The organism is Methanosarcina sp. MTP4 (assembly GCF_000970045.1).
Classification (GTDB): Archaea; Halobacteriota; Methanosarcinia; order Methanosarcinales; family Methanosarcinaceae; genus MTP4.
This window is the reverse complement of the sequence record NZ_CP009505.1, coordinates 922743-1153428: the sequence shown is the minus strand read 5'-3', so window position 1 is coordinate 1153428 and position 230686 is coordinate 922743. Positions and strand designations below refer to the sequence as shown.

Here is a 230686-nt window from a genome sequence, read left to right as displayed (position 1 = left end):
ACTGAAATACACCCGGAAAGGAGCTGTTTTGCATTCGATGCTTGTAATTCCCTTATTTAGCTGAAATTACTGTGTACTTTCATTTATTTGAGCCTGCCATTCAACGAATTTCAGGTACGTTTTTTCATGGTTTTGATCACTCGCCATTCATGTTTCGTGTTTTTACGAGCCCCTTCTATGGAAGGAATTCTTTCGAACCAATTCCAAAACTTGGTGCAACATAAGTATCGGGGCCATAATCGCAGTTCAATATATCTCCTTCTTTTGGGCCATAATCCGGATTTTGAGACCTGATCTTTCTTTGATTTCAGATCCAGGAAATAAGCCTTTAAAGGACCTTATTCAGCGAAAAAACTACGGGATACGTTTCTTTGTATGTTCATCCGGATCTACTTTTATCGAGCTTACTCTCCTCTATTTTTATGGTTCATTATGTCTACTCCCATTATGGATTTCATTCCACCCCTTCTTCATTTCCCGGATATCAAAAGGGGCATCTCTGTGAAATATATTTGAAAACTATAAAAAAAATTAACATAATACCAAAAATATTTTATAATAGGGTCGCATAAATGCCCAGAGTTCACTAAGGAAATTTAACTAAAAGATAAATAGAATCTTGTTTGGTGAGTTGCTAAGGCTGAACACCTATACTCATTCGAACAGGAGGCATTAAACTAAAAAAGAAACCATGAATATCCTATAATTTATGACAAATTTTCATTACAAAAAAACAGAAGCATCGACTTCGTTCCCACCCTTTCCGTACGACTGATATTTTCCAGGACTGAAAATATTCAGAGCGGAAGCTCTCTGCAAATGATGTTCCCGACAAAAAAGAAGTGGAGAGAGGGGCGGAAAAAATATTAAATGCAGTTTATATTAAATTTTTAAAATTTATGTAAACTTAGCAAAATAACCCCAAAAAATTCAATCTACCTTATACCCAAAATTCCCTAGATTGTCCAACCCCAAAGGTGATACAATGTTAAGAAGGATTCTAGGAACCCGAAAGTTAATTTCTTACTCAATAATCTGCTCCCTCATGCTGGTTGCGATCAGCTCAGCAGCAGTAGCTGCACCAGATGATTTAGCAAATATTCAAATTTCTAAAGAGAATGGAATTGCCACGGTAACTAATGAAAATGGCACTGTGATTTATGAAGGTGCTGATGATGTAGCTGCAATTGAAGCAGCTCTGAACGAGCTCGATAGTGGCGTCATACTCTTCCAGAATGGGGAGTATTCCATAGACCGTACAATTAGTTTAAAATCCGACATCTCCTTTGTTGGAAATGAAGGAGTTGTATTTGATTGCATTAGCTCTCCGGGATTTACTACAGGTACCGGTGGCTATTCCTCTTCAACGACATCTGTGGCAAGTGATGCCAACTCAGGGGCTACACAGATTAGTTTGTCCGATGTTTCTGGCTTGGATGTTGGAGACCATGTAAAAATCTCGGACGATTTTACAGTTCCCTATGAAGGGAAAGATTACAAAAACGGAGAACTGGTAGAGATTGTTGCCATCAACGGCACAACGATCACAGTTGCCAGCCCGCTGTACGATAGCTATACCGTATCAAGGAATGCGAAGGTCAGAGAAATCTCAATGTTCCAGAACATCTCCTTTGAAAACATTGGTTTTTCAGGATTTGGTATGGATACCAGTTCAACTGCCGTCTATTTATATGGTGTGAAGAACGTTACGTTCTCAAATTGTACAGTTGAAGATTTTGGGACTCGTGCGATCCTCTTATTTGATTGTTTAGACTGTACTGTAGAAAACAGTACCTTTAAAAGGATATTCAGAGACGGAACAGGATATGGAATTGCCATCACAAATGCCTGTGACAATATCGTAATAAAAAACAACTCTTTCCTTGAAAAAGGCAGACACTACATTGCTGTCGTGTCCAGCAGGGGAGGGGTCACAACTGACGGCTTTACCAGGCATGTAGATGTTCTGGACAATATTTTCAGAGATTGTGATGACGAAGCTGTAAACTCACACCCGACTTCATCTCCGATTTTCAGAGTAATTGGCAATGAAATCTACGATTCCAGAAAGGGTGTAGAACTAGCCAGAACTGACAGCATCGTAAAAGACAATAAGTTTTATCGCTGTAAGAATGCCTTAGTTACCTTATCCACCGGCAACCACGTTATTGAGGGTAATTACTTCAACGGAAACAAGATTTCCATTATCCCTCACGCTACAAGCAACATAATAAGGAACAACGTGTTTGACAACGGCGGGTATATCATGCCGGAACTCAATGCAGTAATTGAGAATAATACCTTCGAAAACTACAGCGGCCGTATTGTATCCTCAGTAGGCTCAAGCAGTTCTTACGTGGAAAACATTGAAATCTCCAACAATACCTGCGAAGACCCACTGACGATGGCAATGGAATTCGGCTATGCTAAAAATGTTAGGTTAAATAATAACAACCTGAACGGGGATCTCGAATTTAGCGGATGCGATGATGTTAGCCTCGAAGGCAACAGGATAAACTCTCCTTCCTCTTCAGGGATAAGAGTTATTGATGCAGCGGGCCCGCACTCTATAAGTGTCAATGAGATCAAGGCTAGCAGTGTAGGAATTTCCCTTGAAAATTCCAGGACAACTCCAATTAAAGACGAAATTATTATCGACCGCAATGTCATTGATGCCCCTGCAGCAATCTCTAATGATGATTATTCGAATGTCATCATGGATGAGGAGGGAAGCCCGGGAACTCTCAGGATAGTGGAAGATTCCCGTCTCCGTGAAGGTTCTCCTGACACCGTCTTCAAGAACGAGCCCTATATCGACCTTGGAGGCAGAGATGATGTCGGAGGGTACAGAGACCTTGCCCTTTTCGACCTGAGTGACTACGAAGATGCTGAACTGATCGAGAATGCGACCCTTTCCCTCTTCTGGTATTACCCTGAAGGAATGGAAAGGCCTGCTGACACGGTTGTCGAAATCTACAGGCCTGAAGCCTGGAACCCAGATTACGTCACCTGGAACAGCAGTGACCTTGACACCCCATGGGTTCATCCGGGAGGTGACTGGTACGACCAGAATAATGTCTCCCAGGGCAGCACTCCCTACGCAACGATAACTCTCAATGGAAGCGACGTCCCTGACAACAGCTACCATGAACTTGATGTAACCGGCCTTGTGAAAGAGTACGTAAGTGGTGAGTACGAGAATACGGGATTCCTTATCAAAGCCCGCACAGAAAGCGGAAACTACATCGCTTTCTGCAGCAGTGACTATGAAAACGGAAACCAGAGGCCTGTGCTAACCATCTCGGAAAAAGAGTGATCTTTCTCCTCAGTATCTGGTCGGTAGAATTACCGAAAACACCCGCGCAGAAAGAAGGATCCTTTCTGCGCAGGAAATTTTTTGAGTTTAACTGTTTTTAATCCAAACTGTTTTTAATCTCAACTGTTTTTAATCTCAACTGTTTTTAATCTCAACTGTTTTTAATCTCAACCATTTTCTGACTGGATTTTTTGAGTTTAATTGTTTCTGACTGGATTTTACAGGATTTCATCACCCTGTGGGATGCCGGCCCCGAAATTTTCAGAGCAGGGGCTTTTCTGCATGGAACATTTGTAATTCCCTTTAGTTGTATGGTTTTGATCTCTATTAATTCATTTTTCATGTTTTTACAACCCCAATACTATGGGAAGGACTCTGTTATTTGCTATAGTCAAGGACCCAAATTCCCCCCAATCTCAAGTGAAAGTTTAACACAGAAAGCCCCGAAAATACGGAATAAAGTAAATAGGGGCACAATCCTTCCGTGCTTTCCGTGTCTTCCGTGGTTATAATTTAAGTGTAAATATTTGCGTTCGGGACTATAAGTTTATTATGGCCTATCCCACGAAGACCTCTCCCGTGAAAAAGGATATTTCATCATTGAAAAAATACAGATTGTCCAGTCCAACAGATAACCTTTTTTAAATTCAAAACTATATCATTATTATTCCTTTTTGGGGTCTTAAAAGGATCTTGAAAAATAGTTAAGGGGATAATTTTATGGGAATTAATGGGGATTCAAAAAGAAAGGGATGCATTGCTATTTTAATTTTTTCGATAGCAATCTCTGCCAATATTACCTTCCATGTACCAACTGCAATGGGGTCTCCTGTATACGTTGCAGGAGAGGGGAACGGAGGCTTTAACATTGTCGGCAGCGAGAATACTTTCCAGGTAGCTCAAACCCTTGAGTTTGGAGCAGAGAACTTCGATTTAAAAAGCATGCAATTTAAGAGTCCCTTCAGATACCTTACAAGCTACACCTTTCTTAGCGGTGATGGACACGGGCCTGAGGATGATTCGAATGCAGATCTCAGGTTAATTGATGAGGCAGGTAGAGGTCTGTTTATTCCATTGATGACGAATGGATTTTATAATTTGATGTTTTTTGAAAAACCTACAAGCATCCTTACCTTTCTGGTTATGCATATTCTGTTCTTCGTGTTCTGCATCGGTATAGTAGTGGCCTATACTAATGCCGGAGCAAGCCCTCTCACGAACCCTTCATTCAGGGACGCCATGAAGGTCCTGTTACCACTGTTATTTGCAGGTTTTTTATGCATGCTGTTCCCATACATCGCGACAATTTACAATGTACCGGAAGATTCGGCATATGTTCAAATCTCCAAAGAAAATGGAGTTGTCACTGTAGAGAATGAAAAAGGTGCTGTGATTCATAGCGGCCCCGATGATGCGGACGCAATTGAAGCTGCTCTGGCTGAGAGTGAGGGGAGAGTCATACTCTTTGAAAGAGGAGAATATGATATAGACCGTACAATTCGTTTGAAATCCGAGGTCTCCTTCGTTGGAAATGATGAAGTGGTATTTAATTGCATTAGCTCACCAGCGTTTAATACCGGAACCGGGGGATATTCTTCTTCAACCATATCCTTATCAAGTGATGCAAACTCAGGGGATACCCAAATTAAGCTGTCGAGTGTTTCGGGCCTAAATGTTGGGGACTATGTAAAAATTTCAGACGAATTCTCAGTTCCTTTTCAAAGGAATGATTACAAAAACGGAGAACTGGCCGAAATAATCGATATATCAGGTTCAACGATTACCGTTGACCGCCCACTGTATGATGACTATACTGTAGCCAGGAATGCCCAGGTCCGAAAGATCTCAATGTTTAAAAATATCTCCTTTGAAAATATTAATTTTATAGGGTACGGCATGGATACCAGTTCAACTGCGATCTATTTTTACGGCGTGACGAACATCATGATCTCAAATTGCGGATTTGAGGATTTTGGAAACCGTGCGGTAAGTTTCTGGGATTGTTTGGACTGTATTGTAGAAGGCAGTACCTTTAAAAGGGTATTTAAAGACGGAACCGGATATGGAATTGCCATAACAAATGCCTGTGACAATATTGTAATAAGAGACAATTCATTTCTGGAAAAGGGCAGACACTACATTGCTGTTGTTGCAGGCCGAGGTGGGGTTACAACAGATGGTTTTACCAGAAATGTTGATGTGACAAACAATGTTTTTAGAGATTGTGCTGACGAAGCCGTAAACTCACACCCGACATCAGCTGCAGTTTTCAGAGTCAATGACAATGAATTTTATGATTGCCGAAAGGGTGTCGAATTTTCCAACAGTGATAGTGTTATAACAAACAACACTTTTGTGCGCTGTGCCAATGGAGTTGTATTATTTGATACGGGCAATCATCTAATCGAAGGAAATTCCTTCAGAGAAAACAGAATCTCTATCATACCCCATAATACTAACTCTGTAACCAGAGACAATTCTTTTGAAAACAGTGGGTAAAATGAAACAAAATCAAAGTTGCGCTGGCGCACCCCGCTGCAAGCTGGCGGGGCATTCGACTGAAATAAAACATTTAGTATACACAATATACTAAAGGGACTGAGGTATTTTTAACGTAAAACATCCTTTTCCGGACCCTCAGTCCATATAATGGCTGAAGGTTTTGGGATATATAACTTTATGAAGTATAATTTTAATGACGCTGTGAAGATTAAAGAAATGGATGTGGCAATTGCTGCCCCTGTTATCCCGTATTTCGGTATTAGGAGAATGTTCAGTATTGTGTTCATCACAGCACATATAAAAGATAATTTGGACATCAAAGCCACTTTTCCGATACCAGCAAGAGCCCCACTGATTGAAAGAATTGGAGCATATACGGAATAACCAACTAGTAGAATCAAGAGAGGATAGTATGCTGGTAGGAACTCCTCTTTAAACAACACCTCTATCAAAAATTGGCCCAGCACTATGAGTGTAAAAGAAATAAATATGGTAATTGCTAAAACTTTTAACATGCTATTTTTCATCAGTTCGTGTATGTTTTCATATTTCTGTTTCCCATAGTAATTTGCTATGGCGGGGGTTGTTATTCTTTGAACTGAGTCGGGAATTAATCTTAACCCCTCTACAAAGATTATTGCAACAGCATAGTACCCTACATCAATCTCACTCATGAAATGACCTACCATCAGGCTGTCGATCTGCACATTGATCATCCCGATTGAATTTGCAATGACGATGTAGAACCCGAACCGGAACACTTCTTTAAGGACTGCATTCATGTCTGCCGAGTTGGCAGAAAAATACTCTCTGATAATTATCAATGATAATATTCCCACTAAAATTGTCGGGGCTACAAAACCTATTACTGCACCTCTTACGCCCAAATCCAGCAGTAACACCAGAACTATTGACACGGTCATCACAGATACACTCTGAGCGATGTTCACAACGGCATACCATTTCATCTTCCGCAGACCGTTCAAAGCCCCAATGACGGCTTTCTGCATGGCTATGAACGGAAAACAGAATGCTGTGATCTTCAGAAGGTCGACCATTTCGGGACTGTGAAAAAACTGGATAGCTATAATTCCTGATAGCAGGTACATTAGTACCCCCATCATAGACCCGCTTACTATGGACCCTAAAAGTCCAGATGAAACAAATCCCTTTACCCTGGGCAGGTCGTCATCATATTCGGCAAGGTATTTGGTCAGGGCTACACCAATACCGAACGCTGCAAAGTGCATGCCAAAAATGTAGATGGTAAAGACCAGGGTGTAGAGGCCGAGTCCCGAGGGCCCCAGTTCTTTGCCGAGCACGATTCTAAGCAACAGATGTGATAGGGAGGCTGTCGCCAGGCTGATAAACGACCACTGGACATCTTCCATCATTTTGCTCAATTTTAGGTTGAACATATCTTGACCGTCGAGGTGTAAGAATTAATAACTGACTGGCTTTCAATTCTATTCTGTGAATGCTTAGCATATCTGTGAACCAAATGTTCCGAACCTGTGCTTTTATAGTCTCAGGTGACTGGTCTTATCGTTCTTTTTCACTCAAGAACCCCCCCATAGAAATGAAATAAATCAACCCCACATCCTATACGGAAACGCAACGATCAATCCATTGCATGCCGGATAAAAGTAAGTCAAACAGCTTTTTTAATATTTTTTATAGAGATGTATTCCATCATCCTCATTTTTAGATCCCAGAATCACTATTTTAAATCCCGTCCACATTTTTATCCAGGTTGTATTGTTTCCCCCAAACTCTTTATCTTCCCCCCAACAACTTTGTAACAAATTTCGATGTGACTGGGAGAGCTTTTTACCTCAAATTTTAGCGCAGGCACTGGTAGGTTGCTATAGAATATTCGTGAACCTTCTCCGCTTATTGAGTGTCGATAATAGAAACAATCTTTTCACTTGCATTTCCATTTCCGAATCTGTCTTCGTGTGTCTTCAATGAAGGATGAAATCCATTTACCATTTCAAGAATTTTGTCTTTATTGGCTCCAACCAGGACATTCCACCCATCTTCAACCGTTTCACCCCATTCGGTATTTTCCCTCAATGTGATGCATGGAATTTTCAGGATATATGCCTCTTTTTGAATGCCGCCGGAATCCGTAAGTATCATTTTTGCATGGTTCATCAGTTTTATGAAATCAAGAAAGCCGAGTGGTTTTACCAGTTCAACAGATGACTTCAGCTTATCATACATCCCATATTCTTTTAAGAATTTTTCAGTTCTCGGATGTACCGGGAATACAACAGTTTCTTTTAATTCGGAAAAAGCATCAACAATATTTTTAAGATTCTCTTTGTTGTCTGTGTTACTTGCCCTGTGAATTGTGGTTAAGAAATAGCTTTTGCTTTGTAAACCAAGGTCATTCAGGATATTTGATTTGTTTTCTGCAATCTTTTTATTGTAAAGCAGGGAATCCGCCATCACATCCCCTGTTAAATGCACATTATCAGTGATTCCTTCGTTTTTTAAATTGCTAACCGCGTTCTTGGTCGGGCAGAAAAGAAGGTCAGAGCAGTGGTCTGTCAGAATCCTGTTTATTTCCTCAGGCATTGATTTGTCAAAACTTCTTAACCCGGATTCTACATGAGCAGTTTTTACATGAAGTTTGGAGGCTGCAAGGGCTCCGGCAAGCGTTGAATTTGTATCCCCATAAGTCAACACAAGATCGGGTTCTTCTTTGATAAGTACTTCTTCTATTTTCTTCAGCATTTCACCTGTTTGAAAGCCGTGTGAACCCGAACCGATTCCCAGAAAATAATCCGGTTCAGGGATGTTTAGTTCACTGAAAAAAACATTATTCATATGATAGTCATAGTGCTGGCCAGTATGAATCAATATTTCATCATGTTTTTTTCTCAACTCTTTTGATACCACGGATGCCTTTACGAATTGAGGTCTCACACCTACTATGCTGGCGATTTTCATGATACTACCTTATCTAAAATTATATTGGAAATCCGGATTTTCTTTCATTTCCTTAAAACTATCAGGATAACTTTCAATGAACCATGTCATGAATGCTGTAACATCTATTTTTTCTTTCAATAACCTTTCTCTTTTCTTATCCCATTCTTCTTTACGCTCTGGTTTATTTATAAGCTCAACTGCTTTTTTTAACGCTTCTCCAGAGTCACTATAATTGAAAATAAGATTATACTTTTGCTCAAGCTCTATAAAATTCGACATATCATTGTTTCCTACAAAAGAATTACAGCGTATTGCGGGAACCCCTAAAACTGCAGCTTCGGTCGTCATTGTCTGACTATCGCCCACCAGCATTTGCGTATAGTATAGTAAATCATGAAGTTTTTCCGGTGAAACCGAAACCCTGTATTTTTCCAGTTCAGAACCCAGTTTTTCTTCAGAAGTGATTAACACACGCCCGTATTTTTCAAGTTCTTTTACAAACTCTATTTTATTTTGTATGCCCTGATGGCCGATATCATGATCCGCATCCCACGCAACAAATCTTAAAATTATGAAAGTATCTTCCCCGGTAAAACCCAGCTCATCAAGTACTGCCTGTTTTGGATGAAAGCGATTGGGATGGAGGTATGCCAACTCCTTGTAGCCATCGAATGAAATCTGTTTTGCCCCGAGTTCCTTTTTGAATGAAGATGTAGTGCAAATAACAGTTGCAAAAGGATTTGTCAGAAGATGTTCAATTGTCCCTTTTTCGGAATCCTCAAAAATAATAGAAGGTTTTCCAATCAATTTTCCAATATGAGCACTGTAGGCATTCCCGGAACCCCCTACCAGGATATCCGGTTTAAAATACTTTGCTATATTATATACTCGCTTATCAATTTCGATCAGTTCAACCGCTTTAGAAAATAACCCTGACCTTGCAGACCCGACAACTTCATAATCAAAACCATAAGCATCCAGCAAATTCAAAGAAACATCCTTATCAATTGCTGTAATCTTGCATTCATGTCCTTTATTCTCTAAACCCCTGATGACATACTTAAATAAATGAACTTGAGCCGGATGACAAATATTGAAAAGTATCCTCATTTCCTCACCACCAGCAAAACCTTCTTCCCCGAATTAAATACAAGATCCTCTAACCAGAACAAGCCCCAATAAATGCTATTTGAGGTCCATCGACTCGGATGCAGTGAAATATAAAAGTTACTGATTTTATTTCTCTTGATCAACCTGATAAGCTCATCAGTCGTATTAGCAGAGATCTGCTCATTTTTACCGGGAATAAAATCTCGCAGGTTATTTTTTGAGTTCCACCCTCTTCCCGTATCAGTAAAATAATTGAGGTTTTTCCCTGCAGATAAATAGGCCTCTCCAATAAGTCCAAAGTCCCTGAAATCATAGGATTTCCAGAGATCACGATTATCGTATTTTGATAACACGGACCCATGCATACAAATTGTTTTTAGGTTGCAGATGCTTCTGAATTTATCCACATCATCTTCAAATAATTTGATGGCTTTTTCATGGTCACCCCTTGCAGTGCTCAAGACCTCATAATGATACCCTACCTCATGCCCCATTCTCTCGATTTCCTGTATGATTTCAGGAACAAAAACATTATTGCGAGTTCTGAAGTAGTAAGTTGCCTGTATCCCAAGTTCCTTTTCTATACGTGCGGTGTCTAACGCGGTCTCGGCCCGTCCATCCACATCATGACGCATCAGGACAAAACGCTCTGGATACTTATTACCTGAGGTCACGTATTCTCCCACGGTGATGGTTGTATAGTTTTCTGTGATAGTAGAACATAGTTTATAGAATTTATCAAGTGTAAAATCAAGATTGTGAATATTTAGCATTACAGATTACCCCAATTTACCCCGATTTACCCCAATTTACACTATTAACATTAGAGGCAGACCCAATTATGACTGCAGTTCCCTATAAATAGTATAGGTTGTCCCAATTAATACTACAGAGTAACTTGATTAACGTGACAGAGTAACTTGATTAACGTGACAGAGTAACTTGATTAACGTGACAGAGTAACTTGATTAATGTAACACATGAAAACGATGATTTAGTATTTCAACGATCTTATCCAGATCTTTTTTGTCCATGTTTGGATGAGTAGGTACGGTTAAGGTTTTATTTGTCATCTGTTCAGCTATTGGGAAATCTGAAGATTTTTCATTGTACAGGTGTGGAAGTGATTCTGGCAGATATGGAGTTACTTCTATTCCTGAATTTATAAATGAATTTATGAGTTTATTGCAATTTTCTCTGCTTATATTTTCAAAGTAGATTGGAAAGCGAGAATATGCCGGTTTCATCTGTTCGGATACTTCTGGAAAAAATAAACCATCCTTATCTAAATTTTCCATCAGGTAGCTGGCATTTTTAATCCTGGCATTGTTATAAGCATCTAACTTTGATAGTTGCTTTACGCCCAGACTAGCCTGAAACTCTGTATACTTATACATCAAATCCCCAAGCTCAGAATATGAGATTGAGTTTGTCTCCCCCAGATTTTTATTCCCCATTAGACTATACACTAATGAATAAAAAGCATTAACATTGCAAAGCGAATATCCAAACATATATGTAAAGGTTTTAATTTGATGCATAAAACCATATTTTTTAAAAGTATCATTTATTGCAGAGACCTTATTCGAAAGTTCACTGTCATCGGTACAAACAATGCCACCATGAATCGTAGTGATTGGCTTTCCCATATTCAAACTGAATAACCCTGCATCTCCATAAGTACCGACTTTCTTTTCTTTATATTCAGCCCCCATTGACTGGCAGGCATCTTCAATTACCATGGCTCCGTGGTCATGGGAGATTTCCGTAATCTTATCTATAGAACAGGGATAACCGAACATGTGAGTTGCAATGACAACCCTGGTTTTACTTGATATTTCTTTATTAAGGCTGTCAGGATCCATATTATATGTGTAAGGCTCGATATCAACTAATTTGAGTTTCAGCCCCATTGTAGTAACAAGGCGTAGAACATCTTTACAGGTGTAGGCAGGAACAATAACTTCATCACCTTTTTTTAAATCATAGGCTCTCATTATGGTATACAAGCCGGAAAAACCGGAACATGTAAGGTTCACGTACTTGCAGTTCAGGTAATTGGATATTTCATCTCGAAACTTTGCGTAAGCAGTTGAATTATTTCTTGAGTTCGCAGACGTCTTAAAATATTCGGACGTAGTCTTCAATATTTCTTGTGGATAAATGGGCGCCTGGGAAATTGGGATCATTAGATAACTCCTAACATATCCTGTCCAATATCAATTACGATTACTTACTGATCTACTCAAAATGACTTACTAATCTACCCAAAATGACTTACTAATCTACCCAAAATTTGTTTTTTTAAATCCCTCACAACTCTCAATTATCTGAAGACAAACATTTTCCATAATGTTTCAGGGTATGTCTCTCCTGATGTTGGGACCTATTTTTGCTGTCAATGATAAGGGCAATCTACTCCAGACCTTTGCATATTTTTTATATTCATCATGAGGTGGTCTCAGAATCATAGACGGGGGGTAATAAGAGTAATTCAGTGGAAATTCAGTACAACCCCAGCGAGTTTTAAATACCTGATTGCCGGAATTAACCAAACTTCTACCAAAATCAACCCACGAAAGATTATTTTCAGATGCATATTCCACACAATTCCAGTACATGAAATCATTAGGAGCATATTGGAAAAACTCCGACAGAGCTGCACCCCATGCTGTGATCAACACATCTTTGAATGTCAGGAGATAGAAAGAAGCTATTGGAAGGCCATCTAAACTTGCTCGGGATGTAAAAACATTACCAGGAAATTGCTTAATGATGTTCCTGAAAAATTCTTGATCATGAACCGGAGTACCCAGCCGTTTCATACTCCAGGAATATAGCTCATAAAATGTAGAGATCCCCTCCAAACTTGCCTCCATTTCATATTTCAAATTACTTTTTATTCCTTTTCTTATTCTATTTCTAACATTTCTGTTCATCTTGTTCCAGACATTCTCATGCCCTGCCGAAACATCTAAAAGGAAAGTGGAGAAGTTTCTGGTACAACTGATATTTCCATAAATATTAGTTTTGAAATTCCGAAACTCGCAATAATCCACTCCCAGATTATCTCCGATATCAATTGCCTCGTCAATTAATGCTTTCTCAACAGAATCGTCAACAGCACAAACCCCACCGTAAGGAGAAAACGGAACGGATACAAGACGTCTTCCAAAAAACAGATTATTCATATAAAAAAGTGGAAAAATACCAGCTATGTTTCCGACCTCATCTTCAGCAAACAAATAATAAGGTTCATGGTCATAGGTTTTCTGGACAACATTTTTCCACCCGATTTGATGATAAAATGTTGTCCTATCATTCTCCATGACAAAGTCTCCCCACCTTTTTTCGTCTTTTGGTTTCAATTGCTTTATCTCAAATTCCATGATGATTCCCTAGCAGATCTCTTAAAGGAACTTTCTTAACATTGTCTAACTTTTTTAATACGTGCCGAATTCTTTTTTCAACTATTTTTCCTTTCAGAATCCAGTATAAAGGTCTACCATTTCCAATAGATGGAAATTTCTCATTAGAAATATCAATTGGATGAAAATAAAATATCGTATGGCCTCTGTTCAAACTCTGCTTCAGCCCTTTGAATATAAAATGAGAACCAAGGAATCTCAGCATTGGTCCTCCCGAACTGGGGACCTTAACCCCCATATTATAATAGGCCCAGGGGAATTCAATAAAATTCCTGCTTTCGGCAGGTTCCAGGCACCCTTTAGATGGATAATAAGGGACAGAGGAAACACCTTTCAAAGAAGAATCTGATTTATTATACAGCGAATTTACGGACACTGATGAATCGTACTTGAATCCGATATTTTCAAGTGAGTCAAGCATCCATCCTGTTACCATTGCATTTGGTGCCCGGTACCCAATTACTTCCTGTCCGGAGATCCTTTCAAGTATTTTCTTTGCCTCCAGGGTACTTGTTTCAAATTCTTCAACACTCATCAGAGGTTTTTTTGTCTTTGGATCGATACTGCATGTATGATGCGCTCCATGACATGCAATTTCATGCCCTCTTTCAGAAATTAATTCAATGAGTCCCGGGTAATGTTCTGCGATATCGGCAACAACAAAAAATGTGGCAGTTATGTTAAATTCATCCAGAATATCCAGTATTCTTTTTGTAGGTTCACTCAAGTAGTCATACCTATCATTCCATTTTTCAAAAAATTCATTTACATCTTTGTAAACCGAAAAGGCAGAACCAGAAACCGACGGAATATGGTACCAGTCTTCAACGTCGACTGTAATAGACAAACTATTATTTCTTATCCTCCTCATACCCTGGCTCTCACTATTACGTTTCATCAAAATCTTCTTCCCGATATTAACTGCAAGATCCGCTGAATAATATAAGCCCCATCCAGAAATACTTGAAGACCATCTCTCCGGATGAGTTAATATATAAAAATTATTATATTCTTCATTTTTTATCAACTCTATAAGATCCGCAGTTGTATTCGCAAAGACCTGTTCATTTTTACCGGGAATATAATCCCTTAAATTGCTTCCGAAGCTCCATGTTCTTCCGGTATCGGAGAGGTAGTTGAGATCATCTCCTGCTGAGAGGTAGGCTTCCCCGATTATTCCGAAGTCCCTGAAATCATGGTTATTCCAGAGGTTGAGGTTATTGTATTTTGACAGGGGTCTTCCGTGCATTGAGATCGTTTTTACCTCGCAAATCTGTCTGAAATCATCCAGATGGGACCGGAAAATGTCGATAGCCTTTTCGGAATTTCCGTTTGCCTCACTCAAGGTCTCGTAATGATAGCCGATTTCATGGCCCATGTCCCTGATCTTGCATATGATATCAGGTTTGAACACACTTTTACATGATCTGAAATAGTATGTTGCTCTTATGCCGAGTTCGTGTTCAATCTTTGCAGTCGTTAGAGAGTTTCCCGGCATCCTGTCAACATCGTGGCGCATTAATATGAAACGCTCTGGATGCTTGTTATTCAGATATTCATTCATCGTTACTGTGGGGTAGGTGCTGGATATTGCCTCACAGAGTTGACAAAATTTATGGGTTGTGAAATCGCAATCTTCAATAGTCAGCATTAGAGATCACCGCCATGAATTTTTGTGACTTTTCGAAGCTATTTGACTTCAACCAGCACATGCTATCCACAATATTTATTTCCAGGCATCTCTGTTCACACTCTCGATCTTTTTTGATGCTCTCACAGTTCCATCTATAAGGTTTCAATTCATCAGACGTTGTCTTGATCATCGGTTCCTTGTTAGCGGTGCAACCCTGATGCCAGCTCTGGCCTGCAAGCCAACTGGCAGTTACACTGTTTGCTGACTCTGTGGTCGCAACCGGCTGTCGCACATGTGCTTGAGTTCTTCTAATCATCTCTCTCATGGGTCAATCTACAACGATCATGCGGCTACATGCTGCTTTGCGAGTAGTGCAACTGTCCCTGTGGCAATCATCCATAAAAAGAAAATGTCACCACAATCCCCTGTGAAACGTTTTCGGTAAATTCCTGTCCCCCACCCCAACGCCAGGGACTTCACTTATAGCAGTATTAAGCACTGAAAAAATTTCATTTTTGGAAATATAAGTTCGGATAACTTCAAATTTGCAGCTAATAAATCCTGATATTCATTCCGTAAGTTTTAAGTGAAAATATATCTGGTCACTTATCTTGTTCTCAAATTTATATGGCAAATTGCAATAGAAGTCACACACTTGAGAAGAAAAAACAAGCACGTGAGACCTTACCAAGAACATTATTAGTTAGACTGTTTGGTGTCTCATGCCACTGGTTTTTGGTTCAACTGCGTAAGTCCTATGCAAAATACTATTCATAAAAATAAATAATTTTGGAAACAATGTTCCCGAAAAATGTTGCCTAAAAATATAAATATTAAAAAGCAAAGGTAACTATTCCACCTGCCCAAAACAACGTAATTTGCCGTATTTTCCAAAAAATCAAAGGGGCAAATGACCATAAGCCTATTTTCTCAAATTGTGGATACCGAGTGTGCTTTTTTAATCCAGCCCGAGGACTTAGGCACACAAACCCAATTATAAAAAAATCAATATCAATCGGCTTATTTTGTTTGCGTTGAACAGCACAAGTGATGAGGATAAAATTTATGGTACTTGTAATAAGTCACTATAAAATAGAGGGACAAGAGACTTTGAACAAATCTTTTATTGAGAACATTATATAAAAATAAAGTTTAAATTAAGAATATTTTGCACCCTTGCTACAAGAACGTACGAGACTTATATAGCCAGACCTATATAAAAAAGAGGCAAACATATATATTAAGTTTATGTGGGGAATTTTGGAGACGCTTCCATCATTGAACTTGCTGTTCTAATGACTTAAGTAAAGGAGTCACTCATCTTCCCCTGCCATCACACCTTATTACACTTTGAGAATTTTGTTTTAAGAATTTCTTATTTATCACACTGATTTTTCAAGAATCCCCGAACTGTCTTGTCAATGAGGATGAAAGGTGTCAATAAAAGCAATTTGTTCAACCAGGTTTCCAGATTCCCGCACATGTCACTACTGTTAAAGAAGAAAAATGAAGCTCTAAAAACGCTTCACTAAATGCTTAATTTCAAATTGATATAAAAAAAGTGATAATAGGTTTTTCAGGTGAGTCGTGAAATAAGACTCATCTAAAGCACTAAAGAATAATTACATAATTTGTAAAGTTTTAAAGACAACAGTCGCAAATAAAGAATACAACAGCGGATAAATCCCTGCATTTACTGAAGTTTCCAGGGTTTTTTCCCATATTTTCGATACAGATAAAATTTGCCTGAAAGAAAGGAGAAAGATCAAGCCTATCATCGGCATTAGCCCGTATTCTGGCAATCCCGAAGAAGTTGTCATTGAAATTGTATCGTATGGAATAACCGCATTTGTTACTATACTTGTAAACGTTATAATTCCCCCCTGGCAGTTGCCAAACTCATGTGGTTTCTCCAGATCAGATCTGGGACCTTGTGTAAATCCGGAAGTTTATAGGAATAAGTAATGATATTTGCAAAACAATCCTATAAATAACTTCTCGCAAAAATAATAACATTCCTCATAATAAATTAAAGTATATATTACTGTTATCTTTTGCATTCAGGAGCAGCGGTTACACCGAAATGTTTTATAATCCCCCTTGTTATTCAGGAAGGACTGTACTGTTCCCAAACCCCTTTGTTCCTTGGCGCTCCTCTCAAAAATCAATTTCAAGGTAAACTTCCTGCACTTTCCTACCGGCATCTTTCCTGCCTGTATAAAAGAACGGGCCTGTATAAAGGAACTTTTTTGAACGTTTTTGGCAAACAAATTCCACTGAAAAAAACTGTGAAATTTGTCTACCTTCACATTCGGATATGAAGGAACCGTTGAGAAGGTCGGGATTTTTAGTACTTATTCCGGAGACAAGCTTAACCATATTTTGCACAATGTAACACTGTGGCCGCCCAGACTGTAGGCCCTAATTTTATACAGTTTGGTATGACGCTATAAAAAAGCCAGCCCCGATAAATAAATAAATAAATAAATAAATAAATAAATAATTCTACTCCCCCACATCCAAATGATTTACAAAGTGTATTAGACGCATCATCTATAAAATATTTATCCGTTTTGGACTGTTGTGACTCAAAGGGTAAAAAGTTTCCAGTTCCTTAAAAAGCTTCTTAAAAATAATCTGTGTACATTATGCCAGTAAAAAAGCTGCCTACAATAAGTACAGGCGCTTGATTCATGGAGAGGAACGTTTTTAGTTAAATTTTCATATTGTTTTTTGCTTCCTGCCACGCAGGCAGGAAGTACCTCTATTACACATAATTATTCCTTCTGGAGTTTGGAATACCTGGAGAATATGGACCCACAAATTGCCAGAAAGAGGCCGAACATTGCAGCCAAGAACCATAGAATCAACCAGTCAAACCCATTACTGTCCTTTATCTCCTCTTTTTGATGCCCATCGTCAGCGAGAGCATTTATAGATAAGCCCGGATTCGATGCAGCAATCCGGGTTTCCGGCGGGAGTGAGAAGGATTCTGTTGTCTCCTTCTTCCTTATTGGCAGGGTTCCACGGTCAGCGCTGCTTCTTCTCTTTGAGGGCTTATCCCCATCATCGACGTTGTTTTCTCCATCATCAATGGACTCCTTTCCTTCCTCATCGTCCGCACCAACATCTGTGCCAGGAGTTGTGGCAGTATAGCTAGTTGAATTGTCCCAGGCGATGTTCCCGGCAGCATCAACCACAGAAACGTTTACCGAATGGATGCCTTCAACAACGGTTATGTTTCCTTCCCAGAAGTTCCCACTGACAAAGGCTAACGGGGTACTGGAACCTTTAACGCCTGTTACGCCAAAATTATCAGTTGCCTCCACACTTACCGTAATAAGGTCACCGGTATCCGGAGTGTAATCACTCAGAAGAACGGAAATGATAACAGGGGCTTCGGTATCGGGAGTTGTAGCGGTATAACTAGTTGAATTGTCCCAGGCGATATTCCCGACAGCGTCAACCACAGAAACGTTTACTGAATGGATGCCTTCAACAACGGTTATGTTTCCTTTCCAGAGGTTCCCACTTACAAAGGCTAACGGAACCCCTGAAGCTTCAACAACGGTTACACCAAAATTGTCAGTTGCCTCCACACTTACCGTGATAAGGTCACCTGTGTTCGGAGTGTAGTCATCCAGAATAACAGAACTGATCTCAGGAGCTTCTGTATCCGGAGTTTTGGCAGTATAGCTTGTTGAATTGTCCCATGCTACGTTCCCTGCATCATCAATCGCAGAGACGTTTACATAATGTGTTCCTTCAACAGAGGTTATGTTACCTTCCCAGATGGTGTCATTCTGACGAGTAAGAGCTCTACTATCAGCTTTAACTGAAGTTACTCCAATGTTATCGGTTACGTTTACGGTAATCTGTATATATTCTCCTGTTACAGGATTGGTGTTATTCAGGGTAACAGTGTTAATGTTAGGAGCTTCGGTATCGGGAGTGGTGGCAGTATAACTTGTTGAATTATCCCAGGCTTTGTTGCCGGTACCATCAACCGCAGAGACGTTTAAGAAATGGGCACCTTCAACAGCAGTTATGCTTCCTTCCCAGAGATCCCCACTGACAAATTCTAACGGAGTCCCGGAAGCTTCAACATTGATTACCTTTACATTATCCGCTGCATTTACGCTTACTTTAATTGGTTCACCTGTGGTTGGAGTGGAATCGTTCAGAGCAACAGAAAGGATTGCCGGAGCTTCGGTGTCGTCATAAGATCCGTCGTCTCCGTCGTGTTCAGCGCCTTCATTCTCTATATAAATTCTGTTTTTCACATCATTATCCGTGCAGTTGCATCCACAGCACCATGATTCGCTACAGTTGTCGGAGATAATATCTTCACCGCGGATTAGACTAGTCACGCAACTTATTTCATTACAGCACGGGGCCAAGTTCTCAGAAGAGTTATAGAAGAACGGGAGGATAGACTCGTTGATTGTATTATTCTGGTATACAAATAAGTAGTAGTTTCCTTCAGGAGTATCTACCGGGAGAGATGCCATTCCCTGTGCCTCTATATAAGAGGTTGGATCAGTATTTTCATCATCGAAGGGGTTGGTAAGTGTGAGATCTATGTTTTCTCCGACCTGTTTCTGGCTGGAATTAAGCACTTTTGCTACGTACGTGTATTTTTTTGTGTCATTCCTGCCGTTATCGTCCCCAAGTGTTACGTTAATCAGGTACTGAGTTGATTCCGAGATATTATGTCGGGCAGGAATAACCATATCATACACATATGTCGGCTTATCTTCCTCTCCGGGTTCCTCTCCGGTCCCGTCGTTCTTTATGTAAATGCTGTTTTTCACCTGTTGTTTAGTGCATCCACACCCGCAACACCAGAATTTGCTGCAGTTCTGAACGAGAATGCCTTCACTGATAAGACCAGTTATACTGCTGGAATTACAGCATGTTTCCAATTTCCCGTTATTTTTGCACATGAAGGGAAGGATGAACTCGCTGGTTGTATTATTTTGATATACGAAGACGTAATAGTTCCCTTCGGGAAGGTCTGAGGGCAGAGATGCCGTTCCATGTGCCAGGGTAGAAAGGGAATGGTCAGGATTTCCGTTAAGCCTGAGGACAATGTCTTCTCCAACCTGTTCCTGGCTGGAATTATATACTCTTGCTGTGTATTCGTATTGTCTTACAGCTTCTTTTCCTTCTTTGTCCCCGAGTTTAACGTTAATTTGAATAATCGGATATTCAACTGATTCCAGAATAATATAATGGGAATTAAGAGCCATATTGTCCGCATATGTCGATGAAGACACAGGAACTGCTGGCAATGTCATTTGCATAAAGGAGGATTCTTCAACTCCCTGATCCCTGTCGTTTCTACCACTATCACCGGCTGAGTTCCAGTTATTTGCGACAACGCAATTAGCTGAAAACAGTATCACCAGTAACACAATAAGTCCAAAAATTATTCTTTTCATATAACCCTCTCCCGTTCTTTCTCTTCCCGGTTTTCATTTCAGCATACACCCTCCACTCCTTTTATCACAGTGTGCAAATAGAAAACAAATCCACTATTAGCATCCTCATTTCTCGTACATGTCAGCTTTCTTACGTGGGGGTTCTGCCTGTAAACAGATTCCAGTATTTTTTGAAATTCGAAATTTGAATGTGTTTTCAGACATCCTTTAAGTGTGGATTTTTTGGAGATCTCCCCCGGACTCTCAATTTTTAGCTAGCTCCAGCTATCTCCCCGCACACTCCAAAAATTGGTTTTTGATTTTTTGGGCTATCTAACCTGTGATCCTAATAAATTTTGTGGGATCTTAGCCTCTTTCCTTTTTCACATACTTTTCCAAATACTTGGCCCCACCTTAGAATATAACTCCACGTCGGGAATGTCTCTTCATTAAGAGTTAAAAATCTGTGACTATATATTTTTTCCTATATTGTCTAATGTTCGATTATTTTTTTATGATGTAAATAAATATTTTTTAGTTTTTCCTCTTTTCATAACGTCTTCAAAAAAATCATTATATTTTACGGGAGAATATATAAATAAATTATAAGAGATTTGGATTTTATGTTGAAATATGCTCCATCTCTTGGTATCGCTTTTTGATAAACTCCATTTCTCATCGGGAATTACTTAAATTATGTAAAAAAAGATAAATTTAATTTTAAAAGTAGCCATTAATTTTTTATAGTTTTTACTCAAAATTTCCGAGGGTTTTATAGAATTTTTTGAAGCAACTGAGGGAATTTGCCCTGACCGCAAGGAGTCATTTCAAAGAGGGACCAATTCCACAACCATCCCATCTTCAAAAGGATACCTTTCGATAACAAAAAGCTTGGCTCTGGCTTTACATGCCTCCAGCTTCTCCTTTATATCTTCATTGAGTTCTTCCAGAACCCACCAGGCAATCTCAATGCTGTTTTCTTTTGTTTCAAAAAGTTCTTTGGGAACTTCGAGCTCTTGCAGGAGCTTTTCCACCATTTCCCGGGCCAAACGGTCTTCTCCTTCAATCACTCCGTACATGAGAGTCCCGTCTTCAGTAACCTCATCAAATTCTCTTGCAGTGTTCTTTGCAATCCTCTGGAGCCTTTTGCGGAGCTGGACGGCATCTTTATAACTTGAAGAGCAGAAATGTGCTTTTTTGCAGGCGGAAAGGGCGGCTTTTGCATGTTCCAGAGAACCTGCTACAGCGTTTGAGGTGTCCGATTCCAGGACAAAACCACGGCCCAGAAGGGCTTCGGAGTTATTTTCGGAAAATTCAAGTTCGTTCAGGTTCAGGAAAATCCCTTCTTTCTCCGCAAAAACAGCAACCTTTTCAGCACCTTCAAGGGCAGGAATCTCTATTCCTGCTAAGATTTCAAGGTCCTTTGCGTTTTTCACGGCTTTGGAGTAGGGGCTTTGCTCCAGTTTATCCCAGATTTCCTGTGGCGGATGGAAGCGAATCTCGTCCAGCCCCGCTTTTGCGAGCTTTTCAAGGGTTTCCCGGTCAGGGGCCATAGCAGTATAGAGATGGATATGGTGCTCTTTTCCGAAACTGGATTTAAGAAGGCTGATATAGTGCAGGACCCTATCGATTTTCAGGAGAGGTTCTCCTCCGGTGATTCCCGCCCCCAGAGCGTCCATGAGCTTTGCTTCTTCAAGTAAGTCGGCATCGTTTATTACGGGCCTTTCGTTTGCAAAGACCAGGTCTTTTCCCCGTCTCTCGTCCGAGAGTGGGCAGTAAAAACAGCTTTTCGGACAGAGGCCCGTCACAAAAAGCACCAGTTTAGCACCCTGCTGGCAGAGCTGACAACCTTCGGGGAGATAATTGTAAAAAGAGCCTGTCTCTTCTTCAGTGAACTTTTCCATGCCTGAGCCTGCATATTCTTTTGTTGTATATAAGTTTTGTTTCGAAGGGACTTTTCTGGAGGATTCTCAGTTTCCGGTCTCAGTTTTCGGTCTCATTTTCCCATCTCAGTTTCCGGTCTCATTTCCCCACCTCAGTTTCCGATCTCAGTCCCCCCATAATATCAGAGATAAGAAACTAATTTATACAGCTTCCCCCAAATGATCCGCTGATGCCTGAGAAAAATGGATACGTCGTTGTTTTGGATGTAAAAGGTGCGGAAAATGTAAGGACGTCTGCCCTACGGGCGCCATATACGAGGAAAAAGAACTGGCGAAAATCGACCAGGATAAATATACCCAGTGCATGATATGCATTGACGAGTGCACGAACAAATCAACAATTTACATGGAATAATTTCAACAATTTACATGGAATAATTTCAACAATTTACATTAATGAGGTGATCATCCTGCTGAACTTTCCTGCTCCGGGAAAAGTAATCGACATCACGGTTCCTATCTCTCATTCTACCAGGGTCTTTCCCGGAGACCCGGAGCCTTCAATCAAAAGCGTCTATAATCTTGAAGTAGACGGTTGCGCAGTTTCAAAGCTCTCTTTCGGGAGTCATACCGGCACCCATGTTGATGCCCCTTCCCATATTCTGAAAGACGGAAAACCGGTTGACAACCTGGAACTCGAAGGTCTGATAGGCAGGGCAGTAATTCTGGACTTTTCTTCAAAAACCGGGCCTCTTTCAGTGGATATCCTTGAATCCGCATTCCGGAATGCCGGCAGTACTGAGGGAATTACGGTCCTCCTCCTGAAAACAAAAAAAACTGGATTCCGAACCAGGGCCAGGTCGGACCTGAATGATGCCGATGCCCGGCAAGCTGCGGATTCGGGAAACAGAAAAAACGGGGAAAAAGGAGATTTCGAGGAGTCAGTTTATCTAGAAGAAAGTACCGCAGCCTGGATCGTCAATAACGGGTTTACCACTGTCGGAATAGACGACTTCTCCGTGGACAGCCTTGCTTCCGAAAACCTTCCTGCTCATCACATACTGCTTTCAAACCGGGTAAATATCGTGGAGTGCCTGGACCTGAGTCCCGTGGAAGCCGGGAACTACTTCTTCATCTGCCTGCCCCTGAAAATCGTGGGTTGTGACGGGGCTCCCGCAAGAGCTGTCCTGCTTTATGAATAGGGGATTTGATTCCCGGGTGTATTTGTTCGCATGTCGGAATCCCTGGCTCTTTGCAGGTTCCCCTGCTGCTGGAATCAGAATATTCATAATTGGGATTTTTAGAAGTGGGACATCGTGTACCTGACACCGTCTTCGGAAACCAGCTCAAAGACAAATTCGCCTGAAACCGGGTATTCGATCACAATTCCTATTTCTTTCAGCCCAGGAGATGTTTCATTGTTTTCCGGGCTCACAGCAGGGATCCAGTTTCCTTCTTCCTCTGATGCACCTTTCAGGAAGTGAACCGTTTCCCCTCCAAGAAGTACTCTTTGCTTTACCCCGTTTTTGTACTGGTAGATAAGGGTGTTATTTTCGAGCTTCCATTCCGAATCGCTCAGGTTCCCGGAGCAGTCCGGGTCCGGGTCTGCCCCGAAACTAAGGTACCGGACCTGTTCCGGGAGGGAGAGAGTAAGGACGCACATCCCCCCTTCGGGGCCGTATCTGTCTTCAAGAGGCCGGGCATGTCCTTTCTGGATAGATAGGAGAGAAAGGGCTGCATCTTCGACCTGGGCTTCGATTTCCGCTTCATCGAGCACAGGGGAGGCATTTTCCCAGGCCTGGGCAATGAGAAGCAGGACTGCTGCAAGGAGTCCAAGATATACTACCAGTTTCAGGGGGATGGTATCCGCAGCCCTGGTGTCCGAAAAAAGGGATTTCATATCTGAGAGATTCTCGGCATTTAATAAAAAATTTTAGTTGACGGAAAAGTAAATATCAAATAGAAGTCAAAAAGTAACTGATAAAGTGAATGATAAAGTGAAAAGGAAGGGGTTGCAATAACATTAGAAGATGCGGAAGAAAACCTGCTTTGTATCTCTTTTTCGGATGAGCAGTTGCGACAGATCGAAACGTATGCTGGTGAATACAACATGGGTGTAGAGGAGTTTTTGAAAAATGTCTGCCTGACATACTGCCTTGAGCATGTTGAAGAAGCCTGTGGGGGGAAAAAAGAACCAAAAAGAGCCACCGTACCGGTGAGTTCCCAACCGGAAGAACTGGTCAGGAAAGCAACTGAGAAGGCGAAAGCCAGAATTGAGCTGAAGACCGGAAAAAAATTTGGCCCTAAAGAACTGCTGGATGGCCCCCTCATTCTGGACGAGCAATCTATCAATTGCCTTAATTCGATAAAGCGGGAGAACCGCTACATCCCGAACAACAGGATTATTTTGGCAGCAATTAAACTGGGCTTGAACTCACTCAACCTTGCGATGGATCTTGAAAGACAAAGATTTAAGGATTGAACACCCCTTTGAATGATCTGGTTTGTAAATATAGTCAAGTGCCCTAATTATTTCACCTATCCCAATTTAAAGTTTAACCACAGAAAGCATGGAACACACGGAATAAAAGAAATAGGGGCACAGTCTTTCCGTGCTTTCCGTGTCTTCTGTGTTTATAAAATAAGTGTAAATATTTACGTTCGGGACTATAATCAGATTTATAAATAATCTTATTTGTGTGGAGAAGTTCAAATTATTTGATTTTTTTCTCCAGTCTTTTTTCTTTTTGTACTATTTATTTTTATGATTTGTTTTCAGACCTGGCTATCAATCCATTCCAGAAAATGATCGATGGCCCTGCGACGGTGGGAAAGCTTGTTTTTCTCGACATCCCCGAGTTCCCCGAAGGTCATGCCCTGGTACTCGAATATCGGGTCGTAGCCGAAGCCCCCGGTCCCGCGTTCTTCGTAAGCGATTTTGCCTTCCACCACTCCGGGAAAGACCAGGGGCTCTTTTCCGGGTTCACAGTAGCCAATTACGGTTTTGAAATAGGCTGTCCGGTCTTCTTCCTCTTCCATAAGCTTGAGCACTTTAAGGTTTCCGAGGTTATCCTCCACATAACGGGAGTAAGGTCCTGGAAAACCGTTTAAGGCTTTTATGAAAATTCCCGAGTCGTCTACCATTGCCGGCACGTTCAGTTTGTTTGCGACGTACTGAGCCCCGTGGGCGGCGATAGGTTCCAGTTCATCTTCCTGGTACTCAGGGTACCCATTTTTGTTCTGGGTAACTTCGATTCCCCGGGAAGCGAGGATGTCCCGGACCTCGGCAAACTTGCCTTTATTTCCCGTAACAAAGATAATTTTACGCATAGCGAGCCCTCTTTTTGATCTCTTCAACTCGCTTCAGTACATCCGCTGCTTCTATAAAAGTACTTCCATACCCTTTTTTGAAAGCTTCTATCAAGGCTTCAGAGTCCCGGTGTGTGCTCTCAAAGGTCTGGAAGAGCACATGCACGTCCACACCCCTGGCTTCCAGAGACTTTTCAAAGTAGGCAAGCCCGAAGTCCAGGAGGTAGAGCCGGCTGCCGGCTAGCAGGAGGTTTGATGTGGTCAGGTCCCCGTGTACTATCCCCGCACTGTGGAGCTTCCCTACAAGTTCCCCCACCTTTATGGAGACCTCAGGGGAGATCAGGTACTTGACGGGAGCCCCTCCGATATACTGCATTTTGAGCTTGAAAGCTTCAACATCATAAATAATGGGCGTGGGAACCCCTGCACGCCTAGCTTCCGACATCATACGGGCTTCTGTCCGGTTCCTTTCTTTCCGGATCCTTTCATCTATTTCCTTCAAACGGTAAGCTTTCGGGACCCGTTCCTTGACAAGTACCTTCTCTCCTCCCGGCCCTTCTTCGAGATAAACAACAGCCTCGGCTCCACTGTCCAGCAGCTCTCCGGGGGGTAAACTGAGGAGAGTCTCCGGAGAGATTTCCGGGGTTTTTTCCATATCTTCTTCCCGAACCCAGGTCACTTCCACATCGTCAGTCCTGAAACCGGGGTCAACACGAGACTCTTCCAGGGAAAGTAAGTTCCCTGACTTATACATCAGGAGCCCGGTATAGGCTATCATGGTCCCATTATCTCCCATGAAGCGCTTTTCAGGGACGTAGAACTTTGCACCTCTGGCTTCACACATGTCGTTTAACATCTCCCTGAGCCTCCCGTTGGCTCCTACCCCGCCGGCCAGAAGCACCTCTTTTTTCCCGGTGTGGGCAAGGGCACGTTCGGCCACTTCCACTACCATGGCAAAGGCTGTTTCCTGGTAGGAGTAACAGACGTCCTCAAGACTTGCCTTTTTCAGGGCTTCGCTGGAAGCCGTGGACAGGCCTGAAAAGGAGAGGTCCATCCCCTTGACCACGTAAGGGAGATGGATGTAGTTCTTTGCATCCTTTGCATACATTTCGATCTTCGGGCCCCCGGGATGTGGGAGGCCTGCTCCCCGTGCAAACTTGTCCAGGGCGTTTCCAAGCCCTATGTCCAGGGTTTCCCCGAAGACCCGGTACCTGCCTGCCATGTGGGAGAGCACCTGGGAATTTGCCCCGCTCACGTAGACGACCACGGGGTCCTTTGAAGGAGTCCTCCAGATTCCGATCTCAATGTGGGCGATGCAGTGGTTGACCCCTATCAGGGGGATCCCGAGGGAAAGGGAAAGCATCCGGGCTGCCGTTGCCACGGTCCTTAGGCAGGGTCCAAGCCCAGGGCCCCGGGAAAAAGCTATCCCGTCAATATCGGAAGGATCGACTCCTTTTTCCTTAGCTTCCGCAAGAAGTCTTTTGATCACACTTGCTGCGTACTTTGCATGGTGCTGGGCGGCTTCCCGGGGATGGATCCCGCCGGTTTCCGGTTTGTAGGTCTCAGTGACCTCGGCTATGATCTCGGTCTCGGTCACGACTGCGGCACTGAGGTTCCAGGCAGTGCCTTCGATTCCAAGAATGAATGTTTTTTTCAAGGCGTTCCGCTCTCCTTAAAAATGGTATTCTCTGCTTACTGTTGCTTCTTCCGATAATGAAGGAGCAGGTTTTATATAGCTTTGCCTCCCTGGATAATCGCTCAAAGGGATAAAGTATTTCTGAATGTTTGAAAAAATATTCCGGGCTGTTTTGAAAAAGCTTTGACTTTCCTTCTCCCTCTGCCTTCAAAACTTCTCCTGCCCTTTGTCTTCCAAACTTCTTCCCTTTACTCAGAACTTTTCCAGCTTCCCTATTCGGTCTTCCATCAACTCCGGGGAGAGCAAGCTTTTTTCAAGCCTTTCCCTGAACTCGTCCAGCAGGGTAGCCGGCACGTCGAACTCCGGGGGGGGAGGGGTATGGGTTTCAATTTCCGGTTCATCACCCGGTTTGCGGAGCCTTATCCCAGGAAAGAGCAGGATAAAGAGTAAAATCAGGATAATGAGGGTATATTCCCTGCCGTATTGATCCCAGGAGACTGCAGAGAATGCGCCTGAAGAAAGGACCTGGGAAAAGACGGGTTGCACGGCAGCCGCCAGCCAGGATATGAACGGGAGTGTTGAGACTGCAGGGTTGGAAATGAGCAGGATGGCTATGAAAACCAGTGTGAGCAGGAACCCTGCTTTCTTGAGCCTGCAGTATTTTCCTGAGACAAGCCACCACTCCCACCAGGCAGGCTTCAGAGGGCCTGAGCGGATGTGATCCCGGAGGTCGGACGCGGGGGCTTTTATGTCTGTGGGAGTTTCGAGTTCCAGGCACTCTTCAAGCCTTTCGGCGGCTTTTTTGAGGTAGCGGATTTTGTAGTAGTAAAAGCCCAGGAAATAAAGGATATATGCCCTGAGTTCGCTGTCTTTCGATTCCCTGGAAAGGGCTGTTTTTTCCAGTTTCCGGATTACCGAAAGGAGCATTTGCCTGTATTGTCCACTTACCTGTCTACTTGTCCCTCTGCTTACCTCTCCGTTTGACTCTACGCTTTCCAGGTCAAAAGTCACTTCTGCGTACAGGTACCTGGCGTACGCATCCCAGAGCAGGATTTCCGGGTCGGAAGAGTCCAGGTCAAGAGCCCGACCGAATGACTCCATAGCTTCCTCGTAAGCCTGTTCTTCAAGCTCTATCCTGCCTTTAAGGATTCTTGAGAATACGTTTTCATGTTCTTCCGATATTGAGGCTTCCACCTCTTTTAGTGCTCCTTCGCTGTTTCCAAGCCTGAAGTAAAGTTCTGCAAGCCCGTCACGCGCATGGAAATTTTTCGGGTTTAACTCCACCGCTTTTCTATAAGCCTGTGCAGCTTGCTCGTAGTTTCCGATTCTTGTAGATGCAAAGCCCAGCAGGCAGGCTAAGAGGTCATGGTTAGGGTCAATTGCTTCAATTTTTTCCAGAGTTTCCACGGCTCTGTCGAATTCCTGCAGCCGGATAAGGGCAAATGCTTTCAGGGTCGAAGCCGGGGTGTTTCCAGGGTCAACGGCAAGGACCCTTGCAAAAGCATCCCTCGCTTTTTCCCATTCTCCCATCCGGGCTAGAACGATTCCTTCTCCAAGACAGGCTTCCTCCCCGTTTCTTCCGAACTGCCGGGCTCTTTCAAAAGCTTCCAGGGCTTCCCAGGGTTTTTCGAGGGCATCGAGGGCAAAGCCCTTTGCGTTCCATAGGACTTCCTGAAAGGACTTCTTTTGAAAGGGCTTTTTTTGAAGGGCTTTTTTCCGAAGGAACTTCTTTCCAGATTTATTGGAAACATCTCTCTCTTCCCACCCATATCCTTCTTTAAGTTCTCCATTTTCAACTTCCCCTTCTTTGAGCCCCCATTTTTCAGCTTCGCCTTCTTTGGTTCCCTCATCTTCAGCTTCTTCCACGTCGACTTTTTCGAGGGCTCCCAGGGCTTCTTCATATCGTTTCAAATAAATGAGCACAAGACCTCTGCAAAGCTCCAAAGACGGGTCCCCTGAATTGAGTTCAAGGGCTTTTTCAAAAGCTTCCAGAGCTCCTCTATACTGGTCAAGCCCTGCCCGAGCAAATCCCCTGTATTTCCAGGTTTCGGAGTCAAGGTTTTCCTCAGGGATCTTTTCCGAGATATCCAGGAATTTTTTAAACGCTATCTTGAGCCTTTTTTCCAGTACCTCGTCGTATTCTTTCTTCCGCCCTTTAAGCCGAATGAGGACAACTCCCCGGTTGTAGCGGGCAGGGAGGCTCCCATGGTCGAGCCCCATAAGTGTCTCGTAAGCTTCCAGGGCTTCCCTGTACTTGCCGCGTTCACACAGGGTGTTCCCTTTTCCATTCCAGGCAAATGTGTTCTCAGGTTCCAGTTCGAGGGCATGTTCGAAAGCCTCCAGGGCTTTTTCGAACTCCTCCAGTTCATAATACACGGCCCCGAGTCTACTAAGGATTCCACTGTCTTCGGGTTCAAGATTAAGGGCTTTTTTGTAAGCTTCCAGGGCTTCATTGTATTTCCTGAGCCCGAAAAAGGAGCTTCCAAACCCCTTCCACCCCCGGGCACTCTCAGGCTCAAGTTCAAGGGCTTTTCCGTAAACTTCAAGGGCTTTTTCGTAGCTTTCGCCGATCAGGAGCAGAGCTCCTTTATTGTACAGGGCTCCGATAAAGGAAGTGTCCGTTTCAAGGACTGTCTCAAAGGCCTCCAGGGCTTCCTCGTACCTTTCCAGTTTCCCGAGTATCCTTCCCTTCTCATTCCATATCCCGGAATTTTCCGGATCGAGTTCAAGAGCCTTTTCAAAAGCTTCCAGGGCTTTTTTTGGTTTTCCGAGTGCCTCAAAGACTTCCCCCTCCCCTGCCCAGCCTCCGGCAAAATCCGGCTTCAACTCCAGGGCCTTTTCATAAGCCTGCAAAGCCTTTTCAGGTTCGTTGAGGTCAAAGTAGACCTTTGCAGTCCCTTCCCATGCCCCCGCATGAGTGGGTTCAAGTTTCAGGGTTTCCCCGAATGCCTCAAGCGCTTCCCCGGTTTTTCCAAGGGCCTGCAGGGAAAGCCCCTTATAGTACAGAGCTCCCGGGTTTCCCGGACTTATCTCAAAGGAACGGGAAAAAGCCTCCAGGGCTTCCTCATACCTCCCTAGCTGGTGAAGAGCAAGCCCTTTATAATGCCAGGCCCCGGCGTCCTCTTCATTCTTCTCAAGAACCCTCCCGAATGCTTCCAGCGCCTCTTCAGGCCGTTTCAGGTAGCCAAGGGCAAGCCCTTTGCAATAAAGGGCTCCGCTATTTTCCGGCTCCAGGGAAAGGGCTTTTTCAAAAGCCTCGAGAGCCTCCTCGGGCCGGTCCAGGTAGCTCAAGGCATTTCCCCTGTAGTACCAGGCTGCAGCGTCTTCGGGATTTATTTCAAGCACCGTGCCGAGAGCTTCCAGCGCTTTTTCAAAATGTTCCCTGGCTTCGGCATATTTCTTAAAGGAAAAAAGAGCAAGGGCTTTACTGTACAGGGCTCTGGCGTAGAGGGAGTACATTTTGCCTCTGGAATCTGTGATTCAAAAAATTTATATCAAATTATATATGCTCCCTGTTATAAATACGGATGCAGAAGAGAGTTTCTTAGTTGCTTTAAGGAAATTGCAGAAAAAGAAATGAAAGAGACAAAAAAGAAGTAAAAGGGACAAAAAATGGTTTTCATGATACGTTTGATCAAAGCCTGATTTGAATGACAGGTAATTCAAGAGAGTGAATGGCTCTCATTTTACTGTTTTTCGGCGGCAGGTTGGTTTTCCGCCGGCAGCTTAATGATCAGCCTGACATCCTTTAAAGTCAGGTTCTTTATAATCAGCTTTTTTCCTCCAGGTCCCTTTATCCTCAAATTTTCGATTTTCATGTCTTTTATCGTGATGATTTTTGTCCTAACTTTCTTCATGTTTTTCTCTGGCATGGTTTTTTACCCCGCTCCTCGCCTGTCAGCTTTCTCTTTGCCGCAGGTCTTTGCCGGTACGATGTAAATATAATATTTAAGAAATAAACGGTTTTCCGTCTGCTGGAGCTAAGCCATCAGAAAAGTCGAGTTGAACCTGTCAAATATTCAGACTTCTTTCCATACGTTATTATTAAACGGCTGGTAGTGTGAGCACGATAATACGAGTACGACCTGTGGAAATCAGGGTCTGCAAAATAGTGAAAAACTGGAGAATCACCAATGGTTCTCGAGGAAGTTTTCCATCCCCTCAGCAAGCTGTCGAGGTATTTATGACCCTCCGCACTCCCATAGTAATAAATTTTTACATTGGGTTTAGATCCACTCTTCAATAGTCTGAGAAGATTTTCTCCACACTTTCATTTTCATAGGGGTAATTGAGGGCTTTTTTCTGATCTCTCTTATCGTTCGAGTATGTTCGATTTTGAAAGGAGGCATTTCCGGATAAAATTCCATAGAAGAGAGAGTAGGCGACTGAATTTCTATCTCTACATCTTTTCCTGCTATTCGATATATAGATGGAGATAGTAAAATGAAGAGCAGTAAGCCAACAGTTAAAGCATACCTCCCATATGAATATTCCCAGTCGACTGAGCTAAATATGTCATAAAATGTGTCATAAAATGTGCCATATATAGTGGCTATTAAAGGATGAACTAAGAGTTTCTCAAAGAGAAAAGAGAGAAATGAAAGATATCCGATCACCATTTCAGGGAACAAAAGTCCAAAAATAATGAGTGAAAGTACTGAGAATATTATTTTTTTGGATAAGGGATGCAAAGGATCTTTCAGCCACCATTCCCACCAAGGAGGCTTGAGCTGGTAGTTCCATAGGTTGTCCAGATGTTTTTTCGCTGATTCTTTTATGGGTGAGCCAGATTTCAAGGAGGAACATTCTACAAATTTATCTTTTGCACTTGGAAAATTGCCAATTTTATAGTAGTAAACTCCCAGGAAATAGAGTGCATAGGCATTTATCTTCGGGGTTCCATGGGATTTAATTTTCTCCAGGTCACGAATAATAGAAACCAGTTCTTCTTGATATTTTTTTGGTCTAGTTCCATAACGGAACTCCGCTTTAAGATATCTTGCATATGCATGCCAGAGAAGGAACAGAGACGATGTATTTTCCCATTTTAGCGCTTCTTCAAAATTTTCAAGAGCAGTATCATACGAACGTTTTTCAATCATTATCTGACCTTTAAGGCAATATGCCCATCCCATTCTGCCGGCATAGACATCATATTCTCTAGTGTTTTTCGGAGGAATTCTTTTGTTTTGAGATTCTTTTTCTTCTTTTTCTTTTTTTACCAGTATTTTATCTATTTCGGAATCAGCGTCTTCAATATTTCCAAAATTCAAAAAGATCCAACCAAGGTTTGTATGTGTCAAGACATCATCTGGATCTATTTCTCGTGCTTCCGAAAATGCTTCTCTGGCTCTGGAGGGTCTGTTAAGCCTGTAAAGCATAATACCTTTCATGTTAAGTATTTCAACATCTTTTGGATTATATATCAGAGCCTTTTCAAAACATTCGTACACAGCTTCATATTCCTTAGAGCTTTCAAGTTTGAAAAGTACAAGCCCCTTCATTACCCAGGCTTCTGGATTTTTTTTATTTAGTTTTATGGCCCTGTTAAAAGCGTCTATGGCTTTATCGTATTCTTCAAGAAAATAGAGTGCTGTGCCTTTGTCTATCCAGGTAATGTTATTTTTGGGATCAAGTTTTACAGCTTGCTCGCATTCTTTAAGGGCTTCATGCATGTAATAATCGCAACACTTCATTTTTGCCAGTACAATCGCTTTGTTATTCCTGAACTCTGGATCTTTTTTGTCGTTTTCGATGGCTTTTTCAAAGGTCTTGACGGCTTCTCCATACATTTTGCGTTCGTACTGTACGAGTCCTTTGTTATTCAGGGCATCCAAATTACTCGGTTTAATCTCAAAAGCTTTTTCAAAAGCATCTATGGCTTCCTTATATTCTTTTAGTTCATAATAAACGAGTCCGATCTGGTATAGAATGTCGGGGGCAGTCTCACCGTATTTTAATAATAATGAATTGAAAATTTCTTTTGATTTTTTAAATGCTTCTATAGCCTTATCACATTTTCTTGACTGATAAAGAACAAGTCCTTTGTAATAATAAGTCACTGCACAGATGGGATTATACCTACAAAATGAATTTATACTTTTAATATAATAGAGATTTTCGTATATTTTTATAGTGTTTTCAAAACATTTCAAAGCTTTATCATAGTTCCTCAGACTGAAAAATGCTATCCCCTGGAAATTTGAAGCAATGACATAATTTTTGTTCAGCTCAAGAGCTTTACCAAATACTTCTGCAGCTTCTTCATATTTTTCGAGAGCGAGGAGAGCAAATCCTTTACTGTCCAAAAGATCTGCATCCTCCATAATGTTGGTTTCTTCAGAGCTATAAAATTTTTTACAATCATTTTCACAATCATCTACAAATTTCACAAAATTTTCAAAAACATGGCTCCCTGCGTCATTTTTTCTGAGTTTAAAATAAGAGAATCCTTTGCTTAGCCATGCGGGGGCGTTATACGGTTCAATGGCTATGGCTTTGTCAAAAGCTGATATTGCTTTCCAGTATTCTTTGAGAGAACAGAGAATGAGCCCTTTGGTGTACCATGTATTGCTGTCTTGGATGTTCTGTTTGAGAGCTTTTTTAATTACTTCATTTGCTTCCTCACATTTATCTTTTTTTCCGGAACATCGAAGAGCAAGAGCTATTTTATTCGAAATATTTATATCAATTTCTTCTAATTGCTCTCTGTTTTTTATCTCTTCTTCTAATTGCTCTCTGTTTTTTATCTCTTTTTCTGATTCCTTACTTTTTTTCATCTTTTCTTGTATTTCTTTTTGCATTTTCTCGAAAATTCCATGGGAGTCTTTGTATCTTTCAAGCCCCCCCTCTGCCAATCCTTTGTAAATTTGAAAGTATTCCATGTCAGGATTTTTTTCATCTAAAACTTCACAATATTGACCGAGAGCTATAAGAGAACGTAACCTGTATTTTTTAGCTTTAATATCACTCGGATCAAGTTTCAGAACTTCATCGAAAACTTTTATAGCTTCAACATAGTTTTCAAGTTTATAATAGGCACGACCTTTTTGATATAAAACTTCCACAGAAGTTTTATTTATTTCATAGGCTTTTTGAAAAACTTCTACGGCAGATTTATATCTTCCGACTTTTAAAAACAAAATACCCTTTTTGTAATTAAGCTCGAAATTACTCGAATCTTTTTCAATTTCCTTTAGTTTTTCTATAACTTCTTTGAATGAATATTTAATGGAATATTCTTTATCAAACTTGATATAGACAGGATCACTAAAGTCATGCACTTTTTTTGTAAAGCTTTGAAATTTTTCATTTAATTTTAAATTCGGATACCTTTCTGAGCAAATTTTCAGTCTCCATCGTAGCCTCCTCTTTTTCTGTTTTTTCAGAATATCTTCTGCACGTGACAATGAATTATTTAATTCCTCGAGTTCCCCATCTGAATCTTTATTTAAGACTTTTTTCTCTTCGTAATCTACCTCATTCTTACTTAGTTTTAGCATTTAATCCCTCACAATTGAAAATGTAATTCAGCGTAGGAAACTCTATTTGGTTTAATGAGGAGTAGTAGGAATGGAATTCAGTATTTTCTCGGAGACTAGGCTGTGTAATCCCTAACAAATAAATCGGTATTAAAATAGATAAATATATAAAAAAGATAAATTCGGAAAATAAATACTGAACAAATTTCAGTTATGGAAATGACTGTCGAATAAGATATAGGTAAAGAGAAATCATCCCGAAGATCGATTTTTCAGACAAAACACTGAGCTCTAAAAATCCACTTTTGAGAATCGAGTGAAAATTCAACTGAAAAATGAGAAAAGAAGAACCACATGAACTTTGCGGTTCAGATTGAGAAATAAGTTTGATGGGAATTCGTGAAACGAATTATTTCTTGAATTCGGTGTAGCCGCACTTTCCGCAGGCAAGGCGGTTCTTGTGTTCGGCAAGGAATACACCGGGTCCGCACCTGGGACAGAACTGTTTGACTCTGGTTACGGAATCGCCTTCTACCTTGTAGTAATCTTTGACTGCCATTGCTCACACCTCACTCTTCGGTTGCGGCTTCTTCTTCTGCCGAGGCAGGAGCCGGGTTCCTCTTCAGGACGTATTCGTGTTCGATCTCTTTCATGCGTGCTTCTTCCGCATAGAGCTTGGCGTAGCCCCTGGATTCCTGCATTCCGTATTCAGTGTCGACTTTCTGGATGACCAGAAGTTCAAGGGGGGCGTTGAGCATTGCTGCGAGCTTGTTTCTGATGTCGCTTCTGGAAGGAGTAGGACCTTCATATTTCACGGTGAAATCCAGTTCCCTTCTATTTAAAAGCACGTTGTTTTTATCTTCAATAATCTGTATGTCCATCCAATATTCTCCGTATATTGTATAATTCACTTTCCTGCTCCTGGCTGATGAGCTTCTCAAACAGGATCCTTATTTCTTCCTTTTTGCTTTCCGTGACCTCTACGAAAACAACCCCTTCATCGGGCTGACCGTAGAGAACCACGGAGCCTAAGGGGGCCATAAGGATCACAGGAAGGGTTGCCAGGTCTTCTTCTCCCCGGACAAAGATCCGGAGAGCTTTTCCGGATACAAACGCTTCGGAAATGGAGTTGATCAACTCATCGGTGATGAGCCCTGCCGGATTTTCTACCGTGACTTCGGTGTAGTCCCCGTCCTTGTTCCTGGACGAGACATCTTCCGAGACAGGTTTTCTTTTTGTCCGGTTATCCACTATGCAGAGGTCCGGAAAAATCCCGGCTTCGAGCAGGTGGAAGGTAGTAACATCTCCTACGGATATAAGTTTTGTGGGGTTTGCAAGCTTCCCGGCAAACTTTTCGATGGTATCCCTGCCCGAACCCCTGTAAAGTTTACCCAGGGGTTTTTTCATGAGTGGGCGAAGTTCCTTCGGAAGTTCGATGTGAACACTCAACTCAGCGCACCTTCAAAGCAAATTTATCCGGGATGTCTACCCCGAGCTTTTTAGCGATTTCCGAGCGTTCAGCATCCAGGATAATCACAAGGCCGCTCCATTCTTCTGCGAGATCCGACGTCCCACAGATGGGGCAGGAATTTCCTTCCAGGATCCTCAAGCAGTGCCGACATACTTTTTCTGCCATGGAAAATCAAATCCTCTTATAATTCTGCCTGAGTTATTCCTAATCAGGCAGCTTTTTCTGCTGGTGCAGCTTCATTTTGCTGCTTCTTTCTGCGGGCCTCTTCAAGCCACTGCAGTTTTCCAAGCGCAGTCTGGCGCATGGTTAGCCCGATCTTGCTTTCTTTTGGTTCTCTTTCGTTGATACTTACCGCTACGATCCGGCCCCTTACATGGTCACCCTCGGAAATGGACTTGCCTCCGCCTTTGGTGACAAGCCTTGCGTTCTTGGCATCATACGAAATAAAATCATCAGTGATCTGGCTGACGTGGAGCAGCCCGTCCATGGGCCCGATACCTACGAAGACCCCGAAACCGACAGCTTCCACAACTTCTCCTTCAATGATTTCTTGAAGTTCGGGGACAAACATGATTGCTTCAAACGTCACGTCGTAGTAGACCGCCCCGTCTCCGACAAGGATATGCCCTTCTCCTATCTCGTCGATCTTGCATACTGCGACAAGGGAGCCAAGTTTCTTATCGACCTGCCCCTCAAGTTTTTCCCTTAACGCGTTTTTTACGGTAGGAGCCACATCTTCCCCGAGCAGGGTGGGAGGTATGCGGACCGTATCAACGAGTCTCATCATTTTATACATCTGTATATCACCCGTAATAAACACAATCTTTGAAACGCAGGCACCGAAAACCCAGGTGGATTTTCAGGCCAGTTCCAACCTGTTTTTCTGGCGCAGGATTACCACTGTGATCCCTTTTGCAGTCAACCTGCGCTTCAATCCTATATCATTGGTCAGGACAGCGGCTCCAGTTTCTCCGGCAAGCTCAAGGATCACATCGTCTGCAGGTCCTCTGGCGTCTATCCGTTTGCACCTACCTGCCATGGACTTTGCGATCTTTGCAGCCGTCCTGTCCGATCCTTTTTCCCGCCTTATGAGCTTTTCAATTTCAAATATAACCGCTTCCGGCACGAGGAATTCGTCAAACCCCAACCTCCCCAGTTCTTCAAATATATCAACTCCGAACTGGACAGGGATCATCAGCCCATTAGTATCGATTATAACTTTCAACTATTGATAACACCTACCCCGATAAGCCGCCAGCGGGAATCGATTCTCCTGCTGATTGCGACCCTTGCCCCAAGCGCGGCACAAATCGGGCGCTTGAGCAGCACCTCGGCTTCGCTTTTCCGGGCGCTGGTGACAACTCCTACAGTCGTGGCAGTCCCTATGTTAAGCATGAGGGGTTCACTAGTCTTGATTTCGTTGATCTTTTCTTCCTTAGTAACTCCCACGACCCGTTCCAGCAGATGAAGTTCCATAGTGAACTTGTGCCGGGTCTCAGGAAGGGTGCCGGGCACACCTGCGATCTGTCCTGTAAGGGAGTCCCCTTTGGTAAGGGTCGGGTCCAGCAAGGTCCCCACTGCAAGCAGTCCTCCTGGAGTTGCTTCTTCAACCCTGGTAGGGCCTGCGTGGATGGAAGAGACTTTTGTCATAATGGGAATCCATTTCGTGCTGCCTTCAGTGGTGACTTTGAGCCCTGGCCTGATTTCAAGTTCAGATCCCGGGGTAAGTACTCCTTCCGTCAGGGTGCCTCCTATGACCCCTCCGCGGATCTCTTCGACAGTGATCCCGGGCTTGTTGATGTCAAAGGACCTGGCAATCAGCATATGAGCAGGCAGGTCCATCTTGTGGACAGGAGTCGATATCTGGTTTTCCAGGGCATCAATCAGAGCGTCAACGTTGATGTTCTGCTGGGCCGAGATCGGGACAATAGGGGCATTTTCAGCTACCGTGCCTTTGACAAATTCCTTAATCTGATGATAGTGTTCGATCAACCGTTCCCTTGGGACCAGGTCGATCTTGTTCTGCACGATCACTATGTTTTCCATCCCCATGATGTCCAGGGCCATGAGGTGTTCCTTTGTCTGGGGCTGGGGACAGTCTTCATTTGCGGCAATTACCAGTACCGCTCCGTCCATAATCGCAGCTCCGGAAAGCATGGTTGCCATCAAGGTCTCGTGCCCGGGGGCGTCCACAAAGGACACTGTCCTGTCCTCTTCCGTTGTTTCTCCACAGTTCGGGCAGGTCTTTTCCACCGTATAACCCTGGGGAATCGGACATTTCGGGCATTTCATAAACACTGAGTCTGCATACCCGAGCCTGATAGATATACCTCTTTTTACTTCTTCACTATGCGTATCCGTCCACACGCCTGATAGGGCTTTGACAAGTGTGGTTTTTCCATGATCGACATGACCTACCATGCCGATATTTACACAGGGCTGACTCAAGTTATAATTTCCTCCAGTTGAATGACGATAATCCGATATAGGACAAGTATAATGTATTATTGAAATATCTTTTATGAAATTCATTTTTGGAAATTTCCGGTCTGAAATTCCCCTTTCGAAAATTTCCGGTCTGAAACCTCTTATGTAAGTGGGATTTGAAGTTGTTTTCCCGGATTTTTTGATTATCCGACCCGATGATTCTATCTTAAGATCCTATCTTAAAATAAACCTTCTCTTCAGATCCGGTTCCCCAGCAAGGTTTCGGACCTTAGGGTCAGAATTCCAGGCAAACTTTGAGAGTAAATTTTTGATTGTGATATGAATCTTGCAGATTCCGGGGATATTTTTTAAAGTTTATGGTGTCCCTGCACAATTCATATCTACTAATGCCGGAAAGCCTTAATAAACTTATGTGACGATCAGATCTAGTTTCTCTAGCTCCAGAGCGCGCCTGATCTCAAAGGCAAGCCTTCTCCCCGTACTCATGGGTTTTCTCCAGAGAGAGTTGCCGTAGGAGTGCCCGACGGACATATGGACGTTGGTCCCGCCGCCGACCCTGGGCGCGACGTCGTATATATAGAAGTTAAGGTCCTTGTCCACGCAGGTCTGGAGGCAGAAGGGACCGATAATTCCCGGAGCATAATGTTCCTGGGTAGCTTTTACGAATTTTTCTCCCATCTCGAAGACCTTTTCCAGGAGGGATTCCCTGAGGGTTGCGGAGTTGTGCCCACAGACCGTGTATTCCGGGGTAAGCTGGTTCTCAGCCAGGCCCATCTGCTGGGGGGCCGGGAGCCGAACATGCCCGTCAAGGCTGGTTTCAAAGCGCCAATCAACCCCGAGGAGTTCCAGTTTGCTCATTTTGGGTTCGATAGGGGAGTAAAACATGTCCAGGTTGAAAACCGGACCAATAATATAGCGCTCGATCCGGGCATTTTCAAGGGCTTCCGGGGTAATGACGCCCTGTTTTATAAGAGATTCTGCCTTTTCCTGGTATTCCTTGAAGCTTGAAGCCGTGAAAAAACCCCTTTCCAGTTTTTTTACTGCGTGGGGGAGCTTGACCATGACCAGCTCATCGATGTCTTCCGGATTTTCGATTTTTTCCGGGAAGGGGAGCCCTGCCTTTTCCAAGATCCAGTAGTAACTCTGCTGCTCACTGCGCTCCTCACTGCGGAGAAGGTTCCGGCTTCCTACCATTGGAACCCTGAAATTCTCTTCGATCTCGTCGATGCTGCAGTAGGAGGTAAAAGAACGGTTCGGGACAAAGAGCACACGGTTGTCAACCAGTTTCTGCTGGTTTTCAGGCAGGAGGATTTCATTGAACTTATTGAAAGTAACGGCTTCGTCCACGAGTCCCCGGGTGACTTTCCCGTAGGGGTCTCTCTGGGCCTTGAAGTACTCAGTGTAGGTCTTCTCCCTGCCTGCCTGGCAGACGGCGAGGGTCTTGAAGTCCTCTTCGACGGCTCCGTCACAGACGTCAAGGCCTGAGTGGGAGGCAATGGTTCCTACTTTGACCTGATCAGCGTATGCATAATAGTCTTCAACAATTTCCTTAATTTCTTTCCTATCAATCATATATAGTGTCCCTCGGTTTTTCCGGAAATAGGGAATGATTCGTTTTATGAAGTATCTCGTATGAAAGATAATGTAATCAAATCACGGATGATTCGGTAGTCAAATCACGGATGATTCGGTGACTGATGATTATGTGGTTGTGGCCAAAAGGCCAGTGATAAGAAATTCATTACTGGAATTTACCGGTAACTCTCAAAGTGTGCCGGATTATTCGTATCAACGGATATCCTGCCTCAGTTAGGGCATGAATTTTCCCATTAACGGCTTTACCCGTTAAAACCCTTTCTAATAACAGTAATCATTTATAAGTTGAGGGGTAAGGTAGATTTTACTTTTTTCTTTCTTTTTACTTATTTTATCTGACGTTTGCGGCTTTTCAAAAAAGGGTTTTTGGAGGGCTTTTTCACAGAATTCCCAGAAGCAGGGGTGTTATAAACGTTTCAATTACTGCGGCAACGAAAAGAAAGGGCACGATCCAGCGGAAGTAAAACCTTATCCCATCCTTGAATTCCCTTTTTAATTCAGTGGGTCTGCCTATAAGGGCAGCCAGGACCTGGTGGCCCAGACGAAGCCCGATCCCCGCTGCCAGAAAGACCATGGGCAATTCAATAATCCCGTGGGGGAGGAGGGCCAGGAAGATAAAAAGCAGACCCTGTTCTTCAGCTACCAGATGGGAGAGTACCCCTACCACATAACCGTTGAAGGCTACGAAAAGGACAGGGAGTATCCCCAGGCCGAGTCCCATGACAAGGAAGAGCAGACTTACGAACGCATTGTTCAGAAAAATGATCAGCATGATCAATAAGGGGTGTAAGTTCAGAAGTCCTCCGAATTGGGCTTGGAATTCCTCCATGACCATCTCGGAGATTTCAGGGGTGCTTGCAGAATAGGCATACCCTGAAAAAGCAGATGCAAAAAACACAAAGGTAATAATCAGGACGTAAGGCCGGATATGATTGACGTAGTTGAAAAAGCCTTCTTTACCGGACATATCTCTTTCGGGTGTAGAGGTTACGGAACTAAAGCTCGAACTGGAACTGGAAACGGAACTGGAACCAGAACCTGTAGTGGAACCGGTGTTAGAATCAAAGGTGAAGCCGGAGTAGGAACCTGCGTCCCGTCCTAAACCGGGAGATCCAGCCTTTTCCCTTTCTGCACTTTCTTCCTCTGCCCCCTGTTCTGCCCTCATCTCTCTTTTCGATTCATCCAAGGGAACTTCTGTATTTTCTTCATTTTCCTCATTTGCCTTTTCCTTATCTGCCTTTCCCATATTACCCTGCGGATCAGCATCCGCTTCTGAATAATACTCTTCCCCTCTCTCCATATTCATGTCCGGAATAACCCTCCCTCCTGTTTAATTTGCTTGAAGTTCCCGTGATCTATTTAAAGTTCCGTGCTCTGCAAAACGCGATTTTTCCTCTAATCCGTTCTACTTATCTTCAACTTGTCATCAACTTGTCTTCAACTTGTCTTCAATTTTTCGTTAGACTCTATTCTGTCCTTTCAGATTCCGAGCATCATCCGGAGTGTATTCCGGGTTGCCGGGGAAAGGCCCAGGATCAGGATAACCATTTTGATGAGCATCTTCAGGTTCACGGATTCTTCGTCGTCTTCAAACTGGGTATCAAGCACATAGAGAACCCCTATGAAGATAATAAGTTTCAATGGATACATAACCAATGCGGTGCCCGTAAGTTCGATGAGGTAGTAGGGAAGTACGTGTTTTTCGAAGTATCCGAGTTTATCCACCCCTATGTAGGTTGAGGAGGCGTCCATCAGGTGGACCATGAGGATGGAAAGGTTCAGGGGATTGGTGAAGATTTCGGATTTGAAATAGCGGGCTACCCTGTAAAAGATGAAAGTCAGTCCCGTTCCTGCCACAAGCACGAAAACGGGCACATAAGCAGCCACCACATCCTCGAAATACAGGAGAGTTATCAGGTTTACAAAAAACCAGATGAGCCCAAACCCCGCAAAAGTGGAATAGAAGTCTCGCACAAACCCAGCCTTCTCCAGCCTGATGGCCAGCCAGAGGCAAAATACGGTTACCGCAAAGACCAGGAAGTAGATGTTCGGGGTTATGAGCAGGTAGCTGAAAGGCGGGTTTATTATTCCTGCAGGGGAATCTTCCAGTACGCGAAGGGATGAGCCTGCAAGCACGAAGGGGATGATCGAAAGGATAAATCGGGAGTTTACCTTCACATTAAATTTTTCCAGGAGCCTGAAGATCCCGAATATACAGATCCCCAACACCACCGCCCAGGTGAAAGTGTTGACAGGGTTATATCCCGCATCGGTTAGGATAGGGTCGAGGTAATAGGTATTTATAAACTGTGAAATTGCATCAAGAGGAGAACTCATTATATCACTCGTTCAAAGCGGCAATGTCCAATACTATTCAATGTGGAGATTTTTAATCTCATTTATCTCATTTAAAGTGTAATATCTATCTGATACCGTTATCTATCTGATACCGTTCAAAATGGCAATATCCTAATATAATTAATACTTACTGTTGTACATACTCAGAACTTATATATTGAATTAAGGATTTGAGGTGGCGCAAGACTGCCAGTCCCTTCCATTCAAATTCAGTAGTTCTTGTTCTGCAAATGAGTTTGGTCCTTGAATGTACGAATGAATTGTATAATTAGATATTTATAATTTGCATGTGTAAAATATACATTTATCTAACACTCATATTTAACACTTATATGTAAACTCCAGTAAATGGATAATCTGACAACTAAATCATTCTGGCAATTAAGTTAATGAATCAAATTCACCTATGTTAGGGATATACCGGAGATTGTGAATACTTGAAAAACTTAAAGATTGTCGGCCCGGGTTTGAACTGAAAATACCCTTTGAAAGGTTTCAGTATCAGGGCTGTACATAATATCCAATCACATATACCTTTATCATGATTAAATATTAACGCGGGTATGAAATTGACCGAAAGCAAAAACAGCGTAAAATGGATGCAGCTTCCCAGGGATGTGCTGGTAGGACATGGTGTCCTGGACCAGGTAGGAGACGTTTGCAGGGACCTGAAGCTGAAAGGAAATGCGCTGATCGTAACCGGCAGTACCACCCGGGAAGTGGCGGGTAAGAGAATCCGGGACTGCCTGGAAACTGCGGGCAGCAGTGTGGAAATGGTCCTCACAAGCAAAGCTACCATTGAAGAAGTCGAGAGGGTAATGGAAAGAGCCCTTGAGACCGATTCGAGCTACCTTCTTGGAGTAGGGAGCGGACGGTCCATTGACATTGCAAAACTTGCCTCTACACGGCTGGAGCTCCCTTTCTTCAGCGTGCCGACTTCTGCTTCCCACGACGGAATTGTCTCCTCCAGGGCATCCATCCTGGATAACGGGAAAAAGGCTTCGGTGCAGGCACAGGCCCCTATGGCCGTTGTTGCGGACACCGAGATAATCTCGGCTGCCCCCTTCCGTTTCCTTGCGGCTGGCTGCGGAGATATCATCTCCAACTATACGGCTGTGCTGGATTGGGAACTTGCCAGCAGGCTAAGGAATGAATACTTCGGGGAATACGCAGCAGCCCTTTCCCGCATGGCGGCGCGGGTAATCATAGAATCCGCCGATTCAATCAAGCCCGAACATGAAAATTCAGCCCGGCTCGTTGTCAAGGCCCTGGTCTCCAACGGGGTTGCCATGAGCATTGCAGGTTCTTCCAGACCGGCTTCAGGTTCCGAACATATGTTCAGCCATGCCCTTGACCAACTCGCCCCGAAACCAGCCCTTCATGGAGAACAGTGTGGGGTTGGGAGTATCATGATGATGTACCTGCATGGCGGGGACTGGAAGCAGATCCGGGGTGCCCTGAAGAAAATCGGAGCCCCTGCAACCGCAAGAGAGCTGGGCATAGAAGATAAATATATAATTGAAGCCCTGTTACATGCACACAGCATCCGCCCTGAACGCTACACCATCCTGGGGAGCGGGTTGACCCCCTCTGCCGCCAGGAAAGTTGCGAAGATAACAGGGGTTATAGATTGAAAGAAGTTAAGGCCCAAAAGGTTATAAATTGTAAGAAGTTAAGGTCTTAATAAGTTGAAACCCTGAACTTTAAATGAACGAAGCTCGAACTAAATAATAAGAGATCGTTTGTTCATTTTCGGACAGTTCCGGCCCCACAATCAGATCAGAAATGATTTAAAGGATTTAATTCAAATTTATCTGAGTGTATTTCAAGGATAATTTATCAAGGATAATTTAATTAGGAGCCGCTTTACAGGACAATTAGCGGTTCGGATAATCAGGATCAGGGAAATAAGCAATCTGATAAACTAATAAGACACTCAAACTAATAAGACACTCAAACTAATAAGACACTCAAACTAATAAAACACTCCAGATAATAATCTGGGCAATACTTAATCCCGATAATTATGGGGTAACACCCAATTCCAATAATTAATCACCAGAAGAAAACGGGATACAGGCCCGAGAATAAATCTATAGGAGAAAAATTATGATCGAAAGCGATACAAAAATAACACTCATCGGATCACGGCTTGCAAGGGAAGGGCTGGAATTCATATTCAAAGGTGAGATGCCGGAATGCAATAAATGCCGGCTGAAAAACACTTGCCTGAACCTTGAGCGTGGGCGCAGGTACAGGATTGAAAGAATTCGGAACAACGAAATCCACGAATGTTTCCTGCATGACAGCGGCGTGCTTGCGGTAGACGTTAGCCGGGCTCCGGTCGAAGCTACCGTGGAGTCCAGAAAAGCCGTTGACGGGGCAAAGATTATGTATGAGTCCCCAAAGTGCGGCAAGAAGGATTGCAGCGAGTACGAAACCTGCCATCCGGAAGGGCTCATTAGAGGAGACAAGTGCAAAATTGTCGAGGTCATAGAAAGCCTTGATGCTGCTTGTGATGCCGGTTATTCCTTGAAAAAGGTAAAACTGGCCTGGTGATGCTAACAACATCTTTTAGTAATAGTAATGTTGATTATTAATTAGTAAAAAAGGTTAGAAGCGGTGTTATACGTGCCTGAACAGGAAATGAACCAGATCCCCTACGAATTTTATACCCAAAAGCGCTGGGAAAACTGGCTCGCCCGGGCAAAAGAGAGCGGATTTGAGATTAAGGAATCGGAAGACGAGCCCGGGAAGGAAAGCGCTGTATTCGTGAATATGGTTGACGATGTCATCCTTGCTTGCCTCAAGGTAAGCGCACGTTTCGAGCACGGAATGCTCTCAGCAGAAAACTCCCTGAACATTCTAGTGGAGATCCGGAACCTCGTGCTTGACGAGGTTGAGCCTATTTCCGAAGATATTGACCTTATGATTGATTCGGTTCAGACCTCTCTCATGGGGGCGCTTGCCGCCTTCGAATGCTATGTCATGGGCGACTATGAAGAAGGTATTAACATTGAGGAGCTTATAAAAGCAGCCATTGTTGCCGAAGAAACCGATGATCTCGAGATGGCCCTTGATTATACAGCCCAGTGCGGAGCCTTCGTGCTCAAAGGAGAAAACCTGCCCGATGAAATAATGGCCGAACTTCCCTACGGCATAGTGGCAGAATGGCTCGACGGAATCGACTCCATAGCTGCTGCAATGGTCGGAAGTGACAGTTACAAGGAATTTGAAGAAGATGATGAGGACACTACCCTCTGAAACTTTTTTAATAATTTCCTTTTTATAAAAAATTTCTTTTTATAGAAGAAAGAGCTACAAGGATACGGGAGCTCTGCGGTTTTTTGCATGGAATATCCTATAGCTATGCTGGACATGTTTTTCATGGAAGTTCCCCAATTAAAGGGAGAATCCCCCCAATTAAAGAGTAAGTTTTCCCAATTAAAGGGGAAGAGCACCCAATTATAAGGGAAATGTTCCCATTTTACAGGATTTACCCGGGTACTTTTACGTACCTTTGGTAACGTTCTCATAAACAAGAATGGTTTCCTCTGCAATATTTTTCCAGTTATACCTTTTTTTGAGAAGGGAGTATCCTTTCTCGCCCATTTTGTTGTGGTCGAGCCCCTCAAGCACGTAATTAAGACACCAGGCAATGGATTTCGGGTTTTTGTAGGCAACGACTCCTGTCCTGAAGTTATCCACGAGGGCTACTGCCTCACTCGCAACAACGGGTTTCTTCGCATCCCAGGCTTCGAGCACAACAATCCCGAAAGGTTCGTTCCTGCTCGGCACACAGACAAGGTCACAGGCATTAAACCAGTCCCTGACCGTGTTATCCGGAGCATATCCAAGGAAGCGAAAGGAGTCCTTGATCCCGAGTTCATGTGCCCGATTTTCACATTTGGAGCGCATCTCCCCTTCCCCGATAAGCACAAAACCGGCATCCCTCTTTTTCAGGACCTTAGCTGCAGCTTCAACGAGCATGTCCGGCCCTTTCTGGTAGCTCATCCTGCCCGTGAACAGCACCACTGGGAGGAAGGGGTGGATTCCGTAATTCTGTTTAACCTTACCCCTGTCAACCTCTTTTCCAATCTTTCCCATATAGATGCCGTTCGGGATTTCCGAGAGCTTGTAGTCGGGGATTTTGTAGATGTGCTGGATTTCTTTTCTCAGTATTGTCGAAGTCGCAATTACTTCAGCGCATTCGTATCCCCCTAGCCATTCCCTGTGCGAGATCTCTTTTGCCTCCCACCAGCCCCCATGGCGGTTTCCGTTGCGTCCCCATTCAGTGCTGTGGAATGTAAGCACGAAGGGAATCCCAAACTGGGCCTTGATCCTGCAGAGAACGTTGACGGGGTGCCAGTCGTGGCCATGCAGAACGTCAAACTCCCCTGCCTGGTCCCGCACTTCCAGGAACCTGCAGTACATGGCGTCACACATCCGATCCATCTGTTCTATGATACTTCCATGCTGGCCGCTAGCTACCCGGTGATAATGGACCCCCTTGATATCTTCATCATTGTTTTCATGGCTGCGGGTGAATAAATGGACCTCATGCCCCTCTCGCGCGATAGCCTCTGAAAGTTCGGAGACATGGGGTGCAATCCCCCCGACCCTTATTGAATACAAACTTTCCCACGTAAACATTCCGATTCGAAGCTTTTTCATCTCATACTCTTCCGATTGTCAAATTCGGTTAGTGGTTTAATTTATTTAATATGAATTTGCTTAGGATTTATCACAAAATAATTTAGGCATATTATTTGTAAAGTTAATTTTCAATTGGTGCCAATGATCTGGAAAATCAATGCATCCAATCGAAACCTGTGCATAGGCTGTTGTGTGACGGGTCCTTAGCTTTGAATTTGCTTAGCCTTGAATTTGCTTAGCTCTGGATTTGCTTAGCCTTGGATTTGCTTAGCCTTGAATTTGCTTAGCTCTGGATTTGCTTAGCTCTGGATTTGCTTAGCTCTGGATTTGCTTAGCTCTGGATTTGCTTAGCCTTGAATTCCATTCGAGGAAGTCTTTCTCTGCAGCATCCGATTTTCTCTAATAGTATGAGCCTAAATGGACACTAAGCAGGATACTCCTATCCGAAAAACGCTGGAAATGTGCATGCTGGCTTCCCAGCAAATGTGCAAGTCCATAAACCCCTAATAAACCCTCAAGCTTTATTTTCTTTGATTGTAGATAAATATATCTGCAAAATTTTTTACTACGTTCTCTGAATATGAATAACTTTCAGACTTTTTTTATTTCCCCCCTCTATTTGATCTCCACTTTTCCTCTACCTTTTTGTCTCTCTTATTGTCCTACCTTTTCCTGATCTTTCCTGGCCTTTTCTTCTGAAATCTTGCTGTCTTTTTTATCCTGTTTTCATCTCTTCTTCGTCTCTATCTTCTTCTTCTCTATTAATTCTCTATCTCCCCGGAGTTCATTCATCCAGCGGCCTGTCTCCCCTCAGATAGGAGGCTGCCCTCTCAGGGGATATGGTATTGATATAAATCCCGGTGTTCATCTCGAAACCGGCAATAAGGGAGATTCTCGGGAGAAAACGCAGGTTAAGGTGATACTCCGGGGAATCGAAGAGCTGGTAAAACATGTAATTGTAAGCCGGGTTCCCGAGAACTTTTCCATAGGAGTTGAGGACGTATCCGATCATTTCCCCAAGCCCCGAGAGAATTTCCTTGCTGCAGTCTCCCAGGTAGCTTACATGCTTTTTCGGGAGGACCCAGACTTCAAAAGGACTTTTTGAACAGTAAGGAGTGAAAGCCACGCACTCCCTGTTTTCACGGATAAAGCGTGTCGATTTTTTCTCTTTTTCGAGGAGGGCACAGTAAGGGCATTTTTCTTCTTTCCCTATTGCCTGCAGTTCCGTTTTCAGGAGAGGGGGAAGCAAGGGCAGGGCCAGTAGCTGGCTATGAGCGTGGTCAAGGGATGCACCTGCAGCTTCCCCGGAATTTTTGAAAAGGGAGACATAGCGGATGCTCTCATGGGCACGGTAGTGGCAGACACGGTCCCTGTAGACCTGCATGAGGTCCGAAAGCTCGGCGGCTGAAAAATCACTCAGCTTCTTTCCATGCACAGGGGACTCCACAATCACCTCGTGAAAACCAAAACCCGGACTTGCGTCCTCCCCCACACCCGAAAGTTCTGAAAAGGCAGGTATTGGAGAAAGGGCAGGAAAAAGGTTTTGGAAACATCGAAAGTCCCATTTGCGGACTATTTTTTCTTTAGTGTCCGCAAAAATTCTTCCCTCTTTATAGACTGCTCCCGCAGGTGGAGTTTTTTCCTCGGCACCCCCACAAAAGGCACAGTTTTCAGGCCCGGACCTTTGCCCCTTTTGCCCCATGTCTCCGGCTTCATCTGCAAAGTCAGAAGGTCTTTTACCCCTTTCCTCTGCGATAATGCAGTATTCGGGCAGAAAGTAATGTTTTCTGATTTCGGACATTTTTGGAAATTCCTCACGGTAGTTTTTTCGGTTTTTTTCAGTCTTTTCCAGCTTTTTTCCGGACATTACTTTATTACGGACATTACTTTATTACGGACATTACTTTATTACGGACATTACTTTATTACGGACATTACTTTATTACGGACATTACTGTTCACGGGGACTGCTTTATTTTTCCCCGCAGATCCGCACTCCACTGATCAGTTCGTAGTAGTGTTCAGTTGGTTTTTCCCAACCCATATCCTTTGCAAGGAGAAAGGCTTCCCGGCATAACAGTTTGTATTTCACCCTGTCATCCACGAAGTTACGGATAAAGTAGCTTGCTGCAAGGGCGTAGTCCAGGACCGCCTCATAGTAGGAAAGATCTATGTTATCGACAACGATTACCCCCCCCAGGCCCTCGACCAGGGACTCATTGGTCTTCACTGCATCGCTGAAGCCGCAGACCCGGCTCACCACGCTTGGGGTCGCCTCCCTCCCGGCTTCCAGGCCCGTTAGGAGGAAGGGGTCGTAACGGGAGGGAAAGATCCCTGCACAACAGCCTGCCATGAAGTCCTCAACTCCCATGCAGAGCCCTCCATCATCGGCTGAGATTATCTGGGGATAGAGGATCGCTGCCACGGAGCGCTTTCCCCGCACCAGCCCCGAGCAGTCAAGCTCCCTTTCCTCAATCATCTGCTGGATCTTGAGCTCGTTTCCCACGAGGATTTCTTTTGAAATGTGAACCGGAAAATCCTCGGGGAGATTTGTTTTCGGACCTTCGGCCGTGACAAGGAAACAGATAACCTTCATTCCTTCCTCCATGTGCCCTTCCAGAATGCTGTTTTTTATGATATGTTCCAGGGCCAGGAGGGAATCAAGCAGGTCAGGGTAACCCTTATTCTCGATTTCGATGCGAGAGATGGTGAAAATGGGGATGAACTTTTCCGGGTTTATCCGTTCGCCATCGTAGTGCCTATATAGCTTTTCGGAGAGGAAATTCTGGAGATTCCCCAGGCAGCGCTCTTTTCGATCCCAGTCGATTTTATCGGTTTCGATCCTGATCCCGTTCCGGACAACGATCCCGTCGATCCCGTAAAAGAGCTTTGCTTCCTGACGTGTAGACTCTCCCACCGCAGTAACCGTATCGGCGTATGCCGCGAGGACTTCCAGAGCAGCGAGGTTCCCGGGGACTCCCGAAGACCAGATGCTGTCGTTATTCCTTATCTTCTGAATCGAGTTGTGCCCGGCAGCCCTCCCTGGAAGAGTTGCATGCAGGGTGGCTATGGTGCTGACCGGAATTCCCAGCTTCTTCAGCCGGGCAGGTGCGTAAAAAGTCCCAAACTCGTGACAGTGCAGGGATACCCTGGGACAGGGAAGAGCAGATTCCATGGAGACAGCTTTCCAGGCATCCACCCCTTTTTTTATAATTTTTTCTATTTCTTCCCCCTTTACACCACCTCCTTTTTCCCCTTCCGTTCCTGTTTGCGGGGTTGGGATTACCAGGGTTCGGACAAACTCGGAAATCGCATAAGAGAGATTAAGGTAATGGGTATATTCGGCTCCGTTTCCCATACTTTCGTATTTCATGGAATCCAGCCCGATAAATTCAAAAGCCTCGGCTTTGACCTTATTTTCAAGTGTCATCTCCTTCTTTTTGTGTACAGTTCGGATTATCCCGAAGTTGTCGGTTTGAAACTGCAGGTAAGCAAGTTTTGTATTTCCGACCTGTTTTTCCCCTGTAAAAACATTCATTCCTGCATTTTCAAGGGCTTCAAGGCTTTTCAGGAGTTTCCCGTCAACGCTGAGGCTGTTAAGTCCCCCCATATCCGTGATCCTGTTTAGCCCTCTGTTCCAGTCCGCACCCCAATGCCCGTAATAGGGACCTGCGATCAGTATCTGAGGTTTTTCCTCTTCTTTCAATGCCCCGGAATCAAAAAGGGACGCAAGAGTATGCGCTTCTGCGTTTATGACGTTCCAGATTCCGCCCATTTTATTTGATTTCGGGCCTGCTTCTTCCCCGGCAATTATTACGAAATTGTTCCCCAAACCTGAATCCCCCAGGTCACTTAATTTTACGATTTAAATTCTCCTATTTTAATTTATCTACGGCTATTAAAAAGTATCATCAAAAAACCTGCCGACCACGTGTAAATACCGATCACGTGTAAACAGTTGGTAATCACATGTATATAACCCAAACTCTCTATGTTTTTTCTTCTATTCTGGAATTTTATAACGTCTTGAGCCCGGGCAAAAGGTTCTGGGATCTTTCCACATTGTTCATTGAAAAAGGAGATTCTTTTGAAGAAATATATTGAAAGTATAACCAACCTTGGATACCCTGGGAATGACAGATGCAGGAATAAGAAAAAGGTAAGAATAAGAAAAAAGGAGGTATGGAAACCCGGGAAAGCTGGCTTTTCATTTCAGGTTTTCAAAGGTTTCGGTTTTTGCTTTTTTGTAGCAGTTCTCCACAAGATGCAGTGTGGCTTCAAGTTCTGTTATTTCAAACTCAAAAAGCCGTGCAAATTCCCGGACATAGGCTTCAAAGTTTTTCTCATAGGGGAGGCCGGTGTTCACTTTTGCAATCTTTTTGTATCCTGCATAATCAAAGACGAACTTTGACATCTCTATGTCATCGGGGTTCTGGCTCAGGCCCGCCGTCCTTATCATCTCCCGCCAGTTTGCAGCCCACATAGGGGTCAGGAAGAAGGTGCCTACCCCCTTGCAGCTTTTCAGGACTTCAAGGTACTGTTTCCTGCCACCGAGCACGGCTCCGATGCAGTCGTCCACGATCTCCCCGTCCTCTTCTTTCAGGATATGGACTGGGCATTCGAGAGCCTCAAAGTCTTCTTCAATTTTTCCGAGCACATTGCCGCAGAGCCCGTAGAAAAGGAGGACACCGTCCGAAAAGGAGGACACGTTCTCAACCTTTGAATAAACGGTGCTCTTCAGGTTTTCGGGAATTGCGTGCAGGGCAAGCTCGAGCATGTACACGATCAGGGTGAACCTTTCAGGGCCTGAATCTTTTTTCTCTCCAATGGAAGATTTTTCAGGGATTTCTTCAAAAGGAAGCACCCTGTAGGGAATCCCTATATCCGCCAACTTTGTCCTGAGTCCTTCACAGTCCTCGTTTTCAACAACGATTACTTCTTCAAGTTCAGGATCGTTTTCTATGAGATGCACGATTTCATCTTCAAACATCCTGCACCCTATTATGGTCATAACCGGCATGAGGAATCACTTCCATATTTTTCAGGGAAACCTGCCTGAAGAGACAGATAAGTCAGGAATCCGCAACTAATAAACCTCAAATCCATAGCAAATACATGGCAAAACCATAGCAAATACATGGCATTTTGCATCCGGATGTAGGCAATTTTTTCCCGGGTATTAATCTGGAACTCTTGATAATTATGAGGTGTACCCAAGTTTATGGAGGTTATTGGATAAATAATATATTATTGTCATATTATTTAAAAAAAAGAATTAATTATTAATTGAACAAAAAAGATTCCCGGAGGTACCCGGGATTTCCGGGGTTCAGGCTCTGAGAGGGCTTTTAAGCGGGTCGGACAGTATTTTTCGAATATGGCTGTATGATTCCATGGCAATTTCCGTGCTGCCTTCAAGTTCCATGACTTCGAAATCGAAATATTGTGCGAATTCTTCGATATTTTTCTCGAAATCAGGTTCATAGGAAAGTCCGGTCTTTACCCTGGCAACCTTCCGGTACCCGAGTTCCCTCAGATGGTCAGGAGTGAATTCAAAACCCTCCATCAGTTCTTCCCCTACACTGAATACGGTTCTCCAGTTTGCGGCCCACATGGGGGTAAAGAAGAAGGCATCTTTGTGCATTCTAAGGGCTTCCCGGTAGCGAGCGTTGCTTCCGAGGGCAGCGGCAACACAGTCTTCAAGTGGGCCGTTTTTTTCCCCTACGCTTCTTTCCTGCAGCAGCTTTATCGGGCATCCCATGTAGGGAAAATCTTTTTTTATCCGGGAAAATGCCTGCCCGCAGAGCCCGTAAAAGAGGAGGATCCCGTCGGCAAGCCGGGACATGATGTTCACGTTCGTATATGTTTTACTCTTGAGCCTGGCCGGGTCTACGTGAAGTCCCATCCCCTGGAGCTGGATAACGACGCTGAATTCGTGGTTCTGCTTCAATTTGTCTCTTATTTCGTAAAAAGGAAGGATTTCCGGCCTGAAGCCTGTAGTCTCAAGTTTCTGCAGAAGGTCCCTGTTCTCTTCGTTTTCTACAAGGTAGACCCTCTCTATTTCAGGGTCATTTACCAGCACATGGACAATTTCGTCCTCGAATATTCTGCAGCCTACTATGCCCAGAACTGTCATGCTTATATGCTTACCCCCGAACTATTAAACAATTTCCTTAGCGGGAAAGCTAATGATCCTTAGCGGAAAACGAAGTTTTTTTAACCAGGAAGATGAAGTTATTTTCACAATTTTTGGAACAGAACCTTTCCGGGGTTCAAATCTAATCCTCTGAAAATTTTCCGGTAAAACGTCTTTTTTATTTTTTCACAGCTATCTGGCTTTATTTTTCTGTAGCTTTATTGTTATCCAGTTATTGTTCTGCAGCTTTATAGTTCCCCAGTTATTGTTCTGCAGCCTTATTGTTATCCAGTTATTGCTCTGTATTATTTACTATTATTCCATGTTCAAAGGATATTAGGAATTTAATACACTCCCAATTTATATATTAAGTATGAAATTAAACTTTTTATAGATGACACCCCCATATAAAAAGTATTAAGTAGCAGCACATACAAAAATGATTGCAAGTGTAGGGTTCCGAGATGAATCCTTCCTGAATCAGTTTATCGGATAATAATCAGGTTGAGTGGGGAAAGCTTGATGGCCTGAATTTTGCCTGCCAGTGCATACTGTGTAGCTGGCTGTATCATAACAGGTCAGGGAACCTCGAATATAACGAAGTTTTCGAAGGTCGTTATCTCAGTACAGGCTGTCCGGCACTGGGGGTGTGCTTTTCCGGGCACGTCTGTTGAACTTAAGGAGTGGGGTATGGTACATGCTAGATTGTCTACGGAAGGAAGAGCTCACATCATTTTTATATGATGTCCGCTACGTGATTCTATTTTACGTCCTTGGAGACTGGATGACAACGCTGTATGCCCTTGAATACGGCTTTGAAGGAAACATCCTGCCTGCAATAGTGATAGCAAAATATGGGATTTTCCATGTCCTGCTTCTCAAATTCCTGTTCATGGTTTTATTGTTCAGGTCTTACCAGGTAATCAGGAATTTTCCCTGGCTCTGGGATTTTACCCGAAAAACAGTTGCAGGGATGGGGTTAGTCGTTTCGGTGGAAAACTTTGTGGTAATTCTCCTGGGCTCCCGCTTCTTCCAGCACCTGTTTATTTTTTCCTGACTTTAATCAGGTCCAGGCTTGATAGTACCCTTCATTTTCCAGGACTTTTACGGGAAGGGAAAAAAGTTCCGAGAGGTTGGCGTCGGTAAGGATTTCTTCTTTTTTGCCGTCCCTGAAGACCCGTCCGTTCCTGATAAGGATCACACGGCTGATTTCGGGGATGACGTCCTGGAGGTCGTGGGTAACGAGGACAACGCTCTTTCCCGAGTGGGCGATTTTCCGGACACTCTCACGAAAGGTGTGGAGGGCTTTTAAGTCCAGGCTGTTTGAGGGTTCGTCCAGGATAAGGACCTGAGGGTCGTGGACAAGCGCCCTTGCGATCAGCACCTTCCGGGCTTCGCCCGTGGAAATCTCGCTCATCAGCCTGTCTGCCAGCCAGGCAACTTCAAGAAAGGATAGAACTTCCCTTGCCCTGACTTCCATCTCCGGAGTGACCCTGTGGTTGTAATAGATCCCTATGCTACTGAAAAATCCCGAGAGCACGACGTCCAGCACCCTGATAGGGCGGCAGCAGGTCTGCTGGAGGTCCCCCGAAACGATCCCGAGCATCTTCCTGAGCTCGAAAACGTGCCAGGTCTTCCTGCCCATAATTTTCAGGACAGTGCCCTCTGCCCCTACCAGAGGGTGGTACTCCTTCATGAAAGTCTTGATCAGGGAGGATTTGCCAGAGCCGTTTGGCCCTATGATCGCCACGTGTTCCCCCGGCTTCACTGAGAGGGATACCGAGTCCAGGATCTTTTTCCCTCCCCGGACAACCGTGACATTCCTTAGTTCCAGAAGGGACTCAGCGTTCATGTGAAGTTCGTGGGTTTCCCCCGGGGTTTGAGGAATTTCCCCTGGGGTTTGGGGTATGTTTTCGATCATTTTTACCAGCTCTGTTCTTTTCGGTTTCGGAATAATATTCTTTAACATTTTTCTTTCTTGCGTTTAAATAGAAAGTACCGGTATTCTTTTTAGCGATCTTTTTGAACCGATATTCATAGGGTACACAGAAGTTTAACCCATGACTGTTGGAAAAAATTAATATACTGTGCGAGACATAAGAAGTGTTATGGGTATTGAAATTAGTGTTAATGCGGGGTCAGACACAGCTACTTCAAGTGTCAATGCCTCAGGAAGCGTACAGCACATAATCACCGATAAAGAAAGAACGACATTCAGCATTCAGGACGGAGGTCTTAAGGATGCCGTTAACAAGTATTTTGGGAAGAGACCAAATGACGCATATTTACACAGCCCTACCCCCTGGGACGACCTTTACAAAACATATGGTTGGCCTGAAGTAGAGACAGTGCTCGTCGTCCAGAGTGCAACAATAAGAGGGATTACCTCGGAGCCTGTGATTGTGGCAACAAAGACTTTTAGCAACAGCAGCAGTAAAAAAGCAACTTTCGATGCCAGCATTTCGGACCAGGTCACCAATACTGTGGAGAGCAACTGGTCCCAAACGGACACGATCGAGGTAGGGCAGAAGTTTACATATAACGTCAGTTTCCTGGGAGCCGGCGGAGGGGGAGAAACATCCATGTCCTACAGCCATTCCTGGGGCCAGGGTGGCTCTGAGAGCAAGAGCATCACGGTCGGATCGAGTTCGGGAGTCAAGGTTGAGTTGGAACCCGGGGAATCGGTTGAAGCCCAGCTCACAGCCAGCAGAGGGGTGATGAAGGTCAGGATTGTTTACAAAGCATATCTGATCGGCTCCACTGCTATCAACTACAACCCAACGTACAAGGACCACCATTTCTGGGCTCTTGGCATCGGCGGGGTTATGGGTGCAGCATCCCTGCCGACCACCAGGGAATACACGGAAGACATCGAGATTGGCTACTACTCAAACTCAAAAATAGAACTCAGAGACCCGGCAGGTCAGCTGAAGGGGATGTTCTTCGAGGCTGATAAAGCAGCAGTAGCTGACAATGTAGCTTTGTAAATTGCAAAGGCGCAAACCTTGAAATATAAACTGTCTGGAGAAAGGGCCAGGTCTCCGCTGGCCTTTGCCGGACCGGGCCGTTTGTTATCGGGAGGCCCGACAATTTTTTTTGAATCAGTTGAGTTTTTCTGTAACTTATGATTAAAAAGTAAATACTTTTAACTTGGGACAGTGAACTACCCCTCCCTACCTCCTTCGGAGTTGAGGGAGGTACTTCCCTCGAGTACTTGAATCATCAAGGCATTGGCTCAAAGAACTCGATACACATCCCCACTTTAGGCACAACGCAATACGCTCTCTCCTGTAGAATCATTTTGTCAGATCATTTTGTCAGATCATTTTGTCAGATCATTTTGTTAGATCATTTTGTCAGATCATTTTGTCAGATCATTTTGTCAGACCATTTTGTCAGATCATTTTGTCAGATCATTTTGTCAGACCATTTTGTCAGACCATTTTGTCAGATCATTCTGTTTTGTATTTTCTAATAGAGCCTGATATTTCCCGGGAAAACTTGCAAATTTCTGGAAATCTTTGAGATAAGGAAAATTATTCTTCAATATTTTTGTTTCCTGCAAGTATATAATCAGATAAAATAAAATCACATTAGAATTAAAGAGAGAAATTTATCCGGGAGGGGTCTGTTGAAATTCAACTATTCGAGAGTTTCATTCCATTCTTTCGTACACGAGGTTAGGTTTATCATCATTTTCTACATAATAGGGGATTGGGCTTCCACCTGGTATGCCCTGCCCTACGGGGAAGAATTCAACCCGCTTCCTGCGCTAATTCTGGAACACTACGGGATTTTTTCTCTTCTGTTCCTGAAAATAATCTTGATTCTTGGGCTTTTCCTTATATTTCCCTTAATCAAGTTATTTCCGGCCAAATGGGACTTCACCAAGCACGTTATCGAATTTTTAGGGATCATGGCAACCATAAACAATATCATGGTCGTCTGGTATGGGAACAGCTTCATCCAGGCCATGGGCTGGTTCTAAGATGGCCTGAAAAAAAGATTTTTCGGGACATGGGGTTTACGCTGTTTTTGCGTACAGGAAACAGTCGTGAAACTCTTCTCCGATTTTGTGGACTTTTTTCAGGACTCCTTCATTTTCGTACCCGCACTTCTGCGCTACCCTCTCACTCGCCCGGTTCCGGACATCCAGAAGGATAATGATTCTCTGCAAGCAAAACTGTTCAAACCCGATCTTTTCCAGAAGTTTCACCGCCTCAGTTGCAATCTCCCTTCCCTGGTATGCTTCATCCACGAAGTACCCGATCTCTCCTATGTAGGGCCTGTGCTGGTCAATTTTTAGCCCACATGCCCCCACAAGCTTTCCGTCCAGGAGAATGCTGTAGTTGTACTCTAAATGCTTCCTGCGCTTTACTTCATTTAGTTGCATGAAGCACTCCTCATCCTCAAGGGTTTTTACAGGGACTTCCAGAAACTCCATGTTCGTGTTCATGATGATTTCGAAAAAACGCTCTGCATCAGAAAGTTCCTGGGGGCGGATTCTTACTTTCGGCATTGAAGACAGATAGATTTAAGTCCGGAAAAATGTTTGCCAGAATTGTATGTTCGTGCTTCGTAGTAAAAAATGGGTAAAAAGTGGGGGGAATTTTTCAAATCCCCAGGGCTGCCCTAAACAACACGATCAGCCCGAAGAAAAGGTTCAGCACCACAAGCCCCCCCAGCACGAGCGCACCTGTCCTGAGCATGCCGGAGTTTTTCTCAAAGAAGGATAAACCGCCCTGCATGGAATCCAGGGAAGCGTTCACCTTTGAGATAGCTTCTTTCGATTCCTCAAGGTTTTCTTTGAGTGTCGAGAGGACATCTTTTGACTCCTCCAGATTTTCTTTCAGGGTTGAAATGGCTTCCTTTGACCCTTCAAGGTTCGCGTTCAGGGTGTCAAGCACCGCATCGATTCTTGGCTGTTCTTCGGTGTGCAGGCGTTCAAGCACATCGTGTACTTCATCGAGGGTCTGCGGAATTATCCCGGGCTCATCTTCCCATCTATAGTTCAGGAGCTCGAACCTGCGGTCGAGTTTCAGGAGCTGCCTCTCATAAAAAGTGGTCTGGGCTTTAAGGAACTCGTAATTTTTCTGGAACCCGTCAAATTTCGTATTCATACTTGCCGAGATCCTTGCAGCCTGGGGCTGCCTGATCCCCACCGGAGCATTTCCCATTCCGGCAAGTGAGAATTTCAGACCTTCCAGAATTTCCGGTTTTATTTCTGCAAAAGCGGGTTCTACAACTGTATTTCTCAGTTCCGGCTCTTCTTCCGGATTTGGAATTTCCGGGGAAGTTGTCCTTTCTTTCTCTACCTCCGCCTCCCTTACTGCTGGCTCCTTTACTTTTTCATCTTTTACCTCTGCCTTCTTTACTCCTGCCTCGCTGCTTGCGAGTTTCATGGAAGCGGTTTCTTTCAGGAGTTTTGCAGCGTTTACGACCTCATCCGGGCTTTTTCCAGAAAGTTCCGAGACCTTTAAGCTGCCTATGATGTCCGAAAACTTTTCAGGGTCTTTCACGATTCCCGGGATTTCAATAGTTCCGGGGATTTCCTTGATATCCGGAATTCCTTCGATTTCTGGGATTCCCTCAATTCCCGGAATTTGAAGGCCTGCCTCAACAATTTTTATCCCACTGCCGCTGATCTCGAATTTCTTTTCGGGAAGCTTTTCCATTGCTCCGGCAAACTGGAGGGCCAGTTTCTCTTTCCTGCCGAGCAGTCCCTCGTAGTACTTTTTGTCAAGCTCAAGCTTTCCCAGCTTATCTTTCACGTCCGGGGAGAGCTCGATTTCCGGGATTGGCACTTTCTTTTTCGTGACAAAGAGCTTTTTTACCTCCTGCATGACTTCTTCGCTGACCTCAAGGTTGTCGTCCAGGGAGTCCAGGATGTCCTCGATCTTGGGTTGTTCCAGGGTATTGAAGCGTTCAAGCACCTCTTTTGCGCAGTAGATACCCTCGGTCAGCACTCCGGGTTCCTGGTAGAGGATTCCTGCAATTTCACTGTTAACTGCCGTAAGTCTTGCCAGCAACTGGAAGGTCTCAAACATGTTCGACCAGTCCGTGAGCATGTCCCAGAAGTCGAAGTCGACCTTATCCGGGTTGTCCACCCCAAGCTCTTTGAGTTTGGCTTCGATCTTTTCTTTCTCCTCCCTGAGGTCGGCAAGTCTCTCCTTTTCCTCATCCCAGAGCTCGTCCTCGTCCCGCGGGCTCATCCTCTTGATTGTGATCAGTTCCTCGGTCTCTTCCAGAAGCGAGGAAAGCTGCTCGCCAAGCGCCTCAATGGTCGAGCCGATAACCGCAATAGCCGTTCCCGCCTGTTCCGCAGCCTTTCCCATATCTTCTGCAGCGTTCCCTCCCTGATAGGCAGCCTTTCCTATATTATAAAGGCCGCAGGTCGCAACCCCGAATACAACGTCTTTCAATCCCATTTTTACCATCTCCTCTCGATTTTTCCTCTTAATCTTTCTCGTCGTTTATTCCATGGCTTTCCTTTTGGCGAATTTAGCTCTGTCAGATTTCACAAATTCAATTTTTTTAACTATTAACTATTTTACTCTGAATCAATTATAAATTTTTTGTATTTATTTAAAAGAGATGGGTAGGGAAAGTAGAAAGAAAAGATTGATGCCAGCGGGTTCTGTTGATGGATTCTTTCAGCGGGTTTTGTTAGTGGGTTCTGTCGGGAGGTGGTGTCGGGAAGTGGTATCGGGAAGTGGTATCGGGAGGTTAATTACGCTGGATAAATCTGTTGAATGCACCATTGAATGAGCCCGTTAAATAAAGTATATTTAACATCTTAAATAATTACTAAAACATGACCGATGATATAATCTCCAGCATTAAAGAGGATTTAGTGCAAAACGTGGACGAGAAAACGAAAAACAATTATCAGCGTTTTTTTAAGGAAGAGGTGAAATGCTACGGGGTGAAGAGTTCCGTTGTGGGGAAACTTGCAAAGAAATATTTTGAAGAAATCAAACCGGAAGACAAAAGAGAGATCTTTTCTCTGTGTGAAGAGCTTCTGAAGTCAGACTACTGCGAAGAGGCTTTTATCGCATTCCAGTGGGCGTACCTTGTAAAAAAGGATTATGATGAGGGAGATTTACAGGTTTTTGAAAGCTGGCTTAAAAAGTACGTCAACAACTGGGCGAAATGCGATACCCTCTGCAACCACGCCGTAGCCTCTTTTATCGAACAGTTCCCAGGGTACATAGAACGGCTCAAAACCTGGACAAAGTCCGGGAACATGTGGCTAAGGCGTGCTGCTGCCGTGACCCTGGTTTTGCCTGCCCGGAAAGGCAGGTTCCTGGAAGATATTTTTGAGATTTCCGACAGCCTGTTGCAGGATGAAGAAGACCTTGTCCGGAAGGGTTACGGCTGACTGCTCAAAGAAGCAAGCAAAGCCCACCGGGAGGAAGTCTTCGAATATGTGATGAAAAACAAGAAAGAGATGCCCAGGACGGCACTTAGGTTCGCGATTGAAAAACTCCCCCAGGACATGAGGGCTATGGCCATGGAAAAATGAGGAGAATGTTACTTAATGCAGAGGAAAGGTGGCAGATGAAGGGAGGTTGGAATTGCCCTATGCAGTACCCCCATACTACGTTAGGCTCCTTAATCTCCCCCCATATTCCCATTTCACCGGCATATCCGGTTTGCTTGCGCTATTCTCTCTCCCAGGTAAAAGAATGTTTTCACAAGTATTTTGTCTTATTTATTAAACATTGTTACGGCCTTGGCACTCAGGAGGTTTTGATGATAAATTTTGTGGCATATTATTTATCTCTGCGTTTGTGTGGAAGTGAATGAGGCCATATGAGTGTGTTTTTTTGTTTTAGGAGCGTATGATATTTTGAAATCGCGGGGATGGAGAAATGGGCGAGTGTAAGTGAGTGTAAAAGACATCTGGAAAAGGCTTCAGGATTCCCACAATAAGAAAGCTTCAAGTTCTATTTATTGCTACTACGTACCTATTGAAATATTAGAATGCGAAATTTTGTTTGAATTTGAAAGTTGAGGCAAAGAGGTGTTTGAAGTAAAAAATTTGATATTTGAAGTAAACTTGATATTTGAAATAAACTGATATTTGAAATAAACTGATATTTGAAATAAACTGATATTTGAAATAAATCAAATACGTTCAAAACCATATACTCATTGAAAGGTACTAGCGAGTCTTCCCCATGCCCCGACGAACTTCCTTTAAACTCATCTCAATAACCCTTCTCCTCCTTCTCACTGCCGGTTGCATAGATTTCCCTGCCATTTCAACGGATGAGGCCGAAGAGGCGGTTTCTGAAGTGGAGAATATCGTTGTCGGGGAAGTTGAGCGTTTCGTAGCCGGCCAGACGGACCATGTCCTTGAGGATGAGGCGGGTTCCGGCGAAAACGGAGGAAGTGGGATCGAAGAGGGGACACCGGAAAGTGAGGTTTCTCCATCTTCTTCCTCTTCTTCCCCTTCTTCCCCGTCATCTCCTTCTTCTACCTCAGTGGAAGTACCCGGAGTCCCGATTTACACCGAGGAAATATCGAGCGCGGTTTATCCCAAAGACTATCGGATACTTTCGTTGAATTTTAGGCGGGCGATCGATCCCGAGGATGAGGAAATTTCCCGGGAGATCTATAGGATAACCGGGAAAGACTCGGGATACGATATCAAAGATGTCTGTGCTGTTTTTGATTATGTGAACGGGCAATGGGAATACAGGTATGACAAAAATTCCGAGTTTTTCTTCGGGGCGGCGCAGACGATAAGGGACGGGTATGAGGGGGACTGCGATGACTATTCTATCGTCATGTCCGCGCTGATGGAGAACATGGGTTTCAATACGCGGATCGTTACGGTGAGAACCGAGACTTACGGCCATGCTTATCCCGAGATTTATATCGGAGACGACCAGGCCACAGCGTATGAAATTTTATATTATATTTACGGGCGCTATTCCTATGCGGAAAGCATCTGGTATTCGGAACGGGACCTTGAAAAGGGGGAAAGGCAGTACTGGCTGAACCTTGACTGGAGCGGGTCGAACGGCTACCTGCACCCGGGAGGTATGTACCTGGGAGGAACAAGGGTCGCATACTATCCCGGCGGACTCGTTGAATTTTAAGTTTAAGAAACGGCCGAATCTTTCTAAATTTTATTAGATTTTTTTGGCTTTCAAAAAAGTTATATTCCATCAATTCCAAGTATCTAGAACTTTCAGGATATTACAAATCAAAATTATTGTGTTAATTGCAAAAAATGAAGAGGTTTTGAAAATGACAGAAAAACTCGGAATCCTGGCCATCGGGCACGGGAGCAGACTTCAGTACAACAAGGAAGTCGTTACACAGATCGCTGATTACATTGCACAGAAGCACGCTGATGTGGTCGTAAGGGCCGGTTTCATGGAAAACAGTGAGCCTACCCTGGACGAAGCTATTGCAGCCTTCTCCGGGACAGGGGTCACGAAGATTGCGGCCGTGCCGGTCTTCTTAGCCTCAGGCATACACATCACAAAGGACATCCCTGGCATCCTTAACCTGGATGAAAACGGCTGTGGGGCCCTCTCAGTCGACGGGAACGAAGTTCCCCTCTGCTATGCAAAGCCCCTGGGTGCTGACGAGCTTATCGCAGACCTGGTATACAAGAGGGTAGAAGAAGCACTCTAAATTTTCATGGCAGCGGAATTTTCCGCAATTTTTCCGGGCCCCGGGTTTTACGACCCATGGCTCTATTATCTTTCCGCTGCTTTCTTTCACATTCTTCTGTAATCTTTTACTGCTCCCTTAAGCCCTCTCATTTTCCCTCTTCTTTTTTGTTTACTCTGTTAACTCTGCCGAGATTCAAATCAAGTTATATTGTATTCCACCCCTCTTGCGGTTTTCATCTCAATTTCAGCTTTATGTCGCCCCTATTCTACGAAAATACTCATATAGGTTGGATTTTTATACATATCAAGTAAAGTTTACTTTAAATCCATGTGGGCTACTTTGCTGGCCCGAAAAATGAGGAATTATAGATGACTGAAAAACTCGGAATACTGGTTATCGGACACGGAAGCAGGCTTCAGTACAACAAAGAAGTAATCCTGGAAATCGCGGACATCATCGCAAAAAAGCACCCTGAGGATGTCATAAGGGTCGGGTTCGTGGAGCACAGCGACCCGAAGATCAAAGAAGCTGTAAAAGAGTTCTCAGGCACGGGGGTCACCAGGATCGCAGCCGTGCCAGTCTTTATTGCATCGGGAGTCCACCTCACCGAAGACATCCCCGGGGAACTTGACCTGGACGAGTCAGGCTGCGGGACACTCGCTATCGATGGCAAGGACGTTCCTGTCTGCTACGCAAAACCCCTGGGGTCCGATGAACTGATAGCAGACCTCATTTTCAAGAGGGTCCTGGAAGCGCAAAATATAACTGCCTGAACTTTCGTCTAATTTTTCATGGACCTTGACCGAAAAAAAATCGCCGTGCTAGACCTGACGCACGGCGGCATTCCTATTTCTATCAAACTGGCAGAACTCGGGGCAGAAGTCTCTGCCGTCGACGTGTACAATACGGTTGACCCCGTCACCCTCTCGGAACTGGAAGATAAGTACGGGATAAGGACTTCCAGAGAGCCCCTGCCGGTCGGGGCCTTCGACCTGCTGGCTGCACCGGTGCACCTGGACCCGGCTTACCCCATGCTTGCCGAAGCCCGGAAGACCAAAAAACCTGTCCTTTCTCACCACCGGATTGTCGGCCTGGTTCTTGCAAAGGACCCGCGCCTGGCCGGGACCCTGACGATTGAAATCACAGGCGTAAAGGCAAAGACCAGTACAGCTTCCCTGCTTGCGGACATGCTCTCCCGCAAGTCCCAGGTAGTCCTCCATACTTCCCGGGGGCTTGAAGCCTGGAAAAGGGGTGTGCCCTCCGAAATCCGCAAAGGTCTGAGTATTACTCCCGGAAGTATCCTGAGTGCCGTTGACAGGACATTTGAGGCCGGGCTCAGTCCTGACTATTTCATTTTTGAAATCTCTATCGGGGGCACGGGAAACGCTGACCTCGGGATCCTGACAACCCTTACCCCTGACTACGGGATTGCAAACAATAGCTCCCTTGCAGGTGAGGCAAAGCTCCAGCTCGTCCTCACGGCAAAACCCGGAACTGTCCTCGTCCTCAACGCAACTGTGGAAAAAGCTCTGGAAAATACAGGAGAAAAAATTCCAGAAACAGTCAAAAAAATCAATTTCAGGGACCCTTTCTACCCTGAATCGGGGGAAAGCGCTGACTTTGTACTGGAAACCGAGGAGGGCATCATTCACTGCCTCTGTCGGGGCCAGGAACTCTTCACCGCCCGCCTGCAGCCCGGATACAATAGTTTGGCCTACAGGACAGCCTTCGTGGCAGCATCTGCCGCAGCCCTGGAACTAGGGGTCGAAAGCAGGAGCGTGGTTGAAGCAATCGAAGAATTCGGGGGGCTTGCAGGCAGGATGCAGGAAAAAGAGCTGGAAGGAAAAGCCCTGATCGACAACTCCAACTCGGGCATGGACATCCGCTCGGCTGAAAAGGCCCTTGAATATGCTCTCCTGAAGAAAAAGGATGAGCGAAAGCAGAAAATTTTCATTGTCCTGGGGGAAGAAGCCGCCCAGGTCTGTGAAGGATTGCCACCCGAAGCCGTGCAGGGCTTTGTGGAAAAATACGGGAAAAAGTTCGAGCGCATCGTCCTGGTAGGCGAGCGGATGCGAGACATAAAGGCAGGAAATGTAGCATATGCGGCAAGCCTTCCGGAGGGACTTTCCGAAGCTTCTAAACTCGCAGGGAAGGCTGACATTATAATCTCTTCGGTTAAGTGTTTCCGGTAAAAAAAACGGATTAAATATGTAAAATAATACGGATGAAATAAAAATGATTTTTCATTTTTTCAGCTGGTTATTCCGGGGGTTTCTGTTAGGGTTACCCTCTATTTTCCATATTTTTATGATATTGTTTTATAGAAGGTCTTACAATCTGTATTCGTTTCCATTGATAACACAATTACGTTGATTATTCAAACTAAAACTCCATTGCTATTTAGACCTAAATTTCATTGCTTGTCCAAAGCACTCTTCCGTTGCTTATTCAAACCTATTGGCTGTTCAATTTTATTCAAACCCACTGCCAATTTAATCGGGCTTTTAACGGCTCTTGCTTTTTCCCTCCACTGCCGTTTTCCTGCAGGGGACTGAGGGAAATGCATATCAACATCCCGATAAATCAAAACACAGAGGATTTGTCATGACCGGAAAAGAGATTTCAATCATTCACCCCCGCCCAAGTTCTATCGTTGCGGCCCTTTACACCCTCAGAGACCTGAACGTCGATGTTGCGATTCTGCACGGCCCTCCAGGATGCTCCTTCAAACATGCAAGGCTTCTCGAGGAAGACGGGATTCATGTGGTGACCACCGCCCTTGATGAGAACGGTTTTGTCTTCGGAGGGCATGACAAGCTGGTGCAGCTTATCAACAAGTCCGTCGAACTGTTCTCCCCGAAAATTATCGGCGTTGTCGGGACCTGTGCCAGCATGATCATAGGGGAAGAGATGCACGAAGCCGTGCTCGAGGCAAACCCTGACGTCCCTGTCATCGAGGTCGAGGTGCACGCAGGCTACCACAACAATACAAAAGGCGTGATCTTTGCCCTGGAATCCGCGCTTGATGCCGGGATCATCGACCATAAGGAGTTCGAAAGGCAGGAGCACCTTCTTGCAAAAGCAACGGAAGTCGAGAAGAAATTCGGGGCCGCAAGCAAAGAATACCTGGCTCCTTCCAGGGGAGATGTCAAGTATAAGGTTGCAAAGAGGGTCATCGAACTCCTGAAGGAAGGCAAGCGCGGAATAACGATCATGAACGCCAAGAAGGAGACCGGCTACATGTTTGCCGACATCACCCTTGCGGTAAATGAAGTCGCAGCCTCCCTCGGAAAAAAGGATTCCATCGTGAACATGGCAAACCTGGACGAGAACCTGGGGTTGCCCAGGGTCAGGCAGCATGCAGAATACATCATGAGGGACCTGAAAGCCCACGGCGTTGAAATGCACGAGATCATCGGGGGCATGGACGAGTACCCCATAGCCGGGGAAATGGTAAGCGAGCTGATCAAGGAGAAGTACAGCGACTACGATTTTGCAATAATCACAGGCGTCCCGCACGCAATTCCCATGGATAACCTCAAGGGCATGGAACTTATCTCCGTGACAAACGGGCCAAGGCAGGTCCTACCCATGAAAGAGTTGGGTCACGACTACGTTATGGTGGAAATCGACCTCCACCCGAAGACCCTCGGGGTCAGCAGCATCGTGGAATCCGAGTTTGGGGCCACCTTAAGGGAAGTTGCAAAGGAAACCTGAAAAGGAAACCTGAAAAGGAAGCCTGAAAAGGAAGCCTGAAAAGGAAGCCTGAAAGGAAACCTGAAAAGGAAACCTGAAAGGAAACCTGAAAAGGGAGCCTGAAAAGGAAGTTCAAGGCTGAAAAAGGCGAATTCGGGATAAAAAGGATAATATTTTAGAAAAGGGAGGAAGATCCTGTGAAAAAACAAAAGATCATTGCAATTTACGGGAAAGGCGGTATAGGTAAATCAAGTACCGCGTCCAATGTGGCAGCAGCCTGTGCGGAAGCAGGAAAAAAGGTCATGATCATCGGCTGCGATCCAAAGAGCGACTCGTCCATCACCCTCCTGGGGGGAAAAAGGATCCCAACCATTCTTGACCTCCTAAGGGAAGGCATTGAAGTCACGGAGGAAGACATGGTTTTCGAAGGTTACGCCGGTGTCAAATGCATAGAAGCCGGAGGACCCGAACCCGGGATCGGCTGTGCGGGCCGGGGTATCATCGTGGCAGTCCAGAAATTGAAAAGCGTTTCCGGGGAGCTTATGAAAGAGCAGGACCTGATCATCTATGACGTGCCCGGGGACATCGTCTGCGGAGGGTTTGTAGCCCCTATCCGGAAAGGGTACGTAAACGAGGCCTATGTCCTGACTTCCGGGGAATACATGCCCCTCTACGCCGCAAACAACATCTGCAAGGGACTTACCAAGATAAACATGCCTCTCAGCGGTGTTATCTGCAACTCAAGAAACGCCAGCCGGGAAGAGGAAATCGTTAGCAAATTCTCCGAGGAAATCGGGAGCCAGCTGATGGCTTTCATCCCCAAGAGCCAGATCGTCCAGGACTGTGAGCGAAACGGCTACTCCGTTATGGAAAAAGCCCCCTATTCCGAAATCGCCAACGTCTACCGCAGGCTCGGAAAAGCGATCATGGAAAACGAAAGGAAGGTCATGGCAGATTCCCTTACCGATGAGAGGTTAAGGGAATTGACAAAGTAAAAATGAGTTCCCAATACGGAAGTTAAGGGGACTAAAAAGCCGCAAAGGCGTTGAAAAACCATGCACTCGAAAGAACAGCAGGCCGGAAAGGATACCGGTAAAATTCCCAGAATCCTTATTTCCGCAGACCGTTCCTCCTCCGGGAAAACAACCATTTCCATGGGGCTGATGGCTGTCCTTGCCTCCAAGGGTTATAAGGTCCAGCCCTTCAAAGTCGCCCTGGACTACATCGACTCCAGTTATCATACCGAAATCACGGGCAGGTTCTGCCGGAACCTGGACGGTTACCTGATGGACGAAAACGGGATCCTGGATGTTTACACCCATGCCTGCGAAGTAGGGGAAGGTGCGGACATAGCGATTATCGAAGGAGTCCGGGGACTCTACGAGGGTTTCGAGAGCCTGAGCGACATAGGGAGTACTGCACAGATCGCAAAGCTCCTCAAATGTCCCGTGGTCTTCGTAATAAACGCCAGGAGCATCACCCGTTCGAGTGCGGCTCTTATTAACGGATACAAAAACTTTGACCGTGATGTGGAGATTGCCGGGGTCATCCTGAACAATATCGGAAGCCGCAGACACGCGGAAAAGGCAAAGCAGGCAATCGAATACTACTCGGGGGTTCCGGTAATCGGGATAATTCCAAGAGACCCGTCCATGCAGATTTCCATGCGCCACCTGGGGCTCATGCCTGCCCTTGAAGGCAGAAGGAGGCTAGGAGACTTCGATAAACGGCTCGGAGGAATTGAAAAGATCATCAAAGAAGGGGTGGATATAGACCGGTTCCTTGCCATCGCAGGAAGCGCAAAACCTCTGGAATCCCCGGAAAACAGTATATTTACCGGAGTTGAGCCCGGGGCAGGTTCCCTTTCAATTCCAGGTTCAATTCCAGGTTCAATCCCCGAATCGATTTCCGAATCGATTCCAGAGTCTGATAAACCCAGGATCGGGGTCGCTCTGGATGAGGCTTTTAACTTTTACTACCGCGACAATATCGATCTCCTTGAACTGGACGGAGCGGAAATCGTCTATTTCAGCCCTGTGAAAGATTCCCGGCTTCCAGATGTAGACGGGCTCTACATAGGGGGCGGCTACCCCGAACTCTTCGCCTCCGAACTGGAAGCCAATGAGTCCATGCGCCGGAAAATCAAAGAAGCTTCTGCTTCGGGCATGCCGATCTACGCCGAGTGCGGCGGGCTCATGTACCTGACCGAAAAAATAAGCACCGGAGTTCCCGGAAAAGGTACCTACCACGATGCTAGCATGCCAGAGTCCACATATGAAATGGTCGGGGCGCTCCCGGGGCATACCATCATGGGGCAGACCCGGGTTGTCAGCTATAACATAGGGACCCTTGTCGGGGACTGTGTGATAGGGAAAAAAGGCAACACCTTCAAGGGACATGAGTTCCATCACTCCGAAATCCGGGAAATCCCGGGGGACGCAAAGTTTGCCATAAAACTGTCCCGGGGCACCGGCATCAAGGACGACCTCGACGGGCTTACGGTTGAAAATACCCTTGGCTCCTACGCCCACCTGCACGGGGCTGCCTACAGGGAACTAGCAGGCTCCTTTGTGGAAGCGGTACGGAAATACCGGGCAGAGGAAAAGTAAGTGAAGAATTATATAAATGAAAGCATACTAAAAGCTGGAATTAATCACGATCTAGAATCATATCACTGAAAGCTGATTTTATTCATTTTTATATTTTATTTTCAGGTGAACTTATTGAAAGCAAAACTGAAAGGAGACAGAGTCCGGGCCGGCAAGGAAGCTGTCAACGAACTGTATAAAACCGGCTATTTCGGGCGGCCCAAAGGTGACGGGCTTGAACTCAGGCTTGTGGAAGCTGCATTTCTCCTGTACCGCGGGAAGCTCGAGATCGAGCTGGAAGGAAAAAACCTGGATTTCAGGGCCTTTTTCGAACAGTCCTCCCTCAGGCAGCCTAATTTTGAGTTGAAGTATATTGTTTACAAGGACCTGAAGGAAAGGGGGTACTATGTCCAGCCCTCGACCACGGACTTCAGGGTCTACCCCAGGGGCAGCCACCCCGGGAAAAGTGCTGCAAATCTTTTTGTCCAGGTCCAGTCCGAAAGGCAGCCTCTTCCGCTAAAGGCCCTGCAGGAAGCTGTAGCAGCGGCAGAAAACGTACACAAACAGCTGATCCTTGCTGTCGTGGACGGGGAAAGCGACATCACCTTCTATGAAGTAAAAAGTGATGCCCCTAAGGGAGATATGGCAGAACCGTACCCTGAAGTATTTTCCGAAGCGACCTTTCTTGAAGACAGGGTGATTGTCTGGGACCCTTCCGTTTCCGAATCCCTCTATAACAGGGGCTTTTTCGGGAAAATGCTGGATACTGAACGGCTTCAACTTTCCCTTGTGGAATCCCTCTACCTTTTCTCTAAAGAGGCCATTGCGGTCAAAGACAGGAATGGGAAGGAACTTACATTCGGGGAATTCGTGGAGAATGCCTCGGGGATTGAAACATCTTTCCTGCAAAAATACAACGTGTATAAAGATCTCAGGGACTCGGGGAATGTTGCCAAGACCGGCTTTAAGTTCGGGACCCATTTCAGGGTCTATCGGAAGGTTGAGTCCGTGCAAAAGATCCCCCATTCTGAGTACCTGGTAGACGCCATACCTGCGGATTTTGAGTTCAGGCTTCCTGTAATGTCCGGAGCCGTGCGCCTTGCAAACAGTGTCCGGAAGAGGATGCTTTTTGCGGTTGAAAGAGAGGAAAAAGTAGAATACCTCGATATCGGCAGAGTTAAAATGTAAGACCTGTGGGAAAGAAACAGGTTAAGTTGCAGGTTAAATAACAGGTAAAGAGGGAAGATTCAGGCTAAGAGCAGGCTGAGAGCTGAGAGACAGGCCAAAAGAAGGTAATGAAGGTTAAGATACCATGTGGGACATAATTGCAGTGGACATCTCGGGCAGGCACAGGATAAAGGACGGCTACTACATGGTCTGTGCTGCGGCTGCCCTGAAGATTTCCGCGTCCCACATAGAAAAGATAAAACAGGTCAAAATCCAGCCGCGCTGGCTCCAGGAAGCTCCACGCCTGGTGGACATCGTGCAGCTGATCGAGGATACGGTGGCCCAGCTTGACTTTAAGGGCACGATTGTGACGGAAAAAGGAGACATGTATAACGAGCCCCAGTGGGTGCCAGATAGCATGTTTACCCTGGCGTTCAAGTACCAGGAATCAATCGGGGAAAGACGAGCTATCGAGCTTGCCCACCACATTTCCCTGAGTACCCGCAATTTACTTTTAACTGAACTTAACATTGAGGCCGGACAATAAAAGCGATGAATCCAGAAAAACAGCCCGGAAACGGGACTAAGGTAATTCTCGTAAAAAGAGACAACCCCCGCTCGGAAGGGGAACGCAACGCAAACCTTTTCGAGGAACTCAGGGAACTTGCAAAGGCTGCAGGCTACCGTTCCGTGGGAGAAATTTCCCAGACCAGATTTCCTGACAGGAAATACCAGCTAGGACGGGGAAAGGTCGAGGAACTTGCCGAACTTGTGGAAATCACGGAGGCGGAAAAGGTCATTTTTTACAACAGGCTGTCCACAACTCAGATCTATAACATCTCGGAACTCTGCCAGTGCCGGGTAATTGACAAGTTCCAGCTTATCCTTGAAATCTTTGCAAAAAGGGCTACAACCCATCGTTCCAAACTCCAGGTGGAACTTGCAAAGCTTAAATACGAACTCCCAAGAGCAAGGGCTGTCGTATCCATCCTGAAAAAGGAAGAGAAGCCCGGGTTCATGGGGCTCGGGGGCTATGAAGATTCCTATGAGCAGGACCTGAAGAAGAGGATTACCCGGATAAAAAGCGAGCTGGAAACCGCGGAAAAGGACGACGCGTCCCTTCGCGTCTTCCGGCGCAGGCAGGGCCTCTCTTTGATCTCCCTTGCCGGATACACTAATGCCGGGAAAAGCACCCTTTTCAACACCCTGGTGGACGAAGAGTCCGAAGCCATGAACATGCTCTTTACGACCCTGGTCCCCATGACCCGGGCGCTGGACCTGGGCGGGCGAAAGGCGCTTCTAACCGATACCGTGGGTTTTATCGAGGAACTTCCCCACTGGATGGTGGACGCTTTCAAGTCCACCCTGGACGGGATCTTCCTCTCGGATATCATCCTCCTTGTTGCGGATGTAAGCGAAAAACCCGAAATCGTCCACCAAAAGCTTGCCACCTGCCACGATACCCTCTGGGACCGTATCAACGGCGTCCCTGTAATCACCGTGTTGAATAAGGTCGACAGGCTGGACTTAGAAGAACTGGAAACCCGCCTGGAGCAGATCAAATATCTTGCCCCCAATCCCATCCTGGTTTCCGCAAAAAATGGCACGGGCATCCCGGAGCTTAAAGCCGAGATCTTCAGGCACCTCCCTCCCTGGAAGACCTGTTCCCTTACCCTCCCCAATTCCCCAAAAGGGATGTCTGCCCTCTCCTGGCTTTATGAGGAAGGCATCGTGCACAACGTGGAGTACGGGGAAAAAATTTCAGTGGATTATGAAGCAAGAGCCTCGATCATCCGCAAAGCAAGGAATCTGGAGCAGGACCTTGCGGAATGAAAGGCCTGGGGTTTCGAGGTTTCAGGTTAGTGTTTCCGTTGAGATGTAAGGTTAGTGTTTCCGTTGAGATGTAAGGTTAGTGTTTCTGTTTAAGATTCCTGCTTTGGGAATGGATTTCAGGTCCAGGGAGAAGGAATCCCTTTAAAGAACTCCTCCACTTTCTCCAGACCAGGCGGAAGAATTTAAAGTTTTTCTAATTATATATAAATTATTTGAATATTACCCTGACTTTTTTCAATACTTCCCCCCTAGCTTATTGTTCCCCCTCTCCGAACATTGTTCGTATAAATACGAAATGTATATATATACGGAAGTCGTTTGTACTACTACGAACGGGCCGTCTACTGGAAGACATCAGACCCTCCTAATATCCTAAACTACCCCTACACCAATTTTTTTCAATCTGGTCCGTTCGCAGTTTTCCTTTTTAAGAATTTCTTTTCTTCTACCCCATTTCTTCTCTTCTTCCCTTCTCTCACATTCCTCCTGCCATATTTTTCATTATTTATTTCCTTCCGGGTTAAGATTCGGAAGCATGGGATTCTTTTTCGCATAAAACAGTTCCTGACTTTGGATTTGTGCTGGTATCCCTAGGTCCTGGTGCAGGGTTGGCTCTCAAAGGGAGTGACGGGAAAACATGAAAAATGAGTGGAAAACATGTAAGAAATCAATAATAAATGTATAAAAAGTATGCAAATATAAATAAAAAAATATGTGAATAATTGACAAAAATTATGCAAAAATTGTATAAAAAATGTGTAAGAAAGATATAGAAACGTGAAAATAATTTTTAAAAATGAGAGCCTTCGAGCTAATTCCCTTAGAAAACTTCATTTGTTCGTGAGCAAGCGAAAAGTATTTATTATATCTGGACTATTATACAAATGCGGACGGAAATTTTCTTTTTGGAGCCAATACCCCCATTAACTATCCCCAAGATCCCCATATCCCAGCCGTTCGCGAACTATTTTTTTATATTTCTTTTTAAATAAACTCCTTGATGTTGTTTTCTCACTAGTTTTGTGCGTTCCTTCCTTTTTTGTTAGCTCTCTTTTACGACTTCCGGGTTTCCTCCTTTGTTCCCCCTCGTTTCCCTTTGTCCCCTTTATTTCCCTTTGTCCCCTTTCGTTTCCCTTTGTTCCTCTTCTCCTCAGCGGCCGTTCAAAATATATATAAATCCTCCTGTCGTTCTTATCCCCGGCATGAAATTCGATCTTCACGTCCATTCCCGTTATTCAAGGGACAGCAACTCGGACCTGGACGCCATTCTCACCGTTGCAAGGGCAAGGGGACTTGACGGGCTAGCGATCTGCGACCACGATACAGTGGATGGCGGGCTTGCCTGCGCAAGGAGAGCCCGGGAACTGGGGACAGGGATAACTGTTATTCCCGGCATCGAGGTGAGTTCTTCAAAGGGGCATATCCTGGTCCTCGGGATCGAAGAGGATATCGAGCCCTTGCTAAGCCCTGAGGAGACAATCCGGCAAGCCAGGATACTCGGGGGCACGGTAATTATCCCTCACCCCTTCAAGAGCAGTTCCCACGGGATCGGGAGCTTTGAGGGGCTTGACATTGATGCCGCGGAGGTCTTTAACTCCCGCTGCCTCTTCAACGGTGCAAACAAAAAAGCCCTCTTAGAAGCCGAGAGGCTCGGCATCCCACCTGTTGCGGGAAGTGATTCCCATATCCCGGAGATGGTAGGGCAGGCGTACACGGAAATTGACGCATTAGAAAATACGGTGGATGCCGTACTGCAGGCAATCCGGGAAGGAAAGGTTTCTCCTGCCGGGAAAAAGTCTCCGACTCCGATAATCCTCAGGCAGACGGCCGGGAGCGTAAAAAGGAAAATCAAGACAAAAATTTTTGGAATTGCCTGAATCAGGGGCTGCTTTTTCCTGAAACTTCTTTTCAGCCGGTTAAAATAAGCAAGGTTAAGAAGTTTGTCTTCGTAACTGCTAGCAGGAAAGGGAATTAATAGTTCCGAACCAAGAAGGGAATAAATAATTCCAAATAAAAAATGAAAGAGGGATTGGAATCAGCCGGTTCACAAAAGAAATAAGCACCGAAATCGAAATCTTCGCCCCTGCCGAGCGCATCTGGGAAATTCTCATGGATTTTGCGGCCTATCCTAAGTGGAACCCCTACATTCAGGAAATTAGCGGGGATGCGGAAGTCGGGAAAAAACTGAAAGTCTACATGAAACCGGAATGGGAAAAAAAGGGCACGACCCTCCATCCCCGGATCCTCCGCCTGGAACCCAGAAAAGAGCTTACCTGGAAAGGAAGTTTCTTTCTTCCGGGGGTGCTTGATGGGGAGCACAGTTTAATCCTCGAGGAAACAGGGACCCGGAGAGTTCGCTTTATCCAGAAGGAAATCTTCAACGGCCTGGCTATTCCCATCATCACTGCTTCGTGGTCTATCGAAGAAGGTACGAAGCGGAGTTTTTCGGAAATGAACCGTGCGCTTAAGAAAAAGGCGGAAAAATTTTAATAAATCAGGTATCTGAAGTATATTTTTTTTGGGAAGTATTATTTAGCCTTTATTCTATACTTTTAGGAATCTTTGTTGAATTGCGTAACACAATATGCTTCTGTATCTGTTTAGTAATCAGATAAATTTCTTTGTGAAACTGCTTGATTCTGATTGAGAGAAATTTGAGAATTACTAGTTTTCTTTTTTTGTTTAAAATAATCAAATTTATCTAGGAAGTCTACAATTTCTTTAAAGTCTTCTTCCGTAGATTCGCTGATGTAGTCTTGTAATTTATTCTTAATTTGAGGTCCAAATAGGCCAAATAAATTGTGCCCCCTTACATTTTTCTTTATGAATTCAATTCTGGTTTCGGATTCGCTAGTTCCGTATATTTCTTGTATTAGTTGACTTATTCTATTATGGTTACCATCATTGTGTTTTTTTATATAATTCTCTATATCTGTCCTATGACTATTTACGTATCTATCAATACGTGCATTAAAAGCATCGGGAGAATTAACAATTCCCAATGTTGATAAAATTTCCGTATTTAGGAAATAACATTCTAATGCGCTATATTTTAATACTAGAATTTTATCATCAATGGTATTAATGAAGCCAGTACCGAGATTTTCTCTATATTTATTTAAGAGTTTATCTTTAATCTCCTGCACATCTTCTGTATCAGAATCTCTTATGATGGCAAATCTATCCTTTAGCTCAGTCCGATCCAAAAACTTAATAGTTGCATAGGTTTCGATATTACTACAACTTTTAGCTTCGATGAAAAATATGTTCGTTGAATCTATGTCATAAAATTTTTCAATTATTTGGCTGATTCGTTCTTTATCATCTTTGCCTTCACAAATAATTGTGTATTCAGTTTGAAGCAAATCTGCAGTAGAATATCCGATCTCGTCCAATATTTCGGAAAGATCTGTGGTAGAAATTTCAGTTTTGAATCTCTGATTTAAACTTGTTTTCCTTATTTGGGTCGAGTCAAAATTTTTGAGTAACAAAGGCGAATGTGTTGTGAAAAATACTTGGTTACTTTGTGAAATTTCGTTAAGAATTGAACACATTTCTTTTTGTAATGATGGATGTAAATATATTTCTGGTTCTTCTAACATGTATATTGCTTTTTGATTTTTTGGTGAATCGCTTCCATATAATTTATTGTAGGCTTGCAGTAATGATAGATTATAAATGTTCCTGAGTCCTGCACCAACGTTGGAAATATCAAGCTCTTTTTGGATATTTGGATCTCGTATTTTTGTACTTATCCCATAGACTGATTTATTTATATTGCATTGAGGCCATATTCTTATACTGTAATTTTCTTGATAATTGTCTCTGAAATAAACACTAATCGTTTCTGATACTTCTTGTGATATTTCCTTCAACTTTACCTGCATTAGTTTTTCCAAATCATCGGCATTCAGTTCTTCTACCGACTTGTCTTTGATTAAGCAAAGGCATTCATTACAAGTTTCTCTGTGACAATTATTGCACGTAATTGTTGAATTTCGGTGCTTGTTCAATATTTTATTTGTAAATAAGTCCAATGTTAATGTGTTTGTTTTTCCTGTTTCTTCTTCTGAAAAGTTTCTTTCATCATGTATATAGGATATTTCAGGAAATAATGTAGGTATGAACTTTATTTCATTATCATCTGAATCAAAATAATTCACTTTTAAATTATCTTTTTGAATCTTTGCTGTAATTGTCAATAAATTATCTTCTATTTTGCATTTCTTTTTTAAACATCTTAACCAAATTTCATAAATATTGGGGTGTTTTGTCTGAAAGTTTGTTTCTTCGTCTAGTTGAGTTATCGCTTCATCTCGTTCTTGTTTGTACTCAGTGAAATTGCTGTCTGAAAAGTTTGTATCTTCTTTTAAATCATTGAAATCTCCAGCATTGCCAGGAAATTTTGAAACTCCTAACTTCTGGTCAAGTACGTAATCTTGAAGATAATTTTCCTCAATTTCAAATGTAGTTTTGATTTGGATTTCTTCGGCATCAGGTGGAAAATCTTTTTCTTGTATTTGGTATTGATTAAAGAATACCCTTATAGAAGTGATTACTGAGCTTTTTCCTGAATTGTTTTTTCCGATAAGGATGAGCGCATTGCTAACATTTTCTATAATTTGGTTTTCAATTGAACGGAAGTTATTTATTGAAATATTTTTTATGTGCATAGAAATTACACCAACACTTTCCACATATCATACAGTTATAATTAATTTAAATGACTCTCTCTATAAATGTTTCTGTTTTATCAGTTTTTGAGACTTCTTTCAATATAGTCAGTCTTGGCAATTTTTAGCTTAATTTCAACTTTTCCTTTATATTTCTCCACTTCTTCTCGTTTATATTTTTAAGCTTCTCTGGATTTGCCCGGGCACCCCATGGAAATCCCTTAAATACTAATATACAAATCCTTATAACACAAAAAATTAGAAACAGACGATACCATGACCAGGGAAATCAGGATACTCCACACCGCAGATACGCACCTGGGATACAGGCAGTACCACAGCGAGGTCCGGAGGCAGGACTTTTTTAATGCTTTTTCAAACGTCGTGGACGACGCTCTGGAGATGCAGGTTGACGCTGTCGTGCATGCGGGAGACCTTTTTGATTCCAGGAACCCGACCCTGGAAGACCTTCTGGATGCGATCAATATCATATCCCGGTTGAAGGCTGCAGGAATACCTTTTCTGTCAATTGTCGGAAATCACGAGAGCAAGCAAAATACCCAGTGGCTGGACCTATTCGAGGAGATGGGCATCGCATGCAGGCTCGGGAAAAAGCCCTGCATGGTCGGAGATGCCGCAATCTACGGGATCGACAGTGTCCCGAAGTCAAAGATCCCTATCTTCGACTACTCGGATTTCGAGGTCCCCGAAAACCTCCCTGAGGGCGGGAAAAACCTGCTTGTAATGCACCAGATAATGCAGCCTTTCCCCTATGGGGAATGGAGCTGTGAGGAAGTGCTCGAAAACCTGCCCTTCAAAGTGGACGCAGTTCTCCTGGGAGACTACCACAAGTACGAGAAAATAAAGGTGGTGGACACCTGGGTCACGTACCCGGGCAGCACCGAAAGGAACAGCGCCTCCGAAAATGAACCCCGTTCCTATAATATCATCACGCTTTCCGAATCCGGGCTCGAGATCTCCAGGCGCACTATTCCAACCCGGGATTTTGTGTTTATTTCCATAAACCTGAAAGGGGAAGAAAAGCCTTACGAACAGATTTTTGCAGCCATTGACGAGTACCAGGAGACCCTGCCGGAATCCGTGGTCTTCGTGGAAATTTCCGGGGAACCGACAGGGGTCCTTTCCTTCAGTGAAATCGAGGAGTACCTGCTAAATAAAGGGGTTCTCGTACCCAGGGCAAGGGACCTGAGGGTAAAAGAAGCGATCCCGGAAGAAGCCTTAAGCATCAGTTTCTCGGACCCGGACCACGCGGTTGCCGAGGAAATCAAAAAGATGAGCCTTACCGACGGCGGGCTGATTGTTGACGAAATCGTCCGAAACCCGAACGTTGTCAGGTCAAGGGTAGACGAAGAGACAGAAAACCGGCTTGTAGAATTGATTTCTGCTATTGATTTCAAAGACCCCGATTTCAAAATAGAAATGCCTGCCCCGGAGTCTGTTCCCGTGACGGGGGAGGAGCCCGAAAAAGAGGATTCCGGCAAGGCCGAAGTTCCCGAAATTGAAAGTGAATACGGATATGCTGAAAATACCGAGACTCTTGAAGGCTCTGAAATTGCCGAAGACCCCGAACCTGTTGAGTTTCCTGAAGCATTTGAAACCCCTGAATCAGCCGTGGTTTCCGAAGAAGTTGTATCCTCTGAACCAGCTTTGCCCTTAGAACCAGCTTTACCTTCTGACGAAGCCGTGGTTTCGGAGACAAATACGGTGCCTGAATCTCTAGAAGCCCTTGAACTGGTAGAAAGCTCTGAACCGGTTGAGCATTTTCAAGAATCAGAAGTTTCTGTAGAGTCTGAAGTTCCTGAAGAGCCAGAAGTTCCTGAAGAATCCGAAGTTCCTGAAGAGCCAGAAGTCTCAGAAGAGCCAGAAGTTTCCGAAAAAGTTGACTTGCCGGATGTGCCTGAAAATGTTCAGCCGGAAAAGGAAATGAATCAGCCGGAAAAGGAAGAGCAGAACGAAGGCCCTGTATTCTGGAAACCTGCGGCTTCATCCGGGGTAAGAACAGATTCTTCCGAAACGTCCGTCAAAGGCGGTCATGGGGAAGAAAAACCGTTTACGGCTTTTGGGTCCTCCAAAAATAAAAGCCCCGAAACTCCGGCCAGAGGTCTGGATAGTTTCATTGCGGGTGAGCCGAAAGCTAAAGGTGGACCGGATTCCGGGGATAAAGGAGGTCTCAAAGGGAAGCTTCCTGAACAGGAACCGGAAAAGAAGCAGGAACAGTCTTCGGAAGATGCCGGAAAATCCGCGAAGCCCGGAAAGGAAAAAGAAAAGGAAAAGGGTAAGGGGAAAGGCAAACCTTCAGCCCTCCGTCAGTATAACCTTGGTGATTACCTGTGAAGTTGAAAAACCTGCACGTCGAGAATATCCGGAGCTATAAGAAGCTTGACCTTGCCTTCGAGGACGGGGTGACCGTAATCTCAGGGGTGAATGGAAGTGGAAAGTCCAGCCTGCTTGAGGCCTGTTTCATGGGGCTTTTCGGGAGCAAGATCCTTTCAAAAGACTTCGTGCTTGCGGACATGATTTTCAAGGGAGCGGAAAACGCAAAGCTTGACCTTGACTTTGAGCATCTGGGGCGGGACTACCGGATTGAGCAGGGCTTCCGCTATTCTCAGAAAAGCGAAAATGCGTCAAACTCGAAGTGTGTGCTCTATGCGGACGGGGAAAGTGTAATCGACCAGGCCACCAGGACCTATGAGGAAGTCTGTGCCCTCCTGAACATGGATGAGGAGGCTTACCGAAACTGCGCCTACATCCGGCAGGGGGAGATCGATGTGCTCATCAATGCAAAGCCAAAGGACCGGCAGCGGATGATCGACGACCTGCTGCAGCTCGGGAAGCTTGAGGAGTACCGGGAAAGGGTTCACAGCGCAAAGACCGGAGTCAACAGGCTTGAGCGGGACGCAAAGACCAGCCTTGCGGATACGAAAGCCGAAATAGGGGAAATCGAAAATACGGAACCTTTCGCAGCCCTGAACCGGCTCAGGCAGAAAGTGAAGGAAAGTGACGCCTCCTTAAAAGAGCTGAACGAAAAGAAGGAGTATGCAGGGGCACGGAAGGAAAAACTAGACCTCTTGATTGCGGAACATAAGGAGCGTCTTGAAGAAATAGGAAAGCTCAGGCAGGCTATTAAAGAGTCCCAGGAGAAAAAAGCCGGGTGTTTCAAAGAAAAAGAGAGCTTTTCCGGGGAGATCCAGAAGCACCGGGAAGCGTTGCTCGAACTGGGAGAGGAAAATTCCGGGATTCGGGAGGAATGCGGTTTCGGAGACCTTGAAATCGAAGCCCTGTTAGCCGGAAAAGAAAAAGAAGAATCCCTGGCAAAGGAAAAGGTGAACTCTGCCGCAAAGGAACTTGCCCTTCTCCTGAAAGAAGAGGAAGCCCGGAAGCAGGCCCTGGATGAACTTGAAGCTGAAAGGAAGGAAAACGAAAAGGCGGGCGTGCAGTGCAGGTCGGACATAGAGGCTGCAAAGAAGGATATCGAAAATTATCAGGCTAATATCCGGACACTGGAAGAAGAAAGTGTGCGGCTAAGGGAAAATGTAGGGGGAGGGAACCCTGATGTCGATATTCCTTCCCTGATAAAAGACTTTGAAGAAAAGGAGAGCCTTCTTCGGGACCGGAAAAACGAGGTTTCCGGGAAGCTTGCCCTTGCCCTGAAAGACAAAGAGGCCGGGGACGGAAATTTAAATGAGCTTGAAAAAGAGCTGAAGGGCTGCAGGGAAACGATCCGGAAGGGCAATACAAATATAGATCTTCTCGAAGAGGAACTCGGGCAAAACTCCCGGGCAGTCCTGGAAGTCCAGGAACAGAAGTCAGGAGCTCTTGTCGGGTTCAAAGGGCTTGGTTTTTCCGAGGAACAGCTCGAAAGCCTGGAAGATATAGGAGAACTTTTGCTCGAGACCAAAAACCGGCTGAGTGGGACGGAAGCCGAACTCGGAACCCGTACAAGGGAACTTGAAAAGAGCCTCCGGAAAAACCGGGAACTCCTTGCCGAGGGTAAGTGTCCAACCTGTGGGCAGGAACTGAAAGGCTCGGAGCTTGCAAACACGGCCGAGGAAACCGGACAGGAAAAAGAGAAACTTTCCGCACAGCTCATGGAAATAAAGGTCCAGCAGGCGGAAATCGACAAAAAGCTCAACCGCCTCAGGGATGCAAGGAAGCTTGAGAAGAAAGTCCTGGACTACGACGTACAGACCGAAAAGCTCAGGGACAAGGCAAAAGCTCTGGAAAAGCTCCTGGAGACCCATAAGGCCCGGGTCGAAGAAGAAAGTAAGAAACTCGAAAAGTTGGAAAAGCGAAATCAGGAGCTTGAATCCGGCAGGCAGCAGTTCCTTTCGGACATCAAGGCCCTGGAAGGCTGGGCCGAGGCTGCGGAAAAGGCCCACGGGGAAAGTGAAAAGACTCTCCGCGAGGCGAAAGTTCTTGAAAAGAAACTTGCCGATTCCTCCTCGGAAATTGAGAAACTTAACGGGAAAATCGGGACTTCACAGGCGCTGATTGGAAATTACGAACAGAGGATTAAGGAACTGGAAGAAAAGTCAGGGGGCATCGGGGAGCGGGAAAACAACGTAAAGGAAAAGTTAAAAGAACTCAAGCTCGAAGTCGAAGCCCTGCGGAAAAAAGAAGAAGCAGCGGAAAAGGACCATGAGGTTAGCAAAAAACTTCTCGGGCAGGCAAAAAAGCTTCAGGCAAACCTGCTCCGCATGGATTCCATAAAACACAGGGTATCCGAACTCGAAACCGGGATAAAGAACCTTGCTGAAAAGGTAGGCTTTTTCGACCGGGAAATCCTGGAACGCAGTGAAAGGATAAGGCAGCTTGAAGGAAAAGCGGGAGGAAGCGAACTTGAAGAACTCCAGGAAATGCGCTCCCGGTTTGCGGATGCCCAGGCAAACATAATGAAAAACATCCGGGAAATAAGCGAGGAAAAAGATAGGGGCCTGAAAGAAATCGGCATGGTTGAAAACAGCTTAAAACGCCTCAAGGAACTCAAAGTGGAACTCCGAGCCCTTGAGAACAGGCGGCTCTACCTGGAAGCCGTGTACCGGAATGCCGAAGAGCTCGAAAACACCTACATGCGCATCCGGGCGGACATGAGGACCCGGAACATAGGCGCCCTTTCCACTCTCCTTAACGAGATGTTTACTTTCATGTACGCAAACAACGCCTACTCCCGTATTGAGCTGGACTCCGAGTACAACCTGACCGTTTACAGGAAGGACGGGATACCCCTTGAGCCCAAACTCCTGAGCGGCGGGGAACGCGCCATCTTCAACCTCATCCTGCGCTGTGCCATCTACCGGCTGCTGGCACTGGGCTTTGGAGGAGACCGGGCCGACGGGCTCCCCCCGATGATCCTGGACGAACCCACCGTTTTCCTGGACCGCGGGCATATAAGGCAGCTGCTCAAACTCATTGATATGATGCGGAACATCGGCGTGGGCCAGATCATAGTAGTCTCCCACGACGAGTCCCTGATCGATTCCGCAGACCACGTCTTCCATGTGGAAAAAGACCCACAGACCAACATGTCCTCGATTTCCCGGCGCTGAAATTTAAAGTGGGGCTGTGAACTTGTGGAAAAAGTAATAGCTGGAAGACAAAGTAATGGGGGAAGTGTAAATCTTCAGTAGAGAGGTTATTAATTCACACTCCCCAATTAGACAACTAAGAGCATGTGATAAATCAACATAAGCAGTATTTCGTACTGTTCCAAAGGATTTTTCACTGTAGTGTCAATTGGTTTTACTTCAAATAAAATGTGAATTACACAGGTATTTAGTAACGGGTTCTAAGTTAGACAATGTTTATTAATTTAGACTGAATACTGTGCCAATTTTTTGAGATAACTAAGTTTAACAAGTCGCGAGAGTGTCTAAAAATTTACTATATACTCTTCTCTAATTTCACTCTTCTTTGTTACAATCAAGCTACTGAGCTTGTCAGAATTGACAAAAATATACTTTTTGATCCCATTTTCATGAACTTGATTGTAAGTTCAAGTTTACGTAGTTACACTGAAAAAAAGCAGCATGAAGCATCAAATATCTAGATTGTAATCATTTTAAGGGGGAGTATATGCTTAGTTACCCTTAAAATGTATACTTCCTGACCTGATAAATAAATTTATATTATATCATCTCTAAATAATTTGAATCCCATCTGCGATGGGAAAAAACGAAAATGTGAGGAACTAAGAAATGTGAGCAAATAAAAGTACGAATCGAGAAAATTTGAAGGTGTTTTATGAAGACTCAGAAACTACGACTTTTGGTCATGAGAGCAATATTTACATTGCTATTTATGACGGCTATTACTGCAAATGCCCAAGCAGTGGATGACTACATGATCCCCGAAGGGGATCTTGTCTATGAAACTTGCCCCGTATTTACGTATTATGCTTTTGAAGACTGGGGCCAGTACGCAACCATAGTCCTCTTCGGTGAAGAATACGTCCCCCTGACCGATGGCTCCGGCTCCTTCAATGCAGGCAAACTTGCAAAGCTTCTCATCGATGATAATACTATCCATAACCTTAGAAGTGAGGAAGTTTTAGATCTCGGAAACGGGTATGCTCTTAAAGTCGTAACCGTTGACCTGGGCGGGAGGAAGGTCTGGCTTGAACTCTACATGAACGGGGAATATGTTGATGATCTAATCGTCTCTGTTCCTGAAGGAGCAGCTACTGACGGGGTATTTTATCTGGACATTGAAGATGAAGACGACGTCATTGTCATGAGAGTGCACATCAACTATATCTTCCAGGGAGCTTACGATTACATTGTCCAGATCCAGGGTCTCTGGCTCATCGATTTCGGAAACGTTTTAACATTCGTAGAAGGGGATGAGTTTGGAGAGCTTGAGTTCAGCAATATAGGCGAAGAAGGACTGGCACTTCAAAACTCTGATAACATAATCCTTCCCAGAGCTTCCTCTGTGGAAATTGCCCAGAACATGTATCTCGGAGTTGAAGACAACGACACTCTGAGGGTGTACCCGTTTGTGAAAAATGGTGTCGAAAGCGGGATTGTAAGTCCTGTGTTTTCTGGCGCAGACCTTGATGATATCCTGGCAAACGAAGGCGGCCAGATTGAATTTACAGGTCTGAATTTCCCGGCATTTTACCATGGCACAGATGATAATACGGAGACTCTCATAATTCAGGACAGTGGTCTCACTGAGGGAATAACTATCGCAGAAGGAGACCTCATCTATGAAGCTTCTCCAGCCCTGAAAAATTATGCTTATGAGGACTGGGGCCAGTACTACATCACGGGCTTTTTTTGTGAAGAATACATACCTTTAACCAATACATATGGCTACAATGCAGACAAGCTCGCAAAGCTTCTCATAGACAGCGATGATACCTATTCTCTCAGAAGTGGTGAGATTCTGGACCTTGGGAACGGGTATGCCCTTAAAGTGGAGGGAATTGACGTAGGAGGAGACAAGGTCCTGTTAAATTTCACAAAAGATGGGGCATATGTTGACGATGCAGTAATTGACATTACGTACCCGGAAGAATCAACCTGGGTGCTGGACCTTGACGGAATCGAAAATGAAAACGACATCGTGGTCTTTAAAGTCTTTGTAGACCAGATTACCCAGGAAGATGGGGACGGTATTGCCTGGATCAACGGCCTCTGGTTAATTGACTACGCAAACGCTACAACAGTCGGATATGATAGCGAGTATGGAGTGTTTGAAGTCAGCAGCATTACAAGCTACAGTATTGAATTAGAAAATGATGCGGAAATCCTCCTTTCCAGAGATTCCGAAGTGCCAATCTTCGACGATCTCGTGTTCAAGGTAGCTGACAGTGATGATCTCAGTTTCTATTTGATGCTGAAAACCTCAGGGTCTGGAGTCCAGGGAGAAATTATCGAAGTCAACGATGTCCCATTCACCTGGACTTACGATAACTTCCCGGCGCTCTACTATGACTTAGATGGGAATCTCTTCATAGAGACACTCTCGATTAATAATATTGTTGAGTATTCCCCATATTCAAAGTTCCGGCGGGCTTACGCTGGCTCGTTGAGATCAGAATGTCCAGATGAAGTACAACCCCGTAATCAGGACAGTTTCAATAGATATCCCGCAGATGCTTAAAAAGCCACCTTTGGAAAGTGAGCTACATAGGAGGATTGGACAACAAGTGTAGTGCCAATAGGAAAGCACATGGTCTTGTTGGGGGTGTCTTGTTTGGAAATGTGGAAATGCTCTTTGTTTTAATTAATCGGTCAACTAATATAAAACAAAGAGCTTCTCTTTTTATTAAAGTTTCAACGCAGGAAATAAGCTAATTAATTCACAGGTCAACGTCCAGTAAACTAGGTAATTAATTAGCAGACTAATTCTCAGTAGAGGGAATTGATTAGCAAGCTAACTTCTCGGTATACAAGGTCGCCTGTGGCCAGGTCAGTCCCAGTATACAAGGTAGTTGAACAGGGCTTCGACTTCCTCTTCGCATTCCTCAAAAAAACTGTAATCTTTAATCAGGTAGCCGTTTGCAGGGAGGTCTTCCAGGCAGCCGTACCAGTAGACGACCATGCCTTCTCCGAAAATTTCAAAATAGTCCCTGAACTGTTTCTTGGAATAGTGTTTGTGTTCAAACTCATCCCCGAAAAGGGCTTTGCTCTCAATCCAGTTTACGTTCAGGCCTTCGATGCAAAGGGGCTTTTTCAACACGAAATCGGGGGTCTTGCCGTCGCCCTGTTCCCTGAGTTCGTTTTCCGTGAGATAGGAAAGCTCCCTGTGGTCGAGCCATTTACGGATAATGTCTTCTCCCATTTCCCCTTTCTTTCCCTGGAGGGCATGGGCACGGGGGGAAAAAAAGTAGTCTGCGTCCAGGGCTTTTTTCACTTCTTTTCTCAAGCGGCGTTTCTCGATGTCGTCAGGGCATTTAAATAGGCAGTTTGTAGCCTTTCTTGAAAAACCGCATTTTTTCATGATGAGAGACGCCATAAGAGTCGGAGGAAAGTGGAAATTCTTTGCAAGTTCAAGAATCGGATGCCCATATTTCCATTTTGTAAAAAGTTCATCTTCCCTGGAATAGATCTTCCTGTGCCTGAACCTTGTCATTTTCACAACCTTCTGGTTGAGAATTGTGGCAAGTACACCTACAGGTTCGACGTATTCTTCCGAGAGAGAGAAGACGTCCTCAAAATCGTGCAGTAAGTTGTAAATTTTATGGTATGTATGGCTGTCCATCCTCAATCATCGTACCCTTTTTAAGGGGCAAGCGCCCCTTACAGCATTTTCCGGTACAGTATAGTGTCTGCCTTCCAAAAGTCAGGTTTTAAAGCTCTTTATGGGAGTTCCCAACATCAGGAGGATTTAGTATCAAACAGTATTGAAATCAAAGATCAGGAGCTTCTAATATCAGCTCCAGCGACATCAGCTCCAGAATTCCTCTTCATAGTTATCCGGGAGATCGAGGTCCATGACTTTGTCAAGTTTCTTGCGCTTCTCCTTGAGATCCGCGGACTTACCCAGCTGGTCTCCTCTGCCCGGAGAAAACTCGCAGGGCTCTTCGGAGCCGTCGCAGGCTTCAATGATAGTTGCGTTCCTGTTCCTGGAAATGACCCTTTCCTGCAACTTCGGTTTGGGAGGCAAACTTTCCGTTTCCCTGGCCTTTTTCACTTCCAGAGCCCTTTCGGCTTCTTCTGCCTGTTCCCTTTTCAAGCGGGATTCAAGCCTTAGTGAAGCTCTTTCGGCTTCATGGGGGTCGGGATCAAACCTTTCAGCCGGGCTCAGGTTTTCCGGATTACTTTCCTGATACTGTCCGCCAGGTTTTCCGGCAGATCCCTCTTTGAAAGCTGTTCCCGCGGACTCCCTGACGGGTTTATCCTCCGTCCCCCAGGCAGGTTCTTCGGGCCTGGCGTGTGAAGGAACTGTGTGTGAGGGGACCCAGTCTCCTTTTTCGGAGCGGGTTATCCGGCTGGCCAGGGCAGGCGGCTGCTTCTTGTTTAGCTTCCGGAAAGTCTCTTCGGCGTAGGTGTCCTGCTTACGGTCGGACCTTCCGGAGTTTACTTTGCTGGTCGAGCTGTAGCCAATCTCGCAAATGGGGTCGTTTGTTCGCCATTCCACACGGAAAAGGTGGCATTCTTTTCCTTTGCATTTTTGAGAACTGTCAAGAGGGCAGACATCTGGAAGTGTCATAGTACTGGTAATGTGCAGAATATAAAAAATACTTAACGGTAATAAAATTTGAATTGAAGCTCAGAGCTTTTGCAGAGCTTCTGCAATAAGGGGTGCTACACTCACCCTGCTCTCGGCTTTTTCCAGGGTATCGCTGGCGATGATATCCTTTACCCCGGCATTGAAAAGCCTGATTACGGCATTTCTTGCAAGGACCGGGTGCACACAGGCAAGGTAGACATCGGCTGCGCCCTGCCCTCTAAGCATGCGGATGGACTCAGCCATGGTTCCGCCTGTCGCGATCATGTCATCGACCAGGGCAATGTGCCTGCCGACAACTTCCACATTCTTTGTCTTTATTTCAACGGTATCCCCGCTGAGTCTGGTTTTCTGGAGGAAGTCACAGGCAAAACCAAGATCTCCTGCGACATTGTTCACGAGGTTCCCGGCTCCTGCATCGGGGGCAACAAGGAGAGGGTCCTCCAGGCCCAGGCCTGCAATGTACTCCCCAAGGAGCTTTGCTGCGTCCAGGTCTTCGGCAGGACAGGGGAAGTACTCAAGCACGCTCTCTTCGTGGATATTGACGGTAAAGACCCTGTCGGCATTGATACAGCGGGCCACCGCCCTGGCACTGATCGGCTCTCCGGACTTGAACTTCTTGTCCTGCCTGGCGTAGCCCATGTAGGGGATCACCACATTTATCTTGGCTGCCCCTTCGCAGGCGTCGATAAGCTGGAGCAGGGCCACAAGGTCCGAATCCGTGGGGGTGCTCTGGATCAGGGTTACTTTTTCGTTTTCAGTCTCGTCGGCTATTCGAAGGTACAGTTCCCCATCAGGGAAACGGTTAAACTCACAGAGCACCGGTTCTTTCCCTAAAGCCCGGGCCGTGCGGCTTGCAAGTAACTGTGATGCTGGTCCACCTATGATCTTCAAGTTAGATACCTCAGTTTTCCGACTTGATATATCCCATCCTTTAAAAAGCTTCTTTTAGCGGACCGCAGGCTGTTCCGCCGGTCTCAGCCTTTGACCTTCTCGAGCACCCTTATGTTCCTGATAGCTGTATGGGGATAGTTCCCACTGGCATCCTTTTCTGCCGATTTCACCATGTCCCAGATAGTAAGCAGGGCCGCCGAAACCCCTGCAAGGGCTTCCATTTCCACCCCTGTCTTTCCCACGGACCGGACTTCCACAACAGCCTCAATCGTTTCTTCCCCTATCTCGAAATCAACATCTATACTCGTAATCGGAATCTGGTGGCACATAGGGATAGTGTCGGGCGTCCTTTTTACCGCAAGCACGGCAGCGACCCTGGCTGTCGCAAGGACGTTTCCCTTCTCAACAGTGCCCGAACTTATCTTTTTGAGAGTTCCTTCGGAAAGCATGATTTCCCCTGCTGCCTTCGCTCTCCTACCAATATCGGGCTTTTCACTGATGTCCACCATTCTTGCTTTGCCAGCTTCGATATGCGTAAAAATCTTTTCCAAAAAAATCACCACGTTTTTCGTCGTCTTAGCTTATTCAGTCAATCCGAACCTGCTTACGTTTGGAATAATCCTCAAGTGCTTTATTAAGTTTTTCTGCAAGATCCCCTGCTTCCTCAAGACTGAACTTTATTATTTCTTCATCTTCCCCGTGATACACTGCGATTCTTACCCTATTCCGTTCGATCTCAACCTCGATTTTTCGGTCGCTTTCCTGAACCATACTCCGTTACCTCCCCATAATATTTATTCAAAGACCTTTCTCCAAGTAACTTTTCATAAGAATTTATTTTCATATGGATTTTTTCCATGGAGCCTCTTTCCATGGAACTTTATCCCTGTATTTGTTTATCCCCTCTCCACCTCTTTAATCATTTCGGGGATTTTTTCGAGCACGTCCGTCGCAAGCAGTCCATTTCCAAAAGTTTCAAACGCCAGGTCCCCGGCTGCTCCGTTGATGTACGCCGCACAGGCAGCAGCTATAAATGGAGGATTCAGGGCAAAGAGGGTTCCTGCAACCCCTGAAAGAACGTCTCCCGTCCCTCCTACGGTCATCCCGGCGTTTCCTGTCCTATTCAGGAGGGTATGCTTTCCGTCCGAAATAATGTCAACGGCTCCTTTAAGAAGGGTTATGACCCCGTTTTCTTCTGAAAATTCCCTCACGGCTTTCCGGCGGGGCTCCGGGTCAGCCGGGGTTTCCGTGCCCCTCAAACGGGAAAATTCCCCTGCATGCGGAGTGATAATAAGTTCGCAGTTTCCGGCAAGGGTTTCGAAGAGAGGGGAAGAAAGGGCTGAGAGAGCATCGGCGTCAAGGACAGCCTTCCTGCAGAAGGGCAGGACCTTCCGGACCGCTTCAAGGGTTTTAGGGGCTCTGCCCAGGCCCGGCCCGAGCACAACAACGTCATTTGTGTTCAGCAGGTCCGTAAGGAGGGGTAGGTCTTCGGGACAGAGGACATTTGAGGACAATTTACGGACAATCAAGTTGGGAGAATAAGCCGCAACTGTTTCTGCAACCGATCCCGGGACAGCAACTGTTACGAGGTCCGCCCCTGTCCGAAGGGCTGCAAGGGCTGCAAGGGCCGGGGCTCCTGAATACGGGCCTCCCCCAATAACAAGAATTTTTCCGGAATCCCCTTTATGTCCTCCGACCTTTCGCCCGCGGAGCATCTGCAGGTTCCCGGGCCCGACATAAGTTTCAGCATCCGCACAGACCCCTATTCCCACAACCCTGACAGTGCCGGTATATTCTTTTGCCCCTTCCCACAGGAGCCCGTTTTTCATGCGGTGGAAGCTTACGGTAAGGTCGGCACGGACCGACTTTTCAAAACTTGCGCCGTCAGGGTCAAGCCCTGAAGGGATATCCACCGAGACCACGGTTTTTCCGGCTTTTCCGGCTTCGTTAATAAGGTCAATGGCCATAGATTCGGGATCCCGGACCTTTCCTTTGATCCCTGTCCCGAAAACAGCGTCAACCAGAAGGTCTGCTTCGGAAAACCAGCCGCAGGTTTCAAGCTGACTGGAATCCCTTATCTCAAGTGTCTCCACCCGGCTAAACTTAAGCAGAGAATAGTTACGTGCAGCTTCTTCGGTCCCGATTTCCGCAGCTTTCCCGAGCAGGATTACCTTGACCCTGTAAGCGGAAAAGCCTGCCAGTTGCCTGGCTGCCACAAAGGCATCTCCCCCATTATTCCCCCTGCCCGCCACAAAGAGCACCGTCCCGTTCTCAAGCTTCTCTCTTACACAGCGGGCAACTCCTGCTCCTGCATTTTCCATTAGCTGTAGCGGGAGCAGGCCCAGATCTGCGCAGTTTCGATCGATTGCCCTCATCCATGAAGAACTTATACTTTTCATGTTAAACTCCGCTAGTGTTTTCTGGTGATTTTCGCTGCTTGTGAAACTTTCACCCAGGGTTCTGGAATGAAGTCCATTTTTATAGTTATGGAAAGGAAAACTTATTTTGTATCATTAACTATATACGGTACATTTCAATATAACATGTTATACTAAAAAGGAACGCGAAGTTAATTGCAGAGAAAAGTAATTGCAAAGAACATAGGCTTGAGCATAGTAATAATCGGCACCTAATGGCTTTTTAGACCTTCATTTGTGTCGGCCCGGGAAAGGTTCCCGGACCTTTAGCGGTTCCCGGAAGTCCGGGGTTGCCAGCAAGGTACGGCTCTGATAGCTGGAAACGTAACGGTAAAATAGTATACAATTGTACATTTTGCTATATGTTCATTCTCCTTTGGAAGTGTCCAGATGCACATGAGACAGGGAGGCACTGTTTTTGTCTAGTTTTTCAAAAGATTCGGATAATAGCCTGAAAAGTACTGTTAAACCCAGATATTTGATCCTTGGCAGCGGAAGTATTGGTTTTGCGCTTGCAAAAGAACTCAGGGAAATTAACAAGGCAGTAATCATCGTAGATAAGGATGAAGCAAAGGTTGAGACCCTCCGGGAAGAGGGCTATGAGGCAATCGTAGGAGACATTGCAGACCCTGAACTCCCGAAACAGATCGATCTAAGGAACATTGTTGCAATCCTTTTCCTTAGCTCCGACAGTGAGGTAAACAAAAAAGGGATCGAAAATTTCAAAGACCTCGTTAGCCCTGACGTCCACCTTTTTTCCCGGGCTTCCGACATAATCAAGAAAGAAGAAATGGAGTCGTTGGGAGCCGATTTTGTTTTCATGCCCTCGAGGGTCGTTGCAAGTTCCCTCTCCCGGTCCCTGGAAAGGACCGAGTCCGCCCACAGGGGCAACAGGCTGGCCCAGTGGCTGGAAGGGACAAAAGGCAAAAAACTTGCTATCGTCATCCACGACAACCCGGACCCGGACGCGATTTCCAGCGGGCTTGCCCTGAAGGAAATTGCAAAAAACCTGGGGGTTGAGGCAAACATCCTCTATCACGGGAAGATCGGGCACCAGGAAAACAAGGCTTTCGTAAACCTTCTGGGAATCGACCTGAGCAAGATGGAAGAACACGACCCTGAAAACTTTGACAAAATGGCCCTGATCGACTGTGCCATCCCGGGGGTAAACAACATGCTGCCTCCCAACTCTTACGTTGGGATCGTAATCGACCACCACCCTCCGGGAGATGCCGAAATCAAGGCGGAATATATCGACATCCGCCCGAACTTCGGGGCCACAGCCACCATCATGACAAAATACCTGCAGCAACTCAACATCAATATTTCAAAGACCCTGGCAACCGCCCTCCTCTACGGGATCAGGACCGATACCCAGGACTTCAAGCGAAAAACCGACCCTGCAGACCTCTCAGCCGCATCTTACCTCTACCCCCTCGCCGATCACGAGATCCTGGAACAGCTCGAGCGCCCTTCCATGGCTATCGAGACCCTGGACGTGCTCGGGGAAGCAATCCGGAACCGGCAGGTCATAGGGAGTTACCTCCTTTCGAATGTAGGGAATATCAGGGACAGGGACACCCTCCCCCAGGCCGCGGACTATCTCATGAGCCTTGAAGGAATCTCCACGACAGTGGTCTTCGGGGTTACAGAAGAGAGGATCTTCATCTCAGGCCGCAGCAACGATATAAGGATCAACCTTGGTGAAATAATGCGCCAGGCCTTCGGGGAAGATGCCGGAGGACATGCAACAGCCGCAGGTGCCCAGATCCCTCTCGGCGTTTTCAGTGCCACAAAGGATAGGCAGACCCTGCTCCGGCTTGTCAACGAGGCGGTGGTCAAGAAGTTCCTTAACGCCGTAGGAGTGGAAGAGGCAGGAGAGTAAATAAGGTTTGAAGGCTTTTTGAAAATCAATACCTTTTAAGAATTTTTCCGGATGAAAAAGCTCTCAAACCCTTTTTTATCCCACATCTCGTTTTTATATTCCTTATTCTCTCGAAGATTCCGGATCTTCCTGAAGGTTTCAAATCTACTCGAAAGTTTCTTCTACTCGAAGATTTCAGAGCATTTAGGAGGTTCCGGATCCTCTTGATGGTTCCGGATCCTCCCGAGAGTTTCCCGAGAGTTCCGGATTTTTTTCAGAACTCTTCAGAAAAACTCAATTTTTATTCTATTGCCGTTGAGCACATCACTTTCCAGGACCTGGATTCCTGTTATGGTGGAATTTTCCCCCGCGGTCAGGGTATAACCTGAGGTAGTTACTGCTTTCACCCCTCCTTCTCCTGCTGCGTCTTCATTTCCGTCCCCTGCTTCGTTTCCGTTTCCGGTGTTTTCGGTGGGGTAAGGCACGGCAATTTCAAAGAAGCCGTTTTCGTCTGCAGTTGCAGTGTTGTAGTAGAGGAAGCTCCTGCCGGTGTTTGAACTGAGTTCGAGTTCTGCTTTTACGGTCTGGTTAGGGGCAAAAGTGCCTGAAAGCTTTGCTCCCGGCACGTACTCGAATACTTTTACTGTGTTTCCATCTCCGGCTTTATTCCCACCAGCTGTGCCTCTCACACTTTCGTGAACAAGCCGGAGGTTTCCGAGGGATGCCCCGTCAAGCTGGTGTAGTTTGTACAGTTCCGTGGCTTTAAGTTCTTCTTTTACAGTGGCAGTTGTCTGGTATCCGGTTCCACTTTTTACCTTCATGATCTCGTAATAATCCTCAATATTTTTTCCTGCAAGTTCGGCTATGTACCTGAATTTCCCCTCTATCATTTTTGAATCCGTAATTACGTATTTTACATTTCGTCTGTCCAGAACTGAATTTGCCTGCTCTTCTGACCCGGAAGTGAAAAAGAGAGCAGAGTCCTCCACCCCTGTCTGGAAATTGTTGGAGACTGCAGGTCTTTTGCCCAGGTATACGATCCAGTTCCCGTAGTCCCACCAGCTGAGGACCCCATATTCAGGGGTTTCGGAAGGTTCCGTGTAATGAGAAGTGGATGGCGTGGAAGTTTCGAGCCACTGCAAGGAGTCCTGCCAGTTCTCGTCAATCAGGACAGCTTGCTTTGAAAACCCGGCAACTATTCCTATGCAGGGCACAAATATGATCCCGATAAGGACCAGAGCAGAGACAAGTTTGAAATAATCCGGTTTTGAGGCTGCAAGCCGGGATTTTGATTTCCTTGCTGCTTTTGCCTTTTTTTTCGTTTCTGCCTTAGAGTTCTCTTTTGCCTTCCCTTTTGCCTTTGTTCTTGCCTTCGATTTTTTCCCGGTTTCCGGATTCGGTTCAGGCAGGTTTTCGGTCTTTATCCCTGTCCTGAAGAGTTTTTTTACTTCATTTTCAACATCCAGGGATTCAAACAGTATCATCAAAAGATATGCGGTAAGGATGGCAACGTTCACGGAGAACAGATAGGAAAAACGCCTCTGGGAAATGGCAAGGTATGCTGCAAACCCGGTCCAGAACAGGAAAAATACCCTTTCGGGCAGGAATTTTTCTCCTCTCCACTCCAGGCCAAGCAGGAAAATAGCTGCAAGTGCAACCGGAAAGCCGAGCCCGAAGTTTCCTATCACCGCTGCGAGGGTGAACTTCCCATTAGTGGTAAAAAATAAGGGGCCTGCCTCGGAAATGGAACTCAGGATTCCTCCTTTTCCCGAGAAGTACTTTAGCCCTTCGATTACAAAGCCGTAGGACTCACCTGAAAAGCTACGGAGGATAAAAAGCCCTGCACCAAAGGCAAACAAAATAATGGCCGGATAGTACCACCAGTCCAGTTTCCTGCTGGATATATATGCGGAAAAAGCTCCGAGAAGCAGGACTCCCGCGAGCAGGGCAAGGACATAGCAGACCTGGAACCAGGAAAGGAACATCGCACTCAACTCAAGTCCGGGCCGCGCGACTCCTATGCAAAGAGGGGCTGAGAGCAGGAGCACCGTAAGAAGGTTTGAGGCGGAACATATTACCAGGTAATCGGACCTTCTGCCTGCTTTCAGGTCAAGCACGGACTGCAAAAAAAAGTAAAGGCCAATGAACCCTATGAACATGGGTGCCCCGATCCAGGTATACACAAGGAGGGCAAAACAGGCTCCGCTACAGACTGAAAAAACTACGGGCAATGCAATTTTTCTCTCCGATGGCAGGTTTTTGAGACTTGTAAAAGAAAGTCCTGCATCTCTGGCAGATTTCAAGGCAAGTATGAAAAAAGCAAAAGCCGCCGTTGAGAGGATCACCTCTGCCACGTGGTGGTCAACCATCCCGAACTGGGAAGTATACACATGCACCGGGATAACGGCAAAAACAGCAGCACTGAAAACCCCTATCTTCCTGTTAAACAGAACCGATGCCGCCGCATAGACAGGAATAACCGTTAGGGTTCCCAGCAGCACCGGTAAAAGAGCCCCTGCCAGTTCTATCGTGTGGGTATCGGGATTCCCTGCCCCCAGAACCAGGGCAAGGCCTGCCCCCAACAGGTCATAGAGAGGCGGCCAGCCGATCTCAAAGCCGGAAGGATAGTTGAGGTAAGAGTCAAAGCGGATGTACTCAGGGAAGTTAGAGGCAGTATAAAGGATGCGCCGCATGTGGTAAAACGCATCAAAGCCTACAGGAATGATGCGGCCGTTAGCGGTGACCGCGGTGTAGGAGAGCATCCGCATGAGGAAAGCGGCTGAGATAATCGCAATTAAGGAGATTATTCCGAGTTTGGAATTGTGAGCGGATTGCTTCGACTCTGGAGACCTCATGATTTTATTCGTAATGACCAACTCTGTTGAATTTGTATTCTCTTTCGTATTTGTACTATTTTTGCCGGGTTTTCAGTGGAATTTTAACAAGTAAAGTGATTTTTGAGTGTGGTGTTGTTATTTCGTATATATAAAAAATTTTCCGTTGTTTTAAAGATGTTCTTGACGACACATTAATCCATATCTTTTTATTCAGGTTGATATATGATCATGTATGTAAATAATTCGCTATAATAATAAATTTTTGAATCTGTTAGGAGCTGTATCGGAAAGTTTCAGAGAATATGATTATATATACTTTGATGTGTGCAGTGTATTTAGACATTCTTTTCAAAATAGTTATAAACCTTGAACTTAATGAAATGTTGAAAATTATGAAAATGACAAAATGCTTGGTAACAGGTGGAGCGGGATTTATAGGCTCTCATATTATCGAGAACTTACTGAATCTCGGACATGAGGTTGTCTGTCTTGACAACTTTGATGCGTATTACTCTCCACAGTTAAAGGGGAAAAATATAGAGCCTTTCATGAAAAATGCCCGTTTCAAACTCGTTGAAGGCGATATCCGGGATAAGGCCCTTTTAAACCGGACTCTTGATGGGGTCGAATATGTTTTTCACGAAGCTGCCCAGGCCGGGGTCAGGATCTCTGTTGAGGATCCCATGAAACCTCACGAAATTAATGCTACGGGCACATTAAATCTACTCGAATCCGTGCTTGATTCGGACGTCCGAAAAGTTATAAATGCTTCTTCTTCTTCTGTTTATGGTAGAGTAGAATATCTCCCCTTTGACGAGGATCATCCTAACCAGCCCGTTTCCCCTTACGGCGTTTCCAAGCTCCTCGCAGAACACTACTGCAGGGTCTTCGAAGAACTCTACGGATTGAAAAGCGTGTCCTTACGCTATTTTACGGTCTACGGCCCAAGGATGAGGCCGGACCTCGCGATCAACATCTTTACGAAAGCTGCCTTGAAAAATGAACCCATTACCATTTTCGGAGACGGGAAGAAAACAAGGGACTTTACCTACGTAGATGATATAGTAAGGGCAAACCTGGTCTGCATGGAAAAAGGAAGTGGGGTCTATAACATCGGCGCCGGAAACTCAATCAGCATCAATGACCTTGCCCGGAAGATCATCGAGATCAATGGGAGCAAGTCGGAGATTGTTTATTCAGACTCGGTAAAAGGAGACGCCGAGCACACTCTTGCAAGTTCGGAAAAAGCCCTTAAAGAACTTGCCTGGAAACCTGAAATAACAGTTGAAGAGGGCCTTGAGAGGTATGCAAAATGGATGTCGAACTCTCAGTCGTAATTCCCGCTTATAATGAAGAGGAAAGTGTAGTTCCCTGCTACCGGGAAATAAAGGAAGCCCTTGACCCTCTTGGCAAAAGTTATGAAATCATATTTGTAGACGACGGCTCGACAGATTCAACTTTTGAAAAGCTTAATGAATTAAGCAAAAACGACAGCCTATTAAGAGTCCTGAAATTAAGGAAAAATTTTGGACAGAGCGCTGCCCTGAGAGCCGGCTTCGACCATGCCGAAGGCAGGTACATCATAACCCTGGATGCGGACCTCCAGAACGACCCCCATGACATCCCTGCCCTCCTCCAAAAAATGGGTTCAGAAGACTTTGATGTGGTCTGCGGCTGGCGTTATTCCCGAAAAGATACTTTTTCAAAAAAAATACATTCTAAATTCGCCAACTGCCTCCGGAAAAAACTGACCAGTGAAAAGATCCACGACTCCGGCTGTACCCTCCGCATCTACAAAAGAGAATGCGTAAAAGATCTGGAACTTTACGGGGAACTTCACCGCTATATCCCTGCGATGCTCGGCTGGAAAGGATACAAAATAGGCGAAATCAAGAGCAACCACAGGGAAAGACAGTATGGTACAACCAAATACAACTGGGAACGGCTGGTCAGGGGTTTTCTAGACCTGCTCGTAGTTACCTTCTGGGAAAGGTATTCTGTCAGACCAATGCATGTATTTGGCGGCGCAGGTCTGGTTTTTGGATTTACGGGTTTTGTGATATCCATGTACCTTGGAATTATGAGGCTTGTTTATGGTCAGGGATTAAGTAACAGGCCCCTTTTCCTTGTTGGAATTCTTTTGATCATTGTCGGGGTTCAGTTCCTTGCAACCGGTGTCCTTGCAGATATTCTGCTTAAGATCTATTATGGTCAGAATGGAAGGAAAAACTACTTGATTTAAGTGCTATTGTAAAAGATTATTGAGTAGTTGGTATAGGAAGGGAAGTGGTAAAATGAAGATACTGATGCTGAATTATGAGTATCCACCTCTTGGAGGGGGAGGGGGTGTTGTAACAAAAGCACTTTCAGAAGAGTTAGTCGCTTTGGGTCATTCTGTTGACGTTGTAACCATGGGATTTAAGGGTTTAAAAAAAATGGAAATTATTAATGGAGTTACTATATATAGAGTTCCGTGCATAAGGAAAAAAAAAGAAATGTGCAAGACACACGAGATGCTTTCATATTGTATTTCAGCTGTCCCATTTGTGGATAAACTGAATAAGTTGAATCATTATGACATTAATCATACTCATTTTATCCTACCTACGGGCATCGTAGCCTATTTATTGAAGAATAAGTTGCCATATGTTATTACGTCACATGGGACTGATGTCCCCGGACATAACCCTGATCGTTTTTCATTTCAACACAAATTAGTGAACCCTATTTGGAAAAAAGTAGTAAACGATGCGCATTTGTTGATTGCTCCCTCCACATATCTTAAAGACTTAATTCTTCAAAATATGGTTTTTAACAATGTCAAAGTAATCAATAATGGGTGCAATGTTTATTCATTTGGTCCTATTAAAAAAGATAAAAAAGTTTTGCTTGTAAGTCGCCTTTTTGAATTTAAAGGGTTTCAGCATTTTCTCGAAGCAATAAAAGATATTAATATTAATTGTGAAATAAATATTGTAGGGGACGGACCATATAAAGACACTTTAGTAAATAAATCGAAGATGATATCCAATAAAGTGAACTTTTTGGGGTGGGTGGATAATCAAACCCAGACTTATAACGAATTATTTAAAACTTCATCTATTTTCGTTCATCCTTCCTCCGCTGAAAATTGCCCTGTGGTATTACAAGAAGCAATGTCTTCAGGTTGTGCTATTATTACAACAAAAAACACAGGTTGTGCTGAAATTGTAGGAGATACAGCTTTACTCGTTAAACCCAATGATCCTGAAGAAATTAGGGATGCTTTACTCTGTCTGATCAATGACGATGAACTAATGTCTGAGTTAGGTCACAAAGCTAGAGTAAGAGCTGAAAATAATTTCGATTGGAAGATAATTACTATTGAATATGTAAATCTGTATAACGATGTGTTAAAATCAGCTCTTAAAAATGTGTAATGGCTAATGGAAGTTTGTGTAATGTCAACGTCAAAAAAGAAACTATGTATCGTGTCTTTAAAGGCTTATCCATTATTCAACAAAAATTGTAATGGAATTTTCGGTGGTGCAGAAGTACAGTTATATTTACTTGCTCAAGCTCTTTCTAAACATGAGGATTTGGACATCAGTTTTATTGTAGCAGATTATGGTGGAAAAAAAATAGAAATGTTTAATGAGATAAAAATAATCAAATCATTCCGTTTTGAAGATAATGCATTATCAAAGAATCTGAAATTCTTAAATTCCTTATTACTCTCGAATTCTAATATTTTTGTACAGAGGACGCTTGATCCTGCTTCAGGAATCTTATCTTTAATCTGCAGAATTCGTGGAGCAAAATTTATTTATATGGTTGCCCACGATAACGAAACAAACGGCTTATATGAAAAAAACATAGGGTTTCTGAAAAGATTATTAGCCAATGCTGTTTTCAAATTTTCGGACCTCGTCATCGTCCAAAACGTCACACAAAAAGAACTGTTACTCAAAAATAAAAACAGAACTTCTTTCCTTATTAAATCTGGTTATTTTTTAAGCAAATTTACTCCTTCTAAAAAAAGTGAACTTGATTATGTACTTTGGGTTAGTCGTTCTAAAAAATGGAAGCAGCCTGAAATTTTTATTCAGTTAGCTAGTTGTAATCCTAAATTTCAATTTAAGATGATATGTCCAAAAGCGTTTGACGATACCGATGAATGGTATAACCATCTCAAACAAAAAGCAGGTAATGTTTTTAACCTAGAATTTATTGAATTTGTACCGTTTGACGAAATTGACATATATTTTAGAAATGCTAGCATTTTTGTGAATACATCCTTAAACGAAGGGTTTCCAAACACTTATATCCAAGCTACAAAAAACGGTACTCCTATATTATCCCTTAATGTGAATCCAGATAATTTTCTTGATGAATATAGTTGTGGTTATTTTTGCAATAATGAATTTGACAAACTGAATGAGAAATTAAACTTACTAATTGGGGATGTAACTTTACATAATAAAATGTCAAAAAATGCATATGAATATGCGGTAGAAAATCATAATATAATGAAAAGCGCAGAACAATTATATAATCTATTCACGGGGTTGAAATGACTTTATTGAACAAGCATTTAACTTTACTGTTGTTGAGATTCTCTGGGAGTCAAGTGTCTCAAATTCTAAAATTACTTAAAAAAAGGGAATTTCAATCACTAGAAAGCAATAAAGAGATTCAACAAAAACTTATAGAAAAGTTGTTACTACATTGCTATGAAAATGTTCCGTATTATAGGAATTTATTAGCCGAATCTGAAGTAGTTGTCAATAATAAAGTTTATTTTAACAATTTTTCCAGAATACCCATACTCACAAAAGATATTCTCAGAGATAATTTTGAACGTTTTAAGTGTAGGGATTTGGAGTCTAGAAAGTGGTATTTTAATACATCTGGTGGTAGTACTGGAGAACCTTCAATATTTATACAAGATCAAGTAAGCTGGGATCATGGAATGGCAGGCAAGTGGTTTTTTTCCACTTTTACAGGAAAAGATCTCGGGGATAAAGAAATTAAATTATGGGGATCTGAAACAGATCTTCTTAAAGGGTCTATTGGCTTTGAAGCCAAAATCAAAAACTTGATTTTCAATAGAATTTTATTGAATTCTTTTAAGATGACTGAAGAAGATATGGAAAAGTATGTAGAATTGATTAATCAAAAAAAGCCTGTGCTTTTTGAGGCCTATGTTCAATCAATTTATGAATTATCAAAATTCATTCTGAACAATAATTTAAAAATTTATTCACCAAGGGGAATCATCACATCTACTGGTACACTTCATCCTGAATTTAAAGAGACGATACAGGATGTCTTTAAAACAAAAGTATACAATAGGTATGGTTCTAGAGAAGTTGGAGATATAGCCTGTTCTTGTGAGAGGGACGAGGGTTTGCATTTGAATATTTTCGATCATTATATCGAGATTTTAAACGAAAGTTTAGAGCCGTGTAAACCTGGAGAAATAGGTGAAGTCTATGTCACTGCGCTCAACAACTATGCTATGCCTCTTATAAGATATCGGATCGGAGACATGGCTTCTCCATCAAAAAAAGAACTATGTTCTTGTGGAAGAGGATTGCCATTGATTGAAAACGTCATAGGAAGAAGTAATAGCATGATCAAAACTGAAAATGGTGTCTTTGATAGTGCTGCTATAGGGTCACTTCTCTATTTCAAGGATCCAAAAAAACATCAGGTTTTTGAATCCATAAAAAAATATCAGATTATTCAGAAAAAGAAAGATTATATCTTAATAAAGATTGTACCAACCGATGAAAACATATGGTCCCTTGAAAAAAAGTTAATTGAGGCAAAATTAAAAAAAGCGCTTGGCAACAATGTGAAATTTGATTTTAATATTTTAGATGATATTGAGCCTAACAAAAATGGGAAGTATATGTACACTATTAGCGAAGTGGAATAATCTATGAAAAAAATATGTTTCATTCAAACTTATGCTTACCCTCTATTTAATAAAAATGCCAGAGTTGTTCACGGAGGGGCTGAACTTCAAACATACCTTCTTGCCAATGAATTGAAGCAAAAAAACAATGTAGATTATATTGTAGGTGACTTTGGCCAACAAAATGTTGAATTTTTTAATGGTATAAGAGTTATAAAATATTTTAAACCATTGGACAGCCAACCATCCCAAATTATTAAGTTAATTAATTCCTTATTTAAATCAAACTCAGACTTTTACATTCAACGTGGTTTAAATAGAGGAACATTGATAATTTCTTTGTTTTGCAAACTTCTCAGAAAAAAATTCATATTCATGATTTCTCATGATTCTCAAACCGATGATTCATTCAAGCGAAGTAAAGATTTGTTTTCAAGAGTTATTTCTGATTTTGGACTGAGATTTTCAAGCGTTATAATTTGTCAGAGTTCTGAAGAAAAAGAAAATCTATTATCTTTTAAGAAAATTCCTTCAAAAAAAATCCGAATCTTGAAGAAGGGATTACAGTTATCTGAACAGAGTTATGCCCATAAAAAAGAAATTGATGCTATTTGGGTAGGTAGATGTGAAAAATGGAAAAGGCCAGAGTTATTTTTGCATTTGGCTGATCAGAATAAAGATAAAAATTTCTTAATGGTTTGTTCTCCTTCATACAGCGATCCTTTATATTTTGAAAAAATTAGAGAAAAAGCTTCTCAAATCCTAAACCTCGGTTTTGAGGAGAAGATTCCTAATAATGAAGTAGTAGATCTTTTTAAAAATTCAAAAACTTTTATACTCACCTCTTTGAGTGAAGGGGAATTACCTATGACAGCATTGGAAGCTTTCTCTTGTGGAACCCCTATAATTTCTGTGCACATTAACCCTGAGAATGTTATTACGAGTGAAAAAATCGGTGTTTTTTTGAATGGTGATGAAGAGAAGCTTAATACAGTGTTTTGTGAATTAGAGGGCGACTGCCAAAAAATGATTGAGTATTCAAGAAGTTCTATCGAATATGTGAGAAGAGAAAGAGATATTAATAAAATTTCAGAGAAATTTGAGAAAATATTATTGGAGTTGTAAGTAAACTATGAACTCTGTAGTAGCGAGGGCAATAACGAAAGCTATATCGAAAGGGAGATATGAGCATCTTTCTATTATAAAGGATTATGAGTATAAATCGATTCCTGAATGTAGAGAATTACAAAAAGAACTTCTATTTAATATTTTGAACTATTCATTAAAAACTATTCCCTATTATAGAGAATTTGCAAGCAAAGAAAACATAAAAATATCAAAGAACAGTATTTTTGAGGATATTAAAAAATTTCCGGCCATGACTAAAAATTTATTGAGTGAAAACTTTGATGTCCTTAAATCTGATACTTTTGATGGGAGCTACATCAAAAACACTTCCGGTGGATCTACGGGAGAACCTGTAACTTTTCTCCAAGATATGAGTCACAGAGAAAAAGGAAAAGCGTTTAAATTATTCCTTGATGAATGGGCAGGAAGAATTGAAGGAGAAAAAATGGTAAGGTTATGGGGTTCTGAAAGAGATATAATTAAAGGGCATGATGGCATTAATGGTTGGGTTAACGAAAATTTACTCAATATCAAGATGTTAAATTCATTTAAAATGCTAGAATCAGACATGGCTAAATATGTTGAAATCATCAACCAAGAACAACCAAAAATTATTGAAGCTTATGCCCAATCAATTTATGAGTTGTCAAAATTTATAAAAAGTAATGACTTAAATGTTTTTTCTCCAAATGGTATCATAACTTCGGCTAGTACTCTTTATTCGGATAATAAAAAATTAATTGAAGAAGTTTTCGGAACAAAAGTTTTCAATCGGTATGGTACTAGGGAAGTTGGAGATGTTGCTTGTTCCTGCGATAAAGATGAGGGATTGCACCTTAATATCTTCAACCAATATGTAGAGATATTGGATGATGATCTAGAACCCTGCGAAGCTGGAAAAATTGGGAAAGTCTATGTTACAACACTTAATAATTATGTGATGCCGCTGATAAGATACCAAATCGGAGATATGGCAATACCAGCAAAAAACGAACAGTGTTCCTGTGGGAGGGGTTTGCCTTTAATCGAAACAGTAGTTGGTAGGCAAACCGATGTATTCAGAATGAAGGATGGGAGAGTAATTCCGGGTGAATTTTTTATACATTTCATAGGAGTTGTTTATAACAAAGATTATATTTCCAAATTTCAGGTAATACAGAAGGATTATGACTTTGTATTAATAAAGTTAGTTTTGAAAAATGAAGTGCAATTTAATTGCTACAAAGAAGATATAATAAAGAGTATTAAATACGTTATGGGCCAAGATTGCAAAGTTGAATTTGAATTTGTTGAAGACATCGAACCAACAAAAAGTGGTAAGTATTTGTATACTATAAATGAGGTAAAATGAGTACAAAATTAGCTTTTACTGGAGATTTAAGCTTCCACAATATTGAAAAGTATACAAATGATCCCTTTAAAAATGTTGCCCATAATTTATTCAATCTAAATTGTGTTGTAAATTTAGAATCAGTTTTTTTACCAAAAAGCTATACTCAAGATCCAATCAAAAAAAAAATTTGTTTAAGACAAGATGATTCCGCAATAAATCATTTAATAAAAATAAATCCTTTTCTTATAAATTTGTCTAATAATCATATTAATGATTATGGCAATTTTGGTGCAAAGTACACTCAACAAATTTTAGAATCTGAAAAAATCAGCTATTTTGGTGCAGGATTTAATAATGAAAATCACAATGTCTTTGTTTTAAAAGACCAAAATGTTGTATTTTTAAGTTATGCAACAAGAAGTTGTGATTCGACTAAATCAAAACTATTTGATGAAAAAAATTTTATTGGGCCAAAAGAACTGAATTTGGATTTGTTAAAAAAACAGATCGAAGATTATACCGATTATACGAAAATCGTATTATTGCATTGGGGCTTAGAGCAAAAACATTATCCATTACCAGAACAAAGAAAAATTGCTAGAAAATTAGTTGATTGTGGTGTTGATTTAATTATTGGTAATCATTCCCATGTGATTCAAGGTTATGAAATGTACAAAAATAAATGGATTTTTTATTCTTTAGGTAATTTTTTATTCCCTAATCTTAAATTACATATAAAACAAAAAATATATTATTTGCCGCAATCAAAAAAAAATAGAATGTCTATAATACCAATTTTTAATATTAGTAAAACAGGTATTGTTTTGGATAACTTAATTTCAATAAAAGCAAATAAAAAATTTGAATTGGAAGTTGATAATTCGGTTAATGGTATATATAATCGCTATTTGTTTAGCAATGAATATATTTATTCAATATTTTATGCTCTTTATTCATTCTATGTTAAGATGACGTATTACTCTGTAATGCCGATTAGGATCGTTAAAAAAAGATTATATAGTGAGGAAGTATCGTGAGTACTTTCATTTTTGTGCCTGTAATTCGGAGATTTTCATATTTGTTTTTTTAACCTTGAAAAAATTGAATAGTGCTGTACTTTTTTATAGATATATAGTTCGAACATAACTGTTTTACAAAAATATGCAATTACCGTTGCTACAGCAGCCCCATATATGCCAATTATTTGTATAAAAATAATATTTAGTAAAATATTTATGAGCACATGGATTATGTTTGATATTTGGTAGAATTTATACATTTTAAGAGAGTTTAGAATAGGTGTGTAAAAAACGTTATACAAGGCGATTATGGCCCCTATAAGTAATATTCTTACAATAGTTACAGATTCTTTGTAGATATCACCGTATATGTAACCAAAAACGTAAGGGATTAGTAGGAATATAATAATAATTCCGAAAGTCCCTGCTAACATTATTTTTGGTCTTTTTACGTAAAGATAATTTTGAATTTTTCTTTCATTATTTATGTTTTTTGTGATATATGGAAGAAAATATGAATTCAATATAAAAGTTAAGGAAATCAATCCTTTGAATATTTGATAACCTAGATTGTAAATTCCGATTTCACTTAGAGAAACAAAGTATCTTAAGATGAGGTTGTCTCCCCAGTTAATCAAGTAAACGGCAGTTAGACCAAAAATCTGCCAAGTAGTCCATGTAATCATTCTTTTAAATATTTCATTATCATAACTAAAAGAGGAGATTTTCTTGAATTCTATTTTGTGAGCAAGGAAAATTATCGAAATTAAAGGTGATAGAAAGTAAATAATAAATATAGAGTTCAAGTTTAAGAAATTCAGTTGGTGATATATTCCTAGGAAAATAATATTAATAATTCCAACAATTAGAATATATAAAGCATTAAATATTTTTTTGTCCAATGCTAGAAACAAATTTTTAAACAATTCTCTTGATCCTATACCCAAAAATGCAAAGTACAATAATATTAACTGATTGAATGAAATTTGAGCAAACTTTGCTATGGGATTTGAAAAAGCAAGCAACAAAAATGCGAATATCAAAATTGAAGACAGAAACATCATTAGTTGAGCTGTAAATGCTTTATTTATTTTATTATTTTTTTTTAATTCTTCGTTTGAATATACAATAAATGGTGTTTGTGATGATGAAACAATTGCAGTTGTAAAGAAAAAAACGATCATCATACTCAAAGAATAAGAACCAAAGCCTTCTGGTGACAGTATTTTTGCAATTATCAGAGGCAATATGAAACCAATTCCTTGAGCTAAGGCGCTCAGAGAGGTAAATGAAAGAAAACTATTTGATTGCTTGAGGTTTTTTATTAAACTGTTTATCATGGTATCTTGGTTCTATGTTATCTAATGAGGCTCAATAATTGGTTTGAGAATCCATTTTTTGCCATCTATATATATCAAAACCTCTACGTACTTCAGGTATACTTTGGTATTTTTCTAACATTTTATAGTTCCATTCTGGTACACATCCCAGGTACTTTACTTCCTTGTTTTTAATAACATAATCACTTAGAGGAAAGCCTTTATCATTCCAGTACCTGTTTCGATCTTTATCAATAACAATCCATCCGCTGTCGTACTTCATGATTATTTGATTCATTCTTTCATTTTCATCTAGATTGAAGATCTTGTCCATTGGTTTATATAGGTAGGCTGCTTGAGGATCTGATAGTTGTGCTGCCTCATAATAGTAGTGATAAATAGAGCCATAATCATAAACGAATTTGTTATTCTTATAGTCGAATCTTTTTAAGGGCCATTTGGAAGCAGAGGATTCATCTACATATGTATAGCTATAATAATATTGAAAAATCAGTGGATTTGAAGTTATCAAGATATCTTTTTCACTAAAATTATTTTTCTCCAAAAAATCCATTAATTCAGATACATCTCTGTGGGTCATATCAGCTTTTGGGTCAGTTTGCCCGTTTTTTTCATTTATCAGTCCTGCAAATGCATTAACTGGACTGAAAATGTACATTAAAACCATTAATATCAAAAAATTGTAGACTATTAAGTTTCTGCTTAATTTTTTAAATATACTTCTAGTAGCTATTAAAGTATGTATTGAACAGGCATAAATTATTATGTAAAAAGGAAACGCATAAAATACATATCTTGGCTGATAATAACGTTCTATTAGAAATGTGAATGTAATATATATAATCGAAAAAACAAAAAAGGAAGCAAGGAAATATTTGTTTTTATAATAAGTTGCAATCGGTAAAATAAAAAGTAATATTATAACCGAGTTAGGTACGTTCATGCCTGAAAACCATTGTAGGTACGAGCCATGAGAAAGGAAGTTAGCGCTAAAAAACAATTCTCCATAAAGTTTGTTGTCTGCCAAGCTTAATAACCAACTGTAACGGTCTACAAAAATATAAACACTCGGCATGGCTATAAAGAGAAAGAGTCCAAAAATTATGTGTGTTTTACCACTATGCAAGATTTCTAAGACATACTTTTTGTGTTCTGATTTATTAATTGAGAAAATAAAAGAAAATGTCAAAAAAATACCAGATGCTACATATAATTCTAAAATCATATGAACTTTTTCGACGTATATGTAATATACAAATGGAAGAACTAAATATAATGTTATGGCAAAAAGCTTCAATGGCTTTTTAAAAACTTTGAATAAATCCACATTTCTTGACAAATAAAGTAATCCCGTTAAATATATAATAATGAACAAAAAGTATATTTGATATTCTCTTATAAACCTTGACATTCCTATTGCCATGGGCGAAAAGGTTAGCAAGTAGGAAGAGATTAAACCTATATTCTTATTGATATTTTTAGCAAATATATAAATAGCAATTATTGAAAAGGTTCCAGCTATTACAGATGGCAACCTTGCTAAAAATAAGGACGGTTCTCCATAATATTTGAATAAAATACCAATTATATATGTAAGAAAAGCAGCTCTCGAGTAGTTAAATGTATCTTCAATCATCAATCTTTTTGCACCAACAAGATGGAAATATTCATCTACTGAAGGACTAAGATAATCCAGATTGTAGACCCGTAAGCAGAATCCAATGACTACTAGAAACACTAATATAATGCTGTAAAAAAGTCCCTCTTTATACGCCCACTTTGCTAAAATATTAAGTAGCGGAATCCTTTTGATTTTGGGATATTTTATCTCAAACTCTTTTAATCTTATAGATTCTTCATATTTTTCTTTTTTATAATCATTTCCTAAATCATAGAGGCTTGAAAATCGGTCTCTATAGAGATAAAATATTAGAAGACCTGTAATTGCTGAAATTATGAAAACAATTTTCATGTCAGACACTGAAACCCCAACGTATGAGATAAATATTTCACTTGAAAATTTAAGTGAACTCTTTTTTGAATTATATGCTAATCCTCCTAAAAATGATAATAAGGATTATTTAAAGTCTTCTATATCAATTAAAAGATCTTCCATTAATCCATTAATTCATTCTGATATTATGGGTTGTCAAACAGTTTATAAGTTAAAGTTAATTTGAGAACTTAAATTAAGATAATAAAAAAGGTGTCATTCTAACCTGTAAAAGTACCAGTTTCCAATTGATTTCTCTAATACAAAATATTGATCCGGTCTGAAGTCTTATAAGTTGCCCTTTATCTATAATACTTTCGAACTATTTATATTTGTCATGTCCTTTTACATTGATTTATTCTTTATAATGGAGCTGTAAATACAGACCAAAATAATCATAGAAGTTTACTATCTTCGGGCCTTTGCCATACTTGCAGTAATCACCATTCATACTTTAGATTATTTTAGATATGTTCCCGAGGTTAACGCTCTGGTCATTACATATCTGATCTTTTAGGTATTTGTAAGGTTTGCTGTTCCCTTATTCGTATTTGTATCGGGTTTTGTCCTGGCTTTGAAGTATGGGACCAACTTTTCAAAGAAAACTTTTTTTGTAAATAGGGCCAGGGCAGTTATACCTCCATATGTTATATTTTCTGCGATTTATCTCATTGTTCCCCGGTATTTGTTCAACGGGCAGTTGAAATTTCCTTCAGTTGAAGAATTTTTCATAAACCTTTTTTCAGGAAACAGTTACGTGCACCTGCGGTATATACCCCTGATTCTTCAGTTTTATGTCCTGTACCCGGCTATAATAAGTATATACCAAAAGTTTGCCGAAAAAAGGAGTCCTCTAATACTTCTGGTTTTATGTGCGCTTTTTCAGGATATCTGGATAGTTATGGCTTCTCTTTTCAGCCAATACTCATTGAAGGTCAATTTTAAAATTAATTTTAAAAGTTTATAGTGCATTTCAAATTCTTAAAAAGAATGGAAGGAATTTCAAATCAGGAAAATCATCAGAAAAACTACAACATAATAGGGAGTGAAACATCCTCTGAAGTTTTGTCATGTTGCCGTTAAATTTGATTGGTGAATCAGTCAATTAACTCACGAAAACAGAAACTCTTCCCTAAATTATTTTAAGTAATAGGCGAATATTACCACGAGCCATGAAAAACAAGAGAGATCCCCTAATACTCATTCCTCTTTCTATCTTCCTGATTCTTGCTTTGATCAGGTTCGTCCACCCCCTCAACTTCTGGGTCGATGAAATGTTCCATGTCTTTGCGGCTGAAAGTATGATTGAAACCGGTCAGCCGATGCTTCCATCAGGGCTTCCTTACGGACGTTCCCTGCCCACTACTTTACTTGTTGCTGCTTCTTTCAAATTATTCGGGATCTCAGAGCTTACGGGCAGGTTGCCTTTTCTGGTGATTGGTGTTTTTTCGATAGTAGCCACATACTATCTGGTAAAGAACGCTTTCGACCGGAATACGGCACTTCTAACTGTTATTCTATTGTCTCTCTCTTCGTGGCAGCTTCACTGGGCTTTGAATGCCCGGATGTATATCCTTTTGCAGTTTTTTTACGTCTTGTTCCTGCTTTTGGGATATGGTTTTTTCAGAGAGGTTGATTTAAAGCTTGCAAATAGTACTTATAACAAAAAGAAAATGGTACTTTTTTTTGTGGCTTCGGTTCTTGTTGTGTTCCTGAGTTCTTACATTCATCAGTTTTATCAACTCTTTATCGCTACATGGCTTGCTTACTTTATTTATTTGGTTTCCGGGAAGTTTATATCTGGAAAAAAACTGTTTGAAAAAGGAAATCATCTGATCCGGTTTATTTTCCTGTTTTCCGTGCTTTTGATATTTATTCCTGCAGTGTTCCCAAAAATTCCTTTTGTTCCTGCCTTTGCTCCTATAGGCATGCAATTTGGCACAGGCTTCTATGTTCTGCTACTTGCCAGGTATTTCACGGTACTCTCAGTATTTGCTTTTTTTTCCGTTCTGGTATCAGGACTGGGAGCAGGGAACAGAGAAAATCAGGGGGCTTTACTTGTTTTGGGTTTTTTTGTTCCTTTTATTCTGCTTACACTCTTCCTTGATGCAAAAAATTCAAGGTACCTGTTCTTCGCGTTTCCTCTGTTTATCGCTCTCGCCTCAAACGGAATTCTTGAAGCGTGGGAATACATTAAAACTGTCAGGCACAAAAGGGCTGCAAAATATTTTCTGGTTTTCATGATCACGGTCCTTCTGGTACGGACGGGAGCAGGGCTCTACAGGGTTGCATGTGATGATTACCAGCCGATTCCTTTCGAAGACCCCCATCCCCACTGGCAGTATGCTTCGGAATATGTGCAAAAAAATGCAAATGAGGGAGATGTAGTGCTCAGCACGATGCCCATATGCACTTTGTATTACCTGGGGCAGACCGATTACTGGCTCAGGCAGAACGAATATTATTCTTTCGAGGATGCCGAAGGGGTGTTGAGGGACCGGTACACAGGGGCACTTATTCTCAAAGACTATCCTGCGTTCAGGAAGGAGATTGAAGGGAAAAACGGGTGGGTGATCGGGGACCAGAAACTTGACTCATATTTCACGGACCCTGATGTTCTTTCATATGTCTATGAAAATATGACCTTTATTCCGGAAGGTTCGGACGATACAATCAAAGTTTACAGGTTCGAAAAGAAAGCAGAGCAGGATAATAATGACAGCTGATATCGAACAGAGAAATATTGCAGGTACAAGATATTCATTTATAGGAAGGACAATATCCTCTGCTACCCTTTTCCTGCTCTCGATAATCGTGGCCAGGTATCTTGGAGCGGAAGCTTTTGGAGAGCTTTCCCTGGCACTGACAATCATAGCATTTGCCTCAGTCATAAGCGATGCCGGAATCAACAGGTCCGTTCAAAAGCATATATCTCAGTACCTCGGAGAAGATCGGGAGTCCATACAGCGGGCTTACAAGAGCATATTATCAATAAAGGCCCTTTCAGGTTTAGCCGGCTTAATCATTCTTTACGCAGGCGCTCCGGTCTTTTCAGGGGTCTTTCATACAGAGACCCTGGAACCAGTCATAAAAATAGGAGCTTTGCTGCTTGCAGCCATCATTTTCCTGGAATTCAACCAGACAGTGCTTCAGGGGTATGAGTGCTTTAAGAAGATCTGCCTGGCAAACGTGCTGGAAGCTGGTTTAAAGCTAATATTTACGGTTATAATCATTTACATGGGTCTGGACGTAGCTGGCATTATAGCCGGTTATGCTGCCTCGACCCTGGCGGTTTCCATAATCCTGACCATCGTTGTATATTTTGGGGTTGTTAAACCGGGAAATATTAACCGGTCCCATAGAAACCTTACCGGAGAAATTATTAGATATAGCCCTCCAATTCTACTCTCAACGATATTCTTTATAATGTACACAAGGTTTGACATCCTTGCCCTTGGATATTTCGGAGAAACGACTGACGTAGGACATTACAGTCTTGCAGTGGGTTTAATCGATAACCTGTTAATCCCCGTGGCAGCCATTGAAACAGCAGTTATGCCAATTGCGGCTTCCCTTTACGGTAAAAAAGAAAGCAGAGCAAATTTAAGCAGGCTTTTTAACCAGACCCTTACAAACGGTTTCTTTTTTATGATGCCGGTAATTTTCGGCCTGCTGGTGGTGGCACGCAGCTTTGTTACAGAGGTATACGGCCCGGAGTTTATGGATTCAGGCCTGATACTGATGGCACTAACCCCTTTCATACTTACAAAGACTCTGGCAGTTTTAAACGGCGCATATCTTATAGGAGCAAACAAAGCGAAAACGTTTATGAACTATACCTTTGGAGCAATGCTTCTAAACCTCTTTTTACTCGGGACTCTTGTCCCTGTTTACGGAGTTTACGGGGCAGCATTAGCCAGGATAATTTCCCACGCGGTTCTTACATTTTCAATGCTACTCTATATAATCAGGGCTTTCCGGATCCGGATCGAAGGGGAGTCAATTATAAAGGATCTCAAGATAGTTGCTTCATCAGTGGTCATGGCAGTTCTCTGCCATATCATAATGATTGTTTCCGGGGGAGGCATACCAGGCCTTGTGCTAACAATCGGATCCGGAGTGCTTATTTACGTTGTGCTGCTTGACCTCACAAAAACAATATCTTTTAATGACCTGTTAAAAATAGCTCATGGTGATCTGAGTCTTAAACAGGACGTCAAGTGACCCCTGCCTGCAAAGTTAAATTTTTAATGCAAGGGTATTCCGGAGCAGGGATTTGAATTGTCCCAGTGTGTTTTCGACCGTAAATCTTCGGGAATGAATTCTGGCTTTTTCTGAGTATTCCCTATATGCCTCATCGTTCTCCAGCAGATTGATAGCTTTTACCCATTGCTCAGGGTCCTTAAAATTATCAATCAATATCCCTCCCTCCCCCACTGCCTCCGGAAGTCCTCCGATTTTGCTTGCAATCGAAGGAATCCCGCAAAAGGCAGCTTCCACGCAGACTCTTCCGAAAGGTTCCGGCCACAGGGAGGGAACGAGCAGGATTTTTGTCTTTGAATAGAAGGTTTCGGGATCGGCTGCCCAGGGCATGTATGTGATATTGGGAAAAACTGAAAAATCGATTGATTCGGGATTGTGCCCCACAACCAGGAATTTTTTATCAGGGAGTATTTTTGCAATTTCCAAAAAGGTCCCGATTCCCTTATGCTTTGCGGCGCTGATCAATGTGATGTATTCAGGATGCTGCGCTCTAACACTGATCTCCCTTACGAAAGGATAGATTACCTGGGATTCCACACCAAGCCAATCTTTAACAACCGAAGCCATATACTGACTATTTGAAATAATAAGTGATGCTCTGGAAATCCATTTTTTTTCGTACCGGAAAACGGCGTCTACAAAATACCTGTAAGGGTTTAGAAAAGAATAGCCATAGCAAACCGAACATCTCCTGCTGCAGTTGCTGTCGGGGTTTGCGCAGAGACAGATATGTTCGTAGTTTCGCATGAAAACTATGGAAGGTATCTTTTTTTCATAAGCGGTTTTTATTGTAGGGGCTGCAAAGTCCTGCTGTGTGATGACGAGGTCCGGGGAAAAGTTCTTGATTTTCCGGCTTAAGGAGCCTTCAAGCTGTTTAAAAACGAAGTATTTGTTGAACATGTGAGTATTTGTTTCAAAAAGGCGGACGGAGGATGAGGGAAAAGGTACTGTATGCGGGTTTTTTACGTGCTTTCCGACTGTAAATATCTCATTATTTTTACTGAGCCCGGATATAAGTGTTTCAAAAGAAAGTTCTCCTCCTCCCAGAGGGATAAGGAGATTTTCTTCTGATGCAAAAATTTTCATTCATTTGGCTCCTCATCCGGATCATCAAGATTAAGAAAGACCGCTTTGCTAAACCCGTAGACCGCCAGAGCCGTGAGGACTGCCACAGGAATCATAATAATGCCAAGCCGGCTGAACATGACAAGCATAATCCCACCCACAAATACAGACATGGTTACGTTGAATTCCTTTGCGCTTTCAATGCTTAAAAGCAGGAGGAACATCATTAAACTCACACCAGCAAGCATCGCCAGGATCAGGTAGGTTACTGCCCCCATATCCGCAACATAAGAGGTAATCATTGCAACCAGTGACCTGTAAATTATGTATGAAAGCATCAGCACAAAAATGCCTGCAATGATCTCCCTGGGAACATTTAGTGAAGTGTTGCTTTTGCCATTTCCTATATCTTCCTTCTTTATATAATTTGAAAATAAGGGGGAGCTTTTTCTTTTAAGCTTAAATTCGATCCCGTTATCCATTTCAGAAATGCCAATAGGGGAGCTCCTGATTAATGCCTGGAGCCTCTTTTTCATTTTGTGCGTTATTGCCTTTCTTCTGAGAATCATCAGAATAAAAAGTACAAAACCGAACACCGAGATCCCGATTATGCTTGAAAAGAGCCCGTAGGCAAGTTCGGTCATGTATATGATCTTAAAGTCTTTTTGTGAAGTTTCAAGCTGGATGATCTTGAAATTACCTTCCGAATAAATATTTTCTCTTTCAAAAAATACAGGACCGTTAAGATAAAGGACCCTTTCCGCATTTTCAATACTTATGGTTATGTTCTTTTTCCCGTTTTCAGATACGTAAGGGTTCGAAAACTCAAGTGTAAATAAACCGTGCCCTCCCGGCTTTTGACTCATGAAGAGTGCGTGTAGTTCATTCTCATCTTTATCGGCCAGAAATCGGATTTGTTCTTCAGAGACATTAACTACATTTGCTTCTGAGGCATAGGATATGATCTCATTTCCGTTTTTGTATAGTTCAAAAGAATTTCCAAGATCGGTGACAAAGATTTCTCCTTCCCCATACCAGTATCGATTTACGTCCCCGATATCTGCCTGATAATAATTGATGCTGATGTCTTCAGAAGCTGAAGCCACTGTAATCATCATGGATAAAAGAATCAAAGCGCAAATCACTACAGAGTATTTCTTCATTTACGGACTACCTCGATAGGTATTTTATATATACAGGGTTCGCTGAATTCATTGTAGCGGACTTTAAGCGCGATTTTAGTTTTGATGTACCAGTATTCACTGCTTAAATTCTGGCACGGGAAGTTAAGATCGAGAATTTCATCCGGGCCTATTGTGAAGTTACTTTCAACGGGTACCACGACGTCTTTAAGAATTCCCGGTATTTCCACAGATACGTATGCGGCGCTTTTATTGTTTTTGTTTTCCAGGGATAATCCCACAAAACTTATTTTTCCATCTTTAAGCGGAATGTAAAGTTCGGAAGGGTTATATGACAATCCCTGCATCCCTTCCTCATCTTCACATTCAATGTAATTCAGGATAAAATACAAAAGCTCTTTATTTTCATTGAATCTGTAGTTCGTAAGAAAATCCTTGTTCCCCAGAGCAATTACCTTTCCTTGCTGGAAATTTTTTGCCATAAGTATTGTGTACTCTTCCCCAGATATTTCTTCAGAGAACAGGTCTCTTGAAACCTCGGAAATTCCCTTTAATCTGAGAGGATTTTCATCAAATTCCTTCGGATGACCCGTGTAAACTTCCCATTCATCCAGGGGAATGGAATAGCCTAAATTTATAGATTTGTTACTGGAAATGTTAACGTGCGTATTCAAAAGATATTCCCGTTTGAAATAGATGTCATACGGATCAAGAATCAGATTGGAATTGAATACGGAGTCAGGAGAATCACATATTACGATCAAATTTCCGCCATTTTCAACAAAATTCATTAAGTATAAAGTTTCGATATTGTCAAGACTTCTTTTTGGATTAATAATTACAACAATGTCAGATTCATGCAGACTCGGTTCTGCTAAATAACCAAAGTTTGAGTTACTCATAAAATTGTCATTCACAATATATCCAAAACTTTCAAGATCTTCTGCAAGTTCACTGAAACCGGCGGGTCCTCTGCTTTGAAGCCCGAAAAAACCTTCCGTTGAAAGATCAAAGAATATATGATTTTCTCCTACTCCACCTGCTATTACCGGAGAAGGAATCAATAATATGGTTAAAATAAGAATTACGGACCTCTTTGTTGAATTCATCAAAGACCTCATAGGGACACAACCTTACTTCAAGTGGTAATTATGTATAATTATTAGGACAACACCTATTGAATATTAAATTATTTATTACTGTCTTTTACCTGATTCACAGCTTCAATTATTTTTTTGACAAATATTGATTTATCAAACATTTTTGCCCTTTCGATACATGCGTTTTTATAAGTTTCAGGATTTTTAGAAACAGTTATTACGGCTTCAATTATGTTTTCTACATATGGTTTTGTAAGAATTCCTGTTTTACCATCGCTTACACTCTCCAGATATCCTCCTTCCTTTACAGCTACAACAGGTTTGCCTGAAGCCATGGCTTCAACCGGTGTCATTCCAAAATCCTCATCCATTGCGGTCGTTAAGAACCCTTTGCAGCTAGCATACAATTCAAGAAGTTTTTCTTCCGAAACACTTCCGAGTAATTTTATGTTCCCAGGGAGATTATCCGTGACCTCTGATGCGTATCCGGATGCATGATCCCCTGTTGCATATCCCCCAACGACAAGCAGTTTTTTGTCCGGCATTTTTCTGAAAGCTTCAATTTGCAGTTCAACCCGCTTTTCGGGGTAGAGCCGGTTTACCGAGAGCCAGAAATCCCCGTATTCTTTTAATTTAAATCTTGAAACATCGATCGGGGGATAGATAACTTCTGATTCTCTATGCAAATATTTCCTAATTCTTCTTTTTGTGTTTTCCGAATTCGTTACAATCTTACACACATGCCCAAGATAATTTTCAGAGAATTTTTTATGGAAATACACCCAGATAACAAATGGTACAGCGATAAAAAAAGAATGTTTTTTCAAATAATTATCGTAAAGGTCATAAAACGCCCTCGTAGGCGTATGGCAATAATAAAGGTTTGGTTTATGCTTTTTCGCTGCAAAAGGCGCCCAGTTGCCGGAAAAAATAAAAAATTCGTATTCTTTTGAATAATTAGAGGTTGCAAACTTAATAGAAGCATCTATCTGCTTTAAGGGTGGCATCTTCAAGGTAGTTCCGAGGCTTATGATATTTATGTCCTCAAATCCCATCTTCTTAACAGAATCCATGTCCACATCCGTCGTAATGACATCAGCCCCGAGTCCTCTCGCAAGGGTCAGGACCAGTTTCTCTCCTCCCCCTATCGCGCCGATGTAGTCATGGAAGATTGCAACTTTCACATCAATTCCTCATAAAAAGAATTAAGTTTTCTGAGAACTTCTTCCCATTCATATTTTTCGGTTTTCCTTGTTGCATATTCTGACATCTTATTATAACTGGAACTCTCCCAAAGTACCTTTCTCACCCCTTCCGCAAGCTCCCTCTCCCCCAGCCCCACAACAAAACCATCCACTCCGTCCTCAACCAACCCCTGCGCCGCATTATACCTCTCCCTCACCGTCACCACCGGCACCCCGCACGCAAAAGCCTCGATCACAACCATCCCAAACCCTTCCCTGGAAGATGGCAGCACAAGGACCTTTGAAGCCTTTATCTTCCCTATCAGTGCCTCGTATTCCTGAAAGCCTGCAAAATCCACATGACCCCGAACTCCGAGTTCATCTGTGAGTCTCAGGAGTGCCTCCCTTTCAGGACCGTCACCGACAATGCAGCACCTGATACCCGGAAAATCGGCTTTAAGGAGGGCCACCGCCCGGAGCAGGACATCGACGTTTTTCTCTTTTATGAGCCTGCCGGCAAAGATTGTACCGTAAATCTTCCTCTCCGGGTTGGCAAAAGTCCAGCCGCCTTCAGGTTCGATTTCAGAAATCCTTTTTAAGTCAATCCCGTTCGGGACAACTGCAATTTCTTCTCCGAGGACCCCGAGGGCTTCGAGCCTGTTTTTTGTCCAGCCAGAAACTGCGATGTTATTGCTTGAAATTTTTGCAACCGCTTTTTCGACCATTTGTCCGAAAAAACCCTTCCAGTACCCGAGGTATTCATACCAGTACCCGTCCCAGACTTCGTGCCAGGTGAACACTGCCGGAGTTTTACTCAATACGGATACTGCTTTCACGGTAAAACAGGAAAAGTAGGGAAAGACACTCACATCGATAAGGTCGAACTTTTCTTTCCGGAGCCTGGGAAAAAGTTTCAGGGAAAACACGATTGCTTCGGAGATCGAGCGCTTGCCGCCTACGTACAATTCTCTCGCTTCGCAGACCCCGTGCAGGGTCATCCCCTCGTACTCGATAATGTCTTTGCCTTCCCACCATTTGATCCCGAAGAGGTGCACTTCGTGTCCTTGGGCTGTGAGGTGCTTTCCAAGTTCATGGATGCGCATCTCTGCGCCACCTTTGACCCAGGGATAGACAGCGTCGTAGACAAAGGCAATTTTCATCCAGTCCCTCTTTAATCCTTTTTTCCTTCTTTCGTCCCTCTTTATCGCTTCACCATTCAGTGTCAACTTCAAGAAGCATTACACTCAGGATAATTGCGGAAAAAATAAGCTGGAGCCCTATGAAGGCAAGAACCATGGCAACGACCGCACTTTCCACTTCTGCAAGGGAGCCGTAGCCGGAACTGGCCCAGCTCCATGCAACTTTCAGCCCCAGGAGGATGCCCGCCCCCAGGATAAGGGAGCCAGCAACCAGTTCTTTTTCAAGGGAATGGTAATTGAGCAATTTCCTTGACCCCTCATCGCCTTCCCGGTACATGCCATGGACCAGGCCATATGTCTTAATGTAGCCGCCGGTTGCCAGGGTCTGTCCACCTATGACAAGGAACATGCTGCCCAGGATGAAGGAATGCATCCTGTTTTCTACCGCATTTCCGTTCAGCAGGAGAGTTCCTGTTATGAGAGCCCCCAGGATGAAAACCACAGATCCAGGTATTAACAGGAACGGGAGGGGACGATACAGCATCATGAAGCGCACATGCCGCCAGCCGTCCTGGAAGGAGCGCAGTTTGGAAGGAGTCTTCCGGGGATGGTAGGTTATCGGGACTTCCATAATCCTGAGCCCGCTTTTGGAAGCCTCTATTATCATTTCGGATGCCAGTTCCATCCCCCGGGTTTTAAGGTTCATTTTTTCCAGGGCATCTTTTGTAAAAGCCCTCATTCCACAGTGGGCATCCGATATACTTGTATTGAAAAGCAGGTTGAGCATGGCTGTCAGGAGAGGATTTCCGATGTACTGGTGCAACCAGGGCATGGACCCTTTTTTAATGGTTCCTTTGAGGCGGCTTCCGATTACAAAATCCGCTTCACCGTCCATAAGAGGTTCCAGAAAGTCCGACAGTTCCAGCAAATCGTAGGTATTGTCCGCATCAGCAATGGCTATGTAATCTCCTTTTGCATGAGCAAGGCCCTTGAGGTAAGCGTTTCCATAGCCTTTGACCGGACCTATCACCTTTGCCCCCATAGCCGCCGCAATCTCGGCGGTCCTGTCCGAAGAATTGTCAGCCAGTATAACCTCCCCTTCTATCTCATATTTTTTGAATATTTCATGGGCTTTCTCTATGCAGATTTTTATTGTTTCTTCTTCGTTCATAGAGGGCATGACGATAGAAAGTGAAGGCATACCCGGCTTATACATCGTGTTACTTAATAACTATTTTGATGTCGTGGTCTCAATAATAACTCGATTCCGGAATTTGATTATTAAAAGGGTCATCGACCTGCAGGCTGGGAACAAGTGTAATTAAACCCGAAGTGAGATTTACCGTTTTGCTGAAAGCAGAGTCCGTAAGCAAGAGGCTGGTTTTATTGGAAACAAAGCCCTGAAGCAGGAGGCTGGTTTTATTGGAAGCAACGACCTGAAGCAGAAGGTTTTTTGTGAACTATGAAGCGCTGAACCTGGAAAGCAGAAAATTCTCTTTGCTGACAACGTATATAAGGAATTGAAAAGCTATTTTTTAAGGGAAATCCAGAGTTTACCGGCATATATAGTGGTCCGGAGTTTACCGGTATATATAGTAGTCCGAGGTTAACGGATTTTAGGCTATTATTTAACTTTTTCTAACAGATTCGGATGGAGGGGTAGTATGGTTAAAGTAAACGTCATATTCTACAGTCTGTACGGTCACATTCACAAAATGGCAGAAGCGGTTGCCGAAGGAGCGCGGGAAGTCGAAGGGGCGGAAGTAGGAATCTATCAGGTCCCTGAAACCCTGCCTGAGGAGGTAATCGCGAAGATGGGGGCAACCGAGACTAAAAAAGCTTTTGCCCACATCCCGTTTCTCACCCGGGATATGTATGAGAAGGTGCTTTCAGGTGCTGATGCGCTGATTTTTGGAAGTCCCACTCGCTTCGGAAACATGCCTGCCCAGATGAGGGCCATGCTGGACGGAACAGGAGGACTGTGGGGGAGGGGCGCCCTTGTAGGAAAAGTAGGAAGCGTGTTTACTTCCAGCGGCACCCAGCACGGCGGACAGGAATCCACAATTATCAGTTTCCATTTTACCCTGCTTCACCACGGGATGGTTATTGTGGGCTTGCCCTATGCGGAGAAAAGGCAGACCAGAATGGATGAAATCACTGGAGGAAGCCCCTATGGGGCATCAACCATTGCAGGTGGGGACGGGAGTCGCCAGCCTTCCGAAAATGAACTTGCAATGGCTCGCTACCAGGGACGGCATGTGGCCGAAATAGCAAAGAAACTGGCTAAAAAATAATGATTAGGATAGGAACTTAAGAGCTTTAAAAAGAATTTTCTTTATTTTTTTGAAAAACAGTTTTTGAATAAAAGAGGTTTATAATAAAGAGATTTTTACTAAAGAGGTTTTTGAATAAAAGATATGGGAAAACACTTTCCTTATATCCGAGTGTATTTCCCCCTAACTGTTATCCCCTTTTACCCCCTTAATAAACGCTTCAGGCTGTGCCCATGCAGAGAGCCTTTTGCTCCAGATTTTCCTGGGCTTTTGTCAGGCATGCCAGAGTGCAGTACACAGCTTTTTCCTCAGCATTCTTAAGGACAAAAAATTCGCTCCCGCAGACGGGACAGATTTTTTTCACGTAAACCATTTGGAAACACACACATTTTTTTTGTATGTGATTTTTTCTGATGATTCATCGTTTTTATAATGCATAAGTAAGATGGACATGATAAAATATAAACTTTCTTATGAAATTTATATATATTTATTTAAAGAAATCATATTGGAAGAAATCAAAGTTTTTTTAGCCATTTATATCTCTTTGGAAAAGGGTTTCTCCTTTACCGAAATTATTTGAAGGAATAAATTCAATTCTCATGCTAGAAACATGGGATAGAAGGTGTAAGATGAATACAGGGGGTATTCCTGGATGAGGCCGCTTATCTTCGGAAACGGAAGAATCCTTATCTGTGAAGATGAAAAGGGGATTATAAGGGACATTTATTCTCCGTACGTAGGGCTTGAGAACCACGGGAACTCAATAAGAGTTGGCATCTGCGACCTGGACTCCCTCTACTGCACCTGGCTTGAAAACTGGAAGGTCCGGCAGCAGTATAAGTCCGTGTTTGAGGAAAATTTTTGTGAACGCTTTTTGGAAATATCAGGAAGTGCACCCTTTCCGGAAGAAAAAGGGGAAAGAAAAATTTCCCTAAAAGGAGCGGATACCTGCCAGGAAGTGGTCTCCAACATCGGGGAATCGGTATTCGAAAACCCGGATATCGGGGTCAGGGTAACGGTATGGGAAGCAGTTCACCCCTCGACAAATATCTTCTACCGGGCATTTGAGGTTAAGAACATTTCAGACTCCCCGCGAAACCTGCGCCTTTTTTCCAACCAGAATTACCGGATTCTTGAAACCAAGATAGGGGAAACGGCAGTAATCGATAAGCAAGCTTTGATCCATTATAAGCGCGACCGCTATTTCCTGCACGGGAGCGAACCGGAATTTGACCAGTACGCGGTCGGGACTGCGGAATGGAAAGGGATGGAAGGCACCTGGAAAGACATGGAAAATGACGCTCATCTAAGCGGTAACCCCGTGGCCCACGGTTCGGTGGATTCCACCCTTGGCTGGACCCTGCCCGAACTGAAACAAGGGGAATCCGCAAGGGTGTATTTCTGGATCGTGCTTGGGAAAAAGTACTGCAATGTGCTCAAGATACATAAGCGGGTGAAGGCAGCCGGGAAAAGCACTCTTTTTCACCACAACTTCAATTTCTGGAACTCCTTTACCGAAAGGGTGTCCGTCCTTCCTGAATTTTCCAGGATGACACAGCTCCCCGAAAGGGTTGTTCGCTGCTTTTACCGAAGCCTGCTTGCGGTGGTCGCCCATATGGACATCTCGGGTTCGGTGATTGCTTCCTGTGATTCGGATATCAAGCAGTTCGGGGCTGACCTTTACACTTACTGCTGGCCGAGAGACGCTGCCTGGATCTGCCTTGCCCTAGACAGGGCGCGCTACCATTACCTGAGCAGGGAAACCTTTGAGTTTTTTTCAAAAATTCTCACAAACAAAGGCAACTTCCTGCACAAGTATACCCCTGCAGGGGATTTCGGAAGCACCTGGCACCCTGTCCCTATGATCCAGATAGATGAGACGGGCCTTCCCCTCTATGCCCTTTACCACAACTGGAAAATTGCAAGGAACGTCTGGACCACGGGCCGCTACAGCAGGTCCCTCCTGCTTCCCGCCGCAAACTACCTTGCAAAGGCTCTGGACGAAAAAACAGGGCTTCCGATCTCAAGTTTTGACCTATGGGAAGAGCGGAAAGGTGTGCACACCTACAGCGCCTGCACGGTCTATGCGGGCCTCCAGGGAGCCTCCGAACTGGCCCGTTCCCTGGGGGACTATGACAACGCGGATGTCTGGGAAGAGGCCGCAAGCCGCGTTAAACAGGCAGTCCGGGATAAGCTTTACGATGAGAAGTTGAAACGTTTCGTGCGCTCCCTGGACGACCCGACTCTCGACTCCTCGGTTTTTGCGGTCTGGTATTTCGGGATCCTTCCTCCGGATGACCCGAAAGTTGTCAGGACAATGGAAGCCATTGAACGCGAACTCACCCGCCCCTCCGGGGGCATTGCCCGCTACCAGCATGACAGCTATTACGGGTACATGAACAGCTGGATCATCTGCACCCTCTGGCTCTCCCAATGGCACTCTGCAGTCGGAAACCTGGACCGGGCTCTTGAACTCATTAACTGGTGCGCCGCTCATGCCCACCCCACAGGTCTCATGTCCGAACAGATAGATGATAAGGGCAGGTCCCTTTCGGTCCTTCCCCTTGCCTGGTCCCATTCAGCCTTCGTGCTGGCAGTGCTCGAGTACCTGCAAGCCCTTGGAAAGGAGGAAGGTCCCGCCTGTACTTATCAGGAAAAAGAAATTTGAAGGTAGAAAGAGGAAAAATGAAAGTCCGGGAAAAAAGCTGAATTTCACTGCCTCTTATCAAAGCTTTTTTCAAAATAAAGATATTCAAATTCTTCGTTTGAAGCTCCTTTTTCTTCTTTCAGAAGGGAAAAACCCTGCTTCAGGTACATATCAATAGCTTTTTTCAGGGTGGCGTCAGTCTTCAGCACCGCGCTCGAAAAGTTCTTTTCGGCGAAGTCCAGGGAAGCCAGGAAAAGCTGTTTTCCGTAACCTTTGTTCCTGAACTCCTTTTTCAGGTAGATGCGCCTGATTTCGCAGCGGCCTTCCCCGAGACTTCTGACCCCGGCTGTCCCCACAACCCTGCCGTCTTCCGAAAGGCCTACGAAAAAGGTGCCTCCTTTTGCAAAGTAGTAGCCTTCGATGTCCTTGAGGTCGCCGTCTTTAAGCCTGTCGTACTCAAAGCCATGCTCCAGCAGCACTCCAAGCACCACTTCCCGGACCTCGTCTTTTTTAGAACTGTCGTATGTCTGGATAATCATATTTTTCCCCGGACTTTCCTCTTCAGATTTTTCATTCAGGCTTTTCCTTCATTTTCCCCGGCTTTTCTCCCTATTCCTTCAGGCAGACCCGAGGTATTTTTCAGGGAAGTTCAGGAAGTCCAGGGCAAGGGTGCGGAAGATCTTCGTGCCCAGCGGCAGGATGTCTTCGTCGATGTCGAACCTGGAGGAGTGGTTGATTTCCAGGATCCCTTTTTCCGGGTTCCGGGTGCCCAGGGAGATGAAAATCCCGGGTACTTTTTGCAGGTAGCTTGCAAAGTCCTCTGCAGCAAAGGTCTTTTCCATTTCAGGATAAATCGTGAGTTTCGGAAGGCTTTCTTTCAGTTTCGAATGTACCGCTTCTGTGAACCCGGGTTCGTTTACGAGAACGGGGTAGCCGTGGAGGACATCAAGGTCGTAAGTCGGGAAGCCTTCGAACTCTTTCCCGCTTTTCACGTATTTTTCCATGATTACCCCAAGACATTCTTTTATCGTCTCGTCAATTGTTTTTGTGGTCTCCTCATCAAAGGTCCGATAGCTTCCGAGGATCTCGACAATATCCGGGGTCCGGTTGAACTGGGCGCCTCCCCGGATTCTTCCAACCCCAAGCACGTATTTTTCCGGATCAAGCTTTGCTTCCAGGGCAGGGTAAAGGGCGTTCAGGAAGTCCGTAGCCATCAAGACAGGGTCTATGCAGCTTTCGGGTTTTGAGATGTGTCCCCCTTTTCCCTTCAGGAAGACCTCGAACCTATTGGTGCTTGCCATAAAAGGTCCGGGGCGAAAGCCCACACTGTTTGACTCATGGTTGGTGAAGATATGCATCCCCAGGACCGCGTCCACACCTTCGAGCCCGCCTTCGGCAATCACCCTTTCCGACCCTCCGGGGGGGATTTCTTCTGCTGGCTGGAAGATCAGGCGGACCTCTCCGGGAAAGTCCCTTTGCTCCTGGAAAAGCCGGGCAGCCCCAAAGAGCATTGCCATATGCCCGTCGTGCCCGCAGGCGTGCATGACCCCCTCGTTTAGGGAAATATATTCCCCATTCCGCTCCGTGGCCTCTTCCCGGACTTCGAGCCCGTCCGTGTCCGTGCGAAGGGCAATGCAGGGCCCGGGTTTCGTGCCGCGGATGCTTGCCAGCACCCCGGTATCCGCAATTTTCCGGGCTTCGATTCCAAGCTCTGCCAGGGTTTTCAGGATTCGCTTCTGGGTCCCATACTCTTCGAAACTTAGTTCCGGGTGGCGGTGAAACTCACGCCGCAGCCCAATTATCCAGGCTTCAAGCGCTTCTCTATTCGGGTCCGCATCCTTCGAGTCTGTACTCTTCGGGTTTGCGCCCTCAGGGTCTGTATTCTTCGAGTCTGCACTCTTCAGGTCTTCACTCATGGATATTCCTCGGGCTTTCGTAGCTTCCGGTTTTTCCGGATGCCTCAAAATTTGCTGCCGGATAACTCCCCGTCGGCTGCCAGAAAACTACTCGATAATTATATACATGACCGGTACAATACATTTTTGTCTTTCTTATATAATCTTGAGACAGCTACTAAAACTAATTTGCTGCTTATGAAATTTAAGGACTGGTACCCATGCTCAAAACACGCCTCAGGGATTTTCTTCTAACAAAGGACAACTGGCTCTTTGCCGTTGTTGATTACTTCCATAAAGACGGGATAAGAGCCACCCTCCGCTACGTACCGGATGAAACCGGAGACCGGGAATTAAACGGGATCCGCTACAAAAAATTAGATTTTGGCCCGGCTTTCGAGTTCATGCGGGAGCACAAGCCCGAATGGGTACAGGACGTGCACGTTGTCCCTGAAGCCGAGGTCAAGCAACTGCTGCGCCCCTCTGACCGGATCCCGGAACTGGTTGAAAGCGACAGCCGGGTAGCTGAAATCGTTAAAACCCTGGACAAAGCCGGGCTTGCCAGGTCGAGCATGGGGGTCACGGGCTCGATGGTCGCGGGGCTCCAGAACGAGAGTTCGGACATCGATTTTGTCGTCTACGGCCCTGCCTGGTTCAAAGCCAGGGACGCAATAGCGGCTGCAAAAAAGGGAGAGGGACCTATCGAGGATATTGATGAGGAGATGTGGCAGAGGATTTACAGGAAAAGAATTCCCGAAATTTCCTTCGAGGAATTCATGCTCCACGAATCCAGGAAAGGCAACCGGGGCATGGTGGATGGCACCTATTTCGACCTCCTCTTCACCCGGGAATGGGACCAGATAAAAGAACCTCTCCAGCGGGGCACGGACACCGTCAAGCTGAAAATCGAAGCTGAGGTCACGAATGCCGATTTTGCCTTTGACAACCCTTCGTACTATAAAGTCGACCACGAGGAAATCGACCACGTGCTCTCCTACACCCACACCTATGCCGGCCAGGCCCTTCCCGGAGAGATAATCGAAGCCCGGGGTGTGGTCGAAGAGCTGGGAGATATGAAAAGGCTTGTTGTGGGCACCTCAAGGGAGCCAAAAGGAGAATGGATAAGGTCCCTTAGCTGGCTTGAGCAGTGCGGGTACAGGTAAAAAAATAACGTATGAAATATACACTGTCAAGAGAAACTGAATGCTATCGAGAAGTACTCTGCCTGATCCGAAAAGTACTCTGCATGACAAGAAGTACTTCTCCTTACCCCATGAAACCTTTTTTAGTTTAAACGTTGACAGGAATACACCCGCCAGCTTGTCTGGCGGCACCTCCCCAAAAAGGAATAAAATTGAATCTGAAAAAGAATATCTTTTGAGTTGTATTTGTTTCTGTTCTACATTCGTTTTTACCATTTTTCTGGCATATTTTGCTTTTTGCCTTCGGTTAACTCAATATGTTTTTCAGTCATCATGGTGACTTTATTGATCATTCCAATATAGCTCCACAGTCATACTGGAGACCTTAATGGTCATTCCAATATAGCTCCACAGTCATAATGGCGACTTTATCAGTCATCCCAATACATCTCCACAGTCACCCAGCTACTCTTTTACTTATCCATATATTATCCCTCTTTATGGAAAAGGCCGGTCGCAAGCGACCGGTGATAGTGCTGGAACCTGAAAAGGCAAATTGAAATATGTCCCATGGAGTAAAAAAGAAGCGAAACCCCAAATCCGATTTTATGGGCCAGAATTCCGGATTTCGAGCAGGACATTATTTAAAGCCGCTTTTCAAGTTACTCATTTATCTTTTTTTCAGAAATGCATATGAAACCATCGTGCCTGTTGCCGCAAATAATGCTTCAAAGCCCGGGGTGCTTTTCGTTTTCCCTTCTTTTTCCGTCTCAGAAGCGGGATTCTCTATTTCTTCTCCCTCTTTTTCTCCCACTCCATTTTCTTTTTCTTCTTCAGTTAATTTCTCTCCGTTCACTACCTGGCTTTCCGATTCCAGAGGGAAAATTTCCATCTTCTGGACACCTTCTTCTCTACCTGCTATTGCAAAGGGTGAAAAGCCAGGGGTTTCGGAAGTAAAGTAAAGGTAGTTTTCATCATCCCCTATCAGGGATGTGGAAAGGGAGTTCCAGTCCTCTTCATTGTAGCGGTAGAGGGTTATCATACTTTCATTGATACCGTTTTCATAGATCCAGGTCCTGTTTACCCGGAAACTGATTTTGGCGTTTTCAAGGTTTTCAGGGCTAGAAAAGCCGCTATTGCCGACCCAGATGTTCATGTTTTTATAGACAGTCCCGGGAGCCGGCTCCTCAACCATTGCTGATGTGTTTTTAAGCATCTCCACGATAGCGGTTGTTTTCCCGAAACTCCTCTTCGGGTCAAATTCCACAGTCACTATATCATTTGTTTCGGCTTTGAAGATGTAGCTGGCGTGGGTTCCTTTGAAGACCTGCCCGCTCGAAATCTCCTTGAGCCCAATGTTGCTGTTAGGTTCCGGGGACCCTGCGCCTCCTCCGCCTCCACCCCCTCCTCCGGAAGATGTGGTTTTAACTGTGGTTTTCTCCGTTACACTAACATACCCCGTTCTGGTCTCGGTATCGCTCCCATAGCTGCTGTTGCTTGCCCGGAGGGTGACAGTATAGCTTCCCGGGGTTTCGTAGGTATGGCTTGGGTTTCTTTCGGCGGAATCAAAAACCCCGTCCCCTTCAAAGTCCCATTCCCAGGAGTCCGGGTTCCCGGTTGAGAGGTCCGTAAAGGTGACGGTCAGGGGTGCGGTACCGGAGAGCGGGCTTGCGGAAAATAGGGCTTCCGGGGGAGGGAGGGTTACAAGGACCCGCGAGTCTCCTGCCACAGGGACAGCAGAGACCGAATACGCGGAGACGGCGCCCGTGATGGAGTACGTCCCGGGTTCGGAGTCAGGAGGCACGGTAACTTCGTATATGACGGTCTTCCCTTCCCCTTCGGAAAGGCTTTCGACCCAGACCCATTCCAGGGTGGAAGCTTTGAAAGTGCCGCTTTCCCGGAACACGGCTCCGTCATTATCAACCGGGCTTATGCTCCAGCCGGCTGGCAGGTTTTCGTCCAGGGCAGGAGCTTCAAGGTAATGTCCTGCCTGGATCTGCACACTTACGGTAAAGCTCTCCCCGGGATAGACCGGGTCGGTAGATATTTCCCTGCTTGCCGTAAGCCCTGAGGCTGAGGCAGAGATTGTTGTTCCGGTGAGGAACAGGAGAGCCAGGAGGCTCAGGATAAAACTTCTGGTAATTCTTACGTTTTTCATTTCCAGACTTCCGATGATTTTCATGAGAATGCCTTCCCTGTCATTCTTTCCTGGTGTCCCGGGTTTAGCTTTCCGAGTTTTTTGCACCGAAGGCTTTACACTTTATTCTATCTACACTGAATCTGTTTACACTGTATTCTATCTGCACTGCATTTTGTTCACAATGTATTCTGTTTACACTATATCCGGTCTTAATATATATTTTTATAACTTTATCAGGGGGGAGCTATTTCCAGATTTTCGGAGCCCCTGAAAAAAACGAAAACAAGAGAGATAACTTCGAATGAATCCGCAGTCAAAGTCAGATATAAATAAAACAGTGCCCTATCTTCTGCTATGAGAATGAAAAGAAGTTATGTCTGTTTTATGCTGGCATTTCTTGGAGTTGCAGCTGTGGCTGCAGCTTTCTTCTGTCCGACTTCCACCGGGGAACTCACTCCGGCAGATGAGATCGAACTTGCTGCAAACGGGATCGAGTCCCATGAAGCTGTGGTGACGAAAGTAGAACCTGCAGACCCGCTGGGGTTCATCTCCGCAGGAGCCGCAGGGACGGATTCGGGGACTGAAGTTACGGTCTATAACCAGAACCTTGCCCTTGTGAAAGAACAGCGGAAACTTGAACTAAAAGCCGGGGTCAACCAGGTTGAGTATACGGACGTAGCCGCTCTCATAGACCCGACGTCGGTCATGTTCGAGGATACGAAGAGCAAAGATACCGTGGTACTGGAACAGAACTATGAGTACGACCTTGTAAGCAGTTACAAACTTCTGGACAAATTCCTTGACAGGGAAATCACGGTTACCGATGAGGAAGGAAAAAGCTACACCGGCATTCTTCTCAGCCATGACGGCGGAGTGGTGCTCAAACTCGAAGACGGAAAAGTCGTGACCCTCTCCGAGGTTTCAAAAGTGGAATTCCCGGACTCTGCAGGGCTCCTCACGAAGCCGACCCTGGTCTGGCAGGTCTACTCTCCTGTGGGAGGCACACGGGACGTCCTGACCTCCTACCTGACCGAAGGCATGAGCTGGAGGGCGGACTATATAGTGAAAGCCAATGCCGATGATACGAAGGCTGACATCCAGGGCTGGGTCAGTGTTGATAACAATGCCGGAACCACTTTCGAAGACGCAAAACTGAAGCTGGTCGCAGGGGAAGTCCACCAGGTCTTCGTGCCCCAGCAGAGGGTCGCTTATGATATGGTCGAGGAAGAAGCAGCGTACGGAGGGTCAACAAAGGAAGCCTTTGCCGAAGAGTCCCTCTTCGAGTACCACCTCTACACCCTGGAAAGACCGGCTACCCTGAAGAACAATCAGGTCAAACAGCTCTCCCTCCTCTCCGCGGACTCTGTGCCCGTTGAAAAGGAACTCATCTTTGACGGGGCGAGGAGCGACAAGGTCCGGGTAGTCCTTAACCTAGAAAACTCAAAGGATAAAGGCCTGGGAATGCCCCTCCCCGCAGGCGTTGTCAGGGTGTATAAAGCAGACTCCGAAGGCCAACTCCAGTTCCTTGGAGAAGACAGCATCGACCATACCCCAAAGGACGAAGAAGTCGAGGTTACGGTAGGAAACGCCTTCGATGTAACCGGTACGAGGACCCAGACCAACTATAAGAGAGTCAGTGACGATGTCTGGCGGGAAAGCTACGAGATCCAGATCAAGAACCACAAGTCCGCAGCCCAGGACGTCACGGTTGTTGAGCACTTCTACGGGGACTGGGAAATTACCAGCAGTTCCGATGAGTATGAGAAGACGGATGCTTTCACCGCAGAATGGAAAATAAGCGTGCCTGCAGATGGGGAAAAGACCGTTTCCTATACCGTGGAACGCAGGTTCTGAGTTCCCAGACTAGAGTCTGAAAAATTCCCGGAAGCCGGTTTAAGGTAAAAATCTGGAAAAATACCCTGTAAGGGGGCTTTGCCCTCTTACTTTTTAAATGGGCTTCTGATACTTTTTTCTGAAATAGAGTGATTGATTGGTCAATTTCGAAATCCAGAAAGAATTTTTCAGTTTTCTTTTCCTGAGTCGCGTAGGGTCGAGCCCGACCTGCAGAGCCTGAATGGGAATTCATAACAATCATTTAAAATGTGAATTCGGAGCTTGTTGTTATATTGAAATACTTCATCTTCCGTGACCAAAACGAGCCTAAATGCTTCAACGGCACCAGCAGGTATAGATGGAACAGTTGTTTTTAAACGATATTTATTTGGAAATTCATCATCTATTTCAGGACTGTAAACCAATTCAATATCACAATATCTTGAGAAACATAGAAGTTTAAGGTTATCGGTAAACAAATAAATGTGCGTGATAATTGGGAGTGCCTGTGAAGAATTGTTATGGATTTGGAACTTGAGAGCATAAACATGTCTTTTTTCTTCATAGTTGCAAAGCTGTCCTTTTTCATCGACACTGATGATATGATCAGTACAGCTTAAAGGAAAAGGTTCAAAATTATAAATGTTTACGATTGGAATAGACTTTGAAAGGCAATCCTCTGGAATCTCAGTAAAATTTTCATTTTTATTAAAACTTATGCTAATATCATATTCATCATGAATTATGCCATATTTGTTTACCAAAGACATTGAACTTAAACAATCAGATATCGAAATTAAAATGTTTTTTGTATTCTCTTTTCCTTTTTTTGATTCATTAATTGCCCAAGTTAACTTTGGGATCAATTGATTACATAAACTCTGAATTTTGTTACCATCATTGCCGTAAACAATATGTTGCCTATGCTTTAGATCAAATGGAATATCTTCAACCTTTTGAGTTAATAACAATACTATTTTTCCTAAGGAATGTGCATCCTGGATTCCCGCCCATTCGTAACGAGGTAGGCGAGTTCACCTCCAGATCATGGCATACAGATGTTTTTGTTTTTTCAGCATCTCGCCTACTCAAAGCGATTTTCCTGGCTGTTCGAAGCATTCAATGACATCGAGTTTGTCGCCACGCAAGTTCCTTCATCGTCATGTGTAATACACCACCTAACGATGAAGATATTAACATTCCGATAAATAATTACATTTTTAATATTTATATAATCAATACGCTTGTATGTGATAATCTTTTCAAATTTCAGGGACTATACAATCAAATATTGCTGGGCTCGTTATGATCCACCGGGAATCCAGGGTGCATAACCTACTTCATAGAATACATTTGGATTTCGACCAGTCATATCCGCGACTATTACATCTGCTTTATTTATTTGATTAAATATTCTTTCAAGCATTCCTTCTTTGTAATTTTGCTCATCTACTCTTTCAGCATACGCACCTATTTCTTTTGCAGTTTCCTTAATCCCATATTTGTAGATATCGTCAAAATCCTCGTCGAAAGGCATGAGGACAAAAACAAATGGCTTTGGGACAGTAGAAAATCTTTCATCATTCATTACAATCATATTAGCAATGTATAATAGAAATATAACATTTTTGTATTTTTTCTGGACTATTCGGACAATGAGTATTTCAATAAGTTGGTAAAAATACCTTGTTATTCTGGCTTCTAAAAATAACAAAAGGAAATTCTACTAAAATATTTAAATGATGCTATAAAAAACAATGCTATACGAAATTATCTTTGATTTGACATAGATGTTTGAATAATATAGAGTTTGGAAAGGAGGGAACTAATGGACATTGGTATAGGTTTATCAATTATAAATTTTATTGAATTTATTATTCAAAAACAAAAAAATTCTTCATATAAAAATAAACTTCGAGAAGCTCTATTTATAGATTTTGAACCTGAAGTTCAGAATCTTTCAAAGGCATATGATGAGTTGCTACTGAATGTATACACTTTAATGGGGGCATACATTCTGGGTTTAAAACTGAATCCAATGAATCCTGCCTGTGCATCTGATGAAATAATAGATCGCATAAATAGTTCTTATTCTAATTTAGAAGCTCATTTATTGCAAGTTACCAAAACAATGAGAATTCATAAAGATCAATTCAAACTTTTATATGAATCAGACCCTGAACTACAAATACAATTTGAAGATCTTGTGAACAGTGTGGATGATGAAAAAAATATTGATTTTCTTTATTTGGGGAATAAAAAAAGCTTGGTTGATAACTTCTTTGGGAAAGATTTTGATACCAGTTTTATTGAAGAATTGAATCAAAAAACAGAAGCAATTTCATTTTCGGCTCAAGCTAGTGAAATAGAATGGATCAAGAAATTTAACAATTATGAAATCAAGGAAATTATAAGCGACAAGGAATTTTTAGGAGAACTAGTAGTATTATTTCAAAAATATTACCTAAGGAATATGAATACCAAAAAGAAAATCAAGTGAGATTTTCTAATTTCGCAAAATTATGATCTGCATTTGGAATCATCAATCAATGTAAGTTATTTAGGATTTATTGAAGCTCTTATTCCTCAATCAATACAAGTTAGAAACACAATAAGATGTAATGTCGAAAATTAGATGTAAAGGCAGAATATTGACGTTAAGTGAATCGAATCAAAATAAAAGCCAATAGTTGCAGTTTATTTTGCAATCGCTCTTTTTCATTAATTTCGGGAAGGGCCGCTTGCTTCGCAAGCGGTGAGGGCCCCTGGTATCGATACGAAAAAGGAAATACCCGGAATTAGAGTCAGGATTAAATCTTATCACAAAACCCGGGGCCTTTTAAAGCAATGTGGCAGGATTTTCACATATACTTATTTTATATAAACGTTCTTCCCCATCATTTGTAAGGACAGTGATTTCGGATAAATGTATTTACTTACCGGGATGAGATCTGATTTTAAAGACTTTTTTTGAAAAACAAGGTTTTTTTCGGGCACAAGCCAGCTTAAATCTGCAGCAAAGTCATATATAAATAAATATAAACCACATTATATTACATGGGAGTGAAAAAGCGCTTATTATGGATTATGGTGGCATTTTTCGGGGTTATGTTCGTTTTTTCAGCCTGTTTCCCCCAGGAATTCGGAAACATGGCCCGGGCATATGATCCTGCAGTTAACGGGGATGAAATCGAATCTGCAGTTGACGGGGAGAGGGTTGAACCCGGGGCTTACATTGATGCAAAAGTTCAGCCTGCGGACCCTATCGGGTTTTTGAGCTCAGGAACAGGAGGAACAGGAGGGACAGGAGGAGCAGCCGGAGCTCTTGAGATTACTATTTACGAGCAGGACTTTGCTCTCGTAAAAGAGCGGCGGGAATTCGAGCTCGAGAGCGGAGTCAACCTTGTGGAGTACGGCAATGTTGCAGCCATGATAGATCCTGCCTCGGTTATGGTTGAGGACCCGGAAAACAGGGACACCGCTGTTATCGAACAAAATTATGAGTATGACCTTGTGAGCAGTTTTTCATTACTTGAGAAATACCTGGAAAAGGAAATCACCGTTACTGCCGGGGACGGGGAGAGCTACAGCGGAAAGCTGCTTAACTATGAAGGAAACGGCGTTATCCTTGAGGGGAAAGACGGAAACGTCCTGATGCTGCAGGAGGTCCTGAAGGTAGAAGTTCCGGACGCTTCAGGGCTTTCGACAAAGCCAACTCTCGTCTGGCAGCTCTACTCTCCTGTTTCCGGGAAGAGGGAACTTTTGACCTCCTACCTAACCGGGGGCATAAGCTGGAACGCGGATTATGCCCTGATTAGCAATGCGGACGATACCAGGGCCGACATCCGGGGCTGGGTAAGCATTGACAACCGGGCAGGGATTGACTTTGAGGACGCTGGCCTGAAACTGGTTTCCGGGGAAATCAACCGGGTTTCCACCCCACAGCCGGTATATGAAGCCGTTGAGGACGAAGCAGTGGCTGAAGAAGCCCTGGTGGGAAGCCCCTTCACTGAAGAGGGTTTCTTTGAGTACCACCTGTACACCCTTGAAAAAACGGCGACCCTTAAAAACAACCAGGAAAAGCAGATCTCCCTTTTCACTGCGGATTCCGTACCCATAAAAAAAGAACTAATTTATGACAGCTTTTCCGGAGACAGGGTCCGGGTTTTCCTGACTCTGGACAATTCCAAAGAAAACGGGCTTGGAATGCCTCTTCCGGCAGGTGTATTCAGGACATACAAAACCGATTCTGCAGGAGACCTGCAGTTCCTCGGAGAAGACCGGATCGAGCACACCCCCTAGGAAGGAGAAATCAGGGCAGCTGTCGGGACTTCCTTTGATGTCACGGCTGCCAGGACAGAAACTGATTATGAACGTGTCAGCGACAATGTGGAAAGAGTCAGTTACGAGATCGAACTTGCAAACAGCAAATCCGAAGCCCAAGCAGTAACGGTTGTGGAGCATCTCTTCGGGCAGTGGGAAATCCTGGAAAGTTCCGACGAATATGACAAAACCGATGCCTTCACAGTTGAATTCAGGGTAACGGTTCCGGCAAAGGGCACAAAGACAGTTTCCTACAGGGTGGAAAGGCGGTTTTGATTAAGCAACATAGTCCGCTTGAGCGAAGCGAAACGGACCGCGCACTGCAGAGCCGCAACTCTGCTGGAACATCTCTTCGGGCAGTGGGAAATCCTGGAAAGTAAGCGATTAATGTTTCAAAAGGCTTGATTGGAAAAGTAAGATTGATTGGAAAAGTAAGATTGATTGGAAAAGTAAGATTGATTGGAAAAGTAGCTTGATTGAAAAGATAGTGCTAAGTTTTCCGGCGTGCTGGAAAAATCCATATGCAGCCGCCGGCAACTATATGAAAATTGATATAAAGATTGATGAAAGGTTTCTAAAATAATGGAAGGTGAAAAGGAGTTTGTAAGTCCAGTTACAGAAGAGTTCTGTAACCTGGATCTTTTCACATTATCCTTCGAGTACGATCTCGATGTTGATGTCTTTCGGGACCTGGATCCTCATGAGCTGGCGAAGTGCCCTTTCGTCGGCTGCGATGTCGATGAGCCGCTTATGCACCCGCATTTCCCAGTGATCCCAGGTTGCGGTTCCGTCGCCACTTGGACTCTTCCTTGTGGGAACGACCAGCTTCTTTGTTGGAAGTGGTACGGGCCCGGAGATGCTTACACCTGTCCGTTCTGCGATGGATTTTACCTGGTTACAGACTCCGTCCAGATCCGTAGGACTGATGCCGGACAATCTAATTCTAGCTTTCTGCATACTTTTTTCTCCTTATAAAAATAAAAAAAGGAGAGTGTTTATTTCTGCTTAACACTCATGCACATACCGGCGGCAATGGTCATACCCATGTCGCGGATGGCGAATCTGCCGAGCTGCGGAATTTCCTTTACAGGCTCCATGACCATCGGCTTTGTCGGCTTGATTGTGACGATTGCTGCGTCTCCGGCCTTGATGAAGGTCGGGTTCTCTTCCTTAACCTGCCCGCTCTTGGGGTCCAGCTTCTTGTCAAGAGAAATCAGCTGGCATGCGGTCTGGGAAGTGTGGGCGTGGAACACAGGGGTGTATCCTGCGGTGATTGCGGAGGGGTGCTGGAGAACCACGATCTGGCCCACGAACTCGTCAGCAACGGATGGTGGATTGCTCACAAGACCACAAACGTCTCCTCTGCGGACGTCGCTCTTGCCGATACCACGGACGTTCCAGCCGATGTTGTCACCGGGGACTGCCTGCGGAATTTCTTCGTGGTGCATCTCGATGGACTTGACTTCTCCTTCTGTTCCACCAGGCATGAAGACGACCTTGTCGCCCTTCTTCATGACACCGGTCTCGACCCTGCCCACAGGCACGGTACCAATACCGGAGATGGTGTATGCGTCTTCCACAGGGATCCTGAGCGGGAGGGTGTCCGGCTTTTCGGGCTGCTTGAGCTGGTCGAGGGCCTGCATGATTCCGGGGCCCTTGTACCAGGGTGTGTTCTCGCTGGCCTTTGTGATGTTGTCGCCCTCGAAAGCGGAGGTCGGGATGAAGGGAATGTCCTTTGGCTTGAAGCCGATCATCTTGAGAAGTTCGGAAACCTGGGCTACAACTTCCTTGTACCTGTCTTCACTGTAGTTCACGGCATCCATCTTGTTCACGGCGATGATGAGCTGGCTGATACCAAGGGTCCTGGAAAGGAAGATGTGTTCCCTGGTCTGGGCCATTACACCATCAGGAGCTGCGACCACAAGGATTGCTGCGTCTGCCTGGGAGGCACCGGTGATCATGTTCTTGACGAAGTCACGGTGACCTGGGCAGTCCACAACTGTAAAGTAGTACTTGTCTGTGTCGAACCTCTTGTGAGCGATATCGATTGTGATACCTCTTTCACGCTCTTCCTTGAGAGAGTCCATGACCCATGCGAAGGCGAAAGATTCTTTACCCTTCTCTTTTGCTTCTGCCTTGTATTTCTCGATAACGTGGGCCGGAACAGCACCGGCTTCATACATTAAGCGACCCACAAGGGTGGACTTTCCGTGGTCAATGTGACCAATGACTGCTAAGTTCATGTGTGGTTTTTCTGCTGCCATATTAAATTCTCCTGTAATGGATGAGTTTCATTGCTATATCATGTAATTACTATATTAACATCACTCTTGATTAGAGCAGGATCTTTGTGAATTTCCAGCTGCCAGGAATGTTTTTCCCCCATTATAGACATACTTCGGTTTAAAGCTTTCTCCTTCAAGGGGGGGAAAAGCGGAAAAATCCCGCTTCACATCCCAAGGAAATCAGTGGGCTTTGGAAGTTCCTTCTTCAGGCCTTTCCTTTCCCTGATCTGGGCCACGATTTCGACCATGATGTTGGTCGGTACGATTTCAAAGCCTCCGAATTCCGTGCTCCACATGGCACGCCCTTCAGTTGCAGACCTGATTTCCCCGGCGAACCCGAACAACTCGGCCACAGGCACCCTGGATTCGATAATAGCCAGGTCACCTTCAGTGGTCATGTTCATGATCAAGCCACGGCGGCCCTGCAGTTCCTTGGTAGCTCCGCCCATGTTAAGCTGGGGGACCTGAACAAAGACCTTCTGGTAGGGCTCAAGTAAGCTGTCTTCTGCCAGGAGCAAACTTGCCTGGATAGCCTGTCTGGAAGCCGGAATGACCTGAGCAGGACCCCTGTGGATTGCGTCTTCGTGGAGTTTTGCGTCCACAAGCACACATTTAACGTTTGCCACAGGTTCCCTGGAAAGTGGGCCTGCCTTCATGACTTCTTCAAACCCGTCGAGCACCAGTTCCATGGTTTCATTCAGGTACTGGATACCCTTGGTCATGTCGATGAAGATGTTTGAGCCGTAGATTCCGGCAATTTTCTTTGCCTGGTCCTTGTCCATGCCGACAGCCATGAGCTTCTCCCTGCGTTCGAGCTCGGGCATGCGCATGGAAATCTCGCCGGACTTGATAAGCTCGACAGTGGCATCATCAAGGGGTTCCACATAGATGTAGAACCTGTTGTGCCTGTTAGGGGACTTTCCTTCCACGGGTTCGGTTTTCTTCTTGATGGTTTCCCTGTAAACCACAATAGGCTGACTGGTGGTGATTTCTACGTTCTTGTCCCTTTCAATCCTGTGGCCGATGACTTCGAGGTGGAGTTCTCCCATCCCTGCCATCAGGTGTTCCCCGGTTTCCTCGTCAAGGGTGATCTGGAGAGTCGGGTCTTCCTTTGCGACCTGCCTGAGGACTTCCACAAGCTTGGGAAGGTCCTTTGTGTGCTTGGCTTCCACAGCCACGGTCACCACAGGCTCGCTTACGTGCCTGATGCTCTCGAAGGGGATCATGCCGTCAAGGGTGGTAACAGTGGAACCGACGAACGCCTCTTTCAGGCCCGTAACTGCGGCAATGTTTCCTGCAGGGATCGTTTCCACTTCGAGCCTTTCGGGGCCCATAAAGATTCCTACCTGCTGGACCCTGCTTTTCTTGGCAGTGCCTGAGGTGTAGACTTCCAGCCCACGGTAGAAGGACCCACTAAAGAGCCTTCCGGTTGCTACTTCTCCTGCATGGGGGTCCATGGAAATGTCCGTTACCATAAAGGCAAGGTCTCCGTCTGCGTTTGCGTGGGTCATGGACTGCCCGATTTCGGTACTTTCATCCCCGTGCCAGATGACCTTTACCCTGTCTTTCTGGGCTTCAATCGGGTTTGGAAGGTAGCGGATTACCATGTCAAGGACGGCCTCGTGCAGGGGGCAATTCTCTGCCAGGGCTTTCATGTCCTCAGCCTTACAGTAATCATAGACGTCCTTAAAGGAGATCCCGGTCTTCTGCATCATGGGCACGCTGATGGCCCAGTTGTAAAGAGCTGATCCGAAGGCTACGGTCCCGTTTGCTGCGTCGACCCTCCAGCCTGCCTTGAACTTCTCCTCGTTCATGTTCTTGATCAGCTTGTTAACGTGATCAATGAGCTTTCCGAGACGGACCTGCATTTCCTGGGAGTCCACCTGAAGCTCGTTGATGAGCCTGTCGACCTTGTTGATGAAAAGTACGGGTTTTACGTGTTCCCTGAGAGCCTGCCTCAGCACGGTTTCGGTCTGGGGCATGGTACCTTCTACAGCGTCCACGACCACTACGGCACCGTCTACGGCCCTCATGGCACGAGTAACGTCCCCACCGAAGTCGACGTGCCCGGGGGTATCGATCAGGTTGATCAGGTAGTCTTCATCGTTGTAAGTGTGAACCATTGATACGTTGGATGAATCAATGGTGATTCCGCGTTCCTGTTCTTCCTCGTCGGAATCCATGAATAACTGTCTGCCGGCAAGCTCCTTGGAAATCATTCCAGCGCCTCCCAGCAAGTTGTCACTTAATGTTGTTTTACCGTGGTCGATGTGAGCAACGATTCCGATGTTTCTGATCCTTTCGGGATCAGTCATAAGCGTTGTCACACGCTCGACCATTTTCTTCCTTCGTCCCATGCTAATACCTTTTGTAAACAGATATTTTGATTTATTTTAAATTGATAAATATAAAAATCGGGGCAACCCCGTAGAAATGATTAACGGGCTGCCTTTGAAACTCTTTCCTTTGCATCCTTCCTGTTGATGGAGAAACACTTTGCATCGCGGTTTGCGGCTCCTATGAGTTCGGAAGCCAGGCATTCTGCGGCCGAGCGCTTGGACTTGAAGGAAGCATTTTTTGTACCCATGCTGATGTAGCGAAGAGCCGTGTCAACACGCCTCTGGGGAGCAGTGTCCACTGCTTTTGGCACGGAGATTCCACCGTACTTGAGCCTCACAACTTCTTCCCTGGGGCCTGCGTTGCCAATGGCGTCCACAAGGACCTGGATCGGGTTCTGCTGGGTCTTCTTGTTAATGATATCAAAGGCTTCTTCTACGATCCTGAGAGTAAGCTGCTTTTTGCCGGTGTTTTGCTCTGCCCTCATGATGTTGTTGACAAGGCGTTCCACGATGGAAATCTCGGACTTGTTAAACTGCTGCCTTGCGTGCCTCCCACTGCTGTGAGGGACAATGACCGGAGTAAGGCTCACATAGCGCTTGATCCCGGGATCTTTGATTTCTACTTCAGAAGAGTCCCATTTGCCGAAAATCTTGTACAAAACCAATCATCTCCTCGGTTTTTCCATTCTGCCAATAACCATCTCGTGTAAGCACACGTTGTTTACGGCAGTCACCTTAAAGCGTACTCCGGGAATATCACCCATTGCACCACCCATGCGTCCACCGATCCTTTCGACGGTCACTTCATCGTGTTCATCGATAAAGTTCACTGCCCCGTCACCCGGACAGAAAGCGGTTACCTGACGCCCATTCTTGATGAGCTGGATCCTTACACATTTCCGGATAGCAGAGTTAGGCTGCTTTGCTTCAACTCCTACCTTCTCCAGTACAATACCCCTGCCCTGAGGTGCTCCTCCAAGGGGATCGGCTTTCACGTTCAGGTTCAGAACACGCCTGCTGTAGTTTGTATCTTTCCAGCGAGCGTCTTTTCTGGCCTGCTTGAGTATATGAGCTGCATATTTTCCTTTTGCCATAATTAATTCTCCGAATTTAAATGATTGATATTATTTTCCTTCTAAGGTAGTTAGTGCCGAAATTTGTCCTCAACGCCGGTTGAAATGATCAAAGTAAACTGAAAATCTATGTGCTGAATATTTATGTGGGATTACTGCAGGATTACATCGTCAATGTCATGGTGGCGACGAGCAAGTATTTTCACTTTTTCAATGTTTCTGCCGCTGCGCCCGATGGCAAGCCCCTTCTCCTTATTGGGTACCTCTACATAAGCTAATCGCTTGCCATTTTTGTTTACAATGTTTACAGAACTGACGGATACGGGGCCGAACGCGTTCTTTATAAATGTGACCTGGTCCTCTGAGTATTCCACAAGTTCGATGGGCTTGTCCAGGGCTTTTTTAACGCGGTTGATATTTTCGCCGCTCTTGCCTATGGCAAGTCCCATGTCGCCCTGCTTTACGACGCATACGAGCCGTTCCTCTTCTATAATGCAGTCGAGGATTTTGGCCCGGGTCATATTTTCAAATAGTGCAATGTACTGGATGGTGTTCGCCGTAAGTTTTATTTCACCCAAAACGCTGCAACTCCTTTCATCAGGCTGTAACTGCCAGGATATCGGATTCTCCTGCGTCAAGGATTGCCATTGCAGCAATCGTGAAGGGCTTTCCGCAGACAGGTCCCAGTTCTACACTGGTGCCGCCGTATTCGAGAATAGGGACATTTGTTGTCTGGAGTTTCTTCTTTACGTTTTCAGGACAATTTGATGCAAGCACGACCAGTTTTGCGCTGCCATCTACCGCTGCATCTATGGTCAGGTTGCTTCCAATGATAACCGTTCCTGTTTTCACAGCCTTAATCAGGGATTTATCAACATTAATCTTCATTTTCATCAACTCTATCTCAGATTAGCTCGTCTACTCGATCTCATTCTCAATAAAGATTTCCAAGCTCGGTGAATATCTGGTACTCTTAATACTTGATTCCTTATATCTATTTTCTGGTTATAGGCTTCCCGGCTCTATACAGGAATCATATTAGTATCAGGTATTACAGTGGTAATCTGAAGGTCCCCCGGAGGGGAATCCGGGCTTATAGCCCCTTCAGACCCCGCATTCGTCTTCAACTTCGATCTTATCTTCCTTCTTTCTGCTGACCAGGTGGACATCACCAGTACCCATCCGGATAGGCTGGCCGACAATGATGTTTTCAGTAACGCCTTTGAGTTCGTCCACATCTCCGCGCATCCCGGCGTCCAGCAGGTGGCTGACCGTAACTTCGAAAGCCGCACGTGCAAAGACACTGGCCTTTTCACCGGAAATGCCGTGCCTTCCGATCTGTTTCACTTCCCCGTCACAGGTCATGAGGTCAGACACCAGCATGATGTGGCGAATGTCTACGGTAAGCCCCTGTTCCCTGAGGGTGTCGGTGGCTTCCTTTATGATCGAATTCCTGGCGGCCTCGATTCCCAGCACCTCATAGATCTCGTTGATATTGTTGGTACTGGTTCTTGTCCTGTCCACACCTTCGAACTGAAGCACCTCGCGAAGGGCCGAACCTTCGGTGTAAAGGGTATACTCTTCCCCTTCTTTCCTGACAACAACCCTCTTGATCCCCTCAATTCCTTTCAGGGTGACGTCGTGGATGTTCTTTGCAAGCTGGAGGAGTTCTCTGTAGGACGGCTCGTTAGGGGTTATAATGATCTGATTATCGATGTCAGGGGAGATGCTCACCATTACGTTCATTTCTTCACTGAACTTCTCCTTGATCTGTTCGATGGTAATATTCCTGCCTTCCATGGCCTTTTCATGCATGTCGATGATGAGCTTCATCTGGGAAAGGTCAGTGGTCACGTCCGCAATATGGTCGATCCTGGTAGCTTCGATCTCCCAGGCAAGGGCCCTTGTTTTCTCCCTGTTGTAGGCGTAATCATCCGCGTTTTCCTTGGAAAGGGCAATCGTCATCATCGGGGTGCTCGGGATCTTCCGGGCATCCACGATTTCGATCAGGCGGGGCAGACCCAGGGTAACGTTAATTTCAGCCACACCCGCATAGTGGAAGGTACGCATGGTCATCTGGGTACCCGGTTCCCCTATGGACTGGGCGGCAACTACCCCTGCGGCATCACAGGGCTCGATGCACGACTCTTTGTATTCTTCCATGACCTGCTCTATTATTTCTTCCATTTCCTTCTTGCTTACCCCGGCATTGAGCGCTTCATTCCGGAGGGCCTTCATTATGTTTGAAGGGAGAGGAAGGTCTTTAGTCATGCTTTCGATCGTGGTTTCGCTGATACTCATTCAGCCGCCTCCTTGTTCATAACAGAGCGGATAATCCGCTGGATCGCATCGGGTTTGCTAAAATCGCTCTTTGTGGGGTCGATCCCGTCTTCTCCGTACTTGAACTGCACAACCACGCCTCGAGTGTCCCTGACCGTAAGGTCGTAATGGACTTCAAGGTCCTGGAGGGCGTTAACAAGCCTGCGCTGGAGGTACCCTGACTGGGACGTCCTGACCGCAGTGTCCACAAGCCCTTCCCTACCACCGATGGCGTGGAAGAAATATTCCGTCGGGTTCAGCCCGCTCTTGTAGCTTGCCTTGACGAAACCGTGAGCATCCGAACCCAGGTCCCCTGCTTCAAAGTGAGGGAGTGTCCTGCCTGCGTATCCTCTGCGAATGCGCTCACCACGCACTGCCTGCTGGCCCACACAGGCTGCCATCTGGGTAAGGTTCAGGATAGAACCTCTGGCACCCGAACGGGCCATGATAACTGCCGAGTTCTCAAGCCCCATGTGGCTGTCTGCTATGTTCCCGGTCTCGTCCCTGGCTTTACCGAGTTTTTGCATGATGCTCATCTCGATAGTTTCGTCCAGGGTCCTTCCGGGGAGGGGCTCGAGTTCCTTGTTCTCGTAGGACCTGATTAGGTTTTGAACGGCATCTTCAGCTGTGCCGAGGACTTCGTTGATCTGGATCCTTGCTTCCTTGGGGATATCTTCGTCGGCGATCCCGAAACTCAGGCCAGTCCGCATGATTGCCCGGATTGCAAGCTTGGTCATGTCGTCTATGAACTTAGCCCCGGCTTCGGCGCTGATCTCCTTGATGATCCGGTCCTGGATTTTTCCTTTGAACGCCCCGATAGCTGCCTCGTCGATGGTACCTTTGATGAGGACCCCGTCACGGATTACCACATAGGCGTCGTTTGGGCATTCCTCTTCCTGGCAGACATCACAGTGCGAACAGACCTGAGCCGGGAATCCCATGTTCAGGGCTTCGGGCAGGATCTGGCTGAAAATCTGTTTTCCTGTCCAGAAAGGTATCCCGTTTTCATCGTGGCCCGCCGGATCGGGTAGTTCGTGAGCTTTCGCCTTCCTGAGGATGTCAAAGGCGTCCTTCGCAGAGATATGATTCTCAAAACGGGTTAGCAGGAAAAGCCCCGAGATGTGGTCGTGGATCCCGCCGATAATGGGACCTCCGAAACGCGGGGAGAGGATATTTTCCTGGACCCTCATGAGGATCTTTGCCTCAGCCCTGGACTCTTCGGTCTGGAGGGCGTGCATGTTCATCTCGTCCCCGTCAAAGTCAGCGTTGTAAGGGGGACAGACTGCAGGGTTGAGCCTGAAGGTTTTGTTCGGGAGCACCTTGACCGAGTGAGCCATGATACTCATCTTGTGAAGGGAAGGCTGCCTGTTGAAAAGCACGATGTCCCCGTCTTTTAGCTGACGTTCGACCATCCAGCTATACTCGATTTTCTCTGCCAGGTCTTCCTTGTTGATCTCAGTAACTTTAATGCGACGCCCGTCGGGCCTGAACACGTAGTTTGCCCCGGGATGGATAAGAGTCCCGTTCCGGATATAAACCTTGAGCTGCTCGATGTTCCTGGGAGTTACGATTACAGGAACTGTCAGGATCCTTGCGATTGGAATCGGGACCCCGACTTCGTTGATGCTCAGGTTCGGGTCAGGAGAAATCACGGTACGAGCCGAGAAGTTTACACGTTTACCCGAGAGACTGCCCCTGAAACGGCCTTCTTTTCCTTTCAGACGCTGGGAGAGGGTCTTTAAGGGCCTTCCTGACCTGTGCCTTGCCGGGGGGATACCGGAGACAGAGTTGTCAAAGAAAGTAGTAACGTGATATTGCAGAAGCTCCCATAGGTCTTCAATGATCAGCTGGGGCGCACCTGCTTCCCTGTTTTCCTGGAAGCGCTGGTTGATCCTGATGATGTCCACAAGCTTGTGGGTCAGGTCGTCTTCACTGCGCTGCCCGGATTCAAGGGTAATGGAAGGGCGCACCGTTACCGGGGGAACGGGCAGGACGGTGAGGATCATCCATTCGGGCCTTGCGTTATTGGGATCCATCCCAATGACCCGGATGTCCTCGTCCGGAATGTTTTCGAAGCGGTCCCTGATCTCTGTGGGAGTAAGCTTCTCCCCGTTTTCAAGGTACTCGCTGGGCTTTTCGAACTTGATGTCGAGCTGCTCCTCATTACAGTAGGGGCAGGTCTTGACTTTGCTTGCTTCCTTGTAGACCTCATTGATAAGGTCATCAGGCCTGTGCCCGATTTCTTCAACAGCTGCCAGCTGCTCCAGGAAATGCTGTTTTTGTGCGGGGTCCAGCAGGATCCGGCTGCATTTCCGGCAGGATGCCCTGAGCAGCTTCCGAATAATCTTGTTAAACCCTACGTGTACAACAGGAGCCACAAGTTCGATGTGCCCGAAGTGTCCCGGGCATTCTCCGGCTCTCCCGGAACAGGTCTTGCAGCGAAGCCCCGGGTCGATGACCCCGAGTTTCGTGTCCATGAGTCCCATGTCAATAGGGAACCCGTCATCATCATAGGTATCTGCCGTAATGATCGGGGTTGCACTCATCTTCCGGACTTCTTTCGGAGACATTAAGCCAAACTTAATAGCAGAAATTCTTTTCGGAATTGGAGGGACGTTTGCCATATTTTCACCTCACCTCATACCGCATCTTCCAAATTGAGCCTGGGTGCAACACCCAGGGACTTGATTTCGTCCAGTAACAGTTTGAATGCGTAGCTCATCTCCACGGGATAGATATCCGTGTCAGCCCCGCAGGCAGCACAGAAAGAGACGTTCCTCTGCTTGTCAAAAGTTGCTATCATACCGCAATGGGAGCAGACAAGTTCCACAACCTTGTCCGACTCGTCCAGCAGCCTTTCTTTCAGGGACATGGCAGCCCCGTGCCCTACCAGCACGTCACGCTCCATTTCTCCGAACCTCAGACCTCCTTCCCTTGCCCTACCTTCGGTGGGCTGGCGGGTAAGCACCTGCACGGGACCGCGGGAACGGGCGTGCATCTTGGAAGTAACCATGTGGTGCAGTTTCTGATAAAGGATTACTCCAACAAAGACATCAGCAGGGATCATTCTGCCGGTTGCGCCATCGTAGAATACCTCTTTACCGGTATGGGCAAAACCGTGGCTTTTCAGAGCTTCCCTTAAGTCTTCTTCATTTTCTCCGGAAAAGGCTGTAGCGTCCACCCTTCTGCCTTCCATGGACCCGACTTTTCCCCCGATCATTTCAAGCACGTGCCCGACAGTCATACGGGAAGGAATGGCGTGCGGGTTGATCATAAGGTCGGGGGTCAGGCCAGATTCCGTAAAGGGCATATCAGCGATCGGGACTTTCAGTCCGATAACTCCTTTTTGCCCGTGCCGGGATGCAAACTTGTCCCCGATATCCGGGATCCTCTCGTCCCTGACCTTGACTTTGGCAAGGCGAGTCCCGTTGATGGATTCTGTAAGAATGACAGTGTCCACGATTCCCTTTTCGTTGGACCGCATGGTAATCGAGCTTTCTCTCCGCTGCTCTACGGCAATCCCGAATTCCGAAGGTTCTTCCAGGAACCTCGGAGGACTGGTCTTTCCGATAAGCACGTCGTTAGGACCCACAGGGGTCTCGGGGTTTACAAGCCCGTCAATGTCCAGGTTCGCATAGGCATCTGCACTGCGAGCTCCACGGAATTCGGAGTCGGGGATCTCGAACTTGTCTTCCTGACCACCGGGGTATCTCCGCTCTTCACCCTCAAATGTCCTGAGGAAGTGGCTCCTTCCAAGGCCTCTTTCAATTGACCCGTTGTTGAAAATAAGGGCATCTTCAATGTTGTACCCTTCATAGGAAAGGATTGCCACCACAAAGTTTTGGCCTGCAGGCCTGTCATCAAAACCAATGGCTTCACAGGTCCTTGTCCTTGTCATTGCCCTCTGTGGATAGTGCAGGACGTGGGCACGGGTATCGGGCCGGAGTTTCTGGTTCGCCGTGGAAACCCCGATACATTGCTTGATCATCGCTGCCCCCATTGTGTTACGCGGGGAAGCGTTGTGTTCCGGATGCGGGACCATTCCCGTGCAGATCCCGAGCATGAGTTCGGGATCGAGTTCCATGTGGGTATGCCTTGAGTTAAGTTGGGACTCGTAGAGGGCAATGTAGGCGTTTTCCTCTTCCTCGGCGTCCAGATACTCCACACAACCTCCCTTTACCAGGTCCTCAAAGCCGATTTCTTTATTCTTCAGTTTCGCTATCTGCTCTTCCGTAACCAGTGGAACCCCGTTTTCCACAACTACCATGGGCCTTCTGGCCCTGCCCATATCGGAGCTGATGACTACTTCCCTGGTATTGTCGTTCAGGGCTATGTTGACCTGCTTGGAGATGAAACCCTGACGCCTCATTTTTCGGAGTTCTTCCACCAGTTCCGCAGGGTTGTCATGGGTTCCGACAAGCTCTCCGTTGATGAATATTTTTGCTTTAGTCATTTAGTATCGACCCGCCTTCTTCCAGGTTATCGCCCGAATAATCCAAATAATCGTCATCTTTAAACTTGCTCCCCTCAGGCACTACTTCCAGCTCTTCTATGACCTCTTCTTCAAATTCGGAAATTTCCAGATCAAGGGCTGCAGGCACCTCGGGCACCTTGATGACTACAGGCTCGACATTAAAGTCATAGAGTATTTTCTTTATGCTGTCGATCTCTTCCGTGCCCGTGGACAGCTCCACCATCTGGGCGAAGTTTTTCACCAGTCCACAGTTGGGACCTTCAGGAGTCTCAGAGGGACAGAGCCTTCCCCACTGGGTGGGGTGCAGGTCTCTTGCCTCGAAGTGCGGCTGAGCCCGGGAAAGCGGAGAGATTACGCGCCGCAGGTGGGAAAGGGTAGAAATGTAGTCGTTCCTGTCGAGGAGCTGGGAAACCCCGGTCCTCCCTCCAACCCAGTTTCCGGTTGCCAGGGGGTGCTGCAGGCGGTCTGTCAGGACGTCCGCCCTGACAATTGTGGCTACGTTGAGTTCCCTGTTCCTCATGTTTGCGCGCTCTAGCTGGTACTTGATGTCCCTTGCCAGCCTGTTGAAGGATACCCTGAAGAGGTCTTCCATCAGGTCTCCCGCAAGTTTCAGCCTTTTGTTGGCATAGTGGTCTTTATCGTCTTCAGCCCTTTTGCCAAGCGCCAGTTCGAAACAGGACTCTGCCATCCTTGCCAGGAAATGAGCCTTTGCGATCCTGTCGGCCACGTCGTTCCCAAGGTGAGGGAAGAGGTACCTGTCAATAACGTAGTTTGCTCTCTTGATCTGGTATTCCTTGGCCTGCCCTGCTGCAACCCTCGCCCCTATCTTCTCAATTGCTTCCTGCTGGGTCTCGACTTCGGCTTCTTCAAGGTTTTCCAGCATGAACTTGATGATTTCGGGGTCGCTTGAGACTGCATTTACGATATCTTCGTCAGTAACAACGCCAAGGGCCCGCATCAGGGTGATGAAGTATACTCTTCCCGAAATAGAAGGGAAGGACACTTCAAGCAGGGATTTTCGGCCTCTTTCCACGATTACGAGGGCTCTGTACCCCCGCTTCTGGGAGAAGACCTTTGCAACTTCGATGTTGTCCCCGTAGCGTTCCCCGTACTCCACAAGGATCTTGTTCGGAGCAAGGTCTTCAAGGGTCATGACAACTCTTTCAGTCCCCCCTATGATGAAATACCCTCCGGAGTCCAGGGGATCTTCACCATAGCGGACTTTTTCAGGATCGCTCAGTCCAAGGAGGTTACAGACCTTTGACTTGGTCATAATAGGGAGTTGCCCTATTTTTGCCTCCAATACCTCGGATTCAATCCCGTCCTTGACAACACTCATCTCCAGGTAAAGGGGGCCGGAGTAGGAGAGGTTCCGGAGTCTGCCTTCGTTGGGGTAAAGTTTCTCGATTGCCCCATCGGCTTCCTTCACCACCGGATGTTCTACCCGGATCCTCCCAAGTTTGAGATAGGTATCCTCAATGTCCGTTTCTATTATATTCTGCTCATCAATGATCTTCTGCAGCCCATGATCTATGAATTTGTTAAATGAGTCGATATGGTGCTGCACTATCTTATCCCGTGTAAAATAAGCCTGCGACAGTATACTGTTGTCTAAAGCGATGATAGCACCCTCTTTGCTTTAAGTTGCGGTGAAAATCGATAATCAATAATTTTCCAAATTTTGTGAACAGCCGCTGAATATTCATCCAGTAAGGCCGGCGCATTGATTCAAAAAGGTGTATAATATGGAAAATTTAAATTACGTAACTGTTAAACTCCCCCAAAATCACTCAATTACGAGCCTGTAATAGTCTGCCTCCCCTGCAGTATGACTCTTTTTCGCAATCTTTACAACTTCCCCTACTGTGGCTCCGATCTCTTTTATAACAGGGTCATGAACTTTAATTTTTGGCAGTTGCTCCTTTTCAATGGAATACTTGCTTAAAACAGACTTTAACTCGCCCTCAGACATGATCTCATGTTTAGGGACTAACTCATGGTCGAGCAGGCTGAATTTTATCAAATCCTTTCCTCCAAAACAAAACGTATCAAAAAGCATTGCCCAAGCATACCCTCACGGATGGCCTTTCCGGTGGGTTTTAGCATAATTTGGCTAGTGTGAAGTATGGCGAGCCCGTAGGGATTTGAACCCTAGGCCGTCTGGTTAAAAGCCAGACGCTCTGCCTGACTGAGCTACGGGCCCCTTCTGTTTATTCCGATTATTTTCTGACATTTCAACGGCATCCAAAGCACATTTACCCCCTGAATCGAGGTGTACTTCTTACACCGGTGCAACCCTCTAATTATAGCTATGATATATATAGTTTTTGATGGGCCTGACTTTATTTTACGAATTCGATTGATAGGAGTACAAATATATTAGTCAAGTTTGAATTTTTATCCCGATTTTCGCCCCTTTTGCCGGAAAGTTATAAGTAAGAGAATTTTCACTTTTTATAAAGTAGGCCCAAGAAAATGAGATGATTTTTTCCATGTCCGGGTGAACGAATGTGTCTGACCCTATTTCGAAGGTGGCGCATCGAGTCCGGGCGTTTCCCCCTCCAAAAATAAACCACTTAGTATATAGGAATAACTTGGTTAAAGGAATAAATTAAAGGAATAACTTGGTTAAAGGAATAAGTTAAAGGAATAACTTGGTTAAAGGAATAAGTTAAAGGAATCAGCTAAAGGAATAAATTAAAGGAATAACTTGGTTAAAGGAATAAGTTAAAGGAATCAGCTAAAGGAATAACTGAGTTAAGTCTGACCCATACAAATTCAGATTATTAATGGTTGCCTGTTAATTAACTATTACATGAGCCTTAAAATTAGTTATTGGTTCACTTAAGCTCGAAAGTAAGTATTCAAATCATTCAAGGTTTTGTTACTACGGAAGAGTATACATTTTTTCATGGAAACTCTTGCCTTTCGAATGGCACTGTATAAAAAATGTGACCAACGAATAAAATTTACAGATGAAGATTATTACTCTTTTCTGCTACTGTGAACCTTATAATGAACTTTGTTCCGGAATCTCTTTTTAACTCAAGTTCGCCATCTAACTGACCTACCAGAATGGACACCAGTTGTATTCCAAGAGTATCAGAATTTTCCGGATTAAAGTTTTCAGGCATACCCACCCCATTATCCGAAACTGTTAGAACAAAATTAGCGCCTTTACTCCCTTCTTTCTTGCTTCCCTTTATATTGCTATTGCTTATACATCCTGCATTGTTTGTACATCCTGCAGTTTCTTCCCTGCAAAGTTTAATCTGGATTACCCCTCTATCCCTGCCTTGAAATGCGTGTTTGAGGGAGTTTGAAACAAGTTCGCTAATGATTATGCCCAATGGAACTGCTGTATCCATGTCAAAGAAAATGTTTTCCTCCAGATCGACATTCAATCTTGTATCGGCATTTTCAAGTCTGTAAGTCTGGAAAAGGTTCCTGGAAAGCCTCTTCAGGTATGGTGAAAAATTAAGTGTATTGTTGCCTTTGCCTTCGTGCAGTTCTTCGTGGATCAGGGCAATGGACATTACCCTGTCCTGGCTTTCCCTGAAAGCTTTCAGAACTTCCGAATCCTCAACACATTCTCTGTTGTTGAACTTTTCAGCCTGAAGGTCAAGAAGGGAGGAGATTACCTGCAGGTTATTCTTGATCCTGTGATGAATTTCCTTTTTGCGGGCAGTCTCAAGATTTTCCAGAGTTTTTTCAACTTTTTTTCGTTCGGTGATATCCTGAACTATTCCTTTTATTCGAACAGGGATATTTATATTATTCAAAATAAATTCCGATTCAAGGTGGACTATACGTTCTTCTCCATTATCTAAGACAATCCTGTAATCAATTCTAAAGGGACTTCCAGTTACAGCTATTTTAAGGCCATTCTCATAGTAGTCCTGGTCATCGGGATGTATGTAGCTTAAATATTCATTGTAAGACGGTGCTAATTTTTTGGGATCACGTTCGAAAATACGATACATTTCCTCAGACCAGTATGTTTTATCAGTTGCAATATCCCACTCCCAGTTTCCAATATGAGCCATTTTTTGAGCTTCAGCAAGACCTCTTTCACTTTCTTTTAACGAGTTATAAGCCTCCTTAAGCTGAGTTGTTCGTTCTTCAACTAACTTTTCAGAACTTTCATATGCTTCTTTCAACTTGGCTTCTGCTTCTTTTCGCTTAGTGATATCAGTAAGCATGCTAATAGAACCAGTAAACTTTCCATCCTTATCAAAAAGGGCTTTTGAATTTACAAGAACCCACAAAGGTAAGCAATCTTTACGTAGTAATTTGAATTCATGGCTCTCATTGATACCCTGCCGCCTTTTTTCCATATTCAGCTCGAAAATAGCCTTTCCCTCTTCATCGGTAAAATCCCTTACAGATTTACCAATAATTGCTTCTTGACTGTGTCCTAACATCTCTGCCATTTTCTCATTAACATAAGTGGTCCTGGGTTCAGTATCAAGTATCCATATACCTTCGTTAGCTGTCTCCATGAAATTGCGGTACTTTTCCTCACTCTTCGTAAGCGCATCCACCAGGGTATCACGTTCCGCCAGTGTCCGGGTCAACTTGATATTGCTGTAGCTTAGCTGTGAGATCATGTGAGCAAGCTTCATTAAGAAGGCCATAGATGTGTCCACCGCCTCCCTGCTTAGCCGTGGAACTTTATCAAGCGCTGTTGTATATTCCCCCTCGTTGAAATCGTATTGCCTTGCCTGGGCCCGGAATAGCTCATAGTCCGGAGTCTCGCCCTCAAAAAAGAACTGCCCTGAAAAGAGATTGCCGATGTGCTGGCCTCCCACCATGATTGGGGTCGCTATGTCCCACATATTGTTCTTGCACCTGTACAGCTTAAACTCTCCAGGGGCAACCCCTGCAGTCAGCTTTGTGTCGCTTTCTACGCAGTGCTTGCAGGCTTCGGGGTGGACCCTATGGAATTTAGTGCAGATATCCTGCCATCCAACGCCTACCAGAACGTTACCTTTGAGATCGACCAGGGCCATGGCAATATGTACAAACTCATAAAAATCATCCATGAGGGACTGGATCTCCCGGGAATTAATGATATCAGAAAGTTCCAGTTTCTCCATCTCCCCATCAGGCGAGAGAACACTCTCCAGCTTCAGCCTGACGCGCTGTTCGCTCTGGAAAAGCTCCTCTTGCACCCTTTTTTGCCTGGAGCTTTCTATCTGATCCCATTCCCCTCCCCTTTTAATCAAAGCAAATTGATGGTTTGTGACCACGTCGATAATCTCGCTTGCGTTGCACCTGTCAAGGCAATAGGTGCAGAGAGCCACGATCCGGTAGTTACTGATAATTCTGTCTCCGTCTTTTTCATAATCAACGAAATCCTTCCAATCCTTTTTTTCCAGCCAGGAAATGTTCCCCGTCATCCTCAAACCGTCATAGCCACTGGACAGGGATTGCTCGATTTTTTCGACCCACTGGTTTATTACCTTCTCCGAATCGAAAACTCCATCTTTCATACACCAATCAATGTAAGAAATAATTCTGATTTGCCCCTTCTCCAGGTAAACATCAACATCCGGAACAGCCCTTCTAAGGGTTTCTTTTGCGTCTTCTGCATCAAGAGGCTCTGATGTGACCCACATACAGAATTCGTTATTTTCCAGCCCTGCTTTGAAGTAAGGGACAAGTATCTCCGTTAAATCTTCTTTTGTCTGGTAAAACTGGCAGAAGTGTGTCCCCCAGGGTACATCTCCTATAATGTCAATACCGGATTTTCTCAGGTTTCCTCTCATTCCATCTTCTCCGGCTGTCAAAATTTTCCTAAAAATTATGCTTAATCTCCGGTGAGTAATCTCCAGTGGGAAATCTCCAGTGAGTAACTTCTCATTCCAGGGCTCGGCAAACTTTACTGAAATTCATGCCACATCAAGCAGGGCGTGTCACAGGACCCCTTTTCTGGAAGGAAACTGGACGTATCACACGATCTATTTTCAAAAGGTAACGATCTGCTGGGCAGAGGTCCGTCAACTCGGAGCTTCATTTTTGTTACGATTTTACGTAAATTCTCATCCTATAAAAACAAATTTAAATAATTTTAAATGGATCAAACCTTTTTTCGACACTTCGCCACCATCCCGATATTATAGGTGAGCTGATCACGACTATAGCTAAAGCTCTGACTTCCAATGCGTATCACTTCCCGGCCACAGGTGATCAGTAGTACATTTGAGTAGTAACCACAGGTGGCTACGTATCCATACACGTGACCATACACGTGACCATACACGTGACCATACACATGATCATGGTTCTGGAAACAAACTTATTTTAAAAAGAAGCGAATATTATCGATTTAAATGAGAATATTATTATAATTCTTGGAGAAGTGTCTACCACACAGCAAGCTAGCGGGGTATTCGACTGAAATAAATCTTAAAAGTATTTCCTGATTGCGGAAAATAATTTAAAAATAAGTGCAGTAAATACCGTTACTTTTCCAAAAAATGGAAAGCAATTCAGTATTCACTGCAAAAGGGTCAGAAATGCAGGGTTACTGAAAATAATCTCTTTTGCTCCATTTGCAAATTACGTCCCGCACTCCCAACCATTCATGTACTTTTCCTGTTCCCGGGTGAATTCGTCTATGCTGATGCCCATGGACTCGAGCTTTAGTTTTGCAACGTAGGTATCGAGCTCCAGGGGGACCCGGTGGACACCGTTCAAAAGCTTGTTTTCGGCGATGTGGCGGACGCAGAGGGCCTGGTCGGCAAAGCTCATGTCCATGACTTCGGCAGGGTGCCCGTCGCCTGCTGCAAGGTTCACGAGCCTGCCATCGGCGATTACGTTAATCCGGCGGTTCCCGATATCGTATTCCTTGATGTTCTGCCGGACGGTCCTGACGGATTTTGCAAGGGATGCCAGGGCTTCCATGTCAATTTCCACGTTGAAGTGCCCGGAGTTTGCAAGGATTGCCCCGTCCCGCATGACCTTGAAGTGTTCTGCGGTAAGGATATCCCTGTTTCCGGTGGTGGTCACGAAAATATCCCCGAGCTTTGCAGCTTCACTCATTTTCATGGGCCTGTACCCGTCCATCCTGGCTTCAAGAGCCCTGATGGGATCGACTTCCGTGACGATGACGTTTGCCCCGAGACCTGCTGCCCGCATGGCAACTCCCCTTCCGCACCAGCCGTAGCCACCCACGACCACGTTTTTGCCGGCTACCAGGAGGTTTGTGGTCCGGTTGATCCCGTCCCAGGCTGACTGCCCTGTCCCGTAGCGGTTGTCAAAGAGGTACTTTGTCATGGCGTCGTTTACGGCAATAACGGGCATTTTCAGGGCCCCTTCTTTATCCATCGCATGCAGCCTGTGGACCCCTGTTGTGGTCTCCTCACAGCCTCCCAGGATGTTGGGGAGGAGGTCGGTCCTTTCCATGTGGAGCTTGAATATCAGGTCTGCCCCGTCATCGATGGTGATATCGGGTTCGAAGTCCAGCACTTTGTCAATGGCGTCGTAATACTCCTGGGAACTGCACCCGTATCTTGAAAAACAGGAAACGTTTTCCCTGGTGTCAAGCGCCATGGCGACGTCGTCCTGGGTGCTTAAAGGGTTGCAGCCCGTGATCGCTACTTTTGCTCCTCCTGCTGCAAGGGTTTCCACCAGGACAGCGGTCTTTGCTTCCACGTGGAGGGCCATCCCGATGGTGTGTCCTTTCAGGGGTTTTTCTTCTATGAACTGTTCCCTGATAATTGCGAGCACAGGCATGTGGTTCCTGGCCCATTCCATCTTCATGTTCCCGGATTCTATGAGTTCTTTCTCGTTCATGGTAATCCCGTTGATATCGGATAAGCGGTTAAGTCGGATAGGTAGTATTTAGTTCGGTTTGCCAGTGATTAAGCGGCAGTAAATTGAACCTGAATGGTGGTTAATTTCAGTTTTTATGTATTTATCTTTCCGGTGTCCCGGGATAATTTCAGGCGTTGACCCTGTCCACAAGGGCTTCAGCGGCTTTCCGGGCTTCTTCGATTACCTTTTCTTCATCAAGTGCAAGCACTTTGTAATCGTCCATCAGGACTTTCCCGTCCGCAATCGTGGTCCGGACGTCGCAGCCACTTGCGGAGTACACAAGGTGCGAAGGCACGTCGAAACAGGGGGTCAGGTGCGGTTTTTTCATATCCACAAGGATCATGTCCGCTTTCTTCCCGACTTTCAGCATGCCGGTCTCGGGGTCGAGGACCTTTGCCCCGTTTACGGTTGCCATCTCCAGCACCTTCCGTGCAGGAAGAACTGTCGGGTCAAAGGTGTTTACCTTGTGGAGGAGGGCAGCGGTTTTCATCTCCCCGAAAAGGTCCAGGTTGTTGTTGGAGGCGCAGCCGTCGGTCCCCAGGGTGACGTTTACCCCTTTATCGAGCATCTTGTGGATGGGAGCGATTCCGGAAGCCAGTTTCATGTTGCTTACTGCATTGTGGGAGACGTTGACTCCCCTCTTCCTCAGGATTTCAATGTCCCCGTCCGAGAGCCAGACACAGTGGGCTGCAAGCACGTCCGGGCCGAAAAAGCCGATGTCTTCGAGCATGTTCACGGAACACTTCCCGTAGCGCCCTTTCATCTCGTTAAGCTCGGCTTCGGTTTCCAGGACGTGGATGTGGATGCCAACCCCGTCTTTGTTTGCTTCTTCCCTGACTTTCGTGAGGAACTCTTTCGAGCAGGTGTTCGGGGCGTGGGGCCCGTACATAGGAGTGATCCTACCGCTGGCTGCCCCTTTCCATTCCCGGACAAAGCGCTTGCCTTCCTTGAGGTCGGCTGCTCCCTTCTCTTCATTCCAGAGCTCGATCATGCCGTGGGAAAGGGCAGCCCGAAGCCCGGCTTCGTCCACAGCTTTTGCGGTTTCGTCCATGAAGAAGTACATGTCAGCAAAAGAGGTTGTCCCTGACCTGATCATCTCCAGGCAGGCGAGCAGTGTGCCTGCGTAAACATCCGAAGCCTGGAGCTGGGCTTCAGCCGGCCAGATGTGTCCCTGGAGCCATTCGGCAAGCTGGAGGTCATCGGCGTAGCCCCGGAAAAGGGTCATCCCCGCGTGGGTATGGGTGTTTACGAGTCCGGGCATCAGCACCGAGCCTTTTGCATCGATTACTGTGTCGGCACTTTCTCCCGTACTTTCTCCTATTTCCGTAATCTTTCCGTCTTCGACTACAACGCATCCCTGCTTGAGGTCGCCTGCCTCAGGGTCCATCGTTAAAACGTAAGCGTTCTTTATGATTATGTCAGCCATGTGATCACACCTGATTGGTCTGTGAAACTTTTTTGGATCTTGAATTATAGCTATTTCCAGAATTCGAATGGGAACCCAACTTCAATTAAATATTGAACAGGAATTTAAGACCATATCATAAAAAAGTTGTTGCTAGTTTTGTGGCCGGGAGAGTTACGAATAAGGTTGCCATATTACCATTGAGGTCGCTGTGTTACCTTGTAAGGTTTCCACAGTAACTTTTAAAGTTGCTGTAATACCGTCAAAGTTGCTGTAATACCGTTCAAGGTTTACACGATAACTTTTGAAGTTGCCGAAATATCGACGAAGGTTCCCACAGTAACTTTAAAAGTTATGGTATTACCTTTAAGGTCCCCACAGTGACGTTTGAAGTTATTGTATTGCACTTAAAAGTCTAAGCAGTAACCTTTGAAGCTATTGTATACCCATTCAAAGTTACCACAGTATATTTAACAGTTACTGCAATGCCTGCCCGGATAAAAAAAGGAGACATGCCTTATCAGGGAATGTTCCTTTCCAGTCCTGATTCCCGGTTCAGGGCCTCAAGGTAAAGGCGCATGATCTTCAGCCTTTCTTCGCCGATCCTTTTTGCGGAATCAGTATTCAGTTTTTCGGGAATTGTGAAGGGCTTGTAGTGCATGTATTCGTTAAAGCCGGCAACAGGGTCTTTTTTGTACACGGTTTTTTTGGACGCTCCCTTATCGATTCCCGTGGTGTGCTTGAGCATCCTGAGGGCTCCCATGGAAAGGACCGCCCTGAAAATCCCAATAGCTCCCAGGGCATCGAGCCTGTCGGCGTCCTGCAATATCCGGGCTTCGATGGTTTTTGGGCTGTGCCCTCCGCTGAAGCGGTGGGTCCGGATGCAGTATGTCACTTCTCCTATCACCTTTTTCGGGACGCCTGCTTTTCCAAGGAATTCAGAAGCAATTTCCGCGCTGTACTCGGCGTGGTCCCCTCCCTCTTCATGTTCCTTTATTACTCCCACATCGTGGAGCAGGGCTGCCAGGTGGAGGACCAAGGGGTCCCCGCCTTCTTCTTCCCGGATTTCCATGCAGAGGGCTTCCACCCTGTTGATGTGGGACATGTCATGGGAACTCGGCTCATCTTCAAGGAAAGTGGTCACGAATTCCCGGGTCTTTTCGATCAGTTCCATTTACATCACCCTGTTTTTGGCATCCCGTTTCTGCACTCAGCATCCGGTTAAGCGTTCAGGATACTGTTTCCGGATTCAGCACCCATTTAAGTTATCAGGATACTGTTTCCGGATTCAGTGTTCCGTTTAAGTTAAGTATTCCACTTAGGCTTTCAATATTCCACTTCTGCAGCCAGGTTTTTGAGGTGTTCCTGGATTTCGGATATGGCTTCGGAAAGGACCTTTTTGTTGTCGTAAGACGTGATCAGGTTTACAAGTTCATCCTTCCTTTCGTTTCTCATTTCCCCTGCAAACTTTGCCATGTTCCCGAGAGCCCGGGTAAGGTTATCTACAATTGAGATCGTGGCCATCCTGGAGGTCCGGGAAAGGGGGTTTAAGTCGATTGTTATGACAATTTTTTCCATTTCCACCAGTTTCTCACAGCGGTCGCCATCTTCAAGGGGCACGAGCACGACGTCTGCGCTGTAGATACCTCTGCTCTCAACCAACCTCCTATCATGGGAAAGGTCAAGGCTGGCATCCGGGTTTTTCCCGAGTACCTCAGAGGCCCCGCAGGCCTTTAGCTGTTCGATGATCAGGTGCATCCTGGTCTCGGTCCTGTGAAAGAGGTTAACCTCAATCTTTGCCCCGGTAAGGTCTGCCAGGGCAACAACCTTTTCCGGAGCAAGAGCCGCAACGTTTCCGTTTACGGAGATCACAGGATTCTCTGCCAGGAGAAGGGCAGCCACGGCCGCTCGCTCGGCATAGAGAGCTGATTCCGTGCTCCGTTCACCCAGCAAATAGTCGAAGCTCTCACCTCTTCCCTGGGCGATCAGCCCCTGGATGCTGGTAAATCCCATCTTTACTCCGGCTGCAACCTTTTCACGGGCGAGCAGGGATTCGTACCTCGGGTGGTCTGGGGGTATGTCAGTCATATCGGTCGCTTACCTTTTGTACTTATTTTACAATTTTTCCTGTTTACATTATTTTGTGAATTAGCCGTTTTGTTCATAGGTTATTAGCCGTTTTGTTAACAGGTATATATTCAGGCCAACATTTTCCGGCTGATGTTTTACGCGTTCGTGGCATCCAGGATGATCCCCTGGTCGGTCGGGACGATCATGGTCTGGAGGTCCTGGCCTTCAAGCATCTGAATATATTTGTAGTTGATGAGGTCAGGGTTTTTCTTGATTTCCTCATTGATGATCCTGAGGGATTCAGCTTCCCCGCGAGCTCTGATGATCGTGGCATTGGCTACCCCATTGGATTCGATGATCTTCCTCTCAGCCTCGAGTTCTTCCTTCTGTTTCACGAAAATCATCCTCTGGGCTTCCTGGTCAGCCTGGAGTTTCTCTTCGATTGCCGTTGCAACCCTTTCCGGGAGCTTCACGTTCCGGAGCAGGACTTCTTCGACAATGAACCCGTCATCACTCAGGCGAGCTTCAAGCTCGTTTTGCATCTCTTCTGCCACAAGCTGCCTCTGCGTCCCGTAAATTTCCATTGCCGTATGCTTTGAGACCACTTCTCTGATCACGGACTTGATAGTAGGCCGCAGGATCTTTTCGGCATAAGAGGGACCAAGTTTCTGGTGCACACTGCTTGCATCTGCAGGAATCAGTCTGTAACGGATCGAAATATCCATGCCAAGGGTCAAACCTTCAGAGGTTAGGGCATTGATCCGGTCATCTCCTACCCTTTCCCCTTCAGAAGCCTGAGAACTCATAGTATAGACCTGGCTCTGCACGGAATACTTGGTTACCGATATCCAGGGCGGTACAATGTGCAACCCTTCTCCGAGTTCATCGGGCTGTACCCCTCCGAACTGGCTGAATTTCACTCCTACCTCTCCTGCACCAATGGATACGAAAATCGACCCAAAGGCTACGGAAAAGACGATAAGGATCGTGAAGATTATCGCAATTATGCGGATAATCGGGCCTATAGATTCAGGTATTTTATTAAGCGGGTTAATCGGTCTTGAGTTGCCTTTGTCTTCCCAGTCGTCATTAAGATCCATTAATTTTACCTTCCGCTCGGTGAATAAAATGCAATATACTCTTTGAAATATGTTGTTTTCTTTCCCGGAATCTCCCTGTTAATTCTTCATGAAGATCCAAAAAAGCAGCGAATGTCTTGTTATACACATTCTTTCATTTATATAACACTAATACCTTTTGCAATCCGATACTATTTAAGCTGTGGGGCTCCCTGAAAAAAGTCATTTTCAGCCCTGGTTCAGGATTTCTGTGGCTCAGAAAGAAGCATCTGCTTCAGAATGGGAGCTCAGGGGTCAGAAAGGAAGTGAAATAGAAGATATAATAAAGATTTTGGTATAAAATATAGAAACTGAGATGGAATAAAATATAAAACGTGATTTGGGGTTGTAAGTGTAGAATGATATGATCGGGTAAAAAGTTAAACCTGTAAAGTAAAACTGGTTTCCCCCCATCCCGATATCACTCAAAAAGGGGAAGTTATTCAACAATCAGTTTTGGTACGCAGGTGCTGATCCCGAATTCAAGGACTTCTCCGAATTCCTCGAGGGTTTCGTAGAGCTCGAATTCCTGACCGTCGGGATTAACTGCAAAAATCGTATCCCCGAGCATTGCCTGGGAGGCATACCCACAGTTTGCGGCTTCTACAGCTTCGATAACGTCCCTTGCCCGGTCGCTCAGGAGACCTGTTTTGCTGGCAAAGTCCTTTGCATGGAGCATGAAGTTCTCCAGGGTGGGCTTTTCAAGCAGTTCGGACATTGCAGTTCTCCCGGCTGAGTTGATCTTGCTGGCTGTAGCTCCGTCGCTCAGCACGGTGTCGGTGGAAATTTCCCCCAGCACGATGCAAAAGACCTGAGCTTCAGGTGCGGGAATCCTGTCCACACTGCCAAAGAAAGGCCCTCCCGGCCTGAGCCTTATCACCACCCCTCCGTTGGACTGGGCTGCAATATCCCCGAGTCCGCTCCTGTTGACTACTTCAGCCACATGGGCATATTCGGTCAGATTTTTTGCCGTTTGGTTCAGGGACAGCGCCCTGTTGAGGGAATAAGCGGCTCCGATAGCCCCGGCTCCGGAAGCTCCAAACCCGCAGCCCACCGGAATTTCAGCCCAGCTTTTAACCCTAACAGGTACGTCAGTTATCAGATCGATCACAGTCCTGGTGGTTTTGCCTTCGACTCTTTTCCCGTTCAGGAAGATTTCGGTTTCGTCAACCGATTCCCCCACCTTTACCTCGGTGGTCACTCCCCCGTTCAGGACGATCCCACAGCCGGTAGAACCTTTATGGTGTGGGTCTTCATGCTCGTGGATCTGAAAAAAACCTGTGATGTGCCCGGGAGCATAAGCTTTTGCTGAAACGTCTGCCCCTTCATTTTCGTATTCATACATATAAAACGCCTTTTTTAGCTCATTTTTGCGGAATCAGAATCCCGGCTACCTCTTTCAGGATAGAGGCCGCGATTTTTCGCTTGTTTCCGCTTACATGGAGAGGGTCGCATTTCCCCTTCCTTATAAGGTAAATTTCGTTCTCTTCCGTGCCCATTCCGCCTTTCAAGACGTCGTTTGCAGCTATCATGTCCAGCTTTGAACTTTCCAGAGTTGCGGCTGCTCTTCGGAGCAGTTCTTCTTTCGGGACTCCGGTTTCGGCTTTAAAGCCCACGATCAAAAGAGCGGGGTGCCTTTCCCGGCATTCCTTTATAACTTTGCGGGTGGGTCGCAGTTTCAGTTCAAGCTCCCCTCCGGATTTAATTTTTTCTGGAGCCTGTTCGACGGTGTAATCGGCAATGGCAGCCGAGCTTATCAGGACGTCGTACCCTTTTTCCAGCTCTTTTTGTACGGCTTCGGTCATTTCCTCAGCGCTTTCGGCAAAAATTTCCATAATCCCGGAAAAACCGAGCCTGTCCCGGTGCACGAGGGTGACTTCCGCCCCCTTCCGGTAGGCTTCAAGGGCGAGTTCCCTCCCCGTTTTTCCGGAGGCACGGTTTGTAAGAATGCGGATCGGATCAAGACTTTCAGCAGTGGAACCGCTTGTGATGAGGATTCGCTTCCCTTTTAACTCTTCCCCGCAAAGTGCCCTTTCCGTTTCAAGTATTATTTCTTCGTTAGGGGAAATTTTCGCAATCCCCTCTTCGATTTTGGGCCCCACGAAGGGAATTCCCCACCCTTTTAGTTTCCGGATGTTTTCCACAACTGCAGGGTGCCGGTACATGGACTCGTGCATTGCTGGAACGATCATGACCTGGACGTTTGAGCCAAGTGCCGTTGTAGCAAAGGATGTGACTGATGTGTCGTCGATCCCGTGAGCGATTTTCCCTATGGTATTTGCGGTTGCGGGGGCTATCAGGAGGAGGTCTGCCCTTCCTTTGAGCCCGCAAAATTCCACATGTTCGACCCTGCCTCCCAGTTCCGTAATCACCGGGTTCCCGGTGGCATAGTACATGGCGTCGGGATGAAGAATGTGCCTGGCCGCATCGGTCATGACCGCATGGACTTCCGCCCCATTCCGGATCAGTTCCCGAGCAAGTTCCACCACCCTGACAGCTGCAATGCTGCCAGTCACTCCGAGGACAACAGTTTTTCCGGTCAGGGAAGAACTTTTCTGCCCCTGAATCCAGAGTGTCGGGTGAGTATTTTGAATATGTTGGGTATTTTGAATGTGTTGAGGATTTTGAATGTGTTGAGTTTTGTTAGAATTTGAAGGGTTGCATTGAACCGGTTTCTCGCTATTCAGACCCATCGGGTCCGGACTGTTTCTTTCAGGAATATTTTTGTCGTCGGGACTTTCCTGTCCCGAGCCCCTCCAATTCGGAGCTGCCTGACCTGAATGGTTGCAACCGGAATGATTACAACCTGAATGGTTGTGGCCTGAATGGTTAGGGGAATCTTCCGCTGGGCTTTTCATTTTGGCACCGAAATGATCAGTAGGAATTAAATCAGTATAAAATTGACTGGCTTTTTTGAAAAAATCTTGAAAACAGAAAGACATTAAATATGATATTCTTAAAACTTTCGAAATATGAAGAGCAATTAAAAAAGATATAGAGGTTGTGCATTCTAATATGTAAACTGATCAGATCAAAGATTGGTCAAATCAAAGGGTTTATCAGATCAGAGAGTTTTTCAGATCAAAGAGTTAATAAGATCACAGGGATCGACCTGAAAGGTTTTCAAAAATACTGGCACGGTGTTCAAAGTGTTCACAGTATTAATCAGTTTTCCAATCAGTGTTCCAATCAGTGTTCCAATCAGTGTTCCGGGTCACAGTATTTCGTGTGATTATAGTAAATCCAAGAATTAATTATACTTTTCAAGACCAATAGACCAATTATACTCAAGGACCAAAATTCTTTCACCGATCTCAAGTGAAGGTTTAACCACAGAAAGCACGGAAAACACGGAATAAAGGAAATAGAAGCACAATCCTTCCGTGCTTTCCGTGTCTTCCGTGGTTATAATTTAAGTGTAAATATTTACTTTCGGGACTATAAGGTGCAGGCAGGTAGGCAGATGATTGATAAAAAAGGTTTGAAGAAAAGTGCAAGTCCGGGTGGAAAGAACGGCAAATCCCAGCCGAAAGACGGTAAAAAAGAGGTTACCGGAGAGGTAAAAAAGAGTCTTGGCAGCCTTTTCGGAAAAGTCTCCGGGAAAGACCAGCTCGAACTTGAGATCGACAGGCTCAATTCCCATCTTGTGGAGATGGAAATCGACTTGAAGACCATGGAAATCCAGCTCTCAAAAAAAGAAATCCTGGCAAGGGATGCGGTCGCTGCCAGACAGGAAGCCGAATCCCGGCTGAACCAGGAGCTTGTCAAAATGCAGACCCTCAACCACGAACTCGAAACCATCCGGGCGGAGGCTCCCGAAAAGTTTGAGTTCCGCGGGATAGAGACCCTCAGTCCTTCTGCCATGGAGGCTTATTTCTCCAAGCTCTCTTCCTTCCGCACCCCTGGAGACGACCTGCTTACCGTTTATCTTCCTCCCGGAACTGCCCTGTCGGATGTCCTGAGTGAAAAAATCATCTCCTATCTCGACGAAGAGACCCGTGTCCTTCTGGAAAGGCTTAACCCTGAAACCGGCCTCGTCCTGTTCTATGACATCCACCGCATGATCTCAGAAGCAATAGTCCCTTCCATCCCGATAATGACTTCTGCCTGGTACTTTAAGGACCACTTTGAGACAGGCGCCCTGGAAGGAAACCTGGAAGCCGAATGCCGCATTCTCATCCTCCTTCTTCATGCCGGTGAGTCTTTCGTAGGTTTTGCCCCCGACCGCCTGGCCTTTGACGCTGAAGAACTCGTCCGCAGCAGCGTCAAGGAAAAACACACCAAAGGAGGCTTTTCCCAGCGCCGCTTTGAACGCCTCAGGGAAGAAGACATCGCCCACCACCTTGCAAAGGTCATGGAAACCGTAAACAAAATCCTCGAAGAAAACGCCCCTGTTGACTGCGTCATAATGAGCGGGGAGTCCCAGCTCCTGAGAGAAGTCGAAAAGCGCCTGCCCTTTGATATAGAGGTTATCGAAAAGTCAATGGACCTCAAACTGGAGAAAATAAGTGGTGACGAGGTAATGAGAAACGTATTGAGTTGCCGCAGGTATCTGTTTTAACACCCGAATTCCGCATCGGGATCACAGAAAATCAGAGATTTTCTGGGGGTTGCACTGCAAGTGCAACAGCACGGGGTCCTTTTCGGTCGCTGCGCTCCCTCAAGAGGACTGAAAGCCAGGCAACCGGAATAATGTATAACTGTCGTTATTGTTCCCGCTTGCTTGCAAGCGGCCTGTTCCTGCCTGCATCTTGAAAGAAGCAATCACAAACACGGCAGCACAATTCTCCTCCTTCTTTTCCCTCCATGAGGTAGCTCACAACATCCTTTGCTCTACTGGACAAAAGATAACTTCATCCCTTAATCATAAAAATCAAAAAAGAAGGGCAATTCGAGGTGTCAGGAGTTTTAGTTGATTCTGTTTTTCAGGGGTAACAGGAGCAGGCCGCACACCAGGGCGTGCGTGAGAATACAGACGGAATACGGCTAATAAGGCTGTTCTGTTTTTTTAGCCTGGAAAAGCGAGTAAAAAGGACCTTGTACTGTTGAACTTGCAATCCGACTAAAAAATCATAAATTTTTCTGATGCCGATCCGAAATTCGGCGGGAGAATCTCAAAAATAATGACAGAAAATATATATTTAATGGCTGAATTATATCGCATAGAAATATTCCCATAATAGCGGATTTTGCGCAATCTATATTATCTTTCAGCGCAGGGAAATAGCACCATGGCAAGAGACAGACGAGATTATTATTATCATCAGGCTAAAGAGGAAGGCTATCGGTCCAGGGCTTCCTTTAAGCTTAAGCAGATCAATGAAAAGTACAAGCTCATTAATCGTGGGAACTCGGTTGTGGATTTAGGTGCTGCGCCCGGTGGGTGGCTGCAGGTCGCAAAGGAGCTTTCCGGAGGGAAGGTGCTCGGAGTTGACCTCCAGAGGATCGCGCCGGTCGATGGAGTGGAGACTATCCGGGGAGACATAAACGCGGATTCGACGATAAAGAAGATCATCGAGATAGTCGGAACAAAGGGTGCTGATGTTGTTATTTGTGATGCGGCACCTAACCTGTCGGGGAACTGGTCCTATGACCATGCACGGTCCATCGAACTTACCACCTCTGCGCTGGAATGCGCAAAGAAGATCCTGAAACCAAATGGGAATTTCGTGGTAAAGGTCTTCCAGGGGGACATGTTCAAAGACTACATGGATAAGGTGAGGGATAATTTCGTGAAGACTACAGCCTATTCCCCCAAGGCGTCGAGGTCCCAGAGTGCGGAGACCTATGTCATCGGGAAGAAGTTCCTGACCGCACCGATGAGGCGGGGAGACGAGTTCACCGTCGAGATCGAAAAACTCGGTTCCAGCGGAGACGGGGCTGTGCTTGTCGACGGCTTCGTGGTCTTCGTAAAGGAAGTCGAGGTAGGGGAGAAGGTCAGGATCAAAATTCAGGACGTAAAGCCGAACTTCGCCTTTGCAGATGTAGAGGAAAGGCTTGGAAAGGTTTGAATAAGATTTTAAATAGGGGAGTTCGCAATTTATACCATATAAGTATAAAACGAAAAAATAAAATAAAATAAAATGTGCAAAAAAATAAAATGTGCAAAAAAATAAAATGTGCAAAAAAATAAAATGTGCAAAAAAATAAAATGTGCAAAAAAATAAACAGTAAACAGCATATAACGAAATTCCCGAAAAATGGTGATTCTTTTGATTGACCTGCACACACACTCGATTTTCAGTGACGGGGAACTGATCCCCAGCGAACTGGTCCGCAGGGCTGTGATGAAAGGCTATACAGCCATTGCGATTACAGACCATGCCGATTATACAAATCTCGGACAGCTCATTGAAGCCTCCCAGAAGGCAAAGTACCTGGAGGATGAATGGGATATCAAAGTCATGTCAGGTGTTGAACTGACCCATGTACCGCCCCGGAAAATTGCCCCCATGGCAAAGAAAGCAAAAGAGCTCGGGGCAGAGATTGTGGTCGTACACGGGGAAACCACCACCGAACCTGTCGCCCCCGGGACAAACGCGGCTGCCGCAGCCTGCCAGTATGTTGATGTCCTGGCGCACCCCGGCCTGATCTCCCTGGAAGACGTCGAAACCGCAGCCGGAAATGATGTTTCCCTGGAACTGACCGCCCGGAACGGGCACAACAGGACCAACGGTCACGTTGCACGCCTGGCCCTTGAAGTCGATGCCGTCCTGGTGGTTAATACGGACGCCCATGCCCCGGAAGACCTCATAGACGATGAGACTGCCATGCAGGTTGCAATGGGAGCCGGACTTACCGAAGCCCAGGCAAAAAAAGTATTAAAATCCTCAAGATCGATTGCATGTCCTATCTGAGTCCTGTTTCAGGGCTCAGGATAGTTTTAATTCCTTTTTCTAATTATTTCCTAATTTTTCTTAATTATTTCCTAAATTTTTTTCTCGATTATTTTCTCGATCCTTTTCTCGAATATTCACACAAGCCCTCGGAAAATCACCCTTGATGCCACTGTCGAGACCGCGAACACCAGAATTGAAAGGGGAAGCATGCAGGCGAGGTCGTACTTTAACTGTGTATGGTCTCCCCCGTATTCTACGGCGCCTGCGAAGCGGGTGAGTACGGCGGTGATCAGGGCGACGTAGATCCCGATTGCGAGCAGGAACTGGTCAGGGGGGATGGACTGGACAAAGGTATCGGGGCTGACTTTCACAGGGAGGGTGGAGAGGTCTGCCGGGACCCTGCTCACCCTGGTTGCGACCTGGTTCAGGATTTTTGTTATAACTTCGGAAAGGGCAAGGGTAATTCCTGCTATCAGGGGGGCAAAGATGGCTGCTGTCGAGCGCATGGTGGAGGTTACGTCGTAGAGGGAGCGGCGGATGCGTTCTTCTACTCCGGCGAGTTCTTTCAGGTGGTCGGCAAGCTTGATCACGGCTGCCCCTGCAGCTTCATGGTTCTTGTGGGCGCTTTCCGTAAAGAGAAGCATGGTATTTTTTATCCGTTCCGAGTAGACATGCCGGAAAGCCCCGAACTCCTCGTCAAAGATGGCGGCTTTGAGGGTTGTGCGCATGCTGAGGAGGTTGACTGCAATCTGTTCGAAGGCATCCCCGATTCTGGAACCTTCCATGGCCCTTGCGGTGTGGGCAAAGGCTTCTTCGGGGGCTTTTCCTTCCGAGATTCTCCTTCCGAGCACGAAGAGAGAGTCTGAAAATTCCCTTTCCATGTCCTTTATCCGGTCCCTTATTTTCTTGTAAGGTGCGGAAGAAAGGTAGAGGTAAACCGAAATTCCCACTGTCCCGCCCACAACCAGGGGGAGGGTAGGAGGCAGGAGCCCTTCGAGGGGAGTTGTGGAAACGAATCCTCCCGGGTTTCCGGCCTTGAGCAGGAAATAACCTGAAGGGATGATCAGGCCAGAGGCTAAAATTGCAAGTACGAGAGCTATCTGCTTTTTCTGCCTGATATCCGAAAGCTCGGGGTGGGAGTCCGGGATCCGGAGAGGTATGAAGGCAAGAGGCCTTTGCATGAGGATGAATTCAGAGTAAACGGCTGCAAGGGCAGGGAAAATAACATCGTAAAGAATGACAAGGTCGGTTAGCTCCAGCCTGACCCCCACAACCGTTACCGCTGGCAGGAGTGCTACCAGAGCCAGGGGAACCAGGATGAAAATGGAGTAGAGGACGTAACTCGGAGTCTTCAGCTTTGCAGCAAAAGCTTCCATAAGGCTTTCCGTGCCTTCCAGGCTGATGTCCAGGGCACGGTTTAAGGTGATGACCCGCTGGGCTTCGTCGGGCTCAGCTGTGGAACTTTTGATCAGGTGCAAAGAGCGCTTGAAGTACTCACTGTTCCTGCCCCAGAGGTCGGCAAAGGAAAGGAGGGCTTCGTCCATTCCGCTGTAGGTCCTCAGGTTCAGGTCCCAGATCAGCTTTTTAAGGTCCTTTGCAAGGGGCCTTTCCGAATTGCGGGCTGCAAAAAGTACGGCATGCTCAACATTCGGGACCAATTTCATGGACATGACGATGTAGCTCAGGACTTCGGGGATATCTCCAAGGGATGCGATCTTCATGAGCTTTGCATGGATCTTCACGTATTCGCTCAGGTAGTAAAGTACGCAGAAGGGTACGAAAACGGTCACTAATCCCATGAGGGAAAGGGTCCGGGAATCGAAACTCTTCGTCAGGAGCAGGAAAAGGTCAAGCCCGAAGAGGATCAGGAATACCGCCAGGGTCCCGAAATAAGAAAAAAACACGGTCTCGAAAGCTTCCAGGTCAAAACCCGTGAAGCGAAGGGCGTCCCTGTACTCCCGGCTCACGCTCTGCTCGCATTTCCGGCTGAAAGTGTCCGGGTCGGGAACAGCATCCCCCCATTTCCTGGCCGTGCCCTTACATGCCTTTACATACCAGTTACTTTCTCCCACTTCCCTGGTCCCCCTTGTCCCTCAACTTTATCCCCCTGATCCCTCTGAGAATTCAGGCCCCCGGATAGGCTCTGGCAAAGTTTTCGAACCATTTTTCCCAGCGGCTGTAAAGTTCTTCGAAATCGGCTTCGAAGTCTGTTTCAAAATTTGTTTCAAAGTTTGTTTCAAAGTCTGTTTCAAAGTCTGTTTCAAAGCCGGGTGTAAAATTTATTTTGGATCCAATTTCTGATTTGGTCCCAGTTTCGATTCCTGCTTTGACCCCGGTTTCAATTCCTGCTTCAGTCCCTGACCCCTTTCCGGTTTCCGACTCAAATCCCGGTTTAAACCCGGTTTTGTCCCTGCTTTTCATGGAGTCCATGAGCAGCCAGAAAATATTGTTTGCTTCGCTCACGGCTTCGGCTTCCAGCAGGTCAGGCCTTCTTTTGCCTTCTTCTGCGATCTTTTCTTTTATCCGGGTCCTGATTTCGATGTTTTTCAGGGCCTGGTCTATGGAAATCCCCCACTTCAGGGCAATTTTTCCAATTAATTCGGACTGTCCCTGTTCGAGCACTTCCCCGGGGAACAGGCTGTCCCGGGCCGCATCGTAAGTCATGATGTCCGTGAAAAGTTCTCCGGGTTCCGGGTTTTCGATGGTGGAACCTGTGATTTCGGCAATTTGGCTTACCCGCTTTAGCTTTTGCATGCTCCCCCCGGGCCTTATTGTAGAGCAGATAATTACGGCGTCCGTTGCTTTGAAAGAAGCCGGAGGGACCCCCAGGGTGTGGACTATTCTTTCGTATACATTTTCCGCGGAAGAGCCGTGGATTGTCCCTATCACAGAGTTCCCCGCCTGTCCCACCTGCATGGCTTCGTAGAGCACCTTCACTTCAGGTCCCCTGACTTCCCCGATAACCAGAGACGAACTCCCAAGCCTCAGGGCTGCCCGAAGCGCAGTTTCGGGGCTTATTTCAGCTCCTGATTTCAGTACGGAAGAGTGCGAACTCATCCCCTGCACCTTCCAGCCCAGGCCCTGGAGTTTTTCAATCGGGAGCTCGTGGGTATCCTCTATGGTCAGGATCCGGTACTTCTGGGGGATTTCAAGGAGCATGGCCGAGAGGAGCGAGGTCTTTCCTGCTCCAACCTCCCCTGCAATCAGCACGGAAGCCTGCCCGTCCATAAGGAAACTTAAAAAGCCGGCCGAAAAGGCGGAGATCGAACCCGTGTTGATAAGTTTCGGGAGAGTCCAGGGAGCCCGGGCATGTTTGCGAAAGGCATAAGCAAGCCCGTTTGCACTAAGGGGATCCCCTATGACCGAGACCCTCACCCCGAAGTCCTCCAGGTTCAGTTCCAGCACTGGAACCGCTTCCCCAAACGGCCTCCCGCTGATTGTCCTGAACCTTGAGACCAGGGCATCCAGGTCGTCCTGGGAAAGAAAGACGTTGCTAACACACTCCTCCCCCTCCAGGACAACGTGCACGGCGTTCAGGTCCGCAGGGGCGTTGATGTATACGTCCGTGACCCGGGGATCCGACAGGAGGTCTTCTACGATCCCGAGCCCGTTTGTGTAGCGGGCAAGCAGGTCGGAATAACTTTCCAGCTCTTCAGGAGAGACGGACTTTTCCCCGTCGAGCAGTTCCTCGAGCAGGAACTCCCTTGCCATGCTCCTGAAATATTTCCTTGCCCCCGCAGGGTCTGTAAAAGCAAGGTCCCCGGGCCTGTGCCGGATCATTCTTTTCCTGACCTTTTCAAGCAGCCGGAGTTCCTCAGGGCGCAGGTTATACTCGGGGGGCCTGATCATGTAAAGTTTCTCGGGCCTGTCCGTATAGCGGTAGATGGAAATCTCAAGCACCCTTTCGTCTCTTTCGTCCCTGCTGCTTATGTCGTAGCACTCAAGAAATTCAGTGTTCCGGGGAGCTTCGGTGTAGATCCGGGAGCTGGAAAACGGAGGCCTTACATGGGGCTTGATCCGGCTTTCATAGTCAAAGAAAACGTCAGTAGTGCTTCCGTCAGGGTTTGTGCCTCCATTTGTGGCTAAGGATTCACCTACTCTTTCCACCCTTCCCTCTCGTCCTCCTCTTCCCTGTCTTCTCTTTATCCCGTTTTCTCCCTGCTGGAATAAGGATTTCAGGGTTTTTGCCGGGGCCTGTGTAGGATTATGCTGCATATCTCCAGGTGCCAGTTCCCCTGAGGTATCCGCAAGCAGGTTTTCGGCGCTACACCCGGTTTCCCCGGCAGGAACCGAAAAATCGTGGTTCTGCAGGGCAGGAATTTTCACAGGCATATTCGGGAGAAACGGGGATTTCTCCAGCATTTCACAAAGCAGCTGGTAGAACTGTTCCGAACAACCCGCGCATTCGAGAGAATCCTGGGGAACTTTCTTCAGCCCCTTTGCCTGAATGAACATGCTCAGGGCCAGGCGGGCTTTCATGGGGTCATATTCCGCATTTTCGACCAGGATTTCCATAAAGTCTTTCCTTTCCCCCAGGCATTCACTTTTCTCAGGCCGGGTGCATGGTCCCGTAACCATTTTCATACCCCCGTATCCGATAACGCTCTCCCGAAAACCTGCAAGGGTATAGAGAGACTCCAGGGCTTTTCCTTCGTAGTCCCGTTCATAGAGCCTGGAAAGCACCAGGCAGTCGGCATGCACTTCCTTTCTCAGGATCCCGAAGATTTTCCTGCGGCAGTCCGGATCATTAAGGGAAGACTCAGATTCACACTCTTTGCAGTTGATAACAATCGTTTTCCGGTTTTTAGTGTGCCTGTTCTTGTAGGGACAGAGTTCCTCCCCCTCTTTGCCCTGCCCGCGCAACTGCCCCGGATTGAGACAACTAACCGTGTCCATGATTTTCGCTATCAGGTCCAGAATTCAATCCCCCATTTCCCCAAAATTATTACGATCAAAATTCTTACAAAGATACTCTTCAAATGTATTAAATTCTTTCTAATTATGGGGGCACAGGGCGATTAATTATTTATGTGTTATTATTTATGAGTTATTTTTTATGTTATCCGGGATTAATATGGGACTAGGGCAATTGGTCAGCGGATTGCTGACTGATCTCGTTCTCGGCGAGCCTGGGTAGTAAGCGTAGGCTTGAGAATCCAGAACAGTTTTTGTTTCTTTGAGGCGCTTTGGCGGAAAATTGTTGCTGCCCCCCCAAATTCCACAGACAGTGTATGCAAAATTTGCTTATACATCAGATAGGACTTGTGGCATTGTTCAAGGTAAAAAACAGAAATATAATAACGAAATTGTGAAAATCCGCCTGGAAATGGTCCTCTTGAGCGGAGCGAAAAGGACTCCGTGCTGTTGCACTTACAGTACAACTCCCAGAAAATCTTCGATTTTCTGTGATCCCGAAGCGGAACTCGGGCTGCAGAGCCGCAACTCTGCTGGGAAAAGCCGTTCACTTCGTGAACGGGGCTGCTGTCGGGCCCTAGGAAATCATGAGGGCCGCGTTTTCTGAAAATAAGCAAAAAGGTGGGCAGTTCCATTAATATCGATATTTCGAAACCCGGGCGGCCAGGATGGCATTTCATGTTGTCTTGCCTCCACACAAAGTGCAGCTATCAGGAAATTGCTGCAAAAGAAGAACACTGATAGGCCACGAATGGGTCATGAATGGGTCATGAATGGGTCATGAATGGGTCATGAATGGGTCATGAATGGGTCATGAATGGGTCATGAATGGGTCATGAATGGGTCATGAATGGGTCATGAATGGGTCATGAATGGGTCATGAATGGGTCATGAATGGGTCATGAATGGGTCATGAATGGGTCATGAATGGGTCATGAATGGGTCTGATAAAAATTCTATTATTAATACCTTACGTAATTTGTATCTATGTAAGCCTCAATGTGAATGGCTTTTGAATAGCTTTTGAATAGCTTTTGAATAGCTTTTGAATAGCTTTTGAATAGCTTTTGAATAGCTTTTGAATAGCTTTTGAATAGCTTTTGAATAGCTTTTGAATAGCTTATAATTCCAAGTTTCCACATTAAAACAAGCTGCGAATGGGTCACGAACGGGTCATGAATGGGTCACGAACGGGCCATAAAAAGGATTGAATAGATCTCAAGTTCAAAAATTAAGCACGTAGTGGATACTTTGTCCTTTTTCCCCTATCTGTTTGAGTACTTTTTTATCTACCAGGTCCTGAAGATCACGTTTTGCCGTGGAAGCACTAACCTCGCAAATTTCCTGGTATTCTTTATTCGTTATCTGACCCTTTTCTTTTAAATATTCAATCGCCTTTATCTGCCTGCTGCTCAACCCTATCTGTCCGAATTTCTCTTTCATCGAACGGTCGCTGCTCAGTTTCAGAACCGTGTTTTCTACCCTTGAAATTTCTACGGCAATGCCGAAAAGGAAATATTCGAGCCATTCGGTCAGATCCCTGTCTCCGACGTCCGCACTTGAAAGAGCGGAGTAATAAGAAGGGCGTTCTTTGTTGTAGTGTTCCTCAAGGGCGAAAAATCGCTTGGTATCAAAGCCTCTCTTTGTCAGGACCAGGGTGGCAAGGGCTCTTGCAGTTCTTCCATTTCCGTCGACGAAGGGGTGGATCCTGGCAAGTTCATGATGAGCGATTCCCGCCTGCACGGCGGGCATGAGGTCAAGGGCATCTTCGGTGTTAAGCCACTCGATGAGGTATTTTGTCAGGGAAGGGACTTTGGCAGGCCCCGGAGGAGTGTAGGTGACTTTCCCGGTTTTCGGGTCTCCAACTATGACCTGCACTTTCCGATAGTTGCCGGCAGAATCATCAGGAAGGATATTTTTTGCCGTAAGCCTGTGGATTTCCAGGAGAATCTCCTCGGTTATCGGTCCATTTTCAGGCAGGGAATCGATATAGTTCAGTACGTCCACGTAATTCCTGACTTCCTTTTTGTCCTTTTCGTGGGCAAGAATCTCTTTTCCCTCGATAATTAGGCCCACTTCCTCAAGAGTCAGAGGGTTTCCCTCTATGCTTGTCGTGTGGTGGGTCTGTTTTATCAGGGCATCTCGCTGGAGCTGTTTTTCCCACGCCGGAATTAGAGGGCTGTTTATGATGACTTCCCTGGCAGCCTGGACCCTTGCAAGCAGGCGAACGATTTTGTTTGTATACTTGAAATTAGGCTGAAACATCCACTTCTCCGCTTTTCTATTCCTTTTTAAAAGAGTTACTCCTTTTGTTATTAACTTAGCGGGAATTTGTTTCCACACTCTTTTTGGACACGTCTATAAAATTGCTGCAAAAGACAAAATTGAATGAAACTCAGGGACTGTGAATTCCATTTCAAGGGAGTTTGCTATGTTAGTATTCAAAAATAGCTTCAGTCTCTGGTTCTGCCAGCCTCAAAACTTCTTCTTTAAGGGCAGGTATGTCCTCGAAAACAGCTGAAATTTGCCCATCAAATAGTTCCTGCCTCAGCTTTTTTCCCACTATATCGTCATTTCCGGCAGCCAGCCTGAGAATGAGCGAACCAGGAAAGATCTCGGTCCTGTCGGCAAGGTCGTCGCAGTCCCCGTCCGTTATCCCCAGTATCGGGATTCCAAGCCTGTAAAGGATGTCCCCGGCAATGGCTGTGGTGTCGTCGCCCACGGTTACTGCAAGCTGCGCTCCGTCTGCCAGTTCGAATGAGTGTTCGGCGGCGTGGTCGATCAGCACGACTTTTCCGGCTCCGTTCAGGGGTGTCGGCTTCAGGTCTACGGTTTTTGGCATCGGTTTTGAAAGTTTTTGGTGAGAAGGGGCACTCCTTCTGACGCTCCCGCTCTTTATCCAGGCGTTTTCAAGGTCAACTGGCTCTTTTTTTTCGTAGCAGTGGAGTTTTTCAAGACCGTGTTCCTTTATTATTCCGCCTTCTATGGTTGTAATGAAACCGTTTTCCGAGACAATCTTCACTTCCGGCGAATTAGCCCTTCCGATCACGATCCCGTTTATAAGAATGTTTTCTCCGGGGAAGACCCCGGAAAGCTTCCGGAAAATCCGTGTTTTGCCGGTTTTCGGGCATTTTTCGGTGAAGATGGAACCTGTTTGAGGATAGGACAGAGGTTTGGTCTCAGCTGGGATACACAATTTTTCCGAAACTTTTTCGAGGCATTCCCTGCCTTTTGAATTCAGAGGAACCAGCATCCCGCAGACGTTTCCCTGGAAACCGGTTACCGATGTTTCCGAATATTCGATCTGGAAAAGGGGCTTTTTCTCTGGTTCCCGGAGGTGGGAGCACACAATTTTCCCGAAGGTCTTTCCCGTTTCAAGGGTTTTTCCCCGGTTTATAAGGCATACAAGGTAGGAGTTTTCAAAAAAGGATTCTATGCAGGCACTTGGTTTTTGGTGGTCCCTGATGTCAATTCGCCCTTCAAGCCCGGCGTCAAGGACTGCGGTCTTTCCCATGGTGCCGCCGAGTTTTGCCTCTACTTCTCCCAGGCGGGAGAGCTTTTCGAGGACTTTTTCAGCCTGCCCCGAGTCGATTACTTCGGGGCCGTGGATAACTATGCCGATCTTCATTTTCGTTCGTTTAATTTCGAAAAGAAACATATTAATATGTCCCTTCCGCGTAGATATTGTAGATTGTCTTGGAATTATGAGGAAGTTTTTCTGATGAATGCCGATTTATAGTCCTGACCGTAAATATTTATACTTACGTTATAACCACGGAAGACACGGAAAACACTGAAGGATTGTGCCCCTATTTCCTTTATTCCGTGTTTTCAGTGCTTTCTGTGGTTAAACTTTCACTTGAGATTGGTGAAGGAATTTGGGTCTTTAAATATAATAACGAGGACCGGCACCGATAAATTCTGATTTAATATTCTGATTAAATAACGCTTATTAAAAAGGTGACCTGTATGGAAAAAGTAAAAATTACCTGGCTTGGACATTCCGCTTTTTTGTTTGAGGCTGAAAAGAAAGTACTGATCGACCCCTTCATCTCCGGAAACCCGAAAGCTCCCTGCGGCCCGGAGGACCTGGACCCAGATATAATTGCCGTTACCCACGGGCATGCCGACCACCTGGGGGATACCATCGAAATCGGGTCGAGGGTAGGCTGCCGGATCATTTCTATCCACGAGGTTGCAAATTACATCAAGTCGAAGGGGGTCTTTGCGGAAGGCATGAACAAGGGCGGGACCTTTGATGTTGACGGCGTCACCTTCACCATGACCGAAGCCCTTCATTCTTCTTCTATCGACGCCTCAGGCTTCAGTTTCGACGGGGGCTGTCCTGCCGGTTTTGTGATGGGGATTGGCGGGCACACGATCTACCACGCAGGAGATACCGGAGTCTTCGGGGACATGCGGCTTATCAGGGAACTCTATGAGCCCGAGATAGCTTTCCTGCCCATCGGGGACAAGTTTACCATGGGCATAAAGGAAGCCGTGAAAGCCGTGGAACTGATAAAGCCGAAAATTGTGATCCCAATGCACTACAGCACCTTCGACGTTATCGAACAGGACCCGGAAGAGTTCAAGAAAGCAGTTGAAGAAAAGGTTGACACGAAGGTTATCATCATGAACCCGGGAGAAACCCTGGAACTTTGATAAGTGAATAAGATTAGGTGGAAATAAATTAAATAAAGTTAAATCAAATCAAATCAGATAATATAAAAATCGGATCGAATCAGACCGAATAAAAATGAAAATTACCCAAATCGAATAATATAAAATAGAAAATTGGTATAATTCGGGCAAAAATTGAATAAAATCGGAAAAAATGCAGAATCCCAGGGATTTCAGATCCCGAGTTTCTGTCTCTTTTCCATGATGTGCTGTTCTATCCCGTCAGCTGCCTTTACGGCGTCTTGTTCCACTCTAAGGACCCCACCTGTCACTTCCCGGCAGTCTTCGGTCAGGAGTTTGACAAGATCCGGGCCTCCGGTGACAGTCGGGACGGGGTTTACGTAGGTGTAAAGCCCGAGCGCCAGGGCAAAGATGGCATCGATTGTGGCTTTCTGTTCCATATATTCAGGGGCTGCTGCGGCAACCGGAAGGTCCGGGACAGGAGTCCCCAGGACTGCGGAGATGGCTCCGAGGAGGTCGGCAAGCCTTCCGGTGTCGGTGCAGGTCCCGTAACTGAGCACGGGCGGGACGCCCAGGGCTTCGCAGACCGCTTTCAGGCTGTCCCCGGCAAATTCCCGGGCTTCGGGAGAACAGAGGCCTGCGACCTGCATGGCTCCGTTCCCACAGCCCAGGGAGAGGACCAGAATGTTTCGCTTGATCAGCTCTTTTACCACGGCAACACTGTGCGTGTCCTGCCCGTAGTCCCGCAGAGTCGTGCAGGAGACCATGCCCACAACTCCTTTGATCTGGCCGCTTTTTATGGCGTCAAGGAGGGGGTCGAGACTTCCTCCCAGGGCGTCCAGGATGCTCTCGGTTGAAAAGCCGACCATGGCCTCTTTCATCGGGAGCTGTTTTACCCCTTCGATGGATTTTTTCCGTTCCTTGAAGTTTTCGATCGCCATTTCCAGGAGCTTTGAAGCCTGCCTTCCAGCCTCTACAGGGTTATAGTTCAGGCGATCAGTGATGCCTTCGAAGGCAACGAGTTCGCTTACCGGCATGAGTTTGAACCCGTATTTTTCGGCGTAGAGGGGGGCAACGGGCAGGGAACAGTTCATGTCCGCAGCAAAAAGGTCCACACTCCCGCTTGCAAACACGGCTTCCTGGGAAATCCAGTTACCCGTAAAGCCATAGAACACATCATCTTCCTCCCACCTCTGGATCATTTCCTGGCCTGTTTCTATGCTGGCAATAACCCTCAACCCCTTTGCCCCTGCGGCTTTTGCCCTGTCCTGCCACTCAGGCTTCCGGGCAAGCTGGACCATAGCAAAACCAAGGAAGGGTTCGTGACCGTTCGGGAGTACGTTTACATACTCAGGGTCCAGCACCCCGAGATCGACCCGCATTGTGTGGGGTTTTGGTATCCCGAAGAGGATATCCTGACAGTACTCGTTTACTATCTGGCTCTGGTACGCCATTGCAACGCCCAGACGCATGGCCTTCAGGGCCAGGCTTACGTAGTACCCGTCAACGTTTGTAAGACAGGAGCCTGTGGAGAGCATCATTTCCCCGTAGATCCCGCCCGGGAATATCCCCAGCTCTTCCCATCTCTTCTTCCTTTCCGGAGGAGCAAGAGCCTTTACTATCAGGCTGGGTTCGTATGCCGGTTTGTTAAATTCCTTTTCCACAAATTCGCAGAGCTTAAGGGCAATTTCCGAATCACTTCCCAGGGTTTCGATCCCCAGCCTGCCCGCAAATGTCCTCAGTTTCTCCGGTTCTTTTATAGAGAAAGGGGTTTTACCTTTTGCGGTTTCCCTGAGCGTCCGGATGGTCTGGTCCGTGTGATACTGATAGGTGGACGTCCCCATCACGTTTCTTAGCAGCATCATCCTCATTGCCATGCCGTCGGCGGTAATCCCGCAGACCCCTCTTTTGTCTTTGGCGGCATCTGCCCGGCAGGGCCCGTTGGAACAAAAATCACAGCGGACTCCGCCCATACAGAACATACAACGCTTATCCGGGTCTCCCCCCAGACCCTGGGCTTCGTAGCGGTCCCAGACGTTGGTCATATTGTCCTGTTTAATTTTTTCGTACATTTTCTGTACGGATTCGTGATAAGAAATTCTCTCCTTATCCATTTGTTTCTCACCCTTTTTCAGTATTTTTGAAAATCCAGATTTCAATCCAGATGTCAGCGTTTCACTCCCCTATAGTATACTTTTCAGCTTATTTCCGAAAATACCGGTTTTTTAAATAAAAACCATTTTCACAGCAGTTTTTTCACAGCAGTTTTGTTTCGTCGGTCTGTCTGGGAACTTTTACCACAAGCACCCTGAATAAGGAATCACCTTCGTTCAGGAGACGGTGAGGGATTTTTGCAGGACTTTCGATCAGCATGTCCCTGCTGACCTCTGCTTTTTCATCTCCCACCTCTACCGAACCTGTGCCTTCGAGGACGTAGAAGAAAACATCTACCGGAGTAATGTGTTTCTTCATTTTCTCCCCGGGCTTCAGTTCAATATGCATTACCTGCGCATGCTCGGTATCGTAGAGTTTGCGCACGCTGACGTTGTGAGGATTAGGTTTTTCCGGTGCTGACCTAACGTCGAGTATTTCCATTATATTACCCCCCAAAGTAATCGTTTGGATTTACGTTGTGAATTATCGTTGAGAATTATATCCTTATTGTTTAATAAATTCACCGAACATTCAATTACAAACGAACTCAAGAGACAATTACAAACGAACTCAAAAGACAATTACAAACGAACTCAAAAGACAATTACAAACGAACTCAAAAGACAATTGTTTATAGGGATCGTAACAGGAATTTTTCCGAAACCTGAATTGGGTTATAATTTCAATACCGATTTATAGGTCCGGGTATATTTTGCAGACATGAACCCGAGCACTAAAATTAGAAAAATAGATCTTCCTTTCGGGAACGGAGTGATTGAACTCAAAATTCCTGAAAAGAACCTCTCTGAACTCATCCTGCCCTCAGAACCCAAAAGCAGGGAAGATGAAAGTTCCATAGTCAAAAAAGCCCTTCTGGACCCAATAGGAAGCTGTCGTCTCTCTGAGCTTGTAAATCCGGAGTCCCGGATCGCAATCATCGTAAGTGATATAACCAGACCTACTCCTTCTGCAAAGCTTCTCCCCCCTCTCCTTGAAGAGCTCCGGCTCGGAGGGGTGAGGGATGATAATATCACTATCGTTTTTGCCCTGGGCCTGCACCGGAAACAGACCGAAGAAGAGTGCAGAAAGCTTATTGGGGATAAAATCTTCGAAAACTTCCGCTGCATCCAGCACGACAGGGAACGCTGCAGGCATCTAGGAGAAACCAGTTTCGGGACCCCGGTAGAAATTTTCGAAGAGGTCCTGGACGCAGACCTTATTGTCGGGACCGGCACCGTCGAGTTCCATTACTACGCCGGCTACGGTGGGGGAGGAAAGTGCATCCTGCCAGGGGTCAGTTCGGAAAGGGCCGTGCTTTCGTTCCACAGTTTTTACAGCAAACTCTTTGAAGGCGACCCTCTCTCCGGAAGGGTTAACAGCCCGGCGAGGCAGAACATTGAGGAAGCTGCAAAAATAGCGGGGCTTGGCTTTATCCTGAACGCGGTAATCGACAGCAAGAAAAGAATCGTAGCTGCGGTTTCAGGGGACTTCATCAAAGCCCACAGGAAAGGTGCAGAGTATGTGGATACCATGTACAAGGTGCCGGTGGAACCTGCTGACGCTGTCATTGCCTCCTGCGGCGGCTTTCCCAAGGACATCAATCTCTACCAGGCGACAAAAGCCCTGGAAAACGCCGTAGCTGCAGTAAAAACGGGAGGCTCAATAGTGCTTGCAGCCGAATGCCCGGAGGGGCTCGGGAATAAGGTTTACGAGTGCTGGAGCAGGGAGTGTAAAAGCCCGGATGAGGCTGTTGAGAGGTTCAGGGAAAATTTCGAGTTCGGAGGGCATAAGAGTGCAATTGTCGGAAAGGCGGCAAAAGAGTTCAGGCTTTATATGGTCTCGAAACTTTCCGAAGAAGAGTGCAGGAACACTTTCTTTACCCCGGTTGGAACCGTGCAGGAAGCCCTGGAAATAATTCTCGCTGAAAATCCGGAAGCCAGGATTCATGTGATGCCCGACGGGGGGAGGACGCTTCCGGTCAGAAAGGAACCCTGAAGCAGAAAAGAAATTTTGCAGTCCGGAAGGAATTCTGAGTATCAGTTTACCGTATAAGTATTGTTAACCGGACAAGTATTGTTAACTTTCCAAATTATTGGTTACTGCATAAGATTTCATAGGTATTGCTGATCTCCGGCGTATGTTTACCTATATCATTTTATATTATCAGGATATTCCTTCCGGACATGAACATGAAGACAAATGTAAAAAAGATTAAACTCGCTTTCGGCAGCGAGAAACTTGAGCTGGAGGTTCCGGAAAAGAACCTCTCCAGCGTCATAATGCCCTCGGAGCCTGAAAAACGGAAAGAGGGAGCTTTTTTAATCAAAAAAGCGCTTGAAAACCCCATAAAGAGCAGGCGCCTTTCCGAGATTGTAAACCCGGAATCAAAGGTTGCGGTTATTGTAAGCGACGTTACCCGCCCGACCCCCACTGCAAAGCTGCTGCCCCCCCTCCTCGAAGAGCTTTATCTCGGAGGAGCAAAAGCCGAAAACATCACAATCGTATTCGCCCTTGGCCTGCACAGGCGGCAGACCGAAGAGGAATCCCGAAAACTTGTAGGGGATGAAATTTACGGAAAAATCCGCTGCATCCAGCACGATACGGGCAGGTGCAGGCGTGTAGGGGTTACGAGCCGCAGGACGCCTGTAGAGGTCTTTGAAGAAGTGCTTGATTCCGATGTGGTCGTCGGGACCGGGGGAATTGAGTTCCATTATTATGCGGGGTACAGCGGTGGGGCCAAATCCGTTCTCCCCGGTGTGAGTTCTGAAGCCTCGGTGCTTACAAACCACAAACTGATGATCGAAGAAAAGGCGGTTTCCGGAAGAATTGACAGCCCTGTCAGGCAGGACATGGAAGAAGCCGTAAAAATTGCCGGACTCGACTTCATCCTGAATGTTGTGCTGGACAGCAAGAAAGGGATCGTGGCTGCCGTTGCCGGGGACTTTATCGAAGCCCACCGCAAAGGAGTCGAAGCCGTGGACGCCATGTACAAGGTCCCGGTCGAACCCGCAGACGCCGTTATTGTCTCCTGCGGAGGCTACCCCAAGGACATCAACCTCTACCAGGCCAACAAGTCCCTTGACAACGCCACCCAGGCAGTAAAAGATGGCGGCTCTATCATCCTTGTGGCAGAATGTTCCGAAGGGATCGGGAACCAGATCTACGAGTGCTGGAACAGGGAATGCAAGACCCCGGATGAGGCAGTCGAGCGTTTCAAGCGCTGTTTCGAGTTCGGTGGACACAAGAGCGCCATCGTGGCAAAAGCCGCCAAACAGTTCAAACTTTACCTGGTCTCAAAGCTGCGGGAGGAAGATACCAGGGATGCCTTCTTCACCCCGATGGGAAGCGTCTTGGAAGCCCTTGAAGAAATCCTTTCCAAAAACCCTGACGCAAAAATCCACCTCATGCCCCATGGAGGACAGACCCTCCCGGTGAGAAAAGAGGAATAAAAGAAAGAAGCTCGAAAGGGAAATCTCGAAATTAATTTCCTCTTCTTTCCTTTCTTTACCTCTTATGCTTTCTTTTCGTTTTTCTTTCCTTTCCTTTCCTTTCCTTTCCTTTCTTTTCCACTTATTTCTCTCCCTCTCATTTCCTTTTTCCTCTTCTGTTTTCTTTTGAGAAAAGGATGTTTTGAAATTCCGAACTTAAGGTGAATTTTGGCCTCTAGCTTCTGGAACAGGAAACAAAGTTGGTTGGATTCTGATATTTTCTTCTTTGTGTTTTCACAGAGAAAGGCCGGCCGACTTCGAGGCTGGTGAGAACTTGAGGTTCTGCGAAGTGGTGGATGCCCGAGGGCATGGTTTCTGAAGGATAGATGATAGACCGGATGCTGAAACTGAAGGTGTATTGAATCGATCAACAATAATTAAACCGATCAAAATCGAAAAAAGAGAGGACCAGGGAGAAAGGAAAGAAAAAAAGTGATAATGAAAAAAAAAGGAAGGGATGATTTGTCTTGACAACTGGCCTGCTTAAACGCTTGTCGTATCGGTATTTGTGTGTACTGGGTACTCAAAGTCGTCTTCATCCTCATCCTGGGGCCTGAGGCTGTAGCACTTATTCAGGAATTTTTCCGGCATCGGTTTTGTTGCCAGGCTTACCGCGATTGCCACAAGGAATGCGAGTGGAGTTGCGATTAGGATCGGGTCCACAAGGGGCCAGGTGCCTGAAAGCAGGGTCGCTTTCCCGAAGATTGCCTGGCAGATCCCGAGGGGAATTGCTTCTTTTGCGTGGACGAAGGTCAGCCAGAAGAGGCTGCCCAAGGACCCGACAACCAGGCTTGCCACGGCTCCTTCCCTTGTTATGCGCTTCCAGAAGAGTGCCCCCATGTAAATTGGTAGGAAGGCAGAGGTACACAGGCCCATGAACATTGCTGTTGCCCGGGCGATTATGCTTCCCGGGAGAATGTAGGCCAGGAGGACCGAGAGTAAGATGGAAAAGACTATCCCAAAGCGTGTGGCATGGATGGTTGTGCCTTTGGATTTTCCTTTCTTGATTCCCTCCTGGTAGAAGTCGTGCCCTATGGCTGTGCCCATAGCATGGAACTGGGCTCCCGAGGTGGACATGGCAGCCGAGAGCAGGCTTAACATGAAGAACATCACGAAGAGTTCGGGCATGGCGCTGTTAAGGTACTCAGGCATGATCAGGTCCGTATTGCCTCCTGCAACTTCAAGGGCTATCTTGCCTGTGGTCCGGTAGAAGTACACGTTGGAAAGGGCACCGACTACGTAAGCCACACCTGCCATCATAAGGATGAAAGGTCCGCCCACGAGGACTGCCCTTTTCAGGGAACGGTCATCTTTTACCGTCATAAACCTGACTGCGAGCTGAGGCTGGGCAAGAACCCCTATGCCGACTCCCAGAAAGAGAGTAGAGACCATTGTCCACCAGAGTGGGGACCCGAGGGAAGGCATGGCAGTCCAGCCCTGGTGTCCGATGTCAACAAGACCCTGGGGAACCAAGGGTGCCATATCGGTTAGGGTCTGGTGGGCTCCCACGACGCCTCCCAGTTTTACGTAGGTAAAGATAAGCAAAAAGGCCATTCCGATAAACATGAGGGTGCCCTGGAAGGCATCCACGTACATGACGGAAAGCAGCCCACCTTTGATAACGTAGGAAGCAATGATAATCGTGAAGATCAGAAGGGCGAGATTGTAGTTGATCCCCAGGGTAGTTTCAATGAAGCGGGCAGCCCCGATAAGTACGCTTCCCGCGTACAGGGGCATGAAAATCCCTATCAAAAGCCCGGAAAAGCCCTGGATGAAGCGGGACTGGAAACGTCTTCCCAGGAATTCTGGGAATGTAACTGCCCCCAGGTTAAGTCCCATGCGCCGGGTTTTCGGTCCGAAGACCACAAAAGCTATGAAAATCCCGAAAAAGATGTTCATGAAGACCAGCCACAGGAGTCCCATTCCCAGGGATGCGGCTACTCCTCCGAACCCAATGATCGCCGAGGTGCTGATAAAGGCCGCCCCGTAGGATAGGGCCATGATGGCCGGGTGCACCTTCCTGCCTGCAAGCATATACCCGTCGGTCTGGGAACTCTGCCTGTAGCCCAGCCGGGCGAGGTAGAAAATGGATGCAAGGTACACAAGAACAAGAATGATGAGAGTTGAAGTATCGACTGCCATAAAAACCGCTCCTTAAAAAACGTCTATTAAAAAAGCTAATTGATTAGTCACATGCCGTTTTTTCTTCAGGCTTGCCAGGAGCTACCTTGCCGGAATATCTCTAAAACTCCGATCTCCGCAAGCTTTCTACCGGCTTATGTCCTCCCAGCTTATTCCTGAACAGCAGGTCTCATGGCACTACTTATTACTGCCTGCTCTTCTTCCTCTCCTTCTTTCCAGTTCAATGCCCCGTACACAATGCAGCCGAGTGCACTTACCACACATGAAACATATGCAAGCCAGATCTGTGGATCATCGATTCCTAACATCTCTACACCTTTCTGATAATATTAATCTGTTACTCGTTAACATGACACTTGTTAGCATAGTTCATATCGGGGTTTTTGGTATTTAAATATATTGTCTTAATATGTCCAAAACAGTTTTATTTTATTTCCTCACTGAGGATGATTTCCAGGGTTTTTCACGGGAAATTTTCTATAAAATAATCAATTTTACTTGTTCACACTGTTCATATGTCGTCGATTTATAGAAATGTCTTTACCCATCCGGCTAACAGTTGTTAGCTGGATAAATCGTTTAATATGTATAATTGTTCAATTTATCAGGGTAGTGTGTCCCTCATACTTGAAAATCCATATAATTATTTATAAAATCGTTACTTGAAATTACTGATTAAAATTGATATCTAAGACATTTATTTTGATATAGTGTTTAATATAAAGAAGGTTGGAAAAATGAATCTAGGAATGAAATCAATTTTACTTGCCATACTGATGATAATGCTTGCCTGCAGTTTCCCTGTTTCTGCGCAGGAAGAGTCCCCTGCTGCTATCGTGGCGGAAATCGGTGAGCACGCAGAGGAGCTTTCAACCGTAGCCGGAAACATCCATGATGAGACTGAAATGATTGCTGATGATGAAAGTCTCGATGAGGCTTTAAGGGCAAAGGGAGAAGAAGTCCACCTTTCTTCTCACGATATTGACCACTGTGCCCAGGAACTCCTCAGAAGCGTGGAAACCCTTAACGGGCTGGTTGCGGACCCCGAAGCGAACATGGATGCAATCGAGGCTGAAATTGCGGACATGAAAGAACATATTGAGGAATGCGAAGGAATCATGGAATCCAAGGGCGACATTGTCCATGCTCTCGGAAGCGAGGTTCCAGAAACCCACGCCGAATATGCCGACAACACCCATGACTATTATCATGAAGCCGAGGCAGTCCTCAGGGGCATCGACTCCCATGTCGGAGAACTCGAAGAATCCCTTGGAATCGGAACGGCATCCGCAGCATCCGCAGCACCTGTAAGCGGGAACGTTGCAGCGGCCCTGGATGAAGTAGAGGAAAACGCAAACGAACTGCTTGATTATGCAGGCAAAATCCACGACGAGACCGAGTACATTGCAGATGACGAAGCTCTCTCGGAAGACATTCGTGCAGTTGGTGAGGAAATCCACCTTTCTTCCCACGACATCGAGCACTGTGCTAAAGAGGTCCTTGAGCATGTGGAAAACATAAGGGGTCTCGCAGGAGACGTTGAAGCCAACAAGGCAGCCATTGACGAGGAAATCGGGGAAATGAACGAGCACCTTGAAGAGTGTGCAGGTATAATCGAGTCCAAGCACGACAAGCTCCATGAACTCACCGGAATGGTTCCCGAGACCCACGCCGAATATGCTGACAACACCCATGATTACTATCACGAAACTGAATACATTGTAGCTGACATTAAGGAAAACGTCGGCGAACTCCAGGAAGCTATTGAAAACCCGACTTCTGAAGCCGAAGCAAAGGCAGCTCCAGAACCTGAAGCCGAAGCTGCTGCCGAAGAAGAGTCCGGAAACAGTGCACCTGGCTTTGGCCTTGTCCTTGCTGTAGCAGGAATGCTTTGCACAGTATTCTTCGCAAGAAGAAAGTAAATTCAGGTAATCAAAGGAAGGATTTTCCCCTTCCTTTTCTGTTTTTTCGCACAAGCCCTGCCCAAATTGCGTATCTTTCCGGAAAGATTTGAAAAGGGAAGAAAAGGGATGGTTTTTAAAGACAAGGTAATTTGATTCAAAATTGCTTTAGTTATTATTAATTGGTCTCTTTTCAGGTGAAAGCCTTGTAATATTTTAAAGGAAAACAGGATTAAGAGAAAAAACGTAAATGTAAACAAGTATTTTTTATTATACATCAATTTAATTTGATTTCTTACTCAAATAAAGTGTAGTTTAATTGGTAATTCTCATTACTGGTATCCGAATATATTGATAATTCAAATTCAAACCCAAATCTAAAAAGGTGAATTAACCGTGCACATTTCAGATGGAGTATTATCTGTTCCGGTGATAACAGCCGGCTGGGCAGTAACTATTGTTTTTGTTATATTCAGTCTCTGGTGGAGCAAAAAATATTTTGATATCGCGGAGGAGATTCCCAAGTTTTCCGTTATGGCAGGGGCTTTTTTTGTTGCGTCCCTGATCCATATCACCATAGGGCCTACATGTGTACACCTTATTTTTAACGGGCTGCTGGGAGTGATCCTCGGGCCACTTGCCTACCTTGCAATGGTCATAGGGTTAACCCTTCAGGCCCTGCTGCTACAGCATGGGGGAGTTACGACTATCGGGATCAATTCCCTAAACGTAGGGCTTCCGGCAATCATCTGTTACCTTATTTTCAAAAAAGGTCACGACAAAGGAATTTCTGCCCCGCTTCTCGGAGCTTTTTGCGGAGGGTTTGCAATTGTCATTACGGTCGTGCTCCTTTCGATCTCCCTTGTTACTACGGGCGAACAGTTTATGGAAGTCGCAAAGGTTGCAGCCCTGGCCCACATCCCGATAATGCTTATTGAAGCGGCTGTTACCGGCTCTGTCGTTGCCTACCTTTTGAAAGTAAAGCCGGAAATGCTGCCAATAGCTACTGAAGATATGGATAAAGAAGAAGAATTAAATGTAAGTAAATCTGCGGGAGATGTCTGAAAAATGAATATTAACCGATGTCTGAGAGTTCTTGCACTGTTACTGATCATGTCCTCCGTGTTCATACCTCTTGCTTCTGCCCACAGGGCTTTTGTAGGATACTTCGTGGGTGCAGATGCAGGAGATGAAATGCAGGTCAAAGCCTGGTACGAAGGCGGATCCCCCATGGCAAATGCCGATGTTTCCGTATACCTGATAACGGGTACGGATGAAGACGGCAAGGATATCAAAGAGCCCTATTTTGAGGGCAGCACGGACGAAGATGGTTTTTGCACCTTCCTGACCGATAGGGGAGAAACAATGTACAGCATTGTCGTAGAACAGGACGGGCACAGGGCAAGAGGTACCATTGACCTCGAAAACCAGGCTTCAAGTTCCCAGGAAGACGAACTCCCCCTCCCTGCAAGAGTGGTTGCAGGTTTCGGCTACCTTATAGGGCTTGCCGGGGTCGGCATGATGATAAGTGCCAGGAAGATGAAAAAACAGTATGAAAAGAGTTAATAACTATAGAAGTGATGAATAGGTGAATATTCGAAAAAGATTCGAATAATAGATCATAGAGGATTTCGAAAAAACCCAACATTTTGCAGGTTGTTTATGAGTATATAGGGTGTATAAACAATTCATGGGAATCAGAGGTTTATCGAAATTCTCACTTATAATAGTAATAGTACTAATACTAACATTAATAATAACTAATAACACTACTACTAACTAATAACGCTACTAATAATAATAATAATTGCCATCTAATTTACGGATGTTTTTTGATGTATAATCGAATCAGCATTTACTTAATCAAAATAAATTAATCAATATTCACTCATCAAAATAAATTAACCAGTATTTGCTTAATCAAAATAAATTAATTGAAATAAATTAATTGAAATAAATTAATTGAAATAAATTAATTGAAATAAATTAATTGAAATAAATTAATTGAAATAAATTAATTGAAATAAATTAATTGAAATAAATTAATTGAAATAAATTAATTGAAATAAATTAATTGAAAAACAAATTCATAGAGGAGAAAACGAATGGACTATCCCAGGATTGATGCCTACGCATCCCTTAATTCCCCTATTCATAGCTTTGACCCCAGGGCTAAAATCATAACATTTTCTGTCCTCATTTTCTCTTTTGCTTTCCTGGAAAACATAAATGCAGCTACCATTGCGGTCGCTTTTTCTTTACTTTTGCTCATAGTTTCCCGCCTGCCTCTTGGCTTTGTGTTCAGCCGTATCAAAGTGCCTCTTGGTTTTATAGTCTCAATTCTGGTAATTATGGCTTTTACCGTGGGTGGAAAGGAACTGTTCAGCATTTTCGGGCTTCGTGTGAGCTATGAAGGTGTGCATCTCGGCACCCTGATTGTTCTTCGGGCTACGGCAGCCCTTTTCCTGGCACTCCTGATGCTCGGGACTTCGCGTTTTGAAGCCATTTTAAAAGCGCTCTATATGCTGAGGGTCCCGGGCATACTCGTACAAATGCTCATGTTTACCTACCGCTACATCTTCGTGTTTATAGATGAGTTCGGGAACATGAAAAACGCTATGGAGTCCAAGGGTTTCCAGATAAAAGGCAATAGCAGGCATGCCCTGTCAATCCTGGGAAACGCCGTGGGTATGCTCCTTGTTAAAAGTTACGAACGGGGAGACCGGGTCTACAGCTCCATGGTAGCCAGGGGCTATACCGGCAACCCCATAATTCTTACAAAATTTGAGATGAAGGGTTCGGATTACGTCCTTAGCGGAGTCCTGCTCAGCGCAGCTGTCTTCTTCCACATCTTCCCGGTGATCCTATGAATGTCGCAGTATCCGTTGAAAACCTGAACTATGCCTATCCCAGGAATAAAAAAGCCCTGGAAAACGTGAATCTCGAAGTCTTCGAAGGGGAAAAGGTTGCAGTCATAGGCCCTAACGGGGCCGGAAAGACAACTTTTTTCCTGCACCTGAACGGGACAATCAAAAGCCCTGAAAAGAACGTGAAAATATTCGGGAAGAGCATAGGGGACATGGCAATTACGGAGCGGATCCGGGAAGTGGGGATAGTCTTCGCGGATCCTGACGACCAGCTCTTCATGCCAACCGTCTTCGACGACATTGCCTTTGGCCCTACCAACATGGGCCTTTCACGCGAGGAAGTTGAAAAGAGGGTGAAATACGCAATCGAATGTGTCGGGCTCGAAGGCCTGGAAAACCGCGTCCCTCACCACCTCAGCTGCGGGCAGAAAAAGAAAGTCGCCCTGGCCGCGGTAATCGCAATGCATCCCAGGGTAATTGTCCTTGACGAGCCCACTGCAAACCTGGACCCTAAGAGCCGTTCCGACCTTATCAGGGTCATAAACGAACTGAATGAAAAAGAGGGAATCACCGTCATCATCGCAATGCACGATGTAAACGTGCTTGCCGAAATCGCAGACCGTGTCTACGTCCTGAACAGGGAAATCGTCGCCGAGGGAAGCCCACGCGAAATCTTCTCGGACTTCAACCTCCTCAGGGAAAACAAACTGGACGCCCCGGACGTTTTCAAGCTATTCAAGGTCCTGAGCTGCTTCGGCTACAACTGCGACAACTTGCCTTTATGCATTGACGAAGCCGTAAACGAAGTTATTAATTCAATCGAAAGGGACGGCCACATCCACCTGCATATGCACGAACATACCCATAGCGCAGTGAAAGAGATTATGAATAACTATTCCAGTGTGTGGATGTGAACGTCAAGAAAGTGCTCAAAAATAATTAACCTAAAAGTGCTCAAAAATAATAACCTTGAAAAAGAGAAGTAGAAAAAGAGAAGTGGAAAGGGAAGTAGAAAGAGAACGGGTAAATTCCCGTTTCTGGTTTTCATTCTTAATTATGTGCGTTTTTTCCGCCTTTTTCCTTATCCCAGCGTGCAAGCCGTAACTTCCCCGCTTAGATTGAGTCTCAGTATCTCGACAGCTGTTTCGAAGTCATCGGTCTGCCCGAGCGCCCACATCATTTTTACCAGAGCAGTTTCGGGAAGGGTGTCTTCACCTTCGATTGCACCTGCTTTCAGGATATCTCGGCCCGTATCATAGACGCGGTCGCATATCCGGCCACTCAGGCACTGGGTTGTGATTATCACGGGCATTTTTGCTGCCACTGCTTTCTGGATATAGGGGACCCACTTTGTGGAGACATGCCCAAGCCCTGTCCCTTCGATTACCAGACCTTTATAGCCTGCATTTATGTAATGGTCGAGGATTTCCGGGTTAGCACCGGGAGTGAACTTTACAAGGGCACATTTAGGTTCCATGCCAGGCTTGAACTGCAGGCTTTTTTCTCCGCGCTTCGTATAGTCAATAAGGGTTTTGATTTCCCTGGTCTCGTAGTCGACTGTCCCTATGGGCAGGGAGTTTACGGACTTGAAGGCGTCCCTGCGGGAGCTGTGCATTTTCCTTACTTTTGTGCCGCGGTGAATCTCACAGTAGTCTTCCGAAGTCGTACCGTGCATGACCACCGAGACTTCGGCAATGTCGCTTACCGCAACGCAGGCTGCGCAGATGGCGTTCATGGCGTTGTCACTGCTGGGACGGTCGGCACTTCTCTGGGAACCCACGAAAACGATTGGGACCGGGGTATCGATCATGAAGGAAAGGGCGGCTGCCGAGTACATCATGGTGTCCGTCCCATGGGTCACAATGATCCCTTCGGCACCAGCTTTGATTTCTTCCACAGCGGCCTTTGCAAGGTTTTCCCAGGATGCCTGGTCCATGTTCTCGGAAAGGATACTTGAGATTACCCTGCCCTTGAAATCGGCAATTTCCTTGAGTTCGGGAATTGCGGAAAGGATGTCATCGGCGGTAAACTGGGAAGTAACAGCCCCTGTCCGATAGTCGATCTTGCTTGCAATGGTCCCGCCAGTGGAGAGGATCGCTACCTTTGGGAGTTTTCCCTGTCCGGAGGCTGCTGCTTCTGGCCCGGGCTTTGCTTCTTTTGTTCCGGCCCCAGCCTCTTTTTCCTTTTCGCTCTCCAGAAGGGTAACCCGGACTTCATCCCTGCAAAAGCCCGCATTATAGCCGCTTTTCATCTTAATTGTAATGTACCCTTCCATGGAAGGCATGACCTTGCCTTCGTACACGCTGCCGTTCTTTTCTATGCGTACCCAGTCGCCCTGTTTGAATTCCATGATCAGTCCCTTTTTCTGAGTTTTGAAATATTGAGTGATCGTGATTTTATTGAGTGATATAGTGAAGTTTAATTTCTGAATTTTCCATACCTAAGAGGTCAACGTACTATTAAAAAGTTAATTGAAGGGAAAAGTTAATTGAAAACTTATTTGCATTCGGTATTTTCCGTAAATCAGTCTTTCCTGTACTTTCGGCCTTTCCTTTTCGGCCTTTCCGTACATTCAACCTTTCCTGTACTCTTCCACCACGCCCAGAAGAGCTTCAAAAGCTGAGTCTATGGAGTCTTTCAGGGTTATGATTTCTTGGGAATTGAACTCGGTTTCGGAATTTCTTTTTGAAAGGTAGCGTTCCATTTCTTCGGGGGCCGGGCCTCCGGTTACTTTCCGACGCTCGATATTCGATACCGGGTCAAGGGCTTCAAGTACCATTTTTTCCGTCAATCCCCTGCCCGAAAGGGACTCCCCTAGCACGACTTCGGCCACGGAGTCTATCTTTTCCAGGGTGGGAGTTTCCTCTTCCCTTGCCAGAACCCCTACAAGCTGGTGGGCGGTCCTGAAGGGAATTCCGGTTTCCCGGACAAAGGTGTCCGCAAGCTCGGTGGCGGTGGTAAACCCTGTGACCGCCTGGGCTTCAAGCACTTCGGGGCGGACTTTCATGGTCCTGACCATACCTTCCATTACCCTGACTGACGCCCTTACGGTTTCCACGGAGCGCCAGATGTTCGGGGTAGCTTCCTGCAGGTCCCGGTTGTAGCTTAGGGGAAGGGCCTTGCAGATCGAGAGCAGGGTCATGAGAGCCCCGACCGCCACGCCTGTTTTCCCGCGCATGAGTTCGGCGGTGTCCGGGTTTTTTTTCTGGGGCATGATAGAGGAGGTGGAAGCGTAGGTGTCGTCCAGCTCGATAAAGTTGAATTCGGAAGAAGACCAGACCACCAGTTCCTCGGCCATCCTGCTCATGTTGATCATGAGGTTTGCAAACACGGAGGCGCACTCGATTAGGAAGTCCCTGCTGCTCACAGCATCCATGGAATTTTCCAGCATGCCGGCAAAGCCCAGGAGTTCCTGGGTCCGCTTCCGGTTGAGGTCAAAGCCCGTGGATGCGAAAGCCGCAGCCCCCAGGGGGCAGAGGTTGACCCTGGAAAAGGCGTCAAGCACCCGGTCAAAGTCCCTCCCGAAAGCTGCTTCATGGGCACATAAATGGTGGGCGAGGGTCGTCGGCTGGGCGTGCTGCAGGTGGGTAAAGCCGGGCATGAGGGTGTTTGCATGCTCTTCGGCAAGGGCAAGGAAAGTCTTCCTGAGGGCAAGCAGCTCCTCGAGCAGGCCCAGCAGTTCTTCCCTGAGAGTCAACCTGATACAGGTCGCAACTTCGTCATTCCGGGAACGCCCGGAGTGCATCCTGCCTCCCACGTCTTCTCCCACCATGTCGATTAGCCTGGATTCAAGGGAGATGTGGATGTCCTCATAACTGAAATCAAGCTTTTCCATGCCCTCTTCCCTTATCTTCAAAAGCCCGTCCAGGATTTTGCCGCAGTCCTCGGCCTCAATGATCCCCTGCTCCTTCAGCATCACGGTATGGGCAAGGTCCACCGCGATATCAGCATCAAAAATCCACCTGTCAGCTTCCATGGAAGAGGTGTAGCGCAAAATTTCCTCATCCGGGGCTGCTTCTAACCTGCCTCTACGTAAAATATTACTCATCTGGGTCCCTCTGTGATATTCGTGAAATGAATTTATGTGAATGATTTGTGCAATATATTTGTGCAATATATATATCTATGAATGGTTTGTGGATATGAGTTTGTATTAATTTTCTGATGGTCTGAATTTGATATGGTATTAATGTGATATTGAAATTTTGCTGCCTGTTCAGCAAGCAGGCAGAATACTCAAAGTCTGTCGCGTGGTATTGCTCCAAACAGATAAATATGAATCGCTTTCCCTGATCTACGATATTTTTGGGGATTTTTGTATTTAGAGACTTTTGCCCTTATTTTCCATAAATAGTTTCAGGAACATTTTCCGACCCTTTAAATTTCCCCGAATCTTGCAAAAAAACTAATCAAGAATTAGAGCATAAAATTAACTGATGTCCGTAGTTGCAAAGTACAACAAATTGTCAGCAGTCTACGATTTAATGGAATCCCCTATGGAATCATTTTTTTACAGCAAATGGCGAAAAGAAGCTCTTTCGGGCTTAAGGGGAATGGTCCTGGAAGTAGGGGTAGGAACCGGAAAGAACCTGAAATACTACTCTGAAGAATGCTCGGTCATAGGCATCGACAACAGCGAAGGGATGCTCGAAAAAGCCAGGGAAAAAGCCGAAGGCTTGAAAAACGTGACCCTGCTTTTGATGGACGCCGAACATCTGGAATTCCCGGACAACAGTTTTGACTACGTGATAACGACCTTTGTCCTCTGCTCGATCCCGGACCCCATAAAAGCCCTGAAGGAAATGCACAGGGTCCTGAAACCCGACGGCGAAATGATCAACCTGGAACATATGAGGAGCAATAACCCTTTGATTGCTGCCTATGAAGATTTCATCAACCCGATTTCTGCCCTGACAGGCATTAATGTGAACCGGAGGACCGTTGAAAATATAGGAAAGGCAGGGTTTAAGATTAAGGATGTAAAAAACCTGGCTTTCAAGGACGTGTTCCGGAAGATCAGATCGAAACCTTGAATACTTTTTTTTCATCCGGAAGTCTGGACTAAGGCACCATACTTAGAATTATTTATTCCAAGGATATAATCTTAAACAATAATAACTAATTCTTAAATGGATGCTGGGGAAAACAAAGCGCTATCTTCAGGTTACACGAGTCATTTTGAAGTACAACCTGCTGCTCGGACTTTACAGGGACCTTCACGCCGGTTATATTTCAACCCCTCAATGTACCTGTACCTATGACCTGGAGAACCGGGACACGGCTGTAAAGCTCAGGAAGGCGTTTGAGGAGCTGGGCCCTACTTTTATCAAGATGGGGCAGACCATGAGCAAGCGTCCGGACCTTGTGCCGCCGACCTATGTCGTGGAGATGATGAACCTTCAGGATAAGGTTAGACCCCTTTCTTTTGAGGAGATGACGGATTCCCTGGACCTTGCCTGCATCTGCGAGTACGACCCTCCTGCGCTGCGGAAAAAGAAAAAGAGCCGGGAAGAAATGGAGGCTTCCGGGAAGAGGAAGAGCCAGGCTTTCATTGAAATTTTTGATGAGTTTGATACTACGCCCATTGCAAGCGGCTCCATTGCCCAGGTATATAAGGGAGTTCTGGACGGGGAGTCCGTGGCTGTTAAAATTCTTCGTCCGAACCTTATTGACAACATAAATACGGACCTTTCCATTATTGACGATTTCAAGCCCATCGTAAAGAGAGTGCTAGGAATCGGGAAGAACTTTGACATAGACGCATTTCTTGAAGAAATCCGGGATATGCTTACGCGGGAAGTTGACCTCAGGATCGAAGCCATGAACATGCGGCGTTTCGAGGACAATTTCAAAAATGAGAAAAAAGTCTCGGTACCTAAAATCTATCCTGATTACTGCTCTGCAAATGTCCTGACCATGGAGTTCATCGAAGGGGTCCAGATAAAAGACGTCTTTGACATGGACGTGCCCGGGTCGAAAAAATCCGAGTATACAAGAATAATAACACGGAGCTACCTCAAACAGGTCTACATCGACGGCTTCTACCACGCAGACCCCCATGGGGGAAACATGCTTGTCCGGGAGGATGACACTATTGCAGTTATCGATTTCGGGGCAGTCGGGAGCATTGATGACGAACTCAAGCGGAACATGCTGGAGTTTTACTACGCGGTCAACAACCGGGACGTGGAAGGGGCTACCGAAGGCTTCCTGAAAATCGGGAAAGCAAAGCCAGGAGACGTGGATCTCCGGAGGCTCAAGAAGGACATGGATGACCTTATCGCAAGCCAGAACTACGGGCTTGAGGGCAGACAGAGCGACAACTACGCAAAACTCGGGATGAAATACGACATCAAGCTTCCCGGGGAGTTTTCAACCCTCCAGCGGGCAATCCTCCTGATTGAAGGGGTCTGCCTGGAACTCGACCCCCGCTATAAAATCCAGACAATCGCGATTCCGGTCCTTATGGACGCCTACAAGAAACTAAGCACTCCGAAGAGAGCTGCCCTCCATCTCGAACTTTCAACCGAGCCCGGGGACGAAAAGGCTGAAATCAGGGCTGCTGTCCGGGAACTGGCTGACAGGGTGGGAGATATGGGGGACCGGCTTCTGGAAGTGCAGGAGAAAGAAAAAAAAGGTAGGGGCTTTTCGAAAGAATTCTACGTTGCGGTCCTGCTTATCCTTTCCACCTATATCCTGCTGAGTGGAGGGGCTTTTGCCTGGGTGGGAGCAGCCGGGTTTGCGGGAGCGCTTTTAATCTGGCTGCTGGCACTTCTCAGGACCTCCTGAAGTGGTTGATGAGTGGCTGTGAATAGCTATCTGCGAGTGGCTGTCAACGGCTATCTATGAGTTTTGATAAAAAAGCTCTAATAAAAGAGAGTACAAAATAAATGAGTAAAATAAGTGAGATTAAATAAGCGAGATAAGTGAGTAAAAAGTGGGTAAAATAAGTGAGTAAAATAAATGGAAACTTAAAAACTCAGATCCATTAATGTGGGGGTGACTGCCCTGGTGCAGGAAACTATAAAAATAGAAAATATAGAGTGCGATCACTGCGTCATGCGGGTCGGAAGAGCTATCGCTGCCGTTAAAGGGGTAACGGAAGTCGATGTAAACCTTGAGAAAAAAGAAGCGGTTATAGATTTTGAAGAGAATGAAACCAATCTGGGAGAGATCAAGGCTGCAATCAGGGATGCCGGGTATGAGCCCGGGTGAAACAGGGGCATTCCAGGATTAAATAAGGGCATTGATGGTTTATTACTGATTATTTTTTGTTTATTGTTAACTTTATAAAAGAAGGGGGGTTGAACATTACTCAGGAAACCATAAGAATTGAAGGCATGTCCTGCGGACACTGCGTCATGACCGTCAAAAAAGCAATTGAATCCTTGGAAGGCGTAAAGGAAGCAAATGTGAGTCTGGAAGATAAAAAGGCAGTTGTTGAATACGACGAAAAAAAGGTCAAGCTTGAGGATATCAGGGCTGCGGTAAAGGAAGCAGGGTATGAACCTGTATGATTTATCCTGTTCTTGAAGCCCGGACCGCTTTTTACAACAGTAGGGGCACCTGGACAGAATCATTATATACGAATAAGTGCAGATTTTGATATACAGGAAAACACAAGCGTGTGTTTAACTGCTGATGCTTTGGGGGTGAAAACATCAGGGAGACATCACTGATCGTGGATGACATGGTCTGCAGGTACTGCAAGAACATGGTCTCCAGACTTGTTAGCTCTATCAACGGAGTTTCTCGTGTAAACGTAAACGTTCCGGACAGGACTGTAAATGTGACCTACGACAGCAAGAAAACCGATGAATACGTCATAAAAATGACCCTGCTCGAAGCCGGGTACAGGCTTTAAGCTATTCAGGAACCGGACACGGGGGGTGGCTGCCCTTCCAGAGGGCCCGGGTTCCGGAACAGGCGGCATTTCAATGGATTTCAGGATAAAGGTCTACGGCATGACCTGCGGTCATTGCCAGAAAAGGGTAGCTGAGGCCATCTCCTCGCTGGAGGGGGTAGAATTCGCGGAGGTAGATCTCAAAACAGGAGAGGCCGAAGGCAGCTTTAATCCCGAAAAAGTGAGCCTGGATGATATAAAGGAAGCTGTTCGTAAAGCAGGATATGAAACTGAACAAAAAGAATCCTTAATGGTTACTACCGAAGAGGTCCCTGAAACAACTGAAGAAGAAGTTCCTGAAACAGTGGAAGAAGAGCTTACGGCAACTGTACCTGAACTTCCTGAGGAGAAAGTCACTCCCGAAGAAGAGGTTAAGGCCGGCGGGGAAGCGGAGGCCGAAAAGGAAGGAGAGGTTTCCAGGGGAGCAGGGACTGGAGAGGAAGGAGAGAATGAACCATCCCCTAAAACCATTCCTGGAGCCCCCCCTAAAGAGATCACCCTTCGGGTTTCGGGCATGACCTGCGCTGCCTGTGCGGCAAATATCGAGAGGGTTCTGAAAAAGAAGGAAGGCGTGAAATCCGCAGCCGTAAATCTTCCGCTCGAAAAAGCCAGTGTGAGTTTTGAACCGTCCCGGATATCTCCGAAAGAAATAGAGGAAGCCATCGAGTCAATCGGGTACGGGGTAGAAAAGGATACCGCTACTCTGGATCTGCAGGGCATGACCTGTTCGGCCTGCGCTGCAAACATCGAAAAGGTCCTGAACAAAACCGAAGGGGTAATTTCGGCTTCGGCAAATTTCCCGCTGGAAAAAGCTGTTGTGGAATTCGATTCTTCCCAGGTCTCGGTCCGGGAAATGATTGCAGCTGTCGAGAGCATTGGCTACAGGGCTTCTGTAAAGGTCGAAACCGCGGAATATGAGGATAGGGAACGGGAGTTTCGGGAAGCTGAGATCCGTAAGCAAAAGAATAACCTGCTCATTGCCCTGGCTCTGGGGATACCCATCTTTTTTGGAAACATGAGGATGATGTTTCCTTTTTTTTCCTTCGTTCCCGCCTTTCTTTCTGACCCGATTGTGTTATTTGTGCTGGCAACCCTGGTCCTCCTCTTTCCGGGGAGGCAGTTTTTCGTAGGGACTTTCAAGGGTTTCAAGCACGGCGTAACCGATATGAACCTCCTGATCGCCGCAGGTACAGGATCAGCTTACCTGATAAGCGTGGCCTCGACTTTCCTTGACCTGGGACCCGGCTACGACAGTACTTACTACGACACGGTTTCTTTCCTGATTATTTTCATTGTCCTTGGCCGCTACCTGGAAGCCAGGGCAAGGGGGAAGACTTCGGAAGCCATCAGGAAACTGATGGGGCTAAGGGCAAAGACTTCCCGGATCCTGGTTGAAGGAGAAGAAAAGGAGGTCCCCGTTGAAGAGGTGGTCGTAGGGGACATTGTGGTGGTCCGTCCCGGCGAAAAGATCCCTGTGGACGGGGTTGTTACGGAAGGAAACTCGGCGGTGGACGAGTCCATGCTGACCGGGGAGAGCATTCCCGTGGAGAAGGGAACAGGCGACATGGTTATCGGGGCTACCCTGAACAAGACCGGGACTTTTAAGTTCAGGGCCACGAAAGTCGGGGCAGACACTGCCCTTGCCCAGATCATCAAGCTCGTGGAAAGCGCCCAGACCATGAAAGCACCCATCCAGCGGGTTGCCGATGTCTTTGCCGGAAATTTTATCGTAGCTGTACACATAATTGCCCTGCTTGCGTTTTTCTTCTGGTTCTTTATAGGATACTGGCGCTACGGCGTGGGCGAGTCCGGTTCCCTCCAGGGAATTAGCCCTTTCCTTTTTTCCCTGCTGATAGCAATCACCGTCCTTGTAATTTCCTGCCCCTGTGCCGTGGGCCTGGCAACCCCTGCAGCGATCATGGTAGGCACGGGCAAAGGTGCGGAAAACGGGATACTGATCAAGGGAGGGGAAGCCCTTGAGAGGGCACACAAGCTTGATACGATCGTTTTTGACAAGACAGGGACCCTTACCGAAGGAACCCCGAAACTTACGGACGTCCTGCCGGCCTCCGGCAGGGAGGAAAATGAGGTGCTTTTCGTTGCAGCAACGGCTGAAAAAGGATCAGAACACCCTCTTGGAGAAGCGGTGGTCAAAGGGACTGAGAAGCAGGATATAAAGCCCGGGAATGCAGCGGATTTCAAATCGATTCCCGGCAAAGGGGTGGAAGCCTACTTCGAAGGAAAAAGGGTTCTCCTGGGCACCCGGAAGCTGATGGAAGAAAACGGGATTTCTTTCAGGGAACTTGAAGCCGATATGAGTAAGCTTGAGGAAAACGGAAAGACGGCAATGCTCATTGCCCTTGAAACCGAAGCCCTGGGACTGGTTGCCGTAGCTGATACCCTTAAAGAGAGTTCGAAAGACGCGGTTCAGATTCTCCGGAAAATGGGAATCGAAGTTGTGATGATAACCGGAGACAATGCCTCAACCGCAAATGCCATTGCAGCTCAGGTCGGGATTGAGAGGGTGCTTGCCGAAGTGCTGCCCGAAGCCAAGGCGGGAGAAGTCAAGGAACTTCAGGAAGAAGGCAAACTCGTAGGAATGGTGGGCGACGGGATAAATGACGCTCCTGCCCTGATCCAGGCCGACGTGGGGATCGCCATGGGCGCGGGAACTGATGTGGCCATGGAATCCGCCGAAATCGTGCTGATCAAGAACGACATCATGGACGTGGTCGCCGCCCTTCGCCTGAGCCGTCTGACCATCCGCAAGATCAAGCAGAACCTGCTCTGGGCTTTCGGATACAATGCCCTTGGCATCCCCATAGCTGCAGGAATTCTCTATCCTTTTGTAGAGCGCATCCTGATCTCCCCGGAACTTGCAGCAGCGTTCATGGCCCTTAGTTCGGTTTCAGTGACCACCAATTCGTTGCTCATGAAAAGAAGTAAGATTAAATAATTTCAGGGTGGATACTCCTGTGGTTCAATAATTTAAGGAAGAATCAAGACATAATAACCATATATCTGAGAAAAGATGGCTAAATATCTGAGAGAAGAGGACTAAATATTCAGGGCGGATGCCTGCAAAATCTTTCGAATCAAATTGTGTTCCGACCAAACCTTTTATGATCGAAAAGTAACCATCTACATTTAAAATAACTTCAACACTTAAAACAACCAGTAAGCTTCGAACAATTTTAAGAGATATAGTCTCTACAGTAAACGGGTGAACTCCATGGTGAAATTTGGACCTAAGGACAAAAGGACAAGGCTTGTACTCCTTGCAAGCTTTGCAACCTCTATAGTGATCTTGAACCTGTTTTTGTTTGGAGCGATCCTGACCAACATGATTCGGGGGGACATGTCCTACACCCACGTGGATATGGTGGCAGGTGCAGTTTTCGTCTTTGTTATAACCATGATAATTTCACTGTCCCTCTGGCCGAAAATCATTGACCGGCTTGAGAGCAGGGAAGAAAGCAAAAAAGCCTCCTGATCTCCGGGAATTACCTATTACCATGCAAGCAATTATATCAAGATTAATAATTCAAATCCAGGTGTTAATATGAAAAACTCCATTAGAAAACTGGGGCTCATAGGGGCCGGCCTCTGTGCAATGACCGAAGAAAAGATCGATGCACTCGTAAAGGATCTGGTCGATAAAGGGGACATAAATAAGGAAGAAGGCAAAAAACTGGTTCTGGATATGCTCGAGGAGAGCAAGAAACAGAAAACCGATCTTGAGAAGAAAATTTCAGAAAAAATCCAGGAAACAATCTCAAAAACCGATTTCATTTCCAGAAAAGACATGCAGGAACTTGAAGCCAGAATCGAGACCCTGGAAGAAGAAGTCAGGAAAATGAAAAATAAAGAAAAGATGTTTTTCAAGTGAAAACGATCTTTTCTTTTTTAGTTCAGGTCCTGTTCTATATGCATCTGTTTTTTAGTTTCTGTTTTTAAGACCCTATTTTTAAGACCCTATTTTTAAGACCCTATTTTTCAGGTTCTGTTTTTGCAGGTGGGATATATTTTTTTACAGTTCTTCAATCACGATGTCTTCCTCAAGGCTCACATTTTCAAGCAGTGCCTCAAGTTCTGCCATATCTGCTTCAAGTTCCAGGATTTCTGCTTCGTTTATCTCCAGATCTCCTGAATCCTGGGCTTCTTCTCCTGCTTTAGCAACATCGGAGTTAATTTCCGATTCTTCGACTTCAGCTGCATCGTTCCCGACGCATCCGGAACCTACAATCCAGACTATTAGGGCAGAAAGAATCAGCAGGTGAGCGAATTTGACCATTGAATTCCTCCTTAAATTCCGGTTTCCCCGTCTTCTTCAGAGGAACTCCCAGTTTCTTCATCCTCCGTGTCATCTTCGCCTTCGTCGTCTGCATCGTCATCGTCTGCATCGTCGTCTATTTCATTTGAATTGAGATCTTCAGAACCAGTTTCTTCATTGTTATCTCCGGTTTCATATTCTTTAAGTTCATTAAAGATTTCTTTCAAGAGCTCGTTTGCTTCGTTTATGATTCCAAGAGCTTCACGCAACTGGTTGTTTGCTTCCTCAATCTCTTCCGTTCCTGAGTTTTCATCCTGGTAAGTTAATTTAACCTCTTCCTGCTTTTCCCGGGCATCTCCCATTAAATCGTCGTACTTGTCAAGTTTGTCTTCCAGCTCTTCCAGCTCATCGAGTTCCTCGGTATCCTCGGTGTTTCCTTTCATAGTCTGGATTCTATCGCGGAGCACCTCTGAGAGGGATTCGGACTTGTCCAGGGATTCCTCCATTTTCTCGCTGACAGTCTGGCCTGCTTCGATAGATGCGTTTTTCTTGGCGTTGTTCCAGACTCCCCTTACGGATGTGGCAGAATTTGCGAAGTCTTCGATCTTGGCATCTTCAGGGGCATCTTCAATTGCTTTCTTTTCTTCTTCAAGCTGTTCTATCTTTTCTTCGATAGCGTCAATTCTCTCTTCTGTACTGTTGCTGTTTGACTGCTCAAGGTTGTATATTATGTTCTCGAGGTGGGCTATCATGTAGTCGATGCTTGAGGTAAGATATGCCCTGGTAGCTTCCCTTTGCGTATCCCCAAATTCTCCATTCCGGATCTGGCTCCTGATCCTGAGAAAAGCCCCTTTCGCGCCCTGGTATTCTCTTCTCCGGTTCTGAACTTCTTCTTTCAACTGTTTCTTTTCCTGGATCCTTTGCTGTATCAGTTCCTTTTTCTTGAGAGGTTCGAAATCTGAATCTTCTTCGTCTGCTCCCTCTTCAGTATCTGCATCCTCTTCAGTGTTTGAACCTTCGGAATCTGCTACTTTCCATGACTTCCCGTTCTCAGCTCCATTTTCTACACCCTGTCCGTTTCCGGCAAGGGCGGTTGCAGGTAGGATGCTGAAGAGGAGAAGTATGATAGTAAAACAGGATAAATAGCGTATGACTTTCCCTGATTTTTCCATCTGATTGCCTCCATTAATCTGTTATAATTTTGTAACTGCTGCTCTATTGGAAAGGAGAAAATATAAGCATTCTTTCCGGAAAATCCTTGATGGATTGAAGCACGTGAATTTTAAAGCTTGATAAAGTCTTATTTTTCTTATTAAAACTTTATTATGTCTTAAAATATCAGGGTCTTCTGGAGGAAAGTAAAAGATTTATGTTAAAACCCCATTTATCACTGCGTGAATTTTAAAAAGCTCTTCACGTTCACCTGCATATTATGTTCCCTCCTTTTTGTCCAGGGAACAGCCCTTGCTGCAACCGTGCACGGGAACGTTTATGAGTGGTACAGTTTCGAGCCGCTTAATAACGCCGTGATTGAAGTAAATTCGACCCCCGAGCAGTACTTTGTTGCAGTGGACGCTGTATATTCCTTCAACCTGCCGCCTGGAAATTATCTTGTAAAAGCCAGCTATTTTGAAAGAAATACCATAGTGTATGCGGCTGAAGAGACGGTTAAGATAACTGAAAACGGGGATTACGTAGTTGACCTTCTCCTCTTTCCTGCATACGAGGAAGAGCTCCTGAACCAGAGCGAATTTGAAGAATTTGATAAGGATTTTGAAGAAGCGGAACTTGTGAGCGAGGACAGTTCCGAGAACACCATGTACGCAGCCCTGTTACTGGTCCTCTGTATTCTGCTTTTTACCGGATATTTCTGGAAAAAAATACACGGGAAACCCCCGGAAATTTCGGATGATCCTTTGAAGGAAAACAAACAGTTGAGTGAAGAGAGCCCCGGAAGTGTAGGGAATGCTCTGGAAAACTTTGAGGAATTCAAAGAAAATACCGGAAATTTTGAAAGTTCCTCAGAAACAAGCCCTGAATCTTCTGCCTTACAGGCTGCTGAAGAAGATACCCGGAAACCTGCGGCAGAGGTTCTGGAACCCGAAGCCTACTCTTCGAAAAAAGAAAAATCTGAAGATAAAACCTCAGTAACCGAAGTCACTTCAGAAGTCGAATCAAAAGAAGGACGGGGTGAATCAAAACTTGCTGTATCCCCTCCACTTTCACAGACGCCGGAAGAACCGATCGCAGAAGTCCCGGATATAGATATCCAGCATGATCCTGAAGCTTACCTTCCGGAAGACCTTAAGGAGGTTCTGGAACTCATCCGTGCGAGCGGGAACCGGATTACCCAGCTGGAGCTCAGAAAGAAATCCCGTTATTCCGAGTCCAAGGTAAGCCTGATGCTCTCGGACCTGGAAGAGCGAGGGATGATTGAAAAGTTCAAGAAAGGAAGGGGAAATATTATAAGGATCCAGGATGAGCATGTCTTAAAAAGGGATAATGAAAATAAAAAGGATAAGAAAGGGGAAAGTTCCTGAAATCGTTGAAGATCCCTGGATTGAATACTTCCTCTCCAGGAATGAGACTTCTTCTGAAAAACCGAAAATAGCAAATTATATAACTGAATTCACCTACTAACAGCAGGAAGTATGGGAATACATTTGAAATATTTTAAACTATGATGATTTTAGTTAATACCCTTTTTGCTTCTCATATCTTGAAGATACTTCATAACTGAAATTACACCGAGGGACAATATGCGAGTTTCCATGGACATTGAATTAAAGGATGTGCCCGGGCAGATGCTTTTAGCCCTTCAGCCTCTGTCAGAATGCAGGGCTAACCTGATAACTGTTCTGCACCACCACCAGAAGCTTACCCCCCGAAAAACGGTTCCTGTGCAGCTCGTACTCGAGACCAGACCCGAAAATATCGCAGCCATCAAGGCAAGGCTCGAAGAGAACGGAATCAAAGTCGTAAGGGTCGGTGAGCACCGTTTCAGGGAAAGTATTAACGTGGTCCTGATAGGGCACGTAGTCCATACCGGGATTCAGGATACCATTGATGAAATAGACAAGACCGGATTTGCCGAGGTTGCGGACCTTACCCTTTCCATGCCAGGTATTGATATGCTTTCTTCAGCTCTCATAAAAATCAATGCCCTGGGGAAAGAAGAAATCCAGAAGTCACTTAACATCCTGAAAGAAGTATCAGCAAAGAAAGACCTGCTGATGGTCCTGCCAATAGACGTCCAGGCTTGAAAAAAAGATTTTAGGAGAATTTTAAGATGAAAACAGTACGCTGTTCCATTATCGGATTCGGTGCGATCGGACAGGGTGTAGCCGAAGTGCTCCTGATGAAGAAAGAGTACCTGGAAAATATGGGCCTTGACGTCCGCGTGATTGCAGTAGTGGACTCGAAAGGTGCAACCCTCTCTCCCGAGGGGGTGAACCTTGCTGACTGCCTTGCCCGCAAAAGGGAAAAGGGAACAGTTGCCCTGGAAAAAATCACGGGCCTTGAAGTCATCAAATCCATAGACCATGAACTGGTAATCGAAACAACTCCTACTAATATCGAAACCGGGGGAGCCGGGCTCCAGAACATGCTTGCAGCTTTCGAAAAAGGACTGGACGTTGTTACTTCTAACAAGGGCCCTCTTACCCTAAACTACCGGGACCTCGTGAAAACCGCAAAGGCAGCAGGTTCGAAGTTCAGGTTTGAGGCAACTGTTGGCGGTTCGATGCCAGTCATCAACTTTGCAAAAGAAGTCCTGGCCGGAAACAATATCAGAAGCGTCAAAGGCATCCTGAACGGGACCTGTAACTATATCCTGACAAGGATGCTGGAAGAAAGGGCAAGTTACACCGACATCCTTGCCGAGTCCATGGAACTCGGGATTGCGGAGACAGATCCAACTTACGATGTTGAAGGAATCGATACCGCCTGCAAACTCGTAATCCTTGCAAACGCCATTTTCGGGCTTGACACCACCTATGGGGATGTCGACGTTACAGGAATTACAAAAATCACTCCCGAAGCCCTGGAAATGGCTTACGAGAACGGACACGTGATCAAACTCATAGGAGAGGTCAGCAGGGACCGGATCCATGTGGCTCCCAGGCTTGTTCCCATTAACCACCCCCTGGCTGTAGGAGGGACCCTCAACGTGGCTTCCCTAGATACCGAACTTGCAGGAGAAATCACTGTTACGGGCAGAGGTGCCGGCTCTGTGGAGACCGCAAGTGCAATTCTCAGTGACCTTGTCTCGATTTACAGGGAGCAGTGAAAGGAAACAGAAAGGCTGCGGATCAAAATCCGGATGCCCGAAGAGCTAAAATAGCTAACACATCGTAAACCAAAAAAATAAAAGCTGCTGGGACCATGACGAGCTTCAGGGAATTTGCAGAGACCTGCCAGGCCATCGAGAAAATATCGAGTACCATAGAAACCACGAATAAGGTTGCGGAATTTCTACGGAAAGTGGAAGTTGAAGAACTGCCCCTGGCAACCCACTTTATCATGAGTGAAGTGTTCCCTGCCTGGACAGGAAAACAGCTGGGGATAGGGACCAGCCTCCTTTATGCGTCTCTTTCGAAAGCGTCGGGGATGTCGGTAAAGAGTATTGAAGCCCTGATCCGGACCACAGGGGACATAGGGGAGACCGCCCTCCTGATCCTGAAGGAAAAGAAGAAAAACCAGATCACTTTTACTTCTTTCCTGGAAGAGGAGTCCGAATTTTCCATCTCCGAAGTCTACCAGCGTTTCATTACCGCTTCCGAAGCCACGGGAAAAGGCTCCCAGAACTTGAAAATCAAAAATCTTCAGTTCCTTTTCAACTCTTCCAACCCCAGGGAAGCAAAGTTCATAGCCCGCCTCGCCCTTGAAGAGCTGCGCATCGGAGTTGGGGAAGGCGTCGTCAGGGATGCTATTGCAAAGGCTTTCAACGTGCCGGCAGATGTTGTGGAACAAGCTTTTATGGTCACAAACGACCTGGGGGATGTGGCTGCCGCAGCCAAGGCCGAGGGAGTTGAGGGCCTGAAAAAGCTTGGGATCGAAATAAACCGCCCCATCAAAATGATGCTCTCCCAGATCAGCCCGGACATCGATGCTGATATCAGGGACATGAAGGAAGCTGCAATCGAATGGAAGTTCGACGGAGCCAGGGTCCAGATCCACAAGGACAGAAATTCGGTAACCATTTTCTCAAGGAAACTCGAAAACGTAACAAACTCCCTCCCCGACCTTGTGGACATCGTCCGGAAGCATGTGAAAGCTGAATCCGCAATCCTGGACGGGGAAGCCGTAGCTGTGGCAGAAGACGGCAAACCGAGGGCTTTCCAGGAGATCCTGAAGCGTTTCCGGCGCAAGTATGACGTGGCTGAGAAAGCCGCCTCTATTCCGATTCAGCTCAATCTCTTTGACATCATGTACCTGAACGGGGAGACCCTTATCTACCTCCCCCTCCGCGAGCGGCGAAAAGCCCTCCGGTCCTGCGTGGAAAGTTCGGTTGAGGATTCCAGGTCCATTTCCGTAGACGAGCAGGTCATCACAGGCGATCTCGAACTCGTGGAAAAGATATATCAGGAAGCCCTGGATGCCGGGCACGAAGGCATCATGGTCAAAAATCCGGATTCCATTTATTCCCCTGGAAAACGTGGTAAGAACTGGCTCAAGAAAAAGCCTCTAATGGAAACCCTTGACCTTGTGGTCATCGGCGCCGAATGGGGTTTCGGGAGACGGGCCAACCTTATAGGCTCGTACACAGTCGGCTGCTACGACTCTGATACAACCCGCTTCCTGCAGATTGGCAAGGTAGGCACCGGTCTGAGTGACGAACAGCTAAAAGAGCTCACAGAAATGCTCTCCGGGCTCATGGGCGGGGAAGCCGGAGGAGTTTTTGCTGTCCGGCCAAAAGTAGTGGTCGAAATCGCTTTCGAAGAAATCCAGAAGAGCCCCAACTACGACTCGGGTTTTGCCCTGCGCTTCCCCCGCTTTATCCGTATCCGGAACGATAAGGCCCCTGATGAAGCTGACAACATCCAGAGGATCGAAAGGGTCTATTCTCAGCAGCGGAAAAAGCTATAAATGTAATCTTTTTTATATCATTAACTCATCAAATTATTTTCGATCAAAGTTGATTATATGTTAAAATTGCAAGTGTACAATTTTGGTAGTCTTAGATGGATGAGAAAATAACCACGATCTGCAAATTGTGTGGAGAACCTTTAGGATCAAATCATAGTGGATCTTGCCCAAAATGTGGAGGATTTGGGAAAAAAGATTTAATTGAAGTTGGAACAACCGTTGTGGTCAATACAGGTCCTATCGAGTTAAATTCAGAAAATGAACATGTTGAAGAAAATAAGAAGATCAAGTGGTTAACTCTCATAATTACCTTATTATCTCCTTTTCTGGGTTTATTACTCACAGGCTTATCTGGAGTTTTAGTTGGTCTTGTGATCAGTGTTATTTCTTATAAGTTGGGCATTAAAGCTTCAAAAATTATTCTTGAACGTGAAATTATAAGAGAAAAATAATTAAGTTTTTTAGATATGAGTACTTTCGATATTCCAGATGGACTCATTATAAACAAAATTTTGGGCTCTGTATAAATGTTCTTTGTGGGCTGAGCCCAATGTTTATTTTAGTTCAAATTCTTCCAAGTTTTCTCTTTTTGTTTTAGTCATCCAAGCTCTTTGGAAGTAACCAGTTTACGGAACTCTGGACACTCAAGGCTTTTCAAGGTTATCAAATATACTTGAACAGGTCATCCCGCTTCATTTCGTGCAGCCTGTCTTTCAGGAGGCTCTTGAGGGGTTTTAAGTCCCCTTTCTTGACGCTGATCGGGGCGATCAGGTGTTTCCAGTTTTCCCATGGGGGCTCAAGCCCAAGGCGGGCTGCGATTTCATCCAGGAGAGGGTCATACTCGTTTTCTTTGACTTTGTCCATCTTGTTTGCAGCTATCAGGGTATCGATCCCGACTTCCCTCAGGAAATCGAACATCTCAATGTCAATGGGGATCTGGTCCCTGGCATCCCAGCGGTCGACGACATCCGGGAAGAAGGGGCCATCTATCACCAGGACTCCAAGCTTGATCCTTTCGGCATTGTTTTCGATGTAGTGTACAATCTTGTCTTTCACGATATCCTGTTTCCGGTCCTTGACCCCGCTCATAAAACCGAAGCCCGGCATGTCGGTGACGAGCAGGTCCGAGAGCTGGACGTGGAAGGGGCGCAGGGTAACCCCGGGGCGTTTTCCGACCCTTACTTTTGCTCCGAAAAGTTCCTTTATGAGAGAGGATTTGCCCACATTGGAGCGCCCGACGAAGAGGATTTCAAGGTTTGTACCGTTTTGTTCCACGGTTTTGCTTGCTTTCATTTTTTCTTTACCTCATTTCTGCTTCTCCAAGCCCGGCATCGAAGGCGTGGAGAAAAGCCTCAAAGGATTCTTCGGGGATGCGTGCCCCTCCCGCGTGAGGATGCCCACCGCCGCTTCCTCCGAACCGGGGAGCAATGCTGCGCAGGAGCCGGTTCACGTCTGCATGCCCCCTGGAACGGATGCTCAGGTCGTATATCCCTTTTTTCGGACGGTGTTCGGCTGCAATACCAACTTCCCTCCGGCCGTATGAGGCTGCGTAGATAGCTGCTTTTGAAATGGAGTTATTCGTATTTACAATATACGCGCTGTTTTTCAGGACTTTCACGTTTTGTTTGACAAAGACCCGGATCTTTTCTTCGTTCAGGGCCGCATCCCGGGCAAGTTCCAGGAGGTCCGGAATCCTTGAAGGAATCCTATCCCTTGAGAGAGGATTCAGGAGAGTCCTCTTGAATTCGTAGTCCTTGCCTTTCTGGAGCACCGCCTGGATCAGGGTCCCTGCCTGGAAGTAGAGGCTTCGCTTGTCCCAGTCCCTTACCCAGTGCTTCACGTGGGGCGTGTTGTCGCAAAAGTCCCCTATAGCCCCGTAGATAGCAACCCTCCTCATGTCCCGGCTCAGAAGATCTTCAAAGACACGGAAGGTTAGTTCAGAACTGCAGGGTCCTGTGCAGTCATTGTAAAACCATTCTTCTCCCCCTTTTTCATCTTCCATACAGCTTTCCGGGAGAGGGTGGTGGTCAATGTAGTAGAGGTTACACTTTTTAGCAAGGTCCTGGAGCCTGGAGTAAAGTTCGAAGCAGTGCCTTTCATTAATTGCGATGTCACAGATGATGAGGTTTTTAACGTCTCTGATCTCGTTCAGCTTATCCAGAAGGCTAACCGGATTTGTGAAGTATACGGATGCATCCAAGTAGGCACTCTTTGCAATGGCACCCGAGCATATCCCGTCCGAATCTCCGTGGGTCAGGATCAGGGTTTTTGCTGTTAGCAAGTCGTGGGGTTCTTTCATTCTGGGCTTCCTTTTTTCTTTTACTTGGGAGTAAAGAAGTTTCCTTTCTTATTTTTAAGCTTTTACTTATTTTCCGACAGAAGGGTTATTCGCCAGAAAGATACCTTGAAAAATCAGATTCTGTCGGTAGATAGAGAAACTGGTTGAAAAAGGTATTAAAGAATGAAATGAGTCGAAAAGGAATGAGCAAATAGAGGAGTTCAAAATGGAATATGCAAAAAAAGGAATGAAAAAATAGAAAACTTAAAAGAAGAAAATTTTGAGGAATAAATAAGAGAAAAGTTATGCTCCCCGGAAATCCGGGAGAGCAGCTCAAAAAGAGTTTCTGAAAAAAGGAAGTCTTGGAGTTTCTGAAAAAAGGGAATCTCAAAAAGAGCGCTTAAAAACGCTCTCCTGAGTAATTTTCAGACGAGCCCTTTTTTCCTGAGCCCTGCAACTCCCAGCAGCCCGAGGGCCGCAAAAAGGGAACCAAAGCCCGGGGTGTCCCCGTAATCCTCTTCGGTCCCGCCGGTTTTCACATGGGTATCATCGGGTTCTTCTTTCTTTTCCTGATTGGATTCCGTTGACCCTGCGGGCTGTTGCTGTTCACTGCTTGCTTCCAGGGTCAGGGTTCCCACATTCACGACAGCAGGGGTATTGGAATCGACTTCTCCCTTGTAGCTTTCAAGGTCAAGGAAAGTTGCTCTGCAGGGGGGCAGCTGGATTTCCCCTTCGCTGTGCATCTGCAGGATGTATTTGATGGTCTTTGCCCCGCCCCCGCTCTGGAGAACTCCTTTATAGCTTGTTTCCCCACTTATGAATTTTGCTTCCGGGGGAACGGTATCTGTTACCGTTACGCTTGAGTCAACGTTACCTGAGTTCTTTACGGTTACCGTGACCGTCAGTTCATCTCCTTCCTCAAGCTGCTGTGTGCTGAGTGATTTGGTAAGGATTATGTTCGGACCGTAGATTTTGGTCTTGTCGGAATTGTCGGATTCGACTTTTTTGCTCGCCCCGTTGGGCAGGGTGAAAGTAGCAACTGCTTTTGGGAAGGTGAAAGTTCCGGGTTTCTCCGGGATAAGCGTATACTTGAAGACGTCCGCAGCAACTTCCCCTGCTTCCAGGGAAAGGGTTGTGCCAAGCTCAATATCTTCTTCAAGCCGCATGCCCGAGACCAGCGTATCCGTAAGTTCGATATCCTTAATAGCGCAGAGGCCGCCATTCCGGACTGACATTGAAACATATACGGGTTCTCCCATGTGGCGCTCTTTTGTTGCACTCTTCGAGACTATAAGATCCCATTTCCGCTTGATCTTTATGGTCTTGGACCCCTCGTCTTCGTACCCTTCATCCTTGAAATCCTCGAACTCGGTCTTTGCGATTATTTTATAATCGGTATCTTCCCAGGGTGCAGGGGTCTTCAATGTGAGGGTAATCGGCTCCAATGCTTCGCCTTTCAGGACCTTTGTGTAAGTGTACTTTGTTTTTCCACTTATTACCTCAAGCCCTGCAGTGTCAATTGTCAGCACAACGTTTTCGGCTTTTGCGTCTCCGTCGTTCTTAACGTTTATCGTCACATCTATCCTGCTATCGGCAGCAGATTTCGGGTCGTAGCTGTTCTGGTCCGTGTCAACGTCGATATCGAAACCGGGTTTTCCCCTGAGGAGAATATCCAGCTGGGCATAAGGGTTCCAGTTGTCAGTTTTGAACTCTATCCCGTTCTTTTTAATGATTTCATAATTAGGGTCCACTTTCTGGGCATAGACCTTTATTTCATCGTCATATTCGAGTTCCAGCCCCGCAGCAAGAGGGCCACTTTTCAGTTCTTCCCCATCTTTTGAAATAGTGACAAACACCGTTCCTTCGTCATGAAAGTCTTCTGCTTTAACTACATAGCCTCCGACTGTGACGGAATCTCCCCAGTAAAGTTTTTTATCGTTAAGCTTCTCCACCCACTCCACATCATCTGCAGCAAGAGCAGCAGTAGAAAGGCAGGAGAGGATAAAAACGATGAGTAATGCCAGAAGTAAGGTTTTTTTAACCATAGTTATCCCTCCCTGAATTGACACTGGTGATGCAGTGCCCTCATCCTCCGGAAATATTAACACATTCTCGTATTCTTTTAGGTATTCTGTTATTGAATTCTTTTAGGTATTCTGTTATTGAATTCTTTTAGGTATTCTGTTATTGAATTCTTTTAGGTATTCTGTTATTGAATTCTTTTATGCATTTTTTAAGTGATGATCGTTATAGATTGGAACGTTGATTATATAACGTGACTAAAGTTTTTCTTCAGGCAATTCAATTTTGCAGCGTTCTTCTCTTTTTTATTGTATCATTTTTGCCTTTATGCCTGTAATTTGACAGATGTCTTTGTAAATATCTTTTTTTAACATATTTTAAGTTTTGCGGATATTTATAATAAATTTTTTGAATTTGTTGTTTGGTGAAGGTTTATGAACCTTTCCCTTTTACCTCCTGAGCCCTGCTGTGCGGAATTAAAGAAAAGTATAAATAGGGGTCAACCTCCCCAAAAATTGGGCTTGAAAAAAGTGTTCAGTGTTTAAGCGCACAGGATGTCTACGTTAACGACCCCTAAACTAAAGACCTGGGGGATTTCCTGCTGAAGTATTACGAAGGGAATGCAATCGGGAAGAGAACATGGTCGCAGGAAGGAGATATTTAAATATCCATGGCAACTTAGTACGTGACATATCCCAAAATAGTGAAATTTACATCCATTAGAGGGGCTTTTCCATGGAACTTGCAAAAATAGTAGAAATTCTTGAAGAAATCGCACCTCCTGAACTTGCGGAGGACTTTGACGAAGGTAGGATAGGGCTAATCCTGGACCTGGAAAATGACGTTCAAAAAATTGCAGTTGCCCTGGACGCAAACGCTTACGTCCTTGAAAAAGCTGCTGAAATCAGGGCGGACCTGCTGATTACCCACCATACCCTGATCTTCAGGCCGGTAAATATAATCTCAAAGCCTCTTGCAACCTCTCTCAGGCTTGCCCTTGAGAACGGCATATCCCTCTACAGCATGCATACCAATTACGACCGGGCTAAAGGAGGAATAAATGATGTGCTTGCGGCACGCCTGGGACTCCGGAATGTCGAGGAAGTCGAAATGGGAAGGATCGGGGAAATCGATCCCTGCTCTTCCGCGGAACTGGCTGCCCGAGTCTCAGAGTACCTGAGAACCCCTATCATGTATGCCGGGGAAAAAGAGGAGGTCAGGCGTGTAATGGTTTACGGGGGCTGTGGTTTTCGGAATGAGTACCTCCAGATTGCCCGAGAAAGGGGCGCAGAAGCCTTTGTGTCCTCCGAACTGAAGCACGACGTCCTCAGGTCGAACGGAGACCTCTGCCTGATAGATGCCACCCACTACGCCACGGAAAACCCAGGGATGGAAGCCCTCTGCCCCAGGCTCCGGGAACTACTCGGCCTTGAGGTGGAATTTATCGAGCAGCCTTCGGGGCTCAAAGCAATACCATGGGGCTGAATTACGTTTTATCCCGAATTTAGAGGTGCCGGATCATGTACGTGGGAAAAGATATCATGGAAAAGGAAAGGGAAATGAAAAGGGAAAACGAAAAACAGGAAAAAATGCCAGATGATGAAGCCCTGGAAACACTGCTCAACGAGCAGCTTAAAAAACAGGTCCGTTCCGATTACAGGCGAAGCCTCGGAAATGAAGCTTGCAGGCGATATAAGGAGTAAGATGCAACGAGTGGATTTCTAAAGGTGTAAAGTATCCACTCTTTCAACTCTTATCTTTCTGGTACTCGAATTGCCGGTTTTTCTTATGATGGCTGCCTGTTTCTCAGTCTTCTTCCATTCGCCGGTTTTCTATTGCCTTTGTAGCTGGAATGTCAATTCCCAATATCTTTTTTGCCGTTTCTGATTGCAGCATTGCGCCTGAAATTAAAATAACCCATCCGAAAGGAAACAGGGCCAATAAGAGGCAATATGCTGAAATCGCAAATATAATCGACTTTCCTGCAAACCCTCTTGTGCTCACCTTAGCCACCCCCGTGTGCTTTTGAAAGGCTTTATGCTTTAGAAGGCTTTATGCTTTAGAAGGCTTTATGCTTTAGAAGGCTTTATAGAGTATATGTACAGGATGTTATATTAACACTTTCTTTAGCTTATATTATAAGCAGCTCACAACTAACAGCTTACACTCGATATGCCGATAAAACCATAGGCAGCTATTAACAAGACTGCTTCTTCAGAAGCTGTTTTTCGAGATAGGCTTCAAGGTGCCTTATGACCTTTCGGATTTCTTCGGTTTTTGGAAGGGAAGACATGATTATTTCCAGGTAGCGTGTTTCTTTGAGGAGGGAAAAGGTCTCGGGGAAATTGATGTCAAAGACCCAGGTCAGGCGAAGGAGTTTAACGTCGTTCCGGTTTTTAACATCCTTTATTTTTGCCATCCTGTTGTTCATTATGTCTTCTATTACGGCTTTCGAGTATTCCGGGGTATCGGGCAAATAAAGTTCAAGAGCCGGATTCGGGCATTTATCTTCTTCTTCATAGTCTTCGCATATTATCCGGAGGATGTCAAGTTTGTCGGCATCCCTGATCAGCCTTGAGTAAAAAAGCAGTTCAGGAAAGTTTGAGGTGGCTTCAGGGATCTCCATGAGGTTGTGGTATTCCACGGCTTTTAGAATAATGTCGCTCTCCTCCGGGACCAGGTGGGAAAGTATCCCGGCTTTTTTCAGGATTTTTACTCCCAGGACAGCATGGTTTTCGGACTCGGAATCTTTGAAGGTTTTGTATTTCAGGAACTGTTCAAAACGTCCCAGGTCGTGGAAAAGAGCTACAGTTTCGGCAAGAAGGGATTCATTTTCCCCGAGTTTTTCAGCTTTTGCGAGCAAAAGGATATTTTCGCAGACTTTTTTTGTATGTTCGGCTTTGAGTTCTATGTTTTCCCGGACAAAAGGATCAGAGGAATAGAAATCTGTTATATAGTCTGAGAACCATTTTTGGAAAAAAGCCAGGTCTTCTTTTTGCATGCTTTTGGATAGGAAATTTCATTGTATATATTTTGTGTGGGTCTCCCCGAAAATTCATCTACCGGATAATTCCGGGGCTTTGTTTCCGAGAGGACATATTTTTCCCCCGGATTAAGGCTCACTTGATCGAAACATTCAAGATCGGAAGATGATGACAGTGAATTTTCCTTGATAAGGGGATCTGCCCTTAAGATATTTTTCTGCTCTCAAGTTTCTTTCTGCTCAAGCTTCTTTTTTACTCGAGCTTTTTTGCTTTTTAAACACTTTTTAAAATTTGCGTACTTTGATATTGGTGCAACTGCAATAAAGGAAAAAAACTTGAATAATAAGTAAAGAATAGTTGAATACTGGATGAAGATTAACTGAATTAATAAATATAAATATCTGGATACCAGAATAAAGGTACTAGAATTATTAAGTAAAGAAAACTTGAATTAGCTGGAATGTACGTGCTATGTATATTTGGGTCGATAGAGATTTATTTTATTTGCCTGATCTATACATATCAACCATTTTCATGGTTCAAGATGCGATCTTTATGTGTTGTAGCTATCTTGTATATTAAGGATATTAGTTTGGATTACGGGTATATAAAGGATGTTAGTTTGGATTACAGGTTAAGGATATTAGTTTAGATTACAGGTATTAAGGATGTCAATGTATAATTAAAGTATTAAGGATGTTAGGTTATATCACAGGTAAAGAATGCATATGCCGGATTGTATACGTGCCGGATTGTATACGTGCTGAATCCTATGTGAAGTATAACTTATACAAAGGGAATTCATCTGGAAAAAGCCGGGGTATTTAATGAGCTCAGTTAAAAAAGTGCGGTCGGTTATTAATTCATTAGTTATCTTGAGTGCTTGTTTGCTCTTCATTTCAGCGGGAGCTTTCTTCCCTACTGCTGAAGCCATTACATTTAAAGGGCTGGTTGCAAGTGCCGGAGGACCTGAAAATACTTCTCCTCTCGAGGAGGTAATTGCCCAGACCCCTTCTTCAGTGGAAGGGTTACTTGACAAAGGTAATGCACTTTATTCTTTTGGGGAATACGAGCTTTCGATAGAGTGCTATGATAAAGCTCTTGAACTCGACCCTGATTCCTCGGTTGCCTTGTATGGAAAAGCCTGTGCCCTTGACGAACTCGGTATGTATGAAGACGCAATTGAAAGTTATATCAGGGCTTTTGAAACCTCTCCTGACTCCTTTGGAAGCTGGTATGAAAGGGGTGACGAGTTTTACAGGATTAAAAGCTATGCTGAGGCCGCCGATTGTTATGAGAACGCTCTGGCTTTTGACTCTTACCGTGCCAGAATCCTTTATCGTGAAGGCCTCGCATTTGAGAAACTGGGTCTGGACCAGCATGCCTTTGTTTCTTATGATAACTCGATTGAGTACAATGAAAACTGTTCCAGGGCCCTTTACATGCAGGGGATGGCCTATGCAGGTTTTGAAAGGTATGACGAGGCAACAGGATGTTTTAATGAAGCCCTGAATATTACCCCTGACAATTCCGAACTCTGGTATCAGAAGGGGGTAGTTTTTGACAGTCTCGAGAATTACGAGGCTGCTGTGGAATGTTATGATGTGGCTCTTTCTCTCGATCCTGTCTCGGTTGAAGCCTGGTACAACAGGGGAATGAATTTTGACAGGATGGGTGTGGAACTTGAAAACCTGAGTAAGGACTTTGAAAACCAGGGGGAGCCCCAGGAATCTTCAAAGTATAACCAGGAGGCGAGAGCACGTTACCAGGAAGCTTTAACCTGTTACGACTCTGTCCTCGTTTCGGACCCCGATAATCTCGATGCTCTTCAGAGAAAAGGGGCGGATCTGGAAAAGCTTGAAAGATACTCCGAAGCTATCCAGTGCTACGATAAAATCCTTACATACGACCCTGAAAACTCCGATGCCTGGTATGGCAAGGGTGCCGCACTTTATGCAATGGGACAGTACGACGCCGCAATAAAATGTTATGAAATGGCCCTCAACCCGAATACGGGAGTTGAGGTTGAAGAAGCCGGAGACGCGCTTATTCAGAAACTGAGAGCTTATGACTCTTCCCTGGCATGTTACCCGGCTGCCCTGGACTTCGATTCGGAAGCTGTCAGGATCCTGTACGATAAGGGTCTAGCTTTCGATAAACTTGAAAATTACGAAGCTGCGATAGATTGCTACACCCAGGCCCTTGAAGAGGAGTCCGCCCATCCTGTGGTCTGGTACCGGAAAGCCCGGAACCTTGACCGTCTTGACAGGTATGGAGAGGCTGTGGAATGTTACGGCAAAGCCCTGAAACTGGACCCTGACTGTCCTAAGGCCTGGTACGAGAAAGGGTTCGATTACTCAAGGCTCGGGAAGCATAAGGATGCCGTGAAATCCTATGATAAGGCTCTTGCCCAGGATGAAAATTATACCCTTGCCTGGTACAGCAAAGCCTCTGCCCTGACTCAACTGGGGGAACACGAAGAGTCACTCGAATGTTATGACAGAGTTCTTGCTTTTGCCCCGGACAGTGTTGAGATCTGGTATAACAAGGGTCTTGCCTTTGACCAGCTTGGCAGGTACGGGGAAGCTGTAGGATGCTATAATGAAGCTCTCAGGATCAACCCCGCATATGCCCCTGCCCGTTTCAAGCTGAATGAGAACCTTGAGTTGCTCTCGAATACCGGAACCTTCGAAGCTCCTGCAGGGAATACCACGGGTGCCAGCGCCCTTGACGGGCTGCTTGCAAGCGGATTCTGGTCCTATCTCCTGGGTTACCAGAACCTGAATTCAGAAGAGTATTCCCAGGACTTTGACCCAGGAAGTGTTGAGTTCCTGGATTCGGGGTTAGGCTATGATGCATCCTGGTACGGGAAAGCTTCAGCCGGCAGGAAACTGGAGATGTACGAGGATGCACTTGCCTGTTATGACATGGCTTTGATGATCAACCCCGAACATGTTGATGCCTGGTACGAGCAAGCCCTGGTTCTGGGAAAGCTAGGAAGGTATGAGAATGCTTTTGAAGCCTATGAAAAAGCCGCCACTCTGGACCCGCAGGCCGGGAAAGCCTGGTACGGCATGGCTTCGGCTGTAAACAGGCTTGGGAGATACGATGAGGCACTAACGTACTACGACAGGGTGCTCGTGCTCGAACCTGCTAATTCCAGGGCCCTGGCCGAGAAAGCTTCGATCCTTGTCGGACTCGAGAGGTACGAGGAAGCCGTTCCTTGCTACAACAAACTCCTGGAGCTTGAGCCTGATAACCTTGAGGGCATTAGCGGCAGGGCTTCGGTTCTGGTAAAGCTCGGCAGGCATGAGGAAGCAGTATCCGATTATGACCGGATCCTGAAGCTTGAGCCTGTAAATATTCAGGCAGAAATTGGGAAAGCTTCGGTTCTTGAAGAAATTGGGAAGTACGAAGAAGCGGTTGCAAGTTATGACCGGATCCTTGAACTCCAACCAGGCAGTACGGACGTGCTATTCAGGAAAGCTGCAGCCCTGGAAATGCTCGGAAACTTCGAGGCAGCAATTGGCTGTTATGACAGAGTCCTTGAGCTGAACTCAGTGAGCATCGAGGCGTACAACAGAAAAGGCTTTGCCCTTCATCGGATGGAAAGGTACCAGGAAGCTATCGCCTGCTATAATAAAGCCCTGGAGTACGCCCCCAATAACGCCGCAGCCTGGTATTTCAAAGGGCTTGCCCAGTATTCGGCAAGCAGCCATACCGCAGCCCTGGCAAGTTTCGATAAAACGGTCCAGTTAAAGCCTGACTGCATCACGGCCTGGTACAACAAGGGGTACATCTACAACGTGCTGGGAGACGTTGAAGAAGCCATCATTAACTATGACAGGGCTCTTGCAATCGACCCCAACTCGCCTTCAGCCCTTTATAACAAGCGTTTTGCCCTCTATCGCATAAAGAGATACACCGAAGCTTCGGATTGCAAGACCAAACTCGATGCTCTTGACCCGGGCTTTGTGGGAGCCCTGCAGGACAGGGGAACGAAGTACTTCTTCCCCGACACCTACAGTGAGACTCTAGACTACACCCTGCCCACCAGGTGGTATGAAGATTCGGGAAACGTCTCGGAAAGTGTGAATGGAAATGAGTCTGCAGGTTCCCAGCCTCCGGACTCATTTCCCACTTGAAGATCTCTGACTGAGCCAATATACTGAGCCAATATACTGAGCCAATATACTGAACCGATACACCGAACCTGCATAAACTGGTGCGGCATCAAAAGAGCTCAGAACCACCGGTTGATTGGCTATTCAGGTCTCCTCTCTTAAAGCTTTTGAGAGGAGAACTTTCTCGTCGACTTTTGATAAACTTTCTGCTTCTTTTTTCCTTCCGGCTTATTTTTTGGTCCTGATTTTTCCATTTCTGCATCTTTTTCTGTTTCAGACTTTTTGCGTGTCCGATTTTTTACTACATCCAACTTCTTTCTGTTTCGGACTTTTTGGTTTGTTTGATTTTTTTGTGTATTCGGTTTGAATTATACGTTTTCCTTACTAAAGGGCCAGGAGAAAAAGACTCTTTTGTATATAAACTGCATTAACTATTTGAGGATCGGGCAATAAGAATTTATGTAGTCATGATTTATCTCTTGATATCTCAATTTACATGGTTCAGTACATTACATTTGATGAACTTGATTAATCTGATACTTACATCCTGTCGAAAACTATTCAGGATACTGCATTATGATGCCGTTCCCGAATGCATTATGATGTAGATACTGATTGCATTATGATCCAAATCCCAAATGAGTTGCGATCCCAATGCTGAATCACAGTAAGGGAATGTGTTCCGGTATATGCTGGAAGATTTTCACACGGAACTCATTAGAAAAAATAGGGGTGTTTAATGAGCCCAATTAAAAAAGTTAATTCGATTGTTAATTTCTTTGTTCTCCTGGTTTTCACTTTATTCATCGTCTCTTCTGCAGGTCCTTTACCTGTTGAAGGAGCTGTTTCAACCCAGGGATTGGTTGCAGAAGAAACCCTTGGGGCCGGGGATTTCCCCTCCCTTCAAGAAGTACTTGCGCAGAACCCGACTTCCGTTGAAGGCCTGATTGCTAAAGGCAATGCTCTGTATTCTCTAGGAGAATACGAAATTTCCGTTGACTTCTATAAGAAAGCACTTTCTTTAGACCCTGATTCTTCGGCAGCGTGGTATGCCATGGGGCTTGCCCTGGAGGAGTCAGGGTTGTATGAGGATTCGCTTGATTGTTACGATAGAGCCCTTGAAACCTCCCCTGATTCTTCTCAGGACTGGTATAAGATGGGGGAGGAACTTTTCGGCGGAATGAATTATCAGGAGTCCATAAATTGTTACGAGAAAGGTCTCGCTGAAGACTCTTTTCTTGCCGGAGTCTGGTTCCGAAAAGGCCTGGCATTTGAAAAGCTGGGAGATAGCGAGCAAGCTCTACACTCTTATGAAAAGTCTCTTGAATACGGTTCCAGCTCTTCCAGAGCCCTGTATATGCAGGGACTGGCTTACGCCGGACTCGACAGACATGAAAAAGCAATGAACTGTTTCGACAGGGCCCTGGAGATCACCCCCGATGACCCCGAACTCTGGTACCAGAAGGGAATGCTTTTTGACAAACTTGGAAACTACGAGGCTGCTGTGGGGTGCTATGAGCAGGGCCTTTCCCTCAATCCCGACTCGGCCGAAGCCTGGTACCGTAAAGGTCTGGGGCTTGAAAAGCTGGGCAGGGAACTTGACAGTGCAGAGACACATCAGGAAGCTTTAACCTATTATCAGGAAGCTTTAACGTGCTATGACTCTGTCCTTCGCTCTGAGCCCGATTCTATCGAGGCCCTGCAGGGAAAAGGTTTCTGCCTCGAACAGCTTGGCAGACCTGCCGAAGCGATCCAGTCCTACGACGAAATAATTTCTTACGAGCCTTACAACTACGAAGCCTGGCACAGCAAAGGTTCCCTGCTTGACGCTATGGGGCAGTATGATGAAGCTGTAGCTTGCTATTCCATGGCTCAAATGGCCCTTGACCCGAATTCCGGGGTCCAGACGGAAGAAGTCGAGACCGCTCTGCTTGAAAAAATGAACGCTTACGATGCTTCGCTTGCAAGTTATCCCGACGCCCCGAAGTTCAGGTCCGAACCTGTTAAGATCCTGTACGACAAGGGCCTTGCTCTGGATAAACTTGGAAACTACGAGAGTGCCGTGGAATGTTACGAGCAGGTCCTGGAAAAGGAACCCGGACACGCTGTGGTCTGGTACAGGAAAGCCCTGGATCTTGACAGGCTTGGCAGGTACAAAGAGGCAGTCGTAGCTTACGAAAAAGCCTTAAAGCTGGATCCCGGCTATGCCAAGGTATGGTATCGGAAGGGCTTCGATTCCGCAAGGCTTGGAGAACATAGGCAAGCCCTGAAAAGCTACGACAAAGCCCTGGAACTGGACGAAAACTATTACCTTGCCTGGTATGGCAAAGCGTCTTCCCTTGTCCGGCTTGAGGAATACGATGCTTCTATCGAGTGTTATAACCGTCTCCTGGCCTTTGCCCCGGAAAGTACTGAAATCCGGTATAACAAAGGCCTGGCCCTGGACCAGCTTGGCAAACACAAGGAAGCTGAAGACTGTTACAACCAGACTCTCCAGCTCAACCCGGAGTATGCCCCTGCACGTTTCAAGCTTAAAGAGGGTGCGGAGCTTTCGGGACCCGAAGCTTCCCGTTCCCTGAAGGAAGAGAGCAGGGATGTCAACCTTGAAGGAGCCCTTGCCGGAGGGTTCTGGGCTTATCTCCTGAGCTCTGAAAAACCGGATTCGAGAGAGTACGGAACAGAGTCTGACCCCAAAAATGTCGAGCTTCTGGACCCTCTCTTCAGTTTCGACTCTGTCTGGTACGGCAAAGCTTCCGTCTGCAAGGAACTGGGGCAGTATGAAGATGCCCTGAGTTCTTATGAGCTAGTTCTTATGATCAACCCGGAGCGCACCGAGGCCTGGTATGAAGAGGGTTCGGTCCTTGACCTGCTTGGCAGGAACGAGGAAGCCATGGAATGTTATAAGAAAGCCGTGGACCTGAACCCTCAATCCGGCGTTGCCTGGTACGGGATGGCATCGACTGTTAACAGCCTGGGAAGGTCCGAGGAAGCAATAACTTACTTTGACCGGGTGCTTGAACTTGATCCCCAGAACGCCATGGCCCTCCAGGAGAAAGGTCTGGTCCTTGCCAGCCTGGGAAGGTCCGAGGAGGCAGTTTCCTGTTACGATACACTTCTTGAGTCTGAGCCGGATAATGTTGGGGCTCTGGAAGGCCGGGCTTCAGTACTCGTGAGGCTGGAAAGGTCTGATGAAGCCCTGGTTGATTACGATAAAATCCTGGAGCTCGAGCCTGCTAATTCCGGAGCCCTGGCTGAGAAGGCGTCGGCACTTGAAGGGCTTGGCAGGTACGAGGAAGCCGTTGAGTGCTACGGGAAGATCCTTGATGCCTCTCCGGGTAACAGGGAGATAATGTATAGGCAGGCTAAGGCTCTGGAAGAACTCGAAGACTTCGAGGCTGCGATTGGCTCTTATGACCGGATTCTCGAACTTGACCCGGCAAATGCCGATGCTCACAACAGCAAAGGCTTTGCCTTCTACAAGCTCGAGAGGTATCAGGAAGCCATCGATTGTTATGACAAAACCCTGGAGTATGACCCCAACAATGCTGCTGCCTGGTATTACAAAGGATGCGCTTACTATGCAAGAAGCAGCCATACCGCTGCCCTGAGATCCTTCGACAAAGCAGCTCAGTTAAAGCCCGACTGCATCACGGCCTGGTACAATAAAGGTTACATTTACAACGTGCAGGGAGACGTCGAAGAAGCCATTGAGTCCTACGACAGGGCCCTTGCAATCAACCCGAACTCGGCTCCAGCTCTTTACAACAAGCGCTTTGCCCTTTACCGCATAAAAAAATATGATGAAGCTTCAGCATCTAAGAGCAAGCTGGATAGCCTTGACCCTGGCTTTGTGGGAGCCCTTGAAGACAGGGGAACAAAGCTCTTCCTTCCTGATACGTACAGAGGGGACCTTGACTTTGCCCTGCCAAACAGGTGGTATGGAGGCTCAGAGAACTTCTCGGAATATGCGGCCGAAAACATGACCATAAATCCCCTGCCTGCAGACTATGTCCCCGAACCGGATGAATACGATAATTTCTACATCCCCGAAGCCGGTGAAGTGATTGACGAAGAACAGGATGAAGTGACTGATGAAAATGGCAGTTTCTACATCCCAGAAGCTGGTGAAGTAATTGACGAAGAACAGGATGAAGTGACTGATGAAAATGGCAGTTTCTACATCCCAGAAGCTGGTGAAGTGATTGACGAAGAACAGGATGAAGTGACTGATGAAGAACAGGATAATGAGTCGGATAAAGATTCCGATGAATCTAACCGGACCGGTTACTACATCCCCGAAGCCGGTGAATAAACCCGAAAGTAAGGGTATAGTCTCGAGGAACCAGGGCGAATAATTGGCAAAGGAAAAAAAATGGTTTTGTCGGTGTCAGGCCTTTTCCGATGTCAGGCCTTTTCCGAATGTAACTCCCTTTGTGTAATCTGTAATTTAGTACATGCGGGAGGTAAATTCCCTGGTTCCTGGGCTTATTTTGTTTGGTTGACCCGGAGACCCTTGTCCGGGGCAGGGAAAATCCTTTGTAACACCAGAGAGTTAAAGTTTTACACAAGTATGTCCGTACATGGGGATGTGACTTAAATAAACCATCGCACATGTATAATCATCGAAAAAATACCAAAACAAATAAGTACATAAATCAAAACAAAGTAAGATCTACTTAAATAAATATAAGAGTTGGAGTAAAACCAAAACAAATAAAAATCAAGCAAATAAGGGTAAAATAAAAGTTAATACAAACAAAATATAACAAAAAATATAATAATAAAAAAAAGTGGGTTGCCCGAATGTTTCCTGAAAACTGCGGCTCTTCGTCGATTTCGGTATCCCTCCGAAACTGCCTCTAATTCCGTGAGTTGCCGAATATGACTTGAAGCTGCTATTTCCTTGTTTACTTCTGACACCCGCTTGAAACCAATTTGCAGATTACAAGAGGGTGGTGCGAATGTTTACCAGAGAACCCTTGCGGGTTTCCTTGTTTGTTTCGACACCGGTGCTGAGCGACGAGAATGTTGTCTGGACTCCCTTGCGGGTTTCCTTGTTATGTTTCTGACACCCATGCCCTTATCTCGGGTTTCAGACATCAATGTCTGCCCCAAGGATTCTCGCTTCTACAGATCTTTTATCGGTGCTCGGCCTCCTAACGGCAGTCCCGAGCAAAACGATCCAGCCAACAGGGAACAGAACAAGCAACAGGCTGTAAAATGCAACAGCTGTTACTATCGATTTCCCTGCAAGCCCTTTCAGAGTATCCATTGGTACTCCACCCCTGGCGTGGTTGTTTTCTCTTTGCTTGCGTCGTTCCGATAGTGGGCAATGTTCCCAGTCTTACCCAATGTCTATGATATTGTGCATGTTACACAATACCATACATTACTATGCACTTACTAACTTATATAGATTTTCCAAAAATAATATTGCAGTTTGTATATTTTTAATACGGAATAATTGTACCCACCTCATGCTCCCGTTTTTTATAATCCCTCCATTTTGAATAAATCGAGAAACCGCAGTAAATTTAAGTCTTCGAGCTCCCTAAGTTGTACTCTTTTGAGAGTCACCTGGTCCATTTATGAAGATGACAGCACAATTTATCAGTTAATTTTTCCAATATTATTCCTGTTACCCCATAATTCATTCAATTTTCGTTTTGTTTTCTTTTTAGGTTTCCCCTTCTACCAGAAAAAATTCTTTTTTCCTGAAAGCTTTAAACCCCATGTCGTCCTTACTCGTTAGTATCTATGAAAGACCGTTCTACTGACACCGAAAATTTTCTTGAAACCGGTTCTGCCAGCGGAGCCGGAAACAAGAGCAAAAGTAAGGTTATTGCTTCCGGAGGAACCCGTGGTGATTCCGGTTCCATCTCAGATCCCCGAACCATAGGGGTTCCTGTTGACGTCATCATTGTCCGGTATGGAGAGCTTGCTCTGAAAAGCACGGGGGTCCGGAACTGGTATGAGAAAGTCCTTGTGAAAAACATAGCAGCGATGCTGGCTTCCAGGGACATTGAGTTTACTCAGATCAGGCGGGAATGGGGCAGGATCTTCATTGAAACTACCGATCACCGTGCAGCAAAAGCAGCAGCAGATGTTTTTGGGGTTGTCTCGGCTTCCCCTGCAGTGACAGCAGAGCCTGACCTTGAAAGTGCCTCCGGGGTCTGTGCTACCCTTGGGTCGGGGCTTATCCTGGAAGGGGAGTCCTTTGCCATCCGGGCCAGGAGAAGTGGGAATCATCCTTTCTCCTCCGCAGATGTTGGAAAAACATGCGGGGACGCTGTATGGGAAGCTCTGGAGATGGAAGGAAAAACTCCCAGGGTGGACCTGACATCTCCGAACAAGGAGATCTTTGTAGAGGTGCGGCAAAAACTTGCTTATATTTACCTGGAAACATTCCCTGGCGTAGGTGGCCTTCCCCTTGGGACCCAGGGAAGCATGGTGGTGCTCATGTCCGGAGGTCTCGATTCCCCTGTTGCGGCATGGCTTCTGATGAAACGTGGGGTCATGATCATCCCCGTCTACTGCAATGGTTCCCCTTACGCCGAAGACGCCGCAAGAGAGCGGGCCTTTGACTGCATCCGCCAGCTTCAGGCCTGGGCGCCGGGGCACCAGTTCACGACTTATGAGCTTCCTCATGGCCCTAACCTTCGTGCCTTCATTGATACCTGTAACCGGAAAAATACCTGTCTCCTCTGCAAGCGCATGATGTACCGGGAGGCTTATGAAGTAATGAAAAAGGAAGGTTCAAGCGGCGTTATTACCGGTTCTTCCCTGGGACAGGTTGCGTCCCAGACAGCAGCCAACATGTACGCTGAAATCTACCAGCTTGCGGTTCCTGTCTACCACCCCCTGATCGCCTTTGACAAAAGTGAAATCGTGGATATTGCCCGCAGGATAGGGACCTATGAGATCTCCACCAGGCCTGCAGGGGGCTGCACCGCAGTTCCCGAACACCCCGAGGTTAAGGCAGAATATGACCTCATTGTTCATGAGGAAAAAAAGCTGGATGTTGAAGCAATGGTTCAAAAAGCTCTCAGCGCAGCAAAAATTTATAAACTTTGAGAGTCTAGGAAAGTTCCCGTATTCTCCAGGGCACAAGGAAATGCGGGTTTCCGTCCTTTTTTTCAATAATTATTCCGGGAAAATACGGACCTGAGCCTGTGCCATAAACAGCATAAAGTATTAACATAAATAATATATATATACCTAATATAATTTTAAATTATATAGAAATGGGATATATTCTTTGATAAATATATAAAACTGAAATACTTTATATAACATATATCCCGTGTAAATAATTAGGGCGTTATCTTTTTGGAGATTATCAACCAACCTCCAGTTCAATCCACAAGTTCAATCCACAGGTTCAATCCACAACCTCATATTTTTAGGAACAGTTAACGCCCGCCTTTTCAGGTATATTTTAGCTTTTCTTTTTGTACTTTAGCATGTTTAGTTACATGTAGGCCTTCACGCTGTTGACCGTCGGAAAATTTAAAAAATTATTTATTTTCCCATGTTAATGTTAACTTATGAATGGATTTTCCCGCCCCGATCCAAAGGCATCCAGAGCAAGGTTTGTATTCCTTTTTTTTACCATCGGGAGCTTTCTGCTTATGACTGCCGGGTCCCTGTATATTGAAATAAATCCTGAAAATCCCGCCGCAGGTGAGTTCTTGATAAGTACTGCTGGCCCTATTTTCTGGGTCTGCTGCGGGGCGTGGATTTTATTTAACGTATTTTCTTATGCAAACTCAAAACGCTGATTTTTCACCGGGAATTGTTTTCGGAATCTCCTCCCGAGTTTTTTACCTGACGAAATCAAAGTTGCGCTGGCGCACCCCGCTGCAAGCAACTGGGTATTCGACTGGAATAAACTAAAAAACAGAAATTATTTATGAGATCATTTCAAATTTGATTTATATATTAAAAAACATTTAATGAAAAAATAAAAATTTTAGTTAATTGTTGAGTTGACTATAAATTAAACTTTAGTTTTATAAAAATTACACGAGGAACGATTTTTACAAGGCTTCTTGTTCCTTTATTTTTTAGTGACTAATCTTAAGTATCAGGATTTTGTACCGAATCACATGCACTGTTCAGCACGAGCAAAATCAGCCTAATGAGATTGATTTTGAGGATTTAAACTTGAGCACATAATAACTCAAGCCAAAGTAAAAACAAACACATTAGCCATAATTTAAGCAAACAAACCTCTGAATGTTTGATCTCCAAATTATTGGAAAAGAAAATCACTGACGTTGTTTGATCCAAAATGAAGAGTTGATTCCGCTTTTTAATATATATAGTTTTAGGCAACATTTTTCAGGAACATTGTTTCCAAAATTATTTATTTTTACAAATAGTATTTTGCAATTAGTTATATAACTTTGAGAACAAGATAAGTGAGCAGACATATTTTTAACAGAAATTTGCGGAATAAATAAATGGGGGATTTATTGCCTGCAAATTCGAAGTTATGTCCGACTTATCCATCTAAAAATAAAATTTTTTCATATTTAATAGAGCTAGAAGTTAAGTCCCTGGCGTCGAGGAGGGGCATGAATTTAACTTAGATGCCCAACGAGGATTGTGGGGAGACTTTTTCCTCTTTTAATGCGAGACCACCATATGGACAGTTGCACAACTCTCAAAGCAGTACGTAGTCACATGGTCATCTTAGATTTACCTATAAGAAAGATGATTAAAAGAACTCAAACTACGTGAACAGCAGGTTGCAGTCACCAAATAGCGAACAACATTGTCAATGGACCTGTCGAGAAGGTTCAAGAAGCAACGATGAACCCACAACAAGGAGCCGATAATCAAAATAATGTCTGCCAGATGGAACCTTAAGACCTTCAAGAAAAAATAGTAAGTGTGAGAAAGAGATGACCAAGAATGAACATTGCAAACATCATATGTTGGGTTGAGTTAAATAGCTTTGAAAGTCCAAAAAAATAACTGCGGTGATCTCTAATGTTGACCATTAAAGAACATGATTTCACGATCCATCGGTTCCGCCAACTCTGTGAGGCAATATCCAGTACCTACCCTACAGTAACAATAACCGAATACCTGAATAACAAGCATCCGGAACGTTTCATATTGATGCGCCACGATGTTGACAGGATGCCGGGGCACTCTCTCACGACTGCAAAGATTGAACAAGAACTCGGCATAAGAGCAACATACTATTTCAGGTCAATCAAAAGCGTGTTCAAACCCAACATCATACGCAAGATCAGAGACATGGGTCATGAAATCGGCTATCACTACGAGACCTTAAGTGAGACAGACGGAGATCCCAAAGAAGCCATCGACCTGTTCCGATCCCGTCTGGACGATTTCAGAAAGATTTGTGAGGTAAGAACGGTCTCCATGCATGGAAGACCCCTATCAAAATACAATAACCTTGACCTCTGGAATACCCATGATTTCAGGGACTTCGAAATAATCGGGGAAGCCTACCTCTCTGCAGGAGATGATCTCAACTACTTATCCGATACCGGGAGAACGTGGAGCTTTGGAAACAATATAAGGGATTATATCCCCGGCAAAAATGAACAGGTCTTTGCAAATACAACAGAGGATCTTATAGAGATGATAAGGAAAGGAGAATACAATAATTTTTATATTTTAACCCATCCGGAGAGATGGTCTTCAAGTATTGCCGGATGGGGCTTATATTATTCAGCGGATCTGGCAGTCAATACCGGAAAGAAGATTTTGATGAAACGTAACAGTATGAGCCAGCGTATGAGGGGAATAAGAAATAATTCGTTATCGGCCACATTCGACATTGAAGACTGGTACCATATCCCATCGGATTCCGGTTATGCCTTTTCGAGTTACAAAAATGTAAATGAATTTTTTGAAAATTCTATATCTTGAAGACTCACTTCCGAACCTGCTCTATGAAAAATCTCCAGATTTCCCAGTAGCTAAAAAGATGACAACTAAAAACTTGACAGTCCCTACTCATCCAAGAACGAACAAAAAAGATCTGGATAAGAGAATCGACATAGAAAATAACCGGACAAATATATGAAATTCAAAAAGTAACCGTGATTAGTGTACAAGTTTAGAAAATTAATAATGGGGATTGAGTTATGCAAATTCTGGTTGATATTGGTCATCCTGCGCATGTGCATTTTTTTAAGAATTTTATTTGGGAGATGCAAAAACGTGATCATAAAGTGATTATAAACACGGTTGATAAGGAGGTTTCCTTAGACCTTTTGAATAAATATAATTTTAAGTATGAAGTATATGGAAAAAGCGCCAATGGCCTATTTGGATATGCAAAGCTTCTAAGTAAGGGGGATTTGAAAACTTACAAAACACAAAAAAAGTACGATATAGATATTATTGTTGGTATTGGGAATATATTTGGCGCACACGTCTCAAAAATCACAAAAGCAAAATCAATTAGTTTTACGGATACAGAACATGCAAAACTTATCAACTATGCATCTTTTCCCTTTGTATCGTGTATTTGCACTCCCGACTGTTATACTAAAAATCTGGGCAAAAAACATGTTCTATACAATGGTTACCATGAACTTGCATACTTGCATCCGGATTATTTCACCCCAAACCCGGAAGTTCTCAAAGAACTTGGACTAAGTGAGGATGACACTTACATAATTTTGAGATTTGTATCCTGGGGGGCAAGCCATGATATTGGTCAGCATGGAATACAAAACAAGATGGAATTCGTAAAAGAGCTCGAAAAATATGGGCGTGTATTGATCACTTCAGAGGCAAAACTTGATCCTGAGTTAGAAAAATATAAAATGAAAATTTCTCCGGAAAAATTGCATGATCTGTTGTATTATGCCACATTGTACATAGGGGAAGGGGCAACGACAGCTTCTGAATGTGCGATCCTGGGCACACATGCGATTTATGTTAATACTCTGAGGTTGGGGTACATGGATGAGGAAGAGGAGAAATATGACCTGGTTTATAATTGCACTAATCCAGAATCAATGGAAAGAGAGGCATTTGATAAGGCAATCAACCTATTGAAAGATCCTAATTTGAGGCAAGAAGGAAAAACTAAACGGGAGAAGTTGCTGGCAGAGAAGATCGATGTTACAAAGTTTATGGTTGATCTCGTGTTCGATCTCGTAGGACAACATAATTAAGAATTGAAGTATTTTTTTCATGAGTGGGGGGAATGCCATGAAAGAACTAATTACAAAAATCGAAGATAGAACGGCAAATATCGGTGTGATCGGCCTCGGTTATGTAGGCCTTCCACTTGCGGTCTCGTTTTCTGAAAAGTTCAATGTAGTAGGGTATGAAGTAAATGACTTATTGGTTAACCATTTACTGAAGGGAACCTCCCATATACAGGACGTATCTGATGAAGTTTTAAATGTTCATTTGAATAAGTCATTTTATCCAACAAATAAATGTGAAGATCTCAAAAAATGTGATTTTATAATAATATGTGTCCCGACACCTCTAGCAAATGAGAACGAACCTGATTTGAGTTACATAAAGAGTTCATGCAGCACAATTGCTAATGTTCTGAGGAAAGGACAATTTGTGATTTTAGAGAGTACAACCTATCCCGGAACTACCGAAGAGGTTGTTCTTCCAATATTAGAAAATTCCGGACTTAAAGCCATAGTTGATTTTGGTCTTGCTTATTCTCCGGAAAGGATCGACCCTGGAAATAAGGAATATACTGTTACCAATACTCCAAAAGTAGTTGGGGGTATTAATGAAGAATGTACTAAAATTGCATCTTTGCTTTATGGAAGCATTATCAACAGGGTTGTGAATGTAAAAGATGCTCGAACAGCTGAATCAGTAAAAATTGTAGAGAACATCTTCAGAAATGTCAATATTGCTCTCGTGAATGAATTAGCCTTAATCTTTGAAAAAATGGGTGTAGACACATGGGAGGTAGTTGATGCTGCATCGACAAAACCGTATGGGTTTATGCCATTTTACCCGGGCCCCGGGATTGGAGGCCATTGCATCCCCCTGGACCCTTTCTATATGTCATATAAGGCGAAAAAATATGGCGTTATACCGAGATTTATTGAAACTTCCGGTGAAATCAATAATTACATGAAAATACACGCTGTGAATCTGGTCGAAAGTGGTCTGAAAAAGGTAGATAAGAGAATATACGGATCAACAGTTGCAGTGATGGGAATAGCATATAAGAAAAATATTGCTGACACAAGAGAATCACCAGCCAAAAAAATATTAGAAGAACTTGTGAATCTTGGTTCCCAAATTAAGGTTTATGACCCTTATGCAAAATCGATAAAGACTAATGTCGGAGAGTTCTGTTCTGAAAAGAACATGGAAGATGCATTAAAAGGTGCAGATTGTGTGATATTTGTCGTTGATCATGATCAATTCAAAAAAATAAATACAAGTGATTTCACCAAACTAATGGAATCTCCTGTGGTAGTTGATTGTAAAAATATATTTCCAAGTATCATTAACATTGAATATTTAGGCCTTGGGAAGGGGTACTGAAAGTTTTCAAGAGCATATTTATCCCTGCACATCAAAATTGAAGATAAGAAAAGGATCTCACATACAAAAAATACAAAGTTATCATAAAAACTACTCAGTCTAACGGAAACTTACCCTGAAAAAAAGGTAGAGAAAAACAAACTGTTGTAGTTTAAATCTTGCACATGGCATACTTTGTCTACAGTATTTAAACTACACAAAAAGGTTCAATGAATTAAAACGGATACTCCCTGAAAAAAGACGAAGGTAGATATTGAAAAAATTCCCATTTTGATCAAGATATAATCAAAGAGAACTGGGAGGATTTCAACCAGTTAATCAAACCAAAATCAAAGTTTCACTGGCGTGCCACGCTTCAATCAACTGGGAGTGTTCGTGCCACGCTTAAAATTCCGTAAAAAAAGCAAAAAAGAGACCTTCATAAAACAGATCTCAAAACTTAATGTCGATGTGTGATCATGAACACCAGAGTTTCCATCTTGCATTGCTCCGATTATTCAGACGTAAAAAATGCGATCAAAGAAGCTCTTGACCTGATCGGCGGCCTTGAGAACCTAATATTTCCGGGTTCCCGTGTGTTGCTTAAACCCAATGTACTTGCCATTCGACCCCCGGAAGATGCAGTCACTACTCACCCTGCAGTGG

The 230686-nt window shown here is 45.2% G+C and carries 176 protein-coding genes, 1 tRNA gene and 2 pseudogenes (1 of these 179 running past the window's edge); 79 read left to right on the top strand and 100 right to left on the bottom strand.

The window, feature by feature from the left end; all coding sequences use genetic code 11:
* Positions 1-985: 985 nt before the first annotated feature.
* Positions 986-3316, top strand: a complete 2331-nt coding sequence (locus MSMTP_RS19640) for a disaggregatase related repeat-containing protein (protein ID WP_052718281.1) — start codon at positions 986-988, stop codon at positions 3314-3316.
* A gap of 151 nt (positions 3317-3467) precedes the next feature.
* On the opposite strand, the gene MSMTP_RS05025 is transcribed toward MSMTP_RS19640, so the two are convergent.
* Positions 3468-3659, bottom strand: coding sequence for a hypothetical protein (locus MSMTP_RS05025; protein WP_048178093.1), 192 nt, complete (start codon positions 3657-3659; stop codon positions 3468-3470).
* A 377-nt stretch (positions 3660-4036) separates the two neighbouring features.
* On the opposite strand from MSMTP_RS05025, the gene MSMTP_RS05020 reads away from it, so the two are divergent.
* A complete protein-coding gene (locus tag MSMTP_RS05020) occupies positions 4037-5815 on the top strand; it encodes a right-handed parallel beta-helix repeat-containing protein (protein WP_048178092.1) in 1779 nt (592 codons plus the stop codon).
* A 110-nt stretch (positions 5816-5925) separates the two neighbouring features.
* On the opposite strand, the gene MSMTP_RS05015 is transcribed toward MSMTP_RS05020, so the two are convergent.
* The 10 genes from MSMTP_RS05015 to MSMTP_RS04960 all read right to left on the bottom strand — a co-directional run bounded on the left by MSMTP_RS05015 (position 5926) and on the right by MSMTP_RS04960 (position 22256).
* Positions 5926-7236, bottom strand: coding sequence for a flippase (locus MSMTP_RS05015; protein WP_048178091.1), 1311 nt, complete (start codon positions 7234-7236; stop codon positions 5926-5928).
* Positions 7237-7711: 475 nt separating this feature from the next.
* Entirely contained in the window at positions 7712-8776 is a 1065-nt protein-coding gene (gene wecB, locus MSMTP_RS05010) for a non-hydrolyzing UDP-N-acetylglucosamine 2-epimerase (protein WP_048178090.1), read from the bottom strand.
* A gap of 9 nt (positions 8777-8785) precedes the next feature.
* Entirely contained in the window at positions 8786-9868 is a 1083-nt protein-coding gene (locus MSMTP_RS05005) for a DUF354 domain-containing protein (RefSeq protein ID WP_048178089.1), read from the bottom strand.
* Positions 9865-10641, bottom strand: coding sequence for a hypothetical protein (locus MSMTP_RS05000; protein WP_048178088.1), 777 nt, complete (start codon positions 10639-10641; stop codon positions 9865-9867). Before MSMTP_RS05000 ends, MSMTP_RS05005 begins: the two co-directional genes overlap by 4 nt.
* Before the next feature lie 195 nt (positions 10642-10836).
* The gene (locus tag MSMTP_RS17840) at positions 10837-12057 is read right to left on the bottom strand and encodes a DegT/DnrJ/EryC1/StrS aminotransferase family protein (RefSeq protein WP_052718280.1); all 1221 of its coding nucleotides are present in this window, start codon (positions 12055-12057) and stop codon (positions 10837-10839) included.
* Between the two features lie 168 nt (positions 12058-12225).
* Complete coding sequence (locus MSMTP_RS04990) at positions 12226-13257, bottom strand: FemAB family XrtA/PEP-CTERM system-associated protein (protein WP_048178087.1); 1032 nt, start codon at positions 13255-13257, stop codon at positions 12226-12228.
* Positions 13247-14947, bottom strand: coding sequence for a polysaccharide deacetylase family protein (locus MSMTP_RS18350; protein WP_082090503.1), 1701 nt, complete (start codon positions 14945-14947; stop codon positions 13247-13249). The genes MSMTP_RS04990 and MSMTP_RS18350 overlap by 11 nt, the downstream gene beginning before the upstream one ends.
* Positions 14948-17086: 2139 nt before the next feature.
* Positions 17087-17308, bottom strand: coding sequence for a hypothetical protein (locus MSMTP_RS04970; protein ID WP_048178085.1), 222 nt, complete (start codon positions 17306-17308; stop codon positions 17087-17089).
* A 398-nt stretch (positions 17309-17706) separates the two neighbouring features.
* Complete coding sequence (locus MSMTP_RS04965; RefSeq protein ID WP_156153683.1) at positions 17707-20373, bottom strand: hypothetical protein; 2667 nt, start codon at positions 20371-20373, stop codon at positions 17707-17709.
* Between the two features lie 806 nt (positions 20374-21179).
* Entirely contained in the window at positions 21180-22256 is a 1077-nt protein-coding gene (locus MSMTP_RS04960) for a radical SAM protein (protein WP_048178083.1), read from the bottom strand.
* 226 nt (positions 22257-22482) lie between these two features.
* On the opposite strand from MSMTP_RS04960, the gene MSMTP_RS20335 reads away from it, so the two are divergent.
* Both MSMTP_RS20335 and MSMTP_RS04955 read left to right on the top strand, forming a co-directional pair.
* Positions 22483-22650, top strand: a complete 168-nt coding sequence (locus tag MSMTP_RS20335) for a 4Fe-4S binding protein (protein ID WP_369799626.1) — start codon at positions 22483-22485, stop codon at positions 22648-22650.
* 46 nt (positions 22651-22696) lie between these two features.
* On the top strand, positions 22697-23437 hold the full coding sequence (locus tag MSMTP_RS04955) for a cyclase family protein (protein WP_231582921.1): 741 nt from the start codon (positions 22697-22699) through the stop codon (positions 23435-23437).
* Positions 23438-23535: 98 nt separating this feature from the next.
* Here MSMTP_RS04955 and MSMTP_RS04950 read toward each other — a convergent pair whose 3' ends face one another.
* Positions 23536-24135: a hypothetical protein gene (locus tag MSMTP_RS04950; RefSeq protein WP_048178082.1), complete on the bottom strand. Its 600-nt coding sequence runs from the start codon at positions 24133-24135 to the stop codon at positions 23536-23538.
* A gap of 174 nt (positions 24136-24309) precedes the next feature.
* Here MSMTP_RS04950 and MSMTP_RS04945 point away from each other — a divergent pair, with 174 nt between their 5' ends.
* Complete coding sequence (locus MSMTP_RS04945; protein ID WP_156153682.1) at positions 24310-24717, top strand: hypothetical protein; 408 nt, start codon at positions 24310-24312, stop codon at positions 24715-24717.
* Between the two features lie 293 nt (positions 24718-25010).
* Here MSMTP_RS04945 and MSMTP_RS04940 read toward each other — a convergent pair whose 3' ends face one another.
* From MSMTP_RS04940 to MSMTP_RS04870, 15 genes are all read right to left on the bottom strand, one after another.
* The gene (locus tag MSMTP_RS04940; RefSeq protein ID WP_048178080.1) at positions 25011-25565 is read right to left on the bottom strand and encodes an XTP/dITP diphosphatase; all 555 of its coding nucleotides are present in this window, start codon (positions 25563-25565) and stop codon (positions 25011-25013) included.
* The gene (locus MSMTP_RS04935) at positions 25558-27201 is read right to left on the bottom strand and encodes a bifunctional N(6)-L-threonylcarbamoyladenine synthase/serine/threonine protein kinase (RefSeq protein WP_048178079.1); all 1644 of its coding nucleotides are present in this window, start codon (positions 27199-27201) and stop codon (positions 25558-25560) included. Before MSMTP_RS04935 ends, MSMTP_RS04940 begins: the two co-directional genes overlap by 8 nt.
* 231 nt (positions 27202-27432) lie before the next feature.
* Positions 27433-30639: a tetratricopeptide repeat protein gene (locus MSMTP_RS04930; RefSeq protein ID WP_048178078.1), complete on the bottom strand. Its 3207-nt coding sequence runs from the start codon at positions 30637-30639 to the stop codon at positions 27433-27435.
* Between the two features lie 227 nt (positions 30640-30866).
* A complete protein-coding gene (locus MSMTP_RS04925; protein WP_048178077.1) occupies positions 30867-31052 on the bottom strand; it encodes a hypothetical protein in 186 nt (61 codons plus the stop codon).
* A gap of 354 nt (positions 31053-31406) precedes the next feature.
* Entirely contained in the window at positions 31407-34682 is a 3276-nt protein-coding gene (locus tag MSMTP_RS04920; protein ID WP_048178076.1) for a tetratricopeptide repeat protein, read from the bottom strand.
* Positions 34683-35070: 388 nt separating this feature from the next.
* Positions 35071-35220 carry a 30S ribosomal protein S27ae gene (locus tag MSMTP_RS04915; protein ID WP_048178075.1) on the bottom strand — a complete coding sequence of 50 codons (150 nt, stop codon included), beginning with the start codon at positions 35218-35220 and terminating at the stop codon, positions 35071-35073.
* A 10-nt stretch (positions 35221-35230) separates the two neighbouring features.
* A complete protein-coding gene (locus MSMTP_RS04910) occupies positions 35231-35542 on the bottom strand; it encodes a 30S ribosomal protein S24e (protein ID WP_048178074.1) in 312 nt (103 codons plus the stop codon).
* Positions 35523-36110: a GTP-dependent dephospho-CoA kinase family protein gene (locus MSMTP_RS04905; RefSeq protein ID WP_048178073.1), complete on the bottom strand. Its 588-nt coding sequence runs from the start codon at positions 36108-36110 to the stop codon at positions 35523-35525. The genes MSMTP_RS04910 and MSMTP_RS04905 overlap by 20 nt, the downstream gene beginning before the upstream one ends.
* Position 36111: 1 nt before the next feature.
* Positions 36112-36297: a transcription elongation factor subunit Spt4 gene (spt4, locus tag MSMTP_RS04900; RefSeq protein ID WP_048178072.1), complete on the bottom strand. Its 186-nt coding sequence runs from the start codon at positions 36295-36297 to the stop codon at positions 36112-36114.
* A 43-nt stretch (positions 36298-36340) separates the two neighbouring features.
* Complete coding sequence (locus MSMTP_RS04895; protein WP_048178071.1) at positions 36341-36928, bottom strand: DNA-directed RNA polymerase; 588 nt, start codon at positions 36926-36928, stop codon at positions 36341-36343.
* 63 nt (positions 36929-36991) lie between these two features.
* The gene (locus tag MSMTP_RS04890) at positions 36992-37357 is read right to left on the bottom strand and encodes a PIN domain-containing protein (RefSeq protein ID WP_048178070.1); all 366 of its coding nucleotides are present in this window, start codon (positions 37355-37357) and stop codon (positions 36992-36994) included.
* A complete protein-coding gene (locus MSMTP_RS04885) occupies positions 37354-38580 on the bottom strand; it encodes a translation initiation factor IF-2 subunit gamma (protein WP_048178069.1) in 1227 nt (408 codons plus the stop codon). The genes MSMTP_RS04890 and MSMTP_RS04885 overlap by 4 nt, the downstream gene beginning before the upstream one ends.
* A gap of 408 nt (positions 38581-38988) precedes the next feature.
* Positions 38989-40152: a formate--phosphoribosylaminoimidazolecarboxamide ligase family protein gene (locus tag MSMTP_RS04880; RefSeq protein WP_048178068.1), complete on the bottom strand. Its 1164-nt coding sequence runs from the start codon at positions 40150-40152 to the stop codon at positions 38989-38991.
* A 403-nt stretch (positions 40153-40555) separates the two neighbouring features.
* Complete coding sequence (locus tag MSMTP_RS17835) at positions 40556-41482, bottom strand: stage II sporulation protein M (RefSeq protein WP_052718279.1); 927 nt, start codon at positions 41480-41482, stop codon at positions 40556-40558.
* A gap of 173 nt (positions 41483-41655) precedes the next feature.
* The gene (locus tag MSMTP_RS04870; RefSeq protein WP_048178067.1) at positions 41656-42513 is read right to left on the bottom strand and encodes a DUF63 family protein; all 858 of its coding nucleotides are present in this window, start codon (positions 42511-42513) and stop codon (positions 41656-41658) included.
* A gap of 584 nt (positions 42514-43097) precedes the next feature.
* Between MSMTP_RS04870 and MSMTP_RS04865 the strand changes: the two genes are divergently transcribed.
* From MSMTP_RS04865 to MSMTP_RS04855, 3 genes are all read left to right on the top strand, one after another.
* The gene (locus tag MSMTP_RS04865; protein ID WP_048178066.1) at positions 43098-44168 is read left to right on the top strand and encodes an NAD(P)-dependent glycerol-1-phosphate dehydrogenase; all 1071 of its coding nucleotides are present in this window, start codon (positions 43098-43100) and stop codon (positions 44166-44168) included.
* A 475-nt stretch (positions 44169-44643) separates the two neighbouring features.
* Positions 44644-45093, top strand: a complete 450-nt coding sequence (locus MSMTP_RS04860) for a UPF0179 family protein (protein ID WP_048178065.1) — start codon at positions 44644-44646, stop codon at positions 45091-45093.
* A 72-nt stretch (positions 45094-45165) separates the two neighbouring features.
* Positions 45166-45798 carry a DUF2150 family protein gene (locus MSMTP_RS04855; protein ID WP_082090500.1) on the top strand — a complete coding sequence of 211 codons (633 nt, stop codon included), beginning with the start codon at positions 45166-45168 and terminating at the stop codon, positions 45796-45798.
* A 246-nt stretch (positions 45799-46044) separates the two neighbouring features.
* Here the strand turns inward: MSMTP_RS04855 and MSMTP_RS04850 are convergent, their stop codons facing one another.
* The 5 genes from MSMTP_RS04850 to MSMTP_RS04830 all read right to left on the bottom strand — a co-directional run bounded on the left by MSMTP_RS04850 (position 46045) and on the right by MSMTP_RS04830 (position 53326).
* Complete coding sequence (locus MSMTP_RS04850; protein WP_048178064.1) at positions 46045-47208, bottom strand: glycosyltransferase family 4 protein; 1164 nt, start codon at positions 47206-47208, stop codon at positions 46045-46047.
* A gap of 766 nt (positions 47209-47974) precedes the next feature.
* Positions 47975-48991, bottom strand: a complete 1017-nt coding sequence (locus MSMTP_RS04845) for a DUF4931 domain-containing protein (RefSeq protein WP_048182732.1) — start codon at positions 48989-48991, stop codon at positions 47975-47977.
* Between the two features lie 171 nt (positions 48992-49162).
* Positions 49163-51022, bottom strand: coding sequence for a glycosyltransferase family 4 protein (locus MSMTP_RS04840; RefSeq protein WP_082090499.1), 1860 nt, complete (start codon positions 51020-51022; stop codon positions 49163-49165).
* A 375-nt stretch (positions 51023-51397) separates the two neighbouring features.
* Positions 51398-52210, bottom strand: coding sequence for a DUF1638 domain-containing protein (locus MSMTP_RS04835; protein WP_048178063.1), 813 nt, complete (start codon positions 52208-52210; stop codon positions 51398-51400).
* Positions 52211-52519: 309 nt separating this feature from the next.
* Positions 52520-53326, bottom strand: coding sequence for a DUF1638 domain-containing protein (locus MSMTP_RS04830; RefSeq protein WP_048178062.1), 807 nt, complete (start codon positions 53324-53326; stop codon positions 52520-52522).
* A 697-nt stretch (positions 53327-54023) separates the two neighbouring features.
* Between MSMTP_RS04830 and MSMTP_RS04825 the strand changes: the two genes are divergently transcribed.
* Positions 54024-54383 (top strand): hypothetical protein, encoded by a 360-nt coding sequence (locus MSMTP_RS04825; RefSeq protein WP_048178061.1) that lies wholly within the window; start codon positions 54024-54026, stop codon positions 54381-54383.
* A gap of 6 nt (positions 54384-54389) precedes the next feature.
* Here MSMTP_RS04825 and MSMTP_RS04820 read toward each other — a convergent pair whose 3' ends face one another.
* A complete protein-coding gene (locus MSMTP_RS04820) occupies positions 54390-55178 on the bottom strand; it encodes an ABC transporter ATP-binding protein (protein ID WP_048182728.1) in 789 nt (262 codons plus the stop codon).
* A 256-nt stretch (positions 55179-55434) separates the two neighbouring features.
* Here MSMTP_RS04820 and MSMTP_RS04815 point away from each other — a divergent pair, with 256 nt between their 5' ends.
* On the top strand, positions 55435-56313 hold the full coding sequence (locus MSMTP_RS04815; RefSeq protein WP_048178060.1) for a hypothetical protein: 879 nt from the start codon (positions 55435-55437) through the stop codon (positions 56311-56313).
* A gap of 644 nt (positions 56314-56957) precedes the next feature.
* Positions 56958-57314 carry a hypothetical protein gene (locus MSMTP_RS04810; RefSeq protein ID WP_048178059.1) on the top strand — a complete coding sequence of 119 codons (357 nt, stop codon included), beginning with the start codon at positions 56958-56960 and terminating at the stop codon, positions 57312-57314.
* A 36-nt stretch (positions 57315-57350) separates the two neighbouring features.
* Here the strand turns inward: MSMTP_RS04810 and MSMTP_RS04805 are convergent, their stop codons facing one another.
* Complete coding sequence (locus tag MSMTP_RS04805) at positions 57351-57845, bottom strand: GNAT family N-acetyltransferase (protein WP_048178058.1); 495 nt, start codon at positions 57843-57845, stop codon at positions 57351-57353.
* Between the two features lie 94 nt (positions 57846-57939).
* Positions 57940-59754: a hypothetical protein gene (locus MSMTP_RS04800; RefSeq protein WP_052718277.1), complete on the bottom strand. Its 1815-nt coding sequence runs from the start codon at positions 59752-59754 to the stop codon at positions 57940-57942.
* Positions 59755-60140: 386 nt separating this feature from the next.
* On the opposite strand from MSMTP_RS04800, the pseudogene MSMTP_RS04795 reads away from it, so the two are divergent.
* From MSMTP_RS04795 to hflX, 11 genes and pseudogenes are all read left to right on the top strand, one after another.
* A pseudogene (locus MSMTP_RS04795) lies at positions 60141-60851 on the top strand (DNA alkylation repair protein).
* A gap of 658 nt (positions 60852-61509) precedes the next feature.
* Positions 61510-62436: a transglutaminase-like domain-containing protein gene (locus MSMTP_RS04790; RefSeq protein WP_048178056.1), complete on the top strand. Its 927-nt coding sequence runs from the start codon at positions 61510-61512 to the stop codon at positions 62434-62436.
* A gap of 151 nt (positions 62437-62587) precedes the next feature.
* On the top strand, positions 62588-62980 hold the full coding sequence (gene cfbA / locus MSMTP_RS04785; protein WP_048182726.1) for a sirohydrochlorin nickelochelatase: 393 nt from the start codon (positions 62588-62590) through the stop codon (positions 62978-62980).
* Between the two features lie 350 nt (positions 62981-63330).
* Complete coding sequence (cfbA, locus tag MSMTP_RS04780; RefSeq protein WP_048178055.1) at positions 63331-63735, top strand: sirohydrochlorin nickelochelatase; 405 nt, start codon at positions 63331-63333, stop codon at positions 63733-63735.
* Between the two features lie 18 nt (positions 63736-63753).
* Positions 63754-65154, top strand: coding sequence for a coenzyme F430 synthase (gene cfbE / locus MSMTP_RS04775; RefSeq protein ID WP_048178054.1), 1401 nt, complete (start codon positions 63754-63756; stop codon positions 65152-65154).
* Positions 65155-65566: 412 nt separating this feature from the next.
* Positions 65567-66679, top strand: a complete 1113-nt coding sequence (gene cfbD / locus MSMTP_RS04770) for a Ni-sirohydrochlorin a,c-diamide reductive cyclase catalytic subunit (RefSeq protein WP_048178053.1) — start codon at positions 65567-65569, stop codon at positions 66677-66679.
* 176 nt (positions 66680-66855) lie between these two features.
* On the top strand, positions 66856-67653 hold the full coding sequence (gene cfbC / locus MSMTP_RS04765) for a Ni-sirohydrochlorin a,c-diamide reductive cyclase ATP-dependent reductase subunit (protein WP_048178052.1): 798 nt from the start codon (positions 66856-66858) through the stop codon (positions 67651-67653).
* 60 nt (positions 67654-67713) lie between these two features.
* Entirely contained in the window at positions 67714-69267 is a 1554-nt protein-coding gene (locus MSMTP_RS04760) for a cobyrinate a,c-diamide synthase (RefSeq protein ID WP_048178051.1), read from the top strand.
* A 114-nt stretch (positions 69268-69381) separates the two neighbouring features.
* A complete protein-coding gene (gene endA / locus MSMTP_RS04755; protein WP_048178050.1) occupies positions 69382-70434 on the top strand; it encodes a tRNA-intron lyase in 1053 nt (350 codons plus the stop codon).
* Between the two features lie 124 nt (positions 70435-70558).
* Positions 70559-70960 (top strand): DUF2209 domain-containing protein, encoded by a 402-nt coding sequence (locus tag MSMTP_RS04750; RefSeq protein WP_048178049.1) that lies wholly within the window; start codon positions 70559-70561, stop codon positions 70958-70960.
* A gap of 5 nt (positions 70961-70965) precedes the next feature.
* Positions 70966-72246, top strand: coding sequence for a GTPase HflX (gene hflX, locus MSMTP_RS04745; protein WP_048178048.1), 1281 nt, complete (start codon positions 70966-70968; stop codon positions 72244-72246).
* A 923-nt stretch (positions 72247-73169) separates the two neighbouring features.
* Here the strand turns inward: hflX and MSMTP_RS18950 are convergent.
* Complete coding sequence (locus MSMTP_RS18950; protein WP_197076140.1) at positions 73170-73472, bottom strand: hypothetical protein; 303 nt, start codon at positions 73470-73472, stop codon at positions 73170-73172.
* Between MSMTP_RS18950 and MSMTP_RS04740 the strand changes: the two genes are divergently transcribed.
* The gene (locus MSMTP_RS04740) at positions 73449-74123 is read left to right on the top strand and encodes a PHP domain-containing protein (RefSeq protein WP_048182722.1); all 675 of its coding nucleotides are present in this window, start codon (positions 73449-73451) and stop codon (positions 74121-74123) included. The genes MSMTP_RS18950 and MSMTP_RS04740 overlap by 24 nt on opposite strands.
* Positions 74124-74256: 133 nt before the next feature.
* A complete protein-coding gene (locus tag MSMTP_RS04735) occupies positions 74257-74736 on the top strand; it encodes an SRPBCC domain-containing protein (protein ID WP_082090498.1) in 480 nt (159 codons plus the stop codon).
* 110 nt (positions 74737-74846) lie between these two features.
* On the opposite strand, the gene MSMTP_RS04730 is transcribed toward MSMTP_RS04735, so the two are convergent.
* Positions 74847-76919 carry an ATP-dependent endonuclease gene (locus MSMTP_RS04730; RefSeq protein ID WP_048178046.1) on the bottom strand — a complete coding sequence of 691 codons (2073 nt, stop codon included), beginning with the start codon at positions 76917-76919 and terminating at the stop codon, positions 74847-74849.
* 276 nt (positions 76920-77195) lie between these two features.
* On the opposite strand from MSMTP_RS04730, the gene MSMTP_RS04725 reads away from it, so the two are divergent.
* The 3 genes from MSMTP_RS04725 to MSMTP_RS04715 all read left to right on the top strand — a co-directional run bounded on the left by MSMTP_RS04725 (position 77196) and on the right by MSMTP_RS04715 (position 85046).
* On the top strand, positions 77196-79274 hold the full coding sequence (locus tag MSMTP_RS04725; RefSeq protein WP_048178045.1) for an exonuclease SbcCD subunit D: 2079 nt from the start codon (positions 77196-77198) through the stop codon (positions 79272-79274).
* On the top strand, positions 79271-82486 hold the full coding sequence (locus MSMTP_RS04720; RefSeq protein ID WP_048178044.1) for a DNA double-strand break repair ATPase Rad50: 3216 nt from the start codon (positions 79271-79273) through the stop codon (positions 82484-82486). The genes MSMTP_RS04725 and MSMTP_RS04720 overlap by 4 nt, the downstream gene beginning before the upstream one ends.
* Positions 82487-83237: 751 nt before the next feature.
* Complete coding sequence (locus MSMTP_RS04715; RefSeq protein ID WP_052718275.1) at positions 83238-85046, top strand: S-layer protein domain-containing protein; 1809 nt, start codon at positions 83238-83240, stop codon at positions 85044-85046.
* 309 nt (positions 85047-85355) lie between these two features.
* Here MSMTP_RS04715 and MSMTP_RS04710 read toward each other — a convergent pair whose 3' ends face one another.
* From MSMTP_RS04710 to MSMTP_RS04685, 6 genes are all read right to left on the bottom strand, one after another.
* Positions 85356-86147: a C15orf41 family protein gene (locus MSMTP_RS04710; protein WP_048178043.1), complete on the bottom strand. Its 792-nt coding sequence runs from the start codon at positions 86145-86147 to the stop codon at positions 85356-85358.
* 186 nt (positions 86148-86333) lie between these two features.
* Positions 86334-87098, bottom strand: coding sequence for a hypothetical protein (locus tag MSMTP_RS04705; protein WP_048178042.1), 765 nt, complete (start codon positions 87096-87098; stop codon positions 86334-86336).
* A gap of 60 nt (positions 87099-87158) precedes the next feature.
* Positions 87159-88010 carry a ribose-phosphate diphosphokinase gene (locus tag MSMTP_RS04700; RefSeq protein WP_048178041.1) on the bottom strand — a complete coding sequence of 284 codons (852 nt, stop codon included), beginning with the start codon at positions 88008-88010 and terminating at the stop codon, positions 87159-87161.
* Between the two features lie 83 nt (positions 88011-88093).
* On the bottom strand, positions 88094-88561 hold the full coding sequence (gene moaC / locus MSMTP_RS04695; RefSeq protein WP_048178040.1) for a cyclic pyranopterin monophosphate synthase MoaC: 468 nt from the start codon (positions 88559-88561) through the stop codon (positions 88094-88096).
* 34 nt (positions 88562-88595) lie between these two features.
* Positions 88596-88781, bottom strand: coding sequence for a hypothetical protein (locus MSMTP_RS04690; RefSeq protein ID WP_048178039.1), 186 nt, complete (start codon positions 88779-88781; stop codon positions 88596-88598).
* A gap of 125 nt (positions 88782-88906) precedes the next feature.
* Complete coding sequence (locus MSMTP_RS04685) at positions 88907-90409, bottom strand: bifunctional ADP-dependent NAD(P)H-hydrate dehydratase/NAD(P)H-hydrate epimerase (protein ID WP_048178038.1); 1503 nt, start codon at positions 90407-90409, stop codon at positions 88907-88909.
* Positions 90410-90845: 436 nt separating this feature from the next.
* Here MSMTP_RS04685 and MSMTP_RS04680 point away from each other — a divergent pair, with 436 nt between their 5' ends.
* On the top strand, positions 90846-92312 hold the full coding sequence (locus MSMTP_RS04680; protein WP_048178037.1) for a DHH family phosphoesterase: 1467 nt from the start codon (positions 90846-90848) through the stop codon (positions 92310-92312).
* 263 nt (positions 92313-92575) lie between these two features.
* Here MSMTP_RS04680 and MSMTP_RS04675 read toward each other — a convergent pair whose 3' ends face one another.
* On the bottom strand, positions 92576-95146 hold the full coding sequence (locus MSMTP_RS04675; RefSeq protein ID WP_048178036.1) for an oligosaccharyl transferase, archaeosortase A system-associated: 2571 nt from the start codon (positions 95144-95146) through the stop codon (positions 92576-92578).
* Positions 95147-95526: 380 nt separating this feature from the next.
* Between MSMTP_RS04675 and MSMTP_RS04670 the strand changes: the two genes are divergently transcribed.
* Genes MSMTP_RS04670 through MSMTP_RS17830 form a run of 8 tightly spaced genes read left to right on the top strand, consistent with a single transcriptional unit; the run spans position 95527 to position 104528 of the window.
* Positions 95527-96465 carry an SDR family oxidoreductase gene (locus MSMTP_RS04670; protein ID WP_048182717.1) on the top strand — a complete coding sequence of 313 codons (939 nt, stop codon included), beginning with the start codon at positions 95527-95529 and terminating at the stop codon, positions 96463-96465.
* Positions 96441-97370, top strand: a complete 930-nt coding sequence (locus MSMTP_RS04665) for a glycosyltransferase family 2 protein (RefSeq protein ID WP_048178035.1) — start codon at positions 96441-96443, stop codon at positions 97368-97370. Before MSMTP_RS04670 ends, MSMTP_RS04665 begins: the two co-directional genes overlap by 25 nt.
* Positions 97371-97422: 52 nt before the next feature.
* Positions 97423-98547 carry a glycosyltransferase family 4 protein gene (locus MSMTP_RS04660; protein ID WP_048178034.1) on the top strand — a complete coding sequence of 375 codons (1125 nt, stop codon included), beginning with the start codon at positions 97423-97425 and terminating at the stop codon, positions 98545-98547.
* Positions 98548-98568: 21 nt separating this feature from the next.
* Entirely contained in the window at positions 98569-99684 is a 1116-nt protein-coding gene (locus MSMTP_RS04655; RefSeq protein WP_048178033.1) for a glycosyltransferase family 4 protein, read from the top strand.
* A 53-nt stretch (positions 99685-99737) separates the two neighbouring features.
* A complete protein-coding gene (locus tag MSMTP_RS04650; protein ID WP_156153679.1) occupies positions 99738-101051 on the top strand; it encodes a phenylacetate--CoA ligase family protein in 1314 nt (437 codons plus the stop codon).
* 3 nt (positions 101052-101054) lie between these two features.
* Positions 101055-102155 (top strand): glycosyltransferase family 4 protein, encoded by a 1101-nt coding sequence (locus MSMTP_RS04645; protein WP_048178031.1) that lies wholly within the window; start codon positions 101055-101057, stop codon positions 102153-102155.
* A 7-nt stretch (positions 102156-102162) separates the two neighbouring features.
* Entirely contained in the window at positions 102163-103509 is a 1347-nt protein-coding gene (locus MSMTP_RS04640; RefSeq protein ID WP_052718273.1) for a phenylacetate--CoA ligase family protein, read from the top strand.
* Positions 103506-104528, top strand: a complete 1023-nt coding sequence (locus MSMTP_RS17830; RefSeq protein WP_052718272.1) for a CapA family protein — start codon at positions 103506-103508, stop codon at positions 104526-104528. Before MSMTP_RS04640 ends, MSMTP_RS17830 begins: the two co-directional genes overlap by 4 nt.
* 35 nt (positions 104529-104563) lie before the next feature.
* On the opposite strand, the gene MSMTP_RS04630 is transcribed toward MSMTP_RS17830, so the two are convergent.
* Positions 104564-105850 (bottom strand): oligosaccharide flippase family protein, encoded by a 1287-nt coding sequence (locus MSMTP_RS04630; RefSeq protein ID WP_048178030.1) that lies wholly within the window; start codon positions 105848-105850, stop codon positions 104564-104566.
* Between the two features lie 31 nt (positions 105851-105881).
* Complete coding sequence (locus MSMTP_RS04625; RefSeq protein ID WP_156153678.1) at positions 105882-107831, bottom strand: hypothetical protein; 1950 nt, start codon at positions 107829-107831, stop codon at positions 105882-105884.
* Between the two features lie 544 nt (positions 107832-108375).
* Here MSMTP_RS04625 and MSMTP_RS20330 point away from each other — a divergent pair.
* A pseudogene (locus tag MSMTP_RS20330) lies at positions 108376-108810 on the top strand (acyltransferase family protein); the annotation flags it as partial.
* Positions 108811-109887: 1077 nt separating this feature from the next.
* Here the strand turns inward: MSMTP_RS20330 and MSMTP_RS19900 are convergent.
* Positions 109888-110085 carry a hypothetical protein gene (locus MSMTP_RS19900; RefSeq protein WP_231582920.1) on the bottom strand — a complete coding sequence of 66 codons (198 nt, stop codon included), beginning with the start codon at positions 110083-110085 and terminating at the stop codon, positions 109888-109890.
* On the opposite strand from MSMTP_RS19900, the gene MSMTP_RS19895 reads away from it, so the two are divergent.
* On the top strand, positions 110084-110569 hold the full coding sequence (locus MSMTP_RS19895) for a hypothetical protein (RefSeq protein WP_231582919.1): 486 nt from the start codon (positions 110084-110086) through the stop codon (positions 110567-110569). The two genes, MSMTP_RS19900 and MSMTP_RS19895, sit on opposite strands and share 2 nt — an antisense overlap.
* A complete protein-coding gene (locus MSMTP_RS04610; RefSeq protein WP_048178026.1) occupies positions 110559-112067 on the top strand; it encodes a flippase in 1509 nt (502 codons plus the stop codon). The genes MSMTP_RS19895 and MSMTP_RS04610 overlap by 11 nt, the downstream gene beginning before the upstream one ends.
* A gap of 15 nt (positions 112068-112082) precedes the next feature.
* On the opposite strand, the gene MSMTP_RS04605 is transcribed toward MSMTP_RS04610, so the two are convergent.
* The 6 genes from MSMTP_RS04605 to MSMTP_RS04580 form a co-directional block, all read right to left on the bottom strand.
* Positions 112083-113192, bottom strand: coding sequence for a glycosyltransferase family 4 protein (locus tag MSMTP_RS04605; RefSeq protein ID WP_048178025.1), 1110 nt, complete (start codon positions 113190-113192; stop codon positions 112083-112085).
* Positions 113189-114334: a hypothetical protein gene (locus tag MSMTP_RS04600; protein ID WP_048178024.1), complete on the bottom strand. Its 1146-nt coding sequence runs from the start codon at positions 114332-114334 to the stop codon at positions 113189-113191. Before MSMTP_RS04600 ends, MSMTP_RS04605 begins: the two co-directional genes overlap by 4 nt.
* Positions 114331-115422, bottom strand: a complete 1092-nt coding sequence (locus tag MSMTP_RS04595) for a DUF4350 domain-containing protein (RefSeq protein ID WP_156153675.1) — start codon at positions 115420-115422, stop codon at positions 114331-114333. Before MSMTP_RS04595 ends, MSMTP_RS04600 begins: the two co-directional genes overlap by 4 nt.
* 80 nt (positions 115423-115502) lie before the next feature.
* Positions 115503-116597, bottom strand: coding sequence for a glycosyltransferase (locus MSMTP_RS04590; protein WP_048178022.1), 1095 nt, complete (start codon positions 116595-116597; stop codon positions 115503-115505).
* Positions 116594-117829 (bottom strand): glycosyltransferase family 4 protein, encoded by a 1236-nt coding sequence (locus tag MSMTP_RS04585; protein ID WP_231582918.1) that lies wholly within the window; start codon positions 117827-117829, stop codon positions 116594-116596. Before MSMTP_RS04585 ends, MSMTP_RS04590 begins: the two co-directional genes overlap by 4 nt.
* Positions 117807-118937, bottom strand: a complete 1131-nt coding sequence (locus tag MSMTP_RS04580; protein WP_048178021.1) for a glycosyltransferase family 2 protein — start codon at positions 118935-118937, stop codon at positions 117807-117809. Before MSMTP_RS04580 ends, MSMTP_RS04585 begins: the two co-directional genes overlap by 23 nt.
* 463 nt (positions 118938-119400) lie before the next feature.
* Here MSMTP_RS04580 and wrbA point away from each other — a divergent pair, with 463 nt between their 5' ends.
* Positions 119401-120030, top strand: coding sequence for an NAD(P)H:quinone oxidoreductase type IV (gene wrbA, locus MSMTP_RS04575; protein ID WP_048178020.1), 630 nt, complete (start codon positions 119401-119403; stop codon positions 120028-120030).
* Between the two features lie 199 nt (positions 120031-120229).
* Here wrbA and MSMTP_RS19635 read toward each other — a convergent pair whose 3' ends face one another.
* Entirely contained in the window at positions 120230-120382 is a 153-nt protein-coding gene (locus MSMTP_RS19635) for a hypothetical protein (protein WP_197076139.1), read from the bottom strand.
* A gap of 282 nt (positions 120383-120664) precedes the next feature.
* Here MSMTP_RS19635 and MSMTP_RS04570 point away from each other — a divergent pair, with 282 nt between their 5' ends.
* Positions 120665-122680, top strand: a complete 2016-nt coding sequence (locus MSMTP_RS04570) for a glycoside hydrolase family 15 protein (protein ID WP_048178019.1) — start codon at positions 120665-120667, stop codon at positions 122678-122680.
* A 44-nt stretch (positions 122681-122724) separates the two neighbouring features.
* Here the strand turns inward: MSMTP_RS04570 and MSMTP_RS04565 are convergent, their stop codons facing one another.
* Positions 122725-123198 carry a GNAT family N-acetyltransferase gene (locus MSMTP_RS04565; RefSeq protein WP_048178018.1) on the bottom strand — a complete coding sequence of 158 codons (474 nt, stop codon included), beginning with the start codon at positions 123196-123198 and terminating at the stop codon, positions 122725-122727.
* Between the two features lie 78 nt (positions 123199-123276).
* Positions 123277-124575 carry a M20 family metallopeptidase gene (locus MSMTP_RS04560; protein ID WP_082090709.1) on the bottom strand — a complete coding sequence of 433 codons (1299 nt, stop codon included), beginning with the start codon at positions 124573-124575 and terminating at the stop codon, positions 123277-123279.
* Positions 124576-124775: 200 nt separating this feature from the next.
* Between MSMTP_RS04560 and MSMTP_RS04555 the strand changes: the two genes are divergently transcribed.
* Positions 124776-125717 (top strand): nucleotidyltransferase domain-containing protein, encoded by a 942-nt coding sequence (locus MSMTP_RS04555; RefSeq protein ID WP_048178017.1) that lies wholly within the window; start codon positions 124776-124778, stop codon positions 125715-125717.
* A gap of 649 nt (positions 125718-126366) precedes the next feature.
* Here MSMTP_RS04555 and MSMTP_RS04550 read toward each other — a convergent pair.
* Positions 126367-127878, bottom strand: a complete 1512-nt coding sequence (locus MSMTP_RS04550) for a PGF-pre-PGF domain-containing protein (RefSeq protein WP_048178016.1) — start codon at positions 127876-127878, stop codon at positions 126367-126369.
* A 342-nt stretch (positions 127879-128220) separates the two neighbouring features.
* Here MSMTP_RS04550 and MSMTP_RS04545 point away from each other — a divergent pair, with 342 nt between their 5' ends.
* On the top strand, positions 128221-129690 hold the full coding sequence (locus MSMTP_RS04545; protein WP_231582917.1) for a DUF4139 domain-containing protein: 1470 nt from the start codon (positions 128221-128223) through the stop codon (positions 129688-129690).
* A gap of 167 nt (positions 129691-129857) precedes the next feature.
* Here MSMTP_RS04545 and MSMTP_RS04540 read toward each other — a convergent pair whose 3' ends face one another.
* Positions 129858-130640, bottom strand: coding sequence for a hypothetical protein (locus MSMTP_RS04540; RefSeq protein ID WP_048178014.1), 783 nt, complete (start codon positions 130638-130640; stop codon positions 129858-129860).
* Between the two features lie 332 nt (positions 130641-130972).
* Positions 130973-131383, bottom strand: coding sequence for a hypothetical protein (locus MSMTP_RS17825; protein WP_052718271.1), 411 nt, complete (start codon positions 131381-131383; stop codon positions 130973-130975).
* 114 nt (positions 131384-131497) lie between these two features.
* Here MSMTP_RS17825 and MSMTP_RS04530 point away from each other — a divergent pair, with 114 nt between their 5' ends.
* The 3 genes from MSMTP_RS04530 (at position 131498) to MSMTP_RS19890 (ending at position 134268) form a co-directional block, all read left to right on the top strand.
* Positions 131498-132169 carry a hypothetical protein gene (locus MSMTP_RS04530; RefSeq protein WP_048178013.1) on the top strand — a complete coding sequence of 224 codons (672 nt, stop codon included), beginning with the start codon at positions 131498-131500 and terminating at the stop codon, positions 132167-132169.
* Between the two features lie 608 nt (positions 132170-132777).
* Positions 132778-133971, top strand: a complete 1194-nt coding sequence (locus tag MSMTP_RS04525) for a DUF4139 domain-containing protein (protein WP_231582916.1) — start codon at positions 132778-132780, stop codon at positions 133969-133971.
* Positions 133972-134058: 87 nt separating this feature from the next.
* Positions 134059-134268, top strand: a complete 210-nt coding sequence (locus tag MSMTP_RS19890) for a hypothetical protein (protein WP_231582915.1) — start codon at positions 134059-134061, stop codon at positions 134266-134268.
* A 372-nt stretch (positions 134269-134640) separates the two neighbouring features.
* Here the strand turns inward: MSMTP_RS19890 and rpsJ are convergent, their stop codons facing one another.
* The 21 genes from rpsJ to coaBC form a co-directional block, all read right to left on the bottom strand.
* The gene (gene rpsJ / locus MSMTP_RS04520; protein WP_048178012.1) at positions 134641-134949 is read right to left on the bottom strand and encodes a 30S ribosomal protein S10; all 309 of its coding nucleotides are present in this window, start codon (positions 134947-134949) and stop codon (positions 134641-134643) included.
* Between the two features lie 38 nt (positions 134950-134987).
* Positions 134988-136256: a translation elongation factor EF-1 subunit alpha gene (gene tuf, locus MSMTP_RS04515; RefSeq protein ID WP_048178011.1), complete on the bottom strand. Its 1269-nt coding sequence runs from the start codon at positions 136254-136256 to the stop codon at positions 134988-134990.
* A gap of 185 nt (positions 136257-136441) precedes the next feature.
* Complete coding sequence (locus tag MSMTP_RS04510) at positions 136442-138634, bottom strand: elongation factor EF-2 (protein WP_048178010.1); 2193 nt, start codon at positions 138632-138634, stop codon at positions 136442-136444.
* 80 nt (positions 138635-138714) lie between these two features.
* Entirely contained in the window at positions 138715-139281 is a 567-nt protein-coding gene (locus MSMTP_RS04505) for a 30S ribosomal protein S7 (RefSeq protein WP_048178009.1), read from the bottom strand.
* On the bottom strand, positions 139282-139710 hold the full coding sequence (locus MSMTP_RS04500; protein ID WP_048178008.1) for a 30S ribosomal protein S12: 429 nt from the start codon (positions 139708-139710) through the stop codon (positions 139282-139284). It abuts the gene before it with no gap.
* A gap of 131 nt (positions 139711-139841) precedes the next feature.
* On the bottom strand, positions 139842-140267 hold the full coding sequence (locus MSMTP_RS04495) for a NusA-like transcription termination signal-binding factor (RefSeq protein ID WP_048178007.1): 426 nt from the start codon (positions 140265-140267) through the stop codon (positions 139842-139844).
* Positions 140268-140286: 19 nt separating this feature from the next.
* Positions 140287-140583 carry a 50S ribosomal protein L30e gene (locus MSMTP_RS04490; RefSeq protein WP_082090493.1) on the bottom strand — a complete coding sequence of 99 codons (297 nt, stop codon included), beginning with the start codon at positions 140581-140583 and terminating at the stop codon, positions 140287-140289.
* Positions 140584-140793: 210 nt separating this feature from the next.
* The gene (gene rpoA2, locus MSMTP_RS04485; protein ID WP_048178006.1) at positions 140794-141990 is read right to left on the bottom strand and encodes a DNA-directed RNA polymerase subunit A''; all 1197 of its coding nucleotides are present in this window, start codon (positions 141988-141990) and stop codon (positions 140794-140796) included.
* Positions 141987-144632, bottom strand: a complete 2646-nt coding sequence (locus MSMTP_RS04480) for a DNA-directed RNA polymerase subunit A' (RefSeq protein ID WP_048178005.1) — start codon at positions 144630-144632, stop codon at positions 141987-141989. The genes rpoA2 and MSMTP_RS04480 overlap by 4 nt, the downstream gene beginning before the upstream one ends.
* 14 nt (positions 144633-144646) lie before the next feature.
* A complete protein-coding gene (gene rpoB, locus MSMTP_RS04475) occupies positions 144647-146461 on the bottom strand; it encodes a DNA-directed RNA polymerase subunit B (RefSeq protein WP_048178004.1) in 1815 nt (604 codons plus the stop codon).
* Positions 146454-148049 carry a DNA-directed RNA polymerase subunit B'' gene (locus tag MSMTP_RS04470; RefSeq protein ID WP_048178003.1) on the bottom strand — a complete coding sequence of 532 codons (1596 nt, stop codon included), beginning with the start codon at positions 148047-148049 and terminating at the stop codon, positions 146454-146456. The genes rpoB and MSMTP_RS04470 overlap by 8 nt, the downstream gene beginning before the upstream one ends.
* Positions 148050-148268: 219 nt before the next feature.
* Positions 148269-148505 (bottom strand): DNA-directed RNA polymerase subunit H, encoded by a 237-nt coding sequence (locus MSMTP_RS04465; protein WP_048182694.1) that lies wholly within the window; start codon positions 148503-148505, stop codon positions 148269-148271.
* 103 nt (positions 148506-148608) lie between these two features.
* Positions 148609-148685: transfer RNA gene (locus MSMTP_RS04460), tRNA-Lys, on the bottom strand.
* Positions 148686-149451: 766 nt separating this feature from the next.
* A complete protein-coding gene (locus MSMTP_RS04455; RefSeq protein ID WP_082090491.1) occupies positions 149452-152253 on the bottom strand; it encodes a PocR ligand-binding domain-containing protein in 2802 nt (933 codons plus the stop codon).
* A 793-nt stretch (positions 152254-153046) separates the two neighbouring features.
* On the bottom strand, positions 153047-154282 hold the full coding sequence (locus tag MSMTP_RS04450; RefSeq protein WP_048178002.1) for an adenosylhomocysteinase: 1236 nt from the start codon (positions 154280-154282) through the stop codon (positions 153047-153049).
* A 148-nt stretch (positions 154283-154430) separates the two neighbouring features.
* Positions 154431-155729, bottom strand: a complete 1299-nt coding sequence (locus MSMTP_RS04445; protein ID WP_048178001.1) for an amidohydrolase family protein — start codon at positions 155727-155729, stop codon at positions 154431-154433.
* A 499-nt stretch (positions 155730-156228) separates the two neighbouring features.
* Positions 156229-156882: an HD domain-containing protein gene (locus MSMTP_RS04440; RefSeq protein ID WP_048178000.1), complete on the bottom strand. Its 654-nt coding sequence runs from the start codon at positions 156880-156882 to the stop codon at positions 156229-156231.
* Positions 156883-157034: 152 nt separating this feature from the next.
* Positions 157035-157796 carry a 4-phosphopantoate--beta-alanine ligase gene (locus MSMTP_RS04435; RefSeq protein WP_048177999.1) on the bottom strand — a complete coding sequence of 254 codons (762 nt, stop codon included), beginning with the start codon at positions 157794-157796 and terminating at the stop codon, positions 157035-157037.
* A 137-nt stretch (positions 157797-157933) separates the two neighbouring features.
* The gene (locus MSMTP_RS04430; RefSeq protein ID WP_048177998.1) at positions 157934-158878 is read right to left on the bottom strand and encodes a prohibitin family protein; all 945 of its coding nucleotides are present in this window, start codon (positions 158876-158878) and stop codon (positions 157934-157936) included.
* 457 nt (positions 158879-159335) lie between these two features.
* Positions 159336-160241 (bottom strand): pantoate kinase, encoded by a 906-nt coding sequence (locus MSMTP_RS04425; RefSeq protein WP_048177997.1) that lies wholly within the window; start codon positions 160239-160241, stop codon positions 159336-159338.
* A 19-nt stretch (positions 160242-160260) separates the two neighbouring features.
* The gene (gene coaBC, locus MSMTP_RS04420; RefSeq protein ID WP_048182686.1) at positions 160261-161508 is read right to left on the bottom strand and encodes a bifunctional phosphopantothenoylcysteine decarboxylase/phosphopantothenate--cysteine ligase CoaBC; all 1248 of its coding nucleotides are present in this window, start codon (positions 161506-161508) and stop codon (positions 160261-160263) included.
* 851 nt (positions 161509-162359) lie between these two features.
* Between coaBC and MSMTP_RS04415 the strand changes: the two genes are divergently transcribed.
* The 3 genes from MSMTP_RS04415 to MSMTP_RS04405 all read left to right on the top strand — a co-directional run bounded on the left by MSMTP_RS04415 (position 162360) and on the right by MSMTP_RS04405 (position 165753).
* A complete protein-coding gene (locus tag MSMTP_RS04415) occupies positions 162360-163457 on the top strand; it encodes a Vms1/Ankzf1 family peptidyl-tRNA hydrolase (protein WP_082090490.1) in 1098 nt (365 codons plus the stop codon).
* Positions 163458-164127: 670 nt separating this feature from the next.
* Complete coding sequence (locus tag MSMTP_RS04410) at positions 164128-164907, top strand: 23S rRNA (uridine(2552)-2'-O)-methyltransferase (RefSeq protein WP_048177996.1); 780 nt, start codon at positions 164128-164130, stop codon at positions 164905-164907.
* Positions 164908-165108: 201 nt separating this feature from the next.
* Complete coding sequence (locus MSMTP_RS04405) at positions 165109-165753, top strand: histidinol phosphate phosphatase domain-containing protein (protein WP_048182682.1); 645 nt, start codon at positions 165109-165111, stop codon at positions 165751-165753.
* Between the two features lie 116 nt (positions 165754-165869).
* On the opposite strand, the gene MSMTP_RS04400 is transcribed toward MSMTP_RS04405, so the two are convergent.
* The 5 genes from MSMTP_RS04400 to MSMTP_RS04380 form a co-directional block, all read right to left on the bottom strand.
* Complete coding sequence (locus MSMTP_RS04400; RefSeq protein ID WP_048177995.1) at positions 165870-167807, bottom strand: hypothetical protein; 1938 nt, start codon at positions 167805-167807, stop codon at positions 165870-165872.
* Between the two features lie 52 nt (positions 167808-167859).
* The gene (locus tag MSMTP_RS04395) at positions 167860-170631 is read right to left on the bottom strand and encodes a type II/IV secretion system ATPase subunit (protein WP_048177994.1); all 2772 of its coding nucleotides are present in this window, start codon (positions 170629-170631) and stop codon (positions 167860-167862) included.
* A 980-nt stretch (positions 170632-171611) separates the two neighbouring features.
* Entirely contained in the window at positions 171612-171791 is a 180-nt protein-coding gene (locus tag MSMTP_RS18940; RefSeq protein WP_156153671.1) for a hypothetical protein, read from the bottom strand.
* An 82-nt stretch (positions 171792-171873) separates the two neighbouring features.
* A complete protein-coding gene (locus tag MSMTP_RS04385; RefSeq protein WP_048177992.1) occupies positions 171874-172914 on the bottom strand; it encodes a Fic family protein in 1041 nt (346 codons plus the stop codon).
* A gap of 169 nt (positions 172915-173083) precedes the next feature.
* Entirely contained in the window at positions 173084-174307 is a 1224-nt protein-coding gene (locus tag MSMTP_RS04380) for a DUF2117 family protein (RefSeq protein ID WP_231582913.1), read from the bottom strand.
* 311 nt (positions 174308-174618) lie between these two features.
* Between MSMTP_RS04380 and MSMTP_RS04375 the strand changes: the two genes are divergently transcribed.
* Positions 174619-175311: a metal-dependent hydrolase gene (locus MSMTP_RS04375; RefSeq protein WP_048177991.1), complete on the top strand. Its 693-nt coding sequence runs from the start codon at positions 174619-174621 to the stop codon at positions 175309-175311.
* 191 nt (positions 175312-175502) lie between these two features.
* Here MSMTP_RS04375 and cooS read toward each other — a convergent pair whose 3' ends face one another.
* Positions 175503-177404 carry an anaerobic carbon-monoxide dehydrogenase catalytic subunit gene (cooS, locus tag MSMTP_RS04370; RefSeq protein WP_048177990.1) on the bottom strand — a complete coding sequence of 634 codons (1902 nt, stop codon included), beginning with the start codon at positions 177402-177404 and terminating at the stop codon, positions 175503-175505.
* A 142-nt stretch (positions 177405-177546) separates the two neighbouring features.
* Entirely contained in the window at positions 177547-177885 is a 339-nt protein-coding gene (locus MSMTP_RS04365) for a cupin domain-containing protein (protein ID WP_048177989.1), read from the bottom strand.
* A 279-nt stretch (positions 177886-178164) separates the two neighbouring features.
* Here MSMTP_RS04365 and larA (MSMTP_RS04360) point away from each other — a divergent pair, with 279 nt between their 5' ends.
* Positions 178165-179439: a nickel-dependent lactate racemase gene (larA, locus tag MSMTP_RS04360; protein WP_048177988.1), complete on the top strand. Its 1275-nt coding sequence runs from the start codon at positions 178165-178167 to the stop codon at positions 179437-179439.
* A gap of 194 nt (positions 179440-179633) precedes the next feature.
* Positions 179634-180893: a nickel-dependent lactate racemase gene (gene larA, locus MSMTP_RS04355; protein WP_048182677.1), complete on the top strand. Its 1260-nt coding sequence runs from the start codon at positions 179634-179636 to the stop codon at positions 180891-180893.
* A 62-nt stretch (positions 180894-180955) separates the two neighbouring features.
* Here larA (MSMTP_RS04355) and MSMTP_RS04350 read toward each other — a convergent pair whose 3' ends face one another.
* The 3 genes from MSMTP_RS04350 to MSMTP_RS19630 form a co-directional block, all read right to left on the bottom strand.
* Positions 180956-181303: a hypothetical protein gene (locus MSMTP_RS04350; RefSeq protein ID WP_048177987.1), complete on the bottom strand. Its 348-nt coding sequence runs from the start codon at positions 181301-181303 to the stop codon at positions 180956-180958.
* Between the two features lie 112 nt (positions 181304-181415).
* Positions 181416-183074 (bottom strand): sodium:solute symporter, encoded by a 1659-nt coding sequence (locus MSMTP_RS04345; protein ID WP_048177986.1) that lies wholly within the window; start codon positions 183072-183074, stop codon positions 181416-181418.
* 149 nt (positions 183075-183223) lie between these two features.
* Positions 183224-183382, bottom strand: coding sequence for a symporter small accessory protein (locus MSMTP_RS19630; RefSeq protein WP_197076138.1), 159 nt, complete (start codon positions 183380-183382; stop codon positions 183224-183226).
* A gap of 429 nt (positions 183383-183811) precedes the next feature.
* Between MSMTP_RS19630 and MSMTP_RS04340 the strand changes: the two genes are divergently transcribed.
* The 5 genes from MSMTP_RS04340 (at position 183812) to MSMTP_RS04315 (ending at position 188756) form a co-directional block, all read left to right on the top strand.
* Complete coding sequence (locus MSMTP_RS04340) at positions 183812-184996, top strand: PGF-CTERM sorting domain-containing protein (protein ID WP_048177985.1); 1185 nt, start codon at positions 183812-183814, stop codon at positions 184994-184996.
* Between the two features lie 375 nt (positions 184997-185371).
* The gene (gene cbiM / locus MSMTP_RS04330; protein WP_048177983.1) at positions 185372-186040 is read left to right on the top strand and encodes a cobalt transporter CbiM; all 669 of its coding nucleotides are present in this window, start codon (positions 185372-185374) and stop codon (positions 186038-186040) included.
* Positions 186041-186043: 3 nt separating this feature from the next.
* Complete coding sequence (locus tag MSMTP_RS04325; RefSeq protein WP_048177982.1) at positions 186044-186541, top strand: hypothetical protein; 498 nt, start codon at positions 186044-186046, stop codon at positions 186539-186541.
* Positions 186542-187080: 539 nt separating this feature from the next.
* Positions 187081-187845 (top strand): cobalt ECF transporter T component CbiQ, encoded by a 765-nt coding sequence (gene cbiQ / locus MSMTP_RS04320; RefSeq protein WP_048177981.1) that lies wholly within the window; start codon positions 187081-187083, stop codon positions 187843-187845.
* Complete coding sequence (locus tag MSMTP_RS04315) at positions 187842-188756, top strand: energy-coupling factor ABC transporter ATP-binding protein (protein WP_048177980.1); 915 nt, start codon at positions 187842-187844, stop codon at positions 188754-188756. Before cbiQ ends, MSMTP_RS04315 begins: the two co-directional genes overlap by 4 nt.
* A gap of 167 nt (positions 188757-188923) precedes the next feature.
* On the opposite strand, the gene gatD is transcribed toward MSMTP_RS04315, so the two are convergent.
* Together gatD and argH are read right to left on the bottom strand one after the other, a co-directional pair.
* On the bottom strand, positions 188924-190192 hold the full coding sequence (gatD, locus tag MSMTP_RS04310) for a Glu-tRNA(Gln) amidotransferase subunit GatD (RefSeq protein WP_048177979.1): 1269 nt from the start codon (positions 190190-190192) through the stop codon (positions 188924-188926).
* A gap of 222 nt (positions 190193-190414) precedes the next feature.
* Complete coding sequence (argH, locus tag MSMTP_RS04305) at positions 190415-191890, bottom strand: argininosuccinate lyase (protein WP_048177978.1); 1476 nt, start codon at positions 191888-191890, stop codon at positions 190415-190417.
* 388 nt (positions 191891-192278) lie between these two features.
* Here argH and MSMTP_RS04300 point away from each other — a divergent pair, with 388 nt between their 5' ends.
* The 8 genes from MSMTP_RS04300 to MSMTP_RS04265 all read left to right on the top strand — a co-directional run bounded on the left by MSMTP_RS04300 (position 192279) and on the right by MSMTP_RS04265 (position 199634).
* On the top strand, positions 192279-192875 hold the full coding sequence (locus MSMTP_RS04300) for a class I SAM-dependent methyltransferase (protein ID WP_048177977.1): 597 nt from the start codon (positions 192279-192281) through the stop codon (positions 192873-192875).
* 100 nt (positions 192876-192975) lie between these two features.
* Positions 192976-194631 (top strand): AarF/ABC1/UbiB kinase family protein, encoded by a 1656-nt coding sequence (locus MSMTP_RS04295; RefSeq protein ID WP_048177976.1) that lies wholly within the window; start codon positions 192976-192978, stop codon positions 194629-194631.
* 222 nt (positions 194632-194853) lie between these two features.
* The gene (locus tag MSMTP_RS04290) at positions 194854-195057 is read left to right on the top strand and encodes a heavy-metal-associated domain-containing protein (protein ID WP_231582912.1); all 204 of its coding nucleotides are present in this window, start codon (positions 194854-194856) and stop codon (positions 195055-195057) included.
* An 89-nt stretch (positions 195058-195146) separates the two neighbouring features.
* Positions 195147-195359: a heavy-metal-associated domain-containing protein gene (locus MSMTP_RS04285; protein WP_369799614.1), complete on the top strand. Its 213-nt coding sequence runs from the start codon at positions 195147-195149 to the stop codon at positions 195357-195359.
* Positions 195360-195523: 164 nt separating this feature from the next.
* Positions 195524-195706 carry a heavy-metal-associated domain-containing protein gene (locus tag MSMTP_RS04280; protein WP_052718268.1) on the top strand — a complete coding sequence of 61 codons (183 nt, stop codon included), beginning with the start codon at positions 195524-195526 and terminating at the stop codon, positions 195704-195706.
* 73 nt (positions 195707-195779) lie between these two features.
* Complete coding sequence (locus tag MSMTP_RS04275; RefSeq protein WP_048182665.1) at positions 195780-198701, top strand: heavy metal translocating P-type ATPase; 2922 nt, start codon at positions 195780-195782, stop codon at positions 198699-198701.
* Positions 198702-198977: 276 nt separating this feature from the next.
* Positions 198978-199238, top strand: coding sequence for a hypothetical protein (locus MSMTP_RS04270; RefSeq protein ID WP_048177975.1), 261 nt, complete (start codon positions 198978-198980; stop codon positions 199236-199238).
* A gap of 69 nt (positions 199239-199307) precedes the next feature.
* Positions 199308-199634 (top strand): phasin family protein, encoded by a 327-nt coding sequence (locus MSMTP_RS04265; protein ID WP_048177974.1) that lies wholly within the window; start codon positions 199308-199310, stop codon positions 199632-199634.
* 141 nt (positions 199635-199775) lie between these two features.
* Here MSMTP_RS04265 and MSMTP_RS04260 read toward each other — a convergent pair whose 3' ends face one another.
* Together MSMTP_RS04260 and MSMTP_RS04255 are read right to left on the bottom strand one after the other, a co-directional pair.
* The gene (locus MSMTP_RS04260; protein ID WP_048177973.1) at positions 199776-200039 is read right to left on the bottom strand and encodes a hypothetical protein; all 264 of its coding nucleotides are present in this window, start codon (positions 200037-200039) and stop codon (positions 199776-199778) included.
* An 11-nt stretch (positions 200040-200050) separates the two neighbouring features.
* The gene (locus tag MSMTP_RS04255; protein WP_052718267.1) at positions 200051-201190 is read right to left on the bottom strand and encodes a hypothetical protein; all 1140 of its coding nucleotides are present in this window, start codon (positions 201188-201190) and stop codon (positions 200051-200053) included.
* 222 nt (positions 201191-201412) lie between these two features.
* Between MSMTP_RS04255 and MSMTP_RS04250 the strand changes: the two genes are divergently transcribed.
* The 5 genes from MSMTP_RS04250 (at position 201413) to MSMTP_RS04230 (ending at position 206557) form a co-directional block, all read left to right on the top strand.
* Positions 201413-202558 (top strand): hypothetical protein, encoded by a 1146-nt coding sequence (locus MSMTP_RS04250; RefSeq protein WP_048177972.1) that lies wholly within the window; start codon positions 201413-201415, stop codon positions 202556-202558.
* 219 nt (positions 202559-202777) lie between these two features.
* Positions 202778-203281, top strand: a complete 504-nt coding sequence (locus tag MSMTP_RS04245) for an amino acid-binding protein (protein WP_048177971.1) — start codon at positions 202778-202780, stop codon at positions 203279-203281.
* Positions 203282-203307: 26 nt separating this feature from the next.
* Positions 203308-204306, top strand: a complete 999-nt coding sequence (locus MSMTP_RS04240) for a homoserine dehydrogenase (protein WP_048177970.1) — start codon at positions 203308-203310, stop codon at positions 204304-204306.
* Between the two features lie 95 nt (positions 204307-204401).
* Positions 204402-206105 carry an ATP-dependent DNA ligase gene (locus tag MSMTP_RS04235; RefSeq protein WP_048177969.1) on the top strand — a complete coding sequence of 568 codons (1704 nt, stop codon included), beginning with the start codon at positions 204402-204404 and terminating at the stop codon, positions 206103-206105.
* Positions 206106-206200: 95 nt separating this feature from the next.
* On the top strand, positions 206201-206557 hold the full coding sequence (locus MSMTP_RS04230; RefSeq protein ID WP_048177968.1) for a hypothetical protein: 357 nt from the start codon (positions 206201-206203) through the stop codon (positions 206555-206557).
* Between the two features lie 211 nt (positions 206558-206768).
* Here MSMTP_RS04230 and engB read toward each other — a convergent pair whose 3' ends face one another.
* From engB to MSMTP_RS04215, 3 genes are all read right to left on the bottom strand, one after another.
* Entirely contained in the window at positions 206769-207398 is a 630-nt protein-coding gene (gene engB / locus MSMTP_RS04225) for a GTP-binding protein EngB (protein WP_048177967.1), read from the bottom strand.
* A 7-nt stretch (positions 207399-207405) separates the two neighbouring features.
* Positions 207406-208404 carry a DHHA1 domain-containing protein gene (locus MSMTP_RS04220; RefSeq protein WP_048177966.1) on the bottom strand — a complete coding sequence of 333 codons (999 nt, stop codon included), beginning with the start codon at positions 208402-208404 and terminating at the stop codon, positions 207406-207408.
* Positions 208405-208808: 404 nt separating this feature from the next.
* Positions 208809-210428 carry a BatD family protein gene (locus MSMTP_RS04215; protein WP_048177965.1) on the bottom strand — a complete coding sequence of 540 codons (1620 nt, stop codon included), beginning with the start codon at positions 210426-210428 and terminating at the stop codon, positions 208809-208811.
* A 712-nt stretch (positions 210429-211140) separates the two neighbouring features.
* On the opposite strand from MSMTP_RS04215, the gene MSMTP_RS04210 reads away from it, so the two are divergent.
* Together MSMTP_RS04210 and MSMTP_RS19625 are read left to right on the top strand one after the other, a co-directional pair.
* Positions 211141-211890 carry a Nif3-like dinuclear metal center hexameric protein gene (locus MSMTP_RS04210; protein ID WP_048177964.1) on the top strand — a complete coding sequence of 250 codons (750 nt, stop codon included), beginning with the start codon at positions 211141-211143 and terminating at the stop codon, positions 211888-211890.
* A 35-nt stretch (positions 211891-211925) separates the two neighbouring features.
* Positions 211926-212108: a hypothetical protein gene (locus MSMTP_RS19625; RefSeq protein ID WP_048177963.1), complete on the top strand. Its 183-nt coding sequence runs from the start codon at positions 211926-211928 to the stop codon at positions 212106-212108.
* Positions 212109-212211: 103 nt separating this feature from the next.
* Here the strand turns inward: MSMTP_RS19625 and MSMTP_RS04200 are convergent, their stop codons facing one another.
* Positions 212212-212409 carry a hypothetical protein gene (locus tag MSMTP_RS04200; RefSeq protein WP_048177962.1) on the bottom strand — a complete coding sequence of 66 codons (198 nt, stop codon included), beginning with the start codon at positions 212407-212409 and terminating at the stop codon, positions 212212-212214.
* Positions 212410-212602: 193 nt separating this feature from the next.
* The gene (locus MSMTP_RS04195; protein ID WP_048177961.1) at positions 212603-213406 is read right to left on the bottom strand and encodes an HD domain-containing protein; all 804 of its coding nucleotides are present in this window, start codon (positions 213404-213406) and stop codon (positions 212603-212605) included.
* Between the two features lie 870 nt (positions 213407-214276).
* On the opposite strand from MSMTP_RS04195, the gene MSMTP_RS04190 reads away from it, so the two are divergent.
* Together MSMTP_RS04190 and MSMTP_RS04185 are read left to right on the top strand one after the other, a co-directional pair.
* Complete coding sequence (locus tag MSMTP_RS04190) at positions 214277-217534, top strand: tetratricopeptide repeat protein (RefSeq protein ID WP_197076137.1); 3258 nt, start codon at positions 214277-214279, stop codon at positions 217532-217534.
* 718 nt (positions 217535-218252) lie between these two features.
* Positions 218253-221825 carry a tetratricopeptide repeat protein gene (locus MSMTP_RS04185; RefSeq protein ID WP_048177959.1) on the top strand — a complete coding sequence of 1191 codons (3573 nt, stop codon included), beginning with the start codon at positions 218253-218255 and terminating at the stop codon, positions 221823-221825.
* Positions 221826-222605: 780 nt separating this feature from the next.
* Here MSMTP_RS04185 and MSMTP_RS04180 read toward each other — a convergent pair.
* On the bottom strand, positions 222606-222785 hold the full coding sequence (locus tag MSMTP_RS04180) for a hypothetical protein (protein WP_048177958.1): 180 nt from the start codon (positions 222783-222785) through the stop codon (positions 222606-222608).
* A 485-nt stretch (positions 222786-223270) separates the two neighbouring features.
* On the opposite strand from MSMTP_RS04180, the gene thiI reads away from it, so the two are divergent.
* The 5 genes from thiI to MSMTP_RS04150 form a co-directional block, all read left to right on the top strand.
* On the top strand, positions 223271-224587 hold the full coding sequence (gene thiI, locus MSMTP_RS04175) for a tRNA uracil 4-sulfurtransferase ThiI (RefSeq protein WP_082090489.1): 1317 nt from the start codon (positions 223271-223273) through the stop codon (positions 224585-224587).
* Between the two features lie 2052 nt (positions 224588-226639).
* Positions 226640-227425: a hypothetical protein gene (locus MSMTP_RS04165; RefSeq protein WP_197076136.1), complete on the top strand. Its 786-nt coding sequence runs from the start codon at positions 226640-226642 to the stop codon at positions 227423-227425.
* A gap of 218 nt (positions 227426-227643) precedes the next feature.
* Positions 227644-228684, top strand: a complete 1041-nt coding sequence (locus tag MSMTP_RS04160) for a DUF354 domain-containing protein (RefSeq protein WP_048177956.1) — start codon at positions 227644-227646, stop codon at positions 228682-228684.
* 37 nt (positions 228685-228721) lie between these two features.
* The gene (locus tag MSMTP_RS04155) at positions 228722-230041 is read left to right on the top strand and encodes a nucleotide sugar dehydrogenase (RefSeq protein ID WP_052718266.1); all 1320 of its coding nucleotides are present in this window, start codon (positions 228722-228724) and stop codon (positions 230039-230041) included.
* A gap of 458 nt (positions 230042-230499) precedes the next feature.
* Positions 230500-230686, top strand: partial view of a DUF362 domain-containing protein gene (locus MSMTP_RS04150; RefSeq protein ID WP_048177954.1) — the beginning only. 941 nt of this gene lie beyond the right edge of the window; only the first 187 of its 1128 coding nucleotides appear in the window; its start codon is at positions 230500-230502; its stop codon lies off the right edge, out of view.

Coding starts and splice junctions, on each gene's coding strand:
- MSMTP_RS04180 (WP_048177958.1), bottom strand. CDS start 222,785: ATGGATACTCTGAAAGGGCTTGCAGGGAAATCGATAGTAACAGCTGTT.
- cfbA (WP_048182726.1), top strand. CDS start 62,588: ATGACAGAAAAACTCGGAATCCTGGCCATCGGGCACGGGAGCAGACTT.
- MSMTP_RS04480 (WP_048178005.1), bottom strand. CDS start 144,632: ATGGCAAACGTCCCTCCAATTCCGAAAAGAATTTCTGCTATTAAGTTT.
- MSMTP_RS04550 (WP_048178016.1), bottom strand. CDS start 127,878: ATGAAAATCATCGGAAGTCTGGAAATGAAAAACGTAAGAATTACCAGA.
- MSMTP_RS04800 (WP_052718277.1), bottom strand. CDS start 59,754: ATGGGATTGAAAGACGTTGTATTCGGGGTTGCGACCTGCGGCCTTTAT.
- MSMTP_RS04970 (WP_048178085.1), bottom strand. CDS start 17,308: ATGGTTAAGCTTGTCTCCGGAATAAGTACTAAAAATCCCGACCTTCTC.
- MSMTP_RS04880 (WP_048178068.1), bottom strand. CDS start 40,152: ATGATTGATAGGAAAGAAATTAAGGAAATTGTTGAAGACTATTATGCA.
- MSMTP_RS04240 (WP_048177970.1), top strand. CDS start 203,308: ATGAAAACAGTACGCTGTTCCATTATCGGATTCGGTGCGATCGGACAG.
- MSMTP_RS04160 (WP_048177956.1), top strand. CDS start 227,644: ATGCAAATTCTGGTTGATATTGGTCATCCTGCGCATGTGCATTTTTTT.
- MSMTP_RS19900 (WP_231582920.1), bottom strand. CDS start 110,085: ATGAAAACCAGAAAATATTTTGCAGCCCTTTTGTGCCTGACAGTTTTA.
- MSMTP_RS04545 (WP_231582917.1), top strand. CDS start 128,221: ATGCTGGCATTTCTTGGAGTTGCAGCTGTGGCTGCAGCTTTCTTCTGT.
- MSMTP_RS04300 (WP_048177977.1), top strand. CDS start 192,279: ATGTCCGTAGTTGCAAAGTACAACAAATTGTCAGCAGTCTACGATTTA.
- MSMTP_RS04380 (WP_231582913.1), bottom strand. CDS start 174,307: ATGTTTCTTTTCGAAATTAAACGAACGAAAATGAAGATCGGCATAGTT.
- MSMTP_RS04600 (WP_048178024.1), bottom strand. CDS start 114,334: ATGAAGAAATACTCTGTAGTGATTTGCGCTTTGATTCTTTTATCCATG.
- cfbD (WP_048178053.1), top strand. CDS start 65,567: ATGACCGGAAAAGAGATTTCAATCATTCACCCCCGCCCAAGTTCTATC.
- MSMTP_RS04255 (WP_052718267.1), bottom strand. CDS start 201,190: ATGGAAAAATCAGGGAAAGTCATACGCTATTTATCCTGTTTTACTATC.
- MSMTP_RS04655 (WP_048178033.1), top strand. CDS start 98,569: ATGTCAACGTCAAAAAAGAAACTATGTATCGTGTCTTTAAAGGCTTAT.
- MSMTP_RS04315 (WP_048177980.1), top strand. CDS start 187,842: ATGAATGTCGCAGTATCCGTTGAAAACCTGAACTATGCCTATCCCAGG.
- MSMTP_RS04960 (WP_048178083.1), bottom strand. CDS start 22,256: ATGGAAAAGTTCACTGAAGAAGAGACAGGCTCTTTTTACAATTATCTC.
- MSMTP_RS04235 (WP_048177969.1), top strand. CDS start 204,402: ATGACGAGCTTCAGGGAATTTGCAGAGACCTGCCAGGCCATCGAGAAA.
- MSMTP_RS04375 (WP_048177991.1), top strand. CDS start 174,619: ATGGAAAAAGTAAAAATTACCTGGCTTGGACATTCCGCTTTTTTGTTT.
- MSMTP_RS04595 (WP_156153675.1), bottom strand. CDS start 115,422: ATGAATTCAACAAAGAGGTCCGTAATTCTTATTTTAACCATATTATTG.
- cfbE (WP_048178054.1), top strand. CDS start 63,754: ATGGACCTTGACCGAAAAAAAATCGCCGTGCTAGACCTGACGCACGGC.
- MSMTP_RS04490 (WP_082090493.1), bottom strand. CDS start 140,583: ATGAAAATGAAGATTAATGTTGATAAATCCCTGATTAAGGCTGTGAAA.
- MSMTP_RS04805 (WP_048178058.1), bottom strand. CDS start 57,845: ATGCCGAAAGTAAGAATCCGCCCCCAGGAACTTTCTGATGCAGAGCGT.
- MSMTP_RS04930 (WP_048178078.1), bottom strand. CDS start 30,639: ATGTACTCCCTCTACGCCAGAGCCCTGTACAGTAAAGCCCTTGCTCTT.
- MSMTP_RS04750 (WP_048178049.1), top strand. CDS start 70,559: ATGTGGGACATAATTGCAGTGGACATCTCGGGCAGGCACAGGATAAAG.
- larA (WP_048177988.1), top strand. CDS start 178,165: ATGAACCCGAGCACTAAAATTAGAAAAATAGATCTTCCTTTCGGGAAC.
- MSMTP_RS05025 (WP_048178093.1), bottom strand. CDS start 3,659: ATGAAAAATGAATTAATAGAGATCAAAACCATACAACTAAAGGGAATT.
- MSMTP_RS04895 (WP_048178071.1), bottom strand. CDS start 36,928: ATGTATAAAATGATGAGACTCGTTGATACGGTCCGCATACCTCCCACC.
- MSMTP_RS04510 (WP_048178010.1), bottom strand. CDS start 138,634: ATGGGACGAAGGAAGAAAATGGTCGAGCGTGTGACAACGCTTATGACT.
- MSMTP_RS17830 (WP_052718272.1), top strand. CDS start 103,506: ATGAGTACAAAATTAGCTTTTACTGGAGATTTAAGCTTCCACAATATT.
- MSMTP_RS04555 (WP_048178017.1), top strand. CDS start 124,776: ATGCTCAAAACACGCCTCAGGGATTTTCTTCTAACAAAGGACAACTGG.
- MSMTP_RS18950 (WP_197076140.1), bottom strand. CDS start 73,472: ATGGACGTGAAGATCGAATTTCATGCCGGGGATAAGAACGACAGGAGG.
- MSMTP_RS04570 (WP_048178019.1), top strand. CDS start 120,665: ATGAGGCCGCTTATCTTCGGAAACGGAAGAATCCTTATCTGTGAAGAT.
- MSMTP_RS04950 (WP_048178082.1), bottom strand. CDS start 24,135: ATGAAATCCCTTTTTTCGGACACCAGGGCTGCGGATACCATCCCCCTG.
- MSMTP_RS04835 (WP_048178063.1), bottom strand. CDS start 52,210: ATGCCGGTTATGACCATAATAGGGTGCAGGATGTTTGAAGATGAAATC.
- MSMTP_RS04820 (WP_048182728.1), bottom strand. CDS start 55,178: ATGAACGCTGAGTCCCTTCTGGAACTAAGGAATGTCACGGTTGTCCGG.
- MSMTP_RS04245 (WP_048177971.1), top strand. CDS start 202,778: ATGCGAGTTTCCATGGACATTGAATTAAAGGATGTGCCCGGGCAGATG.
- MSMTP_RS04185 (WP_048177959.1), top strand. CDS start 218,253: ATGAGCCCAATTAAAAAAGTTAATTCGATTGTTAATTTCTTTGTTCTC.
- MSMTP_RS04715 (WP_052718275.1), top strand. CDS start 83,238: ATGACGGCTATTACTGCAAATGCCCAAGCAGTGGATGACTACATGATC.
- MSMTP_RS04830 (WP_048178062.1), bottom strand. CDS start 53,326: ATGACAGTTCTGGGCATAGTAGGCTGCAGAATATTCGAGGACGAAATT.
- MSMTP_RS04630 (WP_048178030.1), bottom strand. CDS start 105,850: ATGATAAACAGTTTAATAAAAAACCTCAAGCAATCAAATAGTTTTCTT.
- MSMTP_RS04215 (WP_048177965.1), bottom strand. CDS start 210,428: ATGGTTAAAAAAACCTTACTTCTGGCATTACTCATCGTTTTTATCCTC.
- MSMTP_RS04385 (WP_048177992.1), bottom strand. CDS start 172,914: ATGTTTCAGCCTAATTTCAAGTATACAAACAAAATCGTTCGCCTGCTT.
- MSMTP_RS05000 (WP_048178088.1), bottom strand. CDS start 10,641: ATGCTAAATATTCACAATCTTGATTTTACACTTGATAAATTCTATAAA.
- MSMTP_RS04730 (WP_048178046.1), bottom strand. CDS start 76,919: ATGCACATAAAAAATATTTCAATAAATAACTTCCGTTCAATTGAAAAC.
- MSMTP_RS04365 (WP_048177989.1), bottom strand. CDS start 177,885: ATGGAAATACTCGACGTTAGGTCAGCACCGGAAAAACCTAATCCTCAC.
- MSMTP_RS04760 (WP_048178051.1), top strand. CDS start 67,714: ATGCACTCGAAAGAACAGCAGGCCGGAAAGGATACCGGTAAAATTCCC.
- MSMTP_RS04675 (WP_048178036.1), bottom strand. CDS start 95,146: ATGAGGTCTCCAGAGTCGAAGCAATCCGCTCACAATTCCAAACTCGGA.
- rpoB (WP_048178004.1), bottom strand. CDS start 146,461: ATGACTAAAGCAAAAATATTCATCAACGGAGAGCTTGTCGGAACCCAT.
- MSMTP_RS04450 (WP_048178002.1), bottom strand. CDS start 154,282: ATGAACGAGAAAGAACTCATAGAATCCGGGAACATGAAGATGGAATGG.
- MSMTP_RS04445 (WP_048178001.1), bottom strand. CDS start 155,729: ATGGCTGACATAATCATAAAGAACGCTTACGTTTTAACGATGGACCCT.
- MSMTP_RS04685 (WP_048178038.1), bottom strand. CDS start 90,409: ATGAAAAGTATAAGTTCTTCATGGATGAGGGCAATCGATCGAAACTGC.
- MSMTP_RS04640 (WP_052718273.1), top strand. CDS start 102,163: ATGAACTCTGTAGTAGCGAGGGCAATAACGAAAGCTATATCGAAAGGG.
- MSMTP_RS05020 (WP_048178092.1), top strand. CDS start 4,037: ATGGGAATTAATGGGGATTCAAAAAGAAAGGGATGCATTGCTATTTTA.
- MSMTP_RS04725 (WP_048178045.1), top strand. CDS start 77,196: ATGACCAGGGAAATCAGGATACTCCACACCGCAGATACGCACCTGGGA.
- tuf (WP_048178011.1), bottom strand. CDS start 136,256: ATGGCAGCAGAAAAACCACACATGAACTTAGCAGTCATTGGTCACATT.
- MSMTP_RS04845 (WP_048182732.1), bottom strand. CDS start 48,991: ATGTCCGAAATCAGAAAACATTACTTTCTGCCCGAATACTGCATTATC.
- rpoA2 (WP_048178006.1), bottom strand. CDS start 141,990: ATGAGTATCAGCGAAACCACGATCGAAAGCATGACTAAAGACCTTCCT.
- MSMTP_RS04740 (WP_048182722.1), top strand. CDS start 73,449: ATGAAATTCGATCTTCACGTCCATTCCCGTTATTCAAGGGACAGCAAC.
- MSMTP_RS18350 (WP_082090503.1), bottom strand. CDS start 14,947: ATGCTGACTATTGAAGATTGCGATTTCACAACCCATAAATTTTGTCAA.
- MSMTP_RS17840 (WP_052718280.1), bottom strand. CDS start 12,057: ATGATCCCAATTTCCCAGGCGCCCATTTATCCACAAGAAATATTGAAG.
- MSMTP_RS04270 (WP_048177975.1), top strand. CDS start 198,978: ATGGTGAAATTTGGACCTAAGGACAAAAGGACAAGGCTTGTACTCCTT.
- MSMTP_RS04605 (WP_048178025.1), bottom strand. CDS start 113,192: ATGAAAATTTTTGCATCAGAAGAAAATCTCCTTATCCCTCTGGGAGGA.
- MSMTP_RS04260 (WP_048177973.1), bottom strand. CDS start 200,039: ATGGTCAAATTCGCTCACCTGCTGATTCTTTCTGCCCTAATAGTCTGG.
- MSMTP_RS04965 (WP_156153683.1), bottom strand. CDS start 20,373: ATGAAAAGAATAATTTTTGGACTTATTGTGTTACTGGTGATACTGTTT.
- MSMTP_RS18940 (WP_156153671.1), bottom strand. CDS start 171,791: ATGTGGAAACTTGGAATTATAAGCTATTCAAAAGCTATTCAAAAGCTA.
- MSMTP_RS04850 (WP_048178064.1), bottom strand. CDS start 47,208: ATGAAAAAGCTTCGAATCGGAATGTTTACGTGGGAAAGTTTGTATTCA.
- cfbA (WP_048178055.1), top strand. CDS start 63,331: ATGACTGAAAAACTCGGAATACTGGTTATCGGACACGGAAGCAGGCTT.
- MSMTP_RS04915 (WP_048178075.1), bottom strand. CDS start 35,220: ATGGCAGTCAAAGATTACTACAAGGTAGAAGGCGATTCCGTAACCAGA.
- MSMTP_RS04645 (WP_048178031.1), top strand. CDS start 101,055: ATGAAAAAAATATGTTTCATTCAAACTTATGCTTACCCTCTATTTAAT.
- MSMTP_RS04815 (WP_048178060.1), top strand. CDS start 55,435: ATGGGTATTGAAATTAGTGTTAATGCGGGGTCAGACACAGCTACTTCA.
- MSMTP_RS04690 (WP_048178039.1), bottom strand. CDS start 88,781: ATGGTTCAGGAAAGCGACCGAAAAATCGAGGTTGAGATCGAACGGAAT.
- MSMTP_RS04920 (WP_048178076.1), bottom strand. CDS start 34,682: ATGCTAAAACTAAGTAAGAATGAGGTAGATTACGAAGAGAAAAAAGTC.
- argH (WP_048177978.1), bottom strand. CDS start 191,890: ATGAGTAATATTTTACGTAGAGGCAGGTTAGAAGCAGCCCCGGATGAG.
- MSMTP_RS04610 (WP_048178026.1), top strand. CDS start 110,559: ATGACAGCTGATATCGAACAGAGAAATATTGCAGGTACAAGATATTCA.
- MSMTP_RS04530 (WP_048178013.1), top strand. CDS start 131,498: ATGGACATTGGTATAGGTTTATCAATTATAAATTTTATTGAATTTATT.
- hflX (WP_048178048.1), top strand. CDS start 70,966: ATGAATCCAGAAAAACAGCCCGGAAACGGGACTAAGGTAATTCTCGTA.
- MSMTP_RS04500 (WP_048178008.1), bottom strand. CDS start 139,710: ATGGCAAAAGGAAAATATGCAGCTCATATACTCAAGCAGGCCAGAAAA.
- MSMTP_RS04220 (WP_048177966.1), bottom strand. CDS start 208,404: ATGAAAGAACCCCACGACTTGCTAACAGCAAAAACCCTGATCCTGACC.
- MSMTP_RS04430 (WP_048177998.1), bottom strand. CDS start 158,878: ATGGATCTTAATGACGACTGGGAAGACAAAGGCAACTCAAGACCGATT.
- MSMTP_RS04790 (WP_048178056.1), top strand. CDS start 61,510: ATGCCCCGACGAACTTCCTTTAAACTCATCTCAATAACCCTTCTCCTC.
- MSMTP_RS04410 (WP_048177996.1), top strand. CDS start 164,128: ATGGCAAGAGACAGACGAGATTATTATTATCATCAGGCTAAAGAGGAA.
- MSMTP_RS04325 (WP_048177982.1), top strand. CDS start 186,044: ATGAATATTAACCGATGTCTGAGAGTTCTTGCACTGTTACTGATCATG.
- MSMTP_RS04665 (WP_048178035.1), top strand. CDS start 96,441: ATGGATGTCGAACTCTCAGTCGTAATTCCCGCTTATAATGAAGAGGAA.
- MSMTP_RS04455 (WP_082090491.1), bottom strand. CDS start 152,253: ATGAGAGGAAACCTGAGAAAATCCGGTATTGACATTATAGGAGATGTA.
- MSMTP_RS04560 (WP_082090709.1), bottom strand. CDS start 124,575: ATGAGTGAAGACCTGAAGAGTGCAGACTCGAAGAATACAGACCCTGAG.
- MSMTP_RS04210 (WP_048177964.1), top strand. CDS start 211,141: ATGGAACTTGCAAAAATAGTAGAAATTCTTGAAGAAATCGCACCTCCT.
- MSMTP_RS04580 (WP_048178021.1), bottom strand. CDS start 118,937: ATGCCTTCACTTTCTATCGTCATGCCCTCTATGAACGAAGAAGAAACA.
- MSMTP_RS04910 (WP_048178074.1), bottom strand. CDS start 35,542: ATGGACATACAGATTATTGAAGATAAAAACAACGTGCTTTTAAATAGA.
- MSMTP_RS05015 (WP_048178091.1), bottom strand. CDS start 7,236: ATGTTCAACCTAAAATTGAGCAAAATGATGGAAGATGTCCAGTGGTCG.
- MSMTP_RS04925 (WP_048178077.1), bottom strand. CDS start 31,052: ATGCCAGAGAAAAACATGAAGAAAGTTAGGACAAAAATCATCACGATA.
- MSMTP_RS04425 (WP_048177997.1), bottom strand. CDS start 160,241: ATGTATGAATACGAAAATGAAGGGGCAGACGTTTCAGCAAAAGCTTAT.
- MSMTP_RS04415 (WP_082090490.1), top strand. CDS start 162,360: ATGATTGATAAAAAAGGTTTGAAGAAAAGTGCAAGTCCGGGTGGAAAG.
- cbiQ (WP_048177981.1), top strand. CDS start 187,081: ATGGACTATCCCAGGATTGATGCCTACGCATCCCTTAATTCCCCTATT.
- MSMTP_RS04940 (WP_048178080.1), bottom strand. CDS start 25,565: ATGCGTAAAATTATCTTTGTTACGGGAAATAAAGGCAAGTTTGCCGAG.
- MSMTP_RS04525 (WP_231582916.1), top strand. CDS start 132,778: ATGTTCGTTTTTTCAGCCTGTTTCCCCCAGGAATTCGGAAACATGGCC.
- MSMTP_RS04435 (WP_048177999.1), bottom strand. CDS start 157,796: ATGACTGACATACCCCCAGACCACCCGAGGTACGAATCCCTGCTCGCC.
- MSMTP_RS04230 (WP_048177968.1), top strand. CDS start 206,201: ATGGATGAGAAAATAACCACGATCTGCAAATTGTGTGGAGAACCTTTA.
- MSMTP_RS19630 (WP_197076138.1), bottom strand. CDS start 183,382: ATGTTAGGAATCGATGATCCACAGATCTGGCTTGCATATGTTTCATGT.
- rpsJ (WP_048178012.1), bottom strand. CDS start 134,949: ATGCAGAAAGCTAGAATTAGATTGTCCGGCATCAGTCCTACGGATCTG.
- MSMTP_RS19640 (WP_052718281.1), top strand. CDS start 986: ATGTTAAGAAGGATTCTAGGAACCCGAAAGTTAATTTCTTACTCAATA.
- MSMTP_RS19635 (WP_197076139.1), bottom strand. CDS start 120,382: ATGGTTTACGTGAAAAAAATCTGTCCCGTCTGCGGGAGCGAATTTTTT.
- MSMTP_RS04345 (WP_048177986.1), bottom strand. CDS start 183,074: ATGGCAGTCGATACTTCAACTCTCATCATTCTTGTTCTTGTGTACCTT.
- MSMTP_RS17835 (WP_052718279.1), bottom strand. CDS start 41,482: ATGAATATGGAGAGAGGGGAAGAGTATTATTCAGAAGCGGATGCTGAT.
- wecB (WP_048178090.1), bottom strand. CDS start 8,776: ATGAAAATCGCCAGCATAGTAGGTGTGAGACCTCAATTCGTAAAGGCA.
- MSMTP_RS04860 (WP_048178065.1), top strand. CDS start 44,644: ATGATCGAAAGCGATACAAAAATAACACTCATCGGATCACGGCTTGCA.
- MSMTP_RS19625 (WP_048177963.1), top strand. CDS start 211,926: ATGTACGTGGGAAAAGATATCATGGAAAAGGAAAGGGAAATGAAAAGG.
- MSMTP_RS04275 (WP_048182665.1), top strand. CDS start 195,780: ATGGATTTCAGGATAAAGGTCTACGGCATGACCTGCGGTCATTGCCAG.
- MSMTP_RS04265 (WP_048177974.1), top strand. CDS start 199,308: ATGAAAAACTCCATTAGAAAACTGGGGCTCATAGGGGCCGGCCTCTGT.
- cooS (WP_048177990.1), bottom strand. CDS start 177,404: ATGGATAAGGAGAGAATTTCTTATCACGAATCCGTACAGAAAATGTAC.
- MSMTP_RS04705 (WP_048178042.1), bottom strand. CDS start 87,098: ATGACACTTCCAGATGTCTGCCCTCTTGACAGTTCTCAAAAATGCAAA.
- thiI (WP_082090489.1), top strand. CDS start 223,271: ATGAAAGACCGTTCTACTGACACCGAAAATTTTCTTGAAACCGGTTCT.
- MSMTP_RS04395 (WP_048177994.1), bottom strand. CDS start 170,631: ATGGACACGGTTAGTTGTCTCAATCCGGGGCAGTTGCGCGGGCAGGGC.
- MSMTP_RS19895 (WP_231582919.1), top strand. CDS start 110,084: ATGATCACGGTCCTTCTGGTACGGACGGGAGCAGGGCTCTACAGGGTT.
- MSMTP_RS04670 (WP_048182717.1), top strand. CDS start 95,527: ATGACAAAATGCTTGGTAACAGGTGGAGCGGGATTTATAGGCTCTCAT.
- MSMTP_RS04565 (WP_048178018.1), bottom strand. CDS start 123,198: ATGATTATCCAGACATACGACAGTTCTAAAAAAGACGAGGTCCGGGAA.
- engB (WP_048177967.1), bottom strand. CDS start 207,398: ATGAAAGCAAGCAAAACCGTGGAACAAAACGGTACAAACCTTGAAATC.
- MSMTP_RS04990 (WP_048178087.1), bottom strand. CDS start 13,257: ATGGAATTTGAGATAAAGCAATTGAAACCAAAAGACGAAAAAAGGTGG.
- MSMTP_RS05005 (WP_048178089.1), bottom strand. CDS start 9,868: ATGAGGATACTTTTCAATATTTGTCATCCGGCTCAAGTTCATTTATTT.
- MSMTP_RS04825 (WP_048178061.1), top strand. CDS start 54,024: ATGCTAGATTGTCTACGGAAGGAAGAGCTCACATCATTTTTATATGAT.
- MSMTP_RS04155 (WP_052718266.1), top strand. CDS start 228,722: ATGAAAGAACTAATTACAAAAATCGAAGATAGAACGGCAAATATCGGT.
- gatD (WP_048177979.1), bottom strand. CDS start 190,192: ATGGAATTCAAACAGGGCGACTGGGTACGCATAGAAAAGAACGGCAGC.
- MSMTP_RS04870 (WP_048178067.1), bottom strand. CDS start 42,513: ATGAGTTCTCCTCTTGATGCAATTTCACAGTTTATAAATACCTATTAC.
- MSMTP_RS04295 (WP_048177976.1), top strand. CDS start 192,976: ATGCTGGGGAAAACAAAGCGCTATCTTCAGGTTACACGAGTCATTTTG.
- MSMTP_RS04440 (WP_048178000.1), bottom strand. CDS start 156,882: ATGGAACTGATCGAAAAGACCCGGGAATTCGTGACCACTTTCCTTGAA.
- MSMTP_RS04195 (WP_048177961.1), bottom strand. CDS start 213,406: ATGCAAAAAGAAGACCTGGCTTTTTTCCAAAAATGGTTCTCAGACTAT.
- MSMTP_RS04340 (WP_048177985.1), top strand. CDS start 183,812: ATGAATCTAGGAATGAAATCAATTTTACTTGCCATACTGATGATAATG.
- MSMTP_RS04710 (WP_048178043.1), bottom strand. CDS start 86,147: ATGGACAGCCATACATACCATAAAATTTACAACTTACTGCACGATTTT.
- MSMTP_RS04865 (WP_048178066.1), top strand. CDS start 43,098: ATGAAATTGACCGAAAGCAAAAACAGCGTAAAATGGATGCAGCTTCCC.
- spt4 (WP_048178072.1), bottom strand. CDS start 36,297: ATGGCAGAAAAAGTATGTCGGCACTGCTTGAGGATCCTGGAAGGAAAT.
- MSMTP_RS04660 (WP_048178034.1), top strand. CDS start 97,423: ATGAAGATACTGATGCTGAATTATGAGTATCCACCTCTTGGAGGGGGA.
- larA (WP_048182677.1), top strand. CDS start 179,634: ATGAAGACAAATGTAAAAAAGATTAAACTCGCTTTCGGCAGCGAGAAA.
- wrbA (WP_048178020.1), top strand. CDS start 119,401: ATGGTTAAAGTAAACGTCATATTCTACAGTCTGTACGGTCACATTCAC.